Raw genomic sequence first — 230,686 nt, 5'->3', positions numbered from 1 at the left:
TGGTCAAAGATTACAACATATGAAACTTCATGGGGCTTTTTATAACACAGCCTGCAACGATGAAAAACTTGCTAATGCAATTCTTGATGCAGTTGAAGACTATGACAGAGATTTAATTTTAATGGTTTTAAGCGGATCATTAATTGCGAAAGAAGGAAAGAAGAGAGGCTTAAGAGTTGCACAAGAAGTTTTTGCAGACAGGGGCTATAATGAAGATGGAACCCTTGTAAATAGAAAACTGCCAGGAGCCTTTGTAAAACATCCTAAGGATGCAATTCCAAGAGTAATAAAAATGATTAAGGAAAATAAAGTTACAAGTGCAAATGGAAAAGAAATTGAAATTGTAGCAGATTCAATTTGCGTTCATGGTGATAATCCACAGGCTATTGAATTTGTAAAAAGCATTAGAAAAGGTTTAGAAGACGAAGGTATAAAAGTAGCTTCTGTTGACAGCTTTTTAAAATAAAAATTTAGAAAATTAAGGAGTATTATATGGCAAAAGATAAAAATAAAATGTCCGTCCTTTTAGGAGCAGCCTTTTTAATGGCGACTTCTGCAATAGGACCAGGATTTATGACCCAAACTGCAACTTTTACAAGCGAGCATGGAGCAGCCTTTGCAGCTGTAATTTTAATTTCAATTATAGCTTCCTATATAGCTCAGTTAAATGTATGGAGAGTTATTGCAGTTTCTAAAAAAAGAGGACAAGATATAGCAAATGAAGTTCTGCCAGGCCTTGGCTATTTAATTGCCTTTTTAGTTGCCCTTGGCGGATTTGCCTTTAACATTGGTAATGTTGGAGGAGCAGGACTTGGAATGCAGACAATTTTTGGGATAGACACAAGAATTGGAGCTGCTATTGGTGCTGCCCTTGGAGTTGTTATATTTTCTTCAAAATCCGCAGGAAAGGTCATGGACAAATTAACTCAAATTTTGGGAGCAGCAATGATAATTTTAATTGCCTTTGTTGCAGTTAAAACAAAACCCCCTGTTGGTCTTGCCTTAAAATCAACAGTTGCACCTGAAGGCGGATTTTTAAATTTAGTTCCAGCAACTTTAACTTTAATTGGTGGAACAGTTGGAGGATACATTGTATTTTCAGGCGGTCATAGATTAATTGACGCTGGAATAACAGGCGAAGAAAATTTAAAAGATGTAAATCAATCAGCAACTTTAGGAATTATTGTTGCCCTAATTGTAAGAGTTCTATTGTTCCTTGCAATTTTAGGCGTAATGGGAATGGCAGGAGCACAAATTGATCCTAATAATATTGCAGCTTCTTCTTTTAAATCTGCATCAGGAGTTGTGGGAGAAAAAATTTTCGGTATAGTATTTACGGCAGCTGCACTAACATCAGTTGTAGGATGTGCTTATACTTCTGTTTCCTTTTTAAGGACCTTATTTAAATCCATAGATAAAAATGCCAATCTTGTTACAATTATTTTTATAATTGCTTCAACAATAGTTTATATATTTATTGGTCAGCCACAAACTCTTCTTGTTGTTGTAGGAACCCTAAATGGATTTATCCTTCCAATAACCTTGGCAGTAATTTTAGCAGCAGCTAAAAACAAAAAAATTATTGGCGAATATAAGCACAATAATGTTTTATATATTTTAGGCTGGATAGTAGTTTTGATTACAGCTTATATGGGCATAAAAACTGCCGCAGGATCAATTAGCAAAATGTTAAATCCTCAAAGTGCAATGGCAAGCATAGAAATGATAAAGACCCTATTTATATAAGAGGAGAATGTTATGTATGATAAAATAAAATATTTAAAGGCAGGAGATAAGGCCATTGTCATGGAATTTGGAGATTCTATTGCAAAGGACATAAATGCAAAAATTTCCCTTGCCCTTGAAAAATTAAAAGAGGTAGATGCAGATGGGATTGTGGATATTCTTCCCACCTATAGGTCCATATTAATTAACTATGAACCCTCAAAAATTAAATATAAGGAATTACTTGATCTTTTAAAATCAATTAAACTTGACGGGGCTTTAGATGGAGGGGGAAGGGTAAAATTAATTGAAATCCCAACCCTATATGGCGGTGAATATGGCCCTGATCTTTCCTTTGTTGCTAAGCATGCAAATTTAAGTGAAGAAGAAGTTATTAAAATCCATTCAGGAACTGATTATTTAGTTTATATGATGGGATTTTTGCCAGGTTTTGCCTATTTAGGGGGCCTTGACGAAAGAATTGCAACTCCAAGACTAAAAAGTCCAAGGCTAAAAATTGAAGCAGGTTCAGTTGGAATTGCATCAAATCAAACGGGTATGTATCCAGTACAGTCACCTGGAGGATGGCAATTAATTGGCAGAACTCCTCTTAAACTTTATGATGAAAGCAAAAACCCACCAGTATTTATTGAAGCTGGAAATTATATAAGATATGTTCCAATTACTGAAGAGGAATATAAAAAAATTGATGAAGAAGTGGCAGAATATAAATACCAAGTGGTAATTAAAGATGCCGAAAGGAGTGAGCTTCATGAGTAAAGTAAATGTAATAAGCCCCGGCATTTTAACGACAATTCAAGACGGAGGAAGATATGGCTTCCAAGCTCTTGGAGTTCCTGTTTCAGGAGTTATGGATGACCTTTCTTATAAGCTTGCAAATATTTTAGTTGGAAATGATTTAGATGAAGCAGTTTTAGAAGCAACCTATTTTGGTCCCAATTTAAAATTTGAAGATGATATGGTAATTGCCATAACTGGTGCAGATATGAGTCCAAAAATAAATGGTAAGGATGTAGAAAATTATAAGTCCCTAGAAGTTAAGGCAGGAGACAGTCTTTCCTTTGGCAAATTAAAAGAAGGAGTTAGAGCTTATATTGCCTTTGGCGGATCTATTGAAGTTCCTTTTGTCAATAATTCAAAATCAACTCACACAAAAATAAAAATGGGAGGTTTTGAAGGAAGGGCTTTAAAGGCCAAGGACGTTTTAGAAATTAAGGTTAATGAAAAGGCAGCTGGCGGAAGAGAAATCCCCAAAAAATATAGGCCAAAAATCAATAGATTTAATGTGATAAGAACCGTTTTAGGACCTCAAGATGATTATTTTACTGAAAGAGGAATTCATGCCCTCTTTAAATCAGGAGGCTATCAAATAACAAAAGAATTTGACAGAATGGGAATTAGACTTAAGGGATCAAAAATTGAACATAAAAAGGGAGCTGACATAATTTCTGACGGAACAGTTTTTGGTTCAATTCAGGTTCCAGCTAATGGAGAACCAATAATTTTAATGGCAGATAGACAAACTACTGGTGGCTATACAAAAATTGCAACAGTAATTTCATCTGACCTTCCAAAACTTGCCCAAATGCAGTTTTTAGATAAAATTTGCTTTGGAGAAGTTTCTGTAGAAGAGGCGGAGGAAATAGCCATTGAATACCAAAAAAATCTAAAAAAAATAAGGGAAGAAATTTAAACGTATAATAAAAAAGTGCTGGCATTTTTTGTCAGCACTTTTTTATATTTTTATTTTTTATTTCTTTTCAAAAACCACTGGATGGTCAGGATTCCATTTGCAGCATGGACACTTTTTATATTCTTCCATAGTTTTGTGGGCACAGCCACATTCTTCACAGCACTTGTATCTAATATCTTTTCCTTCTGATTTTTTGCAAGTTCCATTTTCGCAATTTACATTTGAATTGCTTTCATTTTTATTGCCGCAGCAATTATTTTTATCAAATCCTTCTTTTTCATGATTTTTGCATGAGCAAGTCTTGTCATCGCATTTCATTTTTCCATGAGCTTTATTTGTATTTATTTCAACTGTCTTTGTCTTTTCGTTATAGGAAATTTCAACGCCAACAAGTTTTGCAGCTTCCCTAATTTGTAGATAATTGAAACCATTAATATTTGCCCCATTTGCCTTAAGATTTTTTCCATTTACAATAATGTCATTTGTAACAAGGCTTGCAGATGCCTTTTTATTTGTTATAGTCTTTAAATCTTCAGATGTTTTTGCATATCCTTCACCTGTTTTAATGACTATAGATTTTTTGCTTGCATCAAAGGATACGTTGAATTTTTTTCCGGATTCACTTAAAATTGCTGCAAAGTCACGAAGTTTAATGTAATTTTTACTATTTATTAAATAGGCAGGAAGGCTTACCTCCTTTCTATCTAAAAGAACTTTTTGTGATGATTTAACAGCGTTTGCACTATTTGCAGCTGCTAAAGCTGATATGCTCATTCCAAAAACTAGGGAAAAAACTAATAATATTTTTAATAATTTTTTCATGACGACCTCCTAATTATTATTTGTTTTGCTTTTAAATATCATACAATTTATTATAGGCAGTGGGAAAAAATTAGTCAAGAATTTTGACAATGGTTATCAATAAAATGGGATTTTTATATTTAATTTCAACAGCAAAAAAATAAAGAGGACTCCTATTAGAGAAGCCCCTTTATTGTGGAACAAAATTCACCGGTCATGAATCTAATTTTGACGGTATTATGTGAATTTTACATATTATGGCCCATTTCCTTGCCCATGTCTTTATCCATTTCTTTTTTAGAATCATCCTTTTTTTGATCTTCTGTAAATTTTTGGGCTAGTTTTCCTTTGCAGCATTTGCAGTTATTATATTCTTCCATAGTCTTATGTCTGCATTTGCATTTTGGGCTGCAAGCATAGTATTCTCCATCTTTTAATTCGGCATTTGAAGATTCTTCTTTAGCATCCATTTTTTTGTTACTGCAGCATGGACAGCTTTTCATTTCTTCTTCAGACTTATGCTTGCACATGCAGCCTTCTTTTTCGCATTTCATTTTCTTTTCAGCAGGGGCTGCCATAGTTTTTATTTCTAGGGCCTTAGTTTCTTCATTAAAAGAGATTTCAAGACCAAGAAGATCAGATGCTTCTTTAATTTGTAAGTAGTTATAACCCTTAATATTTGCACTATTAACCTTTACGACCTTATCATTAACTATAATTTCAATTTCAGATAAAATTGCAACAGATTTTTCATCTTCAACTTTCTTTAAGTCGTCAGATACTTTTTCATATCCTTCGCCTGTTTTAATAAGTACAGCATTTTTTTCCTTATCATAAGTTATGTTAAATTTATTTGCACTGTCATTTAAAATAGCTGCAAAATCACGTAATTTAATATAATTTTTTTCGTTAATCATATAAGCGGGAAGTTCAACTTCTTTTTCATCTAAAATAATTTTTTGAGATGACTTAGCTGCTTCTGCCTTATTTGCTTCGGCTGAAACTGGGCCTACAAGCGAGAAAATTAGTGTGAAAACCATAAATATTTTAATAAATTTTTTCATAATATACCTCCTGATTTTTATTATAAATATTTGCCTTTTCACTAAAACATTTACATATTTAATTATATGCTCATGAGGACAAAAGTCAATAATTTTGATATTAACTATCAAATAATTTTGAAAATAAAAAAGACAAGGCTTATAATTTTTGTCCTTGTCTTCTTAAATATTATGAGATCTGATTATTAGGAAGATTTTTTGCCCTAAAGATTTTTTTCTTTTTCAAATTCATCTTTGGCATCTTTTTGGTCTTTTTCTGCAATTTTTACTTTTGCATCAGCTTCGTTTTTGTCCTTTTCAGCCTTAGCTTCTTTTTCTTTAGCCTCTTCTAATTTTTTATCAGCCTTATTTTTTTTCTTCCTCAGCCTTAGCCTTTTCACTTTCTACATTTTGAAGATTTAAAGCTGCATCTTTAGCTTCTGTTTGGGCCTTTAATAAATTTTTATTTGTCCTATTAAGTTTAGCCTTTGCCCTTGCAAGGATTTCATCAGAGGAAATTTCCACATCAATTTCATAAGCTATTGGATCTTTTCCCATGCAGCATGGGCAAGCATTAAATGATTTTTTATTTTTATGTTTACATGCACATCCTTTTGTGGTGCAAGTTAAATTAACATCTTTTATAATAGATGCGTTTTTAATTTCAATAGTCTTATTTTTCTTCGTTAAAAGAAAATTCTCTGCCTACAAGATTTGCAGCATCTTTAATTTCAAGATAAATAAAGCCGGAAATATATGTTGCCGAAATTTTAATTTTTTGACCATTTACAATTATTTCAATTTCGCCCAAAAAAGCATCTAGTTTTTCTTCTTTAATTATCTTCTAAATTCTCATATTCATAGTCATCCATAGTTTTTATGACAGGTAATTTTTGATCCTTGTCATAAGATAAGCTGAATTTTTTAGAAGTGGTGCTTAAAAACTTCGCAAAATCACGAAGTTTTATATACGTTTTTCCGTCAATGGTATAAGTATTAAGTTCAAATTCTTTTCCGCCTAAAATAATTTTTTGACTTGCTTTACTTGCTTCTAATTTATTTGACTGAGCCGAAGCTGGACTCATAAATGAAAAAATTAATGTAAAATTTACATTTCACATATAATTATATGCTCATATATGGAATTGCCAATAATCTTGATAAGTATCATCAATAATTATAAAAAATTAAGGCCATTCTCTATAAATCGCCTTTAATATTTTTAAACAATTATTGACTTAAAATAATTTATATAAAGGATTGTGAAAGCTAAAAAATATTTATCCATTTATTTTTTTACATTCTTTAAAATATTTGTCATTAAATTTTCACACTTTCTCATTAATATGTGGGTATAAATTAAAGGAACGAGGAGGAATATTAATGGAAGATAATAAAAATTTACTAGAAAATAATAAATTCTATAAGAGAAAAAAGAAAGCATCGGCATTAATTATTCTTGCAATAGTTTTTGCCATTATAGGAGGAGTTATTGGTTCAACTGCAACTAACTTTTATTTTATGAATAAATATAAGGAAGTGGAAAAAAGTGAAAGCAGTGCAAATAATATTACAATAACGGCAAAAGAAGATTCAACTGTTGCAAAGGCTGTGGCAAAAAAAGCTATGTCATCTGTTGTAGGAATTACAACATCAGGTGTTCAAACAACTTGGGTTGGGCCTGTTGAAGTTCAGGGAACTGGATCAGGAATTATTGTGGATTCAAAGGGTTATATAGTTACAAATGCCCATGTAGTAAAATTAAATAATCAAATAATGAAAAAAGTCAAGGTTCAGCTTGACAATGAAGAAACTGTTGACGGTGAAACAATTTGGGCTGACGAAAATGTGGACCTTGCAATTGTAAAAATTAACACCAAGACAAAACTTACTGTTGCAAGTCTTGGTGATTCTGATAAATTGCAAATTGGTGATGTTGCCATTGCAATTGGAAATCCAATTTCCCTACAATTTAATCAATCTGTAACTCAAGGAATTATTTCAGGCTTAAATAGATATGTTGGCGAAGTTTCTGGAGGGGGATATATGGTTGGACTTATTCAAACAGACGCATCAATTAATGGAGGAAATTCTGGCGGCCCACTTTTAAATGCCAATGGAGAAGTTATAGGTATAAATACAGTTAAGGTTCAATCAGCAGAAGGTCTTGGATTTTCTATCCCTATAAATTATGTAAAGAAAATTATAAGAGAAGTAATTGAAACTGGCGATTATAAGGAAATGTCTCTCGGAATCTATTCTCTTGATGCAAAATATGCAGAGCAAGTTATTGGTAAAGATCCAGGAACTGAAAACGGAATTTTAGTAATTAAAGTTTTTGATGGCTCTCCTGCCAAGACAGCAGGACTTGAAGTTGGAGATATAATTACAAAGATTGGGAAATATGGATTAAATGGGGTTAAGGACCTAAAGGCTGCCCTATATAATTTCCAAGAAGGAGATAAAACTGACATTACTTTTATAAGGAATGGAAAAGAAATGAAGGCAGAACTTGTCTTTACAAATTATGAAGTTTCGCAAAGCGAATCCAAAAATAGCCAAAAGAATAATAATAGTTTAAATGTGCCGGACCAAAATTTAGAAGATGATGGAATGGGAGAATCCAATGATTATCAAGATCCCTTTAGTCAATACAGGGACCAATTAAGACAATTTTTTGGAGAATAAAAAAATTACAATAAACCACCAATAAATTTTACAAAAATTCTGCTTCTAAAAATTTAGGAGCAGTTTTTTTGAGAAATTAAAAAATATTTCAGTAAATTATTTATTTAGTTTGTAAAAATTTATATAAAGCTCTAATTTCTGCACTTTTCAAAATAAAAAAATTATGATATTCTTAAATATAGGAAATAATTAATAGATTTTGGAGGTGGGAAATGAGTCGTCAGCTTAGATCAGTAATAATGCTGCTCATTACGGCAATTGTCTGGGGTTTTGCCTTTATTGCCCAAAGAGTGGGGACTGATAATTTGGGGCCCTATACTTTTACATTTTCAAGATCATTAATAGCTTCAGGATTTTTACTTTTAATATTTTTTGTCTTTAAAAAAACATCGCCAGCCTATAGAAATGAAGTTTATGATTTAAAAAAGACAATAAAATATGCTGTCCTTTGCGGAACTTTTTTAACAATAGGTTTAAATTTGCAGCAAATAGGAATTATGGGAACTAGTGCCGGAAAGGCCGGTTTTTTAACGGCAACTTATATTGTTTTAATTCCCATTCTCGGATTTTTTGTAGGCAAAAAAGTTTCAAAACAAGTTATTTTTTGCGTATTTTTAGTAATAGTCGGAACTTATCTCTTATCAGTCAAGGAAGATCTTTCCATAAACAGGTCTGATATGATAATTTTAATTGCGGCAGTTGTTTTTGCCATTCATATTATTTTACTTTCAACTTGCCCCGACGACTGTGAAAAAATTTTGGTTAATGTAATACAGTTTTTTATGGTCTTTTTTATTTCCCTGATCTTAGCTTTTTTTAAAGAAAAAATTCTTATTAAGGGAATTTTAGCTGCCTATTTGCCAATTTTGTATGTTGGAGTTTTGTCATCAGGTGTGGGTTTTACCCTACAAATTATTGCCCTAAAAGATATTGACCCTACAATTGGATCACTTGTAACTTCACTTGAGTCTGTTTTTGCGGCAATTTTTGGCCTGATTTTTCTAAATCAAACTATGAATTTTAGAGAAATTTCTGGCTGCATAATAATCTTTTTGGCAACAATTTTTGCACAAATTCCAAGGGGCTTTATAAGGGAAAAAATTTTAAAAAAGAGAAGTGTTTATAAGTAATTTTAAAATGTAATAAGGGGGTTTGTTATGAGTAGAAAGTTTAAGTCTGCTATAATGCTTTTAATTTCAGCAATAATTTGGGGTTTATCCTATGTTATTCAAAGTCAGGGTATGGAAAAGGTTGGAACCTATACTATGTCCTTTACAAGATCATTTGTGGCATGCTGCTTTTTACTTGCAACTTATTTTGTCTTCAAAAAAATAAGCCCTTATTATAAAAATGAAGTTTTTTCTTGGAGGTCCACAATACTTACAGGAGTAGTGTGCGGTATATTTATGAATATAGGTTTAAATATGCAGCAAGTTGGGGTTACAGGAACAACAGCAGGCAAGGCTGGTTTTTTAACTGCTATCTATATAGTTATAATTCCTATTATAGAATTTCTTGCAGGGAAAAAAATTCCTTTAAAGATGTTTTTTTGCATTTTTATTGCCATGCTGGGAACTTATTTACTTTCCTTTAGAGGAGAGGTGACAATAAATAAATGGGACCTAATTATTTTAGCATCGGCAATATTTTTTGCACTTCATATAATAATTATGTCAAAGTGCCCTCCAGATGCAGAGCAAATTTTAGTTTCTTTTATTCAGTTTTTTACAGTTATGGTAATTTCCTTTGTCTTTGCTCTTTTTAAAGAGGAGATTAGAATGGAAGATATAAAAAGTGCAGGATTTGCAATTTTATATTTAGGGATTTTATCATCAGGAGTTGGATTTACAGTTCAGCTCATTGTTTTAAAAGACTTAGATACAACAGTGGTTTCTTTAATTTCATCTCTTGAAAGCGTCTTTGCAGCAGTTGGCGGTTGGCTTCTTCTTGGCCAATCTATGAATGGCAGAGAAATTTTTGGTTGCATAATGATTTTATTTGCAACAGTATTTGCCCAATTGCCTGGCAAAAGTGAAAAAATTAAGGTTGATTTAAAAGAGGATATAGAGATTAATAATAAATAGAGGTGAAGAAATGTCTTTATTTGATAAACTTTTTTTTAATAGTCCCAAAAGGATTATTGTAATAGATGGGGAATATGGATCAGGAGCTTACACAATTGCTTCAAATATTGCCCAAAAGGAAAAATTAAAATTTTATGATTCAAAGATAATTGAACTTATGAGCCTTGAAGGGAAGGTTAGTGCTGAAAATCTTACAAAGGATGATTCTTTTTTAAAGGGGACGATTTATGACCTATACAAGGAAAATTATTCCTATTCCCAAGAGGACATTTCAATGGTTGATGCTGCCTTTCTTTTGGAGTCAAGAACCATTAGGGACATAGCAAAAAAAGGCCCCTGCGTTTTTGCGGGCAAGTGTGCCGACTACGTTTTGGAGGGAGAAAATATTTTAAGCATCTTTATCTATGCAAGCGATGATTTTAAGAGAAAAAGGCTTCTTGATGGAGGAGAAGTTAAGGAAGAAAAAATTGAAGCAAAAATGGAAAGAGAAGACATGAAAAGGAGAAACCATTACGAAAGAAATTCAGGAAGAAATTGGGGCAGAGCTTCTTGTTATGATTTTAGCATTGATTCATCAGCTTTTACCTTTGAAATTATAGAAGATATGATTATTGAACTTGCAAATAAAAAAATTAAAAATTAAAACCATATAAAAAGGAGCGGCCTTATAGCTGCTCCTAATTTTATATTTAAGATAAAGTATTTTTTTCTAATTTAATATTTTTCCTATACTTACTTGGACTTAGACCAGTAAATTTTTTAAATGACCTTGTGAAATTGGAGGGATTTTTAAATCCAACACTTTCAGCAATTTCAATAATTTCTTTGTCAGTTTTACTTAAAAGCTCCTCAGATTTTATCATTCTTAAATTATTTAAGTATTTAATGGGAGTATATTGGAACTTTCTTACAAACTTAATGTTTAAGTTTGTCTTAGAAATCATAAATTTTTGGCAAATAAAATCTAAGTCGAGATCTTTTTCCATATTATCTTTTAAATACTTTTCTATTTTAATAATTTCATCTTTTAAGTCTTCCTTATAATATTTCTTTCTATTACTTGTGATTTTCTCATTAGAAATTAAATGAATAAGTTCTAAAGTCTTTAAAGAAATTAAAATCATATCCTTCTTTTTAAGGGCCTCGATTAATTGATTTGCTAAGAAAATAGTATCTCTACTAGAGAAGTTAAAGCCAATATTCAATGCACCATCGACATTTCTAATAAAATTTTCAATTATTTTATAATAATCTCCTTCTTTTTCTATTTTCCTAGGAGAAATTACAATATTAAAGGCAATAGTGCGATCGCTTGTGGAATAGGACTCAATTGATTCAGGTATAGACTTGCCAACAAATATTTCCCTTGTTATAAGAATCTTTTTGTCATTTATGTGTGTATAATAATTCCCTTCATAACAATAGGCTATCCTATATCCAAAACTTCCCTTATACTTAGAATTTCTTGCAGAGTATTTTTCATATAGCTTTATATACATAACACAAATTCCTGGAAAGATTTCATAAGAAATCATTTTGTTTTTAGGAGAATTTATGCCTTCGTACTCAGCAATCCTTTTGTTTTTTGTTGGATATTTTTTAAAGCCCCAAGAGGCCAATAAATCCTTATCCATTTATAAATTCACCACATTTAATCAATATATAAATTCTTCTGATTTTTTTGAAGAATCAATCATTTTTTTATAAGTTACACTTCTGCTTAGAAGTTCATCATGTCTGCCAAAGTCTTCTATCTTTCCCTTATTCATTACTATAATTTGATCAACGTTTTGAATTGATTTCATTCTATGGGAAATTATTAAAACTGTTTTATCTTTTGTAAGTTTATTTAGGGAATCTTGTATATACTTTTCATTTTCCACATCGAGGGAAGCGGAAATTTCATCAAGAAGGATTATTTCTGCATTTTTTAGAAATGCTCTTGCAATTGAAATTCTTTGTCTTTCTCCGCCTGACAATTTAGATCCATTTTCTCCAATATTAGTTTCATATTTATCAGAAAGTTTTTCTACAAACTCATCACAATTTGCGAGTTTCGCTGCTTTTAAAACATCTTCATCGCTAGCATTCATATTTCCAATTCTAATATTATCCATAACGCTTCCGTTAAATAATATTACATCTTGAAAGACCATTGATATATGTTTAAATAAATCTTCTGTTCTTGCCTTTTGTATGTCCTTATTATCTATTGCAATTTCGCCTTCATCAGCATCATATAATCTTGATACAAGCCTTAAAACTGTTGTCTTGCCACAGCCAGATGATCCTACAAAGGCTGTCTTTTTTCCTTGGAGGGTCTTGAAAGAAACATTATCTATTACCTTTTTGTTATCAACATATGAAAAGGTTACATTTTCTCCTTCGATGTCAAATTTATTAAAGTTAGTTTTTTGACCCTTTTGTTTTTCTTCATTTCTCAAAGCGTTTATATGCTTAACGGGAGAGTCTATATACATAAGTTCTCCAAAATTTTGATTAAATGAGGCAATCCCATCGATTAATCTTGCAGCTGCAAATAAATAGCCGGCAAAATAAAGAATATTAATATTTCCTACAATTAAATCATTTAGGCCAAAAAACATAACAAAACCCAGGGATAAATTTGCTACAAGTCCAGCTGCTGTTATGGGCATTACTTGTCCAAGTTCTGATGAAATATGATATTTTTCAAGTTTTCTAACAAAAGCAATTGATTTTTTTTCTTTTTCTTCAGCCAAGTTATAGGATTTAATTTCTGTAGACAAATCAATTAGCTCTTGAAACATTTTTGAAGATTTTCTTTGTTCTTTATAATATTTTTTCGTTGCTTGCGACTGAATATTTTTTGATAAAAAATTCAAAACCATTGAAGCTAGCACAGGCACAATTACGCATAGGCCAAGTTTTATATTTCCTATTAAAAGAAGGCTTGAAATTATTATAAAGCTAAAAATAAAACCATAGTAGCCAGCAATGGCATGGCTTATGGAATGTTCCACAGCCTCTACATCCTTCATAATAGTTTGAGATAGGTCTGTTAAATCTGTTCTTGAATAAAAGGAGAGGGGCAAATCTTTTATTATATTTGCTATTTCTATTCTAAGATTTGCAGATTCTTTATATGTTTGGTCATAGGTTGTAACATAATCTTTATTTAAAATAATAAACATAAATATCCCAATTATTAAAAATAATAAAATTGAAATCATAAGATTAAAGGGTCCATAGCCTAAAATCCCTTGAAGGACATACATAAGAAGCATTATTGGAAGCATAAAGGAAATATTTTTAAGGGCAGAATATATAATTGAAATAAAAACGCCCTTTGCTCCCTTGTCCGTTAAGGCAAATCTATTTTTTAAATATTTAATCATTAGACAACCCTCCAATCATTTGCCATTTCATAAAGATTTACAAATTTCTTGTATCTACTATCTTTATTCATAAGATTTTGGTGTGAGCCCCTTTCAATTATTTTACCATCTAGAACAACAAGTATTTCATAGGCGCCCCTAATGGAAGATAATCTGTGAGCAATCATAATAACAGTTCTATCTTTTATTAAATTTTTAAAGGCAACTTGCAGTTCATATTCATTTTCTGGATCGGCTGCCGCTGAAGCCTCATCAAGAATTATTATTTTTGGATTTTTTAAGAATATTCTAGCAATGGATATTCTTTGATTTTCACCACCAGATAGATTAATTCCCTCTGCACCTATAATAGTTTTATAGCCATCTTTAAATTTATCAATAAATTCATTACACCTTGCAAGTTCAAGTGCCTTTAAAACTTCCTTGTCACTTGCATCTTTTTTTGCCAGCTTTACATTGTCAAAAATTGATAGGCCTTTAAATAGTTTTGGGTTTTGAAAGACTATCCCAATGCTATTCATCAAATAATTTTGCTCATAGGAAGAAATATCTTTGCCTCCAATTTTAATTTGACCAGAATCTATGGGGTAAAGACCAGTTATTAATTTTGCAATTGTGGATTTACCACTGCCTGATGAACCTATTAAAGCGTAAACTTTATTTCCTTCAAGTTTTAGATAAAAATCATCTAAAATTTTTTTATCCTCTTCATATGAAAAGCTAACATTATTAAACTCAATATCTGTATTATCCATTGAAGTATCTGAGCCAAAAATAGTCTTTCTTTCACTCATTTCAGTAAATAATTTTTCAAGATTATCTACTGCAGAATTTGCCTGATAAACATACATACCAACATACATTATCTTCATTAAATCTGTAAAAAATAGGCCCATAAATAGAGTGAAAAATAAAATTTTAGCAGACCAAAGACCAGGATTTTCTCCACGACTTACCATAAATATAGCAAGAAAAACTGGAGCAACTATAAAAATATTTAAGAGCCACTGAAAAGAAACATAGGGGATTCTGCAAGACATGGAATATTTATAAACCATATCTCTATAGCCAATAATATTTTCGTATAATTTTTTAAAGCCAATGATGGGAGCGTTAAAAATCTTTACAACTGGCATAGCACTAACATATTCAACAGCTCCAGCATTTAACTGGTCACCCATTTTCATATATTCTCCCATAAAACTTGTATCGCCCATCATTTTTTTCATAATGAAAAGTGATAGGAAAACAATTATTAAGAAAAATATGCCAAGATATAAATCTAAGTTAAAAACAAGAATTAGCATAAGAATGGGCATTAAAATTGCTGAAGTTTGATCAGGTATAAGATGGGCAACAATCATATGAGTTTGCTCAACATTATTGTCAATTATTTTTCTGACTTCTCCAGATTCGTGGGTATCAAAAAAAGTGCTTGACGCCCTAAGTAAATTTTCTATGCCTCTTTCACGAAGCCTTGTTTCTAGCCTAAAGCCAGCAAGGTGACTTATCCAAAGGCCAAGTAAATATACAAGTCCTTGCAAAATAAATAAAATCAAAATAGCCGGGGCAAGTTTTATACTCTCATCTAAACTATTTCCCAGGAAAATATCCTTTAATAATTTCCAAATTAAAAAATATGCATAGAACTGCATTAAATTACTAGCCGTTGTTAAAATCACAGATAAAAATCCCTGAAATTTTTTCTCTGGCATATAAGCAAATAATTTTTTGTATAATTTCAAAATACAATCACCTCTTTTTTCTTTGATAATCTTTATCAAAAATATTATATATTATTCTTTAATATTATTCTTTTCAAAAATACCTGACTATGCAATAATATTTTAAAATTGTATGAGATATTATTAAAAGCTAAAATAAAATTATAATAAAAAAGCTGCAAAATAGATTATTTCTATTTGCAGGCAGCTTCTTTACATCATATTATATTCTTTTAAAATACTTAAATATTTTTTAAATCCAGCATTTGTAATTCCATATATTTTTTTGTCCTCATCTTTAAAAATCAATTTTTTGGACAGGAGGTATTTTAAATGGCTATCTGTAATTTTTTTATCCCAATTCAAATGATCTTTAATAGTGTCAAAACTTAGTTCTATTTGTTCATCAGAATTTCCTAGGTGATGACCTATATGAATTAAAATTAAATAGGATTTAGTTAGGCTTTTATTTTTTATAGACCTAAAAATTTTTGTAATAAGTCCGTCCCTATTAAAGAGGGCAGCAAGGAAAAATAATAGGCCTGAAACTGTTGCTGTCATTCCTGACATAGAAACATTTAAAATATAGCCAAGGCTAAAACCTAAATAGCAAGATATAAAGGAAAAAATTACAGTTAGGAACAATAAATTTTTCAAAGTCTTTGTCAAAAGGTAGGCACTGGCTCCCGGTACTATGAAAAAGGAAATTACAAGAATTGCCCCAACGGAGTCAAAGGAAACAACGGCTGTTAGAGAAGATAGGCCCATAAGTGAATAAAATAGAAGGACTGATGAAAAGCCGCTAATTGTGGCAAAATCCTTATCAAAGGTTGTAATTTTTAATTCCTTATAAAATATTAAAATAAAGGAAAGATTTATAAGAAAAACTATAGATGAAAAAATTAGAGCCTTAGGAAGATTAGAGCCAAAGAAATTTATAGTATTTAAGGGGGCAAGGATAACTTCTCCCATTAAAACTACGTCTGTATCAATGTGGACATTTCTCGCATATTTTGTAATTAAAATTACTGCAAGGGCAAAAAATAAGGGAAAGACAATTCCCACTGCATCATCATTTTTAACAAGGCCAGTTTTAGAAAGTGATTCAATGGTAAAAACTGTTAAGAGTCCAAAAAGGCCAGCACCTACAATTAAAAGAGGGGATGTAATATCTTTTGTAATAAAATAAGCAAGGACAATCCCCAGAAGAACGCTGTGACTTATGGCATCCGTTACCATTGAAAGATTTCTAAGCATGATAAAGACTCCAATTAAGGAACATGAAAGAGAAGTTATAAATAAAATTAAAAATATGGTGTAATTCATTTGTACTTCCTCCTTCTCATATAATTTGCCACAAAGGCTCTAGGACCAAACAAAAGGGAAAATAGGGCAAGGCTAGTCATAATTAATATAATTGTTGGGCCTGTTGACATTCCGTCATAAACTGTTGAAATGTAAGTTCCCAAAAAAGCGGAAAATCCGCCAACAAAGGCTCCAATAACCATAACCTTAAAAAAATTATTTGACCATTGTAGAGCAGCAATTGGCGGTACAATTAAAAGGGAAGAAATTAAAATTGCCCCAACAATTTTAAGACCTGCTCCAATTAAGATCATGGCACAAACCATAATTAGTATATAAATAACTTTTGCATTTATACCAATTGTTCTAGCATAGTTTTCATCAAAGACAAAAACTTTAATCTCCTTATAAAAAAGGCCTATTAAAATAAGGCAGATTATGGAAATAAATAAAATCATTTTTACATCATTTAAAACCATATAGGCAGCTTGACCAAAAATATAATTTTGAAGGCCTGATTGTGAGGCCCTTTGATAGGCTGGATTGCCTTGAATATAGGATTTTAAAACCATGCCTAGGCCAAAAAAACTTGAGAGAATAACAGCTAGAATTGTGTCAAGGGAAAGTTTTGTATTTTTATTTAAAATTTCTATAAAAATAAAGGCTAGAGATCCAGAAAAAATTGCACCCATAAGAAGAATTATAGGGTTTCTTGAAGCAAATAGAATAAAGGCAAGGACAACTCCGGGAAAGGCACTGTGGCCAATGGCATCACCAATAAGGGACTGACCCTTTAAAACAGTTATAGTTCCAAGAACTGCTGATGAAATGGCAAGGAAAAAACTTCCAAGGGCAACGACTAAAAAACCATAGGATTTTAAAACTTCCAAATCAAACATTAATTTCCCCTCCAAAAGCCTTTTCAATATTTTCAGGATTAAAAACTTCAGAAACTTCTCCTTGACCAATAACTCTTTTATTTAAAATTACAATATGATCAAAATATTTTTTTATGGTATTTAAATCGTGGTGGACAACAATTGAAGTCTTACCCCGCCTTTGAGAATCGTGAAGAAAATCCATAATTATGCCCTCAGTTTTTTTGTCAACTCCTGCCAAGGGTTCATCCATAAAATAAATTTTGGCACTAGAGGCAATGGCACGGGCAATAAAAACTCTTTGTTTTTGCCCTCCTGAAAGCTCTGAAATCTGCCTATTTTTAAAATCTTTTAAACCAATTTTGTCTATAGCTGCTTCTGCAAGAATCTTATCTTTTTTTCCTGGCCTTTTAATCCAGCCGAGATTTGCATACCTGCCCATTAAAACCACGTCAAAAACTGTTGTTGGAAAGTTCCAATTAACAGAAGAAGATTGAGGTATATAGGCAATTTCTTTTTTCATCTCCTTAATAGATGAACCCATAATCTCAATCTTCCCTGACAGAATTTTTTGCAGGCCAAGTATGCCCTTAAGGAGGGTTGATTTTCCCGCTCCGTTAGGGCCTACTATGGCCGTTATGGAATTTTTGATAAAGTCTATATCATTGTCCCATAAAACAGGCTTGTCATTATAAGCAATTGTCAAATCTCTTACACTTATAATTACATCCTTCATATTTTCTCCTATTTTAAATTATCTACAATCAAATCAATATTGTGTTTATACATATCAATATAATTATCGCCGCTTTGACCAAGGGGTGCTAGGGAATCTGAAAATAATTCATTACCCTCACCGCTAACAACCTTTACTTCAAAGCCCTTTGATTTACAAAGTTCCTTTAATTTTTCCATTCTTGCAGGGTCAGTAGTTGATTCTGCAAATATTGCAGGAACCTTATGGTCTACAATAAAGTTTGCTGTATCTTCAATATCCTTATTTGCAACTTCTGAATCAGTCGAAACACCTTGTGGAGCAACAACTTCAATTCCATAGGCCCTTGAAAAATAATTAAAGGCATCATGAGGAGTAATTAAAAATCTATGGTCTTCAGGGATTTCCCCAAGCCTTTCTTTATTATATTTGTCAAGCTCATCAAGCTTTAACAAATAATTTTTTAGGTTTTCATCAAATTCATCTGCATGGTCAGGTACAAGTTCCTTTAAAGCTTTGGCTGCAGTTTCTGTAGCTAACTTATAAAGGGAAATATCAAACCAAAAATGTGGGTCAACAATCATATGACCGTCTTCATCCATTTGACCAATTTTATCTTTAGGGAAATTTGCTGATAAATCCACACCTGATTTTTCAAGAATATCTACCATTTTTCCTTCAAAGTGAAGTCCATGGAATAAAACTAAATCTGCATCACTAATCTTATCTATATCTTGAGATTTTGGAATATAAAGATGAGGGTCTTCGCCAGCAGGGATAACCATTTGAGTATCAACAAAATCCCCAGCAAGGACATTAGTCATGTCATATAAAAAAGAAGTTGTGGTTGTAACCTTTTTCTTATCTTGATTTCGACTGCTTTCAGCAGAATTTGAAGCTGAATTTACATCTTGACCCTTATTTTTTGGGCCGTTGCAACCGCACAGGGCAAAAATAAGTAAGCCAAGTAAAAGTATTTTTTTCATAAATCCTCCTAGTATAAAAATATTAGCTAGTTTTAGAAAATTTAAAATTTATATACACATTAAAATTAATAGCAATTTATTTAAGGCTCTTAAATATAATTAATTTTAGAATAATAAATTAAAACTTATGACTTGAAAGCTATTTTTACCAAAGTTTGCACTTAAATAATTACTTTAAATTTAATAAATATTAATATAAAATATGAGTTAAGCTAGCCTAACTTATATTTTATATTAATTTTATTATTTGTCAATGATTTATATTATCATTTATTAGAATATTACAATTTTTTATTTTTATTTTTAACTTTTGATATAAAAATATGAAATTCTATTACCTTATTTAAATTTGAAAAAGACAAATTTTGAATATGCCAAGATTTTTATTATATTTATAGTTTATGATATTTTAATTGGGGGGAAAGTTTTGAGAAAGAAAAATTAAATAACACTTATTATTTTGCGACCAAATTATCCCTTTTTAATCAGAAATCTCCTCAAAAAAAACAGCCCTAAAATTAGGGCTGTAAATTTATAATATTTAAATGAGATGCTTAAGCAAATCCGCTAGCAATATGCTAATGAATTAATTTTAAGAACTTTTCGCCTTATTTTCTTCTCTATCAGTTCGAACTCTAAGCCTTGCGTCTTCAACTTCTTTTGCTCTTTCATATGCGTGCATAATAAGGGCAATTGTTACAACTGCATAAGATAAGAATGTTCTAAAGTATTCACCAATCATGGCATCGCCAGTTAAAGCCTTGCCAGCTTGAGGCATTACAATAAACATAATGTGGAAAAGAGCAGTTCCTAAAATTGCATTTGGAATTGATGCCTTTGAAACGGAAGCACCACCAACAAGAAGTGATGCAGCTGCATAAAGAGCTGCTTGGTCTTGACCACCATAAGTTGAAAGAGTTCCAATATTTTGCAAATAAATAATTTGTCCGTAACAAGCAAGAACTGTTGAAATAATTATTGATTGAACCCTAATCTTATCTGAATACATACCAGCGTTTGTAGAAACAACTTGATCTTGTCCAACTGCCTTCATATCATGACCAAGTTTTGTATTTTTAAACCATAGGATGAATACACATAGGATGGCAATTACAATAATTGTTGCAATAGGTATATCAAATCTAATTGCTTGACCACCTGCAAGAGGGAAGTCAATTCTTAATTTCAACATATTATCAAGACTGCCTCGGGAAACAAGAGTCAGGGCATTTTTAATACCATAGCCTTGAGATAGAAGCATTTCTTTTGTTCTAATTGGAATAATAGTTCCGCAGAAGAAAAGTAGGAACAATTGATACCAACCTTGGATAAAGAAAGCTAGCATCATTGATGTAATCATTTCTCTTCCCTTGGCCCTATTTAAAACCATACCTGAAAATTGTCCCAGCAAAACTGCAATTGGTGTGCCAACAAGAGCTGCAACTAAAAGTCCAGTTGCCCCTGTAAGACCCCAGTCTTGGGCAAAAATAAGACCAATTTGACCACTCATTGCACCAAGAGGAATACCAAAGTTAATTCCCATACCTGCCATAATAGGTATTAAAAGGGAAAGAACGAAGAAAGTATTTCTAACCATTCTTGTTGCAAGTTCACTAGTAATTGATGCAACAGGAGGCTTAGCAATAATAAGTCCGATTCCGCAAATTACCATAAAAAGGATTGGAACCATGAATCTTCTAATTTGTTTTGAAAAATCTTTATTCATTGTTTCTATTCCTCCTTGTAAGTGCATAAACTATCATACCATTAGTAACTATCATACGAAGTATTTCTGAAATATCAATATTAAAGGCTCCATTAATAACTGTAGGAGTTAAGGTGATAATTCCTTGGAACAAAAATGTTCCAATTATTACATGGGGAATAGTTGCCTTATTTATAGATGCACCACCTATTAAAAGAGCCGCTACTGTTTGGAAAGTAAAGGCAAGGGGTGCTTGATATAATTGTATAAATCCATAGGATTGTTGGTAGACAATAATACCAACAGATGCAATTGCAGTAGAAAGCATAACAGAAACAAGTCTTGCCCTATTAATATGAATGCCACTTGCTCTTGCATAGTCAGGATTTGATCCAACTGATGTCATTGCTGTTCCTGTTTTAGTTTTGAAAAATGCCCAAACAATAAAGGCAAAGATTGCAAATAATATAAACATGCCTACAGGAATTAAGGCACTTCCAATCTTAAAGGATAGGAAATTGGTTATCAAACCTAAACTCAGTTTATTTCCAGCTTCCCCAACTGTACTCGTCATCCAATAATCAGCAACGGGAATTTGCTGTCTTAAACCTGCACCACTATAGGATAAAACGGAAATAGGATTTTTATATGGTAGTAGTAAATATGCTATACACATAAAAGACGTAAATGAATAGCCAACATAAGTTGCTATAAGCATTTCATCGCCCTTAATTTTATTTAAAACAAATCCATAAATGGCTCCGAAAACAAGAGAAAATATAACTGCAAAAACCATGGCCATAAAAATACCCATATAGCCTTTGAAGCCAAATTCTATTGAAGTTACACCGCCAAGAATACCTCCTACAACACCAATTGGAATACCAAAGTTTAGACCACATCCAGATTGAACCATAGGCACAAGAGAAAGTACAAGAATTGAAAACATACCAAATCTTGAAAGAACGTTTTGGAATGAATCACTAACACTTACTCCAGCAAAGGGAGCTGCAACAAATAGTCCTACTAAGAAAAGGGCGATTATAAGTCTGGCAAGGCCAAATTTTTTCAAAATATTTTTACTGTTCACAGTCACACACCTCCACACTTTCACCGCTCATTAGAAGTCCAAATTTTGCTGGATCTTCTTTAGGACTTAAAATGCCTGCAATTTTTCCTTCGCAAATAACTGCTATCCTGTCACAAATTGATCTAAGTTCTTCAAGTTCTGAAGAAACCATAATAATTGTTGTGTTATTTTCACTGTTAAATTTTTCCAAAGATTCAAGAACTAATTGCTTAGCACCAATGTCAATTCCTCTTGTTGGTTCTGAAACAAATAAAAGCTCTGGTTCCATGGCAAAGGCCTTGGCAAGACAGATTTTTTGTTGGTTACCACCAGAAAGATTTCCTGCTTTTTGTTCAGGGCCTGTACATTTAATGGCCAGTGAATCGATATAAGAATTTGAAACTTTCTTCATGGCATCTTCATCTCTAAATTTTAGACCCAAAATATTTTTTATAAACTTATTTTGGATTTGCATAGCATTAAAAGTTATATTCCAAAAAATAGGTTCATCTAAAAGAAGACCAACGCCACGTCTGTCTTCAGAAACGAAAGCAATTCTTTTCTTTAAAATTGAAGCAGTTTTTCCAAGTTCAAGTTTTTCGCCATTAAATACAACTTCTCCGCCTACGGGATAAGTTCCTAAAATTCCATTTGGGATGCCCAGTTTTCCTTGACCAGCAAGGCCGGCTATCCCTAAAATTTCTCCACGTCTAACTGAAAAATTAACATCATAACAAGCTTCACCAGGCATATCAACCCAAAGATGCTTAACATCCATAACTATATCATTGTCATTTAAATTTTTATCAGTTTTGTAGGCTAGATTTAATTTTTCATTTTCTCCTCTTCCAACCATCCAATTTGCAATTTGTTCAATTGAAAGATTTTCGTTAACCCTATCTTCAACAACAACGCCATCCCTTAAAACGACAACCTTATCGCAAATTGTTAGAACTTCACGAAGCCTGTGAGAAATAAAGATAATTGAAATTCCAAGACCAGCAAGCCTTTGAAGGGATTCCATTAGAGAATTTGCTTCACTTTCTGTTAATACAGCTGTGGGTTCATCCATAATAATGAGCTTTACATCTTCCCTAGTAATTTCTCTGGCAATTTCTATAAACTGTTTATGACCAACAGGCATTTCTCTAACATATTCTTCAGGACTTATTTCAATCCCAAGTTTATTAAGAGAATCAACTGCTGTTTTTATATTTTCCTTTTTGTCAATAGTCTCAAGTTTTTTGCCGAAGACAGCTGATATTGGAGTTTTAGTTGTCTTTTCCATATCAAGTGTAATATTTTCGGCAACAGTGAAACCAGGAATTAAATTAAATTCTTGGTGGACCATTCCTACGCCAGCTTTTAAAGCCTCTATAGGATTTTTGAAGGCCTTTTGTTCGCCGTCAAAATAAAGTTCACCGTTAAATCCTCCCGTATTAGAGATTACTTCCATACCGAAAATAATATTCATAAGAGTGGATTTACCGGCTCCATTTTCTCCAACAAGTCCCAAAATTTCACCTTTTTTTAAAGTGAAATTAACATTTTTTAAAACTTGATTTTCACCAAAAGACTTACTGACATTTTTGACTTCAAGTAAATTTTCTGTCAAAATATCACCTCTTTCTAATAAAAAAACCAACGGGTTTTAAGCCGTTGGTTTTGGCTACTTTACTCTGCTTGTCCTTCAGCTTCTTCTTGAGATTTTTCAATCGCTTCGAAGTCAACATTTAGATTTAGATATTTTTCAGGAACTTCAACTTTATCCATTCCTAAGAATCCCTTACCATAAACGTAAGTGTCTTGAGCAATCAATACGTGATTGTCAACAGCATTACCATTTTGTCTGTCTATGAAGTTTGAACTCATCCAGCTAGCACCTTCAGTGTATTTATTAAGCGATTCTGTAATATCATTTATATTTGTTAGTTCGTGTTCGCCATGAAGAACTTTGATTACGTGATCAACAGCTGCTCTTGTTTCAGTATATCCTAAAGAGTAAGCCCAAGATCCCATTCTTCCACCGCCGCCTGCTGCAACAACTGCGTCATTAACTCTTTGATTAATTGCTTTCCAATCTCCTGCAATGTCTTTTAAGTCAACAGAAAAGGCATTTGGATAACCCATAATAGGTGATGGAAGGTCAGGTTCAACAAAGATTGCTCCGCCTTGTGCAACACCTCTTAGAAGAGGTTCAGTGTGGGCATCATTTGTACAGAAGAAAGCAGTATCTTTACCATATTTATCAATCCAAGATTGGATATTTTCTGCAATATATTGTTGTGCACCTGGAATACCAATATCAGTTGTTGGGTCTGGTGCGTTTAAAGAAATAAATTCAAGTCCTAAATCTTTACAAGCTTCTTCAAAAATCGCACGTCTTAAAGCTAACATTTCAATTGACATATGTCTTGGGAAAGTGATGTGAGCAAATTTTGTTGCACCCATATCCTTAGCTGCTTTTACAACTCTATATCCTCTTGATACGTTATCAACATCGATTACAAGGTCAGATGCACCTTCAACCATGATTACGTCTTCTTGAGGAGTTAAGTTTACAAGAATAATGTCAGGTCTTTGTTCTCTAATTTTTTGGAAAGCTGCAGATGTTCCTGGAACTGATTGGTTCATAATAACAGCTTTCATAAGAGGATCGTCTGCCATAGCAGTAATCTTTTGGATTGTAGTTTCGATTTCGGCTTCGAATCTGTCAGGATAAGTGTCGTTTTTAACGACATCTGAACCAAATTCTTCAATTGCTGCTTCAGCAGCTCTGAATTCATCTTCAGATTGTGAAACTGTACCAGTAACTACACCAATATGATATTCTTCCCCTTCTTTCAAAGTTTCAAATTGAGCCTTTGGAAGATCTTTTACTTCAGTGGCGGCATTGCCTTCGGCTGTTGTTTCGCTACCGTTAGCGGGGGCTTCGTTTTCTACTTTTGAGCAAGCTATACCTGTTAGGGCAAGGCCTATAAGTAGAAAATAAGTGATAAGTCTTACAATTTTTTTTCTCATTTTGTTCCACCTCGTTTAAAATTTTACAAAATATTAATAAAAATTTTAATAATTTAAATAAATTTTAGCACGATAAGCAGCTAGTGTCAAATATATTTTAAGTGATAAATAATTGATAGAAATTATTATCAATTATTGTTTGATAGGATTTTATTAAAGTTATATTAATTTTAAATAAGGGCTAATAAAAATTTATAAATGAATAGAACTACTTTATAGGTCATTGGAAGTATCTTGCTTAATTGTAAAAGAAAATTTTTTTACTAAGAGCAAAAAGTGAGGTCCTCAAAATTATAAAATTTCCAAAGGAAGCTTAGAAAAAAACAATTGAAAGGTTATATCCTAATAAAAAACTTTTGAAAAGCAGGCCAGAAAATTTATAAAAGATTTAAGGCCAATAAAAAAGGTGATGTTGCAGAGTAGAATCATCTATTCTGTAACATCACTATCTTCATTATTCCATTGGTTCAAAATCTGATTTTTCAGCTCCACATAGTGGGCAAGTCCAATCATCTGGAAGATTTTCAAAAGCTACTCCCGGTTCAATTCCACCATCTTCATCGCCTATTTCAGGATCATAAATATATCCACATAGGGTGCATTCATATTTTTTCATCTTGTACTTAATTCTCCTTTCAAATAATTAATCTTAATTAATTCATAGATTTTATACCCAATATATAAAATTTTAACAATTTTTTCAAAAAGTTTAAGATATTTTTTAATAAATTTTACATAAATATTTAGAAAAGTTTAAATATTTTTATTAATGGGTAAAGCTTAAGCGAGAAAAGAAAAGTTGGAGTGAGTAAAGTGAAAGTTTTATTTGATTACAGGGGATCATCTTGTAGTGATCTTTTTTCTGTAAAAAACTTTATAGAAAAAACTTTAAAAAAATTAAATACATATATAGATGACAAGGACCTGCTTTTTGATATAAAACTTATTTTAAGTGAGCTTGTTGTTAATGGTGCTCTTCATGGTAATTGTAGCGATAGCCATAAAAAAGTATATTTAAAAGTAATGATTGACAGTCAAAGCATTATTATTATTGTCAGGGACGAGGGAGAAGGTATTGACATTGAAGAGATTAAATGTGATTCTCTTTCTTGCTCTGGCAGGGGTCTTATGATTGTTGAAGCCCTAACGGATAAATTAATCTTAAATAATAATGAAGTAATTGCCATAAAAAGCCTTATTAGTGGCTAAGCTTTTTTCGACTATGGTCATAGGCATCTATAAGAGAATTTATAAGAATTATATAATACTGATAAAATGAAAAGTAAATAACAGTTATGGGGTAGCCAATTGTATCTACAGGGATTCTTGCAGATATGTTCCATGGCACGAATACTGATGTTAATAAAGACGAATTAGAAAGATTTAAAGCTAATTTGTCTTTTTCTTTTACCTTATTTCTGCTCATTTCATAGGTTAGCATAATGGAAAGAGTTTGGTTTGTTGAAAAGCAGGCTATAAAAAATGACAAAATTTCCATTGTAATAAGGGGAGGAAAGTTGTCAAAAATTTTATTGACAAATATTTTTACTTCCTTTAAAAGATCACTTTCTTTAAAAATTCCAAAGTAAGATGATGATATACCAACAATTAAAATTGCTCCCATCATGGAAATTATGCCGCCCCCATTTATGGATTTATCTGCATTTAAGTCTTTATAGCCAAAGATTAGGGATCTAATTATTTCTGAAAAATCTCTTTCTTGTAAAAAATAGGCAAGAATAATACCGCAAATTATAGATGAAAGCATATTGTACTTTAAGGGAACTTTAAAGAGTGAGAGGACAATAATTAAAAGGGCGGGAAGAATTAAAATAATGTTAAAGGAAAAATCTGCCTTAATGCCTGAAAGATCAGGAGAAGCTATTGAGCCTTGGGCCTTTAAATTTAAAAGCTGAAAAGTTAGGCAAGTTAAAATGAAAGGGATGAGGCCGGACTTTAGCATATTTTTTACATTGTTATAAAAGTCTGTTTCAGTTATTGTGGCAATTAAAAGAGATGCTGTTGACATAGGTGAAGTTCTGTCGCCAACAAAGGCACCAGAAATTATTGCACCCCCGGTTAAATAAGGATTCATGCCAAGGGTAAGTCCCAAAGACATGGAAATTACACCTGCCGTTGAACAGGTGCCAAAAGATGTGCCAGTAAGCATGGAAATTAATGAATTAAATAGAAAAACGCCAAGGTAAAAATATTTTGGTGAAATAAAGGAAACGGCATGATAAATAATATAGGATATTGTGCCGCATGACCTCCAAATTCCAGTAATCATTCCTATTAGCATAAAAATAAAAAGCATAAGGGCACAGGATTTAAAACCATCATAAATCATAGATAAAATTTTTTGAGGGCTGAAGGATTTTTTTAAAAGATAGGCTATAAATGAAAATAAATTTATTAATAGGGCAATGGCTATGGGAAGTTTTAAAAATAAAAATATCAAAAGAATAGCAACAAATAAAAGCAAAGTAATTAATTCAAGCATTTTTCCTCCCAAAAAACAATTTTAATATTATTTTAATATTTCCTTAACAATTTTCCTTTATAATTATTTATTGTATAATAAAATTAGGAAAAATTAAAGACTGGAGAAGGGAGACAAACTAGATAAAATGGAGAAAATCAAAAAAATTTTCAAAAAAATCAAAGATTTTTTATTGTCCCATAAAATTATTTTAATTGTCCTGGGACTTATTTTACTATTAATTTTGGCAAAAATTATTGGCGGCCTATTTTTCAAGAAGGATTATGAGGAAATTTCCCAAAATCAAATTGTGACTCTCACAAAGGGAGAAGTTATTAATTCTGTAAATGAAAATGGAAAAGTTGCCCCTAATACTTCAAATGAAATTTACGCAGAAAAACAATTGCCGGTTAAAGAAATTTTAGTAAAAGTCGGTGACAAGGTTGAAGAAGGGCAAGTTCTTGCAAGGCTTGATGGCGATTCGCTTGAAGAAGAAATAGAAAAGGCCAAGGCTCAAAAGTCTGCAAGTGGAAAAACTGTGGCTGCTTCAATAAATTCTGCTAAAAAAAGACTTGCTGAAGCTCAGGAAAATCGAAAAAATGGTACAAACCCCACAATAGTTTCTGCCCAAACTGCTCTTCAGTCTTCTAAAGATGCTTATAATGCTGCAAAAAAAGCCTATGAAGATTATAAAAGTTCCATTGATTTAGGATATAATCCTGAAATTGTAGGAGAAAAAAATTCAAGAGAAAATCTTGCCTATCAAGAAGAAAGTGGAAATTTAAAATTTAGGCAGCTCCAAAGCGACTACAATGACAATATTGTTAAGGCATCAGAAAATAGAAAGCTTGCTAGGGAAAAGGAAATTGAAAAAAATAGAATTCAAAATGAAATTGACAATTTAAATAGGATTCTTACTGAAATTGGAATTAAGCAGGGACAGTTGCAAGCTGACCTTGAAGGTTCAAAGTCAGTTAAAAAATTATCTACTGGCGAAAAAGAAAATTCTAGCCCAAAAACTGAAAGCATAATAGTAAGTGGCGATAGTTCACAAATTGAAGAAACAACAAGAAAAATAAATAATTTAACAAGAGAACAAACGGAAATAAATATAAAAATTAAAAATCTTACTGATGAACTTTCAAAAGTTTCAGGGGATAAGGAAAAATATACATCCGAGGCTGATGCCTTAGATAAGGAAATTGAAAGCCAAAGAAAAAATCTTGACCTATCAAAAATTGACATTGATAAAGCAAGAGATGATTTAAAGGCAGATGCCGATAAGTCAATTAAGGCTTCAAAAGCAAGAGAGGATCAGCTAAAGACCTTAGAACAAAATATGATAATTGCAGAAAATTCTTATAAAGCAGCGGAAATTTCTCTAAAATCTGCAGAAGCTTCAGTCGACAATGAAATTTCCATGTTAAGAGATGCTCTTACATCAGCAAATGCATCGTCAAATAATATTGAAGATGTGCAAATAAAATTTTTGGAAGAAGAGCTTGAAAAGACAAATATTAAAGCTTTAAATGCTGGAACAGTTACAGAAGTTCTGGGAAAAGAAGGTCAAGTCCCCCAAGGCCCAGTTGTTAAAATTGAATCAGTAAGTGAACTTAAAATTGAATCCAAGGTTAAGGAATATAATATAAAGGAAGTAAAAGTAGGGACAAAAGTTATAATTACAACAGAAGCTCTTCCAGGAGAAGAGTTTCAAGGAAAAGTAACCTTTATTAATCCATCACCTGAAGAAAACAATGATCCAAGTTCTAAGGAAGTTTACTACAAGACAAGCATTGAAATTTCAAAAGAAGACTCCCAAAAATTAAATACAGGTATGAATTTAAGGGTTAAATATATTTTATCTCAAGAAAAAAATACCTTTAGCGTACCTTCAACAGCAGTTTTTGAAAGAGATGGTAAAAAATATGTCCTAGCTTTAAAGGAAAAGCAAAAGGGGATTTTTGAAAGTCAAAAACTTGAAGTTGAAACTGGTCTTGAAAATGATTTTGAAATTGCAATTAAAGGCAGCAAATTAAAGGAAAAAATGATGATCCTTTCAACATCTGAAGGCTATGGCGAAGGTCAAAAATTTTCAATTGCTGTAGAAGATAAGATGCAGTCTGGACCATCAAATAAAGAAAATGCGGGAGAAGGGTCAAATTAAAATGACAAAGCTAATAGAAATGAAGGCTATAAAGAAATCCTTTAATATAGGAAAGGAAAATGAACTTGAAATCCTTCGCGGTATTGACTTATATGTAAATGAGGGAGAATTTATTTCAATTGTTGGCCAGTCTGGCTCAGGAAAATCTACCCTTATGAATATTTTAGGACTTTTAGATAGGCAAACTTCTGGAGAATATATTTTAAATGGAGTTAATATAAAAACTTTAAAGGATAAGGACTTGTCTTCCTATAGGTCAAAAAAAATTGGTTTTGTCTTTCAAAATTTTAATTTAATTCCTAGATCTAATGCCCAAAAAAATGTGGAACTACCCATGCTTTATGCAAAAGTTTCTGCAAAGGAAAGAAAGGAAAGGGCCGTAGAACTTTTAAAGTCTGTAGACGTGGGAGATAGGTTAAATCACAACCCTTCAGAACTTTCAGGTGGGCAAAAACAAAGAGTTGCAATTGCAAGGGCAATGGCAAATGACCCAGATATAATTTTGGCAGACGAACCAACGGGAGCTTTGGATTCAGAAACTGGTCGCCAAGTTATGGATCTTTTTCATAGACTTAATCGTGATGAAAAAAGAACAATAATTATTATTACCCACAATATGGATTTAGCAGAGGAAGCAGACAGAATGTACAATATGAAAGACGGTAGGCTAAAGGAGGCATAATGGATATTTTAGAAACTATTAGGCTTTCGCTTGAAGGCCTTAGGACCAATAAGATGAGATCCTTTTTAACAATGCTTGGAATAATAATTGGAATCTCATCAGTTATTGGCATTACAACAATTGGCCATGCTCTGACAAAATCCGTAAATAAGGCCTTTGAAACTGTGGGAAATACTTCGGTTGAGCTTATGGTTAGACCAAATGAGCCAGAATATGCTTGGGAGGACATTAGAGAAGAAGACTATTTGACCAAGGATATGCTAGATGATATAAAAGAAAATTTTTCTGATATAGTAAAAGATTATGGGATTTATGGAGCAGGAGGAAAATATAAGGTAACCGAAGGCAAAAATTCTGAAGAAATAGATTTATTTGCAACATCACAGGGCATGCAATATGTTCAAAAAGAAAAATTAATTGCTGGCAGATATTTAAATGAATCTGATATAAATAGGTCAAAATATGTGGCAGTAATTTCTGATAAGGTTGTTGATAAAATTTTTAGCGGAGATGTTCAAAAGGCTCTGGGATCAGAAATAAAAGTCGTGAAAAATAATAATCTAATTGTTTTTACAGTTGTGGGAGTTTATGAATACCAAAAAAATGAAATAGGGGCATTAAATTTTTCAGAAGATGCGTCAAATGTTTATATTCCCTATAATGTAGGAAATAGAGAAATTTATGGTTATAATGACGATACCTTTCAGGGTGTGATTTTAGTTTTTAAAAATACAGACACAGTTGAAGAAGATTCTAATACCATTAAAGATTATTTAATTAAAAAATATTATGCCAATAACAACAGAATAAAACTTGAAACAATGTCAGCCCTATCACAAATAAATCAAATAACTTCTACAATGTCAGCAATGAAAATTGCCATTTCTGCAATTGCAGGAATTTCCCTATTAGTTGGCGGCATTGGTGTTATGAATATACTTTTGGTTTCTGTAACTGAAAGGACAAGAGAAATCGGAATTAGAAAAGCCCTTGGGGCAACACGAAACGACATCCGCTTTCAGTTTATAACAGAATCCATAATTATTTGTATAATTGGAGGAATTTTTGGAATTATACTGGGCACAGGGCTTGGAATTTTTGGATCTTCACTATTAAAGATGACCTCCTTGCCATCAGTTTCTTCAATAATAATAGCCGTAGGATTTTCTATGATGATAGGAGTATTCTTTGGATATTATCCAGCAAATAAAGCAGCAAAACTCGACCCTATAGAAGCATTAAGATATGAATAAAAAATAAAATTCTCGGGTAAATTAAGAAAAAGCCGAGATTTTTTATTTAAAATTTATATTAGTGGGAAAATAATAAGGAGGTAAAAATGGATTTAGTAAATATGCATCCAAAAGATGTTCGTAAATTGATTAGGGAAGGAAAAGTAACAAGTCCCACTTCTGGCATGTGTAAGGGATATATTTAGGCTAATCTAGCAATTTTTCCAAAGAAAAATGCCTATGACTTTTTATTATTTGCTCAAAGAAATCCAAAAACCTACCCAATTTTGGAAGTAACAGATGTGGGCAACCCCTTTACAAAAATTACTGCAGATAAGGCCGACATAAGATATGATGTTACAAAATATAGGATTTATAAAAAGGGAGAATTAGTTGATGAAGTTTTAAATCTTGAAAATTATTAGCAAGATGACTTTGTTTCATTTTTAATTGGATGCTCATTCTCTTTTGAATCAGCAATTATGGATGCAAAAATTCCAATAAGACATATTGAAGATAACCATAATGTGCCAATGTACATTACAAATATTCCGTCAGAAGAAGTGGGAATCTTCCACGGAAATATGGTCGTTTCAATGAGGCCCATAAAATATAAAGATATAGTTAGGACAACAACAGTTACGGCAATGTTTCCTGCAACACACGGAAGCCCAATCCACATTGGATATCCAAAAATAATTGGCATTGAAGACATCTACAAGCCAGATTTTGGCGAAAGGCCAGAAATAAGAGAGGGAGAAGTTCCAGTATTTTGGCCTTGCGGCGTAACACCCCAATCCGTAGCTCTAACGTCAAAACCTGATATAATGATAACCCATTCACCAGGACATTTGTTAATTCTTGATTTAGTCGATTCAGATGTTAGAGTATTTTAAAAATAAAGACTGCGTTTAAGGCGCAGTTTTTTTAATAAATCCTTTATATTAAGGTCACCTAAAAAATGTTATAATAGTTTTTGAGGTGACTTATGATTGACATTATAAAAGTTGTTATTCTTTCAATTGTTGAAGGATTAACTGAATTTTTGCCCATTTCTTCTACAGGGCATCTTATTATTATCGACAGATTTTTAAAACTTTCTCCCAAGGCATTTTCCAATGCTTTTTCTGTTATTATTCAGCTGGGAGCAATTCTTTCTGTTGTCTATTTATATTTTGATGATTTAAATCCTATTGCAAAGTCAAAGCTAGTTCCAAGGCTTGGGGAGGAAAATTTTAAGGCCATGTCTTTAAAGGAAAAATTTAAATTTAGGGACCTTAAAACTATGAGGCTTCTTGCTAAAATTATTGTAGGTTTTTTACCAGCGGCAGTTTTGGGATTTTTATTTGACGATTTAATTGACAAATATTTATTTAATGAGATTACTGTTTCTGTAGCCCTTGTTTTTTATGGAATTATTATTATAATCATTGAGTCGGTCTACAAAAATAAAGCCTTTAAATATGAAACAATTGATGATATTGATATGAAAACCATTGTTTTAATTGGATTTTTTCAGTGCCTTGCCATGGTGCCTGGGACTTCAAGATCTGCAGCAACAATAATTGGTGCAATGCTTCTTGGAGCTTCAAGAACGAGTGCGGCAAAGTTTTCTTTTTATCTCGCTATTCCAACAATGCTTGGAGCTAGTGCCCTCAAAGTTTTGAAAATAGGCCTTTCCTTTAGTATTTGGCAATGGTTTTTAATTTTATTAGGGTCTGTTCTTTCATTTGTTGTAGCCTTAATTGTAATTAGAAAATTCATATCCTATATTAGAAATAATGATTTCAGATATTTTGGGGTTTACAGAATAATACTTGGAATTTTAGTTTTATCTATTAGTTTTTTTAAATTTTAAGGAGGATTATGAAAGATTTTAAACTTGGTATAATTCAAAATGCCGCCAAAGGCGACAAGGATTTTAATTTAAAAAATATGGAAGAGCTTGTGACAAAGGCAGCTGAAAAGGGTGCTGAGGTCATTGCCCTTCCGGAAATGTGGAACTGCCCCTATCAAAATTCTTATTTTGAAAAATTTAAAGAGGAAGAGGGGGGAAAAAGCTATGAGTTAATGGTAAAGCTTGCAAGGGAACACAGGATATTTTTAGTTGGCGGATCAATTCCCATAGCAAGTGGTTATAGGATTTACAATAAGTCTTTTGTCTTTAATAGGGAGGGAAGGGAAATTTTTTCCTATTCTAAAATAAATCTTTTTGACATTGAAGGTTTTAAGGAATCTAAAAATATTTCTGGGGGCAAAAGTCTTGGGGTCTTTGAAAATGACTACGGCTTAAATGGCCTTTGCATTTGCTATGACTCAAGGTTTCCTGAACTCTTTCAAACTTTTGTAGATTTTGGAGCAGAAGTAATTTTTATGCCTTCAACTTTTATGATAAAAACGGGCAAGAGATTTTGGGAGCTTGTTAATAGGGCAAGAGGCATGGATACCCAGTGCTATTTAATTTCTCCATCAATTGCAAGAGATGATGAGCTTTCAAAAAACGCCTATGCTCATTCTATGATTACATCGCCCTATGGAGAAGTTTTACTTGATATGGGAACTGAAGAAGGTTTTGAAGTTTTTGAGATTAAGGGAGATTTAGTCAGAGAAGCTAGAAAAAATTTTCCCTATAAGGAGTCGAGATCAAATAGAAGTCTATAAAAATAAAAGGGCTGTTGCAAAAGTCCCATCATAGAAAAAAGACGAGGAAACATAAACATCCTCGTCTTTTTTTGATAAAATGTATTTATGAAAACCGTTACAAATACATCATCATTAACTAACTATACACTAGTTAATGATACAATTCAACTAAGATTAAACTTTAATATAGAAATATATATTCAAAATGATGTTAAACTAAAGCTTGTAAAAAATATAATTAAAAGGTTAAACTTAACAGAACTAAAAAAAGTCTATTCATCATTTGGAAGAAAACCTACAGTAAATCCAGTAACAATGCTAGAAATAATAATATACTGCTATTCAGAAGGAATATTTTCATCAAGAGAAATAGAAAAATCATGCAAGTATGATTTAAAAATAAGATACCTCCTAGAAAGATAAAAGAAGAACTAGGATTAAGTAAAAGTCTAATTTCAGACCAAGTACTTGAAGCAGTAACAACAATATTTAATCAATTGAGAAAATATTGCAAACAGAAAAAAAATAAAATTTATTTATGGTAAAGGAAAAAGAAAAACAAACGAACAAAGGGACTATGAACTTTTAAAAGATTGGAAAGAAAAACTAGAAACCTACAAGAAACATCTAGAAATAATGGGAGACTACAGAAACTCATACTCAAAAACAGACCATGATGCAACCTTCATGAGGATGAAAGAAGACCACATGAAAAATGGTCAACTGAAACCAGCCTACAACATTCAATTGGCACGTGCATCAGATTTCATCATAGGAGAAAAAGTATCCCACCATCCATCTGATATGAACACCCTAAAACCATTCTTGAGCAAATTACTAGAAAACTATCAAGAAGAACTAGAAAAAATAGTAGCAGATCAGGATACGAAAGTGAAGAAAACTACGTATTTCTCGCAGGAAATAAATTAACATCCTACATAAAACCATCAAACTATGAAAAGTTGAAAACATGAAAACATAAAAAAGAGCAAGAATTTAGGGAAAGCTTAAAATACGATGAAAAACAAGACAAATACAAATCACAAGAAGGCAAAGAATTCATAAGATGTAATGACAGATACAGAAAAATAAAAAGAGGATACGTAACAACAAAAGTCTACAGATGATTCGATTGGAGCAAAGAAGGACAAAAAAACAAAGGAATCTACATAACAGAAACATTTAAAAAATATAGGGAAGAATCCTTAAAAAACATAATGTCCGACCAAGGAATAGAAGAAAGATTAAATAGATCAATTCAAGCCGAAGGAGCATTTTACAAAATAAAGTCAGGCTTAAACTACAACAGATTCCACCACAGAAGAAAAGAAAACATAATAAGCGAAATATGTCTCTTATAAATAGCACTAAACTTAAATAAACTGGCATCAAAAATAGAAAATAAGAACTTAGAAATCATAAAATATAAAGCTGCTTAATAAAAAAATGATGTTGCAGAGTAGAATCATCTATTCTGCAACATCATTTTTTAAATTTAAGCAAGTTCTGAAAGTTCATATATATTCAATTTATTGCCTTCATAGCCTTTACTTTTAACTTTTATAAGGGCATCAATTGTGTCAAGGCTTGTGAAAATATCTATATTAAATTCTGTTGCCAGTCTTCTTATTTTAAAGCCGTCACGTTTTGAATCGCCTGCTCTTGTTGGCGTATTTACAATTAAATCTACTTCATTATTTTCTATTAAATCTAAAATATTTGGATGCGGCTCGCTTATCCTATTAACTTTTGTGCAGGATATATTATTTTCCTTTAAAAGTTTGTAAGTTCCTTCTGTTGCCGTAAAGCTATAGCCAAGTTTATCCATTTCTCTAGCAATTTCTAAAAATTCTTTTTTGTCATTGTCATTAATTGTGGCAAGAACTTTTTTGTCTTCTTCAAGCATATCTCTGCCGCTTGCTAAAAATCCTTTATATAGGGCTTCGGAAATATCTTTACCAATTCCCAAAACTTCTCCCGTTGATTTCATTTCAGGTCCAAGGGAAATTTCAACTCTTGCAAGTTTTGACATAGAAAATACAGGAACTTTAATGGCAAATAGTTTTGCTTCTTTATAAAGACCAGTTTCATATGGCATATCCTTTAATTTTTCTCCCATAATTACTCTTGTTGCTATGTCAATTATTGGTATTCCTGTTACCTTTGAAATATAGGGAACTGTCCTAGATGCTCTTGGATTTACTTCTATAATATAAAGGTCATCTTTATATTCTATAAATTGAATGTTTATCATGCCCAGGGCTTCAAGTCCCCTTGCAATTTTTTTGGTATAGTCTAAAATTTTATCTTTAATTTCATCTGATAAGTCAAGGGCGGGGTAGATGGAAATTGAATCTCCTGAATGGACTCCTGCTCTTTCAAGGTGTTCCATAATTCCAGGGATTAAAACATCTTCTCCATCACAAATTGCATCAATTTCAATTTCTCTTCCCAATAGATATTTGTCAATTAAAACGGGATTTTCTTTATCTCTTTTAAAGGCTGCATCTAAATATCTCTTTAATTGATTTTCGTCATGGGTGATTTCCATTCCTTGGCCCCCTAAAACATAGGACGGGCGAATTAAAAGGGGGTATTTTAATTTTTCTGCAAGTTCAAGGCCTTCGCCAACTTCCCAAACTGCACCGCCTTTTGGTCTATTAATTTTCAGGTCATTTAAAAGATCTTCAAATCTTTCTCTATCCTCTGCCCTATCAATATTATTAAAATCAGTGCCGAGGATTTTTATGCCCTTTTTATCCAAAAATTCTGCAAGTTTTATGGCTGTTTGTCCACCAAATTGTAAAATTACTCCATAGGGCTTTTCAATTTCTAAAATATTTAAAACATCTTCTTCTATAAGGGGCTCAAAATATAGCCTGTCTGAAATGTCAAAGTCAGTTGAAACTGTTTCAGGATTATTATTTATAATAATAGTTTTAACTTTTGAATTTTTAAGGGATTTAATAGCATGAACTGAAGCATAATCAAATTCTATTCCTTGACCTATCCTAATTGGTCCAGCTCCCAGAACTACAACTTTTTTTTCATCTGTAATTACTATATCTTCTGATTTTTTAAAGCTTGAATAGTAATATGATTTTTGAGCCTTAAAATATGATGTGTCAACTGCCACATAAGATGGTAAAATATTATATTTTTTTCTAAGTTCTCTAACTTGGTCTTCCCTCACGCCAAGGAAATTTGCAATGGCCTTGTCAGAAAAACCATGCTCTTTTATTTCTCTTAAATAGGAAGAATCTAAGTATTCTAATTTTTTATTCTTTAATTCCTCTTCCTTGTCCACAATCCATTTTATTTTTTCTATAAAATAGGGGACAATGCCAGTTATTTTTTCAACATCTTCAGATTTAAAACCACGTCTTAAAATTTCTCCAATGTCAAAAATTCTTTCATCATCAGCAAATTCAATTCTCTTTTTTAATTCTTCAAGACTTTTACCCTTAGAAAATTCATTTTCAAGGGAGTATTTTTTAATTTCAAGAGATCTTATGCCCTTTAATAGTGCTTCTTCAAAATTTGCACCAATTGCCATAACTTCGCCAGTTGCCATCATCTTTGTACCCAGTTTTCTCTTGGCAAATTTAAATTTATCAAAGGGCCATTTTGGAAATTTAAGGGCAACATAATTTGGGCTTGGAGCAAATCCTAAAAGGGATTTTCCATTTGGTCCCATAATTTCGTCAAGATTTAGGCCTGCTGCAATTTTTGTAGCAACTTTTGCAATTGGATATCCAGTCGCCTTTGATGCAAGGGCTGATGATCTTGAAACTCTAGGATTAATTTCAATTACATAATAATCATAAGTTTTAGGATTTAAGGCAAGCTGAACATTGCAAGCTCCCTCAACACCAACTTCGTTTACAATTTCAATGGAAGCTCTTTTTAATTTATCCACAATTTCTTTTTTTAGACTTTGGCAAGGAGCAACAACAATTGAATCGCCAGTATGAACTCCAACAGGGTCTATATTTTCCATATCACAAACGATTAGAGAATTTCCTTTGGCATCTCTTATTACTTCAAATTCAATTTCCATATAACCCTTAATGGATTTTTCTAAAAGGACTTGGGAAACGGGAGAAAGGGCAATACCATGTTTTAAAATCTCTTCTAATTCTTCTTCGTTATTGGCGAAACCGCCGCCAGTTCCTCCTAGGGTGTAGGCAGGTCTAACAACAAGAGGAAAACCAATTTTTTTAGCCATTTTTATCCCATCTTCAAAATTATTTACAATTTCAGATTCAACAAGAGGCTGATTTATTTTTTTCATTGTCTTTCTAAATTCATCTCTGTCCTCACCCTTTTTTATGGCATCAATTCCCGTACCTATAACTTCAACATTATATTTTTCCAAAATTCCCTTATCGTGAAGCTCCATTGCCATATTTAGACCTGTTTGTCCGCCCATGGCTGCTAAAATTGAGTCAGGTTTTTCCCTTTGGATAATTTTTTCAATGAAATCTATATTTATGGGTTCAATATAAATTTTGTCGGCCATTTCCTTATCAGTCATAATTGTTGCGGGGTTTGAATTTATTAAAACTGTTTCAATCCCTTCGCTTCTTAAAGCTTCAAGAGCCTGGCTTCCTGAATAATCAAATTCTGCTGCCTGACCGATAACAATTGGTCCTGAACCTATAACTAAAGTTTTCTTAATAGATTTTTTTGGCATATTGTCCTCCCTTAAATTTGCCTAAAAAAAAATCATGAACCAAGGGTCATGATTTTTTTGTCCAACTCTTGGACTGATTTTTTACTTATAAATTTATCCTATATATTAAAACATTAATTTAAAAATAATGCAAGTTTTTTATAGAATTTTTTTAAATTTTTTTCTTAACTGTCAAGACATATGTTATACTTATAGTACTTTTATACAATTCTTTCAAAAGCCTAATTGTTTATTAAAAAGGAAACGAATGATTGTTAAGGGCTTTAGGGCGAAGCGTACCTTAACATTAATGAATTTCCTCTTTATAATTTTTAAAGCTTTTGAAGATAGTATTCTTCTATTTTTTCATTTGGACTTTTAAAATTCAATACATATTTTGCTGTATTATTGTATATTTCTTCATGATATTTTATTTTTGTTTCTAATTCTTTCTCGCTTCTAAAGAATAGTCTTGTATATATTATCTTTCTGTCTTCTCTGTGGCTTCTTTCTACTTTGCCATTTTGCCATGGTGAATATGGTCTAGTCCTTTTTATTTCTATACCTTGCTTTTCTGCTATTTTTTGAAATATGCTTTTTTTATTTGTTTTATCTTTATTATTTACAAATTCATATCCATTTATCTACTTGTATTGTCTTTATTTTAAAGCCCATTTCTGTTTCAGGTGTTTCTAAAAATTTGCCTGTTTCATAACTGCTTTTTTCTTTTACTATTTTTAATATCCTTTTTCTGCTGTATTCATCAATGGCGGTTATTTGATAATATCTATTACAACACGTAGGGAATTTTATAAATTCTTTCGGAAGGTATTTTATGTTTGCTTGAACTTTATCTCCTGGATATTTTCCGCCCATACCAAAGTATTTAGTATAACTTTTAGCTCTTTTTTCCGGTTTCTTAAATCCATTTTTTCGTATTTGACTGTCTATACACAAATTGTCGGTTAGTGTGATATCTTCTTGCAACTTTTGTAACTCCATTTTTTAATGCGTATTCACATAATTTTTGACGGAATATCATTTCTTCTGTCATTATATTCATAGAGAGGTCTCCTTTTAATACTTTTTTCGTTTATCTTATTGTATCAAAAGTACCTTTCTTTTTTTATTTAATCTGTAACATATGTCTTAACACATAACAATATTTATATTTATTTATAATATTTAATAGATTTTAGGCAAGAAAATTTACTACAAATATAAGCCGATTTGTTATATACTTATAAAGTAAGGAGGCAGATATGATTAAAGTTCTCCATTTAATTAGTGGTGGGGATACAGGCGGAGCAAAAACCCATATATTTTCTTTAATGAAAGGACTTAAGGGTCTTGTTGACGCTAGGATTATTTGTTTTATAAAGGATTCTTTTTATGAAGAAGCAGTAGAAAAAGGATTTTCTATAAAAGTATTTCCCCAAAAAAAACGCAGCGATATGTCTGTTGTTAAAAAATTAAGAGATGAAATTAAAAAAGAAAATTTTTCAATAATTCACGCCCATGGAGCAAGGGCCAATTTTATTTGTATGTTTTTAAAAAAATATGTAGATATTCCCTTTGTTACGACTGTGCATTCAGATTATAAATTAGATTTTAAGGATAATTTTTACAAGAATTTAATTTTTACAAATTTAAATAAAATTGCTTTAAAATCCTTTGACTATTATATAACTGTTTCCGATTCCTTTAAGGATATGCTTAAGGATAGGGGTTTTAAAAAAGACAAGATTTTTGTACTCTATAATGGCATTGACAATGAAAATATCCCGTATTATGTTTCTAAGGATGAATTTTTAAATAGATATAAGATAGATTATAATGGGGAATTTATTGTTGGAATTGCAGCCAGACTTGATAAGGTTAAGGATCTTACAACTTTTATTAGAGGAGCTAGGGAAGTTTTAAAGGAAAATACTGATGTTATTTTCTTAATTGCTGGTGAAGGCGAGGAGCTTTCCCATCTTCAAAAGGAAGCCGAGTCATTTAAAAATAATATTTTTTTCCTTGGCTTTGTTAATGATAATTACTCCTTTTTTAATGCCCTTGACTTAAACGTTTTAACCAGCATTTCAGAATCTTTTCCTTATGTAATTTTAGAGGCTTCCACCATGAACCTTACAAGTGTTGCAACAGATGTTGGAGGAATTGACAAAATTATTTTTGATGACGAAACAGGTTATAAAATCAAGGTTTCAGACTACACGGCACTAAAGGGAAAAATCCTATATCTCTATAATAATAGGGATAAGTTAGAAAAATTAGGCGAAAATATTCATGCTTATGTAAATAAAAATTTCTCCTATAAATCAATGGGAGAAACTCAATTTGAAATTTATAAAAATATATTGGAGGAAGAAAATGAAATTAATTGACAAGAAGGGTAAAATATTTGGACTTATAAACATTATAGATTTTTTTGTAATTCTTTTAATTGCCCTTGCCATAGTTTTTGGGGCAAAAAGACTTTCAAAAACGCCAAGTGCATCTAATGCTCAAACAAAAAAGGGCATAGTTTATATGGATATTATAGAAGTAAAAATGGCAACAGTTTCTAAGGTAAAAGAGGGAGATCCTCTTTATGATTATGACAAAGGCACCTATCTTGGGAAAATAAAATCTGTTTCCTATGAACCCTACAAGGAAGAAGTTGAATATCAAGGAAAATTTGTCCTTGCAGAAGTGCCGGAAAAATTTGTTGTCCATGTGGAAATGGAATGTGATATAAAAGAAACTGAAGAATTTTATCAAGTTGGGTCTGAACAAATGAGAGTTGGTTATCAAGAAAGAGTAAAAAATAAAAATATTGCAACCTTTGCAACAATAATGGACGTTAAAGTTGAGGGATAAAATGTATAATTCTTTAAGTGTCAGAGTATCTGTAAAGTTAGCTGACAAATTTAAGGACTATTATAAATTTTCAAAAACTGGAAAGATTTTGGAAAAATTAAATTTTTTCAGCAAATATAAGGACGAAAGTTTTTTTTACAGATTTTTTAATTCCAAGAAGAGTATTTTCAAAAATTCTATTGCCTATAAAATCTATAGGGGTATTTTTAATCTCTTAAATGCCCTCGCTTCTTATTTAGCAAAGATTTTAAGAAAGACTTTGGAAAATTCTATTTCTTTTGGATCTGTAATTAATATTACAGGTGATTTTGATAGGATTTGTGGTTTTATCTTTACTCTAGCCCTTTATACAAGTATAGCTTCTTGTCTAATAGGTTTTTTTAAGGGATATTCCATCAAATTAAATATTTTTATTATGGTTATTTCCATTTTTTGTCTACTTTTCAAAGGCTCTTATGGGAAAATTTTAAGGGATTCAAAGGTCATTTCCTTTGTAAAAGACTTTTTTCTTTTAGATAAGGAGGAAGAAGAATGGTGGTAAAATCAAATAAAAGCCTTTTCGGCATATTTTTAATTTTAATTCTAGCCCTATCCTATGCCTTTTTGTCTACAAAATTATTTTTAGGTCTTTCTATTTTGCTTATAGGGGGATTTTTTGTTCTCTATGATATAAAAATAGGCCTTTGCGGTCTTGCACTTGCCTATCCCTTTTTGCCTGATATGGTAAATCTTTTGGCCTTTTTGGTCCTTGGTTTTTTAATATTTGTTAGAAAAATAATTTATGATAAGGAAGACTTCAAGGTCACAAAATTTGGCCTTCCCCTATTTTTATTTTTTATTTATAGTTTAATAAATACACTCACATCAGTAAACATTATGGGGTCAATTAGGGATTTGGCCCTAAATACGGCAGGGCTTTTCTTTGTCTTTGCAATGGTAAATTCTTTAGAAAAAAAAGAAGATTTAAATGTTTTTGTTTCTCTTCTTTTAGTGGGAGCTTTACTTGCTGGTCTTGTGGGCATAAGACAAATTTTTACTGGCGTAACTATGAGACCTGAATGGACAGATGTAGAAAATTCACAAAATATTGCCGTTAGAGTTTATAGTGTATTTACAAATCCAAATATTTTTGCAGAATATTTAGTTCTAATGATTCCTTTAGGGGTTGGACTTATGTGGCAAACGAAAAATATGAAGAAAAAATTTGCCTTTTTATTTGCCCTAGGAGTTTTATTTCTTGCCCTCCTAATGACAATGTCAAGGGGAGGCTGGCTAGGAATTTTTTGTGCAGCACTTGTATTTATTTTAGTTGTTGACAAAAGACTTTTGCTTTTGGGCATCCCAGCTTTCATATTACTCATATTGTTTTTGCCAGATTCTATTTTAAATAGGTTTTTATCTATTGGTTCAAGTGTTGACTCATCAATTTTATATAGACTAAAAATGTATGGCATAACTTTTCAGGTCATAAGAGATAATTTTATTAATGGAGTTGGCTTTGGATATATTCCCTTTAAACAAACTTTTGAAAGCTATATAAGGACAATGCCCATTTATCATGCTCATAATACATTTTTGGAAATTTTTGCTGAAGGTGGACTTATTGGCATAACAATTTTTCTTGGGCTAGTTATAAGCCTAATAAAAAATGCCTATGCCTATCTTTGCAAGAGTTCTGATAAGTATATTAAATATTTAGGAGCAGGAGCCTTGGCATCAATTTTTGGTATCCTTGCCAACGGTATGACTGAACATATTTTATATATGCCGAGAATTATATTTTCCTTTTGGATTCTTGTCGGCATAATTTTAAGCTTAATAAGAATTGAGATAAAAAATGGAGGGGAAGTTTCTAATGATATTTTAAGAAAAGAAACTATTATACCCTTAAGAGAGAATGATGAAAGCATATGAAAAAAATACTTCTTTCAGGATATTTTGGCTTTGATAATTCAGGCGATGATGCAATATTAAAGGCAATGGTAGAAGATTTTAAAAAATTAAATAGGGATATAGAAATTAGAGTCCTTTCAAAAAATCCTCATAAGACACAAAAGACTTATGAAGTTTTGGCATCAGATAGATTTAATTTTTTTAATGTCTTAGGAGAAATAAAAAATACCGACCTTTTCATTTCGGGAGGGGGTTCTCTTTTGCAGGACATAACTTCCACAAGATCCCTTCTATATTATTTATTTTTAATTTTCACAGCAAAATTTTTTGGTAAAAAAGTCTATGTCTATGCCAATGGTATTGGACCCATAGATAGACCCTTTAATAGATTTTTGACAAAAAAAGCCCTTGAAGGAGCAGGATTTATTACATTGCGGGACCAAAATTCCTATAATTTTGTAAAAAAGTTGGGCCTAAAAAATAAAAATATAAAAGTTACAGCAGATCCAGTTTTTACTTTGGAATCAATTAGCGAAGATGAAACTTTAAAAATTTTTGCAGATGAGGGAATCGAAATTAATAATAAAACCATAGGCATTTGTGTAAGGGAATGGAAAAAAGCCCCTGATTTAAAGGAAAAACTTGCAAGAGTTTGCGATACCCTTGTCCTTATGGGCTATGATGTTTTGCTTGTTCCCTTTCATCTTCCAAAAGACCATATTTATTCCATGGACCTAATAAATCTTTGCCTTAATCATGATCACATAAAAATGGTTACAAAAACTTATAGTGCAAGGCAGCTTATGGGAATTTTTAAAAAATTAAAGTTAATCCTTGCAATGAGGCTTCACTCTATTATCTATGCATCAGTTTCAAATCTTCCCATAGTTGGTCTTATCTATGATCCGAAAGTAACGGCAATGATAGAGCAGCTGGAAATTAAAGAATATATTGACGTAGAAAATTTTAAGGAAGAAGAACTTCTGGAAAAAGTAAAATCTGCCCTTTTGAATTTAGGTGAGAGAAAAAAGGAACTCTATAAAAATACAGAAAACATAAAGGAAAAATCTAAGGAAAATATTGAAATAGCCATAAAACTTTTGGAGAAATAATCTGACTATCTTAAAATAATTTAATATGTTAAAATATAAAAAAAGATAGAGGAGGATCTTATGAAAAAATTTATTTTTATTTTCGTGTTTATGCTTTTAATGCCTGTTTTTGGTCAAGAAGCAAAAGAAGTAAAAGAAAAAATTTATCTCAATGGTGAAGAGCAGAATATTATTTCTTATGAAATTAATGGAGAAAATTATTTAAGACTTCGTGACTTAGCCTTTACTTTAAAGGATTCAAATGCAAAATTTTCCATTGATTTTGACGAAAAAGAAGGAAAGATTATAGTAAAAACAGGAAAAGATTATGACGGAGAAGCTTTAGAAGCCCCAAAGGAAAATTTGGATGCCAAGGAAAATAAAATGCCAATTTTAGTTGACAACAGAGCTACAGACATTAAATCTTATAAAATTAATGGTTATTCTTATTACAAATTAAAGGATTTAGGGGAAGCCTTATATTTTGATGTAATTGAAAGAGATGGAGAAAAGACATTTGAAATAGTTCCAAAAGTTTATGATGGAAAGGCACTTAAGGAAAAGTATTTAAATTCTGATAAAATCGTAGTATTTGGTAGAGACACCTGTCCAGACTGTGCTGAGTTAAAAGAGTATTTAAAAGAAAATAATATTGACTATATCTATAAGTCAACAGATGATAAGGAAGATAGGAAAGAATGTCTTGCCATTGGATTTGAAACAGTTCCCCAAACTTTTATAAAGGGAAAAATTGTTTCTGGCTTTGATGCTGAAGAACTTGACAAACTCATTAAGTAAAAAAATAAAACCCGATCATAGCGATCGGGCTTTTTTAATTCATAAATTCATCTATGGTAATTACTTTATTATTTTCCCTTGATTTTTTTATATCTATTATTCTTTGATTAGATGAGCCTCTAAATTTTAGTCTTAAATCCTTTAAATCATTTATAAAGAGGCCGTCAACTAAAACATCACAAAGTTCTACTAATCTTTTTTTTAGGGGGTCAGCATAAATCTGTTCATAGCTATAACCTGAATAAATCCAAATACTTTTTGAGGATTTTTCTCTAATTTTTTCTACAATGTCAATAAGATCTTTTGTGTTTTGAAAGGGCTCCCCGCCAAGAATTGTAAGACCATTAATCTCATCTAATTTTAAATAGTCTATTATTAAATTTGTTTCCTTGTCTGTCCAAATATTTCCATAGGAAAAGTCTTGATATTCTTCGTTAAAACAAAAAGGACATTTATGCCTGCAGCCTGTTACAAAAAAACTGGTTCTTATGCCGGGGCCATTTGCCACATCATATTTTCTTATTTGACCGTATCTCATTATATATGAAGAACTCTATCCTTTATTTCTTTAGTTCTGCCTTCGTTCCAGAAGTTTTCACCAAGGTATCCGCAGGTTCTTCTTACAACAGTTAGTGTGGCACGGTCTGTGTTATGGCATTGGGGGCATTCCCATTTGCCTTCTTCATTAACTTTTATTTCTCCATCAAAACCACATTCTGCACAGTAATCAGATTTTGTATTAAATTCTGCGTATTGAATGTTGTCATAAATAAATCTAACAATTGTTTCAAGGGCTTCTAAATTGTGTTCCATGTTTGGAATTTCTACATAGGAAATGCAGCCGCCTGAAGATCTGTCTTGGAATTTTGATTCAAAGTTAAATTTTTCAAAAGCTGAAATTTCTTCACGCACATCAACGTGGAAAGAATTTGTATAATATCCCTTGTCTGTTACATTTTCAATAATGCCGAATCTTTTTCTGTCAATTGAATTAAATCTGTGAGTTAAAGATTCTGCAGGTGTTGCATAAAGAGTAAATTTAATGCCATATTCTTTTGTCCACTTTTGAACAGCTTCGTTTAATTTATCCATAATCTTCATGGCAAATTCATAGCCCTTAGAATCTGTGTGGCTAACGCCCTTTGTCAAATAAGTAGCTTCATAAATACCAATGTAGCCCATGGAAACTGTTGAATATCCATTTAATAGTAGGGGTGCAATGCTTTCGTGTTTTTTAAGTCTTGCAATGGCACCATGTTGCCAATGAATTGGGGATGAATCACTTGTTACTTTTTTAAGGTGTTCATATCTAATTAGGCCAACTCTTTTTACAAGATCAAGTCTTTTTTCTAGGATTTCAAAAAAATTATTTTCATCTCCTGCTGCTAAAATTCCAATTTGTGGAAGATTTATTGTACAGGCTCCCATATTGAAACGGCCTTCAAATTTGTATTTGCCATTTTCGTCTTTATAGGGAGGAAGAAAAGCTCTACAGCCCATTGGAGAAAATACGTTGCCTTCATAATTATCTTTCATTTTTTTAGCAGAAATATAATCAGGATACATTCTCTTTGCTGTGCAACGAATTGCAAGGCTTGTTAAATAATAATATTTTGAATCACGTCTAACATTATTTTCATCTAAAACATAAATTAATTTTGGGAAAGCAGGTGTAACATAAACGCCAGCATCATTTTTAATTCCCTTAATTCTTTGTTTTAAAATTTCTTCAATGATTAGGGCAACTTCGTCAACATATTCATCATTATCTTCTAGATACATAAATAAAGTTACAAAAGGAGCTTGTCCATTTGATGTCATTAGGGTATTTATTTGATATTGAATAGTTTGGATGCCGCTTTCTAAATCCTTTTGAGTCATTTTTTTTGCCATCTTTTCAGCTTCTTGAATATCGCCTAAAGTTTCTAGGGCAAGATTTAAATTTTTATCGTAGGAACGTCTTAAATATTTTCCAAGGCAGGAAACATTTATAGATTGTCCTCCATATTGGTTAGATGCAATTTGGGCAATAATTTGGGTCATAACATTGCAGGCAACTTGGAAGGATTTTGGGGTTTCAATCATCTTTCCATTAACTACTGTTCCATTGTCAAGCATATCTTTCATATTAACTAGGCAGCAGTTAAAAATTGGCTGAATAATATAATCCATATCATGAATATGAATTGCTCCTGAATCATGAGCCTCTACTAAATCTAGGGGGATCATTTTTCTTTTGGCAATATCCTTTGAAACTTCTCCGGCAATTAGATCTCTTTGAGTTGATGCAATAATTGGATTTTTATTGGAATTTTCATCCATAACATCAACATTTGTTTCATTTAATAGTCCTAAAATTTCCTTGTCTGTTGTATTTTGTTCTCTCTTATATTGTTGAACTGATTTATATGATTCATATGATCTTGCAGTTGCAGGATTGTTGTAAGCTATTAATTTGTAATAAACTTCACTTTCTATGTCATAAATGGAAAGTGGAACTTCCTTAGTATTTGCATAATCTTCGATTTCCTTTGCGATTTTTTCTGCTTGGTCCTCTACAAAAACGCCCGTTGTAGAATTCATTGCTTTTTCAATGGCTACTGTAATTTTTTCTCTATCGAACTCTACTTCACGTCCGTCCCTTTTAATACACTTAAGCATACTGTCCTCCTTATCTTTTTTCTATTTGTGGTATATTTTTTATTTATTCGCACAATAATTATACTACATATTGTGGCAACTTAAAACAGTCAATTCAAGATATGGTATAAATTTTACATAAAGTAATTATTTTCTCTCTAATAGTTTTAGAATGATTTCAAAATAAAAAGGACTTTTGATATAATTAAAAATAATAAAGGCGGTGAATTATGAAATTATTAATTTTTAGTGATGCTTTAGATCCATGGAGCTGGGGTTTAGAAGGAATTTTAAGGGCAATAGATTTTACATACGAAAATTTTTCTTATGAATTTATTATGACTGGGTTAATCAATAATTATGAAGAATTTTTACCCCAAAATTTTTCCCAGCTTAATTCTGTTGAGCTTGGCAACAAAATTTTATTTGATATGTATAAGGCCTCAAGCACAATTACAAGATTTCCTCATTTTGAAAAAATCCCCCATCTTTTTACTGAGGAGTATAAGTCTTCCTTTCCCCTTGACAAATATTATGTTACGGTTCGTGAATCTTTCTATGAAAAATCAAATTTATATATGAGAAAGTTAAAAGAGTATGCAATTTTAAGGGACAAAAATATTTTTTTAATGGAAGTTCAAAGGGAAATTTTAAAAGAACTTGATATTGATTTTGATGACTTTATTGGTGAATATGAATTTATTGATGAAATATTTTTGGAAGATAGGATGAAGTCTTTTGACTATAGGGTAAAGATGCCACCAGCATTTTTAGTAGATGGAAATAAAAGGCTTTTAAAAAATTTTCAAACCTATGAAAAGTTATGCGAATTTTTAGAAGGGGAAGGATATTTAAAGAAAAAAGATCTTAAAGAGGGAAAAGAACTATTATTTATAAAATCCTATCCAAATGTTCTTGAAAGCGAATTTTTAATTTTATTTAAGGGAGAAGACCTTGAAAGATTAATTTCTAATGGAAAAGTTGCTAGAGAAAAAATAGGAAATGGAAATATTTTAAAAATTTTATAATAAAACCAAACTGCATATAAAAAATTGCAGCTTTTTTTAAAAAATTTTTCGCTTTAAATTATGATTTTACTAAAATTTATTGTATAATATTATTAATTTTATGTTAGGGGTGGTTAAAATTAGTAGAAAGAGTAAAGATATTATAACAATGGGTTTTGCCCTATTTGCCATATTTTTTGGGGCGGGCAATTTAATATTTCCACCCTATTTAGGCGTAGTTTCAGGTTCAAATTATTTAAAAGCCATGGGCGGATTTTTATTAACTGACCCAGTTTTGCCAGTTTTGGGAGTAATAGTAACGGCATCACTTGGTGGCAGAGCAGAAGATCTTGGTAAAAGAGTATCGCCAAATTTTTCTAAAATTTTAAGTGCCATAGCAATTTTAGCTATTGGCCCATTTTTTGCGGTTCCAAGAACTGCGGCCACAACTCATGACATTGCAGTTAGTCAAATATTTCCAAGCCTTCCGCTTTGGGTGACATCAACTTTATTTTTTGTAGTTACAATTATTTTTTGCCTAAATGAATCTAATGTAGTTTCTTATATTGGAAATCTTTTAACGCCTTCACTTTTAATTGTTTTGGCCCTAATTATTATAAAATGTATAATTCATCCAATTGGACCTGTAAAAGTAATTGCCGATGAAAATTTCTTCTTGAGAGGATTTACTGAAGGCTATCAAACAATGGATGCTCTTGGGGCTGCTCTCATGGCGGGAATTGTAAAAACTGATGTTTTAAGGAGAGGCTACAAAGATCCAAAAGAACAGCTAAATATTATGGTGAAAGTTGGAATTGTATGCTTCATTTTACTTGCTTTTGTCTATGGAGGCCTAACTTATATTGGTGCAACTGCATCAGGTATGTATACAGCAGACACAGAAAGAGTTACGGTCCTTTTAGGAACAGTTGCAAGTTTATTTGGAGAAATTGGAAAAATTGTAATTGGCATTGGAGTTTCACTTGCCTGTCTCACAACTTCTGTTGGTTTAACGGCAACTTGTGGAAATTTTTTTGAATCCGTTTCAAATGGAAAATTAAAATATAAATATGTAGTTTTGGCATCAGCTGGAGTTTCGGTAATTTTATCCCTACTTGGAGTTGAAGGATTAATAAGCCTTGCCGTTCCTATTTTATTGACAATTTATCCGGTAATAATTGTTTTAATAATAATGAGTATTTTTGACAAGCAAATAAAATATTCAGAAACCTATGTTGGAGGAGTTGTGGGAGCCTTTATCCCATCTTTAATTCAGTCCTTAAATATGTCCTTTAATATTTTAGAGGGCCCAGCAAATTTTGTAACATCTCTTCCTTTAAAATCCTATGGATTTGAATGGCTTATTCCTGTAATTATTAGCACAAGCTTATTCACAATTTATGGAATGGTGAAGAATAAAAAGACTATAGCAAATTAAAAAAAGTGGAGAGTCTAAGCTCTCCATTATTTTTTTATCTAAAGATATCAATTTTTTCAATTCTATTAAAGGCTTCATTTATTTTATCTTCATTAACATTAACTGCAATTCTTATATGATCTTCTCCACCAGGACCGAAAACTTTTCCGTTAATTACATTTACATGGGCCTCTTTTATTAATTTATCAATAATTTCTTCTATTGTAAGACCCTTAACCCTAATTTTGGGAAAAATATAAAAAGATCCACTAGCTTTCATAACTTCAACATTTTTTAAATTTGTAAGTCTTTGGTAGGCAAGAAGAATCCTATTTTTATATTCTTCAAAATAGGGAGGGCAAATTTTCTTTCTATTTTTTAGGGCATAGATGCCGCCAATTTGTATAAAGGCTGGAAGGCAGTATACAATTGATTCATGTATATAATTTAGGGTTCTTATAATTTTTTCAGGTCCGATGATAGCCCCAAGTCTAAATCCAGTCATTAAAAAATCCTTGGAAAAAGAATTTATGGCAATAACATTTTCAATATTTTTGTCAAATTTAATCATAGGAGAAAATTTTTCTTCATAGGAATAGAGGGTGTAAATATCATCGCAGATTATAAGTATGTCCCTTTCTCTTGCAAGTTCATAAATTTTTCTTAAAAGTTCTTGCGAATATGAAGTTCCTGTTGGGTTATTTGGAGTATTTATAATTAAAGCCTTAGTATTTTTATTGATTAATTTTTCCAGCTCATAGATATTTATTTGAAAGTCATCTTCAAATTTTGTTTCAAGAAAACGAGCCTTTCCATGTGCAAGATTTATGGCATCTAAATAGGGCGAAAAATATGGGCTTGGCACAATAACTTCTTCCCCTGGATTTATAACAGACCTTAAAATTAAAAACATAGCCTCAGAACCTGAAAAGCTGGCACAAATATTTTTCAGGTCTAAATCAATTTCATATTCTTCCTTATAAAAATCTATAAAAGATTTTCTAAATTCTTCAAGTCCATAAGAAGAATTATAGTGAGTGAAGCCATCTCTTGCGGCTTCAAAAGTTTTTTCTATAATTTTTTCGTGGCAAGATAAATCTGGGTCGCCAATTCCAAAATCAATTAAATCATTATATATAGATGAATAGTCTTTTGAAAAGACTAGGCCAGGTAATTTTTTAAATTCATTTCCAATAAAATCTCTCATGTCATCCTCCTTTTTTTATTTTAACATATTTTCAATTTTCAAAGAACATAAGAGAAAATTTTAAGAAACAAAAACTTATGGTATAATAAAATATATAGACTTGGAGGAAAAATGGAAAAAATAATTGTAAGACCAAATGGCCCTCTTAGGGGAAATGTAAGAATTGGCGGTGCAAAAAATGCGGCTCTTCCAATCCTTGCAGCAAGTTTACTAGGCACTGAAGATATAATTTTAGAAGATGTACCAAAACTTAAGGATGTTGAAATTATTCTTGAAGTATTAAGGGGCTTGGGAGCAAAAATAAAATATGAAGGAAATTTACTAATTATAAATTCAAAAAATTTGACAAGTTATGAAACAAATTATGATCTTATGTCAAAGATGAGGGCTTCATTTTTAGTTATGGGTCCCTTGATTGCCAGAATGGGCATTGCAGTTAATTCTCTTCCTGGCGGCTGTGCAATTGGATCAAGGCCGATAGATTTACATTTAAAAGGATTTAAGGCCCTTGGTGCAGATGTCGAAATGACTCATGGAAACATTTCAGCAAAGGCAAAAAAACTTGTTGGTAAAAGAATTTATCTGGACTTTCCATCAGTTGGTGCAACAGAAAATATAATGATGGCGGCAACTCTTGCAGATGGTGAAACAATTCTTGAAAACTGTGCAATGGAACCCGAAATAGTTGACCTGGCAAATTTCTTAAATAAACTGGGGGCAAAGATAACAGGAGCAGGAACTTCCAATATAAAAATAAAAGGAGTTGAAAAATTATTTGGGGCAAGACACCAAATTATTCCTGATAGAATTGTGGCAGGAACATTTATGGTTGCTGCAGCCATAACCAGTGGCGACATTTTTTTAGATAATATAATTACAAATCATATGAAGCCAATAATTGCAAAGCTTGAAGAAGCAGGAGCAGAAATTATTACAAATGGAGATAAGCTTCAAATAAAGGGAAGGGAAAAAATTTCACCCATAGAAATTAAAACCTTACCACATCCTGGATTTCCCACAGATATGCAGGCTCAATTTATGTCAATGCTCACCCAAGCTGAAGGACAATCATCAATAATAGAAACAGTTTTTGAAAATAGATTTATGCATGTTGATGAACTTAAAAAAATGGGAGCAGTTATAAAAGTTGTGGACAGAGAAGCCATAATCCTCGGCAAAAATAAATTATATGGATCGAAGGTTAATGCAACAGACTTAAGAGGTGGAGCAGCTTTAATTTTGGCTGGCCTTGTTGCAGAAGGAGAAACTCAAATTTCAGAAATTCAGCACATAGATAGGGGCTATGAAGACATAGTTGGAAAATTTAAAAACCTAGGTGCAGACATTACAAGAATCTAAATATATGCCCAAAAATTTTGAATTATTTTAAAATTTTTGGGTATTATTATTTTAAGGATAGGAGAAAATAAGTTGGTTAGATTATGTAAATGGTGTAATTTGACCATAAATAAAAATTGGTTATCTAATAATTCTAGCTTTTAAGCTAATATAATTTTATATTTAAGGATAACCAATTTTTTCTGCCAACAAGCTTTTTGCTACTAACATTTCACTATTAAACATTTTAAAAGATTAAATTTTCAAAAAAATTTAGAGAGGTGATAAAATGACATATAAGGAAAATAGCCAAGAAAAGTATGGCACAAATGATGCAACAAATAAAAGCGGAAAATTCATACCACAAATTGAAACAAATTTAAGAAAAAGACAGGTCATTGTTCCCGAAGCCATTTACAAGGCAAGCGGCATAAATTTTATGGGGAAAAGAATAAAATCCCTATTATTTTCTAATGATATACCAATAATTTGTAACACAAATGCCCAAGCCATTATGGCTGTATATCCCTTTACTCCAGAACTTAAAATAATAAATGCAATTTGCGAAGTTGCATCCGTTCCAGTTTTTGTTGGAATTGGGGGAGCAGTAACAAATGGCTATAGGTCTTTAAATATAGGAATGCAAGCAGAGCTTATGGGAGCAAAGGGCGTTGTTGTAAATGCACCAATGGCAAATGAAACTATAAAACAAATTAGTGAAGTTTTAGACGTACCAGTAATAGCAACAGTCTTATCCTTAAAAGATGACATTGAAGGAAAGGTAAATGCAGGAGCAAGAGTATTAAATGTTGCAGGGGGAACAAAAACACCTGAACTTATAAAATTATGCAGGAAATTGTTGGGCGATGAATTTCCAATAATTGCAACAGGTGGACATTCAGAAGAACACATTTTAGAAACAATTGATGCTGGAGCCAATGCCATAACTTATACACCGCAGTCATCATCAGAAATCTTTTCAGAAGTTATGAATTCCTACAGAGAAAAAATGAGAAAGTATAGCAAAATATAAAAGTCCTATTGTTTTAATAGAATTTAATAGGGTATAAAAATTATGTAGTTTAAAATTAAAAAAACAAAGGAGAAAATAAGAATGGCATTTAAATTAGAAGAATTAGGATATGCATACAATGCATTAGAACAAGCAATTGATGAAGAAACAATGAAAATTCATCATGACAAGCACCATAAAACTTATGTTGATAATCTAAACAAAACAGTAGAAGGAACAAATATGGAAGGCGAAACAATAGAAGATGTTGAAAATCTTTTAAAGAACCTTGACGAAATTCCTGAAAATGTAAGACAAGCTGTAATAAATAATGGTGGAGGTCATTACAATCATACTTTATTCTGGGAAACAATGACACCAGGTGGTTCAAAAGAACCAGTTGGAAATCTAAAAAAAGCAATGGAAGAAGCTTTTGAATCTTTTGATGACTTTAAAGAAAAATTTGAAAAAGCAGGCGCAGGAAGATTTGGTTCAGGTTGGGTAAATCTAGTTGAAAAAGATGGAAAAGTAGAAATCGTAACTAACCCTAACCAAAATAGCCCAGTTTCTGATGGTTACAAAGTGATTATTGGGAATGACGTTTGGGAACACGCTTATTATTTAAAATACCAAAACAAAAGACCTGAATATTTAAAAGCATGGTGGAAAGTTGTAAATTGGGATGTAGCAGAAAAAAGATATAACGAAGGAAAATAAGACTAAATAAATAATTTTAAGGGGCGGAAAAATATTCCGTCTCTTTTTACATTATACTAAACACTAATTAAATCCACAAAAATAACCAATCCCTATGAATAATACTTTTAACCATTTCTTTAGTTAAATTATTTATAGTTTCACACAGCCTATTAACTATATCAGCCAATGAATTAAAAAACTCATTCTTAAATTCCATAGACCTTATTTGTTTCCAAATTTGTTCTATGGGATTCATTTCCGGAGTATAGGGCTATATATGAATTATTTCTATATTCTCTGGGATTTTTAATCCCTTTGATTTGTGCCATGTTGCTCCATCACATACTAATAGTATTTTATCTTCTTTATATTCTTTAGCTAATTCTTCTAAAAATACATTCATTGAGTCTGTATTGCAATAAGGTAGCAATAAAAAGAAATTTTCTCCTGCTTTCAGTTCTTTTCTTATTCATGAGTCCAGCAATTGAAAATCATCTATAATATTTAAGCCAATTAGATATTGATTTCATCGAAACATCTAACTTTTCAGATATTTCCTTTATTTTAAATCCTTTACGTCTTAGTATTATTGTTTTTAATCCTACATCTTCTTTTTTATTATTTGTATTTTTTCTTGCTTCTTCTTTTTTACTTTTGGTCTTTTCTTCCTTTAATTCAAGTTTTTGTTAAGCTTGATCTTCTCTTGCTGCTTCGCTTACTGCTACAACACTTTCAAGACCAGTTGAAAATACCATTAGAAAAGCCAGCATAAAGCAAAGAATTTTTTTCATGATTTTATTCTTTCTTTTAAATTTTTCCTTGGGTTAATCCCTTAATATAGGAGTTTTGTTCTTTTTTAAAATCTTATAAAAATACGATAAAATTAATAATAAGATTGTACCTTATGATTTTAATTTCTTAAAATAAAAATAGTAAGAAAATAATAAAATCTTTTTCAGATGTGTAATATAGCACATTTTCAAATAAAACTACAATTCATATCTACTTTTATAAGCTATTTAGGTCTAAAAATTCAAATATTTCCATAAATTATTTTATAATTTATGGAAGGCTTTAAAGTTCAGGAAATATTTTCGCAGAAATATAACCTTTTATGCCCTTTTGTTTTTTAAATTTTTTAATAAAGATTATTTAAATTAATATTAAATTTCTGTTACATTTAAAATAAAAGTAAATAATAGATAAATGATTTTAAAATATAATGAAAGTTCTGAAGCTTATGACAATAGTACTGGGGATTTATTATAAAAATTATAAATTTAAAGTAAGTAAAACTTGAAAATAAAAAAATCATCCTTAAGCTTATTTTATTTACTTAAGGATGACCTCTTAATTTTTTATAAATTATTTTATAAAGTTTGCTATGACTGACAGCAAAATTGGATTATAAATATCATCTATTAATACTGCAAAGGATGGATAAATTACCCACGCAATATGATGGTATCCGTATGTGTCCATGCAGGCTTTTATATTTGCAACGGCATTTGGTCCTGATCCGCAGGCCCAGCCACAGTTTCCTGATGCCATAACAGCAGCTCCATAATCTTTTCCGAATAAATTATAGGATACATAAATTGCAAAGATTGTAACTAGTATTGCTTGGCCAAGTAATATTATTCCCATCTTTCCTGCAACTGGCACAAGTTTTGTAATGTCTATTGTCATTAAAACTAATGCTAAATATAATTCTAAAAACATGCTTTCGATTGCACTCATTTCTGGGACGTAAGTTTTCATATCTCTTGCTTCTAAAAAGTTTCTTGCAATACATCCTGCAAATAGACAGCCAATAAATTTTGGCATTTCAATTGCTGGTATATTGTCAAGGATAAAATAAATTGGCATGCCAAGGGCTCCAATTAAAAGGGCAAGGGCAAAGGCCTTAACCATTTTTACTTCGTCAAGTTCTTGAATAAATCCATCTTTTTGTGATTCAGGTTTGTCATTTGGATCAGATTTTAAATTGTGTCTTGAAATTAAATAGGCTGCAACTGGACCGCCTATTAAGGATCCCATTACATTTCCTAAAGTTCCTGCTGCAATTCCCACTTCTGAAACGTTAGCTGGTGCGCCCATTCCCCTAAAAACTTCTCCCATGGCTGCTGCAGTTCCTACTCCTCCGCTCATGCCTGCTGATGAACATTGAAGGGCTAAAAAGGGATCAAGATTTATCACTTTTGCAAGGGCAAGGCCTACAATATTTTGGAGGGTTATAATAAGGCAGGCGCCAATTGCAATTCTTGCCATTAATTTTCCGCCTGCGTGATGGATTAAACTCATGGAAAAGCCGTAACCAACTGTTAGGAAAAATATATTTTGGGCTAGGTCTTTGGTTATGTCTACATCAAATTGGATTTCTATAATTCCAAGGGTCTTTATAAGGGCAACGATTATGGAAAAAATCATTCCCGATACAACGGGTGCTGGGATTGCATATTTTTGCAAAAGTTTTGACTTACTAACTATAAATCTTCCTATAATAATGACAAGGGCAGCAAACCCTAGAGAGGTTAAATATTCAAATTTAAAAGTTCCTACTCCGCCACTGTTTGCCTGTGTATAAGTGCCGAAATATTTCATTGCATTTTCTAAGTTCATTCTTTTTTCTCCTTGTATAAATTTAAAAATATTTACAATTAATGTTTATCCAATTAGTGAAATTTTAATCTATATGTATTAAGATTATTTATAAAAATATAATTTTTTTTTTATGAATTAAAAAGAGTATAATATTTATAGGAGGGGTTTTATGAAAGCTTTATTTATTATAATTAATCATGAAGAGCATTTTAGAAAACTTTTAAAGGAATTTGCAAAGACGGGTATTCGTGGCGGCACAATTATTTCTTCTGAAGGCCTTGCTGCTTCTCAAGCAGAATATACACCTGAACTTGGTATGAATTATTTTAAAATGTTTATAAATTCTGGCAGACCTTACAATAAGACGATTTTTTTAGTTTTAGATGATAATAAAATTGAAGATGCTAAGGATTGTGTAAGAAGGGTTGTTGGAAATTTAGATAGAGAAAACGTGGGAATTATGTTTACATGTGATGTAGATTCTTTTGAGGGGTTGACTAAGTAGAAATGGATTCAATATTTTTTTTGGCGGTCATTTTTTTAAGTGGCCTTATTTTTGCTAGAATTTTGGGAAAGGTAAAATTTCCTGATGTTACTGGTTATTTAATTGGAGGAATGATAATTGGGCCTTATATTTTGGGGATTGTTCCAAATGATGCTGTTAGCGGAATGGAAATAATCAGCCAAGTAGCCCTATCTTTTATAGCTTTTTCTGTTGGCAGTGAAATGAATTTTAATGATATAAAAGAAATTGGTGTTAAAATTTTAATAGTTACAATTTTCGAAGCTCTTGGAGCTTTAATTTTTGTCACTTTGGCTATGCTATTAATTTTTAGGACTGATCTTGCTTTTGCAATAACAATTGGTTCTATTGCATCTGCAACTGCACCGGCTGCAACACTTATGGTAATTAGACAATATGAAGCCAATGGAGGACTTGTTGATGTTTTAATTCCAGTTGTTGCCCTTGATGATGCCATTTGTATTATGGCCTTTGGTGTTTGCTCTTCAATTGCAACAACACTAATGAGTGGGGCGGACTTAAATTTTGCAACTATGATTTTTGAACCGGTTAAGGAAATTGTTCTTGCTTTAATTTTAGGTTTTGTTTCTGGAATAATTTATATTTTATTATCTAAAAAATTAAGAAACGACACAGAAACTTTGACTTTAACTTTGGCAATGATTTTTATTTTGACATCAGCATCTATTAAATGGGGTCTATCCTCTCTATTAACTTTAATTATGACAGGAATTGTAATTTCAAATATGGGAAATGTTGATAGAAGATATCAAGAACTTATTAGCACAATAACGCCGCCAATTTTTATTGCTTTTTTTGTCTTGTCAGGAGCAGATTTAGATTTGCCGGGAGTAAAAGAAGCTGGGCTTATTGGTGTTGGATATATAATTTTTAGAGTTTTGGGGAAATATATAGGTGCAATGATTTCAACAAAAATGACTGGATTTTCAAAAGAAGTTCAGCAAAATCTTGGGCTTACACTTGTGCCCCAAGCTGGGGTTGCTATTGGTCTTTCTCTTATTGCAACAAGAATTATTCCTGCCCCTCACGGAGCAATGATAAGGACAATTATTTTGTCTGCAACAATTGTCTATGAACTTGTTGGGCCGATTATTGCAAAAATTGCTCTTAAAAGAGCAGGATGTATTAAGGGAAAAGTTTAAATTTAAAAAAATTAGGACTTGTTTTGGCAAGTCCTAATTTTTTTATAATTTATTTAGATAATTTTACTATTATAGAATTTATTTCTTCTATTTTTTTATCAATTTCTTTCTCTCCACTATTATAGGCATCTTTAACGCACCCTTCCAAGTGGGCGGTGAGGACATCTTTATTTATGTTTTTTAAAATAGAAATTGAAGCCATAAGTTGATTTGAAATGTCAAGGCAATATCTATTGTCTTCCATCATTTTTATAAGACCGTCAATTTGTCCTCTTACAGTTTTTAATTTTTTTATTTGCTTTTCCTTGTCAGCCTTCATTTATTTGTGTAACCTTATAGCCAGCATCTTCAATGGCTTTTTCAAATACTTTATCCTTTAGATCTTTTTCTAAACTTACTTCTGCCTCATTTTTTTCAAGAGAAACGTCAGCTGACTTTACTCCGTCAAGGCTTTCTAAGGCTGATTTCACATGGCTTACGCAGTGATTACAAGACATCCCTTCAATTTTTAAAAGTTTTTTCATATTATCTTCTCCTTTTTTCTCTATATTTTTTTCTTCAATAGTAAAATTATTTTTTTCATAAGTTTTATTAAAAATTTTCCTTAAGTTAATTTTTTTAAGCCTCAGGGCATTTGTAACTACAAAAAATGATGAAAACGACATGGCCTCTGCTGCAATCATGGGATTTAATTTAATGCCAAAGGGGATGAAAAATAATCCTGCGGCAAGAGGAATACAAAGAGCGTTATAAAAGAAAGCCCAAAATAAATTCTCCTTAATATTTTTTATAGTTGCTTTTGAAATTTTTATGGCCTTTGAAATGTCAGAAAGGTCTTTTGAAATTAACACGACATCTGATGATTCAATGGCAGAATCTGTTCCTCCGCCAACAGCCATGCCAATGTCAGCCCTTGCAAGGGAAGGAGCATCATTAATCCCGTCACCAACCATTAAAACTTTTTTTCCTCTTTTCTGATAGTCCATAATTATTTGATTTTTATCTTGAGGCATAAGCTCTCCGTAAATTTCATTTATATTTAAAATTTTTTTAAAGGCCCTTGCAGTAATTTTATTATCTCCCGTTAAAACTACAATTTCATATCCCAAGGCCTTTAAATTTTCAAGGGCAGATTTTGAAGATTCTTTTGGAGGATCAATAACTGAAATAAGTCCAATAATTTTATTTTCTTCAGCAAAATACATTACAGTTTTTCCATCCTCTGAAAGTTCTTCTGCCTTTTTTTTCAAGGCCATATTTTCAAGGTCGTTTTCTGCCATAAAATTAATATTTCCCGCCAAGTATTTTTTACCTTGGATATTTCCCATAACTCCTCTTCCTGTTACTGCTTTAAAATCATTAACAGAAAGAGAATTTATTTTATTTTCTATGGCATAATCTGTAATGGCAAGGGAAAGGGGATGCTGTGAATTTTTTTCAAGGCCGCTTGCAATTTCCAAAAATTTTTTTTCATCCATATTTGAAATTATATCAGAAACCTTTGGCTTCCCAATTGTTATGGTGCCAGTTTTATCAAGCATAATTGTGTCTACCTTATGAAGATTTTCTAAAATTTCTGCATCCTTAAAAAGCAGGCCGTTCTTTGCACTTTCTCCCGTTGCAACCATAATTGAAAGGGGCGTTGCAAGACCAAGGGCACATGGACAGGAAATAACTAAAACTGAAATTGCAAAGTTAAGGGACATCTCCAAATCTTTAGAATATAAAAACCAAATAGAAAAGGTTAAAATGGAAATAATTATAACTGTTGGCACAAAAATTCCTGAAATTTTGTCAGCTAGTTTTGCGATTGGTGCTTTAGATTGATTGGCTTCTGTCACAAGATTTACAATTTGGGAAATTGTTGAGTCTTCAGGATTTTTACTCACCCTAAACTTAAAAGCTGAGTTGCCATTTATGGAGGCTGAAATGACAGAATCACCTTTTTCCTTAAAAACGGGAATTGACTCGCCAGTCACAAGGGACTGGTCAATAGACCCTTCGCCTTCCACAATTATTCCGTCAGTTGGCACTTTTTCACCAGGCTTTACTAAAACTATGTCGCCGATTTTTAAGTCGCTTGCTTTCTGTGTGATTATTTTTCCGTCTATTACAAGATTTGCCATTTTTGGGACCAAATCCATTAGAGATTTTAAAGAATCTTTTGTCTTATCTTTTGATCTCTCTTCAAAATATTTGCCAAGGGTTATTAAAGTTAAAATCATAACTGCAGATTCAAAATATAAATTGTGGCGATAGGTCATTAAAAGATTCATATCACCAGTTTTCAAGGCGTAGGACATCCTAAAAATTGCTAAAATTCCGTAGAGAAGGGCTGCAAAGGAGCCTAAAAAAATTAAAGAATCCATATTTGGGGCAAAATTTTTTAGACCCTTGAAGCCGGAAATATAAAAATCCCTATTTACATATAAAATTGGAAGGGCGAGTAAAAACTGTAAAAAGGCATAGGAAACTGTGCCTTCCATTGTCATTAAAACATTTGGAACCTTAAGGCCAATCATTGGACCCATGGCAATATACATTAATACAATTAAAAAGGCCATGGAAATAATAAATCTATTTTTTAAATTTTCTGCTCGAGAATTGTCACTTAAATTATTTTTTTCCTTTCCTTCTTCTCCCTTTTCTTTTGCTCCATAGCCAATTTTATCAATGGAAGAAATAATTTCCTCTGTTTTTAATTCATTTTCATCATATTCCACATTCATAGAATTTGTTAAGAGTGAAACATTACAAGTTTTTGTTCCTGGAAGTTTATTGACTGCACGCTCAATATTTGCTGCACAGGCGGCACAAGTCATTCCGGAAATATCAAATGTTTTTTTCATCTGCTAACCTCCTACACCCCGGTGGGGTATTATCATTATAGAATAATAAATTAATTTATGCAAATTTTGGATTTACCTAAAATAAAAAATGAAAATTTAAAGAATAAAATTATTGGATATATAATAAATGCATAAAAAATTTTAGGAGTGAAAAAAATTATGAAATACTTAAAAATGGATTTTTCAAATATTAGTGAGCTTGAGATAAATGAAATTCCTCTTTATATGATTGAACCTATAAATGCTAATGACAATACAAAAAATATTATTTTTTATCATGGCTGGTCATCAGATGCCAAGGGTCAAATTTTTAGGGGCAATATTTTTGCATCCTACGGTTACAGGGTTTTTCTTCCTGATGCAATTCACCATGGAAGAAGGGGCAAATTAGATTACGATAATGATCCAAGGAGAGGGTCTTATTTTTTAGAATGTATCTATAAAAATTTAAAGGAAAGCCAAGACCTTTTATCTTATATAAAGGAAAATTATAAGGGAGAAATTGGAATAGCGGGCCATTCTATGGGAGCAATTTCAAGTGCTTGCATTTATAATATCCACAAAGACTTTAAAATTGCCTTTATCTATAATGGAATTATTGATTATGAATATCTTGTAAATCAGTCAATAGATAAAAATGAAGATGATTTTGAAAGTATAAAGAAAATTAAAGACTATCTTTTAGAAGTCAATCCCATGAAAAATAAGGAAAATTTTATAGATAGGCCCCTTGTTTTATTTAATGGTGATGAAGATAAAATTATAAATCCAGATGTGGAAGAAAGATGTGCAAATGAATTAAAGAAAATTTATAAAAATAAAGAACTTTTAAATTTTGATAGATTTGATTTGACGACCCACCAACTAATTATGCCCATGATTGAAGAAGCCTTAATTTTTGCCAAGGAAAAAATTAAATTTTAGGATAAATTAAGTGAAATAAATTTTTGATTGGGTAATAATATTTTAGAGAGTATAGTTAAGTACTTATTTAAAAAATTTTAGCTTTAATATATAATTAAATTAAAATAGGCTATAATTTTTACATTAAAATAAATTAAAAAGGAAAGGAAGTAAAATTTATGAAAAAAAATGTTTTAATTACAGGAGCATCAGGAGATATTGGTGGAGCTATTGCTAGAAAATTTGCCAAAGAAGGAGTAAATTTAACCCTTCAATACAGAAATGAAGCTAAAGTTGATGCCATCATTGAAACTCTTAAGGATTATGATGTTGAAATTCAAAAAGTTAAGGCTGACATTGTTCACTATGAAGAATGTGAAAGACTTGTTAAAGAAACTTTAGACAAATACGGAAAAATTGATATTCTTGTAAATAATGCTGGTATGATTAGAGATGCATCTACAGTAAAAATGACAGAAGAAAATTTCAAGGCAGTTATTGATTTGAATTTAACTGCTGTATTTTATATGACAAAACTTGTCGGAACAGAAATGTTAAAAGTAGAATCAGGAAAAATTGTTTCTATTGCATCAGTATCAGGAATTATGGGAACTTTCGGACAAGTTAACTACGTTGCATCAAAGGCTGCTGTTATGGGCATGACAAAAACTTGGGCACGTGAATTTGGAAGAAAGGGCATTAATGTAAATGCAGTTGCTCCTGGATTTATTGTAAGCGGAATGACAAAGGGACTTGAAGATATGTACACAAATCAAATTCCAATGAAGAGATTTGGAACAGTTGATGAAATTGCAAATGGAATTTATTTCCTATGTTCAGAAGAAGCAAATTATATTCAAGGACAAACTCTAGTTATAGACGGTGGACTTACTCTATAATTTAGATTTTTAAAACATGGCGGGCATAGGCCTGCTTTTTACATAGGTGATTTATGAAAAAAATAATAATTTTATTTGTCACTTTTTTATTTTTAACTTCTTGCCAAGAAAAAGAAAAGGCAAAAGAATATAATATCAGCACAGACAGAAATATTACAGATGCTCAAAAAGTAAAAATCTATCAAGGTATTCTACCTTCTTTAAATTTTTATGAAGTAAATTTACCGGAAGAGGCAAGATCATTTTCTTTCAAAATTTATAACATTGAAAATGGGAATGAAACTATTTTTGGTCGAGTGGAGAATAATTTAGACAAGTTAAAGACAAGGAGGATTTTCAAATTTGCTGTTGGAGTAAATGAAGATTTTTATATAATTGCAACAGATAATTCAACAATTAGAATTGCAAGAAATAAAGCTCCTGATGGTAATTTAAAAATGGGAAATGCCATAATAAGAAGCTCAAACCAAGAAATTCATGGCATAAAACTTGGAGAAAGCTACAACCTCATTTTTGAAGAGATAGGGCCTTCTAAAGAAGTTTATTCTTCAAGCGATATAAAAAAATTTAAAGATATAAAAGCCAAAGATGGCCATATTTATGAAGTTTTGACCTTGAGTTTTTCTGATACGAAAATGGAAAATTAATTATACTAAAATTTTTCAGTTTAATTTTTTGATTTGGAGGGGGATATAGGATATTTTTAAGAGGGACTGTCCCTTATGGATGTCCCTCCTATTTTTATTTATTTTTTAATTTTTTCCTTAATACGGCTTGAAAATATGTGCCTTTATATTTCTAAAATTTTTTTATGAATTTCTTAATAGGTCTTCAAATTTAACAATTAATTCATCGGGCATGACAAAGTCAAAATATCCTCCGTTTTTTGAAAGAAATAAAAAAATAAAGCCTAAAGAAACAAATTTTTTCAAATTTATGTAGACCATTTCATCTGAATAATCAACAATTCCTTGATAAAATTCGTTAAAGGATTTTAATTCACTTTTATTAAATGTCAAAAGTATATCCTTAAAATTATTATTTATGGCCTTATGAAGGTCTTTTTTTATGTCATCAAGGGAAAGATTGTCAAAGTCAATTTTGTGATTTCTCGCCATTACTTCTAAATATTTGTCATCAACTAAATTCAAGACAGCAGGAATATTGCCAGTGGGAATAGAGTCTATTGTTTCTAATTTAAAAAAGTCCATTATTATCTTGCTCAAAATTTTCACCTCTTAATAATTATAGCATAAATTGTGGGATAAAAATTTTGTCATTTATGAGAATAAATAATATTCTTGTGTTATAATGTTTTTGTTAAAAGGGGGACTATTAAAAAAATGTCATTAATTGAAAGTTTAGAAGAAAAAGTAAAAAAAACAAGACCTATTATTGTCTTTCCAGAAGGAAATGATGCCAGAGTTTTAAGAGCATCAATTAGACTTAATGATAAGAAGGTTATTAGACCAATTCTTTTTGGCAATGAAGAAGAAATTAAAGCCTTAGCTAAAAAAGAAAATGTAGAAATTGGAGACCTTAAAATTTTAGATCCTGAAACTTTTGAAAAAAAGAATGAAATGATTGATGCTTTTGTTGAAAGACGTAAGGGAAAAGTTAATGCTGAAGAGGCAGGAAAAATTTTAAAGGATCCAAACTATTTTGGTACTATGTATGTATATATGGGACTTGCTGATGGAATGGTTTCTGGTGCCTGTCACACAACAGGAGAAACTGTTAGACCTGCTCTTCAAATTATCAAGACAAAAGAAGGTATTAAAAGAACAAGTGGTGCCTTCGTTTTGATTAAAGATGACAAGATGTATGTTATGGGCGACTGTGCAATTAATACTGACCTTGATGCAGAAGGCCTTGCAGAAGTTGCAGTTTTAACTGAAGAAACAGCAAGAAAATTTGGTCTTGATCCAAGAGTTGCTATGCTTTCATTTTCAACTCATGGCTCAGCAAAACACGAAAGAGTTACAATGGTTGCTGAAGCCACAAAACTTGCAAAGGGGAAAAATCCTAATATGTTAATTGACGGCGAACTTCAATTTGATGCTGCTTTTGACAAAGTTGTTGCTGGAAGAAAGGCTCCTGATTCTCCGCTTAAAGGAGAATCAAATGTATTTATTTTCCCAAACATTGAAGCGGGAAATATTGGCTACAAATTAATTCAAAGATTTGGCGGTTACGAAGCAATCGGACCTATTCTTCAAGGCTTAAATAAACCTGTTAATGACCTTTCTCGTGGATGTGTTGAAGACGAAGTTTATTCTCTTGCACTTGTAACAGCTTTAGAATCACTTTAATAATAAGAGCTTCGGCTCTTTTATATAAGACTATGAAATTTTTATATTTTATTCAAAATGACAAAAGAGTAAATGTTGGACTTTTTGAAGATGAAGAAAATCTTTTAAAATTTGTAAGATCTACTTCTAAAAAATTTGAAAAGAAAAAAATTAATAAACTTGATGACATATATGATTTAAGTTTTTACCCCGAAGATTTGGAAGATTATAGGGAAATTGAATTAAATGGAAATATTTATCCCTTAAGTAAATTTGAATTTAATCCTGGAGAAGAAATTTCTTTTTTTGCAGAAGATTTAAATGTTTTAACAGATGAAGGCTCTGGCATTGCTCCTGGTTTTAAAATTATTGAAAATTATGCCATTGATAATGGAGACTTAAAGGACTATATTTCCAAAAGAGAAAATGCCTTTAATAGAATAAAAAAAGCCTTGAGAGAAAGAGGTTATACAGCCAAAAGGGAATTTCAAGGTTCTGAAGATGGAGAAGCCATAAGTTATAATGGAGAGGACGGCAAGTGGTTTTTTGCCCACCTTGATCCATCTCTTGTAGAAAATTTTCCTCAAGATGAAGAAGAATTTCAAAAATTTATAGATAATCAGTTAAATAATTAAAATAATCCGGATTTTGTCCGGATTTATTTTTGCCAATTTACTTTAGGGACTGCCCCTTGCGAGCTATCCCTATTTTTAACTTTGTCTATATTTTGAATCAGGAATTTCACTAGATTTTATTTTTTTACCTATTAAAGCCTTAGGTCTTTTGTTCTTAAGTCATTAAGGAGGAGCAGGTCAATGACAAAGGAAAGAATAAAGATAAGGGACCAAGAAATCATTCTTGAATTTGGAAGCATTATATTAGAAATTAAAAAGCTAAAGCCTACCATAAAAATTATTATAATCTGAATTAGAAGCATGGTAAATCTTTGTTTAATAACTTCATTTGGACTTATCCAATCAAGGTCAAGAGTGTAGAAATCATATATAAGGCCCAAAAGATTTGCAAATAGACCATAGGACAGACCACAGCAAATTAATAAAATAGTTTCAATAAAATTCAAGGAAAATTTTAGGCTAAAAGTAAAGGCAAATAAAAGTATAGGTCCTGTTATTAAGCTCATACCAAGCAAAATTTTTCCCCTAAAAATATCAAGAACTTTTAAGGGTAGGCTCTGCATTAAATAATAATTTTTCCCTTCAACTGAAAGGCAGCAGTATGTTGTCTGTGAAAGAGCAGATAGGCCGCAAATAAGCTGAATCAAATAAGTGCTTAAAAAATCTTTAGCATTGAAGTTTGTAAGTTTATTTAGAGTTTCAAAGGGGATAAAAAGAGGTCCAAGGCCTAAGATTATCATAAAAATTACACTAATAATTGTATTGGAAACATAAATTGGATAGGAATTATAAAGGGCAAATTCTTTTCTAAAAAGAGCAAGGTTTTTTGAAGTAATATGAAATGTATCTTTGTCCCTGTCCCTATGGCGAGTTTTTAAATTATTTCTATAATAGATTTTAAAATAATTTTTAGCAAGAAAAATTGCAGCACCAAAGAAAATAATAAGGGAGAATATTATAAAAATAAGGCCCCTAAAATAGCTTCCCATAAAAATGGCATCCGTATAAAATTTTATGGAAGGGAACTTTAATAGTACTTCAAAAAGACCCTTGATAACTTTTAAAAATATATCTTCCATTGTATATAAGCCTAGGTAAAAAATGGCAACAAAAATCCCGAAAAATAGTAAAAATATATTTCTAATCATTTTATTTTGAAAAATTTTTCCAAATAAAATAGTTAGGATTATGGAAAGCCCACTTGGGATTAAGGGGAAAGCCAAAAGTATTAAAATAGAAAAAAGACCAAAAGAGAATCCTCCTGCAAGGTAAGCATAATAAATTATTGGATAGGATAAAATTGCAAAACTCATGGCTAAGGATGAAAGATATATGGTCAAAATTTTTGGGAGAATAATTTCAAGTTCACTTAAAGGCATGGGAAATAAAATATTTACTTCCTTAGGTCCAAAAATCGAATCATTTGTGAGAGATATATTAGATATAAGAATCATAATAAAAGAGAATAAAGAAAATCCCATAAGAGAATAATTTTGAAATTCCAATCCCAGCTTATTAGTAATAGAAATAGAATAGAAAAAGAAAAAACCAAATACAAAAATATTTGCAGCGAGACCTGAAAGGAGTCTATTTTTATTTGAATTTCTATTTAGCATCCTGTCAATTTCCGCCTTAATTAAAATTTTTTCCTTATTAAATCTTATCATTTACAAGCTCCATAAAAATATTTTCAAGTGATTTATTTGTAGTAACTTCATTAGTCTTGCCAGAAATTACAATTTTTCCATCCTTTAAAATCGCAATTTTGTTGCATAAATTTTGAGCAACTTCCAAAACATGAGTGGAAAAGAAAATTGCAGCTCCATTTTGAACCATTTTTTTAAACTCTTCCTTCAAATAAAAAGTTGCTTCCGGATCAAGGCCAACAAAGGGCTCATCTAAAATTAAAAGTTTGGGCTTATGAATAAGGGCTGAAATAATGGCAAGCTTTTGCTTCATACCGTGAGAATAAGAAGAAATAGGTTCATTTAAGTCAGCTGTTAAATCGAAAGTATTTGCCAAGGAAAAAATATCTTCCCTTGCCCTTTCAGGTTCCAGTTCAAAAATTGATCCAACAAAATTCAAATATTTCATTCCAGTCATAAATTCATAAAGGTCGGGATTGTCAGGTATGTAGGCAGTGATTTTTTTACACTCAAGGGGCTTTTCTAAAATATCCATTCCGTCAATTATAATCTCGCCCTTGTCAAAAGTATTAATTCCAACAACTGATTTTATTGTAGTAGTTTTGCCAGCTCCATTTTTTCCAATGAAACCATAAATATCTCCATTTGCCACATTTATGTCAATGCCTTGTAAAACTTTTTTCTCTCCATAGGATTTATATAAATTTTTTATTTCTAGCATAGGAACCTCCTGAAATTTATTATATTGTAATGGGAAGTTATGTCAAGTTAGGAAAATTTTAAAAATAATGATAAAATTATATAAAAATAGCAATCTTTTAAATTTATAATATTTTTGTAAAAATAAAAAAATAAACTATGGAGGTATTATGAGCAAAATTATTGTTATCGGTGCAAATCATGCTGGCACTGCTTGTATAAATACAATTTTAGGTGGCGGCAAAGAAAATAAGGTTACTGTTTATGAAAGCAATAGTAATTTATCCTTCCTTGGATGTGGTATGGCCCTTTGGATTGGAAATCAAATTTCAAATGGCGATGGACTTTTCTATTGTGATAAGGAGACTTTTGAAAAAAATGGTGCTGAAGTTCACATGGAAGCGAATATTACAAAAATTGACTTTAAGAATAAAAAAGTTTATGGCAAGGAAAAAGACGGTTCAGAAATTGAAGATACTTATGACAAATTAGTTTTGGCAACAGGCTCTCTTCCAATTATTCCAAAAATTCCAGGAACAGACCTTGAAAATGTTCAAAGAGTTAAAATTTATCAAAATGCTAAGGAAGTTATAGAAAAATTAAAAAATCCTGAAATTAAAGAAGTTACAGTTATTGGTGCAGGATATATTGGCGTTGAACTTGCAGAAGCCTTTGTTAGAAATGGCAGAGAAGTAAACTTAATTGATATTGCTCCAACTGTTCTTTCAAATTATTATGACGAAGAATTTTCAGAAACCATGAAAGAAAATATGGAAAAGAATGGCGTTAATATGGTTCTTGGTGAATCAGTTGTTGAAATTCTTGGCGACAAAAAAGTTAAGGCTGTAAAAACTGACAAGGGAGAATATGCTTCTGACATGGTAATTATGGCTATTGGCTTTAGACCTAACAACGAACTTGGCAAAGATGAATTAAAATTATTTAGAAACGGTGCTTACATTGTTGACAAACATCAAAGAACTTCTGAAAAAGATGTTTATGCAATTGGCGACTGTGCAACTATTTATGACAACACAATTGACGATACAAATTATATTGCTCTTGCAACAAACGCTGTAAGATCAGGTCTTGTTGCTGCCTTTAATATTTTAGGTCAAGATATTGAATCTGCTGGTGTTCAAGGGTCAAATGGCATTTGTATTTTCGACTACAAAATGGTTTCAACAGGTATGTCATTAAAGAGAGCTCAAAAACTTGGCATTGATGCAGACTGTGTTGATTTTGAAGATTTACAAAAACCTGAATTTATTGAAACAGAAAATCCAAAAGTTAAAATTAGAATTGTATTTGACAAAAAGACAAGGGCAGTTTTAGGGGCACAAATGGCTTCTTATTATGATATGTCAATGGGAATTCATATGTTCTCACTTGCAATTTATAAGAAAGTTACAATTGATGAATTAAAACTTCTTGATATTTTCTTCTTACCTCACTTTAACAAGCCCTACAATTATATAACTATGGCAGCCCTAAGTGCCAAATAAAAAATAAAAATTATTTATCCGCTAAGATTTAAAATTTTAGCGGATTTTTTATTTGTAAAAATTTTAAAATTATTAAATAGATTTACAAAATTTAGTTTTCCTTTAAATTATGGGCATTTTATTTTATAATATTATTGGAGAAGAAAATTGGGTAAGAATGATAGGCAACACAAGTTGCCTTTTTTATATAGAAAGGAATTAAATGAAATTTAAAATCCATTCAAATTATAAGCCAACTGGAGATCAACCTCAGGCTATTGATAAATTAGTAGATGGTTTAAATAAGGGCTATAAACATCAAACGCTTTTGGGAGTAACTGGTTCAGGAAAAACTTTTACAATGGCAAATGTCATTGAAAGAGTTCAAAGGCCCACTCTTGTTATTGCACACAACAAAACTTTGGCCTACCAACTTTGTGCAGAGCTTAAAGAATTTTTTCCTGAAAATGCCGTTGAATATTTTGTTTCCTACTATGATTATTATCAGCCCGAAGCCTACGTGCCTATGACTGACACCTTCATTGAAAAGGATTCATCTGTAAATGATGAAATAGATAAGCTGCGTCACTCTGCAACAATGTCCCTTTTTGAAAGACGAGATGTAATTATTGTTGCATCAGTTTCCTGCATCTATGGTTTGGGAGATCCCATTGACTATGAAAATTTAGCAATTTCTCTAAGACCAGGAATGATTCGTGACAGAAATGACATCATGGCAAAATTAATTGAGATTCAATATGTGAGAAATGAATATGAATTTTCAAGAGGAACTTTTAGGGCGAGGGGAGATGTTTTAGAAATTTTTCCTGCCTCATCTTCTGAAAAGTCTATAAGGGTTGAATTTTTTGGCGATGAAATTGAAAAAATTGCAGAAGTTGATGCCTTAACGGGTCAGGTTTTAAGATATTTATCCCATGCCTATATAACGCCTGCATCACATTATGCTACAACAGAAGAAAAAGTTAAAAAAGCCTTAGTAACAATTGAAGAAGAGTTAGAAGAAAGATTAAAAGTTTTAAAGGATCAAAATAAACTTTTGGAAGCTCAAAGGCTACAGCAGAGAACAAGATATGATTTGGAAATGTTATCTGAAATGGGATTTTGCCAAGGGATTGAAAATTATTCAAGGCATCTTTCTCAAAGAGAGCCGGGTTCAAGGCCCTACACCTTAATTGATTATTTTCCAAATGATTTTTTAACAATAATTGATGAATCTCACCAATCAATTCCACAAATTAGGGCCATGTATAATGGGGACAGATCAAGAAAAGAAACTTTAGTTGAATATGGTTTTAGACTTCCCTCTGCTCTTGACAATAGACCCTTAAAATTTAAGGAATTTGAATCAATGATGAAAAATTGCATTTACGTTTCGGCAACTCCTGGGCCCTATGAAAAAGAACATGAACAAGCAAGGGCAGAACAGATTATTAGACCAACGGGACTTTTGGATCCGGAAATTTTTGTAAGACCAGTTAAAAATCAAATTGATGATTTGGTAAATGAAATAACTAATGCAAGTGCAAGGGGCGAAAGAGTTTTAGTTACAACCTTAACAAAAAAAATGGCGGAAGATTTGACTAAGCACTTTAAAAAAATTGGCATTAAAGTAACCTATATGCATTCAGATGTAGAAACTCTTGAAAGAATGCAAATAATTAGGGACTTAAGACTTGGGAAATATGATGTCCTTGTGGGCATAAATCTTTTAAGAGAAGGTCTTGACCTTCCAGAAGTTTCAATTGTTGCTGTTTTAGATGCAGATAAGGAAGGATTTTTAAGATCTGAAACTTCATTAATACAAACTGCTGGTAGGGCTGCAAGAAATATTAAGGGGAAAGTAATAATGTATGCAGATACAATAACAAAATCCATGGACGTAACAATTAAAGAAACAAATAGACGTAGAAAAATTCAAGATGACTATAATAAGGAAAATGGTATAACTCCAAAATCAGTTTCAAAAGAAGTTAGAGATGTAATTAATACTGCAATTGCGGCAGAAGAGCCCTTAGAATACAAAGAAAGCACAGATGACGAATTTACAAAAGATGAAATTCAAGCAATAATCGATGGGCTGAAAGTAGAAATGTATAAGGCTGCAGAAACTTTAGATTTTGAAAGGGCAGCTGAAATTAGAGATAAGATTAAAGATTTAAAAGAAAAGAAAAAAGAAGCAATAGTTTAGGTGATATATTGACAGAAGATTTTATAAAAATTAAGGGAGCAAGGCAGCACAATTTAAAAAATGTTGACCTTTCCCTTCCAAGAAATAAATTTATAGTTTTTACTGGACTTTCAGGCTCCGGTAAATCTTCCCTTGCTTTTGACACAATTTATGCAGAAGGGCAAAGGAGATATGTAGAAAGTCTTTCATCCTATGCCAGACAGTTTTTGGGACAAATGGATAAGCCGGAAGTAGATTATATTGAAGGAATGAGCCCATCGATTTCCATTGATCAAAAGACGACATCAAAAAATCCAAGGTCAACTGTTGGCACAGTGACAGAAATTTATGATTATTTAAGACTTTTGTATGCAAGAGTTGGTCATGCCTTTTGCCCATCTTGCGGCAAAGAAATTTCATCTTTTACCATTGATCAAATGGTGGAAAGAATTTTAGAATTAAATGAAAGAACAAAAATAGAAATTTTATCACCCCTTGTTAGACACAGAAAGGGGACCCACAAAAAAGTTTTTGAAAAAATTAAAAAAGAAGGATTTTTAAGGATAATTGTTGATGGAGAGGTCCATGAAATTTCAGAAGACCTTGAACTTGATAAAAATAAAAATCACGACATTGATATTGTTGTAGATAGAATTATTGTTAAGGAAGGAATTTCATCAAGGCTTTTTGAATCCCTGGAGCTTTGTGCAAATTTAAGCGGCGGAATTGTAAAAATAAAAGTTCATGATGGGGAAGATTTAATTTTTTCTACAAAACTTGCATGCCCTGATTGCGGCATTGTTATTGAAGAAGTTTCGCAAAGATCTTTTTCCTTTAACTCACCCCTTGGGGCATGCCCAAAATGTAACGGCATAGGCTTTTCAAAAGAAGTTGATATGGATTTAGTAGTTCCCAATAAAGACCTTTCCATTGACCAGGGAGCAGTTGCCTGCTATTCATCAGCAAGCGGAACTTATTATTATGAAGTAATATGTGCAATAGCAGAGGAATTTGATTTTCCAACAAGTGAACCTATAAAAAAAGCACCAAAAGAATTTATAGATGCTATTTTTAATGGATATAATGGATATTTACATTTTCGTTTTGATTCATTCTTTTCAGGAGAAAAATATTACTCAGGATCCTTTGAAGGAATTTATAAAAATTTAAAGAGAAGATATTTGGAAACTGCATCAGATAAAATGCTTGATAGGATTGACGAATTTATGGAAGAGGTTCCCTGCCCCCATTGTCATGGAGCTAGGTTGAAAGAATCATCCCTATCCATAAAAGTTGGGGGATTAAATATTTTTGAATTGACAGAGCTTTCCATAAATAAGGCATTGGAATTTTTTAAGTCCTTAAAACTTAGCCAAAAGGAAAGCATTATTGCAAAAGAACTTTTAAAAGAAATAAAAAGTAGACTTGATTTTCTTGTAACTGTCGGCCTTGAATATTTAACTCTTTCAAGAATGGCGGGATCACTTTCAGGCGGAGAAGCCCAAAGAATTAGACTTGCTACTCAAATAGGATCTCAATTAGTTGGAGTTATTTATGTTTTAGACGAGCCATCCATTGGCCTTCATCAAAGGGATAATGCAAAACTTTTGGGAGCTCTTAGAAATTTAACAGACATTGGAAATACATTAATCGTTGTGGAACATGATGAAGAAACGATGATGGCAGCTGATCAAATTGTAGACATTGGTCCCTATGCTGGAAGAGAAGGGGGAAAAGTCGTTGCCCAAGGAAGTCCACAAGAAATAATGAAGGCAAAAAATTCTATAACAGGCGATTATTTGTCAGGAAAAAGAAAAATTGAAGTTCCCAAGGAGAGAAGACCCTTTAGCGGAAAATCGATAAAAGTTATTGGAGCAAGGCAGCACAATTTAAAAAATATTGATGTGGAATTTCCTCTTGGTCAATTTGTTGTTGTTACAGGAGTTTCAGGATCAGGAAAATCATCTTTAGTTAATGAAATTTTATACAAGGCCTTGGGCCAGAAAATAAATAAGTCAAAAATAAAGCCAGGATTCTATAAGGACATTAAGGGCCTTGAAAATGTAGATAAAGTTGTGGACATTGACCAAAGTCCAATTGGCAGAACACCAAGATCAAACCCATGCACCTATACGGGAACTTTTGATTTAATTAGAGATATTTTTGCCATGACAAATGAAGCAAAACTCAAAGGCTATAAAAAGGGAAGATTTTCTTTTAATGTTAAGGGCGGAAGATGTGAAGCTTGTAAGGGTGACGGAATAATTAGAGTTGAAATGCATTTTCTTCCTGATGTATATGTCCCTTGCGAAGTCTGCAAAGGGAAAAGATATAATAGCGAAACCTTAAATGTTTATTACAAGGGAAAAAATATTGCCGATGTTTTAGATATGACTGTGGAAGAAGCTCTAGTATTTTTTGCAAATCATCCAAGAGTTTTAAGAAAACTTGAAACCTTAAAAGATGTTGGCCTATCCTACATTAAACTTGGTCAATCTTCAACGCAGCTATCAGGAGGAGAAGCCCAAAGAATAAAACTTGCAACAGAACTTTCAAAACAGGCAACTGGAAAGACGGTTTATATTCTTGACGAACCGACAACAGGCCTTCACACTTATGATGTATCAAAACTAATAAAAGTTTTAAATAAATTAGTAGACAAGGGAAACACCGTTATTGTTATTGAACATAATTTAGATGTAATAAAAACGGCTGACTATATAATTGATCTTGGACCTGAAGGCGGAGATGGCGGCGGAGAAGTTATTGCCACTGGAAGGCCGGAAGAAATTTGCAAGGTCAAAAAGTCCTATACTGGAAAATTTTTGAAAAAAATACTATAATAAAAGATACTATGAAAAAATTTAGAAAATTAATTATTTTACTTTTAATTATTTTATTATTTCCATTTACAGTAAGCGCAAAATTTATAAGGCCAAATAATTTTATGGATAAAAAGGGAGCAGACAGAACTGCAAACATAAAAAAATTTCAGGCACAAATGAATCTTCCTGTAAGTGGAAAAATTGATAAGAAAACTGAAGAATGTCTATATACGGAAAATTATGAAGTCTATGATATGGTGACAAATCCTCCAACAAATGGATATTGGATTGCCGTAAATAAATCAAGAAGAACTTTAACTTTATATAAAGGAGGAGCTTCTCAAGGAAAATATCCTGTAACTTTAGGGACAAGTAATACACCAACGCCTTCTGGCAAGGGAACAATTGCAAATATGCACAAAAATCCTGCTTGGGGAGGAATGAATGGGAAATATAAACCGGCTGCAAGTGACGACCCCAATAATCCTCTTGGTGAAAGATGGATGGGATTAAGATTAAAGGGCTTTAGCGGCTATGGCATTCATGGAAATATTAAACCCCATCAAATTGGTGGCTACTATTCAAACGGATGTATAAGAATGTTTAATTATGATATTGAAGAAGCTGTATTTCCACTTGTGAATGTCAAGGCACCTGTTTGGATTGGAACAGATGAAGAATTAGAAAGCTGGGGACTTTATCAGTATTCAAGAATAAAAAAAGATAAGCCCCTTGAAAAACCAGCTGAAAAATCTGACAATAATGAAAAGAAATCTGAAAATATAAATGCAGAAGTTAAAACAGAAAAAATTATAGATTATCCAACGAGTGATTTATTTGAATATTAAATTAAAAGGATCGTTAAAATTAATTAGCGGTCCTTTATTTTTTCGCAGCTTGTTTTCTGAGCATTATATAGATCCTTTAAGCCGGAAATATTTTCATTTCTAATAAGGTCATCTGGAATATTATATATTGAAAAGGCATTTTGCCAAGACTCAGCCTTACCATCTTTCGCTCTATCTTTCAGAGGAACGAGTATTATGCTATATTCAAAGGCTTCAAGATTTTCCTTATCTAATATTTTTTGGAGTCTTTTTAAAACAATCATTGTTTTTTCAAAATCTAGTTTATTAGAAAATCCGTAAACATCAGCTGAAACTTTTAAAGGGAAATTATTGAAATCAACTTTATCATCTAATTTTAAAATATCTCTATGATCCTCATTTTCGAGAATTGATAGGGATATTTTGTATTTAAAGCGGTGTTTTTCTTCTAGTCTTCTTCCATATTCATAAATCTCATATTCAAAGCGTCTATAGGTATTAAATAATCTGTCTTCAAAGTTATCGTACTTTAAATTTCCAAAACTATTGAAAGATAAAGAAAATTTTGTGTCTATGCTATTTTTGTCTTCAAGATTAATTATGTAGCAGCCATCTTTAAAATTATAAAAAACTTTATCTCTTTTAAGGTTCAAATTATCATAATTCTCTTTAATATATTTATTTGCAGAATTATTTGCTAAAATTTTGGAAATGGGGTTACCAAAAAAAGCATTAATGATAAATAAAACAATGAGAAAAAATATAAGACTTAAAGTTTTTTTCATATCAGTCACCTATAAAAAATATTTTTGGAGATTTTTTTCAAAGCTTCCCCTAGTATTTTCATTTTTTATTTTACCATATTAATATAGTTATAAGAAAATTATAATATTGAAGAAATAGAGGAAGACTTAGTAGATTAGAAAAAGAAGTGAAAGAAAAAATTGGAATCATAAGGGGTATAAATATATTCATAACATAAATAGGAATACATTATACTAATTTTAGATTAAATTAGTTATAATTTAATAATGTAAACAGTTGTTGGAACTTTGTTTTTTAAATGGGTGTCGCACAGCTGAAGATACAGGCTGGAGGAATGCTTTTGGAATCAGTAAAAATTCAAGTGGAAAAGTATTTCTAGGTTGGTATGATGAGGTTCTTTTTAGTACGATGTTAGATTTTACCGGAAATTCAAAGCATCAAGTTAGAGAAAATCCAAGCAAAACATTTTATTCTAATTTATTGAGGACTATTGAAAAACCAGGAACATATTACTATATACGTTTTTGGGACGATAAAAATATATCAGGGAGAGTTTAGTTAATACTAAGCAAATAAATATGAAAAAAAGAGTTTTAATATATTTAATATGCATTTGTTTAATATTTCTATTAATGGCGTGTTCCAAAAAAATAAATTCGATTGATAAATTAAATAAAGTAAAAATAGTTAGTACATTAAAGGATTTTGGATATAATGAAAAAGATGGAGAAATGCTCTATAAAGAAAGAGAAAATCTGGATAATGGAGGGATAAAAATTGAGTCTTCTGAAGGGGCTATCTTTATTTTTGATAATAACAGTGATGTGATTCATGTAGATGCTTTATCAACTCTTAAGTGGGATGAAGATAGTGCAGAAGATTTAGAATATCCAGAAAAAGAATATGTAAAATTTATCAAAGATAAATATATTCCATCTGATTATACTGAGGAAAAGATGGGTTATTATACAAAAGAATATAAGATGTATTCCTATTATAAAGCAAATGTTGCTAATATTTTCAACCCATACGATCAAATTAGAGTTGTATTTAATAACAATGAGAATTCTGTTATTCTATTAGATATTATAGATAACTTTAGAATAAAAGAACCACCCAAAATAGATGAAATAAAGGCTGAGAATATTGCAAAAGATTTTTTATTAAAATCCAATAAAAACAAATCAGAAAATGTTCTAAATGTTACGTTAACGGTAATTGAATCCAATGACTTTTTTAAGGATTCATCATTTTTAGTAGATAGTAAAAATAATATCAAAGCTCCAAAAATTGGGGTTTTTCATTTAGCTTATGTTATAGAGGTTGAAGATGTATTAATATATGTTGATGCCTATGACGGTAAAATAATCGGTGGAGATTCTTATTAATTTGGTTCTATGTCAAATATGGGGGAGGCTCGATAGAATCGAGTCTTTTCTCTATCCAAGGAACTACAAATTTTTTCAAAGCAATAAGCAAGAACTTTTTCACGCAAACATAAAATTCTTTTAATTCCGTCTCTTTAACTCTTCTTAAATATTCTGCCTACACTTGGACAACTAGGCGAATAAGAAAATTTTCGTAAAATAACTCTTTTATTCCATTAGCACCCTGTGGATAATTATGCACAAGCAAAATTTTAAAATTTATATTTGAGTTAATATAAATTAAAAAAATTATAAGGAATAATTTCCAAATTTTATAATATTTACAAAACAAGCCAATTTAACTATACTATAGATAAGAATAAGATTTTTTGGGAGTGTTTAAATGAAAGAAGTAAGATTAAGATTTGCACCGTCACCAACAGGTTATTTGCACATAGGGGGACTGAGAACAGCCCTTTATAATTATTTATTTGCAAAAAATAATGGCGGCAAATTTATTTTAAGAATTGAAGATACTGACAGGACAAGATATGTTGAAGGAGCAATTGAAAATTTAATAAGCTCTCTTAAATGGGCAGGCATAGATTATGACGAAGGAGTTTTTGTAGAAGATGGAAAAATTGTTGAAAAGGGCGATTTTGGGCCTTACATTCAATCTCAAAGACTTGATATCTACAAAAAATATGTTGATGAATTAATTGAAAAGGGCTATGCCTATTATTGTTTTTGCACAAAAGAAAGGCTTGACTCCATTCGTGAAGAACAAAAAATTAAGGGTCAAGTTCCAAAATATGACGGACTTTGTAGGTCTATTTCAATTGAAGAGGCTAAAAAAAGAATTGCAAATGGTGAAGAGTATGTTGTAAGACTAAAACTTCCCCACAACAAAGATATTTCTTTTTATGATGCTGTTAGGGGAAAGGTAACAATAAATAGTGATGAGCTTGACGATCAAGTTTTAATGAAATCTGACGGCTTTCCAACTTATCATATGGCAGTTGTAATTGATGACCATTTAATGGGCATAACTCACATTGTTAGGGGAGAAGAATGGCTTTCATCAACGCCAAAACACGTTTATCTTTACGAAGCTTTTGGTTGGGATGTGCCAACTTTTGTCCACCTTCCAACCGTTTTAAATAAAAATAGAAAGAAACTTTCAAAAAGGCAAGGCGATGTTTCTGTTGAAGACTTTAAAAACAGAGGCTATCTTCCTGAAGGGATTATAAATTATTTGGCCCTTGTTGGCTGGTCTCCTGAAGATGGAGAAGAAATTATGAATTTAAAAGAGCTGACTAAAAAATTCTCTTTTGAAAGAGTTGGCAAGTCTGGCGGAATTTTTGACACAGATAAATTAAATTGGGTGAATTCTCATTATATTAAGGAATATCCCATTACAAAACTTGCTGAACTTTCCATTCCCTTTGTTACAAAATCAAGGCTTTTAAGCGAAGAACAAATTAAAAATAATTATGAATGGTACAAGATTTTAATTGAAACTGTAAGTGAAAGTATTGATAAATTAGAAGATATTCCGGACCACATTAAATTTTTATTTGGAGATATTGAAATCACAGAAGATAGTGCCAAAGAAGAATTAAAACAGCCCCATGTTCCTGATCTTTTAAAATCTTTTATTGAAGTTTGTGAAGGCCATGATGAAATTGATTTAGAAGTTTCCATGGGTCTTATGAAGGAAGTTCAAAAGGCATCAGGAGTTAAGGGAAAAGCTCTTTATATGCCAGTTCGTGCAGCAATTTCTGGTAATGTTCACGGCCCTGAAATGTCATATATTATTTATTTACTTGGCAAGGAAAAATTAATTTCAAGGGCAAGTAAGGTTCTGGAAAGTTTATAATAGGAGAAAAAATGATTAAGAATTTAAAAGACTATGATTTTAAAAATAAGACCGCTCTAGTTAGAGTGGATTTTAATGTGCCTTTAAAGAATGGGAAGGTGGCAGGTGATGACAGGATTGTCAAAAGCCTTCCAACTATAAAATACTTAAAGGATGCGGGAGCAAAAATTATTTTAATGAGCCATTTGGGTAGACCTAAGGGAAAATATAATAAAGATTTAAGTTTAAAAGCTGTGGCCCAAAGGCTTGGAAAGTTATTGGGAGAAGATATTTTATTTTTAGAAGACCAAAAAGTTGTAAGTGATGACTTAAAAGAAAGAGTAAAGTCTTTAAAGGGAGGTCAAATTGCCCTACTGGAAAATTTAAGATTTGTCCCAGAAGAAGAAAAAAATGATCCAGACTTTGCAAAAAATCTTGCAAGTCTTGCAGATGTTTACATTAACGATGCCTTTGGAACAGCCCACAGAGCCCATGCTTCAAATTCGGAGGTTACAAAATATCTTCCATCTTTTCCGGGATTTTTGCTGGAGAAAGAAATAAAATACTTAAAGGATTCTCTTGAAAATCCTGAAAGGCCTTTTGTGGCAATTTTAGGAGGATCAAAAGTTTCTGACAAAATTGAATTAATAAAAAATCTTTTAAATAAAGTTGATAAATTAATTATTGTTGGTGCAATGGCCATAAACTTTTTAAAGGCTGAGGGTATTGAAGTTGGTACATCTCTTGTGGAGGAAGATAAGCTTGACCTTGCAAGAGAATTAATTTCTCTGTCAAAGGACAAGAAAGTAAAATTAATTCTTCCTCTTGATGTTGTAACTGCCAAGGGAATTTCTGAAGAAGCCCAAAGTGCAGTTTTTGAAATTCATAAAATTCCAAAAGATCAAATGATTTTAGATATAGGTCCTAAGACTTTAGAAAATTTGAAAGAAGAATTAAAAGATGCAAATACTGTTGTTTGGAATGGCCCTTGTGGAGTTTTTGAAATTGAACAATTTGCAAAGGGCACAATGGGTCTTGCAAAAATTTTAGGAGAAATTAAGGGTCTAACAATTGTTGGAGGTGGCGATTCAGTTTCTGCTGTAGAAAAGTCAGGATTAGCGGAAAAGTTCACCCATATTTCAACAGGTGGAGGTGCCAGTCTGGAACTTTTGGAAGGCAAGGAGCTTCCTGCTCTTAAGGCCTTAGGAGATAGTGAAAAATAATGAGAAAAAAATTTATATGTGGCAACTGGAAAATGAATAAGACTGCAAAAGAAGCAGAGGAATTTGCAAGAAATCTTTTAGAGGAAGATTTAGGGGATAAGGACATTTTAATTGCTCCTACCTTCACATCTTTATATCCCTTGAAGGAATTATTTAAGGCTAAGGTAAAACTTTCTGCACAAAATCTTGCTGCCTATGATGATGGAGCCTACACAGGAGAAGTTAGTGCCAGGATTGTAAAAGAATTTTGCGATTATGTCATTATTGGCCACAGCGAAAGAAGAAATATTTTTTTGGAAGACGATGAAATTATAAGAAAAAAAATAAAAAAAGCTCTTGAAAATAATTTAAAAATTATTCTTTGCTTGGGAGAAGATAAGGAAACAAGAAAATCTGGCGGAGCCTATGATTTTGTAAAAAATCAAATTCTAACTGATCTTAAGGATTTTGAATTTAATAAAGATAATTTAACTCTTGCCTATGAACCAATTTGGGCCATAGGAAGTGGAGAAGTTTGCAATAGGGAAGATGCCCAAAAAATGTGTGCCTTTATTAGAGAAACTTTAGGATCTTTATTTGGAGATTTAAAAGATGAAATCAGAATTTTATATGGCGGATCTGTTAAGGGAGAAAATGCTAAGGATCTTTTAGAGTGTCCTGATATTGACGGAGCTTTAGTTGGAGGAGCCAGCCTCAAGGCAGACGAATTTTTAAAGATTATAAATTATAAGGAGAAATAATGAAAAGCGTACTACTAATTATTTTAGACGGTTTCGGAATTTATAGGGACTATCCAGGCAATGCCGTTTCCCTTGCCAAAACTCCAGTTTTAGATGATTTGTATAAAAACTGTCCTCATACAAAATTATATGCAAGCGAAAAATGGGTGGGCCTTCCCATGGGTCAAATGGGAAATTCTGAAGTTGGTCATTTAAATATAGGTGCTGGAAGAGTTGTCTACCAAGATTTAACAAGAATTACAAATGCCATTGAAGACCAAAGTTTTTTTGCAAATAAAGAATTTTTAAAGGCTATTGAAAATGTAAAAAAAGAAAATTCAAGAGCCCTTCATTTAATGGGTCTTGTTTCTAAAGGAGGAGTTCATTCTCACTTCAATCATCTTTTGAGCCTTGTTGATTTGGCAAAAAGAGAGGGAGTGAAGAATTTATATATCCATCCCATTACAGATGGTAGAGATGTTTCGCCTGACGCATCTTTAAGTGACATAAAGGAGCTTGAAGATTATTTAAAAGAAAAAAATCTTGGAATAATTGCCGATATTAGCGGCAGATATTATGCCATGGATAGGGACAAGAGATGGGAAAGAACAAAGGCCTATTATGATCTTGTAACGAGGGGTGAAGGAAAACAAAAGAGTGATGTGCTAGAGGCCATAAAAGAATCTTATGCAGAGGGAATTACAGATGAATTTATAAAACCAGTTTCCATTAATAAAAATGGTTTAATAAAAGATGGTGATTCAGTAATATTTTTTAATTTTAGACCTGATAGGGCAAGGCAAATTGTAAGAAGTCTTACTGATGAAAATTTTGATGCTTATGAAAGAGATAAAAAGAAAATTTTCATGACAACAATGACTCAGTATGACTCTACAATTCCCAATACTCACATAGCCTATCCAGAAAATAGACCGACAAACACCCTGGGGGAAATTTTAGAAAAAAATCATTTAAGGCAACTTAGGATTGCAGAAACTGAAAAATATGCCCACGTTACATTTTTCTTTAATGGCGGTAGAGAAGTTCCCTTTGATGGCGAAGATCGAATTTTAATATCTTCACCAAAAGTTCCAACTTACGATATGAAGCCTGAAATGTCAGCCCTAGAAATTACAGATGCTCTTCTTCCAAAAATTGAAGAAAACACCTATGACTGCATAATTTTAAATTTTGCAAATCCTGATATGGTTGGTCATACGGGAGATGTTAGCGCGGCGGTAAAGGCAGTTGAAACAGTTGACACCTGCCTTGGAAAAATTTTAAAAGAACAGGAAAAAGTTGGAGGCGTAACCCTAATCACTGCCGACCATGGCAACTGTGATATGATGCTTACAAAAGATGGAAAACCAATTACAAGTCATACGACAAATTTAGTTCCTTTCATCCTTTGTGGCATGGGAGAGAAAAAATTAAGAGAAGGCGGAGCCCTTTCCGATATTACGCCAACAATTTTAGATATATTAAATATTCCAAAGACCATGGAAATGACTGGCCAGTCATTAATTAAAAAATAGGAGGAAATATGAGCTACATTAGAGATATATATGCAAGAGAAGTTTTGGATTCAAGAGGAAATCCAACTGTTGAAGTTGAAGTTTATACAGATCTTGGCGGTTTTGGAAGAGCAATTGTCCCCTCAGGAGCAAGCACGGGAGTTCATGAAGCAGTGGAACTTCGTGACGTAGATAGTCATTATAGGGGCAAGGGAGTTCAAAAGGCCTGCGAAAATGTTAATACTATTATTGCAGAGGAATTAGTAGATTCTTATATTTTTGATCAAGTAAGTATTGATAAAAAACTTTTAGAACTTGATGGGTCAGAAAATAAAAAAGTTTTAGGAGCAAATGCTATTTTGGGAGTTTCTCTTGCAGTTGCAAGAGCAGCTGCTGATGAACTTAGTCTTCCTCTTTATAAATATATTGGCGGAGTAAATGCAAAAACTCTTCCGGTTCCTATGATGAATATTTTAAATGGCGGAGTCCATGCAGATAATAATGTGGACATTCAAGAATTTATGATTCTTCCCATAGGTGCAAAATCTTTTAAAGAGGCTTTAGAAATGGGAGCCTTAACTTATGCATACCTTAAAAAAGAATTAAAGGAAAGAAATCTTTCAACAGCAGTTGGAGATGAAGGGGGCTTTGCTCCAAATTTATCTTCAAATAAAGAAGCCCTTGAAATTATAACTGAAGCCATAAAAAAAGCTGGTTATAAACCGGGGGAAGACATTGTCCTTGCCCTTGACTGTGCGGCATCGGAATTTTATGATGACAAGGAAAAAATCTATAAGCTAAAGGGTGAGGGAGTAGAATTTTCTTATAAAGAACTTACAGAATATTATGAAAATTTAATTAAGGAATATCCCATTTATTCAATTGAAGACGGGCTTTCAGAAGATGATTGGGATGGCTGGAAATATTTAACTGAAAAACTTGGAAAGAAAGTTGAACTTGTGGGTGACGATTTATTTGTTACTAACACAAAAAGACTAGAAAAGGGAATTGAAACAGGAGTTTCAAATTCAATTTTAATTAAATTAAATCAAATTGGGTCTTTATCTGAAACCTTAGATGCCATTGAAATGGCAAGAAAACATTCTATGACAACTATAGTTTCTCATAGGTCAGGAGAAACTGAAGACACAACAATTGCAGATCTTGTTGTTGCAACAAATGCAGGTCTTATAAAAACAGGAGCTCCAGCAAGAAGTGAAAGAGTTGCAAAATATAATCAGCTTTTAAGAATTGAAGATGATCTTGGAGATGGAGCAAAATATGCTGGAAAGGACGCATTTTTTAATCTAAAATGATTTTATATTTTATAAGACATGGAAAAAGCGAAACCTACGGAACAAATATGGAAAGGTCCCTTACAACTGAAGGAAAAATCCTATTAAATGAAAAATTTGGGAGATTTAAAAAAATCTTAGAAGCCAAGGAAAATATAAAAATTTTCACCTCTCCCCTAAAAAGGGCAAGGCAGACCGGAGAAATACTTTCAGAAATTCTTGAAAAAGATTTTGAAATTTCTGAAGAAGTCTATTCCATGAATATCATCCCCTTTTTAAAGACCCTTGAAAAAAATAATGACTATATTATCATAAGTCACGAGCCCTTTATTTCATCTTGGATAAGAGAAATTGCGGGAAAATTTCAAATAGTTTCAAGGGGAAGCATTCATATTATTGAAATGGAAGAAAAATTCAAGGGCAAATCTCTTAGAGAATTTAAGTAAATATATATTTAAAGACGGCTATAGGCTGTCTTTATTTTATGCCAAAAAATCATTAAATGAAAAGCCGTAGGCATATAAATAGTTTTTAAAAAATGGAGTCAGCAAATAATTAAAATCAAAAAAATGTCAAGTTAAAATAATTAAAAATTATTGAAATGCAAGCAACAAATAATTAAATTTTACAGAAAAGTATATGTCGAAGGGACAATAAACCTAAGTTTACAAGAATCATTTAACAAACTTATAAAAAGTCCTAATATATTTTTGAGATAGTAAAATTTTCTCAAAATAATTGTAAAATTTTATAAATTATTGTAATATTATTGATAGCGAAAATTAATTGATATAGGTTTTCAAATTTAAATTAATTAATGTAATTTCTTATAATTATGTTTAAGTATTTATATTACAATTAAACTGAGCTAATTTATAAGAAGGGAAGTTGAAGATACTTGAAGAAGAAAAATATTTTTGGATATATTTCTGCACTCATTGGACTTTTATTAATATTAGCACCTAAGTATATTACTCCCGTCTGTCCACCAATGGAAGACGGTAAGTTTATGAAATGCCACTGGATGGGCAATATGACAATGGGTATCGGAGCTGTAGTTATAGTTCTGGCAATTATCTTTATTATAGTTAAAGATGCAAAGATAGCTACAGGAATTGCGATAGGAAATATTGCCCTTGGTATCCTTGAAATTTTAAATGTCAACTATTTAATTGGAGGCTGCATGATGGCACAAATGCCATGCAGGGCAAAAACAGTTCCAATGGTTACTATACTTGCAGGTATATTAGTTCTAGTGAATATTTATTATTCCGTAAAAGAAAGAAACGCTTAATATGTGTTTAATTGAAAGTAAGAATTTAAGTAAAAGTTTTACAAGAGGCTCTCACACTTTCTTTGCAGTTAAAGATTGCAATCTTAAAGTTAATGAAGGCGATTTTGTACACATAATTGGCAGGAGTGGGTCAGGAAAATCTACTCTTTTAAATTTGCTATCAGGACTTCTTGCTCCCACAGAGGGGCAGGTTCTCTATGAAGGTAAAAATATTAATGACTTTTCTGATGAAGAAATTTCAAGGGCTAGAAATGAATTTATAGGATTTGTTCCTCAAATGCTTGGAACAATTCCAAATTTAAGTGTCCTTGAAAATGTGTCCTTGCCCTATTATTTGTTTAAAAAAGAAGAATCTTCCTACGAAAGAGCTGCAATGCTTTTGGATATGATGGGAATTTTCCATTTAAAAGATGATTTCCCCAAAAATTTGTCAGGCGGCGAACTAAAAAGAGTTTTAATAGCAAGGTCTATGATTAATAAACCAAAGGTTTTGATTTTAGATGAACCAACAAGTGATTTAGACTCACATACAACAAGCGAAATAATGGATCTTTTTAAAAAAATCAATGGTCAAGGAACTGCACTAGTTATTGTTACTCATGAGCTTGATATTTTAAAATACGGAGATGTACTTTACGAAATGGAAGATGGAAATTTAACTAAGAAGAGGGGGATAAAATGAAATTATTAAAAAATAAAATAAATCTTTTTATTTTAGTACTTTTAATGTTTGCTACATCTTTTATTACAGCTTTTGCAGATGATGTTCAGTATGCAAATTGGGTAGAAGTAGCAGATGCTATGAGTGTCTATTTAAATGAAGCCATAGAAAAATATAAACCCAATGATGATGAAGCTAAAAAAGCTGCAACTGATGCTGTAAACGTGGCTTACTTTAAGTTTTATGAAAAAATAGGTTTTGAAAAAACAACAATGTCTGCAATTTCAGGATCAAGAGGCTCAATGGTTGAACACCAATTTTACAGAGCCAAAAAAATGATTAAAGATAATGCAGACTCAACAGAAGTAAAAAATGAAATTGAACAATTGATAACATATTTGCATGAAGATGCAAACACTCTTGACGGAAATACTTCCGGTTCAGTAGAAGAAAGACAAGGTGGTGGAGATCTTGCAAGTACAAGCACAAGTGGACTTCTTGCAGAGCTGACTAAGAGATTTGGTACATTTTTTGCAGTACTTGGTTTAACACTTCGTGAAGGTCTTGAAGCCATTCTTGTTGTTGCAGCGATTGCTGCTTATTTAACTAAGACTAATAATAGAACTTATTTAAAGGGCGTTTATCTTGGAGCATTAGTGGGAATTCTGTTTTCAGTAGTTCTAGCCTATGTCTTTAATGTAATCGCCAATAAAGTGGGAGAAGTAGAGTCAGGTGTAGGACAGGAAATTTTTGAAGGAATTGCCATGTTCTTGGCCGTAATTGTATTATTCTACGTTTCAAATTGGATGCTTTCAAAATCTGAAGTTGAAGTTTGGAATAGATATATACAAAATAAGGTTGAAGAATCAATTTCAAGAGGAAATATGATTACCTTGTCTTTCACATCCTTTTTGGCAGTTGCCAGGGAAGGCGCCGAATTAATTTTATTCTTCCAAGGAATGAGATCAAGTATAGCCGAAAATCCAATTCATATGTGGATTGGACTTGGGGTTGCCGTAGTAATACTTGCCATAGTTTATTACTTAATTGCTAAGGTAACGGTAAGGCTTCCGCTTAAACCATTCTTTACTTTCACAAGCTGGCTAATGTTTATTCTCTGTATATCCTTTGTTGGAAAGGGAGTTGGAGAACTTCAAGAAGCTGATGTAATTGGAAGAACGATAGTACCCTGGATGAATGGCTGGAGCTTTGAAGCTCTTGGTATCTATGATAGATACGAAAATCTAATTCCACAAATAATTCTATTAGTAGTAACTATTATTTCTGTTATTTACCAAAGTAGAAGAAATAAAAAAATTAGGTCTGAGCTTGAAGCTAGACAAAAAAACTAGGAGGAAAATATGTTAAAAAAGAAAAATTTACTTTTATTAGCTGTAGTGCTTGTATGTTCAATGACATTTACTGCTTGTGGTAAAAAAGAAGAAGCACCTGCTAATAACGCAGCCGCATCAACTGAAGAAGCAGCAACTGAAAATGCAGGAGCAGAAAACAAAGGTACTGAAGAAGCAGCAGCCCCAGCAGCTGGTCCTGGAGAAGAAACTGCAGGATTTGAAGAATTCCCAATTGGTGATGACCATACAGAAGGACCACTTGTAATTTCAGGTGTTTATTTCCAACCAGTAGACATGGAACCAGCAGGAAATTCTCTTCCTAAAGAAGAATCTGATTGCCACATTGAAGCTGACATTTCTGCATCTGAGGAAGGTTCAACACTTGGATATGGTGTTGGCGATTTCGTTCCATGGTTAAATGTTAAAGCTTATCTTCAAAAACAAGGTTCTGACCACGTTCAAGAAGTTGCTTTCATGCCAATGAATGCTTCTGACGGTCCTCACTATGGTGCAAATGTTAAATTTGATGAAGGTGTTGGCGTTTACAATGTAAAATTTGAAGTAGCTGCACCAGGAAACGACTATCTACTACACGTAGACAAAGAAACTGGTGTTACTGGAAGATTCTGGACTGAACCAATCGTTGTTGAATGGACAGACTTTGAATGGAATGGACCACAATGGTAAGATTATAATATTTTTTATTACAAGGGGAATTTATTCCCCTTTTATGTGTTTATTTGGGAGGTGAAATTATTTTAAAAATTTTTATTAAAGTTATGGAGGCAGGAATTGCATTTTCTTTTATGATTGCAATTATTTTAAGTTATTATAGAATTGAGAACCTAAAAAAGAAGAGAATAGTTATTATAATTTCTTTTGTTTTAGGATTAATAGCAGCGATAATTTCAACTGTTATTAGAAATATACCACACTTTATAAATAGGACAGAACTCAATTTTTGGTCAATGGTTCCTATAGTCATCTCACTATTTTTAATATTAATTTTTATTATATTTAAAGATAGATTAAGTAAAAAACTCTCAGAAAATATAATGTCTCTTGCCATTACAGTTTATACAGTTGGGCTTTGTTTTTATTATTTGCCGGCAGTATTTAATCAGGCAAATAAATTTGTCTATTATGGCGAAAGTGCAGTATCAACAATGGTACTATTTAGAATTTTAGGCTTTGTTTTTGGAGTTATTATGATGATTCTAACAGGGCTTGCAATTTATAAATGTGCTTCAAAATTAGATGAAAAAAATTTAAAGAGTATAGTTATCTTATCTCTAATTGCCTCCTCTATCACACAAATTAATTTAATAGTTCAAAGATTTTACTCCAAGGGCATAATCCCAAGGAATGTAAATTTTTTCAAAATAATTGCAGCAATTGCCAACCATGAAAATTTATTTTTATTTTTAAATATGCTAATAATTGCTTTTGTGCCAATTATTTTATATAGGGAAAATGTAAAAATTACAGAGCCCTATAAAAATTCAGCTCAGCTTAGAAAAATAAAATATAGGATGAGAAATAAAAGACGCTGGGCAATTTTCTGCCTTATAGTTTTAGTAATTAATACTCTTTCACTAACAGCTGGTAAGGCCTTTGCCAATAGAGAAGAGGCCCTATCGCCGCCAGAAGATTATGAAACTGTTGATGGCATGATAGAAATTCCTCTATCCTCACTTGAAGATATGCATCTTCATAGATATTTATACAAGGCTAAAGACGGAGTGGAAATGAGATTTTTTGCCATAAAAAAATCTGAAGGATCTTATGGAGTAGTTCTTGACGCCTGTGAAATTTGTGGACCTTCTGGATATTTTGAAAGAGGCGATGATGTTGTTTGTAAATTATGTGACGTTGTTATGAATAGAGGGACGATAGGTTTTGCAGGTGGATGTAATCCTATACCTTTCCCATATATCGTTCATGATCAAAAGATAAAAATTCAGCCTAAAGATCTTGATGCTTTAAGCTATGTATTTAAGTAGGAGGATTTATGTTTTGGAGAATAATTAGAGGAGCCCTTTTTAGACAAAAGGGAAAGATGCTTCTAATAGCATTTACAGTTGCCCTTGGAGCATCTCTTGCAACTTCCATGCTAAACACCATGCTTGGAGTAGGAGATAAGGTAAATCAAGAATTAAAAACTTATGGGGCAAATATTAATGTTCTTCCTAAAGAAGCCTCATTATTAGATGATTTATATGGCATGGAAGAAAAAGAAGGACAGGTTCAAAAATATTTAAAGGAAGATGAACTTCCAAAAATAAAAACTATTTTTTGGGCCTATAATATTGTAGACTACACTCCATATTTTAACACTTGGGTTTCTGTTAATAATGATACTAAGCACACAAAAATGGTGGGGACTTGGTTTGATAAACACATGGATTTGCCCACTGGAGAATCAATAGATACGGGAATGATAAGGCTTAAAAATTGGTGGGAAATTGAAGGCGAATGGCTAAAGGAAGATGACACAGATTTTGTCATGGTGGGGAAACTTTTTGCGGATAGAAATGGTTACAAACTTGGCGACACACTTGACATAAAAAGTGCTACTATAAATAAAAAACTAACAATAAAGGGAATTTTCTCATCAGGATCTGATGAAGATTCATTTATCTATGTTCCTTTGTCAGTAGCTCAAAATTTTGCTAGTGTTTCAAATGTTGTAAATAAAGTTGAAGTTTCAGCTTTGACAACACCTGATAATGACCTAGCAAGAAAGGCAGCAAAAAATCCCCTTTCCTTAACAATTAAGGAATGGGAAGTTTGGTACTGTACAGCATACGTTTCAGCAATTTGTTATCAAATAACAGAAGTTATGACAGATTCAGTTGCAAAACCAATTAGACAAGTTGCCGAAAGTGAAGGAGATATTTTAAATAAGACAACCCTTCTTATGATTTTAATTACAGTTTTGACTTTAATAGGTTCAGGCTTTGGAATTTCAAATCTAATTACAGCATCAGTTATGGAAAGGTCAAATGAAATAGGCCTTCAAAAGGCAATTGGTGCAAATAATGGGCGGATAATTGGCATAATACTTGTGGAAATAATCATAACGGCAATTTTTGGAGCTGTTATTGGATATTTTGTGGGCCTTGCCTTAACTCAGGTTATAGGAATTTCAGTTTTCGGTTCTGCAATTGCTCCGACTGCAATGGTAATACCAATTGTAGCCATCCTAATTGTTTTAGTAACTCTTTTAGGTTCAATACCTGCCATAAGATATTTACTAAACTTAAATCCAACGGAGGTCCTACATGGAAGGTAAAAATAAATTTTATTTAAAAATGATTTTTTCTTCCTTGGCCAGAAGAAAATCAAGAATGATAACAGCCCTTCTTGCCATAGCCATGGGAGCAACAATTCTTTCAGGCCTTGTCACAATTTACTATGACATTCCAAGGCAAATGGGCAAAGAATTTCGTTCCTACGGAGCAAATATGCTTGTAATTCCAACTGACCCTGAAGAAAAAATTACAGATGACCAGCTTGATGAAATGAATTCTCTAATTCCAAAGGGAAAACTTGTTGGAGTTGCACCCTATATTTATCAAAATGCAAAAATAAATGAGCAGCCCTATATGCTTGCGGGCACTGATTTAAAGGGGGCAAAGGAAAATTCTCCTTACTGGCTAATTGATGGAAAATGGCCTGAAAATAGCCGTGAAGTTTTAATAGGAAATGAAATATCAAAGGCCTTAGGACTTAAGGCTGGCGATAAGATGATAATAAATACACCAAAGGTAAACGGCACAGGCTCAACAGATACAAATTTTAATATTACTGGCGTTGTAACAACAGGTGGTAAGGAAGAAGAATTAATTTTTATGTCAATTGAAGATATTTCAGGACTTGTAAAAGATAAAAATTATGATGTTGTGGAATATTCTGTGGAAGCTGAACAAAATGAGCTTTCTCAAATAGTTACAAATATTTCCCAAAAGGATGCATCCTTAACTCCTCAGCTTGTAAAAAGAGTGACGGCTTCCCAAGATATAGTTTTAAATAAACTTCAAGCCTTGGTTTTTATAGTAACAATTATTGTTTTATTTATAATGATGATTTGTGTATCAACAACTATGATGGCAGTTGTTACTGAAAGGCGTAGAGAAATCGGCCTTAAAAAAGCCCTTGGAGCTACAAATAAATCAGTAGTTCTGGACTTTTTAGGCGAAGGGATAACTCTAGGAATTTTTGGAGGAATCTTTGGAGTTGGGCTTGGTTATGTTTTTGCAAATAGAGTTTCAATTTCAGTTTTTGCAAGAAAAGTTTCATTTTTGCCACTCCTTGCTCCTTTAACCATTATAGTTTGTGTAATTATTACTATTGTCGCATCACTTATCCCCGTTTCAAAAACTGTGGATATTGAGCCGGCACTTGTACTTCGTGGAGAATAAGAAAGGAAAATTATGGATATATTAAAACTTGTAGACGTATCTAAAATTTATGGAGATCTTAAGGCGCTTGATAAAATTAATTTAAGGGTAGAAAAAGGAGAGTGGCTTTCCATAATGGGACCTTCAGGCTCAGGAAAAACTACCATGATGAACATAATCGGAGCCATGGACAAGCCTTCAATTGGCGAAGTAATTTTAGAGGGAGAAGATATTTCAAAAAAATCTCCTAAAGAACTTACTGTTATTAGAAGGGACAAAATAGGCCTTATTTTTCAACAGTTCCACCTTGTAAATTATTTGTCAGCTCTTGAAAATGTAATGATGGCTCAGTATTATCATTCAATGCCTGATGCAGAAGAAGCTATGGCTGCTTTAGAAGCTGTTGGTTTAAAAGACCGTGCAAAGCATCTTCCCAACCAATTATCGGGAGGAGAGCAACAAAGAGTTTGTATTGCAAGAGCCCTAATAAATCACCCATCAATTTTACTTGCTGACGAACCAACAGGTAACCTTGATGAAAAAAATGAATTTATAGTAATGGATATATTTGAAAAACTTCATAATGCCGGCTCAACTATAATTGTTGTTACTCATGATCCTGAAGTTGGCGAAGAATCTGAAAGAATGATTACCCTTGAACACGGAAGGATTACCAATGAAGAAACTAAAAAAAGAAGAAGACCTGTAGTTTCTACAGAAATTAAAGACAATAAATTGAAGGAGTTTATATGAGAAATATTTTAAAAATCTTTAGCTTATTATTAATCAGCTTAACTTTAATTGCCTGCTCAGGAGATAAAAAATCTTCTGCAGAGGCTCTAGATTTAAAAGACGGAACCTATAATGGTGAATCTAATCCTGATGAAAGAGGCGGAATAGTTAAGGTTTCAATTGATGTTAAGGATTCAAAAATTTCTGCCTGCACCATGGAAAATTTAGATTCAGATGGAAAAATCAAGGATGAAAATTATGGCTACAGCCAAAACGAAGGCCTTTATAATATTGCTCAAAAGGCAATTAACCTTGCAGCTTCATATCCTGATGAACTTGTTAAGGCAGGAAATCCTGAAGGAGTAGATCAAATTAGCGGAGCAACGGAATCTTATAAGCAGTTTATTGAGGCTTGCAACAATGCCTTGCAAGATGCTAGAAAATGAAAGATTTATACACCATAAATTTAGCTAAAAAAAATATACAAAATAAAAAGGCAAGATCCTATACTTTAATGTTTTTAGTTGGGGTTTTGACCTTTATACTTTTTATGTCATCATTTATAATTTCATCCTTAAATGCTGGAATGAAATCTCTTTCTGATAGGATGGGGGCAGATATTATTGTTGTGCCAGAAGGCTATGACTCGAAAATAACTGGAGCAATTTTGAGAGGAGAGCCTAATACATTTTTCTTTAATAGAGATGTTTTAACTAGGGTTAAAGAATATCCGGGAGTCGAAAAAGCATGGGCACAAGTTTATCTTGCAACTTTATCGGCGGGCTGTTGCTCTTTCCCCATTCAAGTTATAGGAATTGATTTTGATGATGACTATTCAGTAAAACCTTGGCTTGAACATCAAATAAAACTTCCTATGAAAGCAGGAGAAGTTGTTGTTGGTGCCAATATAAGAGGGACAATTAAAGACACAGTTAAATTTTTTAACCAAGAATTTACAATAAAGGGAAGACTTTCCAAAACTGGTATGGGTTTTGACAATTCTGTTTTTATGACAATGGAAGAAACGCATAGACTTGCAAAAGAATATGAAAAAATAGTACATCATCCAATTGCCAATGATATGGAAACAATCTCTTCAGTTATGATAAAAGTTAAAAAAAATACTGAACCAAAAACTGTAGCAAATGAAATTAGAGAAGGATTTAGACCAGATAGGGTCTATTCCCTACTACCTCAAAAATTAATGACAGAAATTTCTGATTCAGCAAAAAATATGCTATTTTATGTTTATGCATTAATAGGCCTTATTTGGATTTTGGCATTTTTTGTCCTTAGCCTTGTAAATACACTTTCAGTGAAGGAAAGAAAGAGAGAATTTGCAACAATAAGAATTTTAGGGGCAACAAAGAAAAAATTAAAGGAAATTGTACTTGTCGAGTCACTTTTAATTAATGGTACAGGAGCCTTAATTGGAGGAATTTGTTCCTTTGTTATAAGTCTTGCCTTTAATAATGCCTTTTCATCTATGCTTAAAATGCCTTTTTTAAGGCCAAATATTTTACTAATACTTTTAATGTTTTTAATTACAATAATTTTGGGAGCCCTTTTAGGCCCACTTTCATCAATCTTTGCTATTAAAAAAATGGACAATACAGAACTATTACTAATGCAAAGAGATAATGATTAAGATATAGGAGCCTTGTGGCTTCTTTTTTTACCTTTATAACGACTTATGATTTAAAAATTTCTAAGATAAATAAAAAGAAGCCGCTGTGGCTTCTTTTTAGGAGATGGAAAAAATAAATCTAATTTTCAAAATTATAAAAGGAAATTTAATTTTTTAATATATTCAATAACTCTATCTTCTTTATCTTCATAATAATTTGAATATTCAACAACAAGATAAGCTTTGGGTGTGTATTTTTTATAAAGCTCAATAAATTCGGGAATTCTTGGACTTTTGTTTTCTTCAAACATTGATTTATGTTCATCTTTTGCCCCATCGTTTGTGTGTAGGTGATAGGACATAATTTTGTCCTTTAAATTTTTAATTACATTTTCAAGATACCATGAATTTGCATTAGAATGGCCAATATCTATGAGAGCTAAATTTTCGGCATTTTTACATTCTTCGATATATTCATTTTCTTTTAAAAGGACATTTTCCCTATCTTCAACGCCAGTATTTTCAATTTTTTTATTGTTATAGTGATAAACCATATTTTTTGCCTTTAACATTTCTGCATATTTAAAGGCTATTTCCATAAAATCCTTAGTTTTTTATATGTCTCGCTGCCTGATGCGAAGGAGTGACAAGTTTCAAAATAAGGTTCATGGAAAGTAATGTCATAATTTTTTAATTTTTTCAATATTTTTTTTCTAAAAGGGCCTCGTAATTTGAATCTTGAAACATGGGAAAATTTTCAATACCAATTTTAAAGTCTAAATTATCTGTAATTTTATAAACTTTTTCTAGGCTTTCAGGCCTATACATATTTGTAGAAATAAAAATCAATTTAACACCTCTAAATTTTCTCCGCTAGCTTTGACAAAAAGCTGTATAAATTCATGTAGAAATAACATGTCTTTGGAAAATTTAAAAAGTATTAGTGGAATTATCATAGTCATTACTGAAACTGCCATTGCAATTGGAAAATCCGTTCCACTTTCAGAAGAGATAAACATTTGAAGGGCAGGGGATAAGGTGTAATTATCTTGGCTTGAAATAATTAAAACAGACCACACATATTCATTCCATGAATTTATAAAAAATATTATGGCAGTAGAAACTATTGAGGACTTTATTATGGGAAGGATTATATTCTTTAAGATTATCCATTCATCAACCCCATCAATTTTTGAAACTTCAATTAAAGACGCAGGTATAGTTTTCATTGATTGTCTTAAAAGGAAAATTCTCAAAACTTTAGCAAATTGTGGCAGCATTACTCCCCAAATCGTATTTGATAGTTTTAATTTAGATACTATTAAATAGTTGGGGATCATTGTAACTGTAAAAGGTATAAACATTGTTGCTAAAAATACTAAATAAATAAAGTTTTTGCCCCTGAAATCGTAATATACAAAAGAGTAGGCTACTAATATGGATGTAAGTATTTTTATTGATGAAACCATAAAAGCAATGATGAAAGTATTTAAAATAATTTTAAATATAGGAAGTCTTCCAAAAACATACTTATAATTTTCTAGGGTAAATTCTTTAGGCACTAAGGAAAGTATGTTGTTAAAAGAATCCTGCAAAGTTTTAAAGGAATTTGAAATTGAAAAAATTATTGGGAAAATACTTATAAGGACGAGAGCAAGTAAAATTATGTGTAGTAAAACTTGTCTATCTCTAGTTTTCATAGTACACTCTCTCTTCTACAAATTTAAATTCTAAAATTAATAAAACAAAAAATATAAGCATAGTTATCATGAAAAGTGCAGAAGAAAATCCTGTTCTATAAAGAATAAAGGCCTCATGATAAGAATGATAAATTAAATTGTATGAAGCATAACTTGGTCCACCTTGAGTTACAACTTTTATGGGAGTAAAAACAAATTGCAGACCTTGCACAATTGTCATTATGAAAATATAAATGCCCGTTACAGATGAAGCAGGAAGAGCAATATCTTTAAATAACCTAAAATTTCCTGCTCCGTCAAGTTGTTCTGCTTCAAGAGCTGCATTTCCAGAAAATGATGCCCAAGATACTACGTCTTTTGATTGTTCAACGGTAGGTTTCATCATTTCGTTTTTTTCAAGGAAAGATTTCAAGCCATTTTCAGTTTCTGCAACGTCTTCTCTTGGAGGAGTATATCCTGTTCCCTTTGTCCACATTGCAACTTGCTCAATTCTATAAAGATACTTTTCAAATTCCTAAGCAGATTTAATTTTTTCATCATCAGTAGCAGTAATTTCCAAAAAAATCCGCCCGCTGGAACTTTTCTGTCTTGTCCTTCAAATAGAAGTGATTTAATAGAAGAAACATTAATTGTGGCCCATTTTGAATTTGTTGTCTTCTTGCAATTGTTGTGTAGCACATAGCAATATTTCCATCAACAAAAGATTGTACACCTTCGTCCCAAGAAATATGAAGGGCAGAACCGTCACTAACCATACCTTGATATAACTTCATGGCTACAATTCCGCCTTCAGATGCAAAACTTGCCGTTGAACTATTATTTTCATTTATAATCATCTTTGCATCATTTGATTCAATTAAAGCTTGTTGGCCCCAAAAATCTGCAGGTTCTTGAATATAAAGTCCGTATTTTCCAGTTTTATCCTTAACGGCTTTTGCAAATTCATGAACTTCTTGCCATGTTTTAGGTCCATTTTCATCAAGACCAGCTTCTTTTAAGAGGTCCTTATTAATATACAAAACGGGAGTGGACAGTGAATATGGTATTCCAACTTGATCTCCCTTTGAATTTTTTGCAAGATCAAGAATATTTTCAAGAAAATTATCCTTTAAAAAGTTTGGATCTTCTTTGTCAAATTTTTCAATTGAATCAGCAGGAGATACATAGTCAAAATTATTAGAAAAATAATCTAAAAATGCCCAGCCAACTTTAACAAGGACAGGAGATTCGCCAATAGCTTGTTTAGTTTGAAGATTATGCATAAGTCCCTTATACATATCAGGATTATAAGTTGCAACAACTTCGATATGGTCATTATTCTTGTTAAAATTTTCAACTAATTCTAACAGTTTTGCCTCCTTGACTTTCAGCATTGACATGGTAGTATTCAATTTAATTTTTTCTCCATTTGTGCCTCCGCTAGTTTCTGTACTTGCTCTTTACTTGTGTTTGAACAGGCACTTAGTAAAAATATACTAAAAATAATTAATATTATTACCTTAATTTTGTTTTTAATAATAACATCCTTTCAAAACAGATTTTTTTACAAGAATATATTATTTTATGGATGTCTAAGTAATATTATTTTTTGAAAAACATTAGTAAATAAGGATAGAATCAAAATATATGAAAATAAAAAAAACTCCCCTAGGGAGTTAGATAAGAAATTAGTTTTTAAATTTTTTTATGAGATTTTTAAGGTTTTGAAATTCATCGACCCTTAAAATAATTAGGCTCAATCCATAAATTATAAGGGCGAAGAAAATTGAAATAACCAGTGTTAAATTTGATGAGATTTTGCCTGACAAAAATCCAAAACATAGCCTTGAAAGGATGGCCATTAAAATTGATGCACTTAAAATTTTTCCTATATTAATGAGAAGCTTTTTGTCAAAAATATTTCCAACTAATTTTATTGAAGATTTATAAAGGCTTAATGCCCCAAGGAAAAAGGAGATTGTTGTTGCAAGGGCAAGCCCTCTCACTTCCATTACATTTGAAAGTACAAAGCTTAAAATAATATTTACTATAACTATTAATATGGAGTTTTTTACAGGACTTAAGGTATTTCCTAAGGAGTAAAAAATTCTTGAAATAATTTCCCTTATAGCTATGGCAATAATTCCAAAGGCATAAAAGGACAAAATGACTGCTGTTATTTTTCCATCATTTATGGTAAATTCTCCCCTAACAAATAAAAGTTTTACAATTTCAAAGGAGAAGGAAAAAAGTCCAAAGGCTCCAGGAATAACTAGTAGGCACATGGCTGATATGGCGTCTTTTGCCTCATCTTTAACTTTTAAAAGATTATTTTCTGCTCCAAAGGCTGCCATTTTGGGATAGGTAACTGTTATTATTGAGCTGACAACAATGCCCGTTACAAATGATTGAAGTTTATAGGCATAATTTAAAGTTGAAATTGCCCCAACAAAAAGTCCTGATGCCAAAGATCTTGAAATCATAAAATTAATTTCTATGGCTGAAGTTGAAATTAAAATAGGAAGAATTATTTTAAATAAATTTTTGATATTTTCATCCTTAAAATCAAGGATTAGTTTGTGGCGATAGCCTAGGTTTTTTATTGGAAATATAAAAATTATATATTGCAAAATGAAGCCTAGCATAAGGCCAAGGGAAATGAAATTCACCCCATTTTTATAGGCGAAGTACATAAAAAATATAATAATTATATTCATTAAAATTGCATGGCTAATGGATAAAATAAATTTATTATAGATTTGCAGATAGGCTTTAAAAATAGATGCAAGGCATGTTACAAAAATAGAAAGAAAGGCTGCTCGGGACACAAAAACTGCAAAGTCAAGTTTTTCTCCACTAAAACCCTCTGCCATTAATTTTACAAGAGGTCTTGCAAAAATAAGGGCAAGGATTGTAATAATAATAGAAAAAACAAGAATAATATTTGATAGGTTTGCAGTAAATTTGTCTGCATATTCTTTTGATCCCTTTTCTCTTGCCTTGTCATATACAGGAATATATCCATTTGCCACAGCCCCAGTAATTATATTTGTAAAGGTCATGGGAAGCTGAAAAGCAACTAAAAACACATCAGCTACAAGACTTGTCCCAAAAAAATAAGCCAAGGCTTGTTCTCTTAATAGACCAAAAACTTTTGATAAAATAGTAATAAGCATTAAAATATAAGATGTTTTCATATTATCTCCTTTCCCTATATTTTAACAAATAGCTTTCACTTTTAAAATACTTTTGATTAGGCTAATTATTTTTGCAAATTATCAAATTATAAAAATATATTGATAAAAAAATAAATAATGGGTAATTATAAAATATAAGATAAAAATGCGAGGTGTTATTATGAAAGTATTATTTCATGTAGTTGAAACTCAAAAATGGGAAGATACCTTATCTAATGCAAAGGATATTATTGACACTATTCCTGATGCCAGAGTTGCAATTATTTGTATGTCAAAGGCGGCGGAGATTTTTATAAAATATTCAGGAATTGACTTTCATGGACTTAATGACAGTCCAAGGGTTAAATTTATTATTGGAAAAACAGCCCTAAGAAAAAATAATATTTCAGAAGCTGAGCTGCCTAATTTCATTGAAGTGGAAGAGCTGGTTATTACAAAAATTGCCAAGCTGCAAAATGAGGGATACGCATATATAAGATTATAATCTTAAAATCTTTTTCTTTTCTTATTTAATTATGCCCTATAAATTTAGATTCCTAAGTTTATAGGGTCTTTTATATTTTATTTTTATTTTGTATAATATTAGAAATGAGGAAATGATGAATAATTTAGATAGAATTGATGAAGTCGAAGAACTTTTAAATGAGCTTTGCGAAGAGCTGCCAAAATATGCCTTTAATTATTTAAATGGTGGTGTGACTTTATCTGAAGAGATAAAATATCATCCGGAGGCAAAAGATGACGACCTTTTAATTTTAGGTCAATATGAAAGATCTATTCTTGGCCTTTCCATAACAATTTTTTACGGGTCCATAGATTTATTATATGGGCACTTGGAAAGAGAGGATTTGAAAGATAGGCTAAGAGAAGTTTTGTTTCATGAATTTACCCATCACATGGAATTTTTGGCAAAAAATAGAGATTTAGAAATTGAGGACGAAGAGTTTATGGAAAAATATAGAAATGAGCACAAGCATGAATAAGTTTAAAGGATATTTTTTTAAGGCTATTGGCAAGATTTGTGACTATTTTTTAAGATTTGTAATTGCAATAGTAAATATTTTAGTTGGAGTTTTTTCAAGCATAGGCCATGCAATTGGTCTTGTTCTTTCCATGGGAGGATGCTTTTTTATACTCTTTCTTTTTAACCCCTATTTTTTATACGGGATTTTATTTAACCCTCCCATTTTAATTCTTTTGATTTTAACTGTAACTGTTCCCTTTTTAGGTAAAATTTCTCTTTCATACTTAAAATATATCCACTATGTTGGGACTGAATATTTATATGACAGGTCAGATTATTACCTTCTAGGCAAAAATTATTATAAGGGAGATTTTTCTTCCTATTCTAGGGCCTATATGGATAAGCTTAAAAAGGAAAGAATAAGAAGAGAAGAGGAGAGAAGAAAAAGGGAAGAAGAGGAATGGAATAGAAGATTTGAAAATTTTACAGGTTCCTTTACCTTTACAAATTTTGATGACTTTGAAGAATTTTTTAGAAATCAAGCTAGCGGATCCTATGGCTATGGAAATTTTAATGATGGCTATTATGGACAAAATAATGGCTCTTCAGGATCTTACAGTCAAAATTATGGCATGGGATCTTTTAAAAGCCAATATGAAAATTCATGCGACACTCTTGGAGTCGCTTACATGGCAGATAAGTATGAAATTAAACTTGCCTACAGAAAAATGGCAAAAAAATATCACCCTGACATAAATAAAGAAGCGGGTGCAACAGAAAAATTTCAAAAAATTAATGCAGCCTATGAATTTTTAAATGATTCAAATATTGAAAGATATAAAAAGATGTCACAAAATAATTAAAAGCAAAAATTTAAAGCCGGGAAATCCCGGCTATTTTTATGCATTTAATAAAGAATTTATTATAGTTTCTAGTTGGTCCTTTGATAAAATCCCTTCATAGGATTTTAAAATTTTTCCATTTCCGTCAACAAAAATTGTGAGGGGTACAGTTTCAACTTTACTTAGAGAATTTTCTGTTGTGGGATTTGGAATAAGACTTGTGAAAGTTATATTTTCCTTTTTCAAAATTTCTTCAGCAGTATCAATATTTGTAGAAGAATTTATTGAAGTGTCAAGAATAAAGGATAGGCTATTTAAATCTTCAGCAGAAAAACTATCTTTTAAATTTTCAATTGCTAATAAATTATCCTTACATTCTTCACAATAAGTTGCCCAAATATAAATAAGATTAATTTTAGAATTTTTATAAGCATCATCAGAGCTTAACCTATTTCCCTTAGTGTCAATTGTATCAAATTTAAATTCATTAAAGGCAAGAATCTTTTCTTTAGGCATATTTTCTTCTTGAATTTCTATATTTGTCTTATTATTTTCTTTATTTTTATTAGAAGTATTTTCCTTTTTACTACAAGAAGTAAAAGATATTAAAATTAATACAAAAATTAATAATTTTTTCATAAGTCCTCCTTTGTCTTCTTTTCTTATTATACCCCTTGTTAAATCACTTGTCTAATATCGTATTAGCAAAAAAAATTGAATTTTATGTGAAAAAAAATAAAAAATCATATATAAAAATGATATAATAAAAGCAAGCTATATCAGTAATTTATTTTTTTGGGGGTGATTGTGTGAATGTTGATGCTATTTCTAAAGTAAAGGAAGCTGAAGTAGAGGCATCCGAAATAATTTCAAAGGCTGAAAAAGAGGCAAAAAAAATTGTTGAAGAAGCACAAGTTAAAGCTGGTGAAATTTATGATGATATAGTAAATACTGCAAAAAATGATGCAAAAAATTTAAAGGAAAATGCAAGAGTAAAAGGAAAACAAGACTATAAACCAATTATAGAAAAGGCAAAAGAAGATGCTGAATCCATAAAAAATATTAAAGATGAAGATTTACAAGAGGTTGTGAAATCGATTGTCAGTAAGGTTGTGGTAGAGTGGCAATAGTTAATATGAGTAAGTTTGATCTTTTTATTTTTAAAGATCAAAGAGAAAACTTTCTTAAAAAAATCCAGAAATTTAAATATGTTCACTTAGTTAATCACGAAAGAAAAGATGAAGATGAAGAACTTTCAGAAGTTTCAAGAGCTAATGAACTCATGGAAATTGATGACAAAATTTCAAAGGCCAAGGAAGCCATAGAAATTCTTGAAAAATATAAGAAAAAGAAATCAGCCCTAAAGGCCATGAAAGAAGGAAAAGAAAATCTTACATTTGATGAGCTTTTAAAAAGGGCGGGGGTCTTTGACTTTGAAAAATACTATGGAGAAGTTTCAAAAATAAAAAAAGATAATGATGATATTTTGGCAGAACTTACGGATCTTGACCAAAAGATTTTTGATTTGAATCCTTGGAAGTCTATTGATTTTCCCCTAGAGAAATTGGATGCTTTTAAAGACGTTTCAGTTTATACGGGGACAATCCCCGATAGATATAGGGCAGAATTTGAGAATAGCCTTAAGAATAATGATTTAATTTACATAGACAAGGTTCATGTAGACAAGAATTATTCCTATTATTTAATTATTTGTCATAAATCAGAAGACGAAAAATGTAATGAAGTCTTTAGAAAAATGGGCTTTACCATAAGTAATTTTAAAGATGCGGGAAAGGCCGAAGACCTTATAAAATCCTATAAGGATAAAAAAGAAGACAACAAGAAAAAAATCCAGGAAAATGTAGATAAGTTAAAGACCTATGTCAAATTTTTAGATGATTTTCAGATTTACTATGAGTATTTAAGAAATGAAAAACTAAAAACGATTTCTAGCCAAAAATTCTTAGATACAAAAAATTTAGATTTAATTGAAGGTTATGTGCCAAGGGATATGCTTGGCAACTTTGAAAAACTTGTGAAAGATTTAGTTGGAGAAAATTATTATTTTGTTTCAAAAGATGCAGAAAGAGATTCAAAAGAAGTCCCAATAATGCTTAAAAATAATAAGCTTATAAGGCCCTTTGAATTTATGACAGAAATGTATTCTCTTCCAAAATATAATGAAATTGATCCAACACCTTTCTTTGCCCCCTTCTATTTTATCTTTGCAGGTATAATGGTTGGGGATTTAGGTTATGGACTTCTTGTTTTTATAGGAAGCTTAATTGCCCTTAAATCTTTTAATTTAGACAAGGGACAAAGAAAATTCATTCAGTTTTTTAATTATCTTTCCATTTCAACAATGATCTTTGGACTTATATTTGGATCATTTTTCGGAGGCATTATAAAACTTCCATCTTTAATTGATCCAGCAGCAGACACCACAGAAATGCTTTTACTTTCCCTACTTTTAGGGGGAATTCATATATTTTTTGCCCTTGGAATAAATGGCTATATGAAAATTAGAGATGGACATCCAAAAGATGCGTTTTTTGATGTTGGCCTATGGTATATGGTTTTAGTTGGATCAATAGGTTTTGGAATTTCAAAGGTTATAACTATGAATCCTCTTGTTTCAAAAATTTTATTCTGGACAATGATTGTTTCCATGATAGGCATTGTTTTAACAGGAGGAAGAGATCAAAAATCTTTAGGAGGAAAATTTGGCTGGGGAATTTATTCGCTTTATGGAATAACTTCTTACATTGGCGATTTTGTTTCTTATTTAAGACTAATGGCTCTTGTTTTGTCAGGCTCATTTATTGGCGTTGCAGTAAATATGGTTGCGGGAATGTTATTTGGCTCATCAATTTTTGGCAAAATTTTTGCAGTTTTAATATTTTTAGTTTTCCAAGCCTTTAACGCCTTTTTATCTTATTTAAGTGCTTATGTCCATACAGCAAGATTAACTTATGTAGAAATGTTTAATAAATTTTATGAAGGTGGCGGAAGACCCTTTAAGAAAATGATAGAAGATTCAAAATATTTTAATATAGAATAATAGGAGGATGAAAATGAAAGAATTATTTACGCAATATCCAGGATTATGCTTGGCAGCTTTGGGAGTATTTTTTGCAGTGGCACTAGCAGGTGCAGGCTCAGCAATTGGTGTTGGCCGTGCAGGTGAAGCTGCAGCAGGAGTAATTATTGAAGAACCGGAAAAATTTGGTAAATCACTAGTTTTGCAACTACTTCCCGGTACTCAAGGACTTTACGGATTTGTAATCGGACTTTTAATTATTTTTAGAATGTATCCTGAAATGGATGCTAAAGCTGGATTTATGTATTTAGCATCAGGAATGATTATTGGACTTGGCGGCTTAATGTCTGCCGTAGCTCAAGGAAAAGTTTGTGTTGCCGGTATTAATATTTTGGCAAAAAATGAAGAACATCAAACAAAGGGTATTATTTACGGGGTAATGGTTGAACTTTATGCAATTCTTGCCTTTGCAACAGCATTCTTTATTCTTGTAAGAGCATAGGAGGTATTTATGCCCGGAATAGATACTATTTTAAAAAAAATAAAAGAAGATGCAGAAATTAGGGCAAAGGAAATTTTAGATGAAGCTAAGGCAAAAAGAGATAAGATTGTAAGCGATAAAAAAACAGAAGGGGAAAGTCTTTCGGAAAGAATTGGTCAAAAGGCAAAGGAAGATGAAGAGTCAATAATTTCAAAGGCAAAGTCTTCAGCGGAACTAAAGGCAAGGGACGAAGTTCTTATGGCTAAGGAAAAAATAATAAATAGAGTTTTGGAACTGGTAAAGGAATCCTTAAATAATTTAGGTCCTAATGAATATATAAGTTATTTAAAGTCATCCTTAAAAAATCTTAATCTATCAGATAAAGATATTTTGCAAGTGCCTGAAAAATATTATGAAAGTGTAAAAAACGCAGACCTCGGCATAAAAATAGACGAAGAATTCACCCAAAGTGGCTTCATTTTAAGAAAGGAAAATTTAATTTACAATGGAGATTTTTCAAGCATTGTAGATTCTATGAAAGAGGATTTAATGCCTTATATTGCAGAAGAAGTTTTTAAGAAGTAGGTGATTGAATGGATAGAAATAAATATGTCCAAAGTTCTGCCTGGATTCGTGTTTTAGAAAAAAATTTGTTATCATACCAATATTTTTTAAGACTTTCTGAAGCACCAACTTTAAAAGATGCCCTAAGAATGCTTCAAGACACAATCTATCAGACCTATATTTCTAAACTTGAAAGGGAAACTGACTATGAAATTGCCTTGTCAGAAGAACTTAAAAGATTTTACAAGGAAATATATGAAATAAGTCCATCAAGGATACCTATTGATTTTTGTGCTATTAAATATTTTTATCATAATTTAAAGGTTATGGCCAAGGAATATGTCAAGGGGGAAGATTTAAGTCATCTTTATGTTCCCGTTGGTCAGTATGATGTCTTTGGTTTAAGAGCTTTATTTAATGAAAATAGAGAAAGCAAAAGTGAATATTTAAAGGAACTTAAAAAAACTGTTGAAATCTACGAAAAGACTAAAAGACCATCTGATATAGACATTTATTTAGATAGATGCTATTTTAATAGTCTTCTAAAACTTGCTGACGAAGCAGATGAAGAATTATTTTATGACTATGTCAAGGATACAATAGACTTTAAAAATATTAGATCCCTTATGAGGGCAAACCAAGAAGGAGCGGACCTTGAATTTTTACAAGATATTTTAATTGACGGAGGAAATATATATAAAGACAACTTTTTTAACTACTTAAATTCTGACATTGAAGCAGACAGCCCCCTTTTTAAATTTTCAAATATTTACAAGTATGTAAAAAAAGGAACGGAAAGTTTTGGTAAAAAAGGCTCGTTGGCAAAATTTGAACTTTTAGTAGATAATGAAATGGTTGATTTAATTAAGAACGTTAAAAAGATTACTTATGGACCAGAAGTTGTATTTGCTTATGTTTTGGCTAAGGAAATAGAACTAAGAAATTTAAGAATAATTTTTGTTTCTAAAATGAACGGTCTATCAAGTGAATTTATTAGAGAAAGGCTACGTGATACTTATGTATAAAATTGCGGTTTTAGGAGATAAGGATTCCGTACTTGCTTTTATGGCACTGGGAATTGATGTTTTTATTGCTTATACAAAAGAAGAAAGCAGGGATTTAATTGATAGGCTTGCAGAAAAAAATTATGGAGTAATTTTTATAACTGAGCAATTGGCAGCAAAAATTCCGAACACAATAAAAAGATATAATGAAAAAATAATACCGGCCATAATTTTAATTCCATCAAATCAAGGATCTCTTGGAATTGGAATCGACAATTTAAATAGAAATGTTGAAAAGGCCGTTGGTGCTAATATATTGTAAGGAGGGGCAATGAATAATAAAGGACAAATAATTAAAGTATCCGGTCCACTTGTTGTTGCAAGCGGCATGAAAGATGCCGATGTATATGACGTGGTGGAAGTTTCAAAAGATAAACTTATTGGCGAAATAATTGAAATGAGAGGAGATAGAGCCTCCATTCAAGTTTATGAAGAAACAACTGGCATTGGGCCGGGAGATGAAGTGGTTACTACAGGCTCACCCTTATCTGTTGAATTAGGGCCTGGAATACTTGAGCAAATGTTTGATGGTATTCAAAGACCTCTTGAAACACTAAGGGCACAAAATGGTGACTTTTTAATTAGAGGAGCAGGAGTTAAGGCTCTTGATAGAGAAAAGAAATGGGATTTTAAGGCCCTAGCAAAAGTTGGCGACCATGTTGTCCCAGGAGATTTTTTGGGATTTGTTCCAGAAACATCTGTTATAGATCATAAGATTATGGTTCCAAATGGAATTGAAGGCGATATAGTCGACATTAAGGAAGGACTATTTACTGTTGAAGAAATAATAGCAGTAATTGAAACAAAAGATGGCAAAAAAGAATTAAATATGATTCAGCGCTGGCCTGTAAGAAGAGGAAGACCCTATAAGCAAAAAATTGATCCTAAGGCTCCACTTATTACCGGTCAAAGAGTTATTGATACATTTTTCCCTATAACTAAGGGAGGAACAGCTGCAATTCCAGGCCCATTTGGCAGCGGAAAGACAGTTGTGCAGCACCAACTTGCAAAATGGGCAGATGCTCAAGTTGTTGTTTATGTTGGTTGCGGAGAACGTGGCAATGAAATGACAGACGTATTAATGGAATTTCCAGAACTAATTGATCAAAAAACTGGTGAGTCAATTATGAAGAGAACTGTTTTAATTGCCAACACTTCAAATATGCCAGTAGCTGCTCGTGAAGCAAGTATTTATACAGGAATAACAATTTCTGAATATTTTAGGGACATGGGCTATTCAGTTGCTATGATGGCAGATTCTACATCAAGATGGGCAGAAGCCTTGAGAGAAATGTCAGGTCGTTTGGAAGAAATGCCTGGCGATGAAGGTTATCCTGCTTACCTTTCATCAAGAATTGCTCAGTTTTATGAAAGGGCTGGCCGTGTAATTTGTAATGCAAGTGAAGAAAGAGAAGGAGCACTTTCAGTTATAGGTGCAGTTTCTCCTCCAGGTGGAGATATTTCAGAACCTGTTACTCAAAATACTCTAAGAATTGTAAAAATCTTTTGGAGGCTTGACTATGATTTATCATATCAACGTCACTTTCCTGCAATTAACTGGATAGATTCTTATTCTCTATATCAAAATAAAATAGATGAATATTTAGATGACAATGTAAACGAAAACTTTTCAAAAAATAGAAAAAGGGCAATGTCACTTCTTCAAGAAGAATCATCCCTTCTTGAAATTGTAAGGCTTGTTGGTAGAGATACCCTTTCAGAAGAAGACCAATTAAAACTTGACATCACAAAGTCAATTCGTGAAGATTTTTTGCAACAAAATGCCTTCCATGAAGTTGATACATTCTGCTCTCTTGACAAACAATTTAAAATGCTTAACACAATTTTAAAATTTTATGATTCAGCTATTGATGCCCTTTCAAGAGGAGTTTATCTTGAAGAAATTGAAGAGTTAGATGTAATAGATAAAATTGCAAGAATGAAAAATATTCACGAAGAAGAAATAAATAAAATTGATGAATTGGGAGAAGAAATTTTAAAAGAAATGAAAAAGCTTGAAAGAGGAGGTGCCGAAGAAGATGCTTAAGGAATATAAATCTATAACAGAAGTAGTAGGACCTCTTATGATTGTTGAAGGGGTTGAAGGAGTAAACTACGAAGAATTAGTGGATATACAACTTCAAACAGGAGAGAGAAGACGTGGCCGTGTTATTGAAATTGATAAAGATAAAGCCATGGTCCAAATTTTTGAAGGCTCCTCTGGCATAAATCTTTCAAGAACAAGCGTAAGATTTTTAGGAAGACCTCTTGAACTTGGGGTGAGCCCAGATATGATTGGTCGTGTTTTTGACGGACTTGGAAATCCCATTGATAAGGGGCCAAAAATTATTCCTGAAAAGAAAATTGATATTAATGGAACTCCAATTAATCCCGTTTCAAGAGATTATCCTGAAGAATTTATACAAACGGGAATTTCTTGTATTGATGGTTTAAATACTCTTGTCCGTGGACAAAAGCTGCCTATTTTTTCACTTGCAGGTCTACCTCACAATGAACTTGCAGCTCAAATTGCAAGGCAGGCAAAAGTATTAAGTGGTGAAAATTTTGCAGTAGTATTTACTGCCATGGGTATAACTTTTGAAGAAGCTCAATATTTTATTGATGACTTAACAAAGACGGGTGCCATTGATAGATCTGTTTTATTTATGAATCTTGCCGATGACCCAGCAATTGAAAGGCTGGCAACTCCAAAAATGGCTTTAACATGTGCAGAATATCTTGCCTTTGAACTTGATATGCACGTTTTAGTTTTAATGACTGATATGACAAATTATGCCGAAGCTCTAAGAGAAGTTTCTGCAGCAAGAAAAGAAGTTCCAGGCCGCCGTGGCTATCCAGGCTATCTTTATACAGACCTTGCCGGTCTTTATGAAAGAGCAGGAAGAGTTAAAGGCCGTAAGGGTTCTATAACTCAAATTCCAATTTTAACTATGCCGGAAGGAGATATTACTCACCCTATACCAGACTTAACAGGATATATAACTGAGGGACAAATAATTTTATCTCAAGATCTTTATAAGCAAGGCTTGCAACCACCAATTAATGTAATTCCTTCCCTTTCAAGATTAAAGGATAAGGGAATTGGCGAAGGTAAAACAAGAGAAGATCATGCCGACACCATGAATCAAATTTATGCAGCCTACACTGCTGGAAAATCCGCTAAAGAACTTTCAGCAATCCTTGGCGAAACTGCCCTCACAAAATCTGACAGGGCCTTTGCAAAATTTGCTGATGAATTTGAAAGAGAATATGTGTCCCAAGGTTTTTATACAAATAGAAATATAGAAGAAACTTTGGATTTAGGCTGGAAATTACTTTCAATAATTCCGAGAGGAGAACTCAAGAGAATTAAAGATAAATTTATTGATAAGTATTTGGGAGAAGCAAAGACTGAAGAAGTAGGTGATTAGATGACTGTTTTAAAAGTAAACCCTACGAGAATGAACCAAACAAATCTCAAAAAAAGACTGGCAACAGCATCAAGGGGCCACAAACTTTTAAAGGACAAGCAAGATGAATTAATGAGGCAGTTTATTGATCTTATTAAGGAAAATAAAAAATTAAGACTTGAAGTCGAAGAAGAGCTTCACCAATGTTTTTCAGATTTTTTAATGGCTGCTGCACTTATGAGTCCAGAAATGCTAGAAGAATCAATTGTCCTTCCATCCATAAAAACAATGGTAGATATTACGAGGACAAATGTAATGTCAGTTGAAATTCCCAAAATGGAATTTATTGTTGAAAAGACTTCAGAAAATGCCAGAAAATATCCTTATGGATATATAATGACAACTTCTGATCTTGATAGGGCAATAGATAAGCTAAAAAAAGTTATGGATAGATTGCTTTTACTTGCTCAAAAGGAAAAGGCCGCTCAGCTTATGGCTGACGAAATTGAAAAGACAAGGCGTAGGGTAAATGCCCTTGAATTTAAAACAATTCCCGACCTTTCAGACACAATTAAATCCATAAGGGCAAAACTTGATGAAAGTGAAAGAGCAAATATCACAAGACTTATGAAAGTTAAGGATATAATTTCTAAGGAAGAAGAAAAAGAACCATCAAAATATGATAAGCTTGATTATGATTTTGATTCTTTAAGTTAAAAAACCTTTCTGAATATATTTTAAAATAAGAAGCTTTAAGGCTCATTGAATTAGGGACTTTAGAAAAACTGATTTAAAGAGTCTTTAGGTGGCAAGAGAAAGAGGCTGTTGCAAAAGCCCCATCATAGAAAAAAGACGAGGAAACATAAACATCCTCGCCTTTTTTTGATAAAATGATTTCATGCTTACAAAAGTTACAAAAGTAAAAATTTAAAAATATGAATAAAAAGTGATAAAAGAAATTTATCGCAAAGGATTGCAGGAAAAAATGCAAAAATTCAGAAACAAGAAACAAGACCACATATAAGAAATGGGTAAAATTCAAACTTTGCACAAATAACAATAGAAAAAAGAGCATAAAATGACACAAGAATCACAGAAAAGAAATGCGTTATTTTAGTACAATTTTTAGTGGGGGGGGGTGGATTGTACTTTGAAATGGCGAAAAACTGACAAAAAAACCTCCATAATAAAGTGGAATTGTACACTTTTTTTTGTTATAATAAATTTATAAAAATAAAGTTCATAACTATACCCAAAAGACAGCAAACTATATAAAAAATGCAATCATGATTTAACAATTAAAAGTTATGGAGATAAAGGGGGAGATAGGAGAAAATGTTTTAATCCAAAATAAATAGAAAGGAGAAATGAAATGGATAAAAAACAAATATCAAAACAATTGATGGCACTATTCTTATCAATACTTATGATAGTAGGAATATTGCCACTCAACATTTTTGCCGAAGAACCACAAGTTCCTGGCACATCTTCTAGAAGTGTTGATGCAGAAGGAAAGCCAAAAGTTCCTTGGGTAAACAAAGATGCTAACACAGACGATGGAAGTGAATATTGGCAATTTCCAGAAGGAGTTAAGGTTATTAACGGACAAGGGGGAAATGATCCTTTACGTACAACAGGTATTAACTACGAAGGAAAATATTTAAATGCAGATGGTAACCTTGTTTTAAGATTTAACATATCTCAACAACAAGCAGCTACAACAGGTGTTTGGAAGTATCACGTACTAAGATTTCCAAAAGAAATTTACTTAGCAGCAGACTGGGATAAATCTTATATAGTACACAGACAAGTAGATTATTCTGTAGGCTCTAAAGTTGATTTTCTAAAGTTCACAGATACAACAATTCCTAATCAACAAGCTTGGACAAAGTCTATAGAGTATAAAGATGCAGGGATTTCATACAGACACTACGAAGTAAACCTTGTATTAAAAGGCGATGTAAATTGGGCTAAAGATTTTGCCGATAGAACTTGGCTTATCCAAATGCGTACATTTAACGGCGATGGCTCAAAGATGTTCTCTGACTCAACGCCTAGAAAAAAGCGTAAATATACAAACTTCTCATACAACACTTACACAAAAACAACAGTAGTAGGGGACAAGGTTAGCCATCCAAAAGACCTTATAGAGTCAACAGCTCTTAATGCGGCTGATATTGAAATGGATATGGTTTATACAGCTTATTCAACTCTTTTACTTGATAAGATAAATAAAAAGGTTACACTTGTTTATGTTCCTACAAAAAATGGAAATAAACAAGACTACGATAAACAAGAAGAAGCAGTGGCTGTAAGACAAACTTTAGACCCTGATTTTATAAAATATATAGATATTAATGGTCAAGATACTGAAATAGGTACAGTTAGACACTATAATTCGGCTGAAAAAGTTTATGGTAAGGAAATAAAACTTTTTGCTAAAGATTTAAATGGAGTTAAGATAGATCCAAATACAGGAAAGATTGCACTTGATCAGCACGGAAGACCTATTTCAACACGTCCTGACAAGTCCATATTTTTACAAATAGGAAGTCACAGATTTGTAGACAGAGAGAATGCAAAACTTGATGCTACTGATCCAAGTCATTATAATTCAAAAATGTTGCCTAAAGGTGAGACAACAAGCATCTATTCATCTGATGTAACTAAGGATGGTTTCTTCCTTGTATTTGAATACAACATAGACCCTGAAAAGATATCTTCAGACCTTATAACAGAGAAAAAGTTTATTAAAAACTTTGTTTTTGATACTCGCTATATAACATCAAATGCACCAGGATTTAGAAAGTTTACTGTAAAAACAGATAAAGATATAAATCTTGATCCCGATAAAAAGCTTATGCTTCGTTTCCAATTCGATCCAAAAATAAGTTTTGAAACTGGACTTGCAGGAAATAATGATGCTGATGACTTTATGTTTAACATAGGCGGACCAGATGGCTCATGGAAGTCTTGGAAAAAAGAAGGATTTTATTGGAAGAAGAACAATAAAGGAGGTTGGGATTATTTCATTCCAGTATACGGAAGAGGGTCAATGGACAACAAATCCCAAGCTGGACCTTCAGGATTCTCAATTGATGAAGGTACAGAATTATCAGTTTGGCTACCAACAAAGAATGTTTGGAATAAAAAAGATTTCAATGCCAACGAAATCAAGGTGGACATTGTAGAATCTAATGGAAAATATGGTAACGCTCTGGGAACAATTAATGGTTTTACTCCTGTAGCGGGTACAGAATTTACTTTATCAAAAGTTATGGACGATAAAGTTATTGGAAATCCTAAATATGCTGGTAAAGAAGACATTTTCTACAATCCACTATATATGGAACACTCAGTTTCAAGAATTGGTGGTTCAGCTATAAGAGAACAAGCTGTTCCTATAGTTGACGAAATCTTCACAGATGATGAATTCGTAACAGGTATAGTTAGAGACGAAGGCGGAGTTTTATCTACTATCCATGTTGATAATGAAAAAAATCCAAAGAAAAAATTCTTCGGCTCAAACTGGATTGAATTAACAAAATTCGACAATAATGGAAATCCAACTGAATATGGTTTAAGTGATGGAAAAGATAAAGAACAAACTTTAAACCCAGCTGATATAGAAGACACGAGAACCTACGGTTTTGGAAATGAGAGAAAAGAATATAAAGGACTTAAATTTAAGATCACTAAACAGTACACAGATGGAGCTGATATAGAATCTACTAAAACAGCATCCGATGTTAAGAGTTTAGGATTAATAAAAGACCAAGCTTTTGTTCTTAACGCATTTAGAGATACTTCATTAAATTCAGAACCAATATATGAACAAGTTCAAGCAAAAGTTGAGTTTGTAACATATCCAGATAAAAATGTATCCTTAACAAGGATAGTTCCACTTAACAAACAATACTCAGTTTTGGCTCCTGTAGTAGAAGAAGATGTAGAACCTGTTAAAAACGAAAACTATGTACCAAACGGATTCCTTGCTAAACAAGGCGAAGACAACATCAGAGTTGACGAAACTAATAAAACCGTAACTTTATCAAGACGTTCATTAATAGACAACAAAGATAAAAATAAAAAATATGCAAATCTAATTAATCACGATGGTTATGTTTATGACATAAATAATGTAAGTGAAGCAATAAAGAAATCTGAAACAGAAGCTTTCATAAAGAGACTTTACCCAGATGCAGAGTTCGATCAAGAACTTCATGTAGATGCACAAGGAAAAGTAAGAACTGATGGCTTATCAGTTATCGCTTGGACTACAAAGCCTCTAACAGATATTAATGATTTTTATAAACTTGAAAAAGATGGAAAAGTTCTTACAACATTAGATCAATGGAAAGAAGTTGACGCAGATACACAAACTTATATCTTTAACGAATACTCTCCAGTAGATAAGAACAGAAAAGTTTATGCAGTTTGGGGAGCACCTTCATTGGTTCTTCACTCAAACAACACTTATGATTCTGAAGGTAACTTTATAGCTGATAAAGAAACTATAGTTAGAATTCCTTATAGTTTGGCTGATGAAACGCTAACAAATCAAAAGATAGACCAAATGACTTCAGCAACAAAGGATAACTTGAGAAAAACTAACACTATTAAACAGTTACCATTAGCTCCATACAAAAATGAATCAAAAAATAATGTGGCTAAAACTGATGAAAATTATGACAACTATGATGCAAAACTTGAAAACTTTAGAATGACAGGAAGAACATTTGTGGGCTGGACAAGTAAACAGTTCTCAAATATTACAGACGCCGACAGATATGACGAAAGTAAATTGTCAGAATTTGTAGCTGGACAAAACAATGTTAGAATTGGAGAAATAAAAGATGGCTGGACTACAGGAGGAGCAGGAAAACCTAAGGTTTCTCTTCCTAAGAATACAGAAACAATCTTACTTCTTCAAACTGACTCTAAGGCATACGTTCCTAATGGTTTCTCATACTCTGTAAATAAGAGTGTACAAGAAATTATAAAGGCAGGTAAAGATTACCATCTATATGCAAACTATAGAGATTATTTCGATATTACAGTTCATCCACAATATAAGGATATAGATACTACTCAAGATCCTAATCATCAATATGGTAAGTATAAAGACCTTACAGATGCTACTAAAAAGAAGAATCTAAAGATAGGTATTCTTTATAGAACAGCTGTAACTGACTATTCAACACCTACAGTATTGCAACAAGCAACATATAATCCTGTAAAAAATGGTATACAAGATTATGATTTCAACTTTACAACACCTCTAAAATGGACAGAGCCAGGTTATGATAGAGAAGGTCTAAGAAAATCCTTTATATCAGTAGTAATTCCAGAAGGAAAAGAAAATGTTTATAACAATTTCAAACAACCTAAAACAGCAGGCTCTCAAGAAGTTTATGATTGGGCAGACCTTGGAATTTCAACTTATGTAAAAATCAACGGATCATTACTTGATATAGCAACAAATGCTCCTAAGAATTTACACGAAACTGATACTGACAGGGACAGATATGGAGATCCTCTAGCAAAGAGACAATCATTTACAATTAAAAATGACGATGGATCTTTAGATGCTTATACATCTGCAACTTCAAGACAATCTTTAGTAAGAGAAGTTGGAGCAATAAAAGAAGTAAAAGGATATGACATCATCCTTACAAATACTCCTGAAACAATTCCTGTTCCAGAATTTGAATCAGTTAAAGAATCAGATACTGAATTAAAAATCAAATTCTCAGATGACATCAAAAATAATGTTGATGGATTAAAATTACAAATCCCTCAAAAGAATGATGGAAAACTTGACTTGTTCTTTGTAAAACAACAAGACGGAACATTTAAGGCTTCAAATGGAATAACAGCTACAGTTCAAGGTAACCAATTAGTTATCAAAACTTTAGATTTAACAGAACTTCCTGATGATGAACAAAAGAGAACTATTTACGGAAACTACACTAAAGCTATTAATGATGGTTCTGGAAATGTACAACATATTGACGGAAAACAAGCTAAGGTTGTTATTACAAAATTACTTCCAGCTTATCCTGTAACAAATATGTATCAAGTTCCAAATGATGACCAAGGTAATACAAAGATAAAATTTGATATACCTCAACCAGGACCTACAAACCAAGTAGTACCAGGAACAAAATATCAACCTCAAAAATGGGATAAGACTCAAAATAAATGGGTTGATTGTGGAGATCCTTATAATGTAACACAAACAGGCGAAGGTGGAAAGACAGTAGAGCTTACACTAACAGGAGTAGATAATGATGATTTAATTAGAATCGTATCTGATGAGCCAGGAAAGAAACCAGCATACTCTGTTGGCGATGAAACTGACACACCATACACTCCAATGAAACCAAATCCTAATAAACCTTCAGATCCAGTAGCAGATACAAACCACTATGTCATAGTTGACAAAAAAGGTCCTACTGTAACTGCTAAAACAGAAGAAGAAAAATTTAGAAGATATATCGATTTAAAAGCAACTTTAGATGAACTTCCTGAAGGAGAAATAATAATCGAGTACGGCACAAAGGGTCCAAAGGGAACTACTGGCAATCAAATTCTTAAATTCGAAAACAAGGCTTTAGCTTTTGAAAAAATTAAAGAACTTGTAAGAGTAGAAGACAAGACAGAAATTTGGATCACAGCAAAAGACAAATTTGGTAACAGTGCAGATACTGATGTAAATGCAAATCTATCAAGAGTATTTACAATCCAAGTTGAAGTTCCAGTTGTAGGAGACAATTATCTTATGATAGATTCTTCTATGGCTGAGGCTACTATAGAGATGACTATTAAGAGAAAAGGACAAGAAACAAAACTAAAAGATGTAGCAAATATTCCACAAGGACAAAGTAAAGTGAATCTTTTAAATCAAGATGGTTCAGCTTTTACACTTGAAAAAAGAGACACAATAATCTTTAAAGGAACTGTAAAAGCCAAAGATGGAAAAGCAGATTACACTACAAATCCATTTAGACTAAGAGTTAGATAAAGAGATAAGAAGTAGGAGATATTGTAGGGGAGATTTCCTCCCCTTACAATAACTTAGAAAGGAGAAGTTATGAATAAAAGAGCTATTTCCTTATTATTAGCAATAGTTATGATACTTTCAACCATAGCAAGTCCAATTTATGCAGTAGGTCAAAATTTACCGAAAGATAAAGTTGAGGCTGGAAATGAAGTACCATATACTAATGAAGGAAACAAAAAAATCTTTAAGATTGACAAAAGAGCAATAAAAGAGGTAAAAGAACCTCAATTAATTGCACCAAGAAGTGCAGTACAAAATAATGGACCTAGACGTGCTCCGGTTCAAACAACAAGAACAGAAAAAATGACAGTAAAGCTTACTACAAAAGGACTTGGCAATGGAGCACAAAATTTTGACTGGTCTTTATTTAACAATAGCAAATTTACTGGCAAGCTTGTTATATATGACGTAGATGATAACGAATATTATCCACAAAAAAATGGCAGACCAGTAACTATAGACTTCACTCAAGATGGAGAACAAACAATTGAGTTTGATGTGCCAGTAAATTTAGATGTTGACTCATATAACATTGTAGTTAAAACTATTGACAATTTTGAAGTTAGAGCAACATATACAAATGCATCAACAAGCCCGTCAGGTGCAGAACTCAAGCTTGAGTTTACAGTTATAGAATTAACAAACCCAGTTGTAGAAGTAATTTATAAAGATGCACAAGGACAAAATCTTGAGGCTGATAAACTACCTACAAAAACAGGTGTTAATATAACAGCTGATGGAGTAAAACTTGCAGAACAAGACCTAAGTATACCGCTACCTACAGCTCAATATACAAAATATAACATAGCACAAGGAATTACTGGAAAAGGAAGAGCAACAACACAAGAGCTAAACAATATAACAAAAGCTATTGAATATAAAGTAGACGGAAAAGATAGTGGTCTTATTACACTTGATGATAAAGAATTCAAGCTAAGCATAACAAATTCATTAAAAAATGGATCACAAATAGTTTTAACTTTATCAAAAGCAGATCAACTTAGAGAACTTGGCGGACTAAACCCGAAAACAATAAAAGTTTGGAAAGACGATGTATTTGACTGGAAAGACGGTGTAGAAGCAGCTGTTGAAAATAATTCAGCTGCAGTAAAGGAACTACTAAAAGACGCAACAGTAACAGATATTACTGTACCAGAAAGAAATTCAAATGAAGCTGGAAAATTTGAAGGTAAACTAAAAATAAGCTTTGATGATGGCTCTTCATTAGAAGTAGACAATCAAATGTTAATCGTAAGCGAACACATAGTTACACTAAACCCTAATGATCCAGACGCACCAAAAGAAGAAGACCTACCAAGTGATAAAATAGAAGTTAGATTTTTAGCGTCAACAGGTGTAGATAGTATAACCACAACTGGAAAAACATACGTTAAACCAGAAACAACATTTGAAGATAAAGACTTCCCACAAGAAAAAGATATAACATTTAAAGAAGGATACAAAGGACCAGTAACATGGACACCAACAAATAGAACAGTTACAAAGTCATCACCAGCTTTTCTTAAAAGACAACAATACTTTAAATTCACAGCAAGTGCAACAAAGAATACAAAAGCAGATCAAGTAACAGAACTAGGTGGACTAAGCCCAGAAACAATAAAAGTATGGGTAAATGATCCAATTGACTGGTCAAAAGGTGTAAAAGCTACAAAAGATGAAAACAAAGACAAAGTAGCAGAACTACTAAAAGACGCAACAGTAACAGACAAGACACAACCAGAAAGAACATCAGCAGTAGCAGGAGAAAAAGAAGGAACACTACTAGTAACATTTAAAGACACTTCAACAATAGAAGTACCAAAACAAATGTTAATCGTAAGCGATGACAAAGTAGTAGACCCAGCAGATCCTGATAAACTACCAGATGACAAAATCAAAGTAGAATTTGCAAAGGGAACAGGCGTAACAGCAGTAGCAGAAAAGAATCTATATGTAAAACCAAACACAACATTGGTAGACGCAGACTTCCCACAAGCAACAGTAGACACAGCAAATGGCTACAAAGAACCAGCAGCATGGACACCAGATGATAAAGTAGTTACAGAAAACAACAAGACATTCACAGCAACAGCAGAAAAAGAAACAACAGCAGAAAAAGTAACTAAACTAGGTGGACTAAGCCCAGAAACAATAAAAGTATGGGTAAATGATCCAATTGACTGGTCAAAAGGTGTAAAAGCTACAAAAGATGAAAACAAAGACAAAGTAGCAGAACTACTAAAAGACGCAACAGTAACAGACAAGACACAACCAGAAAGAACATCAGCAGTAGCAGGAGAAAAAGAAGGAACACTACTAGTAACATTTAAAGACACTTCAACAATAGAAGTACCAAAACAAATGTTAATCGTAAGCGATGACAAAGTAGTAGACCCAGCAGATCCTGATAAACTACCAGATGACAAAATCAAAGTAGAATTTGCAAAGGGAACAGGCGTAACAGCAGTAGCAGAAAAGAATCTATATGTAAAACCAAACACAACATTGGTAGACGCAGACTTCCCACAAGCAACAGTAGACACAGCAAATGGCTACAAAGAACCAGCAGCATGGACACCAGATGATAAAGTAGTTACAGAAAACAACAAAGTATTCACAGCAACAGCAGCACAGAATGTGCCTACTACTAAAAACGCTGACGATTACGATCCACATTATACTAATAGTTCTGGTAAACCTGGTGAAACAGTTCAAATAGATCCACCAACATTTACTAAAAAAGGTGAACAAGGTAATGTACCAGCACCAACTGATGGAGCTAAGAGAACAACATTTACTAAGAATGATGATACTCAAACAAATGTAACTGTTGATCCTAATACAGGAGCTATCACTGTAAATATTCCAAAAGATGCAACAGTTGGAACTATAATAACTGTTCCAGTTGATGTAACTTATCCAGATGGATCTAATGAAACAGTTGAAGTTAAAGTGACTGTTTTAGAAGATAAGACTAGCGTTAAATATCCTGATACAGAAGTCGAAAAGGGTAACACAGAAACTGTAACTCCAAATGTAACTGATAAAGATGGTAAACCAGTACCTGAAAATAAGATTGGTACTCCAACTGTAACTAATACTAATGATTTACCAAAAGGTGTAACTGTAACTCCTAAGGATAATGGTAAAGTTGATATTACAGTACCTGATGATTACGATGGACCTAGAGGCTTTACTGTAAAGGTAACTGTACCAGTTGATGGTAAAGATGTTGAATCTGAAATAAAGGTAACTGTTAAGGATAAAACTACTCCTACACCACAAGGACCTAGTGTAACTTATCCTGACACTGATATGGACAAGGGAGAAACTAAGACTGTAATTCCAGAAATCAAAGATAAAAAAGGAGAACCTACAATACCTGATACTACTCCTGATGTAGTTCAACCAGGCAATGGTTTAGTTGTTACTCCACATTCAGATGGTTCTATTACAGTAACGGTACCTGATGATTATGACGGACCAAGCACAATTGTTATTCCAGTTGTAGTAACAGTTGATGGTGAAGAAATTCACACTACACTTACAATTCGTGTAAGAGATAATAAACCAGGAATTGATTATGATATTCCAGAGTTTAAGATTCATGAATACACTCCAACTTATCCTGTATATGCATCTGTTGACAAGAAGGTAATTGAAAAAGAAGTTATTAACTCTCACGATCAATATATCTTCGGATATCCAGATGATACTATTAGACCAGATGGAGATATGACAAGAGCTGAAGCAATTGCAGTAGTTGCAAGACTTCAAAAACTTGATTTAAGCGACAAGTCTTCTAAGATTTATAAAGACACTAAGGCAGATATGTGGTACAACGGTGCTATCAACGCTGCATTTAGGGAAGGTTATTTATTAGAAAAAGAAGGCGAAAATGTTAGACCTAACGACAAGATCACTAGAGCAGAACTTGCTGAGTTAATTAGTCATATTGACAAGAAGAACAATGCTATTGCTCCATTTGAAGATGTGAAAGGTCACAAGTTTGAAGCTGCAATTAACCAAGCTTATGGAAATGGAAGAATTGAAGGTTATCCAGATGGAACATTTAAACCAGACAATTTTATTACAAGAGCAGAAGTTGCAACAATGTTAAATAAATTGTATGATAGATATCCTGACAAGAATTTCATTGATGCAAACCAAAATCTAGTTCACAATTACAAAGATATGTCTTATAAGGGACATTGGGGTTATTATGAACTTGTTGAAGCTTACCATAGCCACACTTATCTAAGATTAAAGGATAATATGGAAGAATGGAAAGTTATAATCAAATAAGATTGATTTGCTAAAAAAAGGGCTCTTAAAGGCTCATTGAATTAGTGATTTTAGAAAACTGAATTAGAGAGTCTTTAGGTGGCAAGATGAAAGGCTATGAGTCAAAATACTCATAGCCTTTTTAAATAGAACAAACTCACTAAATTTATTAGTATAAACACGAATTTAAGTCTAATAACAACTAAAAAACGCTTGATCTATATATCTATTCAACATTTTCTTTAAATGTTTTGAAAGAATATCTAAGTTCATAATTCCAGATTTCAAATATTCATTGAATTTAATCGGAGAGATAATAAGTTCATTGATAGTTTGATTATCTAACTTCAATTTATAAACATAATTGTAATAATTAGTTGCGATTTCTTTAATAATACTATCAGGAAATAAAGGAAATAAAATATAGTCCCAGTATGCTTGAGCCATACTACCACCATTTCCACCCACTGATATAGTATCAAAAATATCATTACTTCTATAGTAATCTAAAATTTGTTTTACGAAAATTCCTTTATTTAGGTCGTGCTTTTTTTGCTTTATAGTTATTCCATGAATATTAGTAATGGTGTTTTCCATATTATCAATAACTACAAAAGATCTACCTTTTTCAAATCCCTCAGCACCAAAGATAATATCACCTTTTTCAAGTGTCTTTAATTTATTCATATTTCCTAAATATGATGAATTATTTACAGTACCATACTGAGAAAGATACTTAGGCAAAATCAATGTATAGAAATTGTTGTGATATTCATTACTGTAGATACTTTTACCTATATTAGACACTTGCAAATTTTGGCCTCTAGATAGCTTAAATCCCAACTCATCAATAGTAGCATAACCATGTTTATAATTTTTTATATCTGATATTACAGACATATACTCATGACTATAAAGACCAGTATCTAACCTACCAGTTTTTCTTATTTCAGAGTATTTAGTAAAATTAGTAGAAAATTTATGTTTACATGGATCATTTCTCAACTCTTTACTTATACTTTGTAGAGTTTCATTAAATAATTCATCAATCTTAACTTCTATTTTAAAAATACAATCTACTAGAAGATTAATTAGTTCTAAATCTTTTTTTGAAGGAACTGGTATAAGACAATCAAGGAATAATGTTTTTGCATGTCTAATAGTTGCACCTTTAGGCACTAATATATCTAGTTGCTCTCTAAACATTTGGTGCTTTATAAGTGCAAATATATATTTTGAATATTCTTCCTTGATAGGCAACTTATAAATGGCTCCTGAACACATTATGTTAGGGAAATCTCCTTGAGAAATTGCTATTTCTCCAATATTGCTATCTTTTGATATAAGCAAATCTCCTTTTCTTAATCCATTTCCTATAAAACAATCAGGTTTCATAGGAATTAAGGATTCTTTAGAAAAATTCAAGATACTTGAGTAATTTTTTAGTGCTTTGGTTCTCATGAAATAATGTGTTGATTTTTTTACATAATTTTCTGATCCTATTTCACTACCTAAAAAATTATTTGTCAGGGGCTCTTTTAAAAATTTTTTAAGAGGAATCATTTTAGTTGTGCTTTGAAGCGTTTTTTTATACTGTGATGATGAAAGGCTTGACTTATTTTCAATAATTTCACAATATGTTACTGTTTTAGGAGAATCTACATACTTCATATTATTTTTCCTTTACAAAAAGATCTATTAATTCTGTTTCTTGGCTTAAAGCCCATTGTTTAAAGTCTTTAACTGTCTCTGTAAAATCTTCATCTAATAATGGACTTCCATTTTCGTCCATTATTACTTGAAAATTATTATAATCAATATCATAGACAGGCTCAAAAACTTTTACTCTTTTTTTTGTTTTTACCTCATATCCAACATTCTCAATATTCCTAAAAAAAACTTCGTAGTTTTTATTTTGCAGTTCAGATAATCTACTTTTTGAAGGCTTATATGCAACTATTAATGTTGTATTAACTCCAGTTTCAGCAAAGACTCCAGCTGGTAAATCAAAGATTGCAACTATTCTCATGTTATCCATTAACCACTCTCTGGCCATTCTATGGCTATCAATTGAAGCAATTGAATTAGATAACACTATTCCCATTCTGCCATTTTCTTTTAGTATTCTAAAGGCATTTTCCAGAAAAATTACTCCTAAGTCAATCTTTGTAGAGTTATATTTATTCCACAATTCATAGCAAGATATTATTTCTTTTTCATAAGTGTCTCTTGGTTCAAATGCTCTGTCCTCACCAAATGGTGGATTTGTAAGAACCACATCAAACTTTAGCAATTTTTCGGAATCAGTCCTACTATCCCAGTTTCCATTTTTATTAGTTGTTGGATCCAACTCAATTAAATTGCCATTATTACTAAATTTCGTATCAATAGAACCTAAGTTAGGTTTTGATAATATCTTCGCATTACCGTCTCCATTTAACAACATGTTTAAAGTTGCTAGTTTAACCATATCAGTATCATTGTCAAACCCAAAAATATTATTATCATCTAACTTACTTTTTGAGTTAACATATGACACAGACAAAAAATCTGCTATCCCTACAGTTGGATCTATTACTGTTTCTTGATTCCTAGGGTTTACTATGTTAACTAAAAATTCAATAACTGGCAAAGGAGTAACAAACTGTGCATTTTCATTTTTTGAAAATTGTGAGGCAAAAGTATAGAAAACTAATTGATATAAATCAGTCTTTGTAGAAAGAACGAACGAATAGTCTTGAAATTGTTTTACCATTTCAAACAAAACTTTAACGTGTCCTTCATTTTTTCTATTAAAAGACCATTCACTTAATATTCTATAATATTTGCCTTCAGCCTCTTCTTTTATTGATTCAATCCTATTAATAAATTCCTGTATAAGTGGGTCTGCTAAAGTTAAGGATTGTACTTCATCAGCTATATAAAAGTCTAGTGAAGTTCCAAATTTTTCATTTCTCTTTTCATCATAAATTTTTAAAGAAATTATTTGTAGTAAAATTTCATAGCCCTTTTGATTAACTAAACCTTGTTTGTCCATTGTTCTAAGTATATGTGACATCGCTGTGTTAATTTGCTGAGAATGTACTCCAGAAATTACATCCAAATCATATATCGTTCTTTTTGATCTATCAATTTTTAAATTATTATCCCAATCTTTCAATTTATCAATACTGGGGAAATTATTATAACTGTCTGTTAATTGCAAACTTAATTCTTTAGAATTCGATTTCTCCTTTTTCTCATTATATTCATCATTTAACCTTATGAACTTACCATTTATCTTTTTAAATAAATAGAGCCTTTCTGTATCATAGAGTGCACCAAAGCAGATTTTTCTTTCGCTTTCTTTCATATAAGATTTTAATTGTTTATCCCAAACCTCTAACACATTATTCCCATTTTCATTTTTTATTTCAATCGGCATTATGAGATGCTCTCTTAACCAACTTAATGAATCAAGATCATTTTTACTATGATACGATTCATAATGTTTAAACCAATTAGTATCATCAAAAATAGCAATATCTAATTTTATTGGTGCAGAGTTTTTATTTCCTTTTGGAAAATATACTTCAGTTCCTATATATTCATTAGGAATTAAACCAGAATTTACTAATGTATAAACTAATTGCCATTTGTAGTACTCTTCATTGGACTTATAATTTTTATCTTTTATATTGCAGTTTGCATTTGAATTCAAGTGTACAGATACAAAAGAGTCTAAATTAGATGCATTCTTATATTTAAGATCAAAAGAATTTTTTGATTCTGTAAATTTGCTCATTATCAACAACCTCCGTATTTTTGTTTATTAGTTTTGGAGAAGAAAACCAGCGAGTTAAATCAAGTATTAAGAAGTCGGAAAAAGGAACTAGACGATTCTAAAGATAGAATTGCAAGACTTTTGATTAAATCAATATTTATATCCCTATCTTTAGTCAAAATTATCTCCTTTAAATATTAAATTCATTTGATTCAAGTATTTTTAAAATCTCATATTTTTTCACTTGATCAAAGGATTTTAAGGGCCATAGGGGCTTATTATCCTTATCAATCATTGATGCCCTAATGCCTTCCTTTATTCTTCCGCTTTTTATGGCATAGTCAAGAACTGCCAAATCTTTATTTAAACTTTCTTCAAAGGACCATTTTTTTTCAGCAAAATATTTTTCAAATTGAAGAAGGACCATAAAGGGAGAATAGCTTTTAAGGGCCTTATAATAATTATAGGCAAAGGAGTCGTCGAAATTTTCCTTTAAACCTTCAAAAATGGCCTTAAAATTTTTGTGAGAAAAATATTTTTCTATTTTTTCCATATTCTTGCTAAGCCTTGTGTCTTCTAAATCTTTGGCAAAATCCTTGGATTCATTTTTAAAAACTTCTAAAATTTTATCTTCGTCATTTTCCCTAGCAATTTTAAATAGCAAATTTTGAAGATTTTCATAGTCCTTGGGATCAATGTAAAGGTCGGCAAGGCCAAGACGAATTAAATCAGAGGCTTCAATACTTTCGCCAGTAAGACTAAGATAAAGGCCAATTGGGTGGGGAAGCCTAGAAAGAAAATGTCCAACTCCAGCATCAGGTACAAATCCAAGTTTTATTTCAGGCATTGCCCATTTTACTTTTCCGCTGCAAATTTTAAAATCATTATTTATAGAAAGACCAATCCCGCCGCCCATAACAACTCCAAAATAATTGCATATTATTTTTTTCTTATAATTTTTAACATATTTATGGAGGGCAAATTCTTCCTTAAAAAGTTTTAATTTATCTTCACACTCGTCATTATTTACAAAATCATAGTAGGTATTTTTTAAATCTCCGCCAGCACAAAAACCCTTGTCACCAAGGCCATCAAGCAAAATTATTTTTACTTCATCATTATTTTCCCATTCTTCAAAGACATTTTTTAAATCGCTAATCATTTGAAGATTTAAGGCATTTATATTTTTGGGTCTGTTTAAAAAAATAAGACCCACATTATTATTTATTTCCTTAATAATCATTTAATCACCATAATAAAGAATATTTGAGCCCCCAAAAAAAGTCAAGAATTTATTGATGATTTATTTCAATATTTATTTGATTTTATAGGATTAATGGTTTATAATTTAACATAATTATTTTTTAAAAGGAGGAAGCAGGATGAAAAGATTATTAACTTCTATTCTAATTTTATGTTTGACTTTAACTTTAGTTGCTTGCGGAGGAAATAAGACTCAAGGTGACAGTGCTAATGCAAATGTAAAATCTGAAAATCAGGCAACAGGTGAGAATACAAAAGAAGGTGCTGAAGCTACGGAAAATGCATCAGATTCTTCTTTAGAAGATGTTAAGGCAAAGGGCAAAATTGTTGTAGGAACAAGTGCAGATTTCCCGCCAATGGAATGGGTTTCTTATAAAGATGGCGGAGAAAAATATTTGGGCCTTGATATGAATATTGCACAGGCCATTGCTGATAAGCTTGGAGTTGAACTTGAAATTAAGAATATGGCTTTTGAAGGACTTTTAGCATCTTTAAAAGCAGGCGATGTTGACATTGTACTTGCAGGAATGGAAGCAAGTGATGACAGAAAGAAAGAAGTTGACTTTTCAGCTCCTTATTACTCAGGCGGACAAGTTATTGTAGTTAGAGAAGAAGACAAAGATCTTTATAAAACTCTTGATGATTTAAAGGGCAAAAAGGTTGGAACTCAAATTAATACCGTTCAACAAACTTATGCTGAAGAAATGTTTGGTAGCGATGCACAGGCTTATGATTTAAATAATGTTTTAATCGAACAATTAAAAAATAAATCTGTTGATGCCATATTTTTATCAGAACTTCCAGCCAAGGAATTTGTTTATTTAAATGAAGGTCTTGCTGTAATTGAAGATGTTGGAGCTCCAAAGGAAAAGGGATTTGCAGTTGCAATTAAAAAAGGAAACAATTCTCTTTTAGATGAAGTTTCAAAAATAGTTAGTGAATTAAAAGATTCAGGCCAAGTTGACAAGTGGCTTGATGAGAATATAGAACTTTCTCACCAAGAAGTTAGTGAAAGTAAGTAAAGATAAATTCCCTACTATGTAGGGATTTTTTCTTTTATATATTTTGGAGGTGACTATGGAATTTATAGATTCCCAAATTAAATTTATCCAGACTTTTATGCCTGCCTATTTAAGGGGGGCATGGGTTACAATAGAGCTTTCTCTTGTGGGTGTATGTCTTGGTCTTGCCCTAGGAATTCTCTTGGCCCTTATGAAAATATCAAAAAATAAAATTTTAGAATTTTTAGCAACATGTTATATAGAAATTGTAAGAGGAACGCCAATGCTTGTTCAAATCATGATTGTATATTTCGGTCTTAAAAAAATTATTCCGGACTCATTGGGATTTTTAAAGGCTCCAATGCTTCTTTGCTCTCTTTCAATTTCCTTAAATTCAGGAGCTTACGTTGCAGAAATTATTAGATCAGGAATTAATTCTATTGACAAGGGACAAATGGAAGCTGCAAGATCACTTGGGCTTACAAGATCTCAAGCCATGAGAAAAGTTATTTTGCCCCAAGCTGTTAAAAATATTTTGCCGGCCCTTGTAAATGAATTTATTACCCTTATCAAGGAATCATCAATTGTTTATACAGTTGGCGTTGCGGAACTTATGTATGCTGGAAAATCAATTGCATCAGCAACTTACCAAACAGTAAGGCCCTTTATTTTCGCAGCCTTAATTTATTTTATAATGACTTATAGTCTGTCAAAGGCCCTATCACTTCTTGAAAGGAGGTTGGCAAATGATTAAAGTTGAAAATTTAAAAAAATCCTTTGGACAAGTAGAAGTTTTAAAGGGGATTAATGAAGAAATAGAAGATGGAGAAGTTTTAGTTATTATTGGCCCATCAGGTTCAGGAAAATCAACTTTTTTAAGATGCCTTAATCTTTTGGAAGAACCCACATCTGGAAATATTTATTTTGACGGCCAAGACATTACGCAAAAATCCATTGATATAAATAAAATTCGTGCAGAAATGGGCATGGTTTTTCAGTCCTTTAATCTTTTTAATAACTTAAATATTATTGACAACATTACTCTTGCCCCAAAGCTAGTAAAAAATATGAAGGACGATGAGGCAAATGAACTGGCAAGAAAACTTTTAAATAGGGTTGGACTTCCTGACAAGGAAAAGGTCTTTCCTTCTTCACTTTCTGGTGGACAAAAACAAAGAATTGCCATTGCAAGAGCCCTTGCCATGAATCCTAAAGTTATGCTTTTTGATGAACCAACATCAGCCCTTGATCCAGAAATGGTTGGCGAAGTTTTATCAATTATGAAAGACCTTGCAAATGATGGGATGACCATGTCAATTGTTACACATGAAATGGGCTTTGCAAGAGAAGTTGGCGACAGAATTATATTTATGGACGAAGGGAAAATTATAGAAAGCGGAAATCCAAAAGAAGTTTTTGAAAATTCAAAAGAAGAAAGAACAAAAGCCTTTTTAGCTAAGGTTTTATAATTTAATATTAAAAATTTTAAAAGATATATTATTTAGTAATTAATTTAAATAATTGCTAATATGATATATCTTTTTTTGCATTTTTTGAATTGTAAAAGTTTTATGACAGATTGGTAAGCAATTATTTACTAATATTTCAAGGGAAATTTATAAACCGAGGTTTACTTTTATCTTAGCTATTGCAATTATCAAATTTATTAATGGAAAAGTAAAATAAATATTAAAAAAAGCTAGTGACAAATAATATCATTTTGTTATGTGTTAAGACATATGTTACAGATGGCGGAAAAGGTGCAGGTGAACAAAAAACATATTTAAAATTTGATTGGTCAAATGCCAATGAAGTAAAGGCAGATGATGCAAAAGAAGCTCCAAAGACTGATGCCAATGCAGAAGCTAAAGCAGATCAAAAAGCAAATGATGAAATAAAAATAAATGTAAATGGAAAAGGATTAAAACCTGAAACTCCAGCTTATATTGAAAATGGAAGGACAATGGTGTCATTAAGATTTATTTCTGAAGCTTTAGGCGAAAAAGTTGACTGGAAAGCTGAAACAAAAATTGTTGTCATTGGCGATAATAAGGCAAGTCTTGCTATTGGAGCAAAGGAAATTGAAGCAAATGGCAAGAAGATTACCATTGATTTTCCAGCAATTGTTAAGAATGCAAGAACTTTTGTCCCTCTAAGAGCTATTTCTGAAATTTTAGGAGCAAAGGTAGATTGGGATGGTTCTAGTAGAACGGTAAGAATAAGTAAATAGGATTAATATAATTTAATACAGCTTAAAAATATCTGTTAGGAGCGAAAACTTCGGCAGATATTTTTTTATATTAATTTTTTTGGAAAAATTTTTAAGTAAAATATAAAAAATTAAAGTGCAAATATATTTCTTAACAAAGTTTTTATACACGCTAGGTTAAAATACCAAAAGAAAAATATTTGGAGGTTAATATGAAAAAATCTAAAAGAATTTTATTTTTATTACTAGCTATAGGAGTGGGTATTTTTGACCAAGCTTTTCAAATTTTTAATTATGGTTATTTAAAAAAATATTTAGATAGAATATGTTCCGACCAAAGTTTTGCTGGGGTTGTTGGTTCTTCCATTGAACTTATAATTTTTGCGAGCATTTTCTATTTTGTTTTTTATAGGAGGGGTTCTGAATTAAGAAATTTTGATAGAGATTATAAAAGGCTTAAATTAAAAAACTATCAAATTTTCCTTATAGCTCTTGGACTTAGTGGCACTACTGAAGTTTGGCTATACATAGCAGAAAATTATTTATCTTTTATTCCAGCTATAAAAAATAGTTTAGATTTATTTAATAAGGCAATGAATTATAATCAAGGTGAGTCTTCCTTTATTTTAGCCTTGATCTATGGAACAGTTCTTGCCGCTCTTATGGAAGAATTTTTATTTAGGGGCATTATTCACAATTCTATAAAACTCTCTTTCAGGTCCAGATTGTTAGCAATTCTTTTGACGGGTATTGTTTTTGGGATTTGGCACGGAATTTTAGTACAAGCTATATATGCAGCATTGGGAGGTATATTTTTTTCTTATATCTATGAGAGGACGGGAAAAATTTCAGTAACAATAGCCATACATTTTATTAGTAATTTTATTTCTAGCATAGCCCCCGAACTTGATAAGATTTTACCGGGAACAGAAAATTTTTATGAATTAGTAACTCTTTTTTCTATTCCATTTTTATTTTATTATTTAAGAGATAAAAAATGATTTTATAAACTTAAAATAAAATTAATCACCTTTTAATAAATATATTATCCGCCAAATTATGGATTTGATGATAAAATATAGGAGGTGATTATTTTGATTTTTAATTTTTTTATTTTACTAGTCGCTCTTTGCCTTTTTCCGCAAATTATTTTTTTCTTTGACAGATTTAAAAGGAAGGATTTTATTTACAAGGAAGTTATTAATGGTGAGGATTTTAATTTTTTAGGGACTAATAATTTAAGCATTCATGGAAAAATTTATAGGGCTGAAAATGAAAGGGCCTTTGTGCAAATTATTCATGGGGCCTTGGAACATAAGGAAAGGTATTTGCCATTTATAAATTTCCTTCTTAAAAATGGTTACAGTGTGGTTATTTCTGACAATCGTGGCCATGGGGCAAGTGTAAATAAACTTTATCCCTATGGTTATATGAATTTTTGGGAGGAGATTATTGAAGATCAGCTTATGATTTCAAATTTTATAAAAATTCACTATAACAAGGATATTTTTCTTGTTGGCCATTCTTTGGGTTCTATTTTTGCAAGGCTTTATTTGGAAGATAATGATTTTAGGATAAAAAAACTTGTTTTAACGGGGACTGTTTCCTATAATCCCTTAGTTGGTCTTGGTATTTTTATAGGAAATATCCTAAATTTTTATATGGGAACAAAATCAAGGTCAAGGCTTTTAAATAAGCTTTATAATGGCGGTAGAAAAATTGAATGGCTATCTTATAATAAGAAAAATATTGAAGAGGCAAAAAAAGATCCTCTTATGCTTAAATTTTTCAGGAATAAGGGTGCTCTCACCGTTTTTAGGGCCATGAAAGAATTAAGAAATATTAAAAATTACAAGTGTCAAAATAAGAATCTTGGAATTCTATCAATAACTGGTGAGGATGACGAGGTTGTGGGAAGTGAGGAAAAATTAAAGGACTCTCTTGAAATTTTAAGAAAAATTGGATATACAAATATTTCTTATAGGATAATGAAGGGAATGAAGCATGAAGTTTTAAGGGAAGAGGAAAATGAAAAGGTCTTTAAAATTATTTTAGATTTTTTTGAAGGAAGAGGCTTAAAATCACCACAGATTGAATAAGTTAGCTTATTTTGATATAATATTTTTTTAGGAATGTAAAGTAATTTATTGTATATATATGGAGGAATTATGAAGAAGAATTTTTATCTTACAACACCTATTTATTATCCTAGCGACAATTTACATATAGGACACACTTACTGCACTGTTGCCAGTGATTGCATAAAAAGATTTAAGGAATTGGAAGGCTATAATGTATTTTTCACAACAGGTTCTGATGAGCATGGTCAAAAAATTGCCACTAAGGCAAGTGAAGCTGGTATGGAACCCAAGGAATATGTAGATAAAATTGTGGCAAATATTAAAAAGCTTTGGGAAATGTTAGATATAAAATATGATGCATTTATTCGCTCCACTGATCCTAGGCACGAAAAAGATGTGCAAGATATTTTCCAAAAGCTTTATGACAAGGGAGATATTTATAAGGGTGAATATGAAGGCTATTATTGCACGCCCTGCGAATCATTTTGGACTGAAGCCCAATTAAATGAAAATCACACTTGCCCCGATTGCGGAAGGCCAACTCAACTTACAAAAGAGGAATCTTATTTCTTTAGGCTTTCAAAATATAAGGATAGACTTTTGGACCTTCTACAAAATAATGATGAATTTACAGAACCTGCCTTTAGAAAAAATGAATTAATTAGAAATTTTATAGAAAGCGATGAGGGCCTGGAAGATTTATCTGTTTCTCGTTCTTCTCTTGACTGGGGGGTTAGAGTTCCCTTTGATGAAAAGCACGTTATCTATGTTTGGATTGATGCTCTTATTTGTTATCTTTCAGCAATTGGATATGGAGATGACAAGGAAAAATTTGAAAGTTTTTGGCCTGCCGATGTGCATTTAGTTGGCAAGGAAATTTTCAGGTTTCATGCTCTAATTTGGCCAGCACTTTTAATGGCTCTTGATCTTCCACTTCCTAAAAAGATTTTTGGTCATGGCTGGATTTTATTTGACAATGATAAAATGTCAAAGTCAAAGGGAAATGTAATCTATCCTGAACCCATTATAAAATTATATGGTGTTGATGCCTTAAAATACTTTCTTTTAAGAGAATTTTCTTTTGGTTCTGACGGTTCTTTTAGCAAAGAAAAATTTATGCAAAGATTAAATTCAGATCTTGCCAATGACCTTGGAAATTTACTTTCTAGAACTGTTGCCATGGCTATTAAATATAATGAAGGTATAATTGAAGATAAAGGCGTGAAGGATGGTCCGGATGATGATTTAAAAGACCTTGCCCTTTCAGTCAAGGGAAAGGTTGAAGAAGCCATGGAACACTTCCGTTTTAATGTCTGCCTTGAAGAAATTTGGAAATTAATTAGAAGGTCAAATAAATATGTTGATGAAACTGAGCCTTGGATTTTAGCAAAGGATGAAAGTAAAAAAAACAGGCTAAATACTGTGTTATATAATCTTTCAGAATCCCTAAGAATTATTTCTATTTTAATAAATCCCTTTATTGCCAACACTTCAAAGGAAATTAGGAGGCAGCTTGGACTTGAAGAAGAAATTTCTTGGGAAGATGCAAAGGTCTGGGGACTTATTAAAAAGGCAAAGGTAAATAAGGGAGAAGTTATCTTCCCAAGGCTTGATATTAAAAAGGAAATTTTAAGACTTGATGAGGAAAATGCAAAACTAATGGAAGAAAGGGCAATTTCTAAAAAGGCTGAAGAAAAAGAAGAAAAAAATGCTAAAGCTTTTAAGGATGAAATAGCTTTAGATGATTTTAATAAACTTGACATAAGACTTGCCCTTGTGGAATCTGTTGAAGATCATCCAAATGCAGATAGGCTTTATCTTTTAAATTTAAAAATAGGAAACACAAAAAGACAAATTGTTTCAAATATAAAGGACAAATATACTAAGGAAGAATTAACTGGTAAGAAAATTTTAGTTCTTTGTAATTTAAAGGCCCATAAATTTAGGGGAATTGAATCACAAGGAATGCTCCTTGCCTGCGAAGATGAAGATGGAAAATTATCCATTGCTTCAACTCTTGCAGATATTAAGGACGGAGCAATAATAAGTTAGGAGTTGTAAAATTGATAGATTCTCATGCACACCTTGATGACGAAGCCTTTGACGAAGATAGGGATGAAGTCATTAATGGTTTATATGAAAATGGCATAGATTTTATTGTAAATATTGGCTGTGATTTAAAGTCATCAGAAAAATGTTTTGAGCTTTCAGAAATTTACGAAAATATTTATGCAACTGTGGGTGTTCATCCTCACGATGCCAAAACTTATGACGATGATCTTGAAAAAAGACTTATAGAACTTGCAGGCGGAAAAAAAATAGTTGCCATTGGCGAAATAGGTCTTGATTATTTTTATGATAATTCGCCAAGAAATGTCCAAAAGGAAATTTTTAAAAGGCAGCTTGCCTTGGCAGGAAAGCTTAAGAAAAATGTTGTTATCCATTCAAGAGAAGCATCTCAAGATACCTTTGATATTTTAAAAGATGCCCATGAAAAATATGATTTCACAGCAGTCATCCATTGCTATTCTCAGTCTGTTGAAATGTTAAAGGAATATTTAAAAATGGGAGATTATATTTCTCTTGGTGGTGCTGTTACCTTTAAAAATTCAAAAAATCCCAAGGAAGTTGCCAAGGTCGTACCTCTTGAAAGGCTGCTTTTGGAAACGGACTGTCCCTATATGACACCTGTTCCCTTTAGGGGCAAGAGAAATGAGCCTAAATATGTAAATCTAGTTGCAGAATATATTGCAAAGCTTAGGGACATGACAAAAGAAGACCTTGTAAAAATAACTGATAGCAATACAAAGAGGTTTTATAATATTTCATGATTCATATAGACGATATTATTGTTGTGGAAGGTAAGGATGATATAGCTGCCGTAAAAAGAGCAGTGGACTGTGAAATTATTGCCACTCATGGTTTTGGCTATGGCAAAAGGCTTTTGAAAATTTTAGAAGAGGCATCTAAGAGAAAAAATTTAATAATCTTTACTGATTCAGACTATATGGGTTCCCAAATAAGAAAGGATTTGGCAAGGCACTTTCCCAAGGCCAAGCACGCCTACCTTTCCCAAGAAAAATCAAATAGAGATGGGGATATTGGAGTTGAAAATGCAAGCCCAAAGGATATTTTAGAGGCCCTAAAAAATGCAAGGGCCCAAAAATCTGAGAAAAAAATTTCCTATAATCTTTATGATTTAAGGGATAATAATTTAATTGATGGGGAAAATTCATCAGAAAGACGAAAAAAATTTTGCGATATTTTGTCCATAGGCTATGGCAATGGCAAAAGTCTTTTAAATAAATTAAATGCCTATGACATTTCAAGGGATGAATTTCAAAAGGCCCTTGATAAAATAATTAAGGATGAAAACAATGGATAGGTTATTTAAAATAAGCCGCCTTAAGGAAATTCTAAATAAATATGACTTTAAATTTACAAAAAGTCTGGGTCAAAATTTTTTAATTGATGGAAATATAGTAAAAAAAATTGGCGACGCAGCAGACCTTTGCGAAGATGATTATATTTTAGAAATAGGGCCCGGCATTGGGACCTTAACTGAAGAACTTTCTTTAAGGGCCAAAAAAGTTATTTCTGTTGAAATTGATGAAAAATTAAAAGAGCTTTTAAAGGAAACAATACCCTATGAAAATGTAGAATTTATTTTTCAAAATTTTTTAAAGATAAGTTTAAGGGAAATTGAAGAGGAAAAATTTGGAGGCAGGCCTTATAAGGTTGTTGCAAATCTTCCTTATTATATTACAAGTCCCATAATAGAAAAAATTTTGACAGAGGGGGAAAATTGCAAGTCAATTACAGTTATGATTCAAAGGGAAGTTGCTGAAAGATTTGCTGCGAAAAAGTCTACAAAAGATTATGGATCTCTTTCAGTTTTTATACAGTTTTTTTCAGACCCTATCTATAATTTCACAGTTTCAAAATCCTGTTTTATTCCCAAACCAAATGTTGACAGCGGTCTCGTCACTTTAAAAACAAAAAAAGATTTGCCAACTATAAATAGGGACGAATTTTTTAAAATTGTGAGGGCTGGTTTTTCTAAAAGGAGGAAGACTCTTTTAAATTCTCTTTCCAAGTCGGCCCTAAATTTGGATAAGGATATGGTGAAAAAAGCCCTTAAAAATTCAAATATAGATGAAAATAGGAGGGCAGAAAGTTTGGGAATGGAAGAGTTTATGGCCCTATATGAAAACTTTAAGAATTTGGAGGAAGACATTAATGGATAATAAATTTATGAAAGATGTCAATGAAGAGTTTATTTCTGAAGTAAAAAAATTTATTGCCGATGAAGACCTTTTGATTTATCTGTCACAAATTTTTAAGGCCCTTTCGGATCCAACAAGGCTAAAAATTATTTATGCCCTAAGCAAGGGCGATTTGTGTGTTTCGGATCTTTCAGATCTATTAAATATGAGTCAGTCTTCAATTTCACATCAGCTGGCCCTTTTAAGAAGCCAAGAATTAATTAAGGCAAAAAGAGTTGGAAGACTTGCCATCTATTCACTTGATGATGACCACGTCTTATCAATTTTTAATCAAGGTAAAACCCACGCTGAACATAAAAAATCAAATAGATGATTGAATTGTGTTTTGTAGGGTAAAAATATAAATAAGGAAAAATGAAAAGGAGGAAAGGAAATGAGTAAAGTTACAGTATATACATCTACTACTTGTCCATATTGCTCAATGGCTAAAGAATATTTAAAAGAAAGGGAAATCCCCTTTGATGAAAAAAATGTTCAAGAAGACAAAGAAGCAAGAAACGAATTAATGGCAATGGGATATACAGGAGTGCCTGTAATCTGCATTGATGATAAGCAAATCGTTGGATTCGATAAGGCAAAAATGGATGAACTATTAAACAAATAATTATTATAATTGGGAGTTACTCTTTATGGTAGCTCCTTTAAATTATAAATTTTTAATCAATATTTTATAGATTTTCTAAATGAAATATATTAAAATAGTTAAAGACATTAAAACGTTGGTTTACGTGCCATATTACTATATTAAATGAGGGGGAAAAAAGAGTGTTAAAAAATAATATACTTGAAATTAGAAAAAAGAAGGGAATAACTCAAAAACAAATTGCAAATGCTGTAGGAACTACACCGCAATTTATTAGTAAACTAGAACTTGGAATTTCGAATCCATCTTTGACAAAGGCTTTTGAAATTGCAAACTTTTTAGAATGCAGCATTGAAGATTTATATACCTTAGAATAAAAAGCAAATGACTATTAATAAAAAATTAATAGTCATTTTTTCTTTATTTTTATTTATCTTTCAATATATTTTAAGAAAGCTTCAATTTGCTTATCAATATAAGATTCATTTTTAGAAAAATCAACTTTTCCATCTTCATCTTCTTTTGCTCCTGCAATTGTAAGTCTTCTTTCATTCATAATATCAAGATTTAAGAAAGATAGTAAAGTAACTAAATGATCCTGCGCAAGGGCTGTGCCGTTTGATCCAGGGCTTACGCCACTAATGGCAACTGGCATTTTTTGAAGGATGGGATTATTTACGCCATGGACAGGTCTTGATAACCAGTCAATTACATTTTTTAAGGAGCCTGAAAAGAAATGATTGTATTCAGGGCAGAAAATCCAAAGAGCATCTGATGCTCTTACTTCGTCACGAATTCTCTTTACTGTTTCGGGTTCTGGAAATTCGTCATCCTGATTTAAAAGTTTTAAATCAGAATATTCAAGGATTTTAAAATCTGCTCTTCCTTCTAATTTTTTTCCAACAACTTCTGCAAGCTGTCTATTATATGATCCCTTTCTTAGGGAGCCAACTATTGCAAGTATTTTTTTCATTATATCTCCTTTCAAATTCGATATTTATTTAATACCCTAAAAAAATTAAAAAAACTTATTATTTATTAGCTTTTCCAAGATAAGTGAAATATTATTTTATAATGTAGAGAAAAATATTTAGATGAAAAAATAGGAGCAGTCCATTTTTTAACAAAGCCTTGGACAGCCCCTATATAAATATTTATTATTTTATTTTAAAATCCCAAATTTATAGCCTTCTGATTTAAAATAATTTATAACTTCCGGCAGGGACTCTACAGTCAATTCTTTTCCAGTGGCATCATGGGCCAAGACGACTGCAATTTTTGTGTTGGAATTTTTAGCAAGATTTTTTTCAACATAGGCAACTTGTCCCTCTGCTGTTGTTGGTCTTTGGCTTTTAACTTCTGCATCGCCAACAAGAGTGTTCCAATCAATCCAGTTCACTCCATAATTTTTTAAAGCTGAATCGGCAGATGCAGTATTTTCCCAAGACATATGACCGCCTGGATACCTAAAAACACTTGACTTAAAGTTAGGACCAAAAAATTCTGCAAGTCTTTGGTCCGTTGCCTTAACTTCATTTAAAATTGCACCAGGGTCGCAAACTCTTCCAGGATATAAAGTTTTGTAGTCATGGGTGTAGGAATGAGTTGCAATTGAATTTCCCTCATCTAAAATTCTTTTCATTATTTTATAATGCTTTTTATTTATGGACTTACCAACTAAGAAAAAGGTAGCGTGAACATTATTTTCCTTTAAAACATCGAGAATTTTTGGTGTTATGTTTGTATTTGGGCCGTCATCAAAGGTTAAAAATACAATTTTTTGATTTCCCTTATAAGAATTATTTTTAATATAGGAATTTATTTCTCCTGCATTATAGGCATAAGCTGAGGCCATATTTTGGTGATTTGAACCCTTTACAAGAAAGTGTCCCTTTAAGGAATTAACTTTCGTTAGGGGTATTTTTGCAATGTCAAAGGAACTTTTTAATTTTTTATTAGAAACAAGTCCTAAATTATTGTCTATATACCACTCCATGGCAGGGCCTAAATTCATTTTTGATAATTTTTTATTATGGATTTTTTGGCGTGAGCATGATCCTATTAAAAATATAATTAGAAGAAGAGAGCCAATAGAAATTATCTGTCTTTTTCTTTTTCTAATCCTTGCCCTTCTTTTTCTTATTAATTGTCTTTCCAAAATTTTGTCTTCCATGTCAAACCTCCATTGTTACTATAACCCACAATCCTTTAAGATTCAATTACAAATCTGTTACAATTCTAGAATTAAAAAATGAGCCATAATAATAGCTCATTTCTCTTAAATATTAATTTTATCTTGAAACTTTTTCTGTATTATAAAAGGTATATAGCAAGTCTTCTATTGTTACATTTTCTTCCGGATTTGCTTTTGTATCAATTATATTAAAGCCCTTTGCCAAAATATAATATTTTTCATAATTTCCTAAAGATTTTTGATTTTCAAAAATATTATCCTTAAAAATCCCATTAAGTTTTAAAACTTGACTATTTATATTATTTTTGATTAAAAATTCCACAAGGTCTTTTTCCTTTAGGTCCTTATTTAAATCTTCTTTTTTAAAAGCTGAATCTTTTAAAATATAATCATCAACTTCTCCGATGTCATTTGCTGAATAGTTTAGGGAAAGAAGGTCAATAACTTTGGCCTTGTCCTTTAAATTTCTATTTACAAATCCATAGCCCATGTACTTTAGATTTTCTATTATTTCTTTATTTTTTGCCTTATCAAGGTCGGGGTAGGAAATTTGATTTTTAAAATCTACAATTCTGCCATTTGCATCAACAATCAAGCCCTTTTCATTTACAGATGGGGTGTCTGTATTTAGAGATGTGTAAATTAATTTTATGCCCTTGGAAGTCAGGGTATATATTTTAGAAAATTCGCCAGAATTATAATAAATTTCTTCTGCTCTTTCCTTAGATATTGCCATTTTATCCTTAGGAAATTCTATATTTGATTTTGAAAATTGAAAATTTTCCACAGATTTTGTCTTTGGATTGACATCTACCCTAACTCCGTTATTTATTACAAGCCTATTATTTACATATCTAGGAATATAAACTGACCAATTTGAAACAGAAGCCTTTTCAAATTTAATTTCTTCATCTTTTAGATATTTTTTTGTAAAGTCTTTGGCAATTTTTAAGACTTCATTATCTTTTAGCTTAGTCCCATCTATATTTTCAGATTCTTCACTAAAAAAGTTATAGGACTGTAAGTTTAAATTTTTGGCATCTAAAACAAGCTCTCCATTTTTATTTTTATCATCTACCCTAATGGAATAATAGTATGAATTGTCAGAGCTTTTTAATTTTGCTGAGGAAATTTTTGTCCCCTTAGGGAAAATTTCCTTGGCAATTTTTTCTGCATCTGCTTTAGTCTTTAAATTTTTAATATTGTCAAGGGTCTTTTCTTCTACAGATGTTAAAGAAATGGATCCGTCATAAGATTTAGCCGCCTCGTCCTTGGCATATAAGGAATCATATTCATCATTAGTTTCTGTAAGTTTTCCAGTTTCACCATCTATGGCCTTAAAATTAAAAATTGTATATAAGTTGTCAGTCTTTGAATTATTAATAAGATAAGATTCTTCAAAGGGCTGAAGTTTTTTTGAAGCTTCCTTTGCAGCATCTAGGCCTATATCTTTAGAAACCTTAAAATCTTCGTCCTTTAAATAGGCAAGGGCATATGGATTGGAGAAATTTTTCACAATGCTAGTTATTTTTTTATCCCTGAAAGAATAAGTAACATAAATTGTCCCTTCGGGAAAGGGAGTATTATTAATATATTTTTCATAGGTTAAAGAAACTTCTCCACTATTTCCTTGGATATGATAGTCCGTAAATTTATAGGAATCTTTAAAGTTCTTATAGATTTTTGTCAAAAGTTCATCAGATGCTTTTAGTGCTTCCTTCTTGTCAATGGTGTAGGATTTTGAATTATTGTCATTTTCCTTATAATTATAGTTACTATAGGATAAGATATCTCCTTCACTTGTAGTTTCAATATTTATGCTGCCAAGGTTTTCATCTTCCCAAGAATAATAATAATAAACTTTTCCCTTTATCCTATCTTTTAAAAATTTAGGTGCGTTTTCAGTAAAAATTTGATTTTCAGAAATATTAAAATCCTTATACTCCTTGTCAATAGCAAATAAATTCTTTAGCCTTACAAGTTCAGTCTTATTAAAAGTTTCTGCCCCGGCTTTTTCCTTTCCATATGCAAAACTATATACAGAAAAACAGAATATCCCTAGGACTAATAAAATTATATATAATATTTTTTTCATAAATTTCTCCTTATAAAATTATGTATAAAAAAAGGCAGAATAAATCTGCCTTATCTATCTTTTATTCTTGTGTAAGATTTACACTTTCTTCAGCATTTTTTTCTTCAGCATTTAAGGCATTTAAAATTATATTGGGGTCAATACCATGAACCATTGCCGCTTCTTCAAGACTTTCCATTTGTGAAGCAGGACACATAATACAGCCCATACCGAAAGACATTAATGTTCCTATTGATTGAGGCTTTATTGAAAGGATTTCTCCAATAAGCATATCTTTTGTTATTTTCATTTCAGCACCTCCTTAGTTCTTTATACCCAAAATTATAACAATTAATTGTAAGAAATAGTTGATAATTTTCTGAAATTTTGCGGAATTTCTTCGCCAACATAGTGACCTAAATATATGGTGAAGGATTTTTTCTTGTCAAAGGATTTTTGTACAAGGATTTTTTCAAGGTCAATTTCTCCCTCATAGGGAAAAAATTCTCTTTTGCCATCCTGATCAATTTGAATTATGGGCTTATAATTTATTGAGCCTTGATATTTTTTCATTACAGGCTTAACAATTACAAGGTTTGAATCTTCAATATATTCTTGACTGGCAGTTAGCTGACCTTGGTCTTGAGTCCCTACAATTATATTTTCAATATTATCAAAAAAGTCATTTATTTTAACTTTAGATTTTTCCTTTAAGGTCATTTTTGAACCAGTAGTTTTTATGCGAGTTGAAAGATCTGTAATTTTTATTTTTTCTTGATTATTTACAAGGGGCAGGGGTGGTAGTTTTTCAGATTTAATAATTACATCTCCCTTTTCCTTGTCAAAGTCAACATAAAATCCAATAACTCTTCCCAAATCTCTTAATTTAAAATAATTAAAATCATCAATATTATAGGCATCAAACTGAACTTCCTCGCCATCAACAAAAACTCTTTGGGAGCTTTTTTTGGGATTGGAGTCAGAATTTTCTAGGGCATTTAAATCATTTTCACCTTTTTTGTAGGTGCCATCCCTTGAAATTTCAATGGCATTTTTTGTACTGTTATAATTTATTGAAAAGCTAGCCTCTCCCTCTGAAAGCAGAGCAGCTATATCACGAAGTTTAAAATAATTTGAGTTATTAATAATATAACCCTTAGTTGGTATTTCTTTTCCGTCTAAAATTATTGCTTGGCTACTAACATTTACTTTTGCAAAAACAGGCATTGTTAAAGTCAAAGCAAGCCCTAAAGATAATAATAATTTTTTCATATCTACCTCCTAAAAAAAATTATACTATAGAAAAAAACTTGAGTAAAGTTTTAAATAGATTTTCTAATCTATTGACGAATAACTATATAAGTGATAATATTAATTCACCTTATTAAGAGTGGTGGAGTGAATGGGCACTTTGAAACCCGGCAACCTTTTTGGTGCTAAGTCCCACAGAATTTTTATTCTGAAAGATGAGGTTTGTTGCCTCTCTTGTAAGAGGTTTTTTTTATAGGAGGAATAAATGAAAAAATGGATTTTTACTTCAGAATCTGTAACTGAAGGCCATCCAGATAAAGTTTGTGACCAAATTTCAGATGCAATTGTTGATGAAATTTTAAAAGATGATAAAAATGCAAGAGTGGCAGTAGAAACTTTGGCTACAACTGGATTAATCTTAATCACTGGAGAAATTACAACGGAAACTTATGTAGATTTTACTAAGATTGCAAGAGGAGTTTTAGACGATATTGGATATAATAGGGCAAAATATGGGTTTGATTCATCAACTTGTGCTGTTTTAAGTGCAGTTAAAGATCAATCGCCAGACATTGCCATGGGTGTAAATAGATTTGAAGAAAAAAATAAGGATGAATTTGACAGTCTTGGAGCTGGAGACCAGGGCATGGTTTTTGGATATGCCTGCAAGGAAACGGAAGAATATATGCCGCTTCCAATTTATCTTGCCCATAAATTGTCAAAAAGATTAACAGAAGTTAGAAAAAATGGCACTCTTGAATATTTAAGACCTGACGGTAAAAGCCAAGTTAGTGTGGAATATGATGATGGAAAAGTAACAAGAATAGAAAATATTGTAATTTCATCACAACATTCACCAGATGTTGATATAGAAAAATTAAGAGAAGATATAAAAAGAGAAGTAATTGAAAAGATCATTGACAAAGATTTAATAGATGAAAATACATCAATTTTTATTAATCCAACAGGAAGATTTGTTATTGGCGGCCCAATGGGCGATGCTGGATTAACTGGCAGAAAAATAATTGTGGATACCTATGGCGGTTATGCAAGACATGGCGGTGGAGCTTTTTCAGGAAAAGATCCAACAAAAGTTGATAGATCTGCAGCCTATTATGCAAGATATATTGCAAAAAATTTAGTTGCAGCAGGAGTTGCAGATAGAATTGAAATTGGTCTTGCCTATGCAATTGGTGTTGCAAAACCAACATCAATTTATATAGATTCTTTTGGCACAGGAAAAATTTCAGACAATGAAATTGAAAAACTCCTTTTAAAACATTTTGACCCAAGACCAGCAGCCATAATCAAAAATTTAGATTTAATAAAACCGATTTATAGACAGACATCAGCATATGGCCACTTTGGAAGAAATGACCTAGACCTTTCATGGGAAAGGCTTGATAAAGTAAGTGAAATTAAAAAGACCCTAGGAGAAAATTAATAACAATATGAAAAGGACTTATCCAAAAATTGAGGCATCACATTTCAGGTGGTTACTTGGAATATTTTTAGCCTACTTTTCCCTAATCCTAACCTATATAGTAGCATGGATTTTTAAAATAGATTCATTAATTTTAGGAGCAGTAATTTTAAGTGCCTTTACACTTTTATCTGCTCTTGTAATTGACAAAAATATTTTAAAAAAACTTTTTATATTTCCAAATTTCAGGGATATAAAAATGTTAGTTATAGGAGTATTCTGTTCCTTTTTATTTGTCTTTTTAGCATCTTTTGCAACGCAGATTTTAAAAATTAAGGGAGATGTAAATCCTATTTTTGATATCCTGCCAAATTTAAAAATTTTTGATTTAATATTGTCATCTGCTATTCAGTTTATTGGAGAGGAAATATTATTTGTCCTACCATTTTTATATGTAATAAATAAAATGGGGAAAATCCCAATGGCCTTAAGAGTATTTTTAGCAGTAATTATTTCATCACTACTTTTTGGAGCCCTACACCTTCCCACCTATAACTTTAATATAGGTCAAAGCCTAATTATTATTGGTCTTGTGAGGACGGGGATTACAATTTCTTATTTGCTCACAAAAAATTTATCTATTTCCTATTTGACCCATGGAATATATGACTGGACTTTAATTTATGTGGCTGTAAAATTTCATTTGCTAGAATTTATTATGGCAATATTTTTATAATTAAAGATAAGAAAAAGGGAAATTGTAAAAAATAATTTAAATAAAAATTAAAATTTAATTTAAAATGAAGAAAACGGCTGCGGCCGTTTTTTTATTTGTAAAAAGAAAAAAACCGAGAAATTTCTCGGCATAAAAGGAGATTAATTAAAATGTTTTAAATAATCTAATAGTATGTTATCATAATAAAATGGTAAAAGCAAGAATTTTTTATTATTTGTTAAAAAATTTTTAAAAAGCTGTAAACTTTCATGTATTTTCCATAAAATAATAAAGGCCAACATTTTACTAACATATAGTAAATTATTAGCCAATTATATTGACAAAATGTGTATTTTGTTATATTATTTAACCATAATTTATGGATATACTGTTTCATTTTGCGTGAGCTATTCCCTAGTTCAATAAACAATTTGATGCCCAGTGAAATCTGCAAGAATTTTTGTGATTTTGTTGGGTTTTTTTTTACCACAAAAACGAAATTTAAATTTAATATTTGGAAATTTTTCCAAAGAAGGAGGAGGTAGTATGGATTTAAAAGCCTATGTAGAATTACAAAAGGAAGAGATGCTTAAAACTTTGCAAGAAGTTGTACGCATTAATAGTGTAAGAGGAGAGGCAACTGAAAAGGCCCCCTTTGGTGAAGGCCCACTCAAGTGTTTAAATTTTGTTTTAGATAAGGCTGAGTCATTAGGTTTTAAAACAAAAAACGTGGACAATTATATGGGTTGGTGTGAATATGGTGAAGGCGATGAAATGATTGCAATAATGGGCCATTTAGACGTTGTTCCAGAAGGCGCAGGCTGGGATAGAGATCCCTTTAGCGGCGATGTTGAAAATGGAAATATTTACGGCAGAGGAACTATGGATGATAAGGGACCGACAGTTTCTTGCCTCTATGCCTTAAAAGCCATTAAAGAATCAGGTCTTCCACTGAAAAGAAGAATAAGGATTTTATTTGGCACCAATGAAGAAACTGGTTCTGATGATATGAGATATTATCGTGAAAATGGTGGCGAAATTCCTTTCTGCGGATTTACTCCTGATGGCGAATATCCAGTAATCAATGGAGAAAAGGGCATAATCAATGCAGCTTTTAGAAAAAATATTTCTCAAAAGGGAGATCTGATTTTAAAATCTCTTGAAGGGGGGACTGCCTATAATGTTGTGCCTGCCTATGCAAAAGCAGTTTTTGAATGTAAGGAAAGTCTTACAGATGAAATTTTAAAAGCTTTCAAGGAAGATGAATTTATTAAAATTTCAAAAGATAGTGGCGGTTTTTCAGTAGAAGCTAAGGGACTTGAAGCCCACGCATCAACACCTGAAAAGGGCGACAATGCCATTGGCAGACTTTTCATAAGTCTTAAAAATCTTCCTCTTGATGAAGATTTAAAAGATTCCTTTAAATTTTTAGCTGAAAAAATTGGTACAGAAACAAAAGGTGAGTCACTTGGAATAAATTTACATGATGATGTTTCAGGATATCTATCTTTAAATATGGGTGTTGCAAGTGGAGATGAAAATTATATTGAAGTTAAATTAAATTATCGCTATCCCGTAACCCTATCTTATGAAGACTGTGCACCAAAACTTGAAAGTCAGTTTGCAGACCACGGCTTTGAAAAAACAGAAGAAAAACATAAAAATTCTCTTTTTGTTGATGAAAATACTGATTTTGTTCAAAAACTTTTAAAAATTTATCATGAAGAAACAGGTTTTAAGCCCGAAGCAAAATCTATTGGAGGAGGAACTTATGCTAAGGCTCTTCCAAATATTGTTGCCTTTGGGCCAATTTTCCCAGGGGATGAAATAAGAGAGCATTTGCCAAATGAATATTGGGAAATTGATAAAATATTCTTGAATATGGAAATTTATGCTAGGGCAATGTATGAACTAGCAAATAGTTAAGGAGAGGTGAGTAAAATGAAAATTACAGAAATTCGTTTGGGAAAGATTTCTGTACCCTTAAGAGTGCCTTTTAAGACAGCTCTAAGGAGCGTAAACAGTGTAGAAGATATTATTTGTGAAATTCACACAGATACAGGTGAAATAGGTTATGGTGAAGCTCCTCCAACAGGAGCCGTTACAGGAGAAACAACGGGATCAATCATTGGGGCCTTTAAAGATCATATTATAAAAACTATGGTCGGAAGAGATGTTGATGATCTTGAAAATTTGCTTAAAGACTTAAATAGCTGCATAGTTAAAAATACATCAGCAAAGGCAGCTTGTGATATGGCTCTTTATGACTTATATGGAAAGCTTTATAAGATTCCTGTCTATAAAATGCTTGGCGGCTCAAGAAATAAAATAATTACAGATATTACCATTTCTGTAAATCCACCAGAAGAAATGGCAAGGGATGCTATAAACGCAGTGGAAAGAGGCTATGACACCTTGAAGGTTAAAGTAGGAATTGATCCAAGTCTTGACGTTGCAAGATTAATTGCAATAAGAAAGGCTGTTGGTAGTGATGTTAGAATTCGTATTGATGCAAATCAGGCTTGGAAACCAAAAGAAGCCGTTAAACTTTTAAATCAAATGCAAGAAAGACTTCTTGACATTGAACTTGTTGAACAGCCAGTTATTGCCCACGACTTAGAAGGCCTAAAATATGTAACAGACCATTCTGACGTTCCAGTTCTTGCAGATGAAAGTGTATTTTCAGCAGAAGATGCTATGAAAATTTTGCAAATGAAGGCAGCAGATTTAGTTAATATAAAACTTATGAAATGCGGCGGAATTTACAATGCACTAAAAATTGCATCTATGGCAGAACTTTCAGGGGTTGAATGTATGATTGGCTGTATGCTAGAAGCAAAAATTTCTGTTAATGCTGCAGTTCATCTTGCCTGTGCAAAGCAAATAATAACAAAAGTTGATTTAGACGGTCCTGTTCTTTGCCTTGAAGATCCAATTCTTGGCGGAGCAAAATTTAATGAAAAAGAAATTACAGTTTCAAATGATCCAGGTCTTGGAATTCATGGCCTAGAAAAAATACAATATTTAGATTTAAAATAAGAAAGGAAGATGAAAATGGTTATTAACAATGGATTTACTTATATTGCCTTTTTAATGTTCATTGCTGGCGGATTTTTAGCCCTTGAAAAATATGCAAAGTGGAAAATATTTAATATAGTTCCGCCTCTTGTATTTATTTATGTAGTGAATATGGTTTTTTGTACAATGGGTTTTTACAATTCAGAAGCCTGTTCAGGAGCCTACTCAGCCCTTAAAAATAATTTGCTTTATGCTATGATTTTTGTAATGCTACTTCGTTGCGATTTCCGCAAACTTGCAAAACTTGGCGGTCGTATGGTAGCAATATTTTTAGGATGTTCCTTAACTTTATTTATAGGTTTTCTTATAGGCTATCCTATTTTTAAATCTTTCTTAGGACAAGATACCTGGGCAGCAGTTGCAGCTCTATATGCTTCTTGGGTTGGTGGTTCTGCAAATATGGCTGCAATGCAAGCAGCACTTCCTGTTGATGCAGGTGCATATTCATGTGCCCTTGCCCTTGATACAGTTTGCTATTCATTATGGATTGCCCTTTTACTTTTAGCTGTAAGATTTGAAGGAAAATGGAACAAGGCAACAAAAGCTGACACTTCAAAATTACAAGCAGTTGCAGATGCAGCAGCAGCAGAAGTTGCAAAGGGACAAGTAAAGGCAACAGCATCAGACTGGATCTTTTTAATTGGACTATCACTTGTGGTTTCAGCCATTTCACAATGGGTTGGAGCAAGCCTTTCAGAAACTTTTACAAATATGGGTCTTGCAATGTTTGACAAGGGAACAATTACAACACTTTTTGTAACAATTTTAGGCCTAATTTGTGCCCTATCACCCCTTGGAAAACTTCCTGCAGTTGAAGAACTTTCAAATGTTTATCTATATGCCGTTGTTTCACTTTTAGCATCAACAGCATCAGTAGTAGATTTACTTGTAGCACCAATGTGGGTAGTATATGGATTATTTATTTTAGTTTTACACGTAGTTTTAATGTTTGGACTTTCAAAAATATTTCATTGGGATCTTTGCATGGTTTCAACAGCATCCCTTGCAAATATTGGAGGTTCAGCATCAGCACCGATTGTTGCATCAGCCTATGACGCATCATATGCAGGCATTGGAGTTTTAATGGGAGTTTTAGGAGCAGCAGTTGGAAACTTCTTTGGAATAGGAATAGGACAAATTTTAAGACTAATGTAAATGATTGGCAAATATTTCAAAAATAATTTAAAATTTTAAGGTAGAGATGAAAAATTTAATTGAATTAAAAGCAAAAATTGAAAATTATATAGAAGAAAATAAGGGAAATATTTGTCTTTCTTATTATGATTTAGATAAGGGAGAAGGCCTTTCCATTAAAGGAGAAGAGAAAGTGCCATCAGCTTCAATGATTAAGCTACTAATAATGGCAACACTTTTAAAAGAAGTAAGGGAAGGAAAAATCTCCCTCGAGGAAAAAATAAAAATTTCTAAAGATGAATATTGTGGGGGATCCGGCATACTAAAAGAGCTGGATCCAGGCCATATACTAACTATAAAAGAACTTATGACCCTAATGATTATAGTCTCAGATAATTTAGCAACAAATATTTTAATAAAACTTTTGGGCATGAAAAAAATAAATGAAATGGGGTTAGAATTAGGGCTAAAAAACACATTTTTAGGAAGAAAAATGATGGATGGAGAGGCAAAGTCCTTAGGAAAAGACAACTTTACCAGTGCTGACGACATAAAAAATATATTAAAGCTTGTTTATAAAAAAGAGCTTGTAGATGAAAAAAGCAGCGACTTAATGCTAGAACTACTTCTAAGCCAACATGAGCGGGAAAGACTTCAAAGATTTTTAGGGGAGGAAGTTAAAATTGCAAATAAAAGTGGTGACCTCGACTTTTTAGAAAATGATGGGGGAATCTTCTTTTTGGAACACAAGACCTATATACTTGTGATTTTAGTTAGCAAGGCAAGCTCAAATTATGAAGCCAAGGAAATAATTGGCAAAATTTCAAAATTTATATATGAGGAAATGGAGAAAGCAAATGGAAAATAAGACAATATATATTACTGGCGAAGCTAGAACAACACTCGACAATGCAATTACAAAAATTTATGGTTCTTTTTATCTGGCCTTTGTTATAGATAGTGAAACAGGTGAAATATTAAAGGCAGATTGCAACACAACATTAGAACTTACAAGAGAATTTTTAAAAGAACTATTTATAGGAAAGATTATTGATAAGGACGAGGAGGCAATAATAGAAGAAATATCTAGTAGATATTTTGCATCTTCATCAAGAGCAATAGTTGTTGCATATAGAGATGCACTGCAAAGGTTCAAAAAAAGATAATTATACTTAAAAAATAATAAAATACTTATAGGAAATTTGATTTTAAATAAGACTGGTTCAAAGGATTTCTTTCATTGATGGCTGATTAAAGATCAGCCTTTTTTATAGAAATATAAAGCAATAAATAATATAATGTAGAAATTTAGATAAGTGGGATATCTAATTTTGGTGTGTTTTATTAATGGAAATAACTTATAAATGGGAGTGGGGAAGTAGAGTTACTCCAAAAAGTTGGGCCAGAGAGATAAGCGTAATTTATGTTTATCTCTTTTTTATATTAAGAATTAAGTATTGCAAAATATAAAAAAAAGAAGTGCCTAAGCACTTCTTTTATAATCTAGAGATTTGGAATTAATACCATCCTCTTAATTTCATAGCTTTAGCTACTGATTGAATAGCATACATATAAACAGCTTCTCTTGGAGTTGCTTTGTATTCATCAGCAACGCCAAATACACCGTTAATAGCTTTCATCATGTCAGCTTCTTGTTTTTCTTCAACTTCTTTTTCAGTCCAATAATATCCGTATTGGTTTTGAACCCATTCATAGTAAGAAACAAGAACTCCACCTGAGTTAGTTAAAATGTCTGGTACTAGTGGAATATTAACTTCAGCAAGTCCCTTATCTCCTTCTGGAGTAGTTGGGCCATTAGCAGCTTCACAAACTAATTTAACATTAAGTTTTTTAGCAACATCATAAGTGATTACATTTTCAAGAGCTGCTGGTACTAAAATGTCATATTTTCCTGTCCAGAAATCTTCATCAGAAATTTCTTTTGCTCCTGGGAAGCCAACTAAAGTGTGGTGTTCATTTTTGTAAGCTAGAAGATCTTCAAAGCTTAATCCATTTTCATTGTAAAGAGCATAATTTCCTTTTGATTTATCCCATTCAGCTAATGCAACAACTTTTGCACCTTGTCTAATGATGTTTTTAACTGTAAAGCTTCCTACATTACCAAAACCTTGAACAGCGATGTTAGCACCTTTCATTTCAATGCCATATCTCTTAGCAGATTCTCTAACTACGATAGAAACACCAAAGCCAGTTGCTTCGTTTCTTCCTTCAGATCCACCAAAATCTACTGGTTTACCAGTAATACATCCAAGATCCATCTTGTCGCCATTTAGCTTAATGTATTCGTCCATCATCCAAGACATAATTTGTCCGTTTGTGTTAACGTCTGGTGCTGGAATATCAATTCTATCTCCAAGATATTTATAAAGTCCTCTAATATATCCTCTTGAAAGTTGTTCAAGTTCTTTTTCAGATAATTCAGAAGGATCAACACAGATTCCGCCTTTTCCTCCGCCGTATGGAAGGCCAAGTGCTCCACCTTTGAAAGTCATCCAAAGAGAAAGAGCTTTAACTTCATCAACGTTTACATTTGGATGGAAACGAACGCCGCCCTTAGCAGGACCAACTGCTGATGAGTGAGCTGATCTCCAACCTTTGAAAGTCTTAAGAGTTCCATCGTCCATTTTTACTGGAATTGTAATTTCGATTACTCTTTGAGGTTCTTTTAATAATTCATAAACTGCTGGATCTTCGCCTAGTTTTTCACAAGCGTTTTTTACTTTAGCTTGTGCTGATACTAATGGGTTTAAAATATCTGTCATTTTTTATACACTCTCCTTTTCTATGTATTGTATTACCAATTCATACAATTTGATTATAGCACAGAGATTTTTTCATTTCAAGCCAGCCTACTAATTTTACTATTATTAATAATTTAAAAAAATATTTTTGCTTTTTAATAATTCTTAATTGGTTTATTTTAATAAATCGTAAAAGGAAATTCTGAATATTTTTTTATTTTAAGATTATATATTTAAGATTTTGAAAAAAATTTACTTAAAAATTTGCTATCCTAAAAAAATTTTTTTTAAGAACTTTATAAAAAAAATAGGGATAAAATCCCTATAATCCCTATAAATTATCTTTATCAATAATTTTTAAATCGGCCTTTAAAATTCTCTTATCCTTAATGGAAAGTACTGTTAAAACTACTCCACAAGTTTTTATTTGCAATTTTTCTTTTTCATTTTCCTCTGGAATGTATCCAAGTTTTTCGATTATAAGACCTGAAACTGTTTCGTGATTTTCAGAGAAAAGTTTTGTATTAAGCTCTACATTTAAATCGTCAATTGCCATAGATCCGTCAATCATATATTCATTTGGGCCTATGCTTTCAATTTTTGATGTGTCCTTGTCATATTCATCTTCAATTTCGCCTACAATTTCTTCAACAATATCTTCAACGGTGACCATTCCTGAAAATCCGCCGTATTCGTCAATTAAAATTGCCACATAATTTTTTGTTGATTGTAGCTCCTTTAAAAGCCTATCAATTTTTTTAGTTTCAGGTACAAAGTAAGGATTTTTTAAGCACTTATCAAGATCTATTTCATTATAATTATTTTTTGCATATTCAGTAAAAAGGTCCTTAATATAGATTGTGCCTATAATATTATCAGTATTTTCTCTATAGACGGGCATTCTTGAAAAGCCCGTTGCTAAAATTTCAGGAATAGTGTCTTTAGTAAATTCATCATAATCAACCATAAATATTGATGTCCTGGGGGTCATAATTTCGTAGGCCATTTTGTCATCAAAATCCATAATATTTACAATCATTTCTTCGCCAGAAAGATTTATAACTCCTTGCTCCTTTGAAACTTTAATATAGGATTTTAATTCTTCTTCTGAAATTTTTTCTTCCACATCTTCTGAATACTTGCCCAAGATTTTTAGGACAATGATTGTGGAAAGGGATAATAATTTTACAAAGGGGGCAAAAATTGCAGAAACAATTTTTAAAGTTGTGACAGATCTTAAGGCAACTTTTTCAGAATTTTGTAGGGCAATTCTTTTGGGGACAAGCTCTCCAAAAACAAGAGAGATATAGGATAAAAGCATGGTGACTAAAATTATTGAAATAGTATTACCATAGGGAATCCCAGTCCTCATAAAATAAGAACCCAAAACTTTTGAAATTGATGTTGCAGCAGATGCTGATGAGAAAAATCCTGCCAAAGTTATGGCGACTTGAATTGTTGATAAAAATCTAGTGGAATCTGATGAAATTTCAAGTAAGGATTTGGCTTTTTGACTTCCGTCATCTGCCATTTCCTTGATTTTATTTTTATTTGCCGAAACCATTGCCATTTCTGCAGATGCAAAAAAGGCATTTACTCCAGTTAAAAAAGCGATTAAAATTAGCTTTGCCCATAAGGCGACGCCATCGTCCATTCATATTCCTCCAATTAAATATTAGGACTATTATACCAGTAAATTTCTTAATATTCTATATCTTTATAAATAATAATAGTTTTAAGAATTTTATGGGTATAAAATATTTGTAATGTTTCAGAATATATGAAAAAATTGAAAGGGAGGAAGAATTGAAAAAAATAAAAAATTTTATAAGCCTTACAATAATTGGCCTGCTTTTAGTTGGAGTTTCTTTTTTCCTTGGCATGAATAAAATGAAAAGTGATTTGCAGCCAGAAATCAGCTCATCACTTATTTCTAATAAAATTTTAAGTGCTAAGGAATTAATTACAATAAAATATCAATATACAAATATGGGACAGTTTGAAAATCAGTCTTATTTTTATGGGTGGAAGGTTCCATTTACTAGAAAAAGATTTATTGTAACCTATGACGGAACCATTAACGCAGGGGTGGATCTTGAAAATTTAGACATTAAAATTGATGGAAAAAATATTAATATTAAAGTTCCAAAATCTAAAATCTTGGCCCACGAAATTGATGAAAAATCTATAAAAGTTTTTGATGAAGAGAATTCTATTTTTAATCCCATAAAAATTGATGACTACAAGGATTTTTCCAAGGATCAAAAGGAAAAAATGGAAAAAGATGCAATTAAAAAGGGCCTTTTAAAAGAAGCTGATGAAAAGACAAAGGCGACAATTGAAGACCTTTTAAATACTTATGAGCTATTGAAAGATTTTAAAATAACTGTTACTAACTAATTTTTAAAATAAAAAAATTGATAGCAACAAATAATTAAAAACAAATGAAATGAAGCCTTAAAATAATTAATAATTATTTAAAAGCTGTAGACAAATAAATTAAATAAAAAATTATAACCCTCTAATTTTTTTGGAGGGTAATTTTTTGCCTATAAAATTAATTTAAAAATAATAAATAAATTTATCAAAGCTGTTGTATAAAGGTAAAAATTATTGTATAATATAAACGTCAAAGATAGTCAAACTATTTTTGGGCGGAGGTGAATTACTTTGGAGTACAAAGATTATTATAAAATTTTAGGTGTTGATAAAAATGCCGATGAAAAAACCATAAAAAATGCCTATAGAAAATTAGCAAAAAAATACCATCCTGATTTAAATCAAGGTGATAACAAAAGCCAAGAAAAATTTAAGGAAGTTAATGAAGCCTATGAGGTTTTATCAGATAAGGATAAGAAGGCAAAATATGATGCCTTTGGTTCTAATTATGACTTTTCAGGAGGCTATAATTTTGATCCTTCAGCCTATGGATATTCATACACAACAAGTGGCGGCTCATCTGAAGATTTTTCAGATTTCTTTGACATGATTTTTGGAAGCTCTGCAAGAAGAGGAAGAAAAAAATCAGGCGGATCTTACGGCTTTAACTTTGACAATATTTTTTCTCAAAATTCAGGTGGCTTTTCTTCAAAAAGTCAGCCAAAGGCAAAGTATGAATCCGAACTTACAATTTCTATTAATGAAGCCTATAGGGGAACGACAAAAAATGTTTCTCTTTCCATAAATAATAGTGTAAAGGATATGGAAGTTAAAATTCCAAAGGGCATAACAAGAGGTAAGAAAATAAAAATTAAGGGTGAAAGATATGGCCTTGATGGCGATATTTTATTTAGGATAAATATTAAAGATGAGAAGTTTTTAAAACTTGATAGTATAGATTTATATAAAATTGTAGAAATTTATCCATGGCAAGAAGCTCTTGGTGAGGAAAAAACTGTTGAAACTTTTGAAGGAAAAGTTAAGGTAAAAATTCCTAAGAGTAGAGTTTACGGACAAAAACTTAGGATTCCCAATAAGGGATTTAAGGATATGAAAGGAAATATAGGGGATATGTTTATTGAATTTGCCATTGTTAATCCCAAAAATTTATCCAAGGAACAAATTGAATTATATAAGAAATTAAAGGAAATTTCTTAAGTTAGGAGGGATATTATGAATTTTGAAAAATTTACACAAAAATCTCTTGAAGCTGTACAAAATGCAACAAATATTGCTAGAGAATATGGAAATCCTGTTTTAAAGGAAGTGCATTTAAATTATGCTCTTACAAATGACAAGGATGGACTTATTCCTAGGGTTTTAACTTATATGGAAAAAGATCCGGAGTTACTTTCTGCTGATCTTTTAAGAATTATTGAAAGGCTCCCAAGGCAAAGTGGGGGAAATTTATCTGCTGACGAATCTTATAGAGATGTTTTAACTATGGCAGAAAAATACATGACAAATCTTGGTGATGATTATTTATCTGTTGAGCATCTTTATTTGGCTCTTTTATCTTTAAAGGCTAGTGATTCATCTTTTGTTTTTAATAAATATAAAATAGATAAGGACAATTTTTTAAATGCTCTTAAAAAAATTAGGGGCAACCAAAGGGTAACTTCTGACAATCCAGAAGACACTTACGATGTCTTAAAAAAATATGGAAGAGATTTGACAAAGGAAGCAAAAGACGGAAAAATTGATCCAGTTATTGGAAGAGATGAGGAAGTTAGAAATGTAATAAGAATTTTGTCAAGAAGGACAAAAAATAATCCAGTTTTAATTGGCCCACCTGGAGTTGGTAAAACTGCAATTGTTGAAGGCCTTGCCCAAAGAATTGTTAATGAAGATGTGCCGGAAGGCTTAAGGGGAAAAACGGTTTTTTCTCTTGATATGGGGGCTCTTGTTGCAGGTGCAAAATATAGGGGAGAATTTGAAGAAAGATTAAAGGCAGTTTTGGGAGAAGTTGAAAAATCTGAAGGCACAATAATTTTATTTATTGATGAAATTCATAACATTGTTGGTGCGGGCAAAACTGACGGAGCAATGGATGCTTCAAATTTATTAAAACCTATGCTTGCAAGAGGCGAACTCCACGCAATTGGTGCAACAACTTTAGATGAATACAGAAAATATATTGAAAAAGACCCAGCCCTTGAAAGAAGATTTCAAAAGGTTTTGGTTAATGAACCTACAGTTGAAGACACAATTGCAATTTTAAGGGGTTTAAAAAGTAAATATGAAATTTTCCATGGTATAAGGATTTCGGATTCTGCCGTAATTGCAGCTGCAACTTTATCAAATAGATATATTACAGATAGGTTCTTGCCAGATAAGGCCATAGATTTAATGGACGAAGCCTGTGCAATGTTAAGAACGGAAATTGACTCTATGCCAATAGAAATTGACGAAGTGAGAAGAAAAATTTTGCAGCTTGAAATTGAAAGGGAAGCTCTCAAAAAAGAAAGTGATGACGCATCCTTAAAAAGATTGGAAAATTTGGAAAGGGAACTTTCTGAAGAAAAGGCAAAATTTGATACTCTTAAATCAAAATGGGAAGGCGAAAAAAAACAGCTTGACAAGATAAAAGAAGTTAAAGAAAAAATAGATTCTGTTAATCATGAAATAGAAGAAGCTGAAAGGTCTTATAATCTTGAAAAACTTTCAGAATTAAGATATGGAAGTCTGCCAAAATTAAAGGAAGAATTAAAGGATTTAGAAGGTAAGAAAAAAGAAGACACTATGGTGAAAGAAGAAGTTACAGATGATGAGATTGCCTATGTTGTTTCAAGGTGGACGGGAATTCCTGTTGAAAAATTAAATGAAAGTCAAAGGGACAAACTTCTTGACCTTGAAAATATTCTTCACAAAAGAGTTATTGGTCAAGACGAAGCGGTAAAAGTAGTTGCTGAGGCAGTGCTGCGTGCAAGAGCAGGTTTAAAGGCAAAAAATAGACCTATTGGATCTTTTATTTTCCTAGGCCCAACAGGTGTAGGAAAAACAGAAACTGCCAAAGCCTTAACTGAAGCCTTATTTGATGATGAAAAAAATATAATAAGAATTGATATGTCAGAATATATGGAAAAATTTTCAGTTTCAAGACTTGTTGGTTCTCCACCGGGATATGTTGGCTATGAAGAAGGCGGACAGCTAACAGAAGCTGTTAGAAGAAAACCCTATAGCGTAATATTATTTGATGAAATTGAAAAAGCCCATCCCGATGTATTTAATATTCTTCTTCAAGTGTTAGATGACGGAAGGTTAACAGATAATCAAGGAAGGACAGTTGATTTTAAAAATACAGTAATAATTATGACTTCAAATATAGGTTCCCACTTTTTAATTGACGGCATGAAAGAAAATGGAGAAATTTCTGAAGATGCGAGAGAAAAAGTTAATGAATCTTTAAGAGAGGCCTTTAGGCCAGAATTTTTAAATAGACTTGATGAAATAGTTTTATTTAAGCCACTTGTAAAAGAACAAATTTATAGAATAATTAAGGCGACTGTCAAGGATATTGAAAACAAACTTGCTGACAGGGAAATAAAAATTGAAATTACAGATGAAGCTTTAGACTTTATATTAAATTCCTCCTTTGATATAAATTATGGAGCAAGACCAGTAAAAAGATTTATTTCTCAAACAGTGGAAACAAAACTTTCCCTTCTTTTAATTAAGGGAGAAGTAACTGAAGGCAGAACCGTTGCTATTGATAGTGACGGAAAAGAAATAAGCTTAAAAGTTAAATAATAAATATAAATTAATTCTCGGGAATATCCTGGGAATTTTTTTATATCATTTATAAGCAATAAATGGAAAATTTTTAAAAGATTATTCTTTCATTAATTAACTTTTTATAATATTTATGATAAGATAATCTATATTATTTTTAGGAGGTATTAAAGAAATGAATTCAGATTTCTTGGAAAGAACATTTTCTTTAAAGGAAAGAGGAACCACTCCCAAAACTGAATTTATGGCAGGGCTAACAACATTTATGACTATGTCTTATATTCTAGTTGTAAATCCAATTATGCTTGCCAAAACAGGAATGGATCAAGGTGGGGTTTTTACTGCAACAATTGTTGCTTCCGTAATTGCCATGTTGTTTATGGGATTTTTTGCAAACTTACCTTTTGCACTTTCTGCAGGAATGGGTCTTAACGCATTTTTTACATTTTCCGTTGTTATAGGAATGAGCCATGAATGGTCATATGCATTAACAGCCGTATTTTTAGAAGGTATTATTTTCATTTTATTATCAGTTATTAAGGTTCGTGAAGCGATCTTCAAAGCCATACCAATGACACTAAAAAATGCTGTTTCAGTAGGTATTGGCCTTTTTATTGCAATGATTGGAGTTACGGGATCAGGTCTTGTTGTTGCCAATGAATCAACATATTTAGCCCTTGGGAACATTGCTTCAAAAGAAGTTTTTGTTACTTTAATTTCCCTACTTGTTATGGGAATCTTGTCAGCAAAAAAAGTTAAGGGCGCACTTTTATATGGAATTTTATTTGGAACTGTTGCTGCACTAATTTTAGGAGTTACTAGCCTTCCAGCTGGCGGTATTTTATCTCTTCCTCCATCACTTTCAAAAGTTGCCTTTAAACTTAAATGGGATAATATTTTTACTTTTGAAATGTTTTCTGTAATGTTTACATTTTTATTTGTAGATATTTTTGATACAGTAGGAACAATTACAGGTGTTGCTACAAAGGCAAATTTACTTGATGAAAATGGAGACCTCCCGGGAGTTGGCAAAGCTCTTTTATCTGATGCCATAGGAACAGTTTTAGGAGCACTTTTAGGAACATCAACAATCACAACTTTTGTTGAAAGTGCTAGCGGTGTTAGTGACGGAGGAAGAACTGGACTTACTTCTTTATCAACCGGATTTTTCTTCCTACTTTCATTATTTTTATTCCCTCTATTTTCCATTGTTCCAGGTCAAGCAACTTCAGCTGCCCTAATAATGGTTGGCTTATTTATGATGAGCCCCATTAAAAATATTGATTTAGATGACTTTACAGAATCTGTTCCTGCCTTTTTGACAATTATTATGATGCCCTTTGCCTATTCAATTGCAGAAGGTATTTCAATGGGTATGATTTCTTATGTATTAATTAAACTTCTTACAGGCAAAAGAAAAGATGTTTCTGTAGTTATGTATATTTTGGCAATAATATTTGTAATTAGATATTTAAGAATGATTTAATATAAATATTGTTATAAAAAAAATTATTGGGTAAGTATATAAAAAGGCTAGGAACTAGCCATTTATTATATAAGAAAAAAGGTGTTTTATGAAAAAAAGTTTTAATTATTTTAGAGCAAATCCTGGCGGAAATATTACAGGCTTTGTTGTATGGCCTGTCTATCCAGGATATAGAAAAGCTTATTCAGATTTAATAAAAGAACAAATTGATTCTAGCGTTGAGCAAGTGGGATTTATTTCTCCTGCTTATGAAGGAGCCCCACTTAGGCTTGATATGATGGGTGGAGAATTTTGTGCCAATGCAACTAGAGCTTATGGACTTTATTCTGCAAGTTTTTATGATGTCGAAGGTCCCTGCGACATTGAAGTATATGTTTCAGGGAAAAAAGATGTTGTAGATGTAATTGCAGATGTAGAGAAATCAACGGCTTATGTTGCTATGGATAATCCTATAAATACTTATGACATTGAAATTGAAGGAAAATCCTATAAGACCTTTGAATTTGATGGCATCACTCATTTGATTTCTGAAGAAAAAGAAGATAAAAATTTTGTAGACAAGGCTCTTAAAATTTTAAAGGAAAAAATCAAGGCTGATGCCTATGGAGTTATTTTCTTTAATAAAGATGATTTTTCATATATTCCCTATGTTTATGTAGTAAAAACTGAAAGTCTTGTTAGGGAATCTTCTTGCGGTTCAGGAGTAGTTAGTCTAGCAAATTATATTAATGACAAAATTCCTGAAGAATGTAATATTGTTTTCAAGGGGCCTAATGGAGAACTTGAAGTTATTACAGACACATTTGACGGCGTTAATAAATATTTAGTTGGAGGACCTGTTGAAATGACAAGTCCAAAAAAAGTTTCAATTGATATTCCCCAAGAGATTGTAAAAGAAGTTACAGATGCTCATAATAGGGAAGTTGAAAAGAGAAGAATTAAAGAAGCCGAAGAAAAGATGAAGGAAGAAAAAAAATCTGAAGAAGACGAAGAAGATTAAAATTCAAATGAAGAAGGCGAAGGCCTTCTTTTTTTCTTGTCTAAAAATTGTTACAATACTTGTGAGGGGATAAAATGTTAGAACTTGAAGGTATTATTGAAAAGATAATTTTTAGAAATGATGAAAATGGCTATACTGTTGCAAAATTTTTTACGGAAGAAGAATCCATAACCATTGTAGGAAATTCTTTTGAAATTTCTGAGGATGCCTCCTATAAAATTTTGGGAGATTTTACCTACCACAAAAAATTTGGTCAGCAGTTTGCCTTTACCTCCATAAAAAGGGAAGACCCCAAGGGGAAAAAACAAATAATTAAATATCTTTCAAATGGAATGATTCCCTATATTGGAGAGAAGATGGCTGAAAAAATTGTAGATGCCTTTGGAGATGACACCCTTGATATTTTGGAAAAAAATCCCCAAAGACTTCTTGAAATTGAAGGCATTGGCAGAAAAAAATTTGGAAAAATTGCTAGAGCCCTAGAAAAAAATATGTCCTTAAGAAAAATTCTCCTTTATTTTTCGAATTTTAATATTTCTACAAATATGGCCCTAAAGATTTATAAGGTCTATGAAGAAGATTCTATTAATATTATTAAGGAAAATCCCTATGACCTAATCGAAAATGTTAAGGGTCTATCCTTTAAAAAGGCAGATGAAATTGCCCAGACTCTTGGAATGTCAAAAAAATCTGAAATGAGAAAAATTGCGGGAGTAAAATATATTCTTCAAAGGGCAAATTTAGAGGGGCACACTTTTTTGCCCCTAGATATTCTAGTTGCATCTGCCAATAAGATTTTAGATATTTCAATTGATGATTTAAGGGATTTAATCGTGAATTTATCCTTTCAAAAAAATTTTTATGTAGAAAAAATTGATGATGACTTTAACTGCTATTATGCTCCCTTTTTAAGGGCAGAAAATTTTGTAGCAGGAAGGCTTAATGAATTAAATATAGATTTTAAAGAAAATATTGATTTAGATGAAAAAATTTTAGAAATTGAAGATGAAAGAAAAATAAAACTTGCACCATCTCAAAGGGATGCTGTGAAAAAATCTCTCGATCATGGGGTATTTTTAATTACTGGAGGGCCAGGTACTGGAAAGACAACGACTTTAAAGGTTTTACTTGATGTTTTTGAATCTATGGATAAAAAAATAAAACTTGCTGCCCCAACAGGAAGGGCTGCAAAGAAAATGAAGGAATCCACAGGCAGAGATGCCCAAACCCTTCACAAACTTTTAGAAATTAATTTTAAGGATGATGAAAATATTTCTTTTGACCCAGTGGATTTAGACTGTGATCTTTTAATCGTTGATGAAATGAGTATGGTTGATATTATGCTTATGGAAGAGATGCTAAGGAGCATAAAGCAAGGCATGAGGCTTATTCTTGTGGGCGACCCTGACCAGCTCCCGTCAGTTGGAGCAGGAAATGTTTTAAGGGATATTATTGACTCAAATCTTTTTGCAAGAGTAAATTTATCAGAAATTTTTAGGCAGGAAGAGGAATCTTTAATCATAAAAAACGCCCACTTAATTAATGAGGGTAGGGAGCCAATTTTAAATAAAAAAGATTTCTTTATGATTTTTGAAGACGGGGAAAATAAGGCAGTAGAAATTATTAAGGACCTTGTAGCAAAAAGGCTTCCTGATTTTTATGGGATCGAATCATCAGATATTGAAGTTTTAACTCCCATGAAAAAGGGTCCCGTTGGAACTGAAAATTTAAATAAAATTTTAAGGGATCTTTTAAATAAAAGTTCGGAAAAATTAGAAGTTTTTGGAAAGACCTTTGCTTTAAATGACAGAGTAATGCAAATTAAAAACAATTATGAACTTGAGGGAGTTTTGGAAAATGATTTTTACAGAGAGGCTTCAAAGGGAGTTTTTAATGGCGATATGGGAAGAGTTTCGGAAATTGACAGGGAAGAAAAATCTTTAAGCGTAACTTTTGATGGGCAAAGAGTTGTTAAATATATGGCAGAGGATTTAGATGAATTAAAACTTTCCTATGCCATGACCATTCACAAGTCCCAAGGGTCAGAATTTCCAGTTGTTATAATTCCAGTTTTTTGGGCACCGCCCATGCTTCTTACAAGGAATTTAATATATACTGCCATAACAAGGGCAGAAAAACTTGTAGTTGTAGTTGGAAAATACGAATATTTATTGCAGATGATAAAAAATAACAAGACAAGAAAAAGATATTCAAATTTGAAATTTAAATTGAGAGATGTCCATGAAAAAACTAATGAATAGATGTCCTATTTGCGGAAAAAGTCTTGAAAAATTTAAAATTTGCAGGGACTGCTTAGAGGGTCTTAAATTAAACCCTCCTGCAAATTATAAAAATCCCTATATAAAAGACATTTTTATTGCCTTTGAATATTCGGGCATTGGTAAAGAATTAATTAGAAGATATAAATTTAAGGGAGAATCTTATTTAGTCTATGTAATTGGAGATTTAATGATTAAGAGAATTTTATCCTTTGAAGGACTTAAGGATTTTTCATATATAACATATGTCCCGATGACAAAAAAGAAAATGGCCCAAAGAGGTTTTAATCAGTCCCTAGAGCTTGCCAAATACATTGGAAAAAATTTGGACCTTGAATTTATTTCTTCCTTTAAAAAAATTAAGGAGACAAAGGAGCAAGTCGGCCTAAGCGGAAGCGCAAGAAAAGTAAATTTAAAAAATTCTTTTGCCTTAGATAAATTTTCAAAGAATATTATTATTGTCGATGATGTAATCACAACTTCATCAACAATTTCTGAACTGGCAAAACTTGCCTATGATGAAGGCATAAAAGTTTGCGGACTTATTGGAGCAGGAGAATCTATGTATTAGTTCTCCTTTTTTTATTTTCAAAAATCAGGACATTAATTTCATTTCCTATAAGGCTTATCATGGAAATTAAGTACAGCCAAATTAAAAATACAATTATTCCTCCAAGAGATCCATAGGTTATGGAATATTTAGAGGAATTATTTACATAAAAGGCGAAGAGGTAGGTTGCAAGGATTATAGAAATACATGAAAAAATTGCTCCCCAAAAAACTGATTTAAATTTAATAAGTCCCTTTTGGTCAGGGCTTGGGGCAAATCTATAGAGTAAGATAAAGGATAAAAATAAATAAAAAACAGAAAGTAAATTATTGGCAAGAATCCAAAGCCTATACATGGGCAAAAATTCAAGTCCAAAATAGGAAGACAGCCTAAAAAATATTATCTTTCCAAAAACCTGACTTGTAATTAAAAGGATAACCATCAAAATTGAGGCTATGGTAAAGACAACCCCCAAAAGTCTTGTTATTAAAAAGTTACGATTTTCCTTAAAACCGTAGGATGAATTTATTATAGTAATTAATTTATTTAAGGCAGATGATGCAGAATAAAGGCCTAATAAAAAGGAAATGGAAAATAGGGAGGCAGATGAAGTCATATTAAGTTCCAAGAAAAAATTATTTATTATTTCTTTAATTTCTAGGGGGAAGGAATCCATTAATTCCAAAATATTTTTTACATTTATAATATCAAGAAAATTTATGGCATTAATCAGGGCTATAAAAAAGGGGAAAATTGAAAGGACGAAAAAATAAGTTAGACCTGCAGAATATGTTGCTAGATCTTTTGCTGAAATTCTCATTATTAAATTTTTAATAAATACTGTATATTTATTTTTGCCTACAAGTTCTTTTATTTTTTCCATTTTTCCCCCTTAAATTTTATTTCCTTTATTTGTATATTAAATTAGGACTATGAAGTTTCATAGTCCAATTTTTTAATTTTGATTTTGTTCTTGTACTGGCTCTGCCTTTATTTGGTCTATAATATATTTTACCTTTAGGGGCATTTCAATTTCATAATCTCCAGTCTTAAAGGAATTTACTCCAGCAGCATTTAAGGCATTTTTAAAAGCTGGAACTGATTCAATAAGTCCTATATTTTTCAAAAGATTTGAAAGATCATCGGCATTTGCTCCTTGGCCAATTGTAAATTGATAAGTTTTTAAAGCCTTGCCACTAATTAAGGCTAATATTTCCTTAACTTTCATATCTTTTTTTATGTCATAGGATCCGGCAACAATTGATGATTCAATACCCATTCTCTCAGCCAAATTTTTGTAAGTCGGGATATCTGCTATAAGTTTATTTTCTAAAAGTATTTTCCCGAGCGTGTCTATATCACATTCTTCAGGAAGAACTATAGATATAAAATTTTCGTCTTTCTTTTCATCAACGACAACAGGAATTTCATATTCCTCATTATTTTTGCCAATTAAATTTTGAAATTCCATGGAAGATTTTTTAATTTCGTCAAAAGGAGAAAAATATATTTTCTCCGCAACTTTTGCATTAATATAAATTTCATCAATTTTCCATTTAATTGTAAAGGCAAGTAAAAAGACAAATAAAATAATTAAAATAGTCCTTAGGACCTTTGTAAAGATAATATATATTTTGTTAAAATTTTTCAAAAAAATCCTCTTTTCTTTAGACTTTGTTATAATATATTATAACAGATTATAGGGGACTAGTGAAGATGAGAAAAATTATTGTTGGACCAAATGACGGCGGCCAAAGGATTGACAGATTTTTAAAAAAATATTTTAAGGGAGCAAATTTATCCTTTATATATAAAAATTTACGTAAAAAAAATATAAAGTTAAATGGAGCAAGGGCAAAGGAAGATGAGCTTTTAAAAGAGGGAGATGAAATTTACCTTTATCTTTCAGATGAAACTATTGAAAAATTTCTAAAAAAAGAAGATGTAAAAAAATCTCAAAAGCTACCAAAAATTTTATATGAAGATGAAAATATTTGTCTTTTGGAAAAGGGAGTAAATATTTTAAGCCATAATGATCAAAGGACCTATCAAGATAATATGCTAGATAGGTTTGTGGACTATTTAATTTTAAAGGGAGATTACAATCCAAGGCTTGAAAATTCTTTTAGACCTTCAATTTGCAATAGGCTTGACAGAAATACATCAGGAATTTTAATTGGAGCAAAAAATGCCAAGGCCCTAAGGGAAATAAATGAAGCTATTCGTGAAAGAAAAGTAGATAAATTTTATCTTGCCCTTGTTAGGGGAAGGATAAGTGAAGATTTTGAAGTCAATATAAATCTTAGGAAAAATGAAAATAATCTTGTCTTTGAAGATAGGGAAGGGAAAAAATCCCTAACAAGATTTCATCCCCTAATTACAAAAAATGACTATTCACTTTTAAAAGTTAATTTAATAACGGGAAGGACTCATCAAATAAGGGCATCCCTTGCAGCAAGAGGCCTTTACCTTATAGGCGACAGGAAATATGGATCCGGAGCAAGGGATTTTATAGATTATCAGGCCCTTCATAATTATGAAATTAAATTTAATATGGATGGAGAATTTTCCTATTTAAATGATAAAAAATTTACTTATCTTCCGGACAATAAACTTATAAAGGCTTTGGAGGAAATTTTTTCAGCAAAAATTGGTGACCTAGTATGACAAATAATTTTAAAAAAATAATTTTTTCTTCTCCTAATTCTCAAATTAAGATAGAAGATTTTATGGGAGAGGGAATTTTTTATATTCTGCCAACTGAAGATGCCCTAAGGGAAAAAAGGGAGTCCTATATTTTTAAAAGGGGGTCTTTAGAGGGCAAGACATTTTTAACTTTCGATTCTCTTGTTTCAAATTTTATAGAAGTTAATAAAGTGGATAAGATCTATGAGTTTTATATTTTAAAGAAAGTTTTAAGATCCTATTTTCCCCAAGAAGAAAATTTTCAGGACTTTAGTAAAGTCATATTTGATTTTTTTGAAGATATTTTTCTCGAAGGGGCAGATCCAAAAAGTCTTTTGACCTTTGAAGATGACTTTGTAAAAAAACTTTATGAGCCTTTAAGGGATTACATTTCATATTTTAAGGAAAAAAATATTTCTCTTGACGGGGGATATGCCCTTGCCAAGAATTTTACCTTTCCCATAAAAAAATTAATAATTGACGGTTTTATAGACTTTAGAAAAAAAGAACTGGAAATAATTAAAAATATTTCATCCTATGCAGAAACTATAATTCATATGCCCTTTAATATTTTAGACTTTCCTTATGGAGAGAAAACTTTAAAGGATTTAGAAAATTTATCCTTTGCCTTACAAAGGGCGGACGGACTTTCAGTTAAGGACCTTTTAAGGTATAAGGATATAAAAATAATTTCCTCTTCCGATGCCTATAATACTATGGTTTTTGGGACAATAAAATCCTCTCTAAAATCTTTTATGACAAAAAAAATTGGCATAGTTTTAGGGGGAGAAAGGGGGAAAAATCTTTTAAATGTTTCAAGGGATTTAGAAGGCCTAGAATATTCTATAGACAAAAATTATAAAAACTTTATAGGAGCAGAGCTTAAAATTTATATGGCCTATCTATTAGAAAAAAACAAGGAAAACATTCTCTCAAGGGCAGGACTTCACTATATTGCTCCCCTTGAATCCATAAGTCAAAATCTTTTAAAATATTTGGATAGGGAAAGATTTTCAAAACTTTCTGATTTAAAAATTAACCAAGGTTCAAAAATTTATATGGATGAAAAGGAAATTGGTCCTTATATAAATTTAATAGAAAATTTAAGGACTGAGGACATAGAAAAGACTTCTGACATTTCCTACTATACTTCATATTTTAGAAGACTTTTAGAGGAGGCAGGGGAAATTTTAGAAGATGATTATAAGAATTTCAGGGAAATTCACACCTACAGAGAGGGCCGAATGGCTCTTGATGAGGGAGAAAATTTTCTAGATTTAATTGAAAATTTTAAAAATTTATATGAAAGTATAAGCCTTAAAGAATTTGTAGAAATTTTCAGTCTTTATTTAGACCAAAGTTCTATAATGGACTTGAATAATTTTGAAGGTATAAGGGTCTTTGAAATTGAAAGAGGATTTTATAGGGACTTTGATAATTTGATTTTTCTTGATTATGATTCAAATTACAGCAGCGGTCCGAAAATAAATTTTATTTATGAAAGGTCAAATTTTAAGGACCTAAAAAATATGGGACTCATTAAGGAATTTTCACAGCTAAAGGCCATAAAATTAATTTATAGCCTTTGTATGGCAAAAAAATCTCTATTTTTAATAAATAATAGGGGAAAGGGCCTTGCCAATATTTTGGCCTTAATAAAATCCAAAGCTGGTCTTAAAATTTTTGACTATGAAGACAAGTTTATAACTTCTAGGGCCAATGAAAATGTAAATTTAAAAAAGGAAGATTCTGGAATTTTGCAAGAGGAAACTGTAAAAACTTTAAGATCACTTTTAGAAAATAGGTCTTATTCTGCAACGGATTTTGATGCCTATGTAGCCTGCGGTAGAAAATTTTTACTTGAAAGAATTTTTAAAATTGAAGATTTTTATGAAAGTTTAGAGGCCATTGAGGCCATGGAAAAGGGATCAATTTACCATAAAATCTTGGAGGAATATTTTTCTAAAAGAAAAGATTATGATGAGGAATTTTTAAATTCTCTAATAATTTTATATGATTTTTCAATGGACAAAAAATTTGAAGATTTGTCCTTTGAAGAAAAACTTGAATTTTCCATTGACTTTAAAAGACTTTCTAGGCTTATAAAAAATAATTTGGAAAATTTACAGGATTTTAAGGCGGCTTATTTTGAAAAGAGATTTAAATTTTTCAAAGCACCTTTTACTCTTGTGGGTTCAATTGACAGAATTGATGAAAATAATGAAGGGGAAATTTTAATTGATTATAAAAGTTCTAGTGCATCAAGCAAGTCCCAAAGGGAAATTTTAGAGGGGGAATCCTTTCAATTTCCAATTTATATAATGGCAAGGAAAAATAAGGGCAAAAATTTTGCCAAGGCCTCTTATGAAATAATAAAAACTGGAGAGTCCAAGGCCGTTTTAATAAATAAGGATATAATTGAAAAAAATGATAGCAAAAGATGCTATTATTCAAAGGAAGAAATTGATAAAGTATTAAATAATTCTTTTGAAAAGATGAAAGAAGTTTATGAAGCCATGCTTGAAGGGGAATTTTCAAGGGGCAAAGACTGTAAATAATTAGGAGGAAAAATGACTGAAATTTTAAAAAGTAAAGCTTACAAGGAAAAACTTATAGGGGATTTAAAAGAAAAAATAAAAAATTTAAACAGGAAACCCTGTCTTGCAATTATTAGGATAGGTGAAAAGGCTGATGACATTTCCTATGAAAGAGGACTTAAAAAAACTGCTGAGGATTTGGGAATTGAAATAAGAGTTACAAAATTTTTGGTAGACTCTAAAACAGAAGATGTTCTTACAGAAATTAAAAAATTAAATGAAGATGATTCTGTTTCAGGAATTTTAATTTTTAGACCCTTTCCAACAAGTTTTGACAAGGAAAAAATTGAAAATGCCATTGACCCCAAAAAAGATTGCGACTGTATAAGTCCAATAAACAAGGCAAAGATTTATGATGGTGACGTTTCAGGATTTATTCCAGCCTCTCCTTTAGCTGCCGTAAGACTTATGGAATCTTATGGCTATAAACTTGACGGCAAGGCTGTAGTTATTAATAGGTCACAAGTTGTGGGCAGACCTCTTGCCATGCTTCTTTTAGATAGAAATGCAACAGTTACAATTGCTCATTCAAAGACAAAAAATTTAAAAGCCCTTTGCAAAAATGCTGACTATATTTTCACTGCAATGGGAGGAAAAAATAATTTAGACAGCTCATATTTTACTGAGGATTCAATTATTTGCGACCTTTCCATTGGTCTTGATGAAAATGGAAAACTTTGCGGTGATTTAATAAAAGAAGAAGTGGACGGTTTTGTAAAAGCCTATACACCAGTCCCAGGCGGAGTCGGAAATTTAACAAACTTATTATTATTGGAGTCTATTTGTCATGACTAAAAAAGAAGAGAGAAAGAAATTTAAGGAAATTAGAAAAAATATAAAGAATAAGGAAGAGCTTTCAAAAAAAATTGCTGAAAATTTATTTGCCAGCGAAATTTACAAAGGAGCAAAATCTGTCTTTGCCTTTATTTCTTTTAGGACAGAAGTTGATACAAAGGAAATCATTGGGAAAATTTTGGAAGATAAAAAAATACTTTTAGTCCCAAAAGTTGTGGGTGAAGAAATGATTTTAATAAAAACCCTTTCTTTTGATAATTTAGAAAAATCAACACTTGGAATTTTGGAGCCTACTTCAAATGAAGCTTATAATGGAGAAATTTCTCTTACTTTAACGCCCGGTCTTGCCTTTTCAGCTGACGGCTACCGTCTTGGTTATGGCGGAGGATATTATGACAGATTTTTTGCCAAGACAAAAACTATAAAAGCAGGGCTTGCCTTTAATGACCAGCTCACAGAAAATCTTTATCACGAAGAATTTGATCAAAAACTCGACTATGTAATTACTGAAAAGAGAATAATTAAATTTTAAATTTAATTTATTAGAAAAAAATATGGGGACCGTCCCTTGTGGGCTGTCCCCTTTATCTTTTCCATATTTTTCACCTATTTAAATTATACATTCTCAAATCCTCCATCCAATTTGGATCTAAATTTTCCACATCCCTATAAATATCATTTTGAAATAAGAAGTTAATAAAAAACTTATTAAACTTTTCAGCTCCAAGATAATTTAAGTGGGAGGAATCGTAAAAATCTTCCTTAGTTAAATTCATATCATTTTTAAATTCGTTAAAATCAATAAAATATAAATTTCTTTTTTTTAGTTCATTTTTCCAAAAACGAAGGGCTTCTTTGTAGGGTTCTTCATTATAAATTGGTGTTTTTAAAAAATATAGGCGAACATTATTATTACCTGCAAGTTTTACAATCTTGTCTAAATATTTTAGATTTTCAGACTTATAAGAATCTCCCAAGGCCTTAGGTTTTTTAGGCTTTAATATATTCTTATCAGTCTTTATTTTTTCATTTTTAAATTTTGAACTTGACCCCTTTAAAAATACATAGCCCCTTAAATAGTCGTGGTAAGATGCTGGGTCAAAACCAAAGTCTTCATCTTTTAATTCTGCCCACCTATCATGATATTTTATTAATGGGATAAGAGCGTGGCCTCTTGCCTTTTGCGGAACTATATCAAAAATCATTTTAATTTTATTTAGGGACATAGGAAGATAATCTGTATAAGAATGAATTACTGAATCATCTTCATTAATAAATGAAATTAAGGATTCAATATCCACAAAAAATATTTCAGGATTATCTCTATTAAGGGCCTCCTTCATATAATAGTAATTCGCCTTTAAAGGCTGCTGTTGGGAAGCCAAGACATAGGATTTAAGACCTGTGTTTGAATAAATCAAAAGAGGATTAAAGGAGCAGTAAGAATGACTTGTGCCGAAAAACATTAAATTATAGTGGTCATCTTCATTAAAATAGCCTCCAATTTTATTGCCCATGTCCCAAGGTTTGGCAAGGGATTTTCTAATAAAAATATTATTTAGCTGGAAAATTCCAAAGACCACAAGGCCTGTAAAAATTAAAATTTTTAAAATTTTAAAAAGTTTTTTTACCATAAAATCACCTAGAACTGAAAATAAATAAATTGAGATTCAGAGAATCCCGGCCCGTAAACTCCAAAAATCAAAATAGTAAAAATCATAAGCAAAAGTACAATCCACCTAAAGGGGAGAATTAATTTTTCTACTTTTAAAATTAAATTTATGCCATTATATTTAAAAATATCAATAAAAAATAGAAGGGCAAGGGAAATTAAAAGGGGATAGAGATTAATAAATCCAAAGTCCGTTTTTGAAAGCTCTCTTAAGAATATTTCATAGTCAAAAGATTTTGCAAAAATATTTCCTATAAAATTAAGACCGTCATGGATATTTTCTGCCCTAAAAAATATAAAGGCAAAGACCACAATTATAAAAGTTAAAATTCTTCTAAAGAAATTTGTTAAAAAGTTTTCGGGGATTTTTATATTTTTTTTGGTTATAAAAGTTTCAAGGCTATTAAAAATGCCGTGAATAAGACCCCAAAGGACAAAGGTCATATTGGCCCCATGCCAAAGTCCACTAACTAAAAATACAATTAAAATATTTATTAGATTTCTAAATAGACGAGTCCTGTTTCCTCCAAGGGGGATATATAAATAGTCCCTGAACCAAGTGGAAAGAGAAATATGCCACCTGTGCCAAAATTCTGCAATTGATTTAGAAAGAAAAGGTTCCTTAAAATTATCCATTAAATCAATACCCAAAATTTTAGCAGAACCCTGGGCAATTATTGAATAGGAATAAAAGTCGCAGTAAATTTGAAAAGTAAAAAATATTGCAGTAAGAAGTAAAATTAAAGAATTAAAAGTATGGTAATTTTCAAAAACTTCATTTACAAGAATTGCAGCCCTATCTGCAATAAGAAGTTTTAGGAAAAAACCCCATAAAATCAAAATAAAGCCCCTTAAAAGATTTTCGTACTTAAATTTGTGGATGACCTTAACTTGGCCCAATAGATTTTTTGACCTTTCAATAGGGCCTGCCACAAGTTGGGGGAAGAATGAAACGAAAAGGGCATAGTTTATGAAATTTCTTTCGGCTGGTATTTCATTTCTATAGACATCAAGAGTATAGCCAAGGGCCTGAAAAGTGTAAAAGGAAATCCCAACAGGCAGAAGAAAGGAAAATTTACTTTCTATTGGCCTTAGGGAAAGCAAAGAAGTCAGAGAATTTACAAGGTCTATAAAAAAATTTGCATACTTAAATAAAAATAAAATTCCTAGATTTATAAAAAAGCAAATAAAAACTGCCAATTTTTTCTTGCTTAAAATTTTAGAATTTTCATCTATGTAGATGCCAGTATAAAAAGTTACTCCTATGGATAAAATCATAAGAAGTAAATATTTTACATTCCAAAAGCCGTAAAAGAAGAAGGAAGCCATGAGTAAAAATATTTTTTTGATTTTTGCCGGCAAAGTAAAATATAAAATTACAACCAAGGGCAGAAAAATTAAATAGTTAAGCGAATTAAATAACATAAAACCTCCATTTTTTTATTATAACAGAATTTAAAAATTAGTCATTAGCTATTAATATTTGAGATTTTTTTCATTTGTTGCTTAGGCAACAAAATTTTTTCTCCCGTTCTGTTATTCTAAATTATAGAAAAGGTTGTGATCAAATGGATTTTAATAAAACAGTTTTTGAACTATGTAATGAAAATGAAAAACTTAGAGAATTTTTAATTTCAAAGGGTTTTGAACCCTTAAAAAATGATAAATTATTTAAAACTATGGCTAAAATGATTAAGCTAAAGGATGCCCTTAAAATGAAAAATATTGACAGACATATTTTTATGGAAGAATTTAATAATTATAATGGGGTTATTTTAGAAGATGAAAATATTGAAAAGGAAGGAAAAAAATTTATAGTAGAAGGTGCAGTTCCTTGTCCCATTAGAGTTCCGCTAATGGAAAATTTAAAGGAAATTTCAGATGATAAGATTAAGGAAGTGGATTTTGACCTAAGGTCTGCTAATCTTGGTCTTGATTTTGTGACCCAAAAATTTAAAAACAAGGAAAAACTTCCTGACCTAATAACATCAGCTGGTTTTGATTTAGTTTTAGATGAAGAAATCTTTGAAGAAATTGAAAAAAATTATGTGGCACCATCAAATGAATTTAATGAAGATTTTATAAATAGGGGAGCAGATTTAAAAGATCCTAATGGAGTTTTTTATATGCTGGGAGTTGTGCCTTGCGTTTTTATAGTAAATAAAAATGCCTTAGGAGGTAGGGGAATTCCAAAGTCATGGGAAGAACTTCTGTCAGGAGAATTTAATAATAAAATTACAATACCCGTTTCAGATTTAGATATGTATAATGCCATACTTGTAACTCTTTATTCAAAATTTGGGCTTGACGGCTTAAGAAAATTAAAGGATGGATTTTATTCCAGAATGCATCCGGCTCAAATGGTTAAGCAAAAAAATGATTCAGGAGCTTGTGTAAGTCTTTGTCCCTATTTCTTTGCCAATATGATAAAAAATGAATCTTTAGAACTTGTGTGGCCAGAAGATGGGGCAATTATCTCTCCTATTTTTATGACTGCAAAAAAATCATCAATTGATAATTTAAAGGAAGTAATTGATTATTTCACTTCTCAAAGGATAGGGGAAATTTTTTCCTTTAACGGAAAATTTCCTTCAACAAATTTAAGGGTAGATAATAATTTAAGGGACGACTATAAATTTTTGTGGGCTTCTTGGGATCTTTTAAATAATAAGAGAGAAAAGATGAAAAAAGACATTTCAAAAGTCTTTGAACTTTAAGAAGGGATTAGATGAAATTTATAACTTTTTCAGGGCCTCCATCTTCAGGGAAAAGCTCTGTAATAATTAATACAATTAAAAATTTAAAAGCAGACGGCACAAAAGTTGGGGTTGTGAAATTTGACTGCCTTTATACAGACGATGATATCCTTTATAAAAATGCAGGAATTTTAGTGAAAAAAGGACTATCAGGGGGTCTATGCCCTGACCATTTTTTCGTTTCAAATATTGAAGAAATTATAAATTGGGGAGAAGAAAATGAGCTTGATATTTTGATTACAGAATCAGCTGGACTTTGCAACAGATGCTCTCCCTATTTAAAAAATATTTTAGGGATTTGTGTTATAGATAATTTGTCGGGTGCATATACTCCAATGAAAATTGGACCTATGTTAAGAAATGCAGATATTGTTGTCATAACTAAGGGAGATATTGTGTCCCAAGGGGAAAGGGAAGTTTTTGCATCAAAGGTTATGGCTGTAAATCCAAGGGCAACTGTTATGAATATAAATGGACTTTCAGGCCAAGGGACTTATGAATTTTCTATGATTTTAAAAGAAAAATCTACAAGTCTTGATGATAAGAAAAATTTACTTTTAAGATATCCCATGCCAACAGCCCTTTGCTCTTATTGTTTGGGAGAAACAAGAGTTGGGGAAGAGTATCAACTGGGAAATGTGAAGAAAATCAGGTGAAGTATGAAGATTAAAGAAATTATAGAAAAATACCCCTTTGCTGAAAATTATTTTACAATGAATAAGCTTGACATTAAGGGTCATGAAAATTTAAGTTTCCATGAATTTTTAGGAACTTTGCCCGAAACTTATTTTGAAGAAGGGGCAACAGATATAAAAACTTTGGAAGAAGGCCTGGGAATTTTTATTGAATCTATGCTAAAATTTTTGGGTGAATCTGAAGTAAAATCTTTAACAATTCTTGCAGGCTGCGACAAAAATGGTGAAAAGGAAAATTTTGATTCAATCACCTTAAATAAATCTGATGTAATTGCTGTTGTTGGTCCAACGGGATCGGGAAAGTCAAGGCTTCTTGCTGATATTGAGTGGATGGCCCAAGGGGATACACCAACAAAGAGAAAAATTTTAATTAATGGTCAGGAGCCAACAAAGAAAATGAGATTTTCAATTCAAGATAAAATTGTAGCAGAACTTTCGCAAAATATGAATTTTGTTATGGATTTAACTGTTAAAGAATTTATAGAACTTCACTGCAAGGCAAGGCTTGTAAATCCACTAGAAAAAATAGACAAAATTATAGGAGATGCAAATTATTTGGCAGGAGAAAAATTTTTTCTTAATAGTCACATAACACAGCTTTCCGGTGGCCAATCAAGGGCTCTTATGATTTCAGATACCGCAAATCTTTCAAAATCGCCTATTGTTTTAATTGATGAAATAGAAAATGCTGGAATAGACAGAAAAAAGGCCATTGAACTATTAATGTCCCAGGAAAAAATTGTTTTAATGTCTACTCATGATCCCATTCTTGCCCTTAGCGCTGACAAGAGAATAATTATAAAAAACGGAGGAATTTTAAAAATTATAGAAACAGATGATGAAGAGAGAAAAGTTTTAGATAAGCTGGAAAAAACAGATAAATTTATGGAAACTCTTAGAGAAAATTTAAGAAAAGGTGAAAAGATAGGCCTAGATTATTAGACCTATTTTTTTAACTAATAAATATTATATAATACAATAATCTAAATATAGTTTATAATGTAATGGGAGGTATTATGGAAAATTATAAATTAATTGAAGAAAAATATATAGATGAAGTGGCATCTCTTTGCACAGTTTATGAACATATAAAGACAGGAGCCAAGGTTTTGACTCTAAAAAATAAAGATAACAATAAGGCCTTTGGCATTGGTTTTAGAACTCCACCAGAATTTGGCAACGGAGCTGCCCATATTGTTGAGCACTGCGTCCTTTCTGGTTCCAGAAAATATAGGACTAAAGAGCCTTTTATGGATTTAATAAAATCATCCCTTCAAACTTTTTTAAATGCAATGACCTATCCTGATAAGACAATTTATCCTATATCATCAAGAAATCAAAAGGATTTTGAAAATCTTATGGATGTTTATTTAGATGCAGTTTTTTATCCCCGCATCTATGAAGAAAAGAAGATTTTTATGCAAGAAGGTTGGCATTATGAAATAGACGAAAAGACAGGAGAATTAAAATATAATGGCGTTGTCTATAATGAAATGAAAGGTGTTTATTCCCAAGTAGAAAATATTGTTTCAGATGCATTTATTTTTAATCTTCACGAAAACTCTTCCTATGGTGTGGACTCAGGGGGAGATCCAAAACTTATTCCCACTCTTTCCTATGGAGAATTTTTAGACTTCCACAAAAAATATTATCATCCCTCAAATTCCTATATCTATTTATATGGCGATATAGATATGGAAGAAAGACTAAATTTTATAGATGAAAATTATTTATCTAATTTTATAAGGGAAGAAGTAAATTCTGGAATTATTTTAAATAAACCTCTAGAAAGACAAAAGAGGGCAGAAGTTACTTTTTCAGCTTCCAAAGATGAACTCAGTGAAAATAAGGACTTTTTACTTTATGGTTGGTGTTTAGGAGAATCTTTAAATAAAAAAGATGCCTTTATGAGAGATTTCCTTTCAGAACTTTTAATTGATGCAGAGGGAGCACCCCTTAAAAGGGCTTTACTTGACATTAATTTTGGAGAAGATGTTTATTCAGAAACTTCAACTTCAAAAACTCTTGACCTTGCATTAGTTTTAAAAAATACCGATGGCAATAAAATAGAAGAATTTAAGGAAATTATTGAAAACACCTTAAGAAAATTAATTAAGGAAGGAATTAATAAAAAACTTTTACTTGCAACTCTTTCCCGTTTTGAATTTAATTATAGGGAAGGGGGTGGAATTCAAAAGGCAATTATCTATTATACTCGAGCCATGAATTCTTGGTTATATGATAGAAGCCCTTTTGATTCTTTAGAATTTAATGATGTTATAAAGGAAATAAAAGCAGGTTTAGACGAAGGCTTTGTTGAAAAATATATAGAAGAAAAACTTTTAAATAACAAATATTCCATAATTCTAAAGGCTTTTCAAGAACTTGACAAAAATTTGAAGGAAGAAAATGAACTTAAAATTAAATTAAAGGAATTTAAAGAAAGCTTAAGTCCTGAAAAAATTGAAGAAATTAAGGAAAATCAAAAAGTTCTCTTTGACTATCAATTAAGCGATGATTCTGAAGAAGATAAAAAGACAATTCCTTCCCTTAAACTTGAAGATATTTCTAAGGGCATCACAAAATATGACTATGAGGAAGACAAGATTGGGGACACTTTATTTATAAAGGCTAGGGAAGCCACAAATAATATTATTTATATCACCCTTTCCCACAATATAGATTTCTTAAATGAAAGGGAAATAAAAAATTTTCCTATTCTTTTAGCCCTAATTGGAAATATGTCAACAGAATCATATTCCTATGAAGATTTAGACAATGAAATTTATATAAAAACTGGGGGCATATCCTTTAATTCATCAGCCTACCAAAAGGAAAATAGCAAAAATTTTGCTAGAAGACTTAATATAAAGATGAAAACTTTAAAGGAAAATTTTGGATCTGGTCTTGAACTTATAAAAGAAATTATAGGAAAGACAAAACTTGATGACAAAAAAAGAGCAAAGGAAGTTCTCTTAATTTTAAAATCCCAAACACAGGCTGGTCTTTTGCAAGGCGGAGCTCAAGTTGTAATGGGTCTTACAAAATCTTATTATTCAGCCCTTGGGAAATATAATTCTATAACAAATGGAATGGACTATTATTTTTACCTTACTGAAATATTAAAGGATTTTGACCAAAACTGGGATAAAATTCTAAGGGATTTGAAGAATCTTTATAAAAAGATTTTTAATAAAAATGACCTAATAATTTCTGCCACAGGTGGAGAAGAAAGCCTACAAAAAATTAAGAAAGATTTGGAAGACTATATAAATTCTTTGGCAAGGGAAAAATATGAAGCAGAAAAATTTAATTTCCAAAGGGAAAATAAAAACGAAGGAATTTATACCTCTTCAAATGTATGCTTCATTTCAAAGGGCTACAATCTTTCAGACCTTGGTGAAAATTATAGGGGCGATCTGCAAGTTCTTGGAAATATTTTGTCATCCCAATATTTGCACACAGAAATTAGGGCAAAGGGAGGCGCCTACGGAGCAGGCATTTCTTTTTCAAGATATGGAGATATGGTTACCTATTCATATAGAGATCCCAACGTTGAAAATACCATTGATGTCTACAATAGAATCCCAGAATTTATTAGAAATTTAAATCTAACAGAGGATGGGCTTAAAAACTTTATAATAGGTTCAATGAATGCCTTTGACCCACTACTAACAGTATCAGTTATAGATGAATTAAATCTTGCAAAAAAACTTACAAATGTTTGGGACGGAGATATAATTAAAAATAAGGACGAGGCCTTAAGCACAAATTTAGAAAAATTAAAATCCTATGCAGACGTTATAGAAAAAGCCTTAGCTGAAAATTATATTTCAGCCCTTGGCAGTGAAGAAAAACTAAAGGAAAATCAAAAATTCCTTAAGGATTTAAGACCCTTAAATTAAAAATTGATAATAATTATAAGACTGATCTTTTTAGGTCAGTTTTTTTATTATGAAAATTCACTTGAAAGACTAAAAAATTTTCTAAATTCAAATAATTTAAATAATTTTAAAAAATATTTTGGAAAAAAATTAAAAAAATTTCTTGGGAAACGGCTAAAAAACAGAAGATTTTCAATAATCATAAAATCATAGTAAATCGCTTAGAATTATTTTCAAAAAAGTCTTTACAAATTTCTGGAAACATATTATAATAATATTTAGTTAGTTGATACTAACTATCATTTACTCACAAGAGTAGGATTAACATATAGTTAATTCATATTACACCCATTTATTATAATGTAGTATTCTACGTTATAGCTGTACTTTAATTTAATCTAAGGATACCCCCCTTAAGATTAATAATTAAATTTTATACCAGTCTTATTTTCCATCCTCTCCTTTCATATTCAATATGGACGGAAAATACCAAAAGCCGCATTCTCCCAAATGTGGTTTTTGTTGTTGTAAAGATATTTTGTAAAAATTTTTTAAGTTTTCCTTAAATTTTTGATATTTAAAATTATTAATTTGTAAATTTTTCTTTAAAGCCTTATACTTATCTATGGTGATGACATGGAAAAAAAATTATTTTCATTTAAAGACATAAGCATAATTATAATTGCCTCTATTTTGCAGACCTTATTTGTTTTTTTACTAGCTAAGGCAAATTTTTTTGCATTGATGGCAGAAGTCTTTTCTTTTATAGTTTTATTATTAAATTTTTTACCACCTTTTTTACTAACCCTATTTTTATATGGCGTAAGTGGAAGGGTTAAAATTGCAATTATTTTAAGCTCTCTTTTTGAGCTCATTTTATTAATGGTCAACAGAACTAAAATCATTTATAGAAAAGACCCCTTTAAAATTACTGATGTAAATTTGGGACTGGAAGCTGCAAAAATGGCAAAGGATTCCTATTTTCCTGACAAATATTCAATTTTTTTTTCTATTATTTTTATTATTATAATTGGACTTATTATATTTTTTTATAAATCAGATAGGATTAAAGGGCTTACAAGAATTTTTTTGATTTTTCTAAGCATAGGTCTTGCTTATTTTTCTTACGAAAGCCTATATAAACCAAGTGATGTATTTACGTCCTTAAAAACTTATGGCAATCCTTTTAATGAAGTGGATGTTTTTAACTCAAAGGGTTTTAATTACTGTTTTATTTTTAAAATAAGGTCTTCGATAATAAGGCCTCCAGAATCTTATGACAAGGAAACATATATTTCTAAAGAAAAACTTAGTAGGCAAAAGGACATTGAACTTTTAAGGCTTAAGGAAAAGCCGAATATTGTCTGGATTATGGGCGAAGCCTTTACAGATTTTTCTCAAAATGAAGCCTTTTCTTTTGAAAAAGGAAAGGATCCCAATGAAAATTTTAAAAAAATTGTAGATGCTGCACCTATGTCAGGAAGAATTATTGTTCCTGGATATGGAGGAGGAACTGGCGATACAGAATTTGACGTTTTGACTGGAGCCCTTACAATTGATTGTGCACCAGACCAGTCCTATGCCTTTAACACAATTAAAAGAGATACAGCTGCCCTCCCAAGTATTTTACGAAATTTAGGATACAATACTAGGGGCTTCCACCCAGGTTTTGAATGGTTTTATCATAGAAATAATGTATATCCAAAGCTTGGCTTTAACGAAGCATATTTTTTAGAATCTATAGAAAATCCAAAGAACAAGGGTGATTATCTTTCAGAAGAGCAGTTTACTGATATTTATTTAGGCAGGCTTAAAAAATCTCTTGACAAGGGTGAACTTATTTTTGACTATGCTGTTGACATTCAAAATCATGGTCCCTATTTTTATGACAAGTATGGAGAAATTTATCCATTTTCATGTAAATATGATTTAACAGAAGATGGAACAAATGTCTGGGGTGGATATTTTATAGGCGTTAAGGATATGGACACCATGCTTGGAAGGGTTTATGACTTTATAAATTCAAGGGAAGAGCCGATTATTTTTGTATTTTATGGAGATCATTTGCCATCAATGGGCGAAGACCCTGACGGTTTTAAACAAATAAATCTTCCAATGACAACGGATACTTTTAATGATGAAATTCAAAGATATTCAACTCCTTATTTTGTAACGGCTAATGAAAGTGGCAGAAAATTTTTAAATCCTGAAAGTTTAGAGTATTCAAAGGGAGAAGTTATTTCTGCAAACTTTTTGTCATCAAGCGTTTTAGATATGCTTGGATTTACAAAAGCAGACAATTATAATATTTATAATTCAAGGCTAAGAAGACAAATGCCTGTAATTTCTAGACATTATATAAAATATAAGGACGAAGCCTATTACAAGACAAATTTAACTGACGAGATGAAGGAAAAATATGATGAATATAAGGGCTATGAATATTATAAAATTAATGAAAGAAAAAGGCAGTAAATTTAATTAAAAGCTTAAAAATAAAGGCATAAACTGATATAATGGGAATATACTGAATGAGGTGTATCTTTGAAAACAAATATTATTAAATTAAGTGAAAAAGAGACAAGTAAAGATGATAAAAACCTAGAAAAAATCACCAATACCTTAAAAATAGGAGGACTTGTTGTTTTTCCAACGGAAACTGTTTATGGACTTGGAGCAAATGGTCTTGATAAAAATGCCTGTGAAGGAATTTTTAAGGCAAAGGGAAGACCTAATGACAATCCGTTAATTCTTCACATAGCTCACATAAGTCAGCTTGATGAACTTGTTAAAGAAGTGCCAAAAATTGCCCAAAAATGTATAAAAAAATTTTGGCCAGGTCCGCTTACAATTATTTTTAAAAAGTCAGATCTTGTGCCAAAGGAAGTGACAGGAGGCCTTGAAACAGTTGCCATAAGAATGCCGTCAAATAAAATTGCCCACAAAATTTTAGCTGATGTAATACTTCCAATTGCAGCTCCTTCTGCAAATATTTCTGGAAGGCCATCACCTACAAAGACAGAACATGTTATTGAAGATTTAATGGGTAAAGTTGATATTATTGTGGACGGCGGCCATACAGTTGTGGGAATCGAATCTACTGTTTTAGACGTTACAAGTGACCCTCCAATGATTTTAAGGCCGGGAAAAATTACCCTTGAAGATCTACAAAAAGTTGACAAAAATATTTCTATTGACCACACAACGATTGATGCCAAAGATAAAACTGTTCCAAAATCTCCGGGACAAAAATATAAACACTATGCTCCTAAGGGGATGGCAACTTGTTTTGTTGGTGATTTAAATAATGTTGTGGCTGAAATAAATAAAAGGCTTGAAAGCTGCAAGGGAAAAAGTGCAGTGCTTGCAACAAGCGAAACGAAAGACAATTATATTGGGGCAGACCTTGTTTTAGATTTAGGTTCAAGAGAAAATTTAGAAGAAGTTGCAAACTCCTTATTTGATCTTTTAAGAATTTGTGATGAAAAAAAAGTAGAATATATTTTTGCCGAAGGATTTGAATTAAAGGGCATAGGCCTTAGTATTATGAATAGGCTTTTAAAGGCTTGTGCTGGAAGAATTGTCATAGGATTATAGGAGGAAATATGAAAATTGCAATGGGCAGTGACCATGCAGGTTTTAAACTCAAGGGCGAAATAAAAAGATATTTAGAAGAAAATAATTATGAAATAATAGATTGTGGAACGGATAGCGAAGAAAGATGCGACTATCCTGATTTTGGTCATAAGGTAGGAAAAACTGTTTCTTCAAAGGAGGCTGACTTTGGAATTGTTATTTGCGGTTCGGGCATTGGGATCTCAATTGCCTGCAACAAAGTAAAGGGCATTAGAGCGGCCCTTTGCAGCGAACCTTTATCTGCAAAACTTTCAAGAAACCATAACAATTGCAATGTCCTTGCCATGGGAGCAAGGCTTATTGGTCTTGACATGGCTAAGGAAATTGTTCATACATTTTTAAATAGCGACTTTGAAGGCGGAAGACATATAGGAAGAGTAAATAAAATTGAGGAGGATATATGAGTTTAACAGTATTAGACCATCCATTAATTAAACACAAGATGACAATATTAAGAAGAAAAGAAACGAGTTCCATGGAGTTTAGACAAATTGTTACAGAAATTTCAACCCTTATGGGCTATGAAGTTACAAGAGATTTGGAACTTAAGGATATTGAAATCGAAACACCTCTTGAAAAAATGGTAGGCAAGGAAATTTCAGGCAAAAAAATTGGAATTGTTCCTATTTTAAGAGCAGGAATAGGAATGGTTGACGGGCTTTTAACTATTGTTCCATCAGCAAGAGTTGGACATATAGGCATGTATAGGGATCCAGAAACTTTAAAACCTGTAACTTATTATTGCAAACTTCCAAAAGATGTTTCAAGTAGGACTATGATTTTACTTGATCCCATGCTTGCAACAGGCGGAACTTTAAATGCAGCAATTGACGTTTTAAAGGAAGAAGGGGCAACATCTATAAAAACAGTAAATCTATTGGCAGCTCCTGAAGGAATTAAGGCAGTTGAAGAAAGACATCCTGATGTGGATATTTATGTTGCAGAAGTTGACAGAGCTTTAAATGACCATGGATATATACTCCCAGGCCTTGGAGATGCTGGAGATAGGCTTTTTGGAACTAAATAAAATGAGTTTAAATTTTTATTTTAAACCCTTTATTTATGCTTTCCTACTCACGCTTGCAATTACGCCTCTAATGATTTATTTTGCAAAAAAACTTAAATTTTTAGATATACCTAAGGATGAAAGAAGAGTCCACAATAAGCCAATGCCAATTGGCGGTGGCTTTGGTATGTATTTAGTAATTAGTTTTTTATGCCTAATATATTTGGAGCACGATAAAACCCTTTGGATGCTTTTAATTAGCTCAACCATAATTGTCTTTTCAGGCCTTTATGATGACAAATGGGGTCTTAGTCCAAAACTAAAATTTTTATTTCAAATCATAGCAGCTATTTTTCTAATTATAGGCGGAGTGAAAATTGAATTTTTTACAAATCCCTTTGGAGCTGAAGATATTTTTAATTTAATTAATTTATTTTCTATACCCATTACAATTTTTTGGATTTGCGGCATAACTAATACTATAAATTTAATTGACGGACTTGATGGACTTGCTGCTGGGATTTCAATGATCTGTGCAATCTCTATGTTTTTTATAACGGAAAATATGAATCATGTTGCAGTAACACTTCTTTGTGCCCTTGTGGCGGGATCATGTTTGGGATTTCTGCCCTATAATTTCAACCCAGCAAAAATATTTATGGGAGATACGGGAGCCTTATATTTAGGTTTTATAATTTCCTTTATAACAATCCAAGGAGTTATGAAACAAGCGGCAATTCTTATGATGTTCGTGCCAGTTTTGGCATTAGGAGTCCCGGTTTTTGATACAACTTTTGCCATGATTAGAAGAAAACTTCAGGGCAAATCAATTGTTGAAGCTGATAAGGGCCACCTCCACCATAGGCTTTTGGCCAAAGGCTTAAATCAAAGGCAAACAGTTTTAACCTTATATGCAATTTCCATAATTTTTGGAATACTTGCAAATTTAATAGCAGATTTCAAATCTCAAACCGGTCTAGTCATCTCAGTATTAATTATTGCTATTATTATCTTAATAGGGATTTATACGGGAATGATTACGGGAAAGGAGAAAAAATGAAAATTTTATTTGTATTTGGCACAAGACCTGAAGCCATAAAAATGGCCCCTCTTATAAAGGAAATAGAAAGACACAAAGAACTAAGTAGACTTATTTGTGTTACAGGCCAGCACAGGGAAATGCTTGACCAAGTACTTCAAATTTTTAATATAAAACCAGATTATGATTTAAATATTTTTAAAAAGGGCCAAAGTTTAACTGATATAACAAGTTCTAGCCTTAGGGGCCTTGAAGAAGTTTTGAACCAGGAAAAACCTGATATTTTACTTGTGCAAGGGGATACAACAACAGTTTTTGCTGCTGCCCTAAGTGCTTTTTATAAAAATATAAAAATAGGCCATGTGGAAGCAGGCTTAAGGTCGGGAAATATTTATTCACCTTATCCAGAAGAGGCTAACAGAAAACTTGTAAGTGTTCTTGCAAATTATCATTTTGCACCAACTATTAATAATAAAAATAATCTTTTAAGAGAAGGATATGATGAAAAAAATATTTTTGTAACGGGAAATACTGTTATTGATGCCTTAAATTATACAGTGAAGGATTCTTTTACTTTTGGAGAAGATTTATTAAATAAAATAGATTATAATAAAAATGTAATTTTACTAACATCTCATCGGAGGGAAAATTGGGGAGAACCCATGGAAGAAATTTTTTCTGCCTTCAGGGATATAATAAAAGAAAGAGAAGATGTGGAAGTAATTTTCCCCATGCACTTAAATCCCCTTGTTAGAGAAAGGGCCTATAAATATTTTAAGGATTTAGATAGGGTTCATTTGATAGAACCTCTTTCCTATTTACCTTTTTCAAATTTAATAAATAAGGTAAAATTCATTGTAACAGATTCGGGAGGAGTGCAGGAAGAAGCACCAGCTCTTGGAAAACCTGTTTTGGTTGTTAGAAATGAAACTGAAAGGAAAGAGGGAATTGAAGCGGGAACTGCAAAACTTATAGGTACAAAAAAAGAAAATGTCTATAAAAATGTTCTTGAACTCTTAAATAATAAGAGTCTTTATGATAAAATGGCTAAGGCGATAAATCCCTATGGTGATGGGCAAGCTGCAAAAAGAATTGTAAAGATTTTACAAGAAAATTTATGATTTTTAAAATTTCAAAATTATATAAAATTATGTAATCATACCCTTTTTTGGGGTATAATATAAAAAATGTTTGAGGGAGGTAATTATGAAGGGGAAGACAATTGACCAAATAAAAATTGGTGATAGTGCCAGTTTTACAAAAACCATAACTGAATCGGATGTCTATACTTATGCAGGCATCACAGGTGATCTAAATCCGGCTCATATAAATGAAGTTGAAGCCGGCAAGGGAATCTTTAAAACTAGAGTCTGCCATGGTATGTTAACAGCGGGACTTGTATCTGCCGTTCTTGGGATGCAGCTTCCTGGCCCCGGTACGATCTACCTTGGACAAGAATTGAGCTTTACTAAGCCTGTTTATTTTGGCGACACGATAGAGGCAAAAGTTGAAGCATCAGAAGTTATCAATGGAAAGATTTTAAAATTAAAAACAACATGCAAAAATCAAAAGGGCGAAGTTGTCCTTGAAGGCGTGGCAACTGTAATGCCACCTCGTGCATAAAAGGAGGAAAAAATGGAAGATAGAATAGTAATCGCATCAGCAGCAAGAACACCAGTTGGTTCATTTGGCGGTGCTTTTAAAACAGTTGGAGCAGTGGAACTTGGAGTTGTAGCTGCTAAGGAAGCAATGAAGAGAGCAAAAGTTACACCTGATATGATTGACGAAGCTTATATCGGTAATGTACTACAAACAGCTCAAGGACAAAACGTTGCAAGACAAGTTGTCATTAAATCAGGAATTCCTGTAGAATGTCCTGCAGTGACAATTAATATTGTTTGTGGATCAGGATTAAGAGCAGTTTCACTTGCAACTCAAGTTATTAAAGCAGGAGATGCAGAAATTGTTTTAGCTGGTGGTACTGAAAGCATGTCATCTGCACCATTTGCAAGTAAAGATGCAAGATGGGGAGCAAGAATGGGCGATAAAAAATTAGTTGATGTTATGATTAAAGACGGACTATGGGATGCTTTCTATGACTACCACATGGGAATCACAGCTGAAAATGTTTCAGAAAAATTTGGAATTACAAGAGAAATGCAAGATGAACTTGCTTGCAGAAGCCAAAATAATGCTTCAAGAGCAAGAAAAGAAGGAAAATTTAAAGACGAAATAGTTCCTGTTGAAGTTAAGGGACGTAAGGGAAAAGTTACTGTAGTTGAAGATGACGAATTTATTAGAGATGATGTAACTATTGAATCTCTTGCAAAATTAAAACCAGCTTTCAAAGAAGGCGGAACTGTAACAGCAGGTAACGCATCAGGAATTAATGACGGAGCTGCTATGCTTGTTGTTATGAAAGAATCTAAGGCAAAAGAACTTGGGGTTGAACCTCTTGCTTATATTATTTCTTATGCAACTTGTGGCGTTGACCCACAAATTATGGGAACTGGGCCAATTCCATCTTCTACAAAGGCCCTAAAAATTGCAGGTCTAAAAGCAGAAGATTTAGATTTAATTGAAGCTAACGAAGCATTTGCTGCTCAAGCTTGCGAAGTTAATAAGGCTATGGGCTTTGACATCCAAAAAGTAAATGTAAATGGTGGAGCTATTGCAATTGGGCATCCAATTGGAGCTTCAGGAGCTAGAATTTTAACAACCTTATTATATGAAATGAAGAAAAGAGATTCTAAGAAGGGTCTTGCTACTCTTTGCATTGGTGGAGGAATGGGCACCGCTTTAGTAGTCGGAAGGGACTAAGATGGATTATAAATTTCTAAAGATTGATGAGAAAGAAAATGGTGTTATAGTTCTTACCATATCTAGAGAAAAGACTTTAAACTCATTAAATACAGAAGTATTAAAAGAGCTTTCAGACTTTTTTGAAAAAATATTTGATGATGAAGCAACCAGTGTTATAGTATTAACAGGAGCCGGCAAATCATTTGTTGCCGGCGCCGACATTGGTGAAATGGCAACTCTTTCTGCTACAGAAGGCTATGATTTTGGAAAACTAGGTATGGATACCCTTATGAAAATTGAAAAGGGAAGAAAACCAGTAATTGCAGCCGTTAATGGATATGCCCTTGGAGGTGGATGCGAAATTGCCCTTGCCTGTGACATTAGACTTGCTTCTAAAAATGCGAAATTTGGTCAACCGGAAGTAGGCCTTGGAATCATCCCTGGATTTGGGGGAACTCAAAGACTTATTAGAGCTATTGGTCCTGGATATGCTAAGGAAATGATATTTACAGCAAAAATGATTGATGCAGAAAGAGCTGAAAGATGGGGCCTTGTAAATCATGTTTATGAACCTGAAGAATTACTTGACAAGGCAATTGAAATGGCAAACACCATAGCCCAAAGAGCTCCAAAAGCTATTCAATACTCTAAATCAGCCATTGAAAGTGGTTCACAAACTGATATTGAAACAGCAATGGAAATTGAAAGAACCTCATTCGGACTTTTATTCTCAACAGAAGACCAAAGAGAAGGCATGAACGCATTTTTAAATAAAAAACAAGCAAAATTTAGTGGTAAATAAGGAGATAAAATGAAAATAGCAGTAATTGGTTCTGGAACTATGGGTTCTGGAATTGTTCAAAGTTTAGCTACAAAACACCAAGTTATTATAAGAGATATAGATCCAAAGGCCCTTGAAAAAGCTAAGGAAAAAATTAAGGATTCCTATGAAAAAAATGTTTCTAAGGAAAGAATGACCAAGGAAGAAATGGAAACAGCCCTTAAAAATATTTCAGTGTCTGCAGAAATTGAAGATATAAAAGATGTTGACGTTGTCATTGAAGCTGCAACAGAAAATCCAAAGGTAAAAAAATCTATTTTTAAAGAATTAAGCGAAGTATGTAAGGAAAATACAATTTTAGCTTCTAACACTTCATCTCTATCAATAACTGATTTAGGACAAGCAACACAAAGGCCAGAGAAAGTTATTGGTATGCATTTCTTTAATCCAGTTCCTGTTATGAAACTTGTTGAAGTTATTTCAGGAAAAAAGACTGATGAAAAAACTAAAAATACTATTATTGGGCTTGCAAAAGAAATAGGAAAAACTCCTGTTGAAGTAGAAGAAGCCCCTGGATTTGTTGTAAATAGAATTTTAATTCCTATGATTAACGAAGGAATCGGAATTTATGCAGAAGGAATTGCATCTAAAGAAGACATTGATACAGCAATGAAACTTGGTGCAAATCATCCAATGGGACCATTGGAACTTGCGGATTTAGTTGGACTTGATATTGTTCTTGCTATCATGGAAGTATTATATAATGAATTTGGTGATCCAAAATATAGACCCCACCAATTATTAAAGAAAATGGTTAGGGCAGGACTACTTGGTAGAAAGACTAAAGAAGGATTTTATAAATATTAATTTATGGGCCGTAGCCCTTACATAAAAATCTTCTAAAAATTTTAAACTTCAAAAATATTTTTTATTATAAGCTAGGTGAAAAAGGCCTAGTTTTTCTTTTGGTTAGAAAATTAAAATAAAGTCTAAATGCCAAAATATAAAAACCTAATAATAGTTAGAAGATATAAATAAAAAAGGCCATTTAAGGGCTCTTAATTAGGGATTTATTTCTTTGACAGATTGTCATTCTCAAAGCAACAAGAGATCATTTTGCTATTAAAGCTGGCGACCGAATGATAGTGCTAAGCGATGAAACAGGGATTGCATTAATACCGGCAGAGCTTTTTGAAAATAGAATGCAGGAGATTATGAATAAAATTTCCGACTTTTAATTTCATATTACTTCATCATTTTTTATATGAATTTTAAGTATACTAATGATATGTAAAGAGGGAAAATAGAAGAGCTTCAAACGGATAGATTGATTTTGTAACCGCTCTGCACCCATCCGTATATCGAATCGGAAATTGCTTAAAAGATATGTTATTTGTATTTCTGTTGTACGCACAATTTGATATAATAAGATTATGAAAATATCGGGAAGGTGGTGTTTTATATGGAAGCAAAATCAGCAAATCTTTATGCTAGTATTGAACCAGAGGTAAAAGAAAAGGCAGAAAGCATTTTATCCACACTTGGTATTCCTGCATCCAATGCCATCAATATGTTTTATAGACAGATAATTCTTCAGAGAGGACTTTCTTTTTAAGTGAAAATTCTATCTTCTCGTCCTGTAGATATGTCTGCTTTATCAGAAGTGGAACTGAATGCATAACTTGAGAAATGCTATGCGGATATCAAAGCCGAAAAAACAAGAGAAGCAAGTGCGGTTTTTGCAGAGATCCGCAAGGATTACAATCTATGATTTATACAATCAAGATTACTGACCAAGAGGTTGTGATATAAATGCTCAGCTTGATAAATACAGAAAATATGAAAAGTAATGTAAAATCGAAATTTGTTAATTTAGCCATTTAGGCTTGATTATAAATAAAGCAAAGATAAAAACGCAATGTACATCCAACAACGTACTAGAGCCGGTAGGTAGCCCGGCCGTCCTGCTTGTCAGGGTAAGTAACCTGCCCCTCCGGGTTGTCCATTCTTTGCTCATCTAAATCTTTAAGGAGGGATTGCCATGAGCAAAGTTAAATGTACGGTGTTTTTTGAAGATTCATTTTGGGTAGGTGTATTTGAAAGAAACGAGAATGGAAAATTATCTGTAGCTAAAGTAACTTTTGGAGCAGAACCAAAAGATTGTGAGATTCTGGATTTTGTCCTTAAACACTATTATGATTTACAATTCAGCCCCGCTGTGGCAACTGTTGTAAAGGAAACCAAAAAGAATCCAAAGAGAGTGCAACGTGAAGTAAGAAAGGAAATGAAGAAAACTGGCATTGGTACTAAATCACAGCAGGCTCTAAAACTGCAACAGGATCAGAACAAACAGCAACGCAAGGTGGAAAACCGTGAACGTAATCTGGTAAAAGCACAGCGAAAGTTTGAACTGAAACAAAAAAAGAAAAAAAAGAAGCATCGAGGTCATTAAGATCTCTGTGCGTTCTCGCACAATTTTCGGTTTCCATCATGCAAGTGATGTATGGCAGTCGGGATATTGAAGTTCAGCTTGATAAATACACGAAATATGAAAAGCAGTGCAAATCAAAATTTGTAGGGTTGATGAAATGATTAGGCAATGCATTGATAATGACATAGATGCAGTGATGCAAATATGACTGAATACGAATATTCAGGCACATAGTTTTATATCTTCTTATTATTGGCAGAGCAACTCTGATATAGTAAAAGAGATGTTGCCTAGCGCAGAAATATATGTGTATGAAGATAATCGCACAAAGCAAATTGATGGATTCATTGGATTGAATAATAGCTATATCGAAGGTATTTTTGTAAAAGAAACGATGCAATCAAAAGGAATTGGAAAACAATTGCTGAATCATGTAAAGGAGTCAAGTCCACATTAAAATTAAGCGTATACCAGAAAAATGAGAAATCGATTAAATTTTATCTGCGAGAGAAATCTAATATCCAATCTGAACATATAGATGACAATACGGGAGAAAAAGAATTTATAATGTTTTAGAATCGTTAAATTCCTATTTGTCGACAACAACTAAATAATAATCATAAGCATCAATCAGCAATGATTGGTGCTTTTCTTATGCTCTTAAGATACCGAGCATTTATTATGCAAATTTTAACGGAGGTGGCGGGTTAGCAAATAGAATAAAAGGTATTACTGTTGAAATTTGAAAGTTTTAAATACTTAATTGCTTATTTACTTCCCTGTTTTAACTCAATATAAAACTTTGTTTATTTCCTAGCTCAATGTTTAGGCTTCGCAAAAAAATCTTCAATTTTTCCTCTGTTAGTTTTTCGTCTGATACTTTCCAAAATTCATCATGAAGTCTACCAACAAATTTTTTTGCTGTCACTACTATATCTAAAAAGTTAATGGCTAATCAAACCTTTCCTTTTTTGCTTTCTTAACTGAGTTTCCTGCGTATCTTTTGCAAGCATTAACTTCTGTTTCTAATCTTTCCAAAATTTCTTGTTTCATGCTTAACCCTCTTTTTTTACTATACACATATTTCCGTACTATAAAAGATAAGTCAAGTTAATTAAAGGCTATCATTCTACAATTAATCAAATTAAAAAGGCTAAGAACAATCTCTGCTCTTAACCTTTTATCTAGCCACCTAAAGATTCTCTAAATAAGTTTTCCTAAAATCCCTAATTCAATGAGCCTTTGGCCTCATTTTGTAAATATGCATAGCCATAGGGCATGATCTTGCCATGTAACCTTATGGATTTTATGAGGAGGAATCTCTAAGATATCTCCCCTTTTTAAGTTTATAATATTTTCATCTAGCAAAATCTTTGCTTCTCCTTCTAAAAGCATAACTATTTCAAGTTCATCTTGATCCATTTCAGGAGTTTCTTGATCAAGGGACATTATTCTTGTGATTTTAATTTTTTTGTCCTCAAAAATGATATCTTCAATTTCTTTTTCAGGGTAAAAGGTAAGGCCTTCAAAAATATTATATATCATCTAAATTAATTATCCTTTCTATGCCAAGTTTTTTTATTTCATCTAAGTCGTGGCTAATGTAAATTAAAGAGCGCCCACTTAAATACTCTCTTGCGTTTTCCAAAACTTTATCTTTTGTTGCTTGGTCAATTTCTCTTAGGGCTTCATCTAAAATTATTAGGTCGCTTTCAAAAATTAGGCCCCTTAAGAGGGTAAGTCTTCTTTTCATCCCTCCCGATAAGTTTTTAACTTTTTCTTTACTTGAGCCTTTTAAAAGCATTTTTTCCAAAAGTATTTCGCATTTGTATAAATCCATTTCTCTTACAAGTTTTAAATTTTCATAGACTGAAAAATCTTCAAGAAGTCTATTTTCCTGAAAAACCATAGATAAGCTTCCACTGAAAAAAATTTTTCCCTTGTCAGGCTCCGTGTTTTTTAAAATTAAATTTACAAGTGTCGTCTTTCCAGACCCTGTTTTCCCTATTAGGGCAATTTTCTCTCCATAGTCAAGACTTAAGGAAAAATCTTCAAATATTTTTTTGTCCCCAAAGGATTTGTATAAGTTTTTAATTTCTAGAAGCATTAAATCAGCCTCCTTATAAGGAAGGTAAAAAATTTTTCAAGGATTAGTGAAATAAGCATGGTAACAAAGGTTAGGGAAAATAAATTACTAATATCTAAATATATTTTTGATTCATAAAGGGCCCTGCCTATTGAATTGTTTGCTATTCCTATGACTTCTGCCGAAAGACCTGATTTAAAGGATATACCTATGGCAAGTGAAGTGCTTGATAAAATATAAGGTTTTAGGGAATGAAGGTAGATGTATTTTAATTTATTTTTATAGGAAATATTGAAGACCCTGGCCATTTCTAGAATTTTCCCGTCAATTGCAAGTAGACCCTGTAATATATTTGTATAAATTATGGAAAGGCTCATAATAAAAGGGATAAAAATATTTAAGTATTTTGAGCTTAAAAAAACAAGAAGTAGGATTATAAAAGAAATTACGGGAATGCTTTTTATAAAGAGTATTAGGGGAAATAGGAGATTTTTTACTAGTGTGCTTTTATAGGAAAGTAGGCTTAAAAGTAGGGCGGCAAAAAATCCTAGCAAAAATCCTAAACAAATTTTTGAACTTGTATTAAATAAAATTAGATAAAAATTTGGATTTTTTAAATTTTCAAAAGTTTTTATTAGGACTTTAAAAGGAGATACAATAAGTATCTCCTCATTAATAAGCATGGCAAAAATTTGCCATACTATAATCCAAAATAAAATCACCAGAAAATTTTTATTGACCTTGGTAATAGAAATTTTCATCTGGAAGCTGTCCTCCAACAGTTTTAGGATCTTGAGTAAATAAGGAATTTAGGTACTCACTTAAGGCCTTTTTCATATCTTCTCCTGCAATAAAATGAATATTGCAAGCTGGAATAGCCTTCTTTGCAATTGGGGCCTTAACAATGTCATATTTTTCACTTAAAGCTGCGGCATCATCAATATTTGAATTTACATAGTCAATTGAGCTTTGATATTCTTTTAAAAATTCATCAACTACTTCCTTATTTTGATCAAGAAAATCTGCTCTTGCAATCATAACTCCTGTTACAAGCATGGAATCTCCAGGCAGCTTATCCCAAAGGTCAGTTAAAGAAAAATTTGTCTTTAATCCATCAATTTTTGTTTTTGCAACAGTTAGGAAAGGTTCTGGTAGCATTGCAATCCCATTTTCATCCTTAGCAAGGCTTTGGACCACTTCTTGATGTTCGCTTTTAAATTCAATATTCACATCCTTGTCAGGGTCAATTCCATTTTCTTTAAGAATATATCTTAAAGCATATTCTGGCGTTGCTCCTTTTCCAGAAGTAATTATTGTTTTTCCCTTCAAGTCGTCAAGAGCTGCAATATCATTTCTTGATGCTATATAAAGGACTCCTAAAGTATTAATATTTAATACCTTAATTTTACCTTCAGTTTTTTGATAAAGCACTGCTGCTAAATTTGCAGGCACTGCAGCAAGGTCGAGTTCACCTTTAACTATGCCTGTTACAACTTCATCAGGAGATGAATAAATTGTATATTTATAGTCATTTGCTGCTGAATTACCATCTGAATCTGAAAATAACTTTACTAGACCAAGAGAAGTCGGTCCCTTTAAGGCTCCTAAATTTATAAGAGTCTTTTCCTTATTATCATTTTCTTTTGTAGCAGAATTATTTTTTGAATTAGAATTTTCTATAGCTACATTTTGATTTGTTTGTTCACTTGTCTTATTTTTTTCTACAACTGCTGTATTAGAAGAACATCCAGCTAATAGCAAAGCCATTAAAAAAATACTTACAAGTGAAGTAAATTTCTTTTTCATAAAACACTTCCTTTTCTATACTTACCTAGTCAGTATATCACAGATTCTATTATATTTTTTAAAAATATTATGCTATACTAAATAAAAGATTTATTGGAGGTTAATATGCTATATTTGCTATTAGGAAATTCAGGCTCAGGAAAAACTACAATAAGAAATATTTTAGAAAAAAGGGGACTTAAAAAAATTATAACCTATACCACAAGGCCTATTAGGCCAGGAGAGAAAGATGGGGTGGATTATAATTTTATAAATAGAGAAAAATTTTTAAATTTATATAATAGGGGAGAATTTATTGGCCCTACAAAATATGCGGGAAATTTTTATGCAACTTTAAAAGAAGATCTTTTTAAGGCTTGCTCTTTAAAAGAGGATGCCTTAATTATTGTTGATCAATTTGGAGTTAAGGAAATAAAAAAAGAATTTCCTCATGCCACTTGTATTTATTTATATGTAGATGAAAATCTTTTGAAAGATAGGATGGAAAAAAGAGGGGATAAAGAAGATAGCATAAATGAAAGACTAAAAGATCTTTTTGACTATACACCCCTTTGTGATTATAAAATAGATTCAAGCGGTGATGCAGAAAATGTTTCAAAGGAAATTGAAAAAATCATAAAAAATGGTCGGAGTGAGAGGATTTGAACCTCCGGCTTCATGGTCCCGAACCATGCGCGCTACCAAACTGCGCTACACCCCGACATAAAATATATTTTATAACATTTTATATTCATTTGCAATTTATTTACAATTAGGGTTAAGAGGAAAAAATTTTATTAGTATGCTATCTTGACAAAGAAGGCATCTTGCAATAAAATAAAAGAAAACCGAAGAAGTTTTTTCATAAGGCAGAAATTAATCTGCCTATTTTTTGTTTTATGGAGGAAAAAATGAAGGTCATGGAAAATTTTGGAATAAAAGTATTTAATAAAGAAAAAATGAAAGAAAAACTGCCCTATCCCATCTATTTAAAATGGAAGGATGCCCTTAGGGTTGAAAAGGATTTGGATTCAGAAAGTGCAGATGCTATTGCTCACGCCATGAAAGACTGGGCTATAAATAATGGAGCGACCCATTTTGCCCACTGGTTTCAGCCCCTAAATGGACAAACTGCAAAAAAATATGTGGCATTTTTGGACAGGACTGCTGATGCAGAACCTATTGAAAGATTTTCAGGAAAAGAACTTATAAAAGGTGAGCCTGACGCATCTTCATTTCCATCTGGCGGAATGAGATCAACTTTTGAAGCAAGGGGATACACTTATTGGGACCTAACTGCCAATTCTTTTATAATAGACAATGTTTTTTATATACCAACAATTTTCATGTCCTATTATGGAGAAAAACTTGATAAAAGAGGGCCTCTTTTAGATTCAGTTAATGCCCTTTCAAATGTTGGAAGGGATTTGGTCAATTTATTTTCTGAAGAGCATGCCTACAGAATGAGGGTTAAAATTGGCCTTGAACAAGAATTTTTCCTTGTGGATAAGGACCTTTATGATAAGAGATCGGACCTTAAAAATGTGGGCAGAACTTTAGTGGGATGCTCCTCTCCAAAGAGTCAAGAATATATTGATAGGTATTTTGGACAGATCCCAAAAAGAGTTGAAGAATTTTTTAGGGAGGTTGATAAAAAACTTTGGGAACTTGGCATCTATTCAAAAACAGAGCATAATGAAAATGCACCCCTGCAATTTGAACTTGCAATTTTATTTGAAAATGCAAATGTAGCAATTGATGACAATTTATTATGTATGAATATTATAAAGGAAACAGCCTTAAAATATAATATGGTCTGTCTATTGCACGAAAAGCCCTTCAAAGGTGTAAATGGTTCAGGAAAGCACAATAATTATTCCATAACCACAAATTTTGGTTTAAACTGTTTTGAACCAGGACCTGACCCCTACAATAACAATATATTTTTACTATTTACGGCCGCTGTAATTGAACTTTGCTACAAAAATCAAAATCTTTTATATATTTCTTCATCATCTCCATCAAATGACCATAGGCTTGGAGGTCTTGAAGCACCACCGTCGATTATTTCAGTTTTTCTTGGAAGGGATTTAGAAGAGTTATTTATGGCCATAAAAGAAGGGAGGACCTATACAAAAGACCTAGGAGGAAAATTTAAGGGCTATTCTTTAAAAGATATTCCCAAAGATTCATCTGATAGAAATAGGACTTCAGCCGTTTCCTTTACAGGAAATAAATTTGAATTTAGAATGTTAGGCTCTTCCAAAAATGCCTCAGATTTAAACATTGTTATTAATTGTGGTCTTGCAGAAAATTTAAAGGCCATGGAAAAAAGGCTTAGCCCCTTCAAGGATGATAAGGAAAAATTAAGAAAAGAAGTTTTAGAAATTGTTAAGGAAGTTATGGAAAACTATGGAGGTTCTGTTTATTCTGGAGATAATTATTCAGAAGAATGGAAAAAGGAGGCAAAGAAAAGAGGCCTTAAAAATTACAAGAACTATTTAGAAGCCCTTCTTGCTGCCAAAAACTTAAAGCAAATAGACATATTTTTAAATAATGGTGTATTTACAAAAAAAGAATTAAAGGCATCCTATGAAATATCTTTAAATGAAGTGATTTCCTATAATCTTTTGGAAACAAGGACTCTTCTTTCCATGCTTTCTAAGGATTTAATTCCCTCCCTGAGAAAAGAATTAAATGACACAAAAGAAATTTTAAAATTTAAAGAAAATGAAGGATTAGTAAAAATATATGATACAATAAACAGTGGTTTAGAAAAATTGATTTTATCTTATTTTGAACTAAAAGAACTTTACTTACATGCTGAAAATATTTCAAATGGGGAAGAAAAGGCTCAATTTATTCAAAATAACATAGTAAATAAATTAGAGGAGTTAAGAAATATTTCAGATGAACTTGAAATGTTCATAAGTAGGAATAATTTATATCTCCCAACTTATGAAGATATGTTTAATTCATTAGACTAGGAGGATTTATGGCAAAATTTATTTTTGTTACAGGAGGCGTTGTATCAGGAATAGGAAAGGGAATTTCTGCTGCTTCAATTGGCAGGCTTTTAAAAGACAGAAATTTAAAAATATTTATGCAAAAATTTGACCCCTACCTAAATATAGATCCTGGAACAATGAGTCCCTTTCAACATGGAGAAGTTTTTGTAACCTATGACGGAGCAGAAACTGATCTTGACTTAGGACATTACGAAAGATTTACAGATGAAGAACTGACAAAAAGAGCCAGCATAACAACGGGGAAAATTTATTCAAGAGTTATTGCAAAGGAAAGACGTGGAGATTATAACGGAGCTACAGTGCAAGTAATCCCCCACATTACAGATGAAATAAAAAATTCTGTTTACAAGGCTGCTGAAGAATCAGGAGCAGATGTTGTAATTACAGAAATTGGCGGAACAGTTGGCGATATTGAGTCCCTTCCATTTTTGGAAGCCATAAGGCAAATTCATTCAGAAAATAAACCAGGCGATGTTTTATTTGTTCATACAGTTTTGGTGCCAAATATTCCAGGCACAAGCGAACTAAAAACAAAGCCGACACAGCACTCCTATAAAGAACTTATGTCAAATGGCATTAAGGCAGATGTCATAATAATTAGATCAAATGGAGAAGTGAGCCAGGCCGTAAAGGAAAAAATTTCCCTATTTTGTGATGTGCCAATGGAAGCAATTGTTCAGTCTTCAAATGTTGACCTTATTTATGAAGTGCCTTTAGTATTTCATAAGCAAGGCCTTGATGAATTTATCTTAAAATATTTAGGTCTTGAAGATCAAGAAAAATCTGATGGGCACTGGTCAAAAATGGTTGAAAGATTTAAAAAGGCAAAAGAAGAAATAAATATTGCCCTTGTTGGGAAATATACAGAACTTCACGATGCTTATCTTTCTGTAACTCAAGCTCTTTTAGATGCTGGCTATGAAAATGGTGCAGATGTAAAAATAAAATGGATTGATTCAGAATGTGTAGAAAACAATCCAAAAATTTTTAAGGGCATTGATGGCATAATTGTGCCTGGAGGTTTTGGTCAAAGGGGAACTGAAGGTATGATAAAAACCTCAAAATATGCAAGAGAAAATAATATCCCCTATTTTGGCATATGCTACGGCATGCAAATTGCCTTAATTGACATTGCAAGAAATAAACTTGGCCTTAAGGGTGCGTCATCAACAGAAATAAACCCCGATACTCCTTATCCAATAATTGACCTATTGGAAAATCAAAGAACAGTAAAAAATCTTGGCGGGACATTAAGACTTGGAAATTATCCCTGCAGCCTAGAAGAAAATACTCTAGTAAGAAAACTTTATGGTCAAGAGAAGGCTTATGAAAGACATAGACATAGATATGAATTCAATAATGATTTTCGCGGAGCCATAAGAAAGGCGGGAATAATATTTTCTGGAATAAATGAAGATTTAGACCTTGTTGAAATAATAGAAATAAAGGATCATCCATTTTTTGTTGCCTGCCAATTTCACCCAGAATTTAAATCAAGGCCAACAAAAGTTCATCCACTTTTTGATGGATTTATTAAGGCTACTAAAAATTCTAAAAATAAATAATGAAATTTATCTTATCAGAGATACGCTTATTTTAAGTGTATCTTTTTTTGTATAAAATAAATAACAAATATATAAAAAAATGCTTCACTTTTAAAAACTTTAATGATATAATGTTAAAAATTTTAGGAAGGAGAAAGATAAAATGAAAAAGAAATTATTATTCTTAATGATGGCATTATTATTTTTGACAGCATGTGGCACAAGTAATAATACGGGAAATGCATCTGGTAGTGGTGGAGAGGATTCAGATGAAATCATTTTAAGAGGAATCGGTCCTAAGACAGGTGCAGTTGCAATTTATGGTTTAAGTGCAGAAAATGGAATAAAGATGGCTATTGATGAAATAAATGAAGCTGGCGGCATAAATGGGAAAAAAATCAATTATGAATCTGGAGATGACAAAGGCGATTCTACAGAAGCCATGAATTTATATTCAAGATACGTTGAGGAAGGTGCCCACGCTATTATTGGTGCAGTTACTTCAAAACCAACTTTAGCAATAGCTGAAAATTCACAAGAAGATAATATACCAATAGTTACTCCTACTGGAACTATGCTTTCAATTACAGAAGGAAAACCAAATGTCTTTAGAGTTTGTTTTACTGACCCAAGCCAAGGAGTTACTCTTGCTAACTTTGCAGCAAATAATTTATCTGTAAAAACAGCAGCAGTTTTAAGAAATACTTCTTCAGATTATTCTAACGGCGTTTCAGATGCCTTTATTGAAGAAGCAAAGGCTAAGGGAATTGAAATTCTTGCTGATGAAGGATATGGTGCAACAGACAAGGACTTTAAGGTTCAATTAACAAATATTAAATCACAAAATCCTGATGTACTTTTAGTTGCAGACTACTATGAAAATGACGTTGTTATAGCAAAACAAGCTAAAGATTTAGGAATTAATTCTAAAATCCTTGGCCCAGATGGATGGGACGGCGTTCTTTCAGTTGCAGCAGAAGGCGATGAAGGTATTTTTGAAAATTGTTATTTTACAAACCATTATTATGTAGATGATGAAAAGGAAGTTGTTAAAAATTTCGTTGATAATTATAGAAAACTTTATAATGAAGATCCTTCTTCATTCTCAGCTTTAGGCTATGACACAGTTTATGTTTACAAAAAGGCTTTAGAGGAAAGTAAATCTTTAAGCCATGAAGACATAATTGAAGCTCTAAATAATGTAACCATAGATGGAGTTACAGGTTCTTTAAAATTTGACGAAAACAATAATCCAATAAAATCTACTGCAATCCTAACTATAAAGGATGGTAAGTACGTTTTAGATTCATTTGTTGAATAATAATAAGAGGGCAGTTACTGCCCTTTTTTTTGGAGGTTAGTATGGAATTTTTATTACAAATTATAAATGGCCTTTCCTTGGGTTCAATATATGCATTAGTGGCTTTGGGCTACACAATGGTTTACGGTATTGCTCTTTTAATTAATTTTGCCCATGGCGAAATAATTATGGTTGGGGCCTATACAGTAGTTTTTTCGACAACTTTAGTTTTTGCAAAATTATCACTTCCCCTATGGTTTTCAATTATCCCAGCAGTTATTGTCTGCACTCTTTTAGGACTTTTAATTGAAAGAGTTGCCTACAGACCCTTGAGAAATTCGCCAAGAATTTCTAATTTGATTACGGCAATTGGAGTTTCACTTCTACTTCAAAATACAGTTATGGTTCTTTTTGGAGCAGGGGCTAGATCAAGTCAGTCAATTTTTAATATTTCAACAATTAATTTAGGCTCTTTAGAAGTTCCTTTTATTTCTATAATAACAATTCTTTTAACGGCTATTTTGACTTTAGCCCTTCAATTTTTTATGAAGAATACAAAAACAGGCAAGGCCTTATTGGCAACAAGTGAAGATTTTGGTGCAGCACAACTTGTGGGCATTAATATTGATACTTCTATGGTTGCAACTTTTGCAATTGGTTCAGCCCTTGCAGGAGTGGCCTCAGTTTTATATATGGGAACTTATGGACAAGCTCAGCCTTTAATGGGATCAATGCTTGGAATTAAAGCTTTTACAGCAGCCGTTATTGGTGGAATAGGTCTTATCCCTGGAGCCGTTATTGGCGGTCTTTTGCTTGGTATTGTGGAGGCTCTAACTCGTGCATATCTATCATCAAAACTAGCTGATGCTATAGTTTTTTCAATTTTAATTATTGTACTTTTAATTAAACCCACAGGACTTTTGGGCAAGAATATGAAGGAGAAAGTGTAATGAGAAGAAAAAAACTTATAACTTACTTTCTTACCGTATTCCTTTTAATTGGACTCTACGGTATTATTTTATTTTTAAACAGGCAGGGAATTGTCAATAGATATTCTTTAACAGTTTTAAGAATGGTTTGTATAAATATAATTTTGGCAACATCATTAAATATTACTGTGGGAAATTTAGGACAAATTACCCTCGGCCATGCAGGATTTATGTCAATTGGGGCCTATAGTGCAACTCTTTTTGTAAAATCTGGTCTTGTTCCAGGCATGGGCGGCTATATTTTAAGTTTAATTCTTGGAGGACTTATAGCCCTTATTATAGGAATTATTATTGGTCTTCCTGCTCTTCGTTTAAAGGGAGATTATCTTGCAATTGTTACTCTTGCCTTTGGAGAAATAATTAGAGTTTTAATTGAATATTTTTCATTTACTGGTGGGGCTCAAGGTCTTAGCGGAATTCCAACAATGAAAAGTTTTGATTTTATATATGTAATTATGTGTATTTGCGTAGCCCTTATGTATTCAGTAATGACAAGTAGACACGGCAGGGCAGTTTTATCAATTCGTGAAGATGAAATTGCTTCAGAAGCAAGCGGTATAAATGTAACTTATTACAAAACTTTCGCCTTTGGTCTTTCAGCATTTTTTGCAGGAGTTGCTGGAGCAATTTATGCACAAAATATTGGCGTTATTGACGCAAAAGTCTTTGACTATAATAAAAGTTTTGATATTTTGGTAATGGTTGTTTTGGGAGGTATGGGTTCCTTTACAGGTTCAGTAATTTCAGCTACTGTATTGACAGTTATACCTGAAGTTTTAAGGTCCTTTGCTTCTTACAGAATGATAATTTATTCACTTGTCTTAATATTAATGATGATCTTTAAGCCTGAAGGCCTTTTAGGCAGAAAGGAATTTTCTATTCACAAAATTGCAGAAATTATGACATCAGGTGACAAGAAAAATAAATTTTTCAAGAGAAAAGGTGATCAAAATGATGAATAGTGTATTGGAATGTAAAAATGTCAGCATAGAATTTGGGGGTTTAAAGGCGGTAAATAATTTTAACCTTACCATTGAAAAGGGAGAGCTTTTAGGATTAATAGGTCCAAATGGTGCAGGCAAAACTACAGTTTTTAATTTAATTTCAGGCGTTTATAACCCAACAGAAGGAGAAATTTTTCTTAACGAACAAAAAATTTCAAATAAAAGCACTTCTCAAATTGTTAAGCTAGGAATAGCTAGAACTTTTCAAAATATAAGACTTTTTAATAAGATGACAGTTCTTGAAAATGTAAAAGTTGCAGCAAATGATAGTATGTCCTATGGAATTTTTACAGGAATGTTTAGACTTCCAAAATACTGGAAAGAAGAAAATGAAGTTAATGATAGGGCAATTGAAATGCTTAAAATTTTTGATCTTGATAAATTTTGGTTTATGCCTGCAGAATCACTATCCTATGGTCAACAAAGAAAACTTGAAATTGCAAGAGCCATGGCAACAAAACCCTCGCTTCTTCTTTTAGATGAACCAGCAGCAGGAATGAATCCAAAAGAAACTGAAGAATTAATGAATACAATTGCTTTAATAAGAGAAAAATTTAATATAACAATTTTATTAATTGAACATGATATGAAACTTGTCCTAGGAATTTCCTCAAGGCTTATGGTTTTAAATTATGGACAAATTCTAGCAGAGGGGAATCCAAAAGAAGTTATTAATAATCCCGAAGTTATAAAGGCTTATCTTGGAGGTGGACCAAGTGCTTAAAGTAGAAAAATTAGATGTATATTATGGAAATATTCACGCCCTTCAAAAAATAAATTTAGAGGTAAATGAGGGAGAAACTGTTTCTCTTGTAGGAGCAAATGGAGCAGGAAAGACAACGACCCTACAATCTATTTCAGGCCTTGTGCCAAAAGAAGGAAGAGTTAATTTTTTAGGAGAAGACATTTCAAAATTCAAAGCCCACGAAATTACAAAAAAAGGAATTGCACAGGTTCCTGAAGGCAGAAGAGTTTTTACTGGTCTTTCAGTTTACGACAACTTAATTCTGGGTTCCTATTTAATTAAGGGTTCAAGCGATCATATTTTAAAGAGAATATATGAAATGTTTCCAATTTTAGAAGAGAGAAAAAATCAGTTGGCAGGCACACTTTCAGGAGGCGAGCAGCAAATGCTTGCTATGGGAAGGGCCCTGATGTCAAGACCAAAACTTTTGCTTCTTGACGAGCCTTCCATGGGCCTATCGCCAATTTTTGTAGATAAAATTTTTCAAGTTATAAAAATTTTAAAGGAAGAAAAGACAACAATTTTATTAGTTGAACAAAATGCAAATCTTGCCCTTGAAGTTTCAGATAGGGCCTACGTTTTGGAAACTGGAAAAATTGTTAAAGAAGGACTTGCAAAAGATTTGGCAAATGATCCTTCAATAAAAGCAGCTTATTTAGGCGAATAAGTATATAATAAAAAGTTGCAAGAAAAAACTAGAAGATAATTTTCTCCTAGTTTTTTTCTTTTTATTATTCTTCTTCTAATTTTTCAAGCCCTTCTTCTTGGACAGTTTTTAAGGCTTTGTAAGAAGTTTCCATAAGTTTATGCTCTTATTCGTTTAAATGAATTTCAATGATTTTTTCAATGCCATTTCTTCCAAGAATTACAGGAGTTCCGATATAGATGTCATTAAAACCATATTAGCCATAAAGATAAGCTCCAACAGTAATAATTGAATGAGAACTTTCAATAATAATTCTACAAATTTTTGCAAGAACAGTTGCAACGCCGTAGTAAGTTGCCCCTTTTGTATTAATTATTTTATAGGCAACGTCACGGACATTTGCATAAATTTCTTCCTTTGCACTTTCAAGGGCATCAGTTTTTTCCTTAATCCATTTTTCCACTTTCTTTCCGCCAATTGACGCATTTGACCAAACAGGGAAGGATGTGTCGCCGTGTTCACCCATAATATAAGCTGAAACGTCACGAGGATCAACTCCTACAAAACGAGATATTCCATCAAAACCTGATTTTATAATTTCAGAAACAACGGATTTAATTATTTTCAAATTTTTGTAAACAAGATCAAGTTTTGTTTCGCCTGGGTTTTGTGGTGCACCAGCAGTAATAACAACAATATCTGCATCCGCACAGTCGCTATATTCGGCTGAATATATTTTTTTTGTTGCATTGTAAGTTATGGCTGGATTTAAGTCCATGGCATCTCCAATAGTTTTGTTTTTGTTCATGTCAATAATGCCAAGTTCTCTTCCGAGACCCTTTAAAGTCATTGCAAAGGCAAAACTTGAACCAACAGATCCATCACCTACAAGAATAACTTTAAAATTTGGATTTTTTCTCATATTCTCCTCTTCCTATTCATGAGTTTATTAATTCTATAATAATTAAAATTTATAGTAAAGAAAAATTTACAAATAAATAAAAAATTAAAGAAAAAGGCTTGACATTAATAAAAGTTTTTTGTAAACTGATATTTAAATTTAAACTTTATAAAAAGAAGAGTAGTTATAAAAAGAGATTCCAGAGAGCTTTGTTGTGGTGAGAAAAGCAGATCGATTTATAATGAACATGGTCTTTTTCTAGGATTTGTCGATATTAGACATTTACGGGAGCTCCCGTTACAGAGCTAGAGTATGATAGTACTTGATGAGTTTGCATATGTGAGTATGCATTAAATAAAGGTGGTAACACGAGCTTTCGTCCTTTGAGGATGAGAGCTCTTTTTTTATCTCATAAAACTATCAAATATAATTTTTGGAGGATAATAAGATGACAAAGAAAAATTTTAAGAACTTAGAAACTTTATGTGTGCAAGCAGGCTATGAACCAAAAAGTGGGCAGCCAAGAGTTGTGCCAATTGTTCAGTCAACAACTTTTAAATATGACAGTACAGAAACAGTTGCAAATCTATTTGACTTAAAAGAAGGAGGATTTTTCTATACTAGACTTGGAAATCCTACAACTGATGCCCTTGAAAAGAAAATTGCAGCCCTTGATGGAGGAGTGGCAGCTGTGGCAACTTCATCAGGCCAATCAGCAAATCTTAATGCAGTTTTAAATATAACAAAGGCTGGAGAAAATATTGTTGCCTTAAATAATGTTTATGGAGGAACTTTTAATCTTTTAGGAACAACTTTAATAAAATATGGCATAGAAGCAAGATTTGTTTCATGTAATGACTTTGAAGAATTAGAAAGAAATATTGATAGCAAGACAAGACTTATTTTAGGAGAAGTTTTGGCAAATCCTTCAACTCAAATTTTAGATATTGAAAAATATGCACAAATCGCTCACTCTCATAATATTCCCCTAATTGTAGACAACACTTTAACAACTCCAGTTCTTTGCAAACCAATAGATTTTGGGGCTGATGTTGTAACCTATGCTTCAACAAAATATTTGGAAGGACACGCAACAACAATTGGAGGATTAATTGTGGATTCGGGAAATTTTAATTGGTCCAAGGGAAATTATCCCTGTCTAACAGAAAAGGATGAATCATATCACGGTCTTGTTTTCACAGAAGCCTTTGGAAAGGCCGCTTATGCTGCAAGAATAAGAACTGTTTTATTAAGAGATTTTGGAAATGCCCCCTCACCCTTTAATGCCTTTTTAACAATTTTAGGAATTGATACTCTCTTCCTAAGACTTGAAAGACATTCACAAAACGCCTTAAAAATTGCAGAATTTTTAGAAAAACATGAGAAGGTTGAATTTGTAAATTATCCTTTCTTAAAATCTTCTCCTGATTATGAACTTGCAAAAAAATATTTAAGGGCAGGAAGTGGAGTTATATCCTTTGGAATAAAAGGAGGAAGGGAAGAAGCTGCAAAATTTATAGATTCTCTTGAATTATTAACTCTTGTTGTTCACGTTTCAGATGTAAGATCCTATGCTCTTCATCCTGCTTCATCAACTCACAGACAGCTTTCAGATGAAGAACTAAAAAAAGCTGGCATACCTGGAAATTTAATTAGACTTTCAATTGGGATAGAAAATGCTGACGACCTAATTAGCGATATAGATAATGCCCTAAGGGCCTAAGGAGAAAAAAATGCCTGTAATAATTCCTGAAAATTTAATTTCAAAAGATATATTAAATAAAGAAAATATTTTTACCATAAAAAATACAAGGGCTTCAAGCCAAGATATAAGGCCTTTAAAAATAGGGATTGTAAATTTAATGCCAAGAAAAGAAGTAACTGAAATTCAGCTCCTTAGACTTTTATCAAATACAAGTCTACAAATTGACGTGGATTTAATTAGAATGGATTCCTATGAACCAAAAAATTCTTCCAAAAGTCACTTAGAAAGATTTTATAAGACCTATGAAGATATTAAGGAAGATAAATATGACGGCTTAATTGTAACGGGAGCTCCTCTTGAAAAAATTGAATATCAAAATATAAAATATTGGGAGGAGTTGACAAAGATTTTTGAATTTGCCAAGAAAAATGTATTTTCCACTATGTTTATTTGCTGGTCAGCTCAAGCAGCCCTAAAATATTTTTATAATATTGATTCAGTCATTTTAAATAAGAAAATTTTTGGGGTTTATGAATTTGAAAAGGCATCAGATGATAAATTACTAAAGGGTTTTGATGATATATTTTATGTTCCAACTTCAAGATATTCCTATGCCGAAGAATCCTCCTTTATTGGGAGAGAAGATTTAGAAGTTTTATCTTCAAGAGATGATACTGGAATTGGCCTTGCGAAATCTCTTGATGGCAGATTTATTTTTAATTTTGGCCACTTAGAATATGACAAGCAGACCCTTCACGAAGAATATTTAAGGGATCAAAAAAAGGGTCTTGATACAGATTTGCCTTCCAATTATTATAAGGACAATAATCCCCAAAAGGATATTGTTGTAAGGTGGAAGTCTTCTGCAAACTTATTATTTTCAAATTGGCTAAATTATTATGTCTACCAAGAAACCCCCTATAATATAGAAGAAATAAAAACAAAATCTGTTTCAAAATTTGGCGGAACCTCACTTTCAGATTCTGATCAATTTAAAAAGGTTAAGGACATAATTTTATCTAAGGAAGACAGGGATATAATTGTCGTATCAGCACCTGGCAAGAGATTTAAAGAAGATAAAAAAGTAACAGACCAGCTTATAAAGATAAATGAATTAAATGAAGATATTAAGGACCTTTCTCTTGAAATCGAAAAACTTCAAAGGGCCTTAAATAATTTGTATGAAGACAAGGGGAAATTTACAGATGAAGTTAAAAATAGATTTTTAGAAATTTCTAACAAACTAAAACTTGAAGCAGTAGAAAAGATTATTAATGAAACTTTTGAGGAAATTAAAAATTCTTCCTCCAAAGATTTTATAATTTCAAGAGGCGAATATTTAAATGCAGTATTAATGGCAGAATTTTTGGGCTATAAATTTGTAGATGCCAAGGATATAATTTCCTTTAACAGGGAAGGGCAAGTTGATTTTGAAAATACTAAGGAAAAAATCAAAAGCCAAATTAAAAGAGGAGAAAAAATTGTAGTGCCAGGATTTTATGGTAGCGACTCTGGAGGAAATATAAAAACTTTTGCCAGAGGCGGTTCAGACTACACAGGTTCAATAATTGCTTCTGTTTTAAATTCTTCTGTCTATGAAAACTGGACAGATGTAAATGGAATAATGACTGATGATCCAAATAAAAATGATAAGGCAAAGACCATAGAATATTTATCCTATAGACAGCTTGAAAATATTATTGATGGCGGTGCATCCGTCTACCAAAAAGATGCAATTGGACCTGTAAAAAATAAGAATATAACTATAAAGATTTTAAATACTAATGACCCAGATTTTAAGGGAACAGAAATTAAAGATAATTAAATAGCAAAAGCCTATGAAAAGGACTTAGTTTAAAAACCTGGTCCTTTTTTTTATGACAAAGATAAAAAGGAATAAGTCCTTAAAATTTTTAATTTTTTTAAAAATAATCTTATAAACTTCTTACAATTGAAAGAAGTTTTTACTTAAACTTTCCTTTATTTTATCTTTATTAAAAATTCTAAATAGTGTAAAATAAGAAAGAGGAGACTATCTTGGAATATTGGGATCTATATAATAAAAACGGAAAATTTAAGCATAGGGTTATTAAAAGAGGCATGGAAATAAAAAACGGTCAATACCATTTAGTTAGTGAGGGCTGGATTCTTAGAAGTGATAATAAATTTATTATTCAAAGAAGGTCCTTAAATAAATCGACTTTTCCTGGAATGTGGTATTGTTCGGCAGGCGGTTCTGTTATTTCTGGTGAAAATTCCAAAGAAGGTATGAAAAGGGAATTTTTTGAAGAACTTGGCCTTGATTTAGCCCTTGATGAAATTAAGCTTAAAAGAATAATTTATGGCAGAAACTCTATCTTTCATATATTTTTAGTGAAAAAAGATTTTGATTTAGATGAAATTACTATGCAAAAAGAAGAAGTTATGGATGTAAGACTTGCAAGTGCAGAAGAAATTTTACAAATGGTTGATAGGGGAATTTTTATTGGCTTAAATTATTATAGGGATTTCTTTAAAAAAATTCAGGATGAAGGAAAATAATCGTCTCTTGTTGAGGCGTTTTTTTATAGGAGGAAATATGAAACTATTTAATTCACTTAGGGGTAAAAAGGAAGAATTTGTCCCCATTAATGAGGGAAAAGTTACCATGTATAATTGCGGCCCCACTGTCTATAATTATATTCATGTTGGCAATGCAAGGCCCATTGTAGTCTTTGATACTTTAAGAAGATATTTTTTATACAAGGGCTATGATGTTAAATTTGTTTTAAATTTTACAGATGTTGACGATAAAATCATAAATAGGGCAAATGAAGAGGAGATAACCACTGATGAAGTTGCCGAAAAATATATTGAAGAATTTAAAAAAGATGCAGGTGGCCTTGGACTTTATGATTACGAAACCATAAACCCAAGGGCAACTCAACTTGTGCCTGAAATGATTAATTTTATAGAGACTTTAATTGACAAGAAAGCGGCCTATGTTTCAGAGGGAGATGTTTATTTTGATGTAAACTATGCAAAGGACTATGGCAAACTTTCAGGAAAAAATATTGAAGATTTGATTAGCGGGGCAAGGGTAGATGTTTCTGAAAAGAAAAAAAATCCCTATGACTTTGCCCTATGGAAAAATAAAAAAGAAGGAGAACCCTTTTGGCATGCTCCTTGGGGAGATGGAAGACCCGGCTGGCATATTGAATGCAGCGTAATGGCAAAAACTATTTTGGGAGATACAATTGACATCCACACAGGCGGCGAAGATTTAAAATTCCCCCACCACGAAAACGAAATTGCTCAGTCAGAAGCCTGCAATGACAAAGACTTTGCAAGATATTGGCTCCACAATGGAATGATAACAGTTAATAGTGAAAAAATGTCAAAATCCAAGGGCAATTTTTTCACAGTTAGAGAAATTTCGGAGGAATATGATCTAGAAATTTTAAGATTTTTCCTACTAACAACTGGATACAGATCGCCCATTAATTTTTCAAGAGAAGTTATGGACCAAACAAAAAATGCCTCTAAAAGACTTTATAATGCAAGGGATAAAATTATAAGAGATTTAGAAGCTTCTAAAATAGAAAATTTAAAGGATGAAGAAAAAGAATTAAAAGAAAAGTTTATAGATTGCCAAAAGAAATTTGAAAGGGCCATGGATGATGATTTAAATACAGCTGATGCCATAACAGGAGTTTTTGATTTGGTTAAGGAAATAAATTTAAATCTTTCAGAAAATTCATCAAGGGAAATTTTATCTTTTGCACTTGATATTCTAAAAAAATTGACAAGAGTTTTGGGAATTATGGAAAAGGAAGATAAGGAAGATGACGACTTTTCAAAGGAAGTAATGGATTTAATTGAAAAGAGAAATGCAGCCAGAAAAAATAAAGACTTTAAAGAGGCTGATGAAATTCGTGATAAACTTTTAAAAATGGGTATATCCATAGAGGACACGAGAAAGGGTACACTTTGGAAGAGAATTTAAAAAATCTTTTGCATCTTGGAGAAACTTATAATGAGAAAAATATAAAGGAGCTTTCACCCTTAGCTCTTGCCTTTATAGGTGACGGAGTTTTTGAAATTTTAGTTAGAACTCACGTCTTAAATAAAAATCTTTCTGCCAATAAGCTTCACAGAGAGGCCATAAAATATGTAAAGGCAAAAAATCAAAGGGATTTATTGGAAAAAGTTAAAGACAATTTAGATGAAGAAGAAAGGCAAATTGTAAAGAGGGGGAGAAATGCCAAGAGCCATACAGTTCCCAAAAATGCTGAAATTTCAGATTATAAAATGGCAACGGGACTTGAAGCTCTTTTTGGCCATCTTTATCTTTTGGGCAGATATGAAAGGATTCTTGAAATTTTTATGGAGATGATAAAATGAAGGTAAAAATAATTGCCTATACAAATTTTCCTGAAGAAACAATTGCTAAGTCAGCAAAACTTTGTTATTCAAGGGTGGGTGTAGATGAAATCAGCGAAAAATTAGATGAGGATTCTACAAATAATTTTTTAAATATGCTTATGGGTCTTTCGCATTTATCTCCACTAGAGCACGCTTCTTTTACATTTGCAGTTGAAGGGGTTTCAAGAACTTTAACTCACCAGCTTGTAAGGCATAGAATTGCATCTTATTCTCAGCAGTCCCAAAGATATGTAAGGCTTGATCATTTTGAATATATCATCCCGCCGCAGATTGAAAAAAATGAAAGGGCAAGGGAAATTTATATTAAGGCCATGGAAGAAGATCAAAGGGCCTATAGTGAACTTGTAGATATTTTAGTTGAAGAAAATTCGAGACCCTATATTGAAAAGGGAATGACTAGGGAAAAGGCAATAAGAAATGTTGAAAAACTTTCCATTGAAGATGCGAGATATGTTTTTCCAAATGCCTGCGAAACAAAAATTGTCTTCACTATGAATGTTAGAACTCTTTTGCATTTCTTTTCACTAAGATGCTGCAATAGGGCCCAATGGGAAATAAAGCAGATGGCAACAGAAATGCTAAGACAGTTAAAGGAGCTTAGCCCAATTTTATTTGAAAATGCAGGACCGGGCTGCGTAAATGGTCCATGTCCTGAAGGGAAAATGACCTGCGGAAGGGCAAAAGAAGTTAGAGAATTTTTTAATGGATTAGGAGAAAAATGACGTATATTTATGGAAGAGGGCCAGTTATTGAAGCCCTGAAAAATAAAAAAGTTGATAAATTATATTTGGCAGCAAGTGGTGGCTCAATAATAAAAATAAAGGCAATGGCAGATGAAAATAAGGTTTTAATTGCCCGTGTTTCAAAGGATAAGCTCGATAAAATGACAGAAGGAAAAAATCATCAAGGCGTTTGTGCTCTTATAAGCGGATTTAAATATACGGATTTTGATGAACTTTTAAATGACCTAAGAGAAAAAGAAGCTGCAAAACTTTTGATTCTTGATAAAATTGAAGACCCCCACAATTTTGGAGCAATTATAAGATCATCTTTATACTTTGCCTTTGATGCAATTATTATTCCAAGGCACGGGTCTGTCCTTGTAAACGATACAGTCTATAAAACTTCTCAAGGGGCAGTAGATAGTGTAAAAATTTCTGTGGTAAATAACCTTTCTCAGGCTATTGAAAAATTAAAAAAAGAAAGTTTTTGGATTTATGCCTGCCATATGAATGGGGAAGATATAAAGGATACTACCTTTGACAATAAGCTTGCTTTAATTATAGGAAATGAAGCTAAAGGAATAGCAGAAAATTTAAAAAAACACGCCGATTTTATAGTAAAGATTCCAAATTATTCAGATTTTGATTCCTTAAATGCTTCAGTTGCAGCGGCAATTGTCATGTATGAAGTGGTAAGATGATTCACAACAGACGTTATGAAAAAAATAAAAATTACCTATTTATAGATGGTTACAATATAATAAATTTTTGGGAGCCTTTAAATAAATTAAAGGAGATTTCTTTTGAAGAAGCAAGAAATGAACTTATAAATATTTTAATTGAGTTTTCCCATACAACAAGCGAAAAAATTATTCTTGTTTTTGATGCCTATTTAGTTAAGGGATCTAGCGGAAAAATTTATAGTAAGGATGGAATTGACATTGTCTTTACAAAAGAAAATGAAAGTGCCGACCACTATATTGAAAGGGAGCTTGACAGAATAGGAAGACTGAGAAATGTTAGAGTTGCATCATCTGATTCTACTGTCCAATCCATAATTTTATCAAGAGGAGGCAGCAGGACATCAGCAAGAGAACTGGAGATTGAAGTAATTAATTCAAAAAAAGTTACTGAAAACTTTAGGAGAAAATTAAAAAGGGACAAGGTAAATTCTTTAGATAAAAATAATTTAAAAAAACTAAAGGATTTTAAAGATTATTTGAGGTAGGTGAAAAATGAATTATCAAGACTATGGCGAATATAGAGAAAAGTTCGTCGAAATGATTAAAGAAAAAAGACTGACAGAATTAAAAAGTATTTTGGCAGATCTGAATGTAGTTGACGCTGCAGAAATTATTGAAGATATGGAAGATATGGAGCTATTAATTTGTTTTAGAATGTTGCCAAAGGAAATGGGAGCAGAAGTATTTTCTTATATGGAACCCTTTGACCAAAAGAGAATCATAAACAAAATCAACGATGCAGAGCTTCAAGAAATTTTAGATGAACTAGACTTTGACGATATGATTGACATTTTGGAAGAAATGCCAGCAAATGTTGTAACAAAAGTTCTTAAGAAATCAACACCAGAAGAAAGAACACAGATTAATAAATTTTTAATGTATGATAGGGACTCCGCTGGTTCATTAATGACCATTGAATATGTTTCACTAAAAAGAGATTGGACAGTGGGCGAGGCCCTTCAGCACATAAAAGAAGTTGGTATGGATAAGGAAGTTATTTATACCTGCTATGTTGAAAGCGAATATAAACAGTTACTTGGATTTGTTTCCTTAAGAACTCTTGTTACTACAGACAAAAACAAGTTAATTAATGACATCATGGAAACAGATTTAGTCTATTTAAATACAACTGACGATAAAGAAGAAGTTGCCCAAACATTTATGAAATATGGGTACATTGCCATGCCCGTAGTGGATCGTGAACACAGACTTTGTGGAATTATAACTTTCGACGATGTTATGGACATTGTGGAAGACGAAGCAACAGAAGATATTCACAAGATGGCAGCCGTTAGCCCATCAGATGATGAATATTTGGATCAAACACCGTGGCAGCTTGCAAAAAATAGAATCCCTTGGCTACTTGTTCTTATGATTTCAGCAACACTTACATCAGGAATAATAAATAATTATAATTATATTTTAAGTCAGTTTTTGATTTTAAATTCTTTTATACCTATGATTACAGACACAGGTGGAAATTCAGGATCACAATCTTCAACAGTTGTTATCCGCGCAATTGCAACTGGTGAAATTGGTTTAAGAGATGGGCTAAAAGTAATTTTAAAAGAATTTAGGGTAGGAATAATTTGCGGAACTGTTTTATCTTTCATTAACTTTTTAAGACTTTATTTTTTAACATCAGCAGATTTTAGAATTTCAGCCTTAGTTTCAATTACAATTTTATGCACAGTAATTCTTTCAAAATTAATGGGAGCAGTACTCCCTCTATTTGCTAAGAAAATAAATCTTGACCCTGCAATAATGGCATCAGCTTTAATCACAACAATTATTGACTCTGTTGTCTTGGTAATATATTTTTCTTTAGCAAGGCTATTTTTGCCAATTGTTTAATTTTAAAATTTAATATGATAAATAAAAAACTTTTCAGTAGATTTTTATTGAAAAGTTTTTTTAATTATTTATATTTAAGAGCATTTGTAGTTTAAAAATATTAGTGGGGGGGGGTATGTAAAAATAAAGGATGGCTAGAAAAAAAGGGAGTGTTGAAATGAAAAGTAATGTAAGATATATTTTAGGAATTGCATTAGCATTTTTCTCAGTTTTAATTTTCACACAAACGTTTGCCAATGGTAATGATAATATTACGAACTTTAATGAATATGAAGCTCAAAGTTTAGATATATCAAATATAAGACCTACAGGATATGATGACGATGTTATTTATGGATATGAATATGAAAAATATAACTCAGATGGAGTTTTTGCTCAATCATATCCTAATTTTGAAATAGTAAGAAATGGATTGAGCTATAGAGGAACATTATATTTAGTATATACTCGTTCAAGTGGACCAAATAGATGGTTTGGACTTTATAGAGGTGATCTTTATTTTGCGGGTTACGCTAAATAAGATTTTTATTTAATTTTACTTATAAATAAAGCTATCCTTTCAAATTTATAAAGTAAGGAGATAAAGTGGATAAAATGAAAAACATTTTAAAAATTTTTTTTATAGGAATTTGTTTTTGCCTTAGCTTATGTCTTATTTCATGTAAAGACAATGCAAGAGAAAATGAGATTAAATCTGAAAATAATACTGGTCAAGAAAATATACAAGGGGAAAATTTATCTGCAAAAGAGGATTTGAATATTCAAAATAAAAATTCTAATATTTTAAAAGATGAAGAGGAAACTATTAGAGAAAGCCAAACTGATGATAAAGAATATTATGAAATAGATTACAAAGATTTGAAAAGCTGGGAAAAAGAATCAGAAGATTATAATGAGTCAGAAGACGGAAAAGTCTTAGAAGCATATGAGGTTATATTTAAAGTTCCCAATCTTGATACTTACCATATAATAAAAAATTATCGAACAGACATTAATGAACAAACTTATGCTGGAGATTTGACTTTAAAAGAAACAAGAGTGCGTCGTGAAGAAAATAGTGACAAAAGAGAATTCCTTGTAACTTATGTAGGAGAATTAAATAAAGCTGAATAATTAGATGAGAATATTAATGCTCTTAGTTTTTACTAGGAGTATTTTTTATATTCTTTTAAGAAGGGGGCCTATATTTTAAATATCTGATTTTTTTGGTATAATAGCAAAAGAAGAGGTGATTTTTTGGCTTTTTTAGAAAATTTTGATTCAAATATTTCGCAAATCAGGGAAAATTTATCTCAGATTTCGTTACAAATTAGGGACAGGTCAAAAGACTTTAAAAAAATTGCAAAAATTCGTTATGAACTTCTTATGGAGAAAAGAAATTTATCAAATCTTTATAAAGAACTTGGCGAGTATTATTATAGGCTTTTGAAAGATGAAGCTGTTTCTTTTAACGTCGAAAGTCAAAAGACAAAAATTGATATTTCTCTTTCAAGAATTGCTTCTCTTGAAAATTCTCTTGCTGACGTGGGAAATGACAGGGAAGAAAATAATTTTTATTATAGAGGATAAGAAAAATCACAATGACTAAAATAGAAAAATCTTTCGTGAATATTTTAGGCATAAAAACTGCCTACTTTAAAAGAGAGGGCGGAGAAAAAATTGCTGTCATTTTACATGGTTGGGGTGCAAACATTGAATCAATTATTCCAATTTTAAATGCAGTTCCAAGTTTTTATACAGTTTATGCCTATGATGCACCAGGTTTTGGTGATACTAATGAGCCAAAAGAAGTTTATGGAACTTACGACTACTATAAATTTTTAAGGGAATTTTTAAAGACTTTTAATATAGAAAAGGCTGTTTTTTTGGGCCATTCCTTTGGAGGTAAAACTCTAACAATTTTAGGAGATGAGGCTGAAGATCTAGCTGAAAAATTAGTTTTTATTGATGCTTCGGGCATAATACCCAAAAGAAAACTTTCCTATTATTTAAAGGTCTATGCTTTTAAGTTTTCCAAGAAAATATATTTGTTTTTTTATGGAAATAATGAAGGGGCTCTTGAAAAATTTTATAAAAGGCACGGGTCTGATGACTATCAAAATGCCCAAGGCCTTATGAGGAAAATTTTTGTAAAAGTTGTAAATGAATCAACGGAAGATAGACTTTGTAAGATTAAAAGCGAATCTCTTTTAATTTGGGGAGATAAGGACGATGCAACTCCTCTTTATATGGGGGGGATTTTTAATAAAAAGATAAAAAATTCAGGCCTTGTAGTTTTAAAGGGAGGTCATTTTTCCTATATTGATGACTACGGGACTTTTTGTGCAGTTATAAATTCATTTTTAGGAGATAAATCATGATTATTTTATATATAGGACAGTTTATTTTACTATGCCTTGCAGTTTTCTTTTCACTTGTGAGAAGTAATTTTCCAATTCATATGCTTCAGCTGGAAGGCTATGACAATAATCTTTATAGGGATTATATTAAAAGTAATAGGGAAAAAATTGGAAAAATTTTTTATATGCCGGAAAAAAATCCCAAACTTCCCCTTGTGTGGACTGACAGGGCAAAAAGACTTTTAAAAACTCACAAATTTGTAAATTATGGTTTTTGGGTTGCCACAGTTATTATAGGTCAAATTGTCTATAAAAATTCAAACTTATGGCTAGGGCTATTTTTCACCGCCATCTCTTTATTTTTAATCTATTATTTTGAATATAGGATTTTATTAATTTCAAATGCCATAGCAAAACCAAAGGAAGACAAAATTAATGCAGGATTTTACCATGAGGCCCAAGAAAAAATTAAAAGGTTAAAGGCTGAAAATTCTTTAAAGGTCATTGGAATTACAGGGTCTTTTGGCAAGACTTCAGTAAAATTTATTACTGATACAATTTTAAAAGAAAAGTTTAGGGTGCTTCATACTCCATCATCTTTTAATACACCAATGGGGCTTTCAAAAGTTATTAATAATGAGCTTAATGATTCTCACCAAATTTTTATTGCTGAACTTGGGGCAAAGGTTCCGGGAGAGATAAAAGAAGTTGCAGAACTTGTTATGCCCGATATGGGAGTTATAACTGCAATTGGTCCAACTCACATGCAGTTTTTTAAGACAATTGAAAATATTCAAAAGACAAAATATGAATTAATTGAAGCTCTTCCCCAAGATGGTCTTGCAATTTTTAACTGTGATAATGAATTTTTAAAGCCCCTTGCAGATAAGACTAAGTTAAAAACTTATCGCTACGGAATGGAAGATACTGAAAAACTTGATATATATGCCAAGGATATAGAGGTTTTTGAAAAGGGTTCAAAATTCACCCTAGTTATTAGGGGCAAGGGGGAAATAAATTGTCAGACAAAACTATTAGGGGCTCATAATATTTCAAATATTTTAGCCGGAGTTAGTTTTGCCCATCTTTTAGGCATGACTTTAGAAGAAATTCAAAGGGGTATTGAAAAAGTTGAGGGAGTAGAGCATAGACTTAATATTATTGATGGCGGAAGAGGAGTCATTGTTATTGACGATGCCTTTAATTCAAACCCAGTTGGTTTTAGAGCTGCCCTTGACGTAATTTCTCAGTTTAAAAATGGAAATAAAATAATTATTACACCTGGCATGGTTGAACTTGGAGAAATGGAAGAAGAAGAAAATTATAAAATTGGCAAAGAAATGGCAAAAAATATTGACTATGCAATTTTAGTTGGAAAAAAGAGAACAGAGCCTATTAAAAAGGGCTTAATTGAAAATAAATTTAAGGAAGAAAATATATTTTCAGTTTCATCTTTAGACGAAGCAACAAAGATTTTGGGAAATCTCACAAGGCAAGGGGACGTTGTCCTTTTTGAAAATGATTTGCCCGATAATTATGATGAGGAGTGATTTGATGTTAAATGTAGGAGTTTTTTTTGGTGGAAGATCATGTGAGCATGAAGTTTCAGTAATAACGGGTCTACAAATTATAGAAAATATGGATAAGGAAAAATTTAATCCTATTCCAATTTACCTTTCAAAAGATGGCAGATATTATTGTGGAGATATTTTAAAAGATTTTAGAACATTTAAAGAAGGAAGATATAATGAAGCCACAGAAATATTTTTAATTCCCCAAAATGGAGATAGATTTTTATATGCAGTAAAACTTGTGGGCGGAATTTTTTCTAAATCGCACACAGAAAATTATATTTATGCGAGAATTGATGCAATTTTTCCTGCCCTTCACGGAACTTTTGGCGAAGACGGAGCGATTCAAGGACTTTTTGAATTAATGGACATCCCCTATGCTGGATGCGGAGTTGCTGCAGGAGCTGTCGGAATGGACAAAGTTTTAATGAAAGAAGTTTTTAAGGCAAATGACATTCCAATGATGGATTATATTTATTTTTACAGAGATGAACTTAAAAATTTACAAAATATTCTTAAAAAGTGTGAAGCCTTAGGGTATCCATTAATTATAAAGCCAGCAAATCTTGGGTCTTCAATTGGAATTTCTAAGGCAAAAGACACCTTGGAGCTTACAAAGGCTCTGGAACTTGCCGCAACTTATGATAGAAAAATTATTGTGGAAAAATGCCTAGAAGATTTTAGGGAAATTAATGTTGCCGTTTTGGGAAAAGATAATGACCTTGAAGTTTCTGCCTGTGAAGAACCTATAACGGCTGAAGAAATTTTAACCTATGAAGATAAATATGTTGGCGATTCAAAGACAAAAATGGCATCACAAAAAAATCAAAAGAAGAAACTTCCTGCAGATTTGACAGAGGAGATAAGAAATAAAATTTGCGAACTTGGCAAGAAATCATTTAAGGCGCTTGATGGGGCGGGAGTTGCAAGAATAGATTTCCTTTTAAAGGATAAGGACGTTTATGTAAATGAAATAAATACTCTTCCAGGATCCATTTCCTTCTATTTATTTGAAGCCTCAGGTTTATCCTTTAAGGATTTAATTACAAAATTAATTGAAATAGCTTTAAAAAGATATGAAGAAAAGCAAAAAAATATTTACTCTTATGATTCAAATCTCTTTAACCAAACAAGTTATGGAGCAAAATTGAAATGATAAGTGAAAAGATTTTAGATGTTATTAAGACAAATAAGGCAAAAACTGAGGACGAACTGGCAAATTCTCTTAATATTAAAAAGAAAGATAGAGAAGATTTTAATAGGCTGCTTGATAATTTAAAGAGGCAGGGCCTAATCTTTGAAAATAAAAAGGGTAAAATTTTGGAAGTGGATAATGAAAAATATTTTTTCGGGAAAGTCCAAACTTCTAAGCGTGGTTTTGGCTTTTTAATAACTAAAAATCTGGACCAAGACATTTATATTTCAGAAAATAATTTAAATTTTGCCTTAAATGGCGATGATGTTGTTGTAAAAAAATTAAAAGAAGCCGAGGGTGAAAAGCCTGAAGGCGAAGTTGTCTATATTACTGAGAGAGTAAATGAAAAAATTGTTGGCACCTTTCAAGACATGAGAAATTTTGGCTTTGTTGTTCCCGATGAAAATAAATTTTCCATGGATATATATATTCCTAAAAAGAGAATTAATGGAGCAAGAAATGGCCAAAAAGTTTTAGTTAAAATTGACAAATGGCCTGAAGAAGGAAGAAAACCTGAGGGCAGAATTTTAGAAGTTCTAGGCTTTCCTGATGAGCCTCATGTTGATGTTCTTTCAGTTGCCAAGGCCTTTGACCTTCCCATGGAATTTTCAAAAACTGTTAAAAGGGAAGCAAAAAAAATCCAAAAGGAAGTTAGCGATGAAGAAATGCTTGGAAGGCTTGATTTAAGAAATGAGATAACTTTTACAATTGATGGCAAGGATTCAAAAGATTTTGATGATGCTGTAAGTCTTGATATTTTAGATAACGGAAATTATTTACTTGGCGTTCATATTGCAGATGTGTCCCATTATGTAAAAGAAGATTCTGCCATAGATGAGGAAGCTTTTAAAAGGGGAAATTCTGTTTATCTATTAAATAAAGTAATACCCATGCTTCCCTTTGAACTTTCAAATGGAATTTGCTCCTTAAATGAGGGGGTCGATAGATTAACCTTATCCTGCATAATGGAAATTAATAAAAAAGGAGACCTTGTAAATCATAAAATTGTCCAAAGTGTTATCAATTCAAAAAGAAGGCTTGTCTATGATTATGTTTCAAATTTTTTGGAGGAGGGAATTTCTGATGACTCAATTCTTGGCCTTGAAGAAATTCTGACAAATATGTATGAACTTTCAAAAATTTTGCAGGAAAAGAGAAAAAGAATAGGGTCAATTGATTTTGATATTCCAGAGCCTGTTATAAAAGTTAGTGAAGATGGCTGGCCTCTTGAAATTTTAAAAATAGAGAGAAGGTCTGCCAATAAACTTATAGAAGATTTTATGCTAATGGCAAATACAACAGTAGCAGAATATTTTGCAAAAATAGAGCTTCCCTTTATTTATAGAATCCACGAAAAACCAAGAGAAGAAAAAATTGATGAATTAAATTCTTATATTAGACCCCTTGGTTATATTGCAAATTATGGAAGCGTAATAAAACCAAAGGATTTGCAAAAACTTTTGGAAAAAATTCAAGGTAAGAAAGAAGAACTTTTTGTTTCAACTTTAGTTTTAAGGGCCATGACTAAGGCAAGATATAGTGCAGAAAATAAAATACATTTTGGTTTATCTTTTCCCTATTACACCCACTTCACATCTCCTATAAGAAGGTATGCGGACCTTTCCATCCACAGAATTATAAAAGATTTTTTAAGGGGAGATCTTTCCAAGAAAAAAATAAAGAATTTAAGAGAAATTTTGCCACAAATTGCAGATCACGTTTCAGAAACAGAAAAGCTTGCTCAAGAAACGGAAAGACAAGTTGATTCAATTAAAATGGCAGAATTTATGTCTGATAGAATTGGCAATAGCTATGAAGGAATTGTTTCAGGCATTACAAATTTTGGAATTTTTGTACAGCTTGATAATTTAATTGAAGGCCTAGTTCCTTACAAAACTATGGATGGATTTTTTGAATTCGATTCCATAAATTTTAAGGCTATAGATGTGGATAGAAAAATTTCTTATGGCATTGGCGATAGGGTTAAAGTTGAAGTGACTGGTATAAATTTAACAATAGGAAAAATTGACTTTAAATTAATTGGTGATGAAAATGAAAAAGAAAACAGAGTGGAATAATTTATCAACAAATAAAAGTGCAGGCCGTCTTTATTTTATAGAGGATACCTATGAAGCAGGCCTTGTCCTTGCAGGCACAGAAGTAAAATCCATAAGACGTGGGGGAGCAAATTTAAAAGATGCCTACTGCGAAATTTCTAGTGGAGAAATTTTTATTTCTAATATGCACATTTCTCCCTATGAAGAGGGAAATATTTATAATCTCGATCCAAAAAGAAAAAGAAAACTTCTAATGCACAAATCTGAAATAAGAAGACTTGAAAAAGTAAAAACTCTTCAGGGCTACACCATAATTCCTCTAAGACTTTATCTTGTAAGAGGAAGAGTGAAAGCAGAAATTGCCACAGCAAGAGGAAAAAAACTTTATGACAAAAGAGAAGACATGGCAAAGAAAGATGCAGAAAGAAGAATGAAAAGAAGTTTAGATTATTAAATTGTGACTGGTCAGCCAGTAATTTTTTAATTTCTAAAACAAATTATTTATGACCTTGACGAAGGTTTTCCATAAGTTTATTCTATAATTAATCATAGAATATTAGTTATTTAAGATTAATAACTTTAAGTATTTATAAGTTACAAAAGCAAAAGGTGGTAATATGCATAAAAATAAATCAAATGAAATAATTTTGTCAGTGGGATTTTGTCTATTAATCTTATTGATTGCTTTTAATTTTTATCTAATAGGATATTTGAGAGATTATGGAGTATACAATTACAAGCATCTCTTCAACTTAAATTTAATGGCTTTGCCAATGGGATTATTATGGTATTTGTATTTAAAACTTGATTTGAAAAAAATAAAGTTTATACTCTATCCATTTTTGATAGCTTTGTTAATTTTAAACATATATTTCACTGTTGAGGCAAAAAAAAACATATCTGATTATGAGTCTAGCAATATTAATTCTCTTGAATTATTGAAGTTAAAATGAATAAAAATTAAAAGTCATAGGTTATTTTGACCAGTTTTTTCTTAATCTTTTAATTCTTTCAAGTTTTAAGAATATCTTTTATTTGTTTATAACACTTGGACTTGTATTGTTTTCATTCTTGTATATAGAACCAAGGAGAAAAAAATATTTAAAGCTCAAAAAGAAGAATCTCTGAACAAAGTCCTACTTTTTTATGTTGTGCTTTCTATTATATTATTTATTATTTTTACAAGTATATAAAATTGAAATTAGAAATTAAAAGGGATAAATAAAAATCGTAAACTTAAAGGCTTTGATTTTTTAAGAGAGACAGACCCTCTTATTTTTTTACCTTTTTTTAAATTTTTAATTGTGTGTTATAATTACTTTAGGTGATATAATGGCTTTTATTGATGTTATTAATATGTCAAAGGTCTATAGGAGTGGGGAAACTTCTGTTCTTGCCAATGACAAATTAAATTTTCAAATTGAAAAAAATGAATTTGCTCTTATTTTAGGACCATCAGGTGCCGGGAAGTCAACTTTTTTAAATATACTTGGGGGCATGGATCGCCCAACGGAAGGAAATGTTTTTGTTGATGGAAATGATATTTCTACATACAAGACAAGAGAATTAACATCATATAGAAGAAATGTTATGGCCTTTGTCTTTCAATTTTATAATTTAATTCCAAATTTAACGGCTCTTGAAAATGTGGAGCTGGCAACGCAAATTGTAAAAAAGGCAAAAAATCCCTTGGAAGTTTTAAAATCTGTGGGCCTTGGTGATAGGATTAATAATTTTCCATCACAGCTTTCAGGTGGTGAGCAGCAAAGAGTTTCAATTGCAAGGGCAATTGCAAAAAATCCCAAACTTCTTCTTTGTGATGAACCAACGGGTGCCCTTGACTATAAAACAGGCAAGCAAATTCTTTCTATCCTTCAAGATTTAACAAGAAATACAGACACAACTGTTGTTGTAATTACACATAATTCTGCAATTGCCCCTTGTGCTGATAGAGTCATTGAAATTAATGATGCAAAAGTTAAGAATATAAAAATTAATGATAAACCTAAAAAAATTAGTGAAATAGAATGGTAGTGATTTTTTGAAAACTACGCTTAAAGATTCCTTAAGAGAAATAAAAAACACTTTTTCCAGATTTCTTTCAATTCTTTTAATTGTTGTTCTGGGAGTTTTTGTTTTAATTGGACTCATATCAACGGGCCCTGTTATGCGTAACACCATTGACAACGCCATTAAAAAAAATTCTTATCCTGACCTTGTAGTTTCCGCTCCCCAGTCTTTAGAAAATGAGGACATGGAAATTATTGAAAGTCAGGCTAATTTAGATGAACTTGAATATGCTTATGATCTAGATCTTTCAATTAAGGGAAGAACTGAAACCATAAAAATTTTAAATATTCCCATTAAAATAAATATGCCTGAAATTCTTGAGGGCAAGGCTCCTAAAAAGGGAGAAATTATTCTCGACAATAAAATGAAGGAAATGGGCTATAAAATTGGGGATAAAATTTCTTTTAAAAAAGAAGTAAATAAATTTGCAGATGATGAAGAAGATGCCCTTTTATCTTATGATTATAGAATCGTGGGATTTTGTAATTCACTTGACTATATTATGAATAGATCTCGTGGATATTCTGAAAGGGGTCTTGGCGAAATAAGCGGTTTTGCCTATATAGCTCCTTCTGAATTTAATACAGATCCCAGTCTTGCAAAAATTATTTATGGTGATTTAAAAAAATTCAGTCCTTCTTCCAAGGAATATAAGGAAGAACTTGGAAAAAAATATGAAGCCCTAAAAATTGATATGAAATATAGACCCTCTGAAAGACTTTCTAAAATTAAGGGGGATCTTTCTCGTGACATTTCTGAAGGTGAAGATAAAATCACTGAAGCAGAGGAAAAACTTTCTGATGCAAAAGATGAATTGGAATCAGGAAAAAAAGAACTTTCAGAAGGTCAAAGGGAATATTCAAAGGGATATAGAGAATTTACTGACCAAAAAAAGGAAGGCGAAGATAAGCTTAAGGAGTCAAAAAATAAACTTTATAAGGCAAGGGGCGAATTAAATAATGCAAAAGATGAACTATCTGATGCAAAAGAAAAACTTGCTGAGGGAAAGGGAAAACTTGACGAGGCAAAAATTGAAATTGACAAAAATGAAGAAAAATTAAATTCCGGCTATAGAGAATATGAAAGGGGAAAAGGAGAGCTTGAGGCAGGCGAAAAGGCTTTAAAATCTGGCGAAGAACAGCTTTTAGAAGGCAGAAGAAAACTTGATGAAGGCTGGAGAAAAATTGATGATTCAAAGGCACAGCTTGAGGAAGGAAAAAACAAATACCAAAAGGGCCTTGATGATTATGAAAAGGGAAAGGCTGACCTTGAGAAAGGAAAGGAAAAATTAGTAGCTACTTTTAGGCAAATGGGTCTTGAAGTAACATATGAAGAAGCTGAAGGCTTAATAATTTCCCTTGAAGCAGGCCTTGAAAGGCTTGAACCCTATGCTGATAAAATAAAAACTATTGACGAGGAAATTTCTGAAAAAAATAAAGAAATAAAAAATTTAGAAGGTCAAAAGGTCGAAAAGGAAAGTCAAATTAAGGAAATAGACTTAAAATTAGCTGATCCAAATTTAAAAGATGAAGATAGAAATTCTTTAAATGAAAGGAAAAATTCTCTAAATTCTGAATTAAATTCTATAGAAGAAAATTTAAGGAGAGCGAGGGCTGAACTTTCTTTATTAAATCAAAGTAAAACTGAAATTGAAGACTTTGTAAATTCTTTAAATAAAAAATATCCGGGTCTTAATTTGTCTTCTGATTTTTCATCCTTAAGAGCAAAAGTTAAGGAGGCAAAGGCAGGAGTTTTGCAAATAAAAGATGCCGAAAAAAAATTAACAGAGGGCAAGGCAAAACTTGATGCTTCAAAAATTCAGCTTGATGAGGGAGAAAAGCAACTTCAAGATGGAATTATAGAAGCCCAAAAAGGGGAAGCTGAATATAAGGAGTCAGAAGAGAAAATTGCAAAAAATAAAAGAGAGCTTGAGGACGGAAAGGAAAAATTAGTAAAGGCCAAAGAAAAACTTGACAGCGGAAAGCATGAACTAGAAAAGGGAAAGGCTAAATATGAAGAGGGCCTAATTGATTACAATGAAAATTATGACAAATTTTTAGAGGGCACTAGCAAATATGAATCAGGCGAAGATAGTTACAAGGAAGGAGAAAAGCAGCTTAGGGAAGGCGAAGAAACCTTTAAGGAAGAAATTGGAAAAGCTGAAGACAAATTAAAAGATGCCAAAAGCAAATTATATAAGGGTCAAAGGGATTTGGCAGAAGGTCAAAGAGAATATGAGGACAAATCTCTGGAAGCTGAAGAAAAAATAAAAGATGCAAAAGAAGATATAAAAAAGGGCAAGAGATATTTAAATATAATGAAGCAGCCTAGATATTCCATAACTCCACTTTATCTTGTAAATGATATAAATACTTACATTGACTATTCAAGAAGAGTTGACGGACTTTCATTAATATTCCCAGTATTTTTCTTCGCCGTTGCACTTTTAGTTTCCTTTACAACAATGACAAGAATGGTTGAAGATGAAAGAATTTTAATTGGAACTTACAAGGCCCTTGGCTATAGTCAAAAAGAAATTTCTTCAAAATATTTTCTCTATGGTTCTTTAGCATCACTTATTGGTGGCACAATAGGAGGAATTTGGGGTTCATATTTAATAACCTATATAATAGGCAATGCCTATTCAACAGATTCAATTTTTGAAAATAACCTATTGATTAGGGCCTATCCTTTAAAAATAATTTTTGCAATTGCAATTGGCTTTATTTTTACTGCCTTCGCTGCAAGGTTGACAACAAATAAATCCTTAAAAGAAAAGACTGCACAGCTTTTAAGACCAAAACCACCAAAAACCGGCAAGAGAATTTTGCTGGAAAGAATACCTTTTATTTGGAACAAAATGAGCTTTTTATTTAAGGTTACTGCAAGAAATATTTTCAGGTCCAAAAAAAGAATGTTAATGACAGTTTTAGGAATTATTGGCTGCACAGCACTTTTAGTTTTAGGTTTTGGAATCAAAGGTTCTGTTGGAAATATAGAAAAACTTCAGTTTGAAGATATTTTAAAGTATAACCTGCAAATTTCCTATGACAAGGATATTGATGAAGATGAATTTTTAGCCTATAAGGAATTTATTAGTTCTCTAAAATCACCCCACAAATCTTTTTATCAAGAACAGTTTAAGGTTTCTTATCCTGAAATGGATCAAAATGTGAGCTTAATTGCTCCAGAAGATGAAAAAGGATTTGAAGAATATTTTGCCCTAAAATCTCCGAAGACGGGACAAAAAATTAATCTGCCAAAGAGAGGGGCGGTAATTTCTCAAAAACTTTCAAAACTTTTGGGCATAAAAAAAGGCGATACAATTGAAATAAAAGACGTTTATGACAATTCTTTTAGAATTGAAGTAACAGATATTTGCGAAATGTATATAAATCACTACATTTTTATGACTAGAGATTATTATGAAAAATTCAAGGGAGAAGATTTTACAGCAAATACAAATTTAGTAAAAACTAAAAATGCCAAGGACTTTGATGAAATTAAAGACAAGGCCAAGGACTATAAAGTAGTAACATCAATTATTGGTACAGATTTATTTAAAAAAGCCCTTAATCAATTCTTGTATTCAATATCCAAAGTTCAGGGGGTTATTGTAATCCTCTCATCACTTTTAGCAATTGTCGTTCTCTATAATTTGACAAATATAAATATTGAAGAAAGAATTAGGGAAATTGCAACGATAAAAGTTTTGGGATTTTATGCCAAGGAAGTAACGGCTTATGTCTATAGAGAAACTTATTTTCTTACCATAATGGGCATAATTTTAGGCCTTATTATTGGAAAAATTCTCCACTACAGCGTCCTGCAAATTGTAGTTCCTTATCCAGTAATGCTTTCAAGTCATTTAATAACAAGAGCCTACATTTACGCAACCGTAATTACACTTTTAGTTACGACCTTAATTATGCTAGTCTTCCATTTCAAAATTAAAAAAATTGACATGGTAGAATCTTTAAAATCTAATGAATAATAAAGATGTAGATAGATAATAGATAATAGTGTTGTCAAATAATGAACAACGCTATTTTTTTGTACACTTTAGCATGAATAAACCACTGGCTTAGCCAGTGGTTATGATTATACAATTTAATATCAAAGCATAAGAAACTTATAAATTATGAAGCTAAAACAAAATAATACATAAAAAAATAAAAACAAAAAACTAAAAAAATGGAAATTAAAGAGAAGATTACCAGGAAAAATTTTTGCTATAGAAAATAAATATTGATAAAAACAAATGAAATGGAGAAGAAAAAAATATAAAAAACGAAAAAAACCAAAATACAAAATAGTATGATAAAACATATCATTTAACATTATTAAATACAATTCTTTAATCACAGACTAAAGTCTATTAAAAAAGTAAACAATCATAGACATATATGAATAATGAGCTATTGACAAATGTATGAGGGGGGGGGGGTAGAATAAGGCTAGGTATAAACATTTTTGTGTAAGCCAGAAAGGAGACTCAGGTATAGATAGGATATAATAGATTTTTAAAATATAAGGAGGAAAGGAAAAGAAGAAAACAAAAAAGGGGAATAAAAGATGATAAAAATAAAAATTGGAGGTAAAAAATGAAAGCAAAAAGTAAAAGAATAATGGGGCTATTTCTTGCCCTAGTTATGCTCATAGGTTGTCTACCATTTAATATCATAGAAACCTATGCAGAAACTGGAAGAAAAGTTTATAAATACAGACCTACAAATCTGGATAACCCAGTAGATATAAGTGATGCGAACATACCTGATGAGTGTAGAATAAATGGAAAGCTTGATACGACTAAGTATAGTATCATTTCATTTAAATTGCCTGAACTATCAAGATATATTTGTATGGCCAAGCTTATTAAGGTGCCAGGCCAAACTAATAAATATAAATATGAGTATGAGAATGGAGCTTTTCCTGACAAATGTTTCAATGTAACTACATCATTTATAATACCTAAACGTATGCTTTGGAGAGATTTTCGCTCAGACTTAGGTTATGATTATGAAAATAGTCCTGTAGCTATGTATTCGATAATCAGAAGCATGACAGGACAAGGATGTCAATTCGAATTTTATGGTTTTAAAAACGGATTACCTAATGATGATGATGTATTAAACAATGGTAGAATCTTTGAAGCTGATTTTAGGTTAAAAGAAAAGATTACATTATCTAGATCCAATAGTAGTGAAATTGACAACTATATTTGGACGCAGGAAGGCATTTTCCATGCACCTGTTAATCTTGGTTATGGAAGAATAAAAGGTCATGGTAACGGCGGAACAATTAATGGTAAAACTGAACGCGAAGTTTATGCAAATGTTGCCTATGATTTAACTTTTGCAGAAGTAATTAAGCATCTACCTGATCCATATAAGGAAGGATATAAATTTAAATATTGGTCAGAAAGTCCAGAGGAAGGTTCACCTGCAATAGATGGCACAAAAGTATATAACGAAAAAACTTCAAGTTCAACTCAAGGATACGGTATTGATGTCTATGCACAATATGAACAGGGTACACCAGATATAATTGAAAATCCTACAAAACCAACACCACAGGGATATGCAAGGGTAACTTTCAGGGCAGGCGAAGGTATTGAAAAACTAAATTCAACAAAATCTTATGATGTTAAAATAGGAACTAGCCTAAGAGAAGCCTACTATCCAGAAGTAACTTTAAAAGCAACTCACGAAAATCCTGTATGGTCAGTTACACCAGGCACACCAATCAATAGCACAGTAGAAATTGTAGCAACAGCAAGCTCAAAAGGTCTAATAAAAATAGGCACAGATCCTAGTACAACAGTTCCAGTTGGCTATACAAGAATAATTTTTGATGCAACAGTAGATGGCAACATTGCAGGAAACAGATACAAAGTTATAGATGTATTAAATGGAACAACATGGGATAACGCAGCTGTAACAGGACAAGTTCCAGCAAGTGCAAAATACAAAGACACAACAAAAGAATTTAAAGAATGGGATAGCACAGTTCCTATAGGTGGAGAAGTTCAAGAACAAGATTTTGTAGCAATCTACAAACCAGTGTTAAATACAAAGGCATTAGAAGATAAAATTGCTGAAGCAAAAGAAGTTCTTAAAAATGACAACACTTCAGACCCAGCAAAAGCATTAGATGCGAAAGTAAAAGAAGCAGAAGCATTAATAGGCACAGCAACAGAACAAAGCCAAGTAGATGAAAAAGTTACTGAACTTGATACAGCAATAGCAGCAGTTAAAGAACTAGCAGACGCAAAAGCAAAAGCCAAAAAAGAAATCGGCGACTTACCGAACCTAAGTGAAGAAGAAAAAGCGCCATTTATAACACAAGTAGATGACGCAAAAACAAAAGGCGAAGTAACTAAAGCTGTAGAAGATGCAAAGAATGCAGATGATTTAAAGGCATATAAAGAAAAAGCAAAAGAAGACATCGGCAAGCTACCAAACCTAAGCGACACAGAAAAAGACACATACAAAGACGAAGTAGATAAAGCAACAGACAAACCTGGAGTAAACGAGGTTGTAGCAGAAGCAAAAGCAAAAGACACAGAAAATAAAGAACTTAAGGAAGCAAAAGACAAAGCCAAAGAAGACATAAAAGATTTAAATCTAACCCCAGAAGAAAAAGCAGCAGCAGAAAAAGCAATAGATGACGCAAAAGACAAAGCTGAAGTAGACCAAGCTGTAGCAGACGCAAAAGACAAAGCAGCAGCAAACGACCAAAAAGATAAAGAACTTAAGGAAGCAAAAGACAAAGCCAAAGAAGACATAAAAGATCTAAATCTAACCCCAGAAGAAAAAGCAGCAGCAGAAAAAGCAATAGACGAAGCAAAAGACAAAGATGGAGTAGATAAAGCTGTAGCAGACGCAAAAGACAAAGCAGCAGCAAACGACCAAAAAGATAAAGAACTTAAGGACGAAAAAGACGCAGCTAAAGAAGAAATCGACAAACTACCAAATCTAAGCAATGACGAAAAGAAAGAAGCAAAAGATAAGGTAGATGAAGCAAAAGACAAAACTGGAGTAGAAAAAGCTGTAGAAGATGCTAAGGCAAAAGACGAAGAAAAGGCATCTGACCCAGCAGACAAAGCAAAAGAAGAAGCCGAAGAAGCAAAGAAAGCAGCCGAAGAAGCAAAAGCCGAAGCAGAAAAGAAAGCAAAAGAAGCAGAAGAAAAAGCAAAAGAAGCAGAAAAGAAAGCTGAAGAAGCAGCTGAAAAGGCAAAGGAAGCTGAAGAAAAAGCAAAGGAAGCAGAAGAAAAAGCTAAAGAAGCAGAAGAAAAAGCAAAAGAAGCAGAAAAGGCAGCCGAAGAAGCAAAAGAAGCAAAGGAAGCATCAGAAGCAGATCCAAATAATACAGAATTAGCAGAAAAAGCAAAAGAAGCAGAAGAAAAAGCAAAAGAAGCAGAAAAGAAAGCTGAAGAAGCAGCAAAGGCAGCCGAAGAAGCAAAGAAAGCAGCAGAGGAAGCAAAAGCCGAAGCAGAAAAGAAAGCTGAAGAAGCAGCAAAGGCAGCTGAAGAAGCTAAGGAAGCAAAAGAAGCTGCAGATAATGCACAAAAAGAAGCAGATAAAAAAGCAAAAGAAGCAGAAGAAAAAGAAAAAGCTCTTCCTGCAACACCTGATGATAAAAATAAAGCTAAAGAAGAAATCGGCAAGCTACCAAACCTAAGCGACACAGAAAAAGATAAGTATAAAAAACAAGTTGATGATGCAAAGACAAAGGGCGAAGTTGAAAAAGTTGTAGAAGCAGCAAAAGAAAAATCAGCAGGAGGTCAAACACCACCCACACCAACACCAACTCCTACACCTAATCCAGATGGAGACAGGGATCGCGATTACTGGCATAGATCATACTGGACATATAGTTATGGACCATCTAGTACTACAAAGGTAACAGTAGCAAAATCAAATCTTGTAAAACTAGAAGCAAAGTTAGTAATAGGTTCTAAAGAATTGATTAAATCAGTAGATGGCGTAGAACAAAAAGTATTTATGGACATTGCACCATTTATTGAAAAAGACAGAACAATGCTACCAATTAGATTTGTAGCAGAAGCATTAGGATTTAATGTACAGTGGGATAATGAAAACAGAACAGTCATCCTAATTGATAAAGAAAATGTAGTAAAAATTCCGGTAGATACAAATCAAATAATCGTAAACGGAAAAGTTTATGAAAGTGATGTAAAACCAGTCATTAGAAATGACAGAACAATGCTACCAATAGCAAATATAGCAAGAGCATTGGGCTTAAAAGATGGCA

The 230,686-nt window shown here is 31.8% G+C and carries 211 protein-coding genes, 1 tRNA gene and 1 riboswitch (1 of these 213 cut by a window edge); of the genes, 149 read left to right on the top strand and 63 right to left on the bottom strand.

All coding sequences use genetic code 11. The features are described 5' to 3' along the window. The 4 genes in view from BQ4446_RS01030 to BQ4446_RS01015 are tightly spaced (at most 26 nt apart) and all read left to right on the top strand, a layout consistent with a single transcriptional unit that may run on beyond the window. Positions 1-466: the 3' portion of a LamB/YcsF family protein gene (locus BQ4446_RS01030; protein WP_071025872.1), read on the top strand. The gene continues 308 nt to the left of window position 1, outside the view; the window shows 466 of its 774 coding nt (coding positions 309-774); its start codon lies off the left edge, out of view; the stop codon is at positions 464-466. A 26-nt stretch (positions 467-492) separates the two neighbouring features. Beyond that, the gene (locus BQ4446_RS01025) at positions 493-1,746 is read left to right on the top strand and encodes an NRAMP family divalent metal transporter (protein ID WP_071025870.1); all 1,254 of its coding nucleotides are present in this window, start codon (positions 493-495) and stop codon (positions 1,744-1,746) included. A gap of 12 nt (positions 1,747-1,758) precedes the next feature. Then, positions 1,759-2,505: a 5-oxoprolinase subunit PxpB gene (pxpB, locus tag BQ4446_RS01020; RefSeq protein WP_071025868.1), complete on the top strand. Its 747-nt coding sequence runs from the start codon at positions 1,759-1,761 to the stop codon at positions 2,503-2,505. Continuing rightward, a complete protein-coding gene (locus BQ4446_RS01015; protein WP_071025866.1) occupies positions 2,498-3,439 on the top strand; it encodes a 5-oxoprolinase subunit C family protein in 942 nt (313 codons plus the stop codon). Before pxpB ends, BQ4446_RS01015 begins: the two co-directional genes overlap by 8 nt. 57 nt (positions 3,440-3,496) lie before the next feature. Here BQ4446_RS01015 and BQ4446_RS01010 read toward each other — a convergent pair whose 3' ends face one another. The 6 genes from BQ4446_RS01010 to BQ4446_RS00995 all read right to left on the bottom strand — a co-directional run bounded on the left by BQ4446_RS01010 (position 3,497) and on the right by BQ4446_RS00995 (position 6,368). Further along, positions 3,497-4,261: a hypothetical protein gene (locus BQ4446_RS01010; protein ID WP_071025865.1), complete on the bottom strand. Its 765-nt coding sequence runs from the start codon at positions 4,259-4,261 to the stop codon at positions 3,497-3,499. A 227-nt stretch (positions 4,262-4,488) separates the two neighbouring features. Continuing rightward, positions 4,489-5,304, bottom strand: coding sequence for a hypothetical protein (locus tag BQ4446_RS01005; RefSeq protein WP_071025863.1), 816 nt, complete (start codon positions 5,302-5,304; stop codon positions 4,489-4,491). Between the two features lie 203 nt (positions 5,305-5,507). Further along, entirely contained in the window at positions 5,508-5,684 is a 177-nt protein-coding gene (locus tag BQ4446_RS08340) for a hypothetical protein (protein ID WP_167632529.1), read from the bottom strand. Further along, the gene (locus BQ4446_RS01000) at positions 5,650-5,841 is read right to left on the bottom strand and encodes a hypothetical protein (protein WP_071025861.1); all 192 of its coding nucleotides are present in this window, start codon (positions 5,839-5,841) and stop codon (positions 5,650-5,652) included. The genes BQ4446_RS08340 and BQ4446_RS01000 overlap by 35 nt, the downstream gene beginning before the upstream one ends. Before the next feature lie 115 nt (positions 5,842-5,956). After that, on the bottom strand, positions 5,957-6,094 hold the full coding sequence (locus BQ4446_RS08335) for a hypothetical protein (RefSeq protein ID WP_167632528.1): 138 nt from the start codon (positions 6,092-6,094) through the stop codon (positions 5,957-5,959). Between the two features lie 22 nt (positions 6,095-6,116). Further along, positions 6,117-6,368, bottom strand: a complete 252-nt coding sequence (locus BQ4446_RS00995; RefSeq protein WP_071025859.1) for a hypothetical protein — start codon at positions 6,366-6,368, stop codon at positions 6,117-6,119. Positions 6,369-6,666: 298 nt separating this feature from the next. On the opposite strand from BQ4446_RS00995, the gene BQ4446_RS00990 reads away from it, so the two are divergent. From BQ4446_RS00990 to BQ4446_RS00975, 4 genes are all read left to right on the top strand, one after another. Further along, entirely contained in the window at positions 6,667-7,971 is a 1,305-nt protein-coding gene (locus BQ4446_RS00990; protein ID WP_071025857.1) for a S1C family serine protease, read from the top strand. A 212-nt stretch (positions 7,972-8,183) separates the two neighbouring features. Beyond that, positions 8,184-9,101, top strand: coding sequence for a DMT family transporter (locus tag BQ4446_RS00985; RefSeq protein ID WP_071025855.1), 918 nt, complete (start codon positions 8,184-8,186; stop codon positions 9,099-9,101). Between the two features lie 27 nt (positions 9,102-9,128). Beyond that, positions 9,129-10,055, top strand: a complete 927-nt coding sequence (locus BQ4446_RS00980; RefSeq protein ID WP_071025854.1) for a DMT family transporter — start codon at positions 9,129-9,131, stop codon at positions 10,053-10,055. A gap of 10 nt (positions 10,056-10,065) precedes the next feature. Continuing rightward, complete coding sequence (locus tag BQ4446_RS00975; protein WP_071025852.1) at positions 10,066-10,698, top strand: cytidylate kinase-like family protein; 633 nt, start codon at positions 10,066-10,068, stop codon at positions 10,696-10,698. A gap of 46 nt (positions 10,699-10,744) precedes the next feature. Here the strand turns inward: BQ4446_RS00975 and BQ4446_RS00970 are convergent, their stop codons facing one another. The 12 genes from BQ4446_RS00970 to rd form a co-directional block, all read right to left on the bottom strand. Then, entirely contained in the window at positions 10,745-11,689 is a 945-nt protein-coding gene (locus BQ4446_RS00970) for an AraC family transcriptional regulator (RefSeq protein WP_071025851.1), read from the bottom strand. 21 nt (positions 11,690-11,710) lie between these two features. Beyond that, positions 11,711-13,432, bottom strand: a complete 1,722-nt coding sequence (locus tag BQ4446_RS00965; protein WP_071025849.1) for an ABC transporter ATP-binding protein — start codon at positions 13,430-13,432, stop codon at positions 11,711-11,713. Next, positions 13,432-15,177 (bottom strand): ABC transporter ATP-binding protein, encoded by a 1,746-nt coding sequence (locus BQ4446_RS00960; protein WP_071025847.1) that lies wholly within the window; start codon positions 15,175-15,177, stop codon positions 13,432-13,434. The genes BQ4446_RS00965 and BQ4446_RS00960 overlap by 1 nt, the downstream gene beginning before the upstream one ends. A 192-nt stretch (positions 15,178-15,369) precedes the next feature. Beyond that, positions 15,370-16,482 (bottom strand): metal ABC transporter permease, encoded by a 1,113-nt coding sequence (locus BQ4446_RS00955; protein WP_071025845.1) that lies wholly within the window; start codon positions 16,480-16,482, stop codon positions 15,370-15,372. Then, positions 16,479-17,360, bottom strand: a complete 882-nt coding sequence (locus tag BQ4446_RS00950) for a metal ABC transporter permease (protein WP_071025843.1) — start codon at positions 17,358-17,360, stop codon at positions 16,479-16,481. Before BQ4446_RS00950 ends, BQ4446_RS00955 begins: the two co-directional genes overlap by 4 nt. Continuing rightward, the gene (locus BQ4446_RS00945) at positions 17,353-18,075 is read right to left on the bottom strand and encodes a metal ABC transporter ATP-binding protein (protein WP_071025841.1); all 723 of its coding nucleotides are present in this window, start codon (positions 18,073-18,075) and stop codon (positions 17,353-17,355) included. Before BQ4446_RS00945 ends, BQ4446_RS00950 begins: the two co-directional genes overlap by 8 nt. An 8-nt stretch (positions 18,076-18,083) precedes the next feature. After that, the gene (locus BQ4446_RS00940) at positions 18,084-19,040 is read right to left on the bottom strand and encodes a metal ABC transporter solute-binding protein, Zn/Mn family (protein ID WP_071025839.1); all 957 of its coding nucleotides are present in this window, start codon (positions 19,038-19,040) and stop codon (positions 18,084-18,086) included. Between the two features lie 592 nt (positions 19,041-19,632). Next, entirely contained in the window at positions 19,633-20,766 is a 1,134-nt protein-coding gene (locus tag BQ4446_RS00935) for an ABC transporter permease subunit (RefSeq protein WP_071025837.1), read from the bottom strand. Beyond that, complete coding sequence (locus BQ4446_RS00930) at positions 20,759-21,835, bottom strand: ABC transporter permease subunit (protein ID WP_071025836.1); 1,077 nt, start codon at positions 21,833-21,835, stop codon at positions 20,759-20,761. Before BQ4446_RS00930 ends, BQ4446_RS00935 begins: the two co-directional genes overlap by 8 nt. Then, positions 21,825-23,429: a sugar ABC transporter ATP-binding protein gene (locus tag BQ4446_RS00925; RefSeq protein ID WP_071025834.1), complete on the bottom strand. Its 1,605-nt coding sequence runs from the start codon at positions 23,427-23,429 to the stop codon at positions 21,825-21,827. The genes BQ4446_RS00930 and BQ4446_RS00925 overlap by 11 nt, the downstream gene beginning before the upstream one ends. Before the next feature lie 59 nt (positions 23,430-23,488). Next, positions 23,489-24,835, bottom strand: a complete 1,347-nt coding sequence (locus BQ4446_RS00920) for a DUF3798 domain-containing protein (protein WP_071025832.1) — start codon at positions 24,833-24,835, stop codon at positions 23,489-23,491. A 454-nt stretch (positions 24,836-25,289) separates the two neighbouring features. After that, complete coding sequence (gene rd / locus BQ4446_RS00915) at positions 25,290-25,451, bottom strand: rubredoxin (RefSeq protein WP_071025830.1); 162 nt, start codon at positions 25,449-25,451, stop codon at positions 25,290-25,292. Between the two features lie 197 nt (positions 25,452-25,648). On the opposite strand from rd, the gene BQ4446_RS00910 reads away from it, so the two are divergent. Continuing rightward, a complete protein-coding gene (locus BQ4446_RS00910) occupies positions 25,649-26,044 on the top strand; it encodes an ATP-binding protein (protein ID WP_245149634.1) in 396 nt (131 codons plus the stop codon). Here the strand turns inward: BQ4446_RS00910 and BQ4446_RS00905 are convergent. Further along, complete coding sequence (locus BQ4446_RS00905) at positions 26,034-27,338, bottom strand: Na+/H+ antiporter NhaC family protein (RefSeq protein ID WP_071025825.1); 1,305 nt, start codon at positions 27,336-27,338, stop codon at positions 26,034-26,036. The two genes, BQ4446_RS00910 and BQ4446_RS00905, sit on opposite strands and share 11 nt — an antisense overlap. Positions 27,339-27,465: 127 nt before the next feature. Between BQ4446_RS00905 and BQ4446_RS00900 the strand changes: the two genes are divergently transcribed. The 10 genes from BQ4446_RS00900 (at position 27,466) to BQ4446_RS08800 (ending at position 35,399) form a co-directional block, all read left to right on the top strand. After that, positions 27,466-29,481, top strand: coding sequence for an efflux RND transporter periplasmic adaptor subunit (locus BQ4446_RS00900; protein WP_071025823.1), 2,016 nt, complete (start codon positions 27,466-27,468; stop codon positions 29,479-29,481). Position 29,482: 1 nt separating this feature from the next. Continuing rightward, the gene (locus BQ4446_RS00895; RefSeq protein WP_071025820.1) at positions 29,483-30,163 is read left to right on the top strand and encodes an ABC transporter ATP-binding protein; all 681 of its coding nucleotides are present in this window, start codon (positions 29,483-29,485) and stop codon (positions 30,161-30,163) included. After that, positions 30,163-31,416: an ABC transporter permease gene (locus BQ4446_RS00890; protein ID WP_071025817.1), complete on the top strand. Its 1,254-nt coding sequence runs from the start codon at positions 30,163-30,165 to the stop codon at positions 31,414-31,416. The genes BQ4446_RS00895 and BQ4446_RS00890 overlap by 1 nt, the downstream gene beginning before the upstream one ends. A 281-nt stretch (positions 31,417-31,697) precedes the next feature. Beyond that, positions 31,698-31,820, top strand: coding sequence for a hypothetical protein (locus BQ4446_RS08700; protein WP_280630399.1), 123 nt, complete (start codon positions 31,698-31,700; stop codon positions 31,818-31,820). Between the two features lie 24 nt (positions 31,821-31,844). Continuing rightward, entirely contained in the window at positions 31,845-32,291 is a 447-nt protein-coding gene (locus BQ4446_RS08530) for a D-glutamate cyclase family protein (RefSeq protein ID WP_280630406.1), read from the top strand. Positions 32,292-32,383: 92 nt separating this feature from the next. Continuing rightward, complete coding sequence (locus BQ4446_RS00880; RefSeq protein WP_071025814.1) at positions 32,384-33,253, top strand: undecaprenyl-diphosphate phosphatase; 870 nt, start codon at positions 32,384-32,386, stop codon at positions 33,251-33,253. An 8-nt stretch (positions 33,254-33,261) separates the two neighbouring features. After that, positions 33,262-34,056: a nitrilase-related carbon-nitrogen hydrolase gene (locus tag BQ4446_RS00875; protein WP_071025811.1), complete on the top strand. Its 795-nt coding sequence runs from the start codon at positions 33,262-33,264 to the stop codon at positions 34,054-34,056. Positions 34,057-34,143: 87 nt separating this feature from the next. Further along, positions 34,144-34,461 (top strand): transposase, encoded by a 318-nt coding sequence (locus BQ4446_RS08465; protein WP_209019087.1) that lies wholly within the window; start codon positions 34,144-34,146, stop codon positions 34,459-34,461. Positions 34,462-34,674: 213 nt separating this feature from the next. Further along, positions 34,675-34,968, top strand: a complete 294-nt coding sequence (locus BQ4446_RS08460; protein WP_209019086.1) for a hypothetical protein — start codon at positions 34,675-34,677, stop codon at positions 34,966-34,968. Between the two features lie 233 nt (positions 34,969-35,201). Continuing rightward, positions 35,202-35,399, top strand: a complete 198-nt coding sequence (locus BQ4446_RS08800) for a transposase (protein WP_209019103.1) — start codon at positions 35,202-35,204, stop codon at positions 35,397-35,399. Positions 35,400-35,533: 134 nt separating this feature from the next. Here the strand turns inward: BQ4446_RS08800 and carB are convergent, their stop codons facing one another. The 4 genes from carB to BQ4446_RS08330 form a co-directional block, all read right to left on the bottom strand. Beyond that, positions 35,534-38,734: a carbamoyl-phosphate synthase large subunit gene (gene carB, locus BQ4446_RS00865; protein ID WP_071025808.1), complete on the bottom strand. Its 3,201-nt coding sequence runs from the start codon at positions 38,732-38,734 to the stop codon at positions 35,534-35,536. A 311-nt stretch (positions 38,735-39,045) separates the two neighbouring features. Further along, positions 39,046-39,270, bottom strand: coding sequence for an integrase core domain-containing protein (locus BQ4446_RS08775; protein WP_335341267.1), 225 nt, complete (start codon positions 39,268-39,270; stop codon positions 39,046-39,048). Positions 39,271-39,343: 73 nt separating this feature from the next. Then, positions 39,344-39,700, bottom strand: a complete 357-nt coding sequence (locus BQ4446_RS08450) for a hypothetical protein (protein ID WP_209019085.1) — start codon at positions 39,698-39,700, stop codon at positions 39,344-39,346. After that, entirely contained in the window at positions 39,633-39,776 is a 144-nt protein-coding gene (locus BQ4446_RS08330; protein WP_167632527.1) for a hypothetical protein, read from the bottom strand. The genes BQ4446_RS08450 and BQ4446_RS08330 overlap by 68 nt, the downstream gene beginning before the upstream one ends. 199 nt (positions 39,777-39,975) lie before the next feature. On the opposite strand from BQ4446_RS08330, the gene BQ4446_RS00855 reads away from it, so the two are divergent. Genes BQ4446_RS00855 through BQ4446_RS00830 form a run of 6 tightly spaced genes read left to right on the top strand, consistent with a single transcriptional unit; the run spans position 39,976 to position 45,360 of the window. Further along, positions 39,976-41,103, top strand: a complete 1,128-nt coding sequence (locus tag BQ4446_RS00855) for a glycosyltransferase family 4 protein (RefSeq protein WP_071025805.1) — start codon at positions 39,976-39,978, stop codon at positions 41,101-41,103. Continuing rightward, positions 41,090-41,578, top strand: a complete 489-nt coding sequence (locus BQ4446_RS00850; protein WP_071025802.1) for a DUF4330 domain-containing protein — start codon at positions 41,090-41,092, stop codon at positions 41,576-41,578. The genes BQ4446_RS00855 and BQ4446_RS00850 overlap by 14 nt, the downstream gene beginning before the upstream one ends. A gap of 1 nt (position 41,579) precedes the next feature. After that, positions 41,580-42,119, top strand: coding sequence for a hypothetical protein (locus BQ4446_RS00845; RefSeq protein ID WP_071025799.1), 540 nt, complete (start codon positions 41,580-41,582; stop codon positions 42,117-42,119). Further along, the gene (locus BQ4446_RS00840; RefSeq protein ID WP_071025797.1) at positions 42,110-43,492 is read left to right on the top strand and encodes an O-antigen ligase family protein; all 1,383 of its coding nucleotides are present in this window, start codon (positions 42,110-42,112) and stop codon (positions 43,490-43,492) included. The genes BQ4446_RS00845 and BQ4446_RS00840 overlap by 10 nt, the downstream gene beginning before the upstream one ends. After that, positions 43,489-44,583, top strand: a complete 1,095-nt coding sequence (gene csaB, locus BQ4446_RS00835) for a polysaccharide pyruvyl transferase CsaB (RefSeq protein WP_071025794.1) — start codon at positions 43,489-43,491, stop codon at positions 44,581-44,583. Before BQ4446_RS00840 ends, csaB begins: the two co-directional genes overlap by 4 nt. A gap of 60 nt (positions 44,584-44,643) precedes the next feature. After that, a complete protein-coding gene (locus BQ4446_RS00830) occupies positions 44,644-45,360 on the top strand; it encodes a glutaredoxin family protein (protein ID WP_071025791.1) in 717 nt (238 codons plus the stop codon). Between the two features lie 34 nt (positions 45,361-45,394). Here BQ4446_RS00830 and nrdG read toward each other — a convergent pair whose 3' ends face one another. After that, positions 45,395-45,898 carry an anaerobic ribonucleoside-triphosphate reductase activating protein gene (nrdG, locus tag BQ4446_RS00825; RefSeq protein ID WP_071025786.1) on the bottom strand — a complete coding sequence of 168 codons (504 nt, stop codon included), beginning with the start codon at positions 45,896-45,898 and terminating at the stop codon, positions 45,395-45,397. Next, the gene (gene nrdD / locus BQ4446_RS00820; protein WP_071025784.1) at positions 45,898-48,021 is read right to left on the bottom strand and encodes an anaerobic ribonucleoside-triphosphate reductase; all 2,124 of its coding nucleotides are present in this window, start codon (positions 48,019-48,021) and stop codon (positions 45,898-45,900) included. The genes nrdG and nrdD overlap by 1 nt, the downstream gene beginning before the upstream one ends. Before the next feature lie 209 nt (positions 48,022-48,230). On the opposite strand from nrdD, the gene BQ4446_RS00815 reads away from it, so the two are divergent. Continuing rightward, positions 48,231-49,028, top strand: a complete 798-nt coding sequence (locus BQ4446_RS00815) for a thioredoxin domain-containing protein (RefSeq protein WP_071025782.1) — start codon at positions 48,231-48,233, stop codon at positions 49,026-49,028. A gap of 100 nt (positions 49,029-49,128) precedes the next feature. Further along, positions 49,129-50,445 carry a branched-chain amino acid transport system II carrier protein gene (brnQ, locus tag BQ4446_RS00810; RefSeq protein ID WP_071025779.1) on the top strand — a complete coding sequence of 439 codons (1,317 nt, stop codon included), beginning with the start codon at positions 49,129-49,131 and terminating at the stop codon, positions 50,443-50,445. A 34-nt stretch (positions 50,446-50,479) separates the two neighbouring features. On the opposite strand, the gene BQ4446_RS00805 is transcribed toward brnQ, so the two are convergent. After that, entirely contained in the window at positions 50,480-51,631 is a 1,152-nt protein-coding gene (locus BQ4446_RS00805) for an aminotransferase class I/II-fold pyridoxal phosphate-dependent enzyme (protein ID WP_071025776.1), read from the bottom strand. 111 nt (positions 51,632-51,742) lie between these two features. Between BQ4446_RS00805 and murA the strand changes: the two genes are divergently transcribed. The 3 genes from murA to BQ4446_RS00790 all read left to right on the top strand — a co-directional run bounded on the left by murA (position 51,743) and on the right by BQ4446_RS00790 (position 54,698). Next, on the top strand, positions 51,743-52,990 hold the full coding sequence (gene murA, locus BQ4446_RS00800; protein WP_071025773.1) for a UDP-N-acetylglucosamine 1-carboxyvinyltransferase: 1,248 nt from the start codon (positions 51,743-51,745) through the stop codon (positions 52,988-52,990). A 268-nt stretch (positions 52,991-53,258) separates the two neighbouring features. After that, the gene (locus BQ4446_RS00795) at positions 53,259-54,002 is read left to right on the top strand and encodes a dihydroorotate dehydrogenase (RefSeq protein WP_071025770.1); all 744 of its coding nucleotides are present in this window, start codon (positions 53,259-53,261) and stop codon (positions 54,000-54,002) included. An 81-nt stretch (positions 54,003-54,083) separates the two neighbouring features. Next, the gene (locus BQ4446_RS00790) at positions 54,084-54,698 is read left to right on the top strand and encodes a superoxide dismutase (protein ID WP_071025767.1); all 615 of its coding nucleotides are present in this window, start codon (positions 54,084-54,086) and stop codon (positions 54,696-54,698) included. A 253-nt stretch (positions 54,699-54,951) separates the two neighbouring features. Here BQ4446_RS00790 and BQ4446_RS08695 read toward each other — a convergent pair whose 3' ends face one another. The 3 genes from BQ4446_RS08695 to BQ4446_RS00780 all read right to left on the bottom strand — a co-directional run bounded on the left by BQ4446_RS08695 (position 54,952) and on the right by BQ4446_RS00780 (position 57,302). Further along, positions 54,952-55,083 carry a hypothetical protein gene (locus BQ4446_RS08695; protein ID WP_135100569.1) on the bottom strand — a complete coding sequence of 44 codons (132 nt, stop codon included), beginning with the start codon at positions 55,081-55,083 and terminating at the stop codon, positions 54,952-54,954. 88 nt (positions 55,084-55,171) lie between these two features. Next, on the bottom strand, positions 55,172-55,267 hold the full coding sequence (locus tag BQ4446_RS08795; protein ID WP_418008166.1) for a helix-turn-helix domain-containing protein: 96 nt from the start codon (positions 55,265-55,267) through the stop codon (positions 55,172-55,174). A 778-nt stretch (positions 55,268-56,045) separates the two neighbouring features. Next, entirely contained in the window at positions 56,046-57,302 is a 1,257-nt protein-coding gene (locus tag BQ4446_RS00780) for a sodium/glutamate symporter (protein WP_071025766.1), read from the bottom strand. Positions 57,303-57,453: 151 nt separating this feature from the next. Between BQ4446_RS00780 and BQ4446_RS00775 the strand changes: the two genes are divergently transcribed. After that, the gene (locus BQ4446_RS00775; RefSeq protein ID WP_071025763.1) at positions 57,454-57,789 is read left to right on the top strand and encodes a hypothetical protein; all 336 of its coding nucleotides are present in this window, start codon (positions 57,454-57,456) and stop codon (positions 57,787-57,789) included. Between the two features lie 2 nt (positions 57,790-57,791). Then, positions 57,792-58,970, top strand: coding sequence for a cation:proton antiporter (locus tag BQ4446_RS00770; RefSeq protein ID WP_071025756.1), 1,179 nt, complete (start codon positions 57,792-57,794; stop codon positions 58,968-58,970). A gap of 49 nt (positions 58,971-59,019) precedes the next feature. Here BQ4446_RS00770 and BQ4446_RS00765 read toward each other — a convergent pair whose 3' ends face one another. Next, positions 59,020-59,289: a metal-sensing transcriptional repressor gene (locus BQ4446_RS00765; RefSeq protein WP_071025754.1), complete on the bottom strand. Its 270-nt coding sequence runs from the start codon at positions 59,287-59,289 to the stop codon at positions 59,020-59,022. Continuing rightward, positions 59,279-61,819 (bottom strand): heavy metal translocating P-type ATPase, encoded by a 2,541-nt coding sequence (locus tag BQ4446_RS00760; RefSeq protein ID WP_071025751.1) that lies wholly within the window; start codon positions 61,817-61,819, stop codon positions 59,279-59,281. The genes BQ4446_RS00765 and BQ4446_RS00760 overlap by 11 nt, the downstream gene beginning before the upstream one ends. A gap of 159 nt (positions 61,820-61,978) precedes the next feature. On the opposite strand from BQ4446_RS00760, the gene BQ4446_RS00755 reads away from it, so the two are divergent. The 3 genes from BQ4446_RS00755 (at position 61,979) to BQ4446_RS00745 (ending at position 64,268) form a co-directional block, all read left to right on the top strand. Next, entirely contained in the window at positions 61,979-62,743 is a 765-nt protein-coding gene (locus BQ4446_RS00755) for an alpha/beta hydrolase family protein (protein WP_071025748.1), read from the top strand. Between the two features lie 158 nt (positions 62,744-62,901). After that, the gene (gene fabG / locus BQ4446_RS00750; RefSeq protein ID WP_071025747.1) at positions 62,902-63,621 is read left to right on the top strand and encodes a 3-oxoacyl-ACP reductase FabG; all 720 of its coding nucleotides are present in this window, start codon (positions 62,902-62,904) and stop codon (positions 63,619-63,621) included. 53 nt (positions 63,622-63,674) lie between these two features. Next, a complete protein-coding gene (locus BQ4446_RS00745; protein ID WP_071025744.1) occupies positions 63,675-64,268 on the top strand; it encodes a hypothetical protein in 594 nt (197 codons plus the stop codon). Positions 64,269-64,430: 162 nt separating this feature from the next. On the opposite strand, the gene BQ4446_RS00740 is transcribed toward BQ4446_RS00745, so the two are convergent. Beyond that, positions 64,431-64,856 (bottom strand): hypothetical protein, encoded by a 426-nt coding sequence (locus tag BQ4446_RS00740; RefSeq protein ID WP_245149631.1) that lies wholly within the window; start codon positions 64,854-64,856, stop codon positions 64,431-64,433. A 108-nt stretch (positions 64,857-64,964) separates the two neighbouring features. Between BQ4446_RS00740 and pta the strand changes: the two genes are divergently transcribed. Continuing rightward, positions 64,965-65,933 (top strand): phosphate acetyltransferase, encoded by a 969-nt coding sequence (gene pta / locus BQ4446_RS00735; protein ID WP_071025738.1) that lies wholly within the window; start codon positions 64,965-64,967, stop codon positions 65,931-65,933. 32 nt (positions 65,934-65,965) lie between these two features. Then, positions 65,966-66,547: a hypothetical protein gene (locus tag BQ4446_RS00730; protein ID WP_071025735.1), complete on the top strand. Its 582-nt coding sequence runs from the start codon at positions 65,966-65,968 to the stop codon at positions 66,545-66,547. A gap of 131 nt (positions 66,548-66,678) precedes the next feature. On the opposite strand, the gene BQ4446_RS00725 is transcribed toward BQ4446_RS00730, so the two are convergent. After that, positions 66,679-68,214, bottom strand: coding sequence for an ABC transporter permease (locus BQ4446_RS00725; RefSeq protein ID WP_071025732.1), 1,536 nt, complete (start codon positions 68,212-68,214; stop codon positions 66,679-66,681). Beyond that, entirely contained in the window at positions 68,201-68,914 is a 714-nt protein-coding gene (locus BQ4446_RS00720; protein WP_071025729.1) for an ABC transporter ATP-binding protein, read from the bottom strand. Before BQ4446_RS00720 ends, BQ4446_RS00725 begins: the two co-directional genes overlap by 14 nt. 148 nt (positions 68,915-69,062) lie before the next feature. Here BQ4446_RS00720 and nox point away from each other — a divergent pair, with 148 nt between their 5' ends. From nox to BQ4446_RS00700, 4 genes are all read left to right on the top strand, one after another. Further along, positions 69,063-70,397, top strand: a complete 1,335-nt coding sequence (gene nox, locus BQ4446_RS00715; RefSeq protein ID WP_071025727.1) for a H2O-forming NADH oxidase — start codon at positions 69,063-69,065, stop codon at positions 70,395-70,397. Positions 70,398-70,599: 202 nt separating this feature from the next. Next, the gene (uvrB, locus tag BQ4446_RS00710) at positions 70,600-72,585 is read left to right on the top strand and encodes an excinuclease ABC subunit UvrB (protein WP_071025724.1); all 1,986 of its coding nucleotides are present in this window, start codon (positions 70,600-70,602) and stop codon (positions 72,583-72,585) included. Between the two features lie 8 nt (positions 72,586-72,593). After that, the gene (gene uvrA / locus BQ4446_RS00705; RefSeq protein WP_071025721.1) at positions 72,594-75,407 is read left to right on the top strand and encodes an excinuclease ABC subunit UvrA; all 2,814 of its coding nucleotides are present in this window, start codon (positions 72,594-72,596) and stop codon (positions 75,405-75,407) included. A gap of 11 nt (positions 75,408-75,418) precedes the next feature. Continuing rightward, positions 75,419-76,237, top strand: a complete 819-nt coding sequence (locus BQ4446_RS00700; protein ID WP_083329066.1) for a L,D-transpeptidase — start codon at positions 75,419-75,421, stop codon at positions 76,235-76,237. A gap of 23 nt (positions 76,238-76,260) precedes the next feature. Here the strand turns inward: BQ4446_RS00700 and BQ4446_RS00695 are convergent, their stop codons facing one another. Further along, entirely contained in the window at positions 76,261-77,001 is a 741-nt protein-coding gene (locus tag BQ4446_RS00695) for a YfjL-like protein (RefSeq protein WP_071025717.1), read from the bottom strand. A gap of 558 nt (positions 77,002-77,559) precedes the next feature. Between BQ4446_RS00695 and BQ4446_RS00685 the strand changes: the two genes are divergently transcribed. From BQ4446_RS00685 to BQ4446_RS00605, 17 genes are all read left to right on the top strand, one after another. Beyond that, a complete protein-coding gene (locus BQ4446_RS00685; RefSeq protein WP_071025712.1) occupies positions 77,560-78,369 on the top strand; it encodes a hypothetical protein in 810 nt (269 codons plus the stop codon). Positions 78,370-78,751: 382 nt separating this feature from the next. Continuing rightward, positions 78,752-80,227: a glutamate--tRNA ligase gene (gene gltX / locus BQ4446_RS00680; RefSeq protein ID WP_071025709.1), complete on the top strand. Its 1,476-nt coding sequence runs from the start codon at positions 78,752-78,754 to the stop codon at positions 80,225-80,227. Between the two features lie 11 nt (positions 80,228-80,238). Further along, on the top strand, positions 80,239-81,429 hold the full coding sequence (locus BQ4446_RS00675; RefSeq protein WP_071025705.1) for a phosphoglycerate kinase: 1,191 nt from the start codon (positions 80,239-80,241) through the stop codon (positions 81,427-81,429). After that, positions 81,429-82,169, top strand: a complete 741-nt coding sequence (gene tpiA / locus BQ4446_RS00670) for a triose-phosphate isomerase (protein WP_071025703.1) — start codon at positions 81,429-81,431, stop codon at positions 82,167-82,169. Before BQ4446_RS00675 ends, tpiA begins: the two co-directional genes overlap by 1 nt. After that, entirely contained in the window at positions 82,169-83,683 is a 1,515-nt protein-coding gene (gpmI, locus tag BQ4446_RS00665) for a 2,3-bisphosphoglycerate-independent phosphoglycerate mutase (protein ID WP_071025700.1), read from the top strand. The genes tpiA and gpmI overlap by 1 nt, the downstream gene beginning before the upstream one ends. An 8-nt stretch (positions 83,684-83,691) precedes the next feature. Then, positions 83,692-84,978 carry a phosphopyruvate hydratase gene (gene eno, locus BQ4446_RS00660; protein ID WP_071025697.1) on the top strand — a complete coding sequence of 429 codons (1,287 nt, stop codon included), beginning with the start codon at positions 83,692-83,694 and terminating at the stop codon, positions 84,976-84,978. Next, positions 84,975-85,403: a SixA phosphatase family protein gene (locus tag BQ4446_RS00655; protein ID WP_071025694.1), complete on the top strand. Its 429-nt coding sequence runs from the start codon at positions 84,975-84,977 to the stop codon at positions 85,401-85,403. Before eno ends, BQ4446_RS00655 begins: the two co-directional genes overlap by 4 nt. A 452-nt stretch (positions 85,404-85,855) precedes the next feature. After that, on the top strand, positions 85,856-86,251 hold the full coding sequence (locus BQ4446_RS00650; RefSeq protein ID WP_071025691.1) for a DUF4418 family protein: 396 nt from the start codon (positions 85,856-85,858) through the stop codon (positions 86,249-86,251). Between the two features lies 1 nt (position 86,252). After that, on the top strand, positions 86,253-86,933 hold the full coding sequence (locus BQ4446_RS00645) for an ABC transporter ATP-binding protein (RefSeq protein WP_071025688.1): 681 nt from the start codon (positions 86,253-86,255) through the stop codon (positions 86,931-86,933). Then, the gene (locus BQ4446_RS00640; RefSeq protein WP_071025685.1) at positions 86,930-88,264 is read left to right on the top strand and encodes an FTR1 family iron permease; all 1,335 of its coding nucleotides are present in this window, start codon (positions 86,930-86,932) and stop codon (positions 88,262-88,264) included. The genes BQ4446_RS00645 and BQ4446_RS00640 overlap by 4 nt, the downstream gene beginning before the upstream one ends. Before the next feature lie 9 nt (positions 88,265-88,273). Beyond that, positions 88,274-88,951, top strand: coding sequence for an iron transporter (locus BQ4446_RS00635; protein WP_071025683.1), 678 nt, complete (start codon positions 88,274-88,276; stop codon positions 88,949-88,951). Between the two features lie 53 nt (positions 88,952-89,004). Continuing rightward, complete coding sequence (locus tag BQ4446_RS00630) at positions 89,005-90,267, top strand: DUF2318 domain-containing protein (protein ID WP_071025680.1); 1,263 nt, start codon at positions 89,005-89,007, stop codon at positions 90,265-90,267. Between the two features lie 8 nt (positions 90,268-90,275). Further along, a complete protein-coding gene (locus tag BQ4446_RS00625; RefSeq protein WP_071025676.1) occupies positions 90,276-91,559 on the top strand; it encodes an ABC transporter permease in 1,284 nt (427 codons plus the stop codon). Beyond that, positions 91,549-92,688, top strand: a complete 1,140-nt coding sequence (locus BQ4446_RS00620) for an ABC transporter permease (RefSeq protein WP_071025673.1) — start codon at positions 91,549-91,551, stop codon at positions 92,686-92,688. Before BQ4446_RS00625 ends, BQ4446_RS00620 begins: the two co-directional genes overlap by 11 nt. Positions 92,689-92,700: 12 nt before the next feature. Then, positions 92,701-93,420 carry an ABC transporter ATP-binding protein gene (locus BQ4446_RS00615; protein ID WP_071025671.1) on the top strand — a complete coding sequence of 240 codons (720 nt, stop codon included), beginning with the start codon at positions 92,701-92,703 and terminating at the stop codon, positions 93,418-93,420. Beyond that, positions 93,417-93,845, top strand: coding sequence for an FMN-binding protein (locus BQ4446_RS00610; protein ID WP_071025668.1), 429 nt, complete (start codon positions 93,417-93,419; stop codon positions 93,843-93,845). Before BQ4446_RS00615 ends, BQ4446_RS00610 begins: the two co-directional genes overlap by 4 nt. Beyond that, the gene (locus BQ4446_RS00605) at positions 93,842-95,047 is read left to right on the top strand and encodes an ABC transporter permease (protein ID WP_071025666.1); all 1,206 of its coding nucleotides are present in this window, start codon (positions 93,842-93,844) and stop codon (positions 95,045-95,047) included. The genes BQ4446_RS00610 and BQ4446_RS00605 overlap by 4 nt, the downstream gene beginning before the upstream one ends. A gap of 131 nt (positions 95,048-95,178) precedes the next feature. On the opposite strand, the gene BQ4446_RS00600 is transcribed toward BQ4446_RS00605, so the two are convergent. The 6 genes from BQ4446_RS00600 to murJ all read right to left on the bottom strand — a co-directional run bounded on the left by BQ4446_RS00600 (position 95,179) and on the right by murJ (position 99,902). Beyond that, entirely contained in the window at positions 95,179-95,625 is a 447-nt protein-coding gene (locus BQ4446_RS00600; protein ID WP_071025664.1) for a hypothetical protein, read from the bottom strand. 100 nt (positions 95,626-95,725) lie between these two features. Next, positions 95,726-95,875 carry a hypothetical protein gene (locus tag BQ4446_RS08325; RefSeq protein WP_167632525.1) on the bottom strand — a complete coding sequence of 50 codons (150 nt, stop codon included), beginning with the start codon at positions 95,873-95,875 and terminating at the stop codon, positions 95,726-95,728. Continuing rightward, the gene (locus BQ4446_RS00595; protein ID WP_071025661.1) at positions 95,872-96,726 is read right to left on the bottom strand and encodes a carbohydrate ABC transporter permease; all 855 of its coding nucleotides are present in this window, start codon (positions 96,724-96,726) and stop codon (positions 95,872-95,874) included. Before BQ4446_RS00595 ends, BQ4446_RS08325 begins: the two co-directional genes overlap by 4 nt. Further along, the gene (locus tag BQ4446_RS08525) at positions 96,716-97,201 is read right to left on the bottom strand and encodes a carbohydrate ABC transporter permease (RefSeq protein WP_245149629.1); all 486 of its coding nucleotides are present in this window, start codon (positions 97,199-97,201) and stop codon (positions 96,716-96,718) included. Before BQ4446_RS08525 ends, BQ4446_RS00595 begins: the two co-directional genes overlap by 11 nt. A 64-nt stretch (positions 97,202-97,265) precedes the next feature. Then, positions 97,266-98,117, bottom strand: coding sequence for an extracellular solute-binding protein (locus BQ4446_RS08520; RefSeq protein WP_167632524.1), 852 nt, complete (start codon positions 98,115-98,117; stop codon positions 97,266-97,268). A gap of 276 nt (positions 98,118-98,393) precedes the next feature. Then, positions 98,394-99,902, bottom strand: coding sequence for a murein biosynthesis integral membrane protein MurJ (gene murJ, locus BQ4446_RS00580; RefSeq protein WP_071025659.1), 1,509 nt, complete (start codon positions 99,900-99,902; stop codon positions 98,394-98,396). 160 nt (positions 99,903-100,062) lie between these two features. Here murJ and BQ4446_RS00575 point away from each other — a divergent pair, with 160 nt between their 5' ends. From BQ4446_RS00575 to BQ4446_RS00565, 3 genes are all read left to right on the top strand, one after another. Further along, positions 100,063-100,386 carry a DsrE family protein gene (locus BQ4446_RS00575; RefSeq protein WP_071025656.1) on the top strand — a complete coding sequence of 108 codons (324 nt, stop codon included), beginning with the start codon at positions 100,063-100,065 and terminating at the stop codon, positions 100,384-100,386. A 115-nt stretch (positions 100,387-100,501) separates the two neighbouring features. Next, positions 100,502-100,885, top strand: a complete 384-nt coding sequence (locus tag BQ4446_RS00570) for a hypothetical protein (protein ID WP_071025653.1) — start codon at positions 100,502-100,504, stop codon at positions 100,883-100,885. Then, complete coding sequence (locus tag BQ4446_RS00565) at positions 100,878-101,729, top strand: DnaJ domain-containing protein (protein WP_071025650.1); 852 nt, start codon at positions 100,878-100,880, stop codon at positions 101,727-101,729. Before BQ4446_RS00570 ends, BQ4446_RS00565 begins: the two co-directional genes overlap by 8 nt. A 36-nt stretch (positions 101,730-101,765) precedes the next feature. Here BQ4446_RS00565 and BQ4446_RS00560 read toward each other — a convergent pair whose 3' ends face one another. Beyond that, entirely contained in the window at positions 101,766-102,347 is a 582-nt protein-coding gene (locus tag BQ4446_RS00560) for a TlpA family protein disulfide reductase (RefSeq protein ID WP_071025646.1), read from the bottom strand. Positions 102,348-102,517: 170 nt separating this feature from the next. Between BQ4446_RS00560 and BQ4446_RS00555 the strand changes: the two genes are divergently transcribed. From BQ4446_RS00555 to BQ4446_RS08440, 11 genes are all read left to right on the top strand, one after another. Continuing rightward, positions 102,518-102,838 carry a hypothetical protein gene (locus BQ4446_RS00555; protein WP_071025643.1) on the top strand — a complete coding sequence of 107 codons (321 nt, stop codon included), beginning with the start codon at positions 102,518-102,520 and terminating at the stop codon, positions 102,836-102,838. Then, a complete protein-coding gene (locus BQ4446_RS00550) occupies positions 102,829-104,769 on the top strand; it encodes a V-type ATP synthase subunit I (protein ID WP_071025640.1) in 1,941 nt (646 codons plus the stop codon). The genes BQ4446_RS00555 and BQ4446_RS00550 overlap by 10 nt, the downstream gene beginning before the upstream one ends. Before the next feature lie 13 nt (positions 104,770-104,782). Then, the gene (locus BQ4446_RS00545; protein ID WP_071025637.1) at positions 104,783-105,250 is read left to right on the top strand and encodes a V-type ATP synthase subunit K; all 468 of its coding nucleotides are present in this window, start codon (positions 104,783-104,785) and stop codon (positions 105,248-105,250) included. 9 nt (positions 105,251-105,259) lie between these two features. Then, complete coding sequence (locus BQ4446_RS00540; protein WP_071025634.1) at positions 105,260-105,814, top strand: V-type ATP synthase subunit E; 555 nt, start codon at positions 105,260-105,262, stop codon at positions 105,812-105,814. Between the two features lie 8 nt (positions 105,815-105,822). After that, positions 105,823-106,818, top strand: coding sequence for a V-type ATP synthase subunit C (locus tag BQ4446_RS00535; protein ID WP_071025631.1), 996 nt, complete (start codon positions 105,823-105,825; stop codon positions 106,816-106,818). Next, entirely contained in the window at positions 106,811-107,119 is a 309-nt protein-coding gene (locus BQ4446_RS00530; protein WP_071025628.1) for a V-type ATP synthase subunit F, read from the top strand. Before BQ4446_RS00535 ends, BQ4446_RS00530 begins: the two co-directional genes overlap by 8 nt. Before the next feature lie 9 nt (positions 107,120-107,128). After that, positions 107,129-108,904 (top strand): V-type ATP synthase subunit A, encoded by a 1,776-nt coding sequence (locus BQ4446_RS00525; protein ID WP_071025625.1) that lies wholly within the window; start codon positions 107,129-107,131, stop codon positions 108,902-108,904. Continuing rightward, on the top strand, positions 108,897-110,288 hold the full coding sequence (locus tag BQ4446_RS00520) for a V-type ATP synthase subunit B (RefSeq protein ID WP_071025622.1): 1,392 nt from the start codon (positions 108,897-108,899) through the stop codon (positions 110,286-110,288). Before BQ4446_RS00525 ends, BQ4446_RS00520 begins: the two co-directional genes overlap by 8 nt. Beyond that, positions 110,289-110,984, top strand: a complete 696-nt coding sequence (locus BQ4446_RS00515) for a V-type ATP synthase subunit D (RefSeq protein ID WP_071025620.1) — start codon at positions 110,289-110,291, stop codon at positions 110,982-110,984. A 655-nt stretch (positions 110,985-111,639) separates the two neighbouring features. Continuing rightward, on the top strand, positions 111,640-117,294 hold the full coding sequence (locus BQ4446_RS00510) for a hypothetical protein (protein ID WP_071025616.1): 5,655 nt from the start codon (positions 111,640-111,642) through the stop codon (positions 117,292-117,294). A gap of 69 nt (positions 117,295-117,363) precedes the next feature. Further along, positions 117,364-121,638 (top strand): S-layer homology domain-containing protein, encoded by a 4,275-nt coding sequence (locus tag BQ4446_RS08440; protein WP_083329002.1) that lies wholly within the window; start codon positions 117,364-117,366, stop codon positions 121,636-121,638. A 171-nt stretch (positions 121,639-121,809) separates the two neighbouring features. Here the strand turns inward: BQ4446_RS08440 and BQ4446_RS00500 are convergent, their stop codons facing one another. The 3 genes from BQ4446_RS00500 to BQ4446_RS00490 all read right to left on the bottom strand — a co-directional run bounded on the left by BQ4446_RS00500 (position 121,810) and on the right by BQ4446_RS00490 (position 126,623). Further along, the gene (locus tag BQ4446_RS00500; RefSeq protein ID WP_071025613.1) at positions 121,810-123,288 is read right to left on the bottom strand and encodes a restriction endonuclease subunit S domain-containing protein; all 1,479 of its coding nucleotides are present in this window, start codon (positions 123,286-123,288) and stop codon (positions 121,810-121,812) included. 1 nt (position 123,289) lies between these two features. Next, entirely contained in the window at positions 123,290-125,401 is a 2,112-nt protein-coding gene (locus BQ4446_RS00495) for an HsdM family class I SAM-dependent methyltransferase (RefSeq protein ID WP_071025610.1), read from the bottom strand. Positions 125,402-125,570: 169 nt separating this feature from the next. Continuing rightward, positions 125,571-126,623: an enoyl-CoA hydratase/isomerase family protein gene (locus tag BQ4446_RS00490; protein WP_071025609.1), complete on the bottom strand. Its 1,053-nt coding sequence runs from the start codon at positions 126,621-126,623 to the stop codon at positions 125,571-125,573. Positions 126,624-126,762: 139 nt separating this feature from the next. Here BQ4446_RS00490 and BQ4446_RS00485 point away from each other — a divergent pair, with 139 nt between their 5' ends. The 13 genes from BQ4446_RS00485 (at position 126,763) to BQ4446_RS00425 (ending at position 137,180) form a co-directional block, all read left to right on the top strand. Then, entirely contained in the window at positions 126,763-127,665 is a 903-nt protein-coding gene (locus BQ4446_RS00485) for a transporter substrate-binding domain-containing protein (protein WP_071025606.1), read from the top strand. A 55-nt stretch (positions 127,666-127,720) separates the two neighbouring features. Then, on the top strand, positions 127,721-128,398 hold the full coding sequence (locus BQ4446_RS00480) for an amino acid ABC transporter permease (protein WP_071025603.1): 678 nt from the start codon (positions 127,721-127,723) through the stop codon (positions 128,396-128,398). Beyond that, a complete protein-coding gene (locus tag BQ4446_RS00475; protein ID WP_071025599.1) occupies positions 128,391-129,113 on the top strand; it encodes an amino acid ABC transporter ATP-binding protein in 723 nt (240 codons plus the stop codon). The genes BQ4446_RS00480 and BQ4446_RS00475 overlap by 8 nt, the downstream gene beginning before the upstream one ends. Positions 129,114-129,364: 251 nt before the next feature. Next, on the top strand, positions 129,365-129,874 hold the full coding sequence (locus tag BQ4446_RS00470) for a copper amine oxidase N-terminal domain-containing protein (RefSeq protein ID WP_245149628.1): 510 nt from the start codon (positions 129,365-129,367) through the stop codon (positions 129,872-129,874). Positions 129,875-130,065: 191 nt separating this feature from the next. After that, positions 130,066-130,854, top strand: a complete 789-nt coding sequence (locus BQ4446_RS00465; RefSeq protein WP_071025593.1) for a CPBP family intramembrane glutamic endopeptidase — start codon at positions 130,066-130,068, stop codon at positions 130,852-130,854. A gap of 93 nt (positions 130,855-130,947) precedes the next feature. Continuing rightward, entirely contained in the window at positions 130,948-131,952 is a 1,005-nt protein-coding gene (locus BQ4446_RS00460) for an alpha/beta fold hydrolase (RefSeq protein ID WP_245149627.1), read from the top strand. 69 nt (positions 131,953-132,021) lie between these two features. After that, positions 132,022-133,986, top strand: a complete 1,965-nt coding sequence (gene metG, locus BQ4446_RS00455) for a methionine--tRNA ligase (protein WP_071025590.1) — start codon at positions 132,022-132,024, stop codon at positions 133,984-133,986. Positions 133,987-133,997: 11 nt separating this feature from the next. Continuing rightward, on the top strand, positions 133,998-134,765 hold the full coding sequence (locus tag BQ4446_RS00450) for a TatD family hydrolase (RefSeq protein ID WP_071025587.1): 768 nt from the start codon (positions 133,998-134,000) through the stop codon (positions 134,763-134,765). Further along, positions 134,762-135,319 (top strand): ribonuclease M5, encoded by a 558-nt coding sequence (rnmV, locus tag BQ4446_RS00445; protein WP_071025584.1) that lies wholly within the window; start codon positions 134,762-134,764, stop codon positions 135,317-135,319. The genes BQ4446_RS00450 and rnmV overlap by 4 nt, the downstream gene beginning before the upstream one ends. Then, the gene (gene rsmA / locus BQ4446_RS00440) at positions 135,312-136,181 is read left to right on the top strand and encodes a 16S rRNA (adenine(1518)-N(6)/adenine(1519)-N(6))-dimethyltransferase RsmA (protein WP_071025581.1); all 870 of its coding nucleotides are present in this window, start codon (positions 135,312-135,314) and stop codon (positions 136,179-136,181) included. The genes rnmV and rsmA overlap by 8 nt, the downstream gene beginning before the upstream one ends. Continuing rightward, entirely contained in the window at positions 136,174-136,533 is a 360-nt protein-coding gene (locus tag BQ4446_RS00435) for an ArsR/SmtB family transcription factor (RefSeq protein ID WP_071025578.1), read from the top strand. The genes rsmA and BQ4446_RS00435 overlap by 8 nt, the downstream gene beginning before the upstream one ends. Positions 136,534-136,593: 60 nt before the next feature. Beyond that, positions 136,594-136,824, top strand: a complete 231-nt coding sequence (locus BQ4446_RS00430; protein ID WP_071025575.1) for a glutaredoxin family protein — start codon at positions 136,594-136,596, stop codon at positions 136,822-136,824. A gap of 161 nt (positions 136,825-136,985) precedes the next feature. Further along, positions 136,986-137,180 carry a helix-turn-helix transcriptional regulator gene (locus BQ4446_RS00425; protein ID WP_071025572.1) on the top strand — a complete coding sequence of 65 codons (195 nt, stop codon included), beginning with the start codon at positions 136,986-136,988 and terminating at the stop codon, positions 137,178-137,180. Positions 137,181-137,233: 53 nt separating this feature from the next. Here BQ4446_RS00425 and BQ4446_RS00420 read toward each other — a convergent pair whose 3' ends face one another. The 5 genes from BQ4446_RS00420 to BQ4446_RS00400 all read right to left on the bottom strand — a co-directional run bounded on the left by BQ4446_RS00420 (position 137,234) and on the right by BQ4446_RS00400 (position 142,343). Further along, on the bottom strand, positions 137,234-137,776 hold the full coding sequence (locus BQ4446_RS00420) for an NADPH-dependent FMN reductase (RefSeq protein WP_071025568.1): 543 nt from the start codon (positions 137,774-137,776) through the stop codon (positions 137,234-137,236). 189 nt (positions 137,777-137,965) lie between these two features. After that, the gene (locus BQ4446_RS00415) at positions 137,966-138,976 is read right to left on the bottom strand and encodes a polysaccharide deacetylase family protein (protein WP_071025565.1); all 1,011 of its coding nucleotides are present in this window, start codon (positions 138,974-138,976) and stop codon (positions 137,966-137,968) included. Between the two features lie 118 nt (positions 138,977-139,094). Next, positions 139,095-141,092, bottom strand: a complete 1,998-nt coding sequence (locus BQ4446_RS00410; protein ID WP_071025562.1) for a YcdB/YcdC domain-containing protein — start codon at positions 141,090-141,092, stop codon at positions 139,095-139,097. A gap of 61 nt (positions 141,093-141,153) precedes the next feature. Continuing rightward, positions 141,154-141,381: a DUF1858 domain-containing protein gene (locus tag BQ4446_RS00405; RefSeq protein ID WP_071025559.1), complete on the bottom strand. Its 228-nt coding sequence runs from the start codon at positions 141,379-141,381 to the stop codon at positions 141,154-141,156. Positions 141,382-141,422: 41 nt separating this feature from the next. Next, positions 141,423-142,343, bottom strand: a complete 921-nt coding sequence (locus BQ4446_RS00400; RefSeq protein ID WP_071025556.1) for a hypothetical protein — start codon at positions 142,341-142,343, stop codon at positions 141,423-141,425. A gap of 106 nt (positions 142,344-142,449) precedes the next feature. Next, a riboswitch (SAM riboswitch) is annotated at positions 142,450-142,544 on the top strand. A 43-nt stretch (positions 142,545-142,587) separates the two neighbouring features. Between BQ4446_RS00400 and metK the strand changes: the two genes are divergently transcribed. The 7 genes from metK (at position 142,588) to BQ4446_RS00365 (ending at position 149,838) form a co-directional block, all read left to right on the top strand. Then, positions 142,588-143,766, top strand: coding sequence for a methionine adenosyltransferase (gene metK, locus BQ4446_RS00395; RefSeq protein WP_071025553.1), 1,179 nt, complete (start codon positions 142,588-142,590; stop codon positions 143,764-143,766). 7 nt (positions 143,767-143,773) lie between these two features. Further along, positions 143,774-144,481: a CPBP family glutamic-type intramembrane protease gene (locus BQ4446_RS00390; protein WP_071025550.1), complete on the top strand. Its 708-nt coding sequence runs from the start codon at positions 143,774-143,776 to the stop codon at positions 144,479-144,481. A gap of 525 nt (positions 144,482-145,006) precedes the next feature. After that, positions 145,007-146,386, top strand: a complete 1,380-nt coding sequence (gene pepV, locus BQ4446_RS00385) for a dipeptidase PepV (protein WP_071025547.1) — start codon at positions 145,007-145,009, stop codon at positions 146,384-146,386. A gap of 15 nt (positions 146,387-146,401) precedes the next feature. Next, positions 146,402-147,499: a dipeptide epimerase gene (locus BQ4446_RS00380; RefSeq protein ID WP_071025543.1), complete on the top strand. Its 1,098-nt coding sequence runs from the start codon at positions 146,402-146,404 to the stop codon at positions 147,497-147,499. 15 nt (positions 147,500-147,514) lie between these two features. After that, complete coding sequence (locus BQ4446_RS00375) at positions 147,515-148,693, top strand: DUF819 family protein (protein WP_071025540.1); 1,179 nt, start codon at positions 147,515-147,517, stop codon at positions 148,691-148,693. Positions 148,694-148,739: 46 nt separating this feature from the next. Further along, entirely contained in the window at positions 148,740-149,540 is an 801-nt protein-coding gene (locus BQ4446_RS00370) for a serine hydrolase (protein WP_071025537.1), read from the top strand. Continuing rightward, a complete protein-coding gene (locus tag BQ4446_RS00365; protein WP_071025534.1) occupies positions 149,530-149,838 on the top strand; it encodes a DUF3870 domain-containing protein in 309 nt (102 codons plus the stop codon). The genes BQ4446_RS00370 and BQ4446_RS00365 overlap by 11 nt, the downstream gene beginning before the upstream one ends. Positions 149,839-150,189: 351 nt before the next feature. Here the strand turns inward: BQ4446_RS00365 and BQ4446_RS00360 are convergent, their stop codons facing one another. Then, positions 150,190-151,455 (bottom strand): Glu/Leu/Phe/Val family dehydrogenase, encoded by a 1,266-nt coding sequence (locus BQ4446_RS00360; protein ID WP_071025530.1) that lies wholly within the window; start codon positions 151,453-151,455, stop codon positions 150,190-150,192. A 310-nt stretch (positions 151,456-151,765) separates the two neighbouring features. Beyond that, entirely contained in the window at positions 151,766-153,088 is a 1,323-nt protein-coding gene (locus tag BQ4446_RS00355; protein WP_071025528.1) for a hemolysin family protein, read from the bottom strand. 152 nt (positions 153,089-153,240) lie between these two features. Here BQ4446_RS00355 and BQ4446_RS00350 point away from each other — a divergent pair, with 152 nt between their 5' ends. The 7 genes from BQ4446_RS00350 to BQ4446_RS00320 all read left to right on the top strand — a co-directional run bounded on the left by BQ4446_RS00350 (position 153,241) and on the right by BQ4446_RS00320 (position 162,941). Beyond that, positions 153,241-153,834: a DUF4230 domain-containing protein gene (locus BQ4446_RS00350; RefSeq protein WP_071025525.1), complete on the top strand. Its 594-nt coding sequence runs from the start codon at positions 153,241-153,243 to the stop codon at positions 153,832-153,834. Between the two features lie 270 nt (positions 153,835-154,104). Further along, complete coding sequence (locus BQ4446_RS00345) at positions 154,105-155,031, top strand: J domain-containing protein (RefSeq protein ID WP_071025522.1); 927 nt, start codon at positions 154,105-154,107, stop codon at positions 155,029-155,031. Between the two features lie 15 nt (positions 155,032-155,046). Further along, positions 155,047-157,623: an ATP-dependent chaperone ClpB gene (clpB, locus tag BQ4446_RS00340; protein ID WP_071025519.1), complete on the top strand. Its 2,577-nt coding sequence runs from the start codon at positions 155,047-155,049 to the stop codon at positions 157,621-157,623. A 157-nt stretch (positions 157,624-157,780) separates the two neighbouring features. After that, complete coding sequence (locus BQ4446_RS00335) at positions 157,781-159,091, top strand: NCS2 family permease (protein ID WP_071025516.1); 1,311 nt, start codon at positions 157,781-157,783, stop codon at positions 159,089-159,091. Positions 159,092-159,179: 88 nt separating this feature from the next. Next, complete coding sequence (locus tag BQ4446_RS00330) at positions 159,180-160,091, top strand: histidine racemase CntK family protein (protein WP_071025513.1); 912 nt, start codon at positions 159,180-159,182, stop codon at positions 160,089-160,091. Between the two features lie 74 nt (positions 160,092-160,165). Next, positions 160,166-162,352, top strand: a complete 2,187-nt coding sequence (gene recD2 / locus BQ4446_RS00325) for an SF1B family DNA helicase RecD2 (RefSeq protein WP_071025510.1) — start codon at positions 160,166-160,168, stop codon at positions 162,350-162,352. Beyond that, complete coding sequence (locus BQ4446_RS00320) at positions 162,333-162,941, top strand: ComF family protein (RefSeq protein ID WP_071025507.1); 609 nt, start codon at positions 162,333-162,335, stop codon at positions 162,939-162,941. The genes recD2 and BQ4446_RS00320 overlap by 20 nt, the downstream gene beginning before the upstream one ends. On the opposite strand, the gene BQ4446_RS00315 is transcribed toward BQ4446_RS00320, so the two are convergent. Both BQ4446_RS00315 and BQ4446_RS00310 read right to left on the bottom strand, forming a co-directional pair. Beyond that, positions 162,931-163,803 carry a YihY/virulence factor BrkB family protein gene (locus BQ4446_RS00315; protein ID WP_071025505.1) on the bottom strand — a complete coding sequence of 291 codons (873 nt, stop codon included), beginning with the start codon at positions 163,801-163,803 and terminating at the stop codon, positions 162,931-162,933. The genes BQ4446_RS00320 and BQ4446_RS00315 overlap by 11 nt on opposite strands. Before the next feature lie 72 nt (positions 163,804-163,875). After that, positions 163,876-164,571, bottom strand: coding sequence for a hypothetical protein (locus BQ4446_RS00310; RefSeq protein WP_071025503.1), 696 nt, complete (start codon positions 164,569-164,571; stop codon positions 163,876-163,878). Between the two features lie 65 nt (positions 164,572-164,636). Here BQ4446_RS00310 and BQ4446_RS00305 point away from each other — a divergent pair, with 65 nt between their 5' ends. The 4 genes from BQ4446_RS00305 to BQ4446_RS00290 are packed head-to-tail and all read left to right on the top strand — an operon-like array spanning position 164,637 to position 169,529. Next, the gene (locus BQ4446_RS00305) at positions 164,637-165,587 is read left to right on the top strand and encodes an RluA family pseudouridine synthase (RefSeq protein WP_071025498.1); all 951 of its coding nucleotides are present in this window, start codon (positions 164,637-164,639) and stop codon (positions 165,585-165,587) included. Then, the gene (locus BQ4446_RS00300) at positions 165,584-168,163 is read left to right on the top strand and encodes a PD-(D/E)XK nuclease family protein (protein WP_071025496.1); all 2,580 of its coding nucleotides are present in this window, start codon (positions 165,584-165,586) and stop codon (positions 168,161-168,163) included. The genes BQ4446_RS00305 and BQ4446_RS00300 overlap by 4 nt, the downstream gene beginning before the upstream one ends. Before the next feature lie 12 nt (positions 168,164-168,175). Continuing rightward, on the top strand, positions 168,176-168,997 hold the full coding sequence (locus BQ4446_RS00295; RefSeq protein ID WP_071025494.1) for a bifunctional 5,10-methylenetetrahydrofolate dehydrogenase/5,10-methenyltetrahydrofolate cyclohydrolase: 822 nt from the start codon (positions 168,176-168,178) through the stop codon (positions 168,995-168,997). Further along, positions 168,990-169,529 carry a 5-formyltetrahydrofolate cyclo-ligase gene (locus BQ4446_RS00290; RefSeq protein ID WP_071025489.1) on the top strand — a complete coding sequence of 180 codons (540 nt, stop codon included), beginning with the start codon at positions 168,990-168,992 and terminating at the stop codon, positions 169,527-169,529. The genes BQ4446_RS00295 and BQ4446_RS00290 overlap by 8 nt, the downstream gene beginning before the upstream one ends. Positions 169,530-169,599: 70 nt before the next feature. On the opposite strand, the gene BQ4446_RS00285 is transcribed toward BQ4446_RS00290, so the two are convergent. After that, positions 169,600-170,631 (bottom strand): hypothetical protein, encoded by a 1,032-nt coding sequence (locus BQ4446_RS00285; RefSeq protein WP_071025486.1) that lies wholly within the window; start codon positions 170,629-170,631, stop codon positions 169,600-169,602. 8 nt (positions 170,632-170,639) lie between these two features. Further along, positions 170,640-172,094: an MBOAT family O-acyltransferase gene (locus BQ4446_RS00280; RefSeq protein WP_071025483.1), complete on the bottom strand. Its 1,455-nt coding sequence runs from the start codon at positions 172,092-172,094 to the stop codon at positions 170,640-170,642. Positions 172,095-172,237: 143 nt separating this feature from the next. Here BQ4446_RS00280 and BQ4446_RS00275 point away from each other — a divergent pair, with 143 nt between their 5' ends. From BQ4446_RS00275 to BQ4446_RS00260, 4 genes are all read left to right on the top strand, one after another. Next, the gene (locus BQ4446_RS00275; RefSeq protein ID WP_071025480.1) at positions 172,238-173,386 is read left to right on the top strand and encodes an ABC transporter substrate-binding protein; all 1,149 of its coding nucleotides are present in this window, start codon (positions 172,238-172,240) and stop codon (positions 173,384-173,386) included. 11 nt (positions 173,387-173,397) lie between these two features. Then, positions 173,398-174,081: a GTP-binding protein gene (locus BQ4446_RS00270; RefSeq protein ID WP_071025478.1), complete on the top strand. Its 684-nt coding sequence runs from the start codon at positions 173,398-173,400 to the stop codon at positions 174,079-174,081. A 3-nt stretch (positions 174,082-174,084) separates the two neighbouring features. Then, positions 174,085-175,062 (top strand): ATP-binding cassette domain-containing protein, encoded by a 978-nt coding sequence (locus BQ4446_RS00265; RefSeq protein WP_071025475.1) that lies wholly within the window; start codon positions 174,085-174,087, stop codon positions 175,060-175,062. A gap of 74 nt (positions 175,063-175,136) precedes the next feature. Further along, positions 175,137-178,025, top strand: a complete 2,889-nt coding sequence (locus tag BQ4446_RS00260; RefSeq protein WP_071025472.1) for an insulinase family protein — start codon at positions 175,137-175,139, stop codon at positions 178,023-178,025. 602 nt (positions 178,026-178,627) lie between these two features. On the opposite strand, the gene BQ4446_RS08515 is transcribed toward BQ4446_RS00260, so the two are convergent. Beyond that, entirely contained in the window at positions 178,628-178,879 is a 252-nt protein-coding gene (locus BQ4446_RS08515; RefSeq protein WP_245149626.1) for a hypothetical protein, read from the bottom strand. A 7-nt stretch (positions 178,880-178,886) separates the two neighbouring features. Between BQ4446_RS08515 and BQ4446_RS00250 the strand changes: the two genes are divergently transcribed. From BQ4446_RS00250 to BQ4446_RS08435, 13 genes are all read left to right on the top strand, one after another. Further along, positions 178,887-180,479: an LTA synthase family protein gene (locus BQ4446_RS00250; RefSeq protein WP_245149625.1), complete on the top strand. Its 1,593-nt coding sequence runs from the start codon at positions 178,887-178,889 to the stop codon at positions 180,477-180,479. 69 nt (positions 180,480-180,548) lie between these two features. Beyond that, positions 180,549-181,601 (top strand): L-threonylcarbamoyladenylate synthase, encoded by a 1,053-nt coding sequence (locus tag BQ4446_RS00245; protein WP_071025463.1) that lies wholly within the window; start codon positions 180,549-180,551, stop codon positions 181,599-181,601. Between the two features lie 8 nt (positions 181,602-181,609). Then, the gene (gene rpiB, locus BQ4446_RS00240) at positions 181,610-182,044 is read left to right on the top strand and encodes a ribose 5-phosphate isomerase B (protein ID WP_071025460.1); all 435 of its coding nucleotides are present in this window, start codon (positions 181,610-181,612) and stop codon (positions 182,042-182,044) included. Then, the gene (upp, locus tag BQ4446_RS00235; protein ID WP_071025457.1) at positions 182,041-182,667 is read left to right on the top strand and encodes a uracil phosphoribosyltransferase; all 627 of its coding nucleotides are present in this window, start codon (positions 182,041-182,043) and stop codon (positions 182,665-182,667) included. Before rpiB ends, upp begins: the two co-directional genes overlap by 4 nt. A gap of 1 nt (position 182,668) precedes the next feature. After that, complete coding sequence (locus tag BQ4446_RS00230; RefSeq protein ID WP_071028238.1) at positions 182,669-183,706, top strand: glycosyltransferase family 4 protein; 1,038 nt, start codon at positions 182,669-182,671, stop codon at positions 183,704-183,706. Continuing rightward, positions 183,703-184,806, top strand: coding sequence for a non-hydrolyzing UDP-N-acetylglucosamine 2-epimerase (gene wecB / locus BQ4446_RS00225; protein ID WP_071025453.1), 1,104 nt, complete (start codon positions 183,703-183,705; stop codon positions 184,804-184,806). Before BQ4446_RS00230 ends, wecB begins: the two co-directional genes overlap by 4 nt. Positions 184,807-184,891: 85 nt before the next feature. Further along, positions 184,892-185,308 carry a MaoC family dehydratase gene (locus tag BQ4446_RS00220; protein ID WP_071025451.1) on the top strand — a complete coding sequence of 139 codons (417 nt, stop codon included), beginning with the start codon at positions 184,892-184,894 and terminating at the stop codon, positions 185,306-185,308. Positions 185,309-185,320: 12 nt separating this feature from the next. Further along, entirely contained in the window at positions 185,321-186,505 is a 1,185-nt protein-coding gene (locus BQ4446_RS00215; RefSeq protein ID WP_071025448.1) for an acetyl-CoA C-acetyltransferase, read from the top strand. A gap of 1 nt (position 186,506) precedes the next feature. Further along, positions 186,507-187,289: an enoyl-CoA hydratase-related protein gene (locus tag BQ4446_RS00210; RefSeq protein ID WP_071025446.1), complete on the top strand. Its 783-nt coding sequence runs from the start codon at positions 186,507-186,509 to the stop codon at positions 187,287-187,289. Positions 187,290-187,298: 9 nt separating this feature from the next. After that, a complete protein-coding gene (locus BQ4446_RS00205; RefSeq protein ID WP_071025442.1) occupies positions 187,299-188,135 on the top strand; it encodes a 3-hydroxyacyl-CoA dehydrogenase family protein in 837 nt (278 codons plus the stop codon). 595 nt (positions 188,136-188,730) lie between these two features. After that, complete coding sequence (locus tag BQ4446_RS08510; RefSeq protein WP_245149624.1) at positions 188,731-188,883, top strand: type II toxin-antitoxin system RelB/DinJ family antitoxin; 153 nt, start codon at positions 188,731-188,733, stop codon at positions 188,881-188,883. A gap of 426 nt (positions 188,884-189,309) precedes the next feature. Then, the gene (locus BQ4446_RS00195) at positions 189,310-189,720 is read left to right on the top strand and encodes a YjdF family protein (protein WP_071025439.1); all 411 of its coding nucleotides are present in this window, start codon (positions 189,310-189,312) and stop codon (positions 189,718-189,720) included. Positions 189,721-189,907: 187 nt separating this feature from the next. Continuing rightward, positions 189,908-190,156 (top strand): GNAT family N-acetyltransferase, encoded by a 249-nt coding sequence (locus BQ4446_RS08435; protein WP_470381996.1) that lies wholly within the window; start codon positions 189,908-189,910, stop codon positions 190,154-190,156. Between the two features lie 791 nt (positions 190,157-190,947). Here the strand turns inward: BQ4446_RS08435 and BQ4446_RS00180 are convergent. Genes BQ4446_RS00180 through BQ4446_RS00165 form a run of 4 tightly spaced genes read right to left on the bottom strand, consistent with a single transcriptional unit; the run spans position 190,948 to position 193,591 of the window. Beyond that, positions 190,948-191,244: a cupin domain-containing protein gene (locus tag BQ4446_RS00180; RefSeq protein ID WP_071025436.1), complete on the bottom strand. Its 297-nt coding sequence runs from the start codon at positions 191,242-191,244 to the stop codon at positions 190,948-190,950. Next, positions 191,234-191,806, bottom strand: a complete 573-nt coding sequence (locus tag BQ4446_RS00175; protein ID WP_071025433.1) for an ATP-binding cassette domain-containing protein — start codon at positions 191,804-191,806, stop codon at positions 191,234-191,236. Before BQ4446_RS00175 ends, BQ4446_RS00180 begins: the two co-directional genes overlap by 11 nt. Continuing rightward, positions 191,806-192,546, bottom strand: coding sequence for an ABC transporter permease (locus BQ4446_RS00170; protein WP_071025431.1), 741 nt, complete (start codon positions 192,544-192,546; stop codon positions 191,806-191,808). Before BQ4446_RS00170 ends, BQ4446_RS00175 begins: the two co-directional genes overlap by 1 nt. Continuing rightward, positions 192,518-193,591, bottom strand: a complete 1,074-nt coding sequence (locus BQ4446_RS00165; RefSeq protein WP_071025428.1) for an MqnA/MqnD/SBP family protein — start codon at positions 193,589-193,591, stop codon at positions 192,518-192,520. The genes BQ4446_RS00170 and BQ4446_RS00165 overlap by 29 nt, the downstream gene beginning before the upstream one ends. 105 nt (positions 193,592-193,696) lie before the next feature. Between BQ4446_RS00165 and BQ4446_RS00160 the strand changes: the two genes are divergently transcribed. Beyond that, positions 193,697-194,236, top strand: coding sequence for a guanylate kinase (locus BQ4446_RS00160; RefSeq protein ID WP_083329000.1), 540 nt, complete (start codon positions 193,697-193,699; stop codon positions 194,234-194,236). On the opposite strand, the gene BQ4446_RS00155 is transcribed toward BQ4446_RS00160, so the two are convergent. Next, positions 194,215-194,291, bottom strand: a tRNA-Pro gene (locus BQ4446_RS00155). The genes BQ4446_RS00160 and BQ4446_RS00155 overlap by 22 nt on opposite strands. 190 nt (positions 194,292-194,481) lie before the next feature. On the opposite strand from BQ4446_RS00155, the gene BQ4446_RS00150 reads away from it, so the two are divergent. The 7 genes from BQ4446_RS00150 to BQ4446_RS00120 all read left to right on the top strand — a co-directional run bounded on the left by BQ4446_RS00150 (position 194,482) and on the right by BQ4446_RS00120 (position 202,848). After that, positions 194,482-196,557, top strand: coding sequence for a glutamine synthetase III domain-containing protein (locus BQ4446_RS00150; RefSeq protein WP_071025426.1), 2,076 nt, complete (start codon positions 194,482-194,484; stop codon positions 196,555-196,557). A gap of 8 nt (positions 196,558-196,565) precedes the next feature. Further along, the gene (locus BQ4446_RS00145; protein ID WP_071025423.1) at positions 196,566-198,164 is read left to right on the top strand and encodes a CTP synthase; all 1,599 of its coding nucleotides are present in this window, start codon (positions 196,566-196,568) and stop codon (positions 198,162-198,164) included. Between the two features lie 142 nt (positions 198,165-198,306). Beyond that, a complete protein-coding gene (locus BQ4446_RS00140; RefSeq protein WP_071025419.1) occupies positions 198,307-199,464 on the top strand; it encodes an ABC transporter substrate-binding protein in 1,158 nt (385 codons plus the stop codon). Positions 199,465-199,505: 41 nt separating this feature from the next. Then, complete coding sequence (locus BQ4446_RS00135; protein WP_071025416.1) at positions 199,506-200,393, top strand: branched-chain amino acid ABC transporter permease; 888 nt, start codon at positions 199,506-199,508, stop codon at positions 200,391-200,393. Next, positions 200,393-201,394: a branched-chain amino acid ABC transporter permease gene (locus tag BQ4446_RS00130; RefSeq protein WP_071025413.1), complete on the top strand. Its 1,002-nt coding sequence runs from the start codon at positions 200,393-200,395 to the stop codon at positions 201,392-201,394. Before BQ4446_RS00135 ends, BQ4446_RS00130 begins: the two co-directional genes overlap by 1 nt. After that, positions 201,387-202,160, top strand: coding sequence for an ABC transporter ATP-binding protein (locus BQ4446_RS00125; protein WP_071028236.1), 774 nt, complete (start codon positions 201,387-201,389; stop codon positions 202,158-202,160). Before BQ4446_RS00130 ends, BQ4446_RS00125 begins: the two co-directional genes overlap by 8 nt. Further along, the gene (locus BQ4446_RS00120; RefSeq protein ID WP_071025410.1) at positions 202,153-202,848 is read left to right on the top strand and encodes an ABC transporter ATP-binding protein; all 696 of its coding nucleotides are present in this window, start codon (positions 202,153-202,155) and stop codon (positions 202,846-202,848) included. Before BQ4446_RS00125 ends, BQ4446_RS00120 begins: the two co-directional genes overlap by 8 nt. Before the next feature lie 235 nt (positions 202,849-203,083). Here BQ4446_RS00120 and BQ4446_RS00115 read toward each other — a convergent pair whose 3' ends face one another. Next, the gene (locus BQ4446_RS00115; RefSeq protein WP_245149622.1) at positions 203,084-203,749 is read right to left on the bottom strand and encodes a lactate/malate family dehydrogenase; all 666 of its coding nucleotides are present in this window, start codon (positions 203,747-203,749) and stop codon (positions 203,084-203,086) included. Between the two features lie 427 nt (positions 203,750-204,176). On the opposite strand from BQ4446_RS00115, the gene BQ4446_RS00110 reads away from it, so the two are divergent. From BQ4446_RS00110 to BQ4446_RS08185, 21 genes are all read left to right on the top strand, one after another. Continuing rightward, positions 204,177-205,451, top strand: coding sequence for an O-acetylhomoserine aminocarboxypropyltransferase/cysteine synthase family protein (locus BQ4446_RS00110; protein ID WP_071025407.1), 1,275 nt, complete (start codon positions 204,177-204,179; stop codon positions 205,449-205,451). 10 nt (positions 205,452-205,461) lie between these two features. Next, entirely contained in the window at positions 205,462-207,258 is a 1,797-nt protein-coding gene (locus BQ4446_RS00105) for a homoserine O-acetyltransferase/O-succinyltransferase family protein (RefSeq protein ID WP_071025404.1), read from the top strand. Between the two features lie 212 nt (positions 207,259-207,470). After that, a complete protein-coding gene (locus tag BQ4446_RS00100) occupies positions 207,471-207,974 on the top strand; it encodes an NUDIX hydrolase (RefSeq protein WP_071025401.1) in 504 nt (167 codons plus the stop codon). Between the two features lie 37 nt (positions 207,975-208,011). Next, entirely contained in the window at positions 208,012-209,418 is a 1,407-nt protein-coding gene (gene cysS, locus BQ4446_RS00095; RefSeq protein WP_071025398.1) for a cysteine--tRNA ligase, read from the top strand. Beyond that, a complete protein-coding gene (locus tag BQ4446_RS00090; protein ID WP_071025395.1) occupies positions 209,403-209,816 on the top strand; it encodes a Mini-ribonuclease 3 in 414 nt (137 codons plus the stop codon). The genes cysS and BQ4446_RS00090 overlap by 16 nt, the downstream gene beginning before the upstream one ends. Continuing rightward, positions 209,813-210,580: an FAD-dependent thymidylate synthase gene (gene thyX / locus BQ4446_RS00085; RefSeq protein WP_071025392.1), complete on the top strand. Its 768-nt coding sequence runs from the start codon at positions 209,813-209,815 to the stop codon at positions 210,578-210,580. Before BQ4446_RS00090 ends, thyX begins: the two co-directional genes overlap by 4 nt. Beyond that, positions 210,577-211,281: a 23S rRNA (guanosine(2251)-2'-O)-methyltransferase RlmB gene (gene rlmB / locus BQ4446_RS00080; RefSeq protein WP_071025389.1), complete on the top strand. Its 705-nt coding sequence runs from the start codon at positions 210,577-210,579 to the stop codon at positions 211,279-211,281. Before thyX ends, rlmB begins: the two co-directional genes overlap by 4 nt. Next, complete coding sequence (locus BQ4446_RS00075) at positions 211,281-211,808, top strand: NYN domain-containing protein (RefSeq protein WP_071028233.1); 528 nt, start codon at positions 211,281-211,283, stop codon at positions 211,806-211,808. Before rlmB ends, BQ4446_RS00075 begins: the two co-directional genes overlap by 1 nt. A gap of 7 nt (positions 211,809-211,815) precedes the next feature. After that, on the top strand, positions 211,816-213,177 hold the full coding sequence (gene mgtE, locus BQ4446_RS00070; protein WP_071025387.1) for a magnesium transporter: 1,362 nt from the start codon (positions 211,816-211,818) through the stop codon (positions 213,175-213,177). Between the two features lie 157 nt (positions 213,178-213,334). Next, positions 213,335-213,697, top strand: a complete 363-nt coding sequence (locus BQ4446_RS00065; protein WP_135100567.1) for a hypothetical protein — start codon at positions 213,335-213,337, stop codon at positions 213,695-213,697. A 65-nt stretch (positions 213,698-213,762) separates the two neighbouring features. Next, positions 213,763-214,290: a hypothetical protein gene (locus tag BQ4446_RS00060; RefSeq protein ID WP_071025380.1), complete on the top strand. Its 528-nt coding sequence runs from the start codon at positions 213,763-213,765 to the stop codon at positions 214,288-214,290. A 123-nt stretch (positions 214,291-214,413) separates the two neighbouring features. Next, complete coding sequence (locus BQ4446_RS00055; protein WP_083328999.1) at positions 214,414-214,746, top strand: hypothetical protein; 333 nt, start codon at positions 214,414-214,416, stop codon at positions 214,744-214,746. A gap of 11 nt (positions 214,747-214,757) precedes the next feature. Next, positions 214,758-215,537 (top strand): alpha/beta fold hydrolase, encoded by a 780-nt coding sequence (locus BQ4446_RS00050; protein ID WP_071025378.1) that lies wholly within the window; start codon positions 214,758-214,760, stop codon positions 215,535-215,537. After that, positions 215,534-217,066, top strand: a complete 1,533-nt coding sequence (locus tag BQ4446_RS00045) for a UDP-N-acetylmuramoyl-tripeptide--D-alanyl-D-alanine ligase (protein WP_071025376.1) — start codon at positions 215,534-215,536, stop codon at positions 217,064-217,066. Before BQ4446_RS00050 ends, BQ4446_RS00045 begins: the two co-directional genes overlap by 4 nt. Positions 217,067-217,070: 4 nt before the next feature. Next, positions 217,071-218,243, top strand: coding sequence for a D-alanine--D-alanine ligase family protein (locus tag BQ4446_RS00040; RefSeq protein WP_071025373.1), 1,173 nt, complete (start codon positions 217,071-217,073; stop codon positions 218,241-218,243). Further along, positions 218,240-220,360 carry a ribonuclease R gene (gene rnr / locus BQ4446_RS00035; protein WP_071025370.1) on the top strand — a complete coding sequence of 707 codons (2,121 nt, stop codon included), beginning with the start codon at positions 218,240-218,242 and terminating at the stop codon, positions 220,358-220,360. Before BQ4446_RS00040 ends, rnr begins: the two co-directional genes overlap by 4 nt. Continuing rightward, entirely contained in the window at positions 220,335-220,793 is a 459-nt protein-coding gene (smpB, locus tag BQ4446_RS00030; RefSeq protein ID WP_135100566.1) for an SsrA-binding protein SmpB, read from the top strand. Before rnr ends, smpB begins: the two co-directional genes overlap by 26 nt. A 163-nt stretch (positions 220,794-220,956) precedes the next feature. Then, a complete protein-coding gene (locus BQ4446_RS00025) occupies positions 220,957-221,292 on the top strand; it encodes a hypothetical protein (protein ID WP_071025364.1) in 336 nt (111 codons plus the stop codon). A gap of 379 nt (positions 221,293-221,671) precedes the next feature. Next, a complete protein-coding gene (locus BQ4446_RS00020) occupies positions 221,672-222,373 on the top strand; it encodes an ABC transporter ATP-binding protein (protein ID WP_071025361.1) in 702 nt (233 codons plus the stop codon). 7 nt (positions 222,374-222,380) lie between these two features. Continuing rightward, positions 222,381-226,403, top strand: coding sequence for an FtsX-like permease family protein (locus BQ4446_RS00015; RefSeq protein ID WP_071025357.1), 4,023 nt, complete (start codon positions 222,381-222,383; stop codon positions 226,401-226,403). Between the two features lie 610 nt (positions 226,404-227,013). Then, positions 227,014-230,686 (top strand): stalk domain-containing protein (locus BQ4446_RS08185; protein ID WP_209019083.1); only part of this gene is annotated, 3,673 nt, incomplete at its 3' end.

The organism is Peptoniphilus raoultii (genome assembly GCF_900099555.1).
Classification (GTDB): domain Bacteria; phylum Bacillota; class Clostridia; order Tissierellales; family Peptoniphilaceae; genus Peptoniphilus_A; species Peptoniphilus_A raoultii.
Note: the sequence above shows the minus strand (reverse complement) of the source record. Positions and strands in the feature narration are given on the sequence as shown.

Excerpts from the sequence above, each read along its gene's own strand:
- BQ4446_RS01025 (WP_071025870.1), top strand. The coding sequence starts at position 493 with ATGGCAAAAGATAAAAATAAAATGTCCGTCCTTTTAGGAGCAGCCTTT.
- pxpB (WP_071025868.1), top strand. The coding sequence starts at position 1,759 with ATGTATGATAAAATAAAATATTTAAAGGCAGGAGATAAGGCCATTGTC.
- BQ4446_RS01015 (WP_071025866.1), top strand. The coding sequence starts at position 2,498 with ATGAGTAAAGTAAATGTAATAAGCCCCGGCATTTTAACGACAATTCAA.
- BQ4446_RS01010 (WP_071025865.1), bottom strand. The coding sequence starts at position 4,261 with ATGAAAAAATTATTAAAAATATTATTAGTTTTTTCCCTAGTTTTTGGA.
- BQ4446_RS01005 (WP_071025863.1), bottom strand. The coding sequence starts at position 5,304 with ATGAAAAAATTTATTAAAATATTTATGGTTTTCACACTAATTTTCTCG.
- BQ4446_RS01000 (WP_071025861.1), bottom strand. The coding sequence starts at position 5,841 with ATGGGAAAAGATCCAATAGCTTATGAAATTGATGTGGAAATTTCCTCT.
- BQ4446_RS00995 (WP_071025859.1), bottom strand. The coding sequence starts at position 6,368 with ATGAGTCCAGCTTCGGCTCAGTCAAATAAATTAGAAGCAAGTAAAGCA.
- BQ4446_RS00990 (WP_071025857.1), top strand. The coding sequence starts at position 6,667 with ATGGAAGATAATAAAAATTTACTAGAAAATAATAAATTCTATAAGAGA.
- BQ4446_RS00985 (WP_071025855.1), top strand. The coding sequence starts at position 8,184 with ATGAGTCGTCAGCTTAGATCAGTAATAATGCTGCTCATTACGGCAATT.
- BQ4446_RS00980 (WP_071025854.1), top strand. The coding sequence starts at position 9,129 with ATGAGTAGAAAGTTTAAGTCTGCTATAATGCTTTTAATTTCAGCAATA.
- BQ4446_RS00975 (WP_071025852.1), top strand. The coding sequence starts at position 10,066 with ATGTCTTTATTTGATAAACTTTTTTTTAATAGTCCCAAAAGGATTATT.
- BQ4446_RS00970 (WP_071025851.1), bottom strand. The coding sequence starts at position 11,689 with ATGGATAAGGATTTATTGGCCTCTTGGGGCTTTAAAAAATATCCAACA.
- BQ4446_RS00965 (WP_071025849.1), bottom strand. The coding sequence starts at position 13,432 with ATGATTAAATATTTAAAAAATAGATTTGCCTTAACGGACAAGGGAGCA.
- BQ4446_RS00955 (WP_071025845.1), bottom strand. The coding sequence starts at position 16,482 with ATGAATTACACCATATTTTTAATTTTATTTATAACTTCTCTTTCATGT.
- BQ4446_RS00950 (WP_071025843.1), bottom strand. The coding sequence starts at position 17,360 with ATGTTTGATTTGGAAGTTTTAAAATCCTATGGTTTTTTAGTCGTTGCC.
- BQ4446_RS00945 (WP_071025841.1), bottom strand. The coding sequence starts at position 18,075 with ATGAAGGATGTAATTATAAGTGTAAGAGATTTGACAATTGCTTATAAT.
- BQ4446_RS00940 (WP_071025839.1), bottom strand. The coding sequence starts at position 19,040 with ATGAAAAAAATACTTTTACTTGGCTTACTTATTTTTGCCCTGTGCGGT.
- BQ4446_RS00935 (WP_071025837.1), bottom strand. The coding sequence starts at position 20,766 with ATGAATAAAGATTTTTCAAAACAAATTAGAAGATTCATGGTTCCAATC.
- BQ4446_RS00920 (WP_071025832.1), bottom strand. The coding sequence starts at position 24,835 with ATGAGAAAAAAAATTGTAAGACTTATCACTTATTTTCTACTTATAGGC.
- rd (WP_071025830.1), bottom strand. The coding sequence starts at position 25,451 with ATGAAAAAATATGAATGCACCCTATGTGGATATATTTATGATCCTGAA.
- BQ4446_RS00905 (WP_071025825.1), bottom strand. The coding sequence starts at position 27,338 with ATGCTTGAATTAATTACTTTGCTTTTATTTGTTGCTATTCTTTTGATA.
- BQ4446_RS00900 (WP_071025823.1), top strand. The coding sequence starts at position 27,466 with ATGGAGAAAATCAAAAAAATTTTCAAAAAAATCAAAGATTTTTTATTG.
- BQ4446_RS00895 (WP_071025820.1), top strand. The coding sequence starts at position 29,483 with ATGACAAAGCTAATAGAAATGAAGGCTATAAAGAAATCCTTTAATATA.
- BQ4446_RS00890 (WP_071025817.1), top strand. The coding sequence starts at position 30,163 with ATGGATATTTTAGAAACTATTAGGCTTTCGCTTGAAGGCCTTAGGACC.
- BQ4446_RS00880 (WP_071025814.1), top strand. The coding sequence starts at position 32,384 with ATGATTGACATTATAAAAGTTGTTATTCTTTCAATTGTTGAAGGATTA.
- BQ4446_RS00875 (WP_071025811.1), top strand. The coding sequence starts at position 33,262 with ATGAAAGATTTTAAACTTGGTATAATTCAAAATGCCGCCAAAGGCGAC.
- BQ4446_RS08465 (WP_209019087.1), top strand. The coding sequence starts at position 34,144 with ATGAAAACCGTTACAAATACATCATCATTAACTAACTATACACTAGTT.
- BQ4446_RS08460 (WP_209019086.1), top strand. The coding sequence starts at position 34,675 with ATGGGAGACTACAGAAACTCATACTCAAAAACAGACCATGATGCAACC.
- carB (WP_071025808.1), bottom strand. The coding sequence starts at position 38,734 with ATGCCAAAAAAATCTATTAAGAAAACTTTAGTTATAGGTTCAGGACCA.
- BQ4446_RS08330 (WP_167632527.1), bottom strand. The coding sequence starts at position 39,776 with ATGAATATAATGACAGAAGAAATGATATTCCGTCAAAAATTATGTGAA.
- BQ4446_RS00855 (WP_071025805.1), top strand. The coding sequence starts at position 39,976 with ATGATTAAAGTTCTCCATTTAATTAGTGGTGGGGATACAGGCGGAGCA.
- BQ4446_RS00850 (WP_071025802.1), top strand. The coding sequence starts at position 41,090 with ATGAAATTAATTGACAAGAAGGGTAAAATATTTGGACTTATAAACATT.
- BQ4446_RS00845 (WP_071025799.1), top strand. The coding sequence starts at position 41,580 with ATGTATAATTCTTTAAGTGTCAGAGTATCTGTAAAGTTAGCTGACAAA.
- BQ4446_RS00840 (WP_071025797.1), top strand. The coding sequence starts at position 42,110 with ATGGTGGTAAAATCAAATAAAAGCCTTTTCGGCATATTTTTAATTTTA.
- csaB (WP_071025794.1), top strand. The coding sequence starts at position 43,489 with ATGAAAAAAATACTTCTTTCAGGATATTTTGGCTTTGATAATTCAGGC.
- BQ4446_RS00830 (WP_071025791.1), top strand. The coding sequence starts at position 44,644 with ATGAAAAAATTTATTTTTATTTTCGTGTTTATGCTTTTAATGCCTGTT.
- nrdG (WP_071025786.1), bottom strand. The coding sequence starts at position 45,898 with ATGAGATACGGTCAAATAAGAAAATATGATGTGGCAAATGGCCCCGGC.
- nrdD (WP_071025784.1), bottom strand. The coding sequence starts at position 48,021 with ATGCTTAAGTGTATTAAAAGGGACGGACGTGAAGTAGAGTTCGATAGA.
- BQ4446_RS00815 (WP_071025782.1), top strand. The coding sequence starts at position 48,231 with ATGAAATTATTAATTTTTAGTGATGCTTTAGATCCATGGAGCTGGGGT.
- brnQ (WP_071025779.1), top strand. The coding sequence starts at position 49,129 with ATGTTAGGGGTGGTTAAAATTAGTAGAAAGAGTAAAGATATTATAACA.
- BQ4446_RS00805 (WP_071025776.1), bottom strand. The coding sequence starts at position 51,631 with ATGAGAGATTTTATTGGAAATGAATTTAAAAAATTACCTGGCCTAGTC.
- murA (WP_071025773.1), top strand. The coding sequence starts at position 51,743 with ATGGAAAAAATAATTGTAAGACCAAATGGCCCTCTTAGGGGAAATGTA.
- BQ4446_RS00795 (WP_071025770.1), top strand. The coding sequence starts at position 53,259 with ATGACATATAAGGAAAATAGCCAAGAAAAGTATGGCACAAATGATGCA.
- BQ4446_RS00790 (WP_071025767.1), top strand. The coding sequence starts at position 54,084 with ATGGCATTTAAATTAGAAGAATTAGGATATGCATACAATGCATTAGAA.
- BQ4446_RS08695 (WP_135100569.1), bottom strand. The coding sequence starts at position 55,083 with ATGAATGTATTTTTAGAAGAATTAGCTAAAGAATATAAAGAAGATAAA.
- BQ4446_RS00780 (WP_071025766.1), bottom strand. The coding sequence starts at position 57,302 with ATGAACTTAGAAAATGCAATGAAATATTTCGGCACTTATACACAGGCA.
- BQ4446_RS00775 (WP_071025763.1), top strand. The coding sequence starts at position 57,454 with ATGAAAGCTTTATTTATTATAATTAATCATGAAGAGCATTTTAGAAAA.
- BQ4446_RS00770 (WP_071025756.1), top strand. The coding sequence starts at position 57,792 with ATGGATTCAATATTTTTTTTGGCGGTCATTTTTTTAAGTGGCCTTATT.
- BQ4446_RS00765 (WP_071025754.1), bottom strand. The coding sequence starts at position 59,289 with ATGAAGGCTGACAAGGAAAAGCAAATAAAAAAATTAAAAACTGTAAGA.
- BQ4446_RS00760 (WP_071025751.1), bottom strand. The coding sequence starts at position 61,819 with ATGAAAAAAACATTTGATATTTCCGGAATGACTTGTGCCGCCTGTGCA.
- BQ4446_RS00755 (WP_071025748.1), top strand. The coding sequence starts at position 61,979 with ATGAAATACTTAAAAATGGATTTTTCAAATATTAGTGAGCTTGAGATA.
- fabG (WP_071025747.1), top strand. The coding sequence starts at position 62,902 with ATGAAAAAAAATGTTTTAATTACAGGAGCATCAGGAGATATTGGTGGA.
- BQ4446_RS00745 (WP_071025744.1), top strand. The coding sequence starts at position 63,675 with ATGAAAAAAATAATAATTTTATTTGTCACTTTTTTATTTTTAACTTCT.
- pta (WP_071025738.1), top strand. The coding sequence starts at position 64,965 with ATGTCATTAATTGAAAGTTTAGAAGAAAAAGTAAAAAAAACAAGACCT.
- BQ4446_RS00730 (WP_071025735.1), top strand. The coding sequence starts at position 65,966 with ATGAAATTTTTATATTTTATTCAAAATGACAAAAGAGTAAATGTTGGA.
- BQ4446_RS00725 (WP_071025732.1), bottom strand. The coding sequence starts at position 68,214 with ATGATAAGATTTAATAAGGAAAAAATTTTAATTAAGGCGGAAATTGAC.
- BQ4446_RS00720 (WP_071025729.1), bottom strand. The coding sequence starts at position 68,914 with ATGCTAGAAATAAAAAATTTATATAAATCCTATGGAGAGAAAAAAGTT.
- nox (WP_071025727.1), top strand. The coding sequence starts at position 69,063 with ATGAGCAAAATTATTGTTATCGGTGCAAATCATGCTGGCACTGCTTGT.
- uvrB (WP_071025724.1), top strand. The coding sequence starts at position 70,600 with ATGAAATTTAAAATCCATTCAAATTATAAGCCAACTGGAGATCAACCT.
- BQ4446_RS00700 (WP_083329066.1), top strand. The coding sequence starts at position 75,419 with ATGAAAAAATTTAGAAAATTAATTATTTTACTTTTAATTATTTTATTA.
- BQ4446_RS00695 (WP_071025717.1), bottom strand. The coding sequence starts at position 77,001 with ATGAAAAAAACTTTAAGTCTTATATTTTTTCTCATTGTTTTATTTATC.
- BQ4446_RS00685 (WP_071025712.1), top strand. The coding sequence starts at position 77,560 with ATGAAAAAAAGAGTTTTAATATATTTAATATGCATTTGTTTAATATTT.
- gltX (WP_071025709.1), top strand. The coding sequence starts at position 78,752 with ATGAAAGAAGTAAGATTAAGATTTGCACCGTCACCAACAGGTTATTTG.
- BQ4446_RS00675 (WP_071025705.1), top strand. The coding sequence starts at position 80,239 with ATGATTAAGAATTTAAAAGACTATGATTTTAAAAATAAGACCGCTCTA.
- tpiA (WP_071025703.1), top strand. The coding sequence starts at position 81,429 with ATGAGAAAAAAATTTATATGTGGCAACTGGAAAATGAATAAGACTGCA.
- gpmI (WP_071025700.1), top strand. The coding sequence starts at position 82,169 with ATGAAAAGCGTACTACTAATTATTTTAGACGGTTTCGGAATTTATAGG.
- eno (WP_071025697.1), top strand. The coding sequence starts at position 83,692 with ATGAGCTACATTAGAGATATATATGCAAGAGAAGTTTTGGATTCAAGA.
- BQ4446_RS00655 (WP_071025694.1), top strand. The coding sequence starts at position 84,975 with ATGATTTTATATTTTATAAGACATGGAAAAAGCGAAACCTACGGAACA.
- BQ4446_RS00645 (WP_071025688.1), top strand. The coding sequence starts at position 86,253 with ATGTGTTTAATTGAAAGTAAGAATTTAAGTAAAAGTTTTACAAGAGGC.
- BQ4446_RS00640 (WP_071025685.1), top strand. The coding sequence starts at position 86,930 with ATGAAATTATTAAAAAATAAAATAAATCTTTTTATTTTAGTACTTTTA.
- BQ4446_RS00635 (WP_071025683.1), top strand. The coding sequence starts at position 88,274 with ATGTTAAAAAAGAAAAATTTACTTTTATTAGCTGTAGTGCTTGTATGT.
- BQ4446_RS00625 (WP_071025676.1), top strand. The coding sequence starts at position 90,276 with ATGTTTTGGAGAATAATTAGAGGAGCCCTTTTTAGACAAAAGGGAAAG.
- BQ4446_RS00620 (WP_071025673.1), top strand. The coding sequence starts at position 91,549 with ATGGAAGGTAAAAATAAATTTTATTTAAAAATGATTTTTTCTTCCTTG.
- BQ4446_RS00615 (WP_071025671.1), top strand. The coding sequence starts at position 92,701 with ATGGATATATTAAAACTTGTAGACGTATCTAAAATTTATGGAGATCTT.
- BQ4446_RS00610 (WP_071025668.1), top strand. The coding sequence starts at position 93,417 with ATGAGAAATATTTTAAAAATCTTTAGCTTATTATTAATCAGCTTAACT.
- BQ4446_RS00605 (WP_071025666.1), top strand. The coding sequence starts at position 93,842 with ATGAAAGATTTATACACCATAAATTTAGCTAAAAAAAATATACAAAAT.
- BQ4446_RS00600 (WP_071025664.1), bottom strand. The coding sequence starts at position 95,625 with ATGGAAATAGCCTTTAAATATGCAGAAATGTTAAAGGCAAAAAATATG.
- BQ4446_RS00595 (WP_071025661.1), bottom strand. The coding sequence starts at position 96,726 with ATGAAAACTAGAGATAGACAAGTTTTACTACACATAATTTTACTTGCT.
- BQ4446_RS08525 (WP_245149629.1), bottom strand. The coding sequence starts at position 97,201 with ATGTGGACAAAGGGAACAGGATATACTCCTCCAAGAGAAGACGTTGCA.
- murJ (WP_071025659.1), bottom strand. The coding sequence starts at position 99,902 with ATGAAAACATCTTATATTTTAATGCTTATTACTATTTTATCAAAAGTT.
- BQ4446_RS00575 (WP_071025656.1), top strand. The coding sequence starts at position 100,063 with ATGAAAGTATTATTTCATGTAGTTGAAACTCAAAAATGGGAAGATACC.
- BQ4446_RS00570 (WP_071025653.1), top strand. The coding sequence starts at position 100,502 with ATGAATAATTTAGATAGAATTGATGAAGTCGAAGAACTTTTAAATGAG.
- BQ4446_RS00565 (WP_071025650.1), top strand. The coding sequence starts at position 100,878 with ATGAATAAGTTTAAAGGATATTTTTTTAAGGCTATTGGCAAGATTTGT.
- BQ4446_RS00560 (WP_071025646.1), bottom strand. The coding sequence starts at position 102,347 with ATGAAAAAATTATTAATTTTTGTATTAATTTTAATATCTTTTACTTCT.
- BQ4446_RS00545 (WP_071025637.1), top strand. The coding sequence starts at position 104,783 with ATGAAAGAATTATTTACGCAATATCCAGGATTATGCTTGGCAGCTTTG.
- BQ4446_RS00540 (WP_071025634.1), top strand. The coding sequence starts at position 105,260 with ATGCCCGGAATAGATACTATTTTAAAAAAAATAAAAGAAGATGCAGAA.
- BQ4446_RS00535 (WP_071025631.1), top strand. The coding sequence starts at position 105,823 with ATGGATAGAAATAAATATGTCCAAAGTTCTGCCTGGATTCGTGTTTTA.
- BQ4446_RS00530 (WP_071025628.1), top strand. The coding sequence starts at position 106,811 with ATGTATAAAATTGCGGTTTTAGGAGATAAGGATTCCGTACTTGCTTTT.
- BQ4446_RS00525 (WP_071025625.1), top strand. The coding sequence starts at position 107,129 with ATGAATAATAAAGGACAAATAATTAAAGTATCCGGTCCACTTGTTGTT.
- BQ4446_RS00520 (WP_071025622.1), top strand. The coding sequence starts at position 108,897 with ATGCTTAAGGAATATAAATCTATAACAGAAGTAGTAGGACCTCTTATG.
- BQ4446_RS00515 (WP_071025620.1), top strand. The coding sequence starts at position 110,289 with ATGACTGTTTTAAAAGTAAACCCTACGAGAATGAACCAAACAAATCTC.
- BQ4446_RS00510 (WP_071025616.1), top strand. The coding sequence starts at position 111,640 with ATGGATAAAAAACAAATATCAAAACAATTGATGGCACTATTCTTATCA.
- BQ4446_RS08440 (WP_083329002.1), top strand. The coding sequence starts at position 117,364 with ATGAATAAAAGAGCTATTTCCTTATTATTAGCAATAGTTATGATACTT.
- BQ4446_RS00500 (WP_071025613.1), bottom strand. The coding sequence starts at position 123,288 with ATGAAGTATGTAGATTCTCCTAAAACAGTAACATATTGTGAAATTATT.
- BQ4446_RS00495 (WP_071025610.1), bottom strand. The coding sequence starts at position 125,401 with ATGAGCAAATTTACAGAATCAAAAAATTCTTTTGATCTTAAATATAAG.
- BQ4446_RS00490 (WP_071025609.1), bottom strand. The coding sequence starts at position 126,623 with ATGATTATTAAGGAAATAAATAATAATGTGGGTCTTATTTTTTTAAAC.
- BQ4446_RS00485 (WP_071025606.1), top strand. The coding sequence starts at position 126,763 with ATGAAAAGATTATTAACTTCTATTCTAATTTTATGTTTGACTTTAACT.
- BQ4446_RS00480 (WP_071025603.1), top strand. The coding sequence starts at position 127,721 with ATGGAATTTATAGATTCCCAAATTAAATTTATCCAGACTTTTATGCCT.
- BQ4446_RS00475 (WP_071025599.1), top strand. The coding sequence starts at position 128,391 with ATGATTAAAGTTGAAAATTTAAAAAAATCCTTTGGACAAGTAGAAGTT.
- BQ4446_RS00465 (WP_071025593.1), top strand. The coding sequence starts at position 130,066 with ATGAAAAAATCTAAAAGAATTTTATTTTTATTACTAGCTATAGGAGTG.
- metG (WP_071025590.1), top strand. The coding sequence starts at position 132,022 with ATGAAGAAGAATTTTTATCTTACAACACCTATTTATTATCCTAGCGAC.
- rnmV (WP_071025584.1), top strand. The coding sequence starts at position 134,762 with ATGATTCATATAGACGATATTATTGTTGTGGAAGGTAAGGATGATATA.
- rsmA (WP_071025581.1), top strand. The coding sequence starts at position 135,312 with ATGGATAGGTTATTTAAAATAAGCCGCCTTAAGGAAATTCTAAATAAA.
- BQ4446_RS00435 (WP_071025578.1), top strand. The coding sequence starts at position 136,174 with ATGGATAATAAATTTATGAAAGATGTCAATGAAGAGTTTATTTCTGAA.
- BQ4446_RS00430 (WP_071025575.1), top strand. The coding sequence starts at position 136,594 with ATGAGTAAAGTTACAGTATATACATCTACTACTTGTCCATATTGCTCA.
- BQ4446_RS00420 (WP_071025568.1), bottom strand. The coding sequence starts at position 137,776 with ATGAAAAAAATACTTGCAATAGTTGGCTCCCTAAGAAAGGGATCATAT.
- BQ4446_RS00415 (WP_071025565.1), bottom strand. The coding sequence starts at position 138,976 with ATGGAAGACAAAATTTTGGAAAGACAATTAATAAGAAAAAGAAGGGCA.
- BQ4446_RS00410 (WP_071025562.1), bottom strand. The coding sequence starts at position 141,092 with ATGAAAAAAATATTATATATAATTTTATTAGTCCTAGGGATATTCTGT.
- BQ4446_RS00405 (WP_071025559.1), bottom strand. The coding sequence starts at position 141,381 with ATGAAAATAACAAAAGATATGCTTATTGGAGAAATCCTTTCAATAAAG.
- BQ4446_RS00400 (WP_071025556.1), bottom strand. The coding sequence starts at position 142,343 with ATGAAAAAATTATTATTATCTTTAGGGCTTGCTTTGACTTTAACAATG.
- metK (WP_071025553.1), top strand. The coding sequence starts at position 142,588 with ATGAAAAAATGGATTTTTACTTCAGAATCTGTAACTGAAGGCCATCCA.
- BQ4446_RS00390 (WP_071025550.1), top strand. The coding sequence starts at position 143,774 with ATGAAAAGGACTTATCCAAAAATTGAGGCATCACATTTCAGGTGGTTA.
- pepV (WP_071025547.1), top strand. The coding sequence starts at position 145,007 with ATGGATTTAAAAGCCTATGTAGAATTACAAAAGGAAGAGATGCTTAAA.
- BQ4446_RS00380 (WP_071025543.1), top strand. The coding sequence starts at position 146,402 with ATGAAAATTACAGAAATTCGTTTGGGAAAGATTTCTGTACCCTTAAGA.
- BQ4446_RS00375 (WP_071025540.1), top strand. The coding sequence starts at position 147,515 with ATGGTTATTAACAATGGATTTACTTATATTGCCTTTTTAATGTTCATT.
- BQ4446_RS00370 (WP_071025537.1), top strand. The coding sequence starts at position 148,740 with ATGAAAAATTTAATTGAATTAAAAGCAAAAATTGAAAATTATATAGAA.
- BQ4446_RS00365 (WP_071025534.1), top strand. The coding sequence starts at position 149,530 with ATGGAAAATAAGACAATATATATTACTGGCGAAGCTAGAACAACACTC.
- BQ4446_RS00360 (WP_071025530.1), bottom strand. The coding sequence starts at position 151,455 with ATGACAGATATTTTAAACCCATTAGTATCAGCACAAGCTAAAGTAAAA.
- BQ4446_RS00355 (WP_071025528.1), bottom strand. The coding sequence starts at position 153,088 with ATGGACGATGGCGTCGCCTTATGGGCAAAGCTAATTTTAATCGCTTTT.
- clpB (WP_071025519.1), top strand. The coding sequence starts at position 155,047 with ATGAATTTTGAAAAATTTACACAAAAATCTCTTGAAGCTGTACAAAAT.
- BQ4446_RS00335 (WP_071025516.1), top strand. The coding sequence starts at position 157,781 with ATGAATTCAGATTTCTTGGAAAGAACATTTTCTTTAAAGGAAAGAGGA.
- BQ4446_RS00330 (WP_071025513.1), top strand. The coding sequence starts at position 159,180 with ATGAAAAAAAGTTTTAATTATTTTAGAGCAAATCCTGGCGGAAATATT.
- recD2 (WP_071025510.1), top strand. The coding sequence starts at position 160,166 with ATGTTAGAACTTGAAGGTATTATTGAAAAGATAATTTTTAGAAATGAT.
- BQ4446_RS00320 (WP_071025507.1), top strand. The coding sequence starts at position 162,333 with ATGAAAAAACTAATGAATAGATGTCCTATTTGCGGAAAAAGTCTTGAA.
- BQ4446_RS00315 (WP_071025505.1), bottom strand. The coding sequence starts at position 163,803 with ATGGAAAAAATAAAAGAACTTGTAGGCAAAAATAAATATACAGTATTT.
- BQ4446_RS00305 (WP_071025498.1), top strand. The coding sequence starts at position 164,637 with ATGAGAAAAATTATTGTTGGACCAAATGACGGCGGCCAAAGGATTGAC.
- BQ4446_RS00300 (WP_071025496.1), top strand. The coding sequence starts at position 165,584 with ATGACAAATAATTTTAAAAAAATAATTTTTTCTTCTCCTAATTCTCAA.
- BQ4446_RS00295 (WP_071025494.1), top strand. The coding sequence starts at position 168,176 with ATGACTGAAATTTTAAAAAGTAAAGCTTACAAGGAAAAACTTATAGGG.
- BQ4446_RS00290 (WP_071025489.1), top strand. The coding sequence starts at position 168,990 with ATGACTAAAAAAGAAGAGAGAAAGAAATTTAAGGAAATTAGAAAAAAT.
- BQ4446_RS00285 (WP_071025486.1), bottom strand. The coding sequence starts at position 170,631 with ATGGTAAAAAAACTTTTTAAAATTTTAAAAATTTTAATTTTTACAGGC.
- BQ4446_RS00280 (WP_071025483.1), bottom strand. The coding sequence starts at position 172,094 with ATGTTATTTAATTCGCTTAACTATTTAATTTTTCTGCCCTTGGTTGTA.
- BQ4446_RS00275 (WP_071025480.1), top strand. The coding sequence starts at position 172,238 with ATGGATTTTAATAAAACAGTTTTTGAACTATGTAATGAAAATGAAAAA.
- BQ4446_RS00270 (WP_071025478.1), top strand. The coding sequence starts at position 173,398 with ATGAAATTTATAACTTTTTCAGGGCCTCCATCTTCAGGGAAAAGCTCT.
- BQ4446_RS00265 (WP_071025475.1), top strand. The coding sequence starts at position 174,085 with ATGAAGATTAAAGAAATTATAGAAAAATACCCCTTTGCTGAAAATTAT.
- BQ4446_RS00260 (WP_071025472.1), top strand. The coding sequence starts at position 175,137 with ATGGAAAATTATAAATTAATTGAAGAAAAATATATAGATGAAGTGGCA.
- BQ4446_RS08515 (WP_245149626.1), bottom strand. The coding sequence starts at position 178,879 with ATGAGCTCAAAAAGAGAGCTTAAAATAATTGCAATTTTAACCCTTCCA.
- BQ4446_RS00250 (WP_245149625.1), top strand. The coding sequence starts at position 178,887 with ATGGTCAACAGAACTAAAATCATTTATAGAAAAGACCCCTTTAAAATT.
- rpiB (WP_071025460.1), top strand. The coding sequence starts at position 181,610 with ATGAAAATTGCAATGGGCAGTGACCATGCAGGTTTTAAACTCAAGGGC.
- upp (WP_071025457.1), top strand. The coding sequence starts at position 182,041 with ATGAGTTTAACAGTATTAGACCATCCATTAATTAAACACAAGATGACA.
- BQ4446_RS00230 (WP_071028238.1), top strand. The coding sequence starts at position 182,669 with ATGAGTTTAAATTTTTATTTTAAACCCTTTATTTATGCTTTCCTACTC.
- wecB (WP_071025453.1), top strand. The coding sequence starts at position 183,703 with ATGAAAATTTTATTTGTATTTGGCACAAGACCTGAAGCCATAAAAATG.
- BQ4446_RS00220 (WP_071025451.1), top strand. The coding sequence starts at position 184,892 with ATGAAGGGGAAGACAATTGACCAAATAAAAATTGGTGATAGTGCCAGT.
- BQ4446_RS00215 (WP_071025448.1), top strand. The coding sequence starts at position 185,321 with ATGGAAGATAGAATAGTAATCGCATCAGCAGCAAGAACACCAGTTGGT.
- BQ4446_RS00210 (WP_071025446.1), top strand. The coding sequence starts at position 186,507 with ATGGATTATAAATTTCTAAAGATTGATGAGAAAGAAAATGGTGTTATA.
- BQ4446_RS00205 (WP_071025442.1), top strand. The coding sequence starts at position 187,299 with ATGAAAATAGCAGTAATTGGTTCTGGAACTATGGGTTCTGGAATTGTT.
- BQ4446_RS08510 (WP_245149624.1), top strand. The coding sequence starts at position 188,731 with ATGGAAGCAAAATCAGCAAATCTTTATGCTAGTATTGAACCAGAGGTA.
- BQ4446_RS00195 (WP_071025439.1), top strand. The coding sequence starts at position 189,310 with ATGAGCAAAGTTAAATGTACGGTGTTTTTTGAAGATTCATTTTGGGTA.
- BQ4446_RS00180 (WP_071025436.1), bottom strand. The coding sequence starts at position 191,244 with ATGATATATAATATTTTTGAAGGCCTTACCTTTTACCCTGAAAAAGAA.
- BQ4446_RS00175 (WP_071025433.1), bottom strand. The coding sequence starts at position 191,806 with ATGCTTCTAGAAATTAAAAACTTATACAAATCCTTTGGGGACAAAAAA.
- BQ4446_RS00170 (WP_071025431.1), bottom strand. The coding sequence starts at position 192,546 with ATGAAAATTTCTATTACCAAGGTCAATAAAAATTTTCTGGTGATTTTA.
- BQ4446_RS00165 (WP_071025428.1), bottom strand. The coding sequence starts at position 193,591 with ATGAAAAAGAAATTTACTTCACTTGTAAGTATTTTTTTAATGGCTTTG.
- BQ4446_RS00160 (WP_083329000.1), top strand. The coding sequence starts at position 193,697 with ATGCTATATTTGCTATTAGGAAATTCAGGCTCAGGAAAAACTACAATA.
- BQ4446_RS00150 (WP_071025426.1), top strand. The coding sequence starts at position 194,482 with ATGAAGGTCATGGAAAATTTTGGAATAAAAGTATTTAATAAAGAAAAA.
- BQ4446_RS00145 (WP_071025423.1), top strand. The coding sequence starts at position 196,566 with ATGGCAAAATTTATTTTTGTTACAGGAGGCGTTGTATCAGGAATAGGA.
- BQ4446_RS00140 (WP_071025419.1), top strand. The coding sequence starts at position 198,307 with ATGAAAAAGAAATTATTATTCTTAATGATGGCATTATTATTTTTGACA.
- BQ4446_RS00135 (WP_071025416.1), top strand. The coding sequence starts at position 199,506 with ATGGAATTTTTATTACAAATTATAAATGGCCTTTCCTTGGGTTCAATA.
- BQ4446_RS00130 (WP_071025413.1), top strand. The coding sequence starts at position 200,393 with ATGAGAAGAAAAAAACTTATAACTTACTTTCTTACCGTATTCCTTTTA.
- BQ4446_RS00125 (WP_071028236.1), top strand. The coding sequence starts at position 201,387 with ATGAATAGTGTATTGGAATGTAAAAATGTCAGCATAGAATTTGGGGGT.
- BQ4446_RS00115 (WP_245149622.1), bottom strand. The coding sequence starts at position 203,749 with ATGAGAAAAAATCCAAATTTTAAAGTTATTCTTGTAGGTGATGGATCT.
- BQ4446_RS00110 (WP_071025407.1), top strand. The coding sequence starts at position 204,177 with ATGACAAAGAAAAATTTTAAGAACTTAGAAACTTTATGTGTGCAAGCA.
- BQ4446_RS00105 (WP_071025404.1), top strand. The coding sequence starts at position 205,462 with ATGCCTGTAATAATTCCTGAAAATTTAATTTCAAAAGATATATTAAAT.
- cysS (WP_071025398.1), top strand. The coding sequence starts at position 208,012 with ATGAAACTATTTAATTCACTTAGGGGTAAAAAGGAAGAATTTGTCCCC.
- thyX (WP_071025392.1), top strand. The coding sequence starts at position 209,813 with ATGAAGGTAAAAATAATTGCCTATACAAATTTTCCTGAAGAAACAATT.
- rlmB (WP_071025389.1), top strand. The coding sequence starts at position 210,577 with ATGACGTATATTTATGGAAGAGGGCCAGTTATTGAAGCCCTGAAAAAT.
- mgtE (WP_071025387.1), top strand. The coding sequence starts at position 211,816 with ATGAATTATCAAGACTATGGCGAATATAGAGAAAAGTTCGTCGAAATG.
- BQ4446_RS00065 (WP_135100567.1), top strand. The coding sequence starts at position 213,335 with ATGAAAAGTAATGTAAGATATATTTTAGGAATTGCATTAGCATTTTTC.
- BQ4446_RS00050 (WP_071025378.1), top strand. The coding sequence starts at position 214,758 with ATGACTAAAATAGAAAAATCTTTCGTGAATATTTTAGGCATAAAAACT.
- BQ4446_RS00045 (WP_071025376.1), top strand. The coding sequence starts at position 215,534 with ATGATTATTTTATATATAGGACAGTTTATTTTACTATGCCTTGCAGTT.
- BQ4446_RS00040 (WP_071025373.1), top strand. The coding sequence starts at position 217,071 with ATGTTAAATGTAGGAGTTTTTTTTGGTGGAAGATCATGTGAGCATGAA.
- rnr (WP_071025370.1), top strand. The coding sequence starts at position 218,240 with ATGATAAGTGAAAAGATTTTAGATGTTATTAAGACAAATAAGGCAAAA.
- smpB (WP_135100566.1), top strand. The coding sequence starts at position 220,335 with ATGAAAAAGAAAACAGAGTGGAATAATTTATCAACAAATAAAAGTGCA.
- BQ4446_RS00025 (WP_071025364.1), top strand. The coding sequence starts at position 220,957 with ATGCATAAAAATAAATCAAATGAAATAATTTTGTCAGTGGGATTTTGT.
- BQ4446_RS00020 (WP_071025361.1), top strand. The coding sequence starts at position 221,672 with ATGGCTTTTATTGATGTTATTAATATGTCAAAGGTCTATAGGAGTGGG.